This window comes from Stappia indica (assembly GCF_009789575.1).
Classification (GTDB): Bacteria; Pseudomonadota; Alphaproteobacteria; order Rhizobiales; family Stappiaceae; genus Stappia; species Stappia indica_A.
Window position 1 is genome coordinate 4,648,294 of the sequence record NZ_CP046908.1, and the last position, 230,686, is coordinate 4,878,979.

Sequence of the window (230,686 nt, forward strand, 5' to 3'; positions counted from 1 at the left end):
AAGAGACCCATGAAGGTAAGCGAAAGGGGCCTGGCGTTCGTCGCCAGGCACGAGGGCTTCGTCGCGAGTGCGTACCGCGATCCGGTCGGCGTGCTGACCATCGGCTACGGCTTCACTATGGGCAGCCGCCTCTTTGCGGAGAGCTGGCGCAAGGCGCATGGCCGCGCGCTCGCCCCCGGCGACCGGATCTCGCGCGCCGAGGCGGACCGGTTGCTGCGCCGACTGATCGACGAGGAATACGGGCGCGAGGTGACGAAGGCGCTGGGCGATCTGCCGCAGCACCGGCACGACGCGGCCTGCTCGGTTGCCTTCAACCTCGGCCCGCGTGCGCTGCAATGGCGCTGGGCGACCGCGCTCAAGGCCGGCGATGTCAAAGGCGCGGCCGATATCCTTGGCGCCAACTACAACACTGCCGGCGGGCGCAAGCTCGCCGGACTGGTGCGCCGGCGCCAGGAGGAAGCGCGGCTGCTGCTCCATGGTGATTATGGTGATGGCGCCGCGACTCCGGTGCCGCCCGTCAAGACGCCCGGGGCTCCCAGCGGCCTGCTGGCGCGCCTTGCAGACCTGGTGCGGGCGCTGCTGGACCGGCTGGACCGGCGCTGACCTGTTTTCCCCGATACCTTGCGAGAAGGAGACCGCGATGCGCGGATGGAGAACCCTTGCCCTCAATCTTGCGACCGGCCTGGCGGTGATCGCCGCCGAGATGGCCGGCTTCCTCGCCGGCGTCGACTGGGCGGCCGCGCTCGGCCCGCGCGAGGCGTTGTGGCTGGTGGTGGCCGTCAACCTCGCCAATATCGCGCTGCGCCATGTGACGCGCGGGCCGGCCGGCTGGTGCGGCCGGGAGGGCAAGTGCGACGAGCGGCAGGCGGAGGGCGGGCGATGAGCGCGCTGCTCGCCTTTCTCGCCGGGCCGCTGCTGAGCGCCTTGGTCGGACTGATGGAGCGGCGCCTGTCGGCGAAGGAGCGGCAGGGGGAACTTGCCGCGGAACTGGCGGCGCAGGAGATCCGCGCCGAGATCGCGGCGCGGGCCGAGGCCCGCAAGGTGCTGATCGCCGAACAGGGCACCCTGCTGTCGGCCGGGCGGATCGGCCGGCTGGTCTTCGTGCTGCCGCTGGGCGTGTGGTGGACGGCGGTGATCGCCGATTCGATTTTCGGCTTTGCCTGGAACGTTTCGGCGCTGCCGGCCCCGCTCGACGAATGGGCGGGCGGCATCGTGCTGTCGTTGTTTCTCGTCGATGGCGCGAAAGGCATCGCGCGCAATCTGCGCGGCGGAAAAGCGGGCTGAGCGGCGTTTCCCGTGCGGGTCCTGTATCTTGCGTTCATGTGCTATTCAGGCGGTTCACGCTATGGATCGCGCATGGTCAGGCAGCTACACATTCGCAAGACGTCCCGACGCGCCGCATTGGCGCTGGCGACGGTGCTTGCTCTCCTCGCTCCGGCGGCGGCGCAAGCCCAGTGCCTGAGCCAGTCGCAAGCCCGTCAGGCGGTGCAGACGGGCGAAGCGCGCCCGCTCGGCAGCATTGCCGGCAGTGCCGGCGGCGAGATCGTACGCGCCGAACTGTGCCGCCAGGGCGGCCGGCTCGTCTATGTGCTGTCGGTGCTCGACGGCGGACGGGTGAAGGAACGCGTCATCGACGCCCGCTCGGGACAGGTGCTGCGCTGAACGGCAGCGCGAATCCGAAACGACAAGGTTTTAGGGACAGAGCCGACCATGAGACTGCTCGTTGTGGAAGACGACAAGGACCTCAACCGCCAGCTGGCCGAGGCGCTGGGCGAGGCGGGCTATGTGGTCGACACGGCCTTCGACGGCGAGGAGGGCCATTTCCTCGGCGATACGGAGCCCTATGACGCGGTGGTGCTGGATCTCGGCCTCCCGGTGCTCGACGGGCTGTCGGTGCTGGAGCGCTGGCGCCGCGACGGGCGCGCCATGCCGGTGCTGATCCTGACCGCCCGCGACCGCTGGTCGGACAAGGTCGCCGGCATCGACGCGGGCGCCGACGACTATGTCGCCAAGCCCTTCCACATGGAGGAGGTGGTGGCGCGGCTGCGCGCCCTGCTGCGCCGGGCGGCCGGCCATGCCAGCAACGAGATCAGCGTCGGTCCCTTCCGCCTCGATATCCGCGCCGGCAAGGTGACCAAGGACGGGTCGACGATCAAGCTGACCTCGCACGAGTTCCGCCTGATCTCCTACCTGATGCATCACAAGGGCCGGGTGGTCTCGCGCACCGAGCTGATCGAGCATCTCTACGACCAGGATTTCGACCGCGATTCCAACACGATCGAGGTGTTCGTCGGGCGGCTGCGCAAGAAGCTCGACAGCGACCTGATCGAGACGGTGCGCGGCCTCGGCTACCGGATCGGCGAGACGGATGCCTGACGTCGAACCGCAGGCGGAGCAACCCGCCGCCGGACGGCGCCGCCGCCAGCACTCCATCGCGACACGGCTGATCCTGGTGGCGGCCCTTTGGTCGCTGGTCGCGCTGCTGGTGACCGGCTTCGTGCTCGTCGCCATGTACCGGGAAGCGAGCGAGCGCGAGTTCGACGCCCGCCTCGACGTCTATCTCAAGGCGATCATCGGCGAGATGGCCGCCGGCACGCCGAGCGATCCGGCCGAGCCCGGCAATCTCGGCGACCCGCGCTTCGACCTGCCGGCCTCCGGCTGGTACTGGCTGGTGATGAAGGCGGAGACCGGCGAGGTGCTGTTCTCCTCCATGTCGCTGCTGGGCGACCGGCTGCAGCTGGACGAGCCGCAGCCGGGCGTCATCCTGCGCTCGGTGATTTCCGGCCCCCGCAATGCGGAGCTGCGCGTGCTGCAGCAGACCATCATCTTCGGCGAGGCGGCGGCCTACCGGATCGCGGTCGCCGGCGAGACGGCGGAGCTGCGCGAACGCGAGGACGATTTCGCCGGGCAGGTGGCGTTGACGCTGCTGGTGCTGGGGCTCGGCCTCGTCGGCGCGATCTTCCTGCAGGTGCGCGTCGGCCTGCGGCCGCTGGCGGCGCTTAGCGCCTCGCTGGCCGCGGTGCGGCGGGGCGATGCCCAGACCGTCGACGAGAACCTGCCGCCGGAACTGAAGCCGGTGGCGGTGGAGCTCAACGCGCTGGTGCGCTCCAACCGCGAGGTGGTGGAGCGCGCGCGCACCCATGTCGGCAATCTCGCCCATGCGCTGAAGACACCGCTCAGCGTCATTCTCAACGAGGTGCGCGGCCAGGACGCGCCCTTCGCCCCGAAGGTGGCGGAACAGGCCGAGGTGATGCGCTCGCAGGTGCATCACCATCTGGAGCGCGCCCGCATGGCGGCGCAGCGCCGGGTGATCGGCGTCTCCTGCGACGTGGAGCCGGTGCTGGCGCGGCTGATCCGGGCGATGACCCGCATCCACCGCGACCGGAACATCGACATCTCCCTCGACATGAAGACGCGCCTGCGCTTCCGCGGCGAGGAGCAGGACCTGGAGGAGATGACCGGCAACCTCATCGACAATGCCTGCAAGTGGGCAACGTCCCGGGTGCGGGTCAGCGTTGCCGCGCTTGGCGGCGCAGAGACGGGCGAGCGGATCGTGATCGCCATTGCGGACGACGGGCCGGGCCTTGGCGAGAGCGAAACGGCGGAGGCGCTGATGCGCGGCCGCCGGCTCGACGAGACGGTGCCGGGCACCGGCCTTGGCCTGTCCATCGTCGTCGATCTGGCGGGGCTGTATGGCGGCGACCTGGCGCTGGCGCGCGACCGCGGGCAGGACGGCGGCGGGCTCGTCGCGCGGCTGGTGCTGCCGGCGATCTGAGGCATGCGCGAAGGCGGGGAAGCCCCCTTGCGCCGACGCAGTTCGGCCACAAATGCGTGTAACGTCTGACGCTGGATTTCGGGCCGACCCTTCCTCCCGGTTGGCGAATTCAGCCCGGACGTTTAGGCTCATCGCGGCGCCTGCGCGCCGCCGCTTCGGCTCCCGTGCGACATGCAAGGGGGCCGGATCAAGAGGGATGACACGAGGGCAAGCGCGGATGAACGCCTTGAAACTCGCCATTGCTGTGACCATGGCTGCCGTGGCTGGCGCCTGCAACACCGGCGGCAGCGTCGGTGCCGGGCCCGTCGTGGTCGGCGGCAGTCTGTTCGGCAGCGCCTTCAGCGCGCCGACCGTCCAGCAATCGGAGGCCGATGTCGTCCTGGCCGACCTGCTGCGCTCCGAAGCCGGGCAGGGGCTGGAAGTTTCCGACCGCAGGGCCGCGGCAACGGCGCTGCGCGGTGCGCTGGGCACCAACCGCACCGGCGAGACCGTGCAGTGGCAGAACCGCAGCTCCGGCACCAGCGGCCGGGTCGTGACCGGTCCCAGCTACCAGGTGAACAACATCCTGTGCCGCGACTACACCCATGTTGTGACGGTCGAGGGCGTGGAGCGCTCCATGCGCGGCGCCGCCTGCCGCAGCGGCGAGGGCGGCTGGCTGCCGATCACCTGATCGAGCGGGCCCGGGAAAAAGCGTGCAGACGCGGCGTCCCGCGCCCTTTCCGACACGGCCTGCGAAGCCGGTTACGGACCATCGCCAAGATTCAATTAATCATTTTCTGAAACCATCCGCCAACGATCCCAGAACTCGTTCGAGCGCGGACTGATGCCTGACCGGCGCCTTTTGACGGAAAAGATCCGATCCTATCTGCAGGCCCTGTCGCCCCGTGCTGTGCAGACCCTTTTGCGTGGCCTGGAGGGCGCGCGTGCGCGCGGATCCGACGATCCCCATCTCGACCTGATTCTCGATGCCTGCCTCAGCGCGGTGCGGCCCGACACCGGCATCGTGCTCGACGCCGAGCCGCGCGAGAACTGGCTGCAGCGCCTGTTCTTCGCGCCGGTCGAGGACATGCTGGTGACCGAGATGCTGCCCAGCAAGGAGCGCGGCCGGATCACCCGCTCGAGCCTGCCGCAGATCTGGACCTGGATCTCCCGCGACATCGCGCCCGACCGGGTGAGCGTGGCGCTGCAGATCAGCCGCCGCCTGGAGACCGAGCCCGACGACGTGATCGAGCAGGCCGTCTCGCTCCGCCGCAACGTGCTTGCTCCGATGGAAAAGGCTCTGGCGGAGGCGCATGCGGACGACCGTGCGCACCAGAAGTTGAGCATGCTGGTGGGGGGCGAGCGGGCGCTGCGCGACGTGGAGGACCTCGTCGCCGCCTTCCGGGAGGGCGCCTGGCTGGAGGCCCTGCGCGAAAGCCTGCCGGAACGGCTGACGGAATGGGACTTCAAGCCGGGCAGCCCGTCGCTGACCCGCATCAAGGCGGTGACCGACCGGCACGGCGAGGAGCGGGCGCTGATCGCCTCGATCGTACTGGACCGGGTGGAGGCGCCCGAATCGATGCTGTCGCTCGCCGCGGCGCTCGCCGGCTCCATGTCGATCCGCAAGATCGCCGAGAGCAGCTATTCCGTCTTCGCCGAGATGGCCCTGTCCGAAGTCGAGCGCTATGCCGGCATCGCCTGCGGCGATTGCACCAACCTGAAGCTGTCCGGCGCCATCGACGCCTATACCCGCATCGTCAAGGTGCTCGACCGCCAGTTCGACCTGATGGAAAAGCCGGCCTGGCACAAGCGGGTCGCCGAGACGCGGCGGCAACTGTCGGCGCTGGTGGCGCGGGAGCTGGAAGCGGCGACCGGCAGCATCCGCCGGCTGCTGGTGGTGCCGAAGGTCGCGCCCGGCACCGAGCCGGAGGTGGACGTGGTGCTGCTGGAGGAAGCGCATCGCGGCATCATGCTGGTCAACAAGATGCGCGATGCGGCGGAGAACCTTGCCGTCAACGAGATCACCGCCCGCACCCGCCACGCGCTGGACCAGTCGCTCGACATCAAGACCCGCTCGTTGCTGGCCTCGCTGGCTGCCGCACGCGAGGACGAGCGCAAGGCACACCTGCTGACCGTCGATATCGCCATCGACCTGTGCGAGGCGTTCTACGGCAAGGATTATGCCGACCAGCTGCGGCGCAGCCGCAAGGCCGCGCTGACGCCCAAGCCCAAGCAGGAGATCCGGCAGGCGGCCTCCTGAGGACGCTGCCGGGGACGGGGCGGCGGCTGACGCTTTCGTGAAGCGGCAACGGGCGCCGCGACCGCCTGTCACAGGCCGCAAATACTTGCGGAAATGCGCGAGGCACGGTCTATATCCCCTTCATGACGCTCTGGATCGCCTTTTCCCTGCTCACCGTGCTGGCGGCGCTGGCCGTGCTCGTTCCGCTCGCCCGTGCAGGACGCGGTGCCGCAATGGCTGCCGCCCTGCATGACGCCGAGGTCTACAAGTCGCAGCTCGCTGAGGTCGAGCGCGATCTCGACCGCGGCCTGATCTCGCAGGAAGCGGCGCAGGCTGCGCGCACCGAGATCGCCCGCCGGCTGATCGCGGCCGACCGCGAAGCGCAGCGCGGCAGCGGAACGGCGCCTGCCGCCGCGGAGGATGCCGCCAAGGGCGGCGCCGCCCGGCTGCGTCTGGTTCAGGCGGCCGCGCTCGTCATGGTGCCGCTGGGCGCCGTCGGGGCCTATATCGCCTACGGTTCCCCCGATCTTCCCGATCTGCCGCTGTCGGCCCGGCTCGAGGCGCCTGCCCAGGGCCGCTCGCTGCCCGATCTGGTGGCGCGCGTCGAGCGGCATCTGGCCGACAATCCCGAGGACGGGCGCGGCTGGGACGTGGTGGCGCCGGTCTATATGCGCATGGGCCGGCCGCAGGACGCTGCCGCCGCCTATGCCAGGGCCATCCGCCTGCTGGGCTCGGACGTGCGGCGCGAGACCGACCGGGGCGAGGCGCTGGTCGTCGCCAACAACGGCATCGTCAGCGCCGAGGCGCATGCGGCCTTCGAACGGGCGGTGGCGATGGATGCGCAGGCGGTGAAGCCGCGCTTCTTCCTGGCGCTGGCGCTGACCCAGGAAAACCGCAAGGACGAGGCGATCGCCGCCTGGCAGTCGCTGCTGGCCGATGCGCAGGGCGGCGAGGCCTGGGCCGAGGCCGTGCGCATGGAATTGGCCAAGCTCGGCGTCGAGGCGCCGGCACCGGCCGCAGCCGATGTGGCCGGACCGTCTCGCGAAGAGATCGAGGCCGCGCAAGAGTTGAGCACCGACGACCGCCAGCAGATGATCCGCTCGATGGTCGACGGGCTGGACGCGCGCCTTGCCGCCGATGGCGGAAGCGCGCAGGAATGGATGCAGTTGATGCGCGCCCTGGACGTGCTGGGCGAGCGCGAGCGTTTGCGCCAGGTCATTGCGCGCGCCGGCGAGGCGCTGAAGGATGACCCGGCCGCGGTCGCGGGCATTCGGCAGCTGGCGAGCGAACTGGGCGAAGGCTCGTAAGCGGCACAAACTGGTGGGCAGCGACGGGAACGGACGAAGCAAGATGACCCGCAAGCAAAGACGCATGACGATGATCGCAGCCGCCGGCGGCGTGCTCGCCGTTGCGGTCGGGCTGATCCTGGTGGCGCTGAACGATCAGATCGTCTTCTTCCAGAGCCCCAGCGACATCGTCGGCAAGCAGCTGCCGGACGGACAGCGCATCCGCCTCGGCGGTCTCGTCGAGGAAGGCAGCGTCGAGCGCGGCGCCAATGCCGAGGTGCGTTTTGCCGTGACCGACACGGTGGAAAGCGTCAAGGTCGTCTATGTCGGCCTGCTGCCGGACCTGTTCCGCGAGGGGCAGGGCGTCGTCACCGAAGGCGTGATGAAGGGCGACGGCTGGTTCCACGCCGACAATGTGCTGGCCAAGCACGACGAGAACTACATGCCCAAGGAAGTCGCCGAAGCCCTCAAGGGCAAGGGCGTCTGGCAGGGCAAGGAATAGCCGGCAGCGATCCGGCCGCGCGCGGGCCCTCCGGCCTGCCGATTTGAGGGAGACGATCCGGTATGATCATCGAGATCGGCCATTTCGCGCTGATTCTGGCCTTCGTTCTGTCCGTGCTGCAGAGCGTCGTGCCGGTCTGGGGCGCGGTCAAGAGCGACCGCCGGCTGATGGCGGTGGCGCCGCCCGTCGCAGGCATGCAGTTCCTGCTCGTCGGCATCGCCTTCGCGGCCCTGATGCAGGCCTACATGGTCTCCGACTTCTCGGTCGTGAACGTGATCGAGAACTCCCATTCGGCCAAGCCCACCCTCTACAAGATCACCGGCGTGTGGGGCAATCACGAGGGCTCGCTGCTCCTGTGGGTGCTGATCCTGGTGCTGTTCGGCGCACTGGTCGCCGCCTTCGGCCGCAACATCCCGATGGAGCTCAAGGCCGCGACGCTGGGCGTGCAGGGCTGGGTGACGGCCGCCTTCCTGCTGTTCATGCTGTCGACGTCCAACCCGTTCGTGCGCGCATCGCCGGCGCCGTTGGAGGGCAACGACCTCAACCCGATCCTCCAGGATGTAGGCCTCGCGATCCATCCGCCGTTGCTCTATGTGGGCTATGTCGGCTTCTCCATCGTCTTCTCCTTTGCCATCGCCGCGCTGATCCTCGGCCGGGTCGATGCCGCCTGGGCCCGCTGGGTGCGGCCGTGGACGCTGCTGGCCTGGATGTTCCTGACGCTCGGCATCGCCATGGGCTCCTACTGGGCCTATTACGAGCTCGGCTGGGGCGGCTACTGGTTCTGGGATCCGGTCGAGAACGCCTCCTTCATGCCCTGGCTTGCCGGTACGGCGCTGCTGCACTCCGCCATCGTCATGGAAAAGCGCGGGGCGCTGAAGGTCTGGACGGTGCTGCTTGCCATCCTCACTTTCTCGCTGTCGCTGCTGGGCACCTTCCTGGTGCGCTCCGGCGTGCTGACCAGCGTGCATGCCTTCGCCACCGATCCGGCACGCGGCACCTTCATCCTCGGCATTCTCGTCCTGTTTATCGGCGGCTCGCTGGCGCTCTATGCCTGGCGCGCGCCGCTGCTGAAGCAGGGCGGCCTGTTCGCGCCGGTCAGCCGCGAGGGCGCGCTGGTGCTGAACAACCTGCTGCTGACGGTGGCGACCGCCGCCGTTCTGGTCGGCACGCTCTATCCCCTGGTGCTGGAGGTGCTGACGGGCGAGAAGATCTCGGTCGGGCCGCCCTTCTTCAACCTGACCTTCGGGCCGCTGATGATCCCGCTGCTGATGGCGATGCCGTTCGGGCCGTTCCTGGCCTGGAAGCGCGGCGATCTCGCCGCCGTCGGCCAGCGGCTCTACGCGGTCGCCGGCCTTGCGCTTGTCGCGATCCTGGTCAGCGCCTGGTGGCAGGGCACGGACCGGATCCTCGCCGCGCTCGGCGTCGGCCTTGCCGTCTGGGTGATCTGCGGTGCGGTGGCCGAGATCCTGTCGCGCGCCCGCTTCGGCGATGTCGGCCTGTCGACGGGTCTTGCCCGGCTCGGCGGCCTGCCGAAGTCTGCGTGGGGCACGGCGTTCGGTCACGCGGGCATCGGCCTGACGCTGCTCGGCGTCGTCGCCGTCTCCGCCTTCCAGGAAGAGAAGGTGCTGACCATCCGGCCGGGCGAAAGCGTGGAGATCGCCGATTACACGCTGAATTTCTCCGGACTGGCGCGGCGCACCGGCCCGAACTATGTCGACGATGTCGGCCATTTCGACATCTATCGCGGAGGCCGGCAGGTGGCCGTGGCCGATCCGGCCAAGCGCCTCTACACCGCGCGGCAGATGCCGACGACCGAGGCGGGCATCGTCACCTTCGGCCTGTCGCAGGTCTATGTCTCCATCGGCGAGGTGCATTCCGACGGCGGCGCCGACATCCGCCTCTATCACAAGCCGCTGGTGACCTTGATCTGGATCGGCTGCCTGGTGATGAGCTTCGGTGGCGTGCTGTCGCTGTTCGACCGCAGGCTGCGGGTCGGCGCACCGAAGCCGGCGCGCCGCAAGATGGCGGCTGCCGGGCAGGGAGGCGACTGATGATGCAGCTCCTGCGACGGCTGATCCTCGCGTTCGCCATGCTGGCCGCCGCCCTGCCGGCAGCCCATGCAGTGGCGCCCGACGAGGTGCTCGACGATCCGGCGCTGGAACACCGCGCCCGGGAACTGTCCGCCGAACTGCGCTGCATGGTCTGCCAGAACCAGTCGATCGACGACAGCGATGCGCCGCTGGCCAAGGACCTGCGCATCCTGGTGCGCGAACGGCTCGTCGCCGGCGACACCAACGCGGAGGTGGTCGACTTTCTGGTCGCCCGCTACGGCGAGTTCGTGCTGCTGAAGCCGCGCCTGTCGCTGCAGACGGTGGTGCTGTGGGGGCTGGCCCCGCTCGCCCTCGCCATCGGGCTGGTGGTGCTGTTTCTCGGCGCCAGGCGGCGCCGCGGGACCGCTTCGGTCGCCGCCAGCGGCGCGACGCGGCTGAGCGGCGAGGAGCAGGCCGAACTGGACCGGATCCTCTCCCGCGACAAGGAGGCGTGATCCGCTCCCGGTTTCGTGGTCTGTTGAGCGTCGGCGCGGGCTTCGAACGACACCCGCGTTCCGAACGACGAGAGCGCCCAACGAACGGAGAGCCGCATGCCCGCACAGCCAATCCGACTGACCTTCGAGGGCCATAACGGCGCGGAGCTCTCCGCCCGCCTCGACCTGCCCGCCGGGCCGGTGCGTGCCTATGCGCTGTTCGCCCACTGCTTCACCTGCTCCAAGGACGGGGCGGCGGGCCGGCGCATCGCCGAGGCGCTGACCGGCGAGGGCATCGCCGTTCTCCGGTTCGATTTCACCGGGCTCGGCGGTTCGGGCGGCGACTTTTCCTCCACCAATTTCTCCTCCAATGTGGAGGACCTCCTGAAGGCCGCAGCCTTCCTGCGCGAGACCCATGAGGCACCGAAGCTGCTGATCGGCCACTCCTTGGGCGGTGCCGCGATGCTGGCGGCCGCGCATGAGATTCCCGAGGCGCTTGCCGTCGCGACCATCGCAGCGCCGGCCGATGCCGATCACGTTCTCAAGAACTTCCATGGCGATCTGGAGCTTATCCGCGCGCAAGGGCGTGCGGATGTCGAGCTGGCGGGCCGGCGCTTCACCATCGAGAAGCAGTTCCTCGAGGATATCGCCGAGCAGAACGTGCGCGAGCGCGTCGCCCATCTTCACAAGGCGTTGCTGGTGCTGCATGCGCCGCGCGACGAGATCGTCGGCATCGACAACGCGACGCGGATCTTCGTGGCGGCAAAGCACCCCAAGAGCTTCGTGTCGCTCGACAGCGCCGACCATCTGCTGAACGACCCGGCCGATGCTGCCTATGCGGCGGGCGTCATCGCCGCCTGGGCCGCCCGCTATATCGGCAAGGCGCCCGAGGCGCCTTCAGAGACGGCGCAGGCCGAGGCGAAGGGCGTCGAGGTGAGCGAGACCGGGCTCGGCAAGTTCCAGGCGAGCGTGGTTGCCGGCCGGCATCGGCTGATCGCGGACGAGCCGGAAGCGGTCGGCGGCCTCGACAGCGGTCCGTCCCCTTACGACTATCTGGCTGCGGCGCTCGGCGCCTGCACGGTAATGACGCTGCGCATGTATGCCGAGCGCAAGGGGCTGGCGGTCGAGCGGATCTCTGCCACGGTGACCCACGGCAAGGTGCATGCGGCGGACTGCCTTGACTGCACCGAAGAACACCGCACGAGGGAAGGGCGGATCGATCGGTTCGAGCGGCGGATCGCCATCGAGGGCGATCTGGATGCGCAGACCCGCGCCCGCCTGCTGGAGATCGCCGACCGCTGCCCGGTGCATCGCACGCTGGAGGCCGGGGCCGCGATCGTCACCCGCGAGGCGTGAGCGGCCACGCCAACTGTTTTTCCTGCAACATTACGAAAGCTTAATCCCGCCGACAGGCGCCTGTAAGGCGACATGGTCCATATCAGTCAGGACAGCCGGTGAGCGCTTCCCCGCGAATGACCCACCGGCTCGAGATTTCCTGATCCCCCGGACAGTGATCCGGGTCCTGACGTGGAGAGCAACACATGTCGAACACCTACATCCCCTCGGCCCTTCGCCGCCTGCCGCGCGGCCGCACCAGCCTGGCGGCCGGTGCCCTGGCGCTCGGCCTTGCCGGCGCGATGAGCCTGCAGACGGTGGTGCCGGGCCAGTTCGCCCTCGCCGATCCGGTGCGGGTGGAGAGCGCGGCGCCGCAGAACTTCGCGAGCGTCGTCTCGGCGGTCAAGCCGGCGGTGGTCAGCGTGCGCGTGCGCACCGACGAGACGCCGCGGATGATGTCCAACCGCCAGGGCATTCCGGGCTTCGAGGACCTGCCGCAGGATCATCCGCTGCAGCGCTTCTTCCGCCGGTTCGGCGGCGAGCAGTTCGGCGGCGACCAGCGCCGCGAGCAGCCGCCGCGCCGCCATGGCATGAGCCAGGGCTCCGGCTTCTTCATCACCGGCGACGGTTATCTCGTGACCAACGAACATGTCGTGTCGAACGGCAGCGAGTTCACCATCGTCATGGATGACGGCAAGGAGTACGACGCGAAGCTGATCGGCGCCGACAAGCGCACCGACCTCGCCCTGCTGAAGGTCGACGGCGAGGGCCGCGAGTTCACCTATGTGGAATTCGCCCCCGACGCGCCGGAGGTCGGCGAGTGGGTCGTGGCCGTCGGCAATCCGTTCGGCCTCGGCGGTTCGGTGACGGCCGGCATCGTCTCGGCCCGCGGCCGCGATATTGGCGCAGGCCCCTATGACGACTTCATCCAGATCGATGCGCCGGTGAACCGCGGCAATTCCGGCGGTCCCGCCTTCAACGTCAAGGGCCAGGTGATCGGCGTCAACGCTGCGATCTTCTCGCCGTCCGGCGGCAATGTCGGCATCGCCTTCGCGATTCCCGCCTCGACCGCGACCGCGATCGTCCAGGACCTGAGGGACGACGGTACGGTGGTCCGCGGCTGGCTGGGCGTGCAGATCCAGCCGGTGTCCAAGGACATCGCGGAGAGCGTCGGTCTCGAGGAAGCCAAGGGCGCCATCGTGGCCGATGCCCAGGGCGACAGCCCGGCCCGCAAGGCCGGCATCCGCTCCGGCGACACGATCCTCGGCGTCGACGGCCAGCCGGTCGAGAGCCCGCGCGATCTGGCACGGATGATCGCCGCCTATCCGCCGGACACCGAGGTGACCCTCGACGTGTGGCGCGATGGCCGCGAGCAGGAGATGAAGGTCACCCTCGGCCGCCTGCAGGACGACGGTCCGACGACCGCAGCCGTCCAGCAGACCGGCAAGGACACGGCCTTCGTCGACAGCCTCGGCGTGGAGCTGGCTGCCGCCAGCGCCATGAAGGCCGGAGAGCGCGGCGTCGTGATCACCGATGTGCCGGCCGACAGCGCGGCAGCCGACAAGGGCCTGCAGCGCGGCGATGTCATCCTCGAGGTGGCGGGCCAGGCGGTGAACAACCCGGGCGAGGTCGCCAACGCGGTGCAGGGCGCCAGCGAGAACGGCCGCAAGTCCGTCCTGCTGCGGGTCGAGCGCAACGACGCCTCGCGCTTCGTCGCGGTGCCGGTCGAGCAGAACAAGGGCTGACCGCGAACACAGCCATCCCCCCGCCGGCCGTGGCGCCGGCGCGGGCATAGACTGCGGCAGGGTTTCCCCATGGGATGCCCTGCCGCCGGCCGAACCGGATGCGGCCATCCGACGACAAGCCCCCGGACGGGCGGCCTGTCATCCGGAAGGTCACCGGCATGCCAGGGGCAGGTCCGCAACCGCCACGAGGTGCATGCCAGGGGGCCGAAGCCCCGGGCCGCCCTGCGGTCCGGGGTTTTTTCGTCGCGTTCGACGGGAGCTCTTGCCGATGCTAAACCCAGCAAACAGAACCAGCCTGAAAACCGAGACCGGAGACACGGAAGAGGTCATGCGGATCCTGATTGTCGAGGACGACAAGGAAGCGGCGAGCTATCTGGCCAAGGCCTTTCGCGAGGCGGGCCATGTGGTCGACCATGCCGCCGACGGCGAGGAGGGCTACGACCTGGCGACCAGCGCGCCCTATGACGTGCTTGTGGTCGACAGGATGCTGCCGCGCCGCGACGGCCTGTCGCTGATTTCCGGCCTGCGCGCCGAAGGCCACCACACGCCGGTGCTGGTGCTCTCCGCGCTCGGCCAGGTCGACGACCGGGTGACGGGCCTGCGCGCCGGTGGCGACGACTACCTGCCCAAGCCCTATGCCTTTTCCGAACTGCTGGCCCGGGTGGAGGCGCTCGGCCGCCGGCCGCGCCAGCGCGAGGTGGAGACCAGCTACACGGTCGGCGACTTGACGCTCGACCGGCTGAGCCACACGGTGACGCGCTCGGGACAGGAAATTCCGCTGCAGCCGCGCGAATTCCGCCTGCTGGAATACCTGATGCAGCATGCCGGCCAGGTGGTGACCCGCACCATGCTGCTGGAGCATGTGTGGGAGTACCACTTCGACCCGCAGACCAATGTCATCGACGTCCACATCTCGCGGCTGCGCGCCAAGATCGACAAGGACTTCGACCGGCCCTTGCTGCACACGGTGCGCGGTGCCGGCTATACGATCCGCGACAGCGGCCGCGCATGAGCGAGATGACCGCGACCGGCCGGCTGTTCCGCACAACGGCGATCAAGCTCGCGCTGATCTATCTGGCGGCGCTGACGCTCGCCTCCGGTGCGGTCCTCGTCTATCTGTCGCAAAACACCGCCTCGGTGCTGCGCGAACAGGTGGTGGATACGGTCGATGCGGAGATTTCCGGCCTCGCCGACCAGTACCGCATCGGCGGCATCCGCGCGCTCGTTGCCACCGTCGACGCCCGCTCGCGCCGGCCCGGTGCCAGCCTCTATCTTGTTACCGACTTCGCCGCCAACCAGCTGGTCGGCAATATCGAGCAGCTCGACGACCGGGTGCTGGCCGGCGAGAGCGGCGAGTTGCAGCGCGTGATCTACACGCCCATCGGCGGCGGCCCCCGCCGCGAGGCGCTGGCCCGGGTGTTCCAGCTGTCCGGCGGCTTCCGCCTGCTGGTCGGGCGCGACCTGCAGGAGCAGCAATATTTCCGCTCGCTGCTGGCCGAGGCCATGCGCTTCTGGCTGTTCGTGCTGGCCGCGCTCGGGCTCGTCACCTGGGTGTTCGTCAGCCGCCGCGTGCTCAAGCGCATCGATGCGATGACCGCGACCAGCCGGCGGATCATGTCGGGCGATCTGAGCGAACGATTGCCGGTCGAGGGGAGCGGCGACGAGTTCGACCGCCTGGCGATCGGCCTCAACGCGATGCTGAACCGCATCGAGGCTCTGATGCAGGGCTTGAAGGACGTCTCCGACAACATCGCCCATGATCTCAAGACGCCGCTGACGCGCATGCGCAACCGGCTGGAAGAGGCGCTGCGCAGCGACCTGTCGGGCGACAGCAAGGCGCGGGAGGTGCTGGAGACCACCATCGACGACTGCGACGCCCTGATCCGCACCTTCAACGCGCTGTTGCGGATCGCCCGGGTCGAGGCCGGCTCCTCCGATGCGAGTTTCGACGAGATCGACGTGTCGGAACTGGTGCGCGAGGTCGCGGAACTCTATGCCCCGGTGGCCGAGGACGAGGGCGGCGGCATGGAGTTGCGCGTCACCGACGGGCTGCGAGTGTCGGGAAACCGCGAGCTGCTGGTCCAGGCGCTGATAAACCTTGTCGAAAACGCACTGAAATACGCTCGGCAGGACAAGGGCGAGGGCGCTAGGGTGGAACTGGAAGCGCGCGCGGAAGGCGGCGAGGTGCTGCTGGGTGTGCGCGACCACGGGCCGGGGATTCCCGACGCCGACAAGGAACGGGTGCTGCACCGGTTCGTGCGACTGGAGGCCAGCCGCAGCGCGCCCGGTTCCGGGCTCGGGCTCAGCCTCGTGGCGGCGGTCGCACGGCTGCATCGCGGGCGGCTGGAGCTCGACGATGCGCAGCCCGGCTTGATGGCGCGGTTGCGGTTGCCGGCGGCCGGCGGTGCGGATGGTGCCGTGCCGGCTGGCGGAGATTGAACAAGACAGCTCCTTGCCAGGGGGCGGATCGGGAGGTCGGATTGAACGACAGTGTCGCAGCCAAGGGCGCCGCAAACGACGGCGCCCGCAAGGGGAACGGCAACACGGGAAGCGCGGGCAATGTCCCCTTGCTGGCGGCTTTGACGGTGGTGCCGCTCGCCGAGAGCGATGCGGCAGCCGAGGCGCTGGTGCAGGACGTCGCCGACGTCCTGGATGCTCTCGGTCTGGACGCCGACCAGCGCGGCCACGTCGGTGCCTTCCTCGCAGGCGCGCTGACCAACGCGCCTTACCTGCGCGATCTCGCCCTTGCCGACCATGCCCGCCTTGCCGCCCTGCTGCAGGAGAACCCGCAGGCGCGGGTCGACCGGCTCGTCGCCGAGGCGCGGGACGTGACAGGCGAGGAGGAGGGCGCGGTGATGGCCGCCCTGCGGCGGCTCAAGCAGGACCTTGCCCTGACGCTGGCGCTCGCCGACATTGCCGGCGCGCTCGACCTCGATGCGGTGACCGGCGGGCTCAGCCGGTTCGCCGACGCGGCGCTGACGGCGGCGATCCGCTTCTGCCTGCGCGACCTTGCCCGGCGCGGCAAGTTCGAGATCCGCGACGAGACGGCCCCGGAAAAGGGCTGCGGCTTCGTCGTCCTCGCCATGGGCAAGTATGGTGCGCTTGAGCTGAACTACTCCTCGGACATCGATCTCATCGTGATGTACGAGCCGGAACTCGCGCCGGTGACGGGCGGGGCGGAGGCGCCGGTCGAGTTCGTGCGCATGACCAAGCGGCTCGTCAAGATGATGGGTGACCGCACGGCGGACGGCTACGTCTTCCGCACGGACCTGCGGCTGCGCCCGGATCCAGGCGCAACGCCCCTTGCCATGTCGATCCCGGCCGCGCTGGTCTATTACGAAAGCCTCGGCCAGAACTGGGAGCGCGCGGCCCTGATCAAGGCACGCGCCTGCGCCGGCGACGTGGCGTGCGGAGAGAGCTTCCTCAAGGAGATCGCCCCCTTCATCTGGCGCAAGTATCTCGATTATGCGGCGATTGCCGACGTGCATTCGATCAAGCGCCAGATCCATGTCCACAAGGGCCATGGCCGGATCGCGGTCGCGGGCCACAACGTCAAGCTCGGCCGCGGCGGCATCCGCGAAGTGGAGTTCTTCGCCCAGACCCAGCAGCTGATCGCCGGCGGGCGCATCACCGAACTGCGCGGGCGGCGCACGCTCGACACGTTGGCGACGCTTGCCGAGCTCGACTGGATCGCGGCGGACGCACGCGACGAACTGACCGAGGCCTACCTTTTCCTGCGGGCGGTGGAACACCGCATCCAGATGGTCAACGACGAGCAGACGCATATCCTGCCGGCGGAACCCGAGGCGCGGGCACGGGTCTCCCGGCTGATGGGCTTTGCCGAACTGGAGCCCTTCGAGGAAGAGCTGCGCACGCGGCTGAAGCGGGTGCAGAAGCACTATTCGGCGCTGTTCGAGAACGAGCCGGAACTGGCCTCCGACCTCGGCAATCTGGTCTTCACCGGCGACGACGACGACCCCGAGACGCTGGAGACCCTGTCGCGGCTCGGCTACAAGCGGCCGAAAGAGGCCGGCAAGATCATCCGCGCCTGGCATTTCGGCCGCTATCCGGCGGTGCGCTCGTCCAAGGCGCGCGAGCGGCTGACCGAGCTGCATCCGGTCCTGATCTCGGCGCTGGCCAGCACCGACAATGCCGACCAGGCTCTGATCGCCTTCGACGGTTTCCTGTCGAAGCTTCCCGCCGGCGTCCAACTGTTCTCGCTCCTGCGCTCCAACCCGCAGCTTCTGAAGCTGCTGGCGACCGTGATGGGCGCGGCCCCCCGCATGGGCGAGGTGGTCTCCAAGCGGGTGCATGTGCTTGATGCGGTGATGGATCCGGCCTTCTTCGGCGCAATGCCGACGTCCCAGGAGTTCCGCGCCGGCCTTGCCCGCACGCTCGATCTCGCCCGGTTCTACGAAGACGCGCTCGACCGGGCGCGGATCTTTGCGCAGGAGCAGCAGTTCCTGATCGGCCTGCGGCTGCTCTCCGACACGCTGAACGCCCATCAGGTGGGAGAGGCGCTCGCCCGTCTCGCCGAGAGCGTCGTTGCCGGCCTGATGCCTTTCGTGATCGGCCAAGTGGCGGAAAATCACGGGCGGTTGCCCGGTGCCGACTGGGCGGTGGTCGCCATGGGCAAGCTCGGCGGACGCGAGATGACGGCGGCTTCCGATCTCGACCTCATCCTGCTTTACGACCATCCTGAGGACGGGGCGGAGACCGACGGCAAGCGACCGCTGGCGGCCAGCCAGTATTTCATCCGCCTGACCCAGCGGCTCGTCGCGGCGCTGTCGGCGCCGACGGCGGAGGGACGCCTCTACGAGGTGGACTTCCGCCTGCGCCCGTCGGGCAATGCCGGTCCGCTGGCGACGCGGCTTGCCGCATTCGAGGCCTATCAGGTCAAGGAGGCCTGGACCTGGGAGCACATGGCGTTGACCCGGGCGCGGGTGATCGCACGGTCTTCGGATGCCTTTGCCGCAAGGATCGAGGGCCTTATCCGCGAGACGCTGGCCCGGCCCCGGGATGCGGACAAGATCGCATCCGAAGTTGCGTCGATGCGCGGACGGATCGAGGCGGAGAAGGGGACCGCGGACATCTGGGACCTGAAACAGGTTGCCGGCGGCATGGTCGATGTGGAGTTCCTGGCCCAGTATCTGCAGCTTGTGAATGCGCAGGCGCATCCCGAGATCCTGTCGCAAACGACGGAGACGGTGCTGGAGCGGGCGCGCGATGCCGGTCTGCTGTCGGCTGGCGATGCCGAGGCCTTGTTGCCCGCGATCCGCCTGTATCACGCGCTGACCCAGGTGCAGCGCCTGACGCTCGAGGGCACGTTCAAGGCCGATGCGGTGCCCAAGGGCGTGCGCGAGCTGCTTGTGCATGCCGGCGAGGCGCCGGACTTTTCCCATCTGGAGGCTATGCTCGCCGATCGGCAGAAGCAGGTGCGCGAAACGTTCGAGAAGCTGGTGGGGAAGGTCTCGGCCAAGGCCGAGTAAAGCGGCGCAGCCACCCCGGAGGGGACGACGCGCTGTTGCGCGTCGCCGCTATCCGGCAATCGGGCGGGAGCTATCGCGACTTCAGCAGATCCAGCGCATAGGCGTCGAGCTGCTCGGACACGGTGCCCCAGCCGTCATGGAAGCCCATGTCCTCGTGAGTCTTGCGGGCGTCGGTCGAGCGGTGCCGGGCAATGGCGGTGTAGGTCGTGCCGCCGTTGCCGTCGTCCTCCAGCAGCAGGATGGCGGTCATGAACGGGTCCGGCGCGGGCTTCCAGCCCTCGGTATAGGCGTCGGTGAAGACCAGCTTTTCCTGCGGCACGACCTCGAGGAACACGCCTTCGTTGGCCATCTCGTTGCCTTCCACCTCGAAGGTGGTGTTGAAGCGGCCGCCGACCCGCAGGTCGATCTCGCAGGCCGTGACCTTGTGGGGTCGTGGCACGAAGAAGTGCTTGATGTGCTCGGGCGTCGTCCAGCATTCCCACAGGATCGAGCGCGGCGCCTTGAGCGTGCGCTTCAGGATGAGATCGGTTTCCGGATCAAGTTTCATCGGTTCTCTCTTTCACGATCTTGGCGACATAGGCGTCGAACTGGTCCATCCGCGAAGTCCAGAGCGCCTGCTGTTCCGCCAGCCAATGGGTGACGGGCGCTATTCCGTCCGCCGAAAGCCGGCAGTATCTCACGCGTCCCTTCTTCGTCGTCTCGATCAGCCCGGCTGCTTCCAGCTTGGACAGGTGACCCATGAACGAAGGCAGGGCCATGGCATGAGCCGAGGCCAGTTCACTCACCGAAGCCGGTCCCCGCGCCAGGCGGGAGACGACAGCCCTGCGTGTCTCGTCGCTGAGGGCAGCGAACTTGAGGTTCAGGTTCGGATCATGCTTAGCCATTTGCCTAACTATCCACTTACCGTGAAGAGGTCAACGGAAATTTAGGTCAACGCCTAAGTTTCCGGAATAGGCCGGCCCGGCGGCGTGGTGTCGCAGGGCGGAAAGCTGCGCAAACGGGAAAGGGCCCGCGATGCGGGCCCTGCAAGTCGGAATGAGCGTTGTGCGGCAGGGGTAGGCGTGCGGATCAAGCAGCCTTGCTGGCCATGCGTGCCTCGACAGGCAGCGTGACGGTCACAGTGGTTCCCTTGCCGACGCTGGAGCGGATTTCCATTGTGCCGCCATGCATCTTCACCAGCGACTGGGCGATGGCCAGGCCGAGGCCGGACCCCTTGTGCGTCTTGGTGAACTGGTTCTCCACCTGGACGAAGGGCTTTGCCAGCCGCGAGATATCGCTCTCGCGGATGCCGATACCGGTATCGGAAATCGCGATCACGACGGCATTGGTGCCGTCCATCCGGCCATGGGTGGCGGCCAGGGTCACCGAGCCGTTGTCCGGGGTGAACTTGACCGCATTGGCGAGAAGGTTGAGCAGCACCTGCTTTACCGCGCGCCGGTCGGCGGAGAGCGTCAGGCCTTCCTCGGTCTCGCTGGTGACGGAGATGGCCTTTTCGGCGGCAGCGGCGGAGATGATGCGCGTCACGTCGGTGACGATCGCGCCGAGATTGACCGCCTCGCGCTTTAGCTCCATGCGTCCAGCTTCGATCTTCGACATGTCGAGAATGTCGTTGATGACGTTCAGCAGGTAGCGTCCGCTGTCGTGAATGTCCGTGCAGTACTCGCGGTACTTGTCGGACCCGAGCGGGCCGAACATGCCCTGGTCCATGATCTCGGAGAAACCGATGATCGCGTTGAGCGGCGTGCGCAGCTCGTGGGAGATATTGGCCAGGAACTCGGACTTGGCCTGGTTGGCCTCTTCCGCCTTGGTTTTCTCTTCGGAGTACTTCTCGGCAAGCTCCACCAGCTGCTGGGCCTGGACTTCCAGCTTCTGGCGCGACTGGCGAAGGTCGGCGACGGTGGCCATCAGCCGCCGCTCGCTCTCCATCAGCTTTTCCTCGTGACGCTTCAGCGCCGTAATGTCCGTGCCGACGGAGACGAAGCCGCCATCCTTGGTCCGGCGCTCGGAAATCTGCAGCCAGCGACCGTCGGCCAGTTGGGCCTCATAGGACGAGGAGGGGTCGGAGGCATCGCTGCCGATGGTCGGGCTCGCCGACACAACGGTCTGGCGGGCGGCGGCCATCACCTGCGCATAAGGTGTACCGGCCTTGATTGCGGAATTCGGCAGGTTGTGCAGCGTCTGGTAGTTGGAATTGCACATCACCAGACGGTTTTCGGTGTCCCACAGGACGAAGGCTTCCGAGATCGTCTCGATGGCGTCGCGCAGGCGCAGGTCCGCGGTGCGGCTCTGCTCGGCGAGCTGCTTTTGCTCGGTAATATCGATGCAGATGCCGATGAGGTGCGGCTCGGCGATACCCGGCTCGCTCTGCACTTCGGCGCGGGCGCGCAGCCACACCCAGTCGCCATTGGCGTGGCGCATGCGGAACATGCGGTCGACGGTGGTCTCGCCGGTCTCCAGCAGCGACTCTGCCAGTTCGTAGAGGTCGATGTCGTCCGGATGGGCGAGGGCGGAGATCTCCGCAAAGCCGAGAATGTCGTCGCGCGGCTGCAGGCCGAGCATCTCGTAGAGCGAGGCGGACCAGAAGATGCGGCCGCGCGACAGGTCCCAGTCGAACAGGCCGCAGCGGCCGCGGTTGAGAGCAAGGTCGATGCGGGCGCGGGTGGCGGCGTAGATCTGGTCGGCCTGCTCGGCGCGCGTCGCCTGGGCGAAGAAGGCGTAGATGAGCACCAGGAGAACCGAGGCCGTGCCGACGAACAGCGTCACGTTGGCCGACACGCTGGCCCGCCAATCGGCAAAGATCATGTCCTTGGACTGGATCAGGGCGACCATGCCGAGCCGGCCGTCGAGGTGATGAACGGTGGCATAGGCCTCGTCCGGTTCGCCCGCGGAGACGGTGAGAACGCCGGCGCGGGCGCCGAAGACGGTGAGCGGCTGGCCGGCGCCGAGCAGGTCGGCGAGCGGGCGGCCTTCCAGATCGGAGCGGATCGGCGCGGTGGCCATGATCACGCCGTCCGGATCGGCGACGAGAATGCGGCGGCCGTCGCCGGTGGCGCGCGGCGGCAGGCTGTCGGCGAGGGCGGCCTGAAGCGCGGTGCTGAAACCCTGCTCGGGAAGGGCGGCCTCGGCGGTCGACAGGCGGGCTGCCAGCGTGGTCGCGATCATCGTCAGGTCGTCGCGGGCCCGCAGATCGGTCTCCTCATGCTCGTAGGAGAGCGTGAGGGCGCGATAGGTTGCCAGCGTCGCGATGAAGACGATGCACAAAATGGGAATGGCGCGACGGAAGAAGGGTTCCGCGGTCAGCAGTCGCTGATAGGCGGGCTGCGCCAGAAGGCGGATGTGCCCGGTCAGCGACTGCGAATCACGCTGTCGTTTCAACATGTCCGCGAATCGACGCGCGGACGCAGCCCCTGCAAAGGCACGCGCCATCGTAATGGCCCCCGATGTGTCGATTTTGCCGCAAACAGAACGCAACCGGCGCTCGAATCATTTTCATTTGAATCGCATTCGCCTGCTTTGTCCAGAGTCCCCCAAGAAAAATATAGTTAATGGAAGCTTAATGCGATTTGCAAAACGCACAACTCTTGCGAGTCCCGCGCGGCCAACATGAAACGGGCCGCCGGGGCTGTCTGGGATGACTGCTCCGACGGCCCGAAAGCCTGATTCGAACGGCAATTGATGTCCTATTGCAGGCAGCGCTCGACGATGTCGCGCATGTCGACGGAAAGGCCTGTTTCCGCCGCAAGGCGCCGAAGGGCCGCCTCTGCGTGGGCACGGCGACCGGGCTCCAGCGCGCGCCAGGACCGGAAGGCCGACATCATGCGCGCCGCCGCCTGGGGATTGCGTCGGTCGAGATCGCGGGCGAAGTCGGCGACAAAGTCGAAGCCCGCACCGTCCGGGCGGTTGAACTGGCTCTGGTTGCCGCTGGCGAAGGCGCCGACCAGTGCGCGGACGCGGTTCGGATTGCCGGGCGAGAAGGCGGGATGCCCGGTGAGTTCGCGAACCCGCTCAAGGGTCGAGGCATTGGGCGCGGTTGCCTGCACCATGAACCACTTGTCCATGGCGAGCGGCACTGCACGGTAGCGCTCCTCGTAGGCCGCAAGGGCTGCATCCCGGCCCGGCAAGGCGGCATGGGTGAGCACCGACAGCGCCGCGAAGCGGTCCGTCATGTTGTCGCTGGTCTCGAAATGGGCCTGCACGAGGTCATTGCCCACCGGGTCCGTGCCGTGGCCGAGATAGTCGAGCAGCGTGTTGCGCAAGGCCCTGCGGCCGGCCGAGCGGGCATCCGGCGAGAAAACCGCCTCGTCCTGCATCGTTTCGTAGGTCGCCAGGATCGTCGGCGCGATGCCGTCGGCAATCGCACGGCGGAAGGCGGCACGCGCGGTATGAACGGCATCCGGATCGACGTCGTGGCCGATCTCGCGGGCGATGTCCGCCTCGCCCGGAAGTTGCAGGCATAGTGCCCGGAAGGCCGGTTCGAGGCTGTCGTCGGCGACATTGGCGGCGAAGGCGGCGATCAGCGCCGGGCTGACCTCCACCGCCTCCTGCCGCGCCGTGCCGGCGGTTGCTGCGATCAGGGCCGTCATCACGACGCTTTGCAGCGCCTCCCAGCGGTTGAAGGGGTCCTTGTCGTTGGCGGCAAGGAACAGCAGGTCGCTCTCGCTCAGATCGCTCTTGAGCGACACCGGTGCCGAGAAGCCGCGCAGCAGCGAGGGGATTGGCCGTTGCTTCAGGCCGGTAAACACCACGGTCTGCACCGGATTGCGGATGTGCAGCACGTCGCCGGTCGTATCGGCGCCGGTAATCGTCGCGGGCGCCAGTTCCTCGCCGTCCGCTCCCATGAGGCCGACGCGCACGGGAATGTGCATCGGCTGCTTGTCCGGCTGCTTCGGGGACGGAGCCAGTTGCTGGCGGAAGGTGAGGGTGAGCCGCCCGGCCTCGTTTTCATAGGCGCTGTCGACCTTGAGCACCGGCGTTCCAGCCTGCTCGTACCACAGTGAGAACTGGTCGAGATCGAGCCCGCTCGCTTCCTGGAAGCAGGCCAGGAACGCCTCGATCGTCGTTGCCTCTCCGTCGTGACGACGGAAATAGAGATCCATGCCTGCACGGAACGCCTCTTCGCCGATGAGGCATTTCAGCATGCGCACGACTTCCGCGCCCTTCTCGTAGACGGTGGCCGTGTAGAAGTTGTTGATCTCGTGATAGAGGCGCGGGCGTACCGGATGGGCGAGGGGGCCGGCATCCTCGGGAAACTGGTGCGACTTCAGCAGCCGCACGTCGGCGATTCGCTTGACCGCGCGCGAGCGCATGTCTGCCGAGAATTCCTGGTCGCGAAAGACGGTCAGGCCTTCCTTCAGGCAGAGCTGGAACCAGTCGCGGCAGGTGATGCGATTGCCCGTCCAGTTGTGGAAGTACTCGTGGGCAATGACGGTCTCGATGCCGGCATAGTCCTGGTCGGTTGCCGTTTCCGGGCGGGCCAGGACGTATTTGTCGTTGAAGATGTTGAGGCCCTTGTTCTCCATCGCGCCCATGTTGAAGTCGGACACGGCGACGATGTTGAACACGTCGAGATCATAGGCCCGGCCGAAGACCTCCTCGTCCCAGCGCATGGAGCGCTTCAGGCTGTCCATCGCCCAGTCGCAGGCGCCTTCGTTGCCGTGTTCGACATAGATGTTGAGCGCGACGTCGCGGCCCTCGCAGGTCCGGAAGCTGTCGCCGACGCAGGCAAGGTCGCCTGCGACCATGGCGAACAGGTAGGCGGGCTTGGGGTGCGGATCGTGCCAGACGGCATAGTGGCGGTCGGTTCCCGGCACCGGGCCGCTTTCGACGGGATTGCCGTTGCCCAGCAGGACCGGTGCCTCGCCGAGGCGGGCCTCGATCCGGGTGGTGTAGACAGCCAGGCAGTCGGGCCGGTCCAGGAAATAGGTGATGCGCCGGAAGCCCTCGGCCTCGCACTGGGTGCAATAGGTGCCGTTCGACCGGTAGAGCCCCATCAGCTTGGTGTTGGCATCGGGATCGAGCGCCGTCTCGATCTCCAGCGTGAAGGGACCTGAGGGGGGCGATGAGATTTCCAGCCTGTCCGGGGCGACAGTGTAGTCCGCATCCGCCAATACGCGTCCGTCGAGCGAAAGGGCGGTCAGGCGAAGCTCGTCGCCGTCCAGAACCAGCGGTGTTCCAGGCGCCGTATCTGCCGCCCGCTCGAGAGCCAGCTGTGCCCGGACCTTTGCCGAGCGGGGCGCCAGGCGTATGTCGAGATGTACGGTCGAGATCCGGTAGGCGGGTGCCCGGTAGTCTTCCAGGCGAATGGGAGCGGGAGATTCTGGACGCATGAAGGCTCCTTCCTGCGGCTGCGGTCGACGGTTCCTCACGTTAGCGGGAGTGCCGGACCGGCTGCATTGACAAGGGTCATCGGGCCGCCCGCGTCATGGCTGCGGGCGTTCGTGCCCGAAGCTCAGCAGATCGACCGGGCCATGTCGACGAGGCGCAAGGTCAGGTCGCTGTCCGGATCGGCCAGTGGTGCGAGGACGGTGAAATGGTTGTCCTGGCCGCGAATGTCGAGTTCGGTCGCGACCCCGCCGCGTTGCCAGACATCGGCGATCACCCGCGACTGGCGGATGAACTCCGACGATTCGCCGCCTCCGACCGCAGCAACGAGCCGTGTGCCCGGCTGGGCGGCAAAGGCGATCGGGGAAACGTCGATGGCTTCCTTGCGGTCGAGGCGCAGCTTCTCGTTCAGCGAGGTGCCGATCAGCGGCTGCAGGTCGAAGACGCCGGAAATGGCGAGCCCCGCCGGTACCAGGCCGCGCGGCAGCCCGCGGCTGCCCCAGTCGGTCGCGAGCAGGGCGGCGGTCAGCTGTCCTCCGGCGGAATGGCCATAGGCCAGCACGGGACGGCGGTACCGTTCCCACAGATGACCGACCAGCCGCCGGATCTCCTCGATGATGTCGCCGACGCGAACCTGCGGGCAGAGCGAGTAGTTGGCGATGGCGACGGGAACCCCGTGGGCATTTAGGCCCTTGGCCATATGGGAGAAGAAGGTGCGGTCGAGGCCCTGCCAGTAGCCGCCATGGATGAAGAGGCCAAGCGGCCCGCGGTCCGGCATGCCGCTCTTGGGAAGGAAGAGATCGTAGACCGTCCGCTCTCCCAGTTCGTAGGCGGTTGCGAGCGTGCAGTTGGCTTCGCTGCGATAATGCGCGGCGTCGCGAACCCAGCCCTCGATAATCACGGGATGCTCGGGCACCAGCGCCCGGTTGTTGTATTCGGCCTCGTAGTCGATCACGCGTTCGCTCCCGTTTGACGAGATGTCTCTTAGCTGCTGAGCGGTGCCGAGTACAGAGACGGGGCTGCCAGCGCGGAACGGGAAGGAAAGAGAACGCACTGGCCGTTGACCTTCACGCGATGTTCGGCAGCTGCAGGGTCGCGTTTCGGACGCAATCCGCGCTATTGTGCCGGGAAAGGTAACGACCGGCGTATGACGCGAATGCGGGCGGGATATCTGGCGAGCAGGGTGCAGGGACGGCGCAGCTACGCATGGACGAACAGCGAGTTGAGCAGGTGGCACGCGAGCGCCGTGTCTATTCGATTACCTGGGTGGTGGGAACGGCATTTGGCCTGTTGATCGGCGTCTCGATGTTGCTGGTGCTCGGTCTGGCCGTTTCAGCCAACATGCAGAACACCTTCTCGCTGCTGAACGACAAGGCGGTGCTGACGACCAATTCACTGGAGCGTCGGCTGCGCGACCATCTCGATCTCGCCTCGCAGGCTGTCGTGCAGCTCAAGACGGTGTTCGACGGACGCGAACTCGGCGACAAGCTGGAAGACCTGAGCGGCGAACTGATCGCCGCCGTCCACGCCAACCCATCGCTCGATGCCCTGGTGGTGAACGATGCTGCCGGCGATGGATTCGGGATCTATCGTTCGCCTACCGGAAAGCTCTGGCCGTTTCGTCGCCAGCAGATCCCCGAGGAGGCCAAGCTCTACGTACTGCCGCAGATGACTGCCAATTCGCCCGCGACCTGGGGACCATTGGTGACCTCGGGCGGCATGCTCTATGCCAACGTCACCGTTCCTCTTGTCCGCGGCGAAACCCTTATCGGCTATCTGACGGCCGCCGTCTCCATCGACGAACTCGGCCGCACCGTGCGTCAGCTCGACGAAGGCCAGCACTCGACCGTCTTCATCATCGCCAACGGCAACGAGGTGATCGCCCATTCGGATATCGAGGACTATGCCGCGCCGGGCGGCGAGGTGCCGCGTCTTCCGATGACCGTCGAGCAACTGGGCGACAAGGCGCTGGCGCGCCTTGGCACGTCGAAGCCGATGGAGAACTTCCAGCAGGCGAGCGCGGCAGGCGTCGAGGTGCGGGACCTCGACAACGACTACGGCGGCCCCGACTATCTGTCGATGACCAAGGTCATCGCAGGCTACGGGCCGGGGGTGTGGACGGTCGGTCAGTACTATGTCGCCTCCACCATCTCGCGCGAGGTGCAGCGACTGTTCGGCTCTGCTGTGGTCGGATTGCTGTCCATCCTGCTGGCGGTCGGCCTGTCGGTTCTTCTGGTGCGGCGTGCCACCCGGCCGCTGGCGGAGATTTCGCGGCAGGCGCGTTTCGTCGGCGAGCTGGATTTCGACAAGGTCGAGCATCTGCCGCGCAACATGGTGCGGGAGATCGACCAGGTCTTTCAGGCCTTCAATGCGATGGTCAGCGGCCTGCGGGCGATGAACACCTACGTCCCGCGCTCCCTGTTCCGCAAGCTGATGCGCCTTGGCGTCGACAAGGCGGCGGTGGCGAGCGAACGCGACCTGACGTTCATCTTTACCGACATTGTCGGATTTACCTCGATGTCGGAAAACCTGACGGCGGCGCAGACTGCGGATATTCTCAACGAGCATTTCGCCTTGCTGGTCGCGGCCGTCGAGCGGGAAGGCGGGACCGTCGACAAGTTCATTGGCGATGGCATGCTTGCCTTCTGGGGGGCGCCGGACGAGCGTGCGGATCACGCGCTTGCAGCCGCCCGCGCCTGTCTCGGCATCGCAGCTGCCCTGAGGGAGGGGAACACCCGGGCGCGTGGCAACGGCGGCAAGATGGTGCGCATGCGCATCGGTCTGCATACCGGCCGCGTCGTCGTCGGCAACGTCGGTGCGTTGGACCGCTGGAACTACACGGTTGTGGGCGATGCGGTGAACCTGTGCGAAAGGCTCCAGTCCTTCGGCAGGGACGTGGCGCCGCAAGACGAGATGGTGATCCTGGCCAGCGACACCGCCGTCAGCCGTATCCAGGCCCAGTCGGGCGGCATGATCGCCGCCGGTGCGGCACGAAAGGTGGGAACGCACCGCCTGCGCGGCCGCAGCGAGGCGATCGCGGTCTGGCGGCTCGACGAAACGGTCACGCCGGAGGGGCTTTGCATTCCCGGCTCCGGCATCGATCTGGCGGGCTGACGGCCTGCTTGGGGTTTTCACAACAGTTTTTCAAGGCGATGTCATTAATTTGTGATGCCGGTCACACGAGCCTGCGCTAGCACTGTTAAGAGCGACAAGGGGGCAAGGGACAACACGCACTTTCGTGCTGGCACTGGTCTCCTATAATGGCGCGACAACGGAAAACACCGAGGGCGTCTGGAGGAGGAAAAGCCACGTGGATGTGTTGACGATCGACGGGCTGAGTGTCGATTTCCTGACCGGCGAAGGCCGCATCCGAGCCGTCGACGATGTCTCCTTTTCCGTTCCCCGCAACCGGACCGTGGCCCTTGTGGGAGAGTCCGGCTCCGGCAAGACCGTCATCTCCCAGACGATCATGGGCCTGCTGCCGGAAAAGGCACAGATCACGGGCGGCCGCGTGTTGTTCAGGGAGAACGACACGGCTGCCGCGGTCGACATCGCCGCCCTCGACCGCAAGGGGGCGGCCATGCGCGCCATCCGCGGCAACCGGATCGCCATCATCTTCCAGGAGCCGATGACGTCCCTGTCGCCGCTTCACACGATCGGCGACCAGATCGGCGAGGCGGCCGAGCTGCATCGGGGCGTCAGCGCGCAGGAGGCGCGCGAACTGACGCGGGAAATGCTGCGGCTGGTGCGCTTCCCCGATCCTGCGCGCTCGCTCGATTCCTATGCCTTCGAGCTGTCGGGCGGCCTGCGCCAGCGTGCGATGATCGCCATGGCGATGATCTGCCATCCTGCCCTGCTGATTGCGGATGAGCCGACCACTGCCCTCGACGTCACCATCCAGGCCGAGATCCTCAAGCTCATCAAGGATGTGCAGGCCGAGCTGCAGATGTCGACGCTGCTCATCACCCATGACTTCGGCGTCGTCGCCAACATGGCGGACGAGGTGGTGGTGATCTATCACGGCCGGATCATGGAGCGCGGCAGCGCGGCCTCGCTCTTTTCCAACCCTCGCCACGATTACCTGAAGGCACTGCTGAATGCGGTGCCACGCTTCGGTATGGACGAGGGCGAGAGGCTGGTGCCGATCCGCCCGATCGAGCCGCATGCGGAAGGCTTCCTCAAGAAGCGTTCGTCCGAGCGGGCTTGCGCCGTCGGGCAGCCGCTGATGAGCATGATCGATGTCACCAAGCGCTTCACGACCCGCAAGGGCGGGTTCCTGGGGGGCGGGACACGGTCCGTGCTTGCGCTCGACAACATCAACCTGACGGTCAGGCGAGGCGAATGCCTCGGCCTTGTCGGCGAGAGCGGCTCCGGCAAGACGACGGCTGCCAAGGCGATCCTGCGTGCCATCGAGATCAACGAGGGCGCGATCCGCTACGACTGCGGCGACGGGCCCGTGGATGTCGCCAGTCTGCAAGGGGCGGATCTGCTCGAGTATCGCCGGCGGGTCCAGCTGATCTTCCAGGATCCGTTCTCCTCGCTGAACCCGCGCATGACGGTGAACGAGCTGCTGGCGGAGCCGCTGGTCATCCACAAGGTCGGCACGCCCGAGGAGCGGGCAGAACGGGTGCGCGAACTGATGCGCCTCGTCGGCCTCGATCCGCGCTTTCTGCGCCGCTACCCGCATTCGTTCTCCGGCGGTCAGCGCCAGCGCATCGGCATCGCGCGTGCATTGGCGCTCAATCCGGAGTTCATCCTTTGCGACGAGCCGACATCGGCGCTCGACGTCTCGGTCCAGGCGCAGATCCTCAACCTGTTGCGGGATCTGAAGAAGGAACTCGGCCTCACCTATCTTTTCGTCAGCCACAATCTGGCGGTTGTTGATTACATCGCCGAGAGGCTGGCGGTGATGTGCCGCGGCCGTGTCGTCGAGGTCGGCAGTACCCGCAATGTGATCGGAAACCCGCTGCATCCCTACACACGCGCATTGCTGGCTTCCGTTCCCGAGCCCGATCTGAACGCGCCTCTGGATTTTGCGGCACTGGAAGCCGGACGAGCCTCGGAGCCTGATCTCTGGCCGGAGCCGTTCCGTATTGTCGACGGTGTCCGTCCGGTGCTGGTGGAGATGGAGACCGATCACTTCGTATGTGCGCCGGGTCTCGTCGGTGACGGCGCGCCGGCCTCGATGGAGGCAGCCCAATGACATCCCGTACCGTGCTGCCTGCGCTTGCCCTGTTCTGCACGTCCCTCCTTGCGGCGTTGCCGGCGTCGGCATTGACGCTGAAGGAGACGCCGTCCCTGGCCCCGCGCGTCGGCAGCGACCTGCCGCCGGTTTCGGAGCGGGTGCCGGCAGAGCCGTTGATCGTCGACCTGGAGGCACGTGGCCGCGAGATCGGCACGCCGGGTGGCAAGATCGACACACTGATCGGCCGCTCTCGCGACGTTCGCCTCATCAACGTCTGGGGCTATGCCCGTCTCGTTGCCTATAACGAGAAACTCGAACTGGTGCCCGACATCCTCAAGGACTTCGTCGAGGAGGACGGGCGCAGTTTCACCCTCACCCTGCGCAAGGGACACAAGTGGTCGGACGGCCACCCGTTCACCTCCGAGGACATCCGCTTCTGGTACGAGGATGTTGCCTCGAATGCCGAGTTGCAGCCTTCCGGCCTGCCGCAGTTCATGCTGGCTGGCGGGAAGCCGCCGATCTTCGAGGTGATCGACGAGACGACCGTCCGCTTCACGTGGGAGGCTCCCAACCCGCTGTTCAAGCCGGAGCTAGCCAAGTCGCGCCCGCCCTTCATCTATCGTCCGGCGCACTACCTGAAGCAGTTCCACGCGCGCTACGGGGATGCGGAGAAGATCCAGAAGCTGGCGGAAGAGCGCAAGCTGCGCAGCTGGGCCGCGCTCTTCAACAAGATGGACGACATGTATGATGCCCGGAACCCGGAGCTGCCGAGCCTGCAGCCATGGGTGAGGCTGGTGGATGACAGCGAGCGGCGGTTCGTGCTGCACCGCAATCCGTTCTACCATCGGATCGACTCCGCAGGGCAGCAGCTGCCCTATCTCGACAGCGTCGTGATGACGGTGGCCGACGGCAAGATTATCGCCGCGAAGACCCAGGCCGGCGAGGCCGACCTGCAGGCGCGCAATATCGGCTTTTCCGACATCACGATCCTCAAGCGCGGTGAAAAGCTCGGCCGGTTCGAGACGTATCTGTGGCCGATCAGCAAGGGCTCGCAGATTTCCCTGCAGCCCAACCTGACGGTCGCCGATCCGGTCTGGCGCAAGCTGATGCTGGATACGAGGTTCCGCCGTGCGCTCTCGCTCGGCATCGACCGCGAGATGATCAACAAGGTGCTTTATCTCGGGCTTGCCACGCCGGGTAACGACACGGTGCTCGAGCAGAGCCCGCTGTATCGCCAAGAGTACCGCGATCTCCATGCCCAGTTCGACCCCGAGGAGGCGAACCGCCTGCTGGACGAGATCGGCCTGACGGAGCGCCGGGGCGACGGGGTGCGGCTGATGCCGGACGGCCGGCCGCTCGAGATCATCGTCGAGGCGACCGGCGAGAGCCAGGAAGAGCTCGATGCACTGGAACTCGTCGGCGAGACCTGGCGCGAGATTGGTGTGAAGCTGTTCGCCAAGCCGAGCCAGCGCGACATCATCCGCGAACGGGCGCTGTCGGGTCTGCTGGTCATGTCGGTGTGGGCGGGTTTCGAGAACGGGATTCCGACCTCGGAAATGCCGCCGGAGGACTTTGCGCCGGTGCGCAGCGACTTCCTGTCCTGGTCGCGTTGGGGCAATTGGTACGAGACCGACGGTCAGACCGGAGAAAAACCGGACTGGGAGCCGGCGATCCGGCTGACGCAGCTCTACGACGACTGGCTGAAGTCCAGCTCCGAGGAGGAGCGGACGGAAATCTGGCACGAGATCCTGAAGATCCATGCCGAGGAGACCATTCATATCGGGCTGGTGTCGGAAGTCCGCCAGCCGGTTGTGGTGAAGGGCCTCGGCAATGTGCCGAAGGAAGGCATCTACGGCTGGGATCCCGGTGCCCAGTTCGGCATTCACCGAATGGACGAGTTCTACCGGAAGTGACGTGAGAATGGCGCTGCGGGGCGCTGGGGGAACCGCTTGATGCTCTACTATATCGTGCGCCGGGTGTTGACGATGATCCCGACGCTGTTCGTGATCAGCCTGCTGACATTCGTCATCATCGAGCTTCCGGCCGGTGACTATATTTCCAACCAGATTGCCGCTCTGCGGGCGACCGGAGAAAGCGCATCCATCGCCAAGCTCGAGTTCCTGCGGGCGGAGTTCGCGCTCGACCGGCCGTTCCTGGAGCGCTACCTGATCTGGATCGGCCTTTGGCCGGGGGTGCACGGCTTCGACGGGCTGCTGCAGGGCAATTGGGGCTGGTCTTTCGAATACGAGAAGCCGGTGTCCGAAGTGGTGGGGCCGACCCTGCCGCTGACCATCGTGCTGAACACGGCGACGATCCTGTTCGTCTATGTCGTCTCCTTCCCGATCGGCATCTATTCGGCGACCCGGCAATATTCCTGGGGTGACTACGGCTTCACGTTCATCGGCTATATCGGGCTTGCGACGCCGAACTTCCTTCTCGGCCTGATCATGCTGTATTTCGCCAATCTCTGGTTCGGCCTCTCGGTCGGCGGGCTCATGGCGCCGGAATATATCGGCCAGCCCTGGAGCGTGGGGAAGGCGCTGTCGGTGCTGGCGCACCTGATCGTGCCGACGGTGGTCATCGGAACCGCCGGCACGGCGGCGATGATCCGGCGGCTGCGGGCGAACCTTCTGGATGAACTCCACAAGCAATACGTGACGACCGCGCGCGCCAAGGGCCTGCGCGAATCCCGCCTCCTGGTGAAGTATCCGCTGCGCATGGCGCTCAATCCGTTCATTGCCGATATCGGCAACCTGATCCCTTCGCTCGTCTCCGGCTCGGTCATCGTGTCGGTCGTGCTCAACCTGCCGACCGTCGGACCGGTGCTGCTGAATGCCCTTCAGTCGCAGGACCAGTTTCTCGCCGGCTTCATCCTGCTCTTCGTCGCGGTCCTGACGCTGATCGGCATGCTGGTATCCGACCTGCTGCTGGCGGTCCTCGACCCGCGCATCCGGCTTGGGGGGAAGGCGTGATGAGCATGCGCAACGAGCCCGAGCACTACGTCAATCCGGATGTGTTCAACCCGTCTCACGCAGAATCGCTGACCCCGGAGCAGGAGCGCTACTACCAGGCCTCGCAGTGGACGATCATGTGGTGGAAGTTCCGCCGCCATCGGGTCGCCGTGTGGTCGGGCGTGATCCTCATCCTGTTCTACCTGTGCGTCCCGTTTGCCGAGATCATCGCTCCCTACTCGCCGAACCAGCGCTCCAACGACCACCTCTACGCGCCGCCGCAGACGCTGCGCCTGTTCCACGAAGGCTCCTTCGTCGGCCCGTTCGTCTACGGCCTGAAGGCGGATATCGACCTGGAGACGGTGCGCTGGGTCTATACCGAAGACCGGCAGGACGTGCAGCCGCTGCGCTTCCTCTGCTTCGGACCGCAATACAGGTTCTGGGGCCTTTTCGATGCGAGCTTCCACCTTGTCTGTCCGGCGAAGGAGGGGACGCTCTACCTCCTCGGCACCGACCGATTGGGGCGGGATGTGTTCTCCGGCCTCGTATACGGTGCGCGCCTGTCGCTCACCGTCGGCCTGATCGGTGTGACCATCTCCATCGTGCTGGGACTGTTCTTCGGCGGGCTGGCCGGCTTTTTCGGCGGCCTTATCGACAGCGCGATCCAGCGGGTGATCGAGATCCTGCGCTCTCTCCCGGAATTGCCCCTGTGGATGGCGCTGTCGGCCGCTCTTCCGGTCACCTGGTCGCCCGTTTGGATTTATCTCGGCATCACGGTGATCCTCGGCCTGCTCGACTGGCCCGGTCTTGCGCGTGCCGTGCGCTCCAAGCTGCTGGCTTTGCGCGAGGAGGAATATGCCAAGGCCGCACTGCTGATGGGGGCGAAGCCTTCGCGCGTCATCCGCAAGCACCTGCTGCCGGGCTTCACGAGCCACATCATCGCATCGGCCTCCCTGTCGATCCCGGCGATGATCCTCGGCGAGACGGCGCTGTCCTACCTCAACCTCGGTCTGCGCCGGCCTGCGGTGTCCTGGGGCGTCCTGCTCAACGAGGCGCAGGATATCTCGGTTGTGGTCATCTATCCCTGGCTGATGGCGCCGGTCGTTCCCATCATCATCGTCGTGCTCGCATTCAATTTCCTTGGCGATGGTTTGCGCGACGCCGCCGACCCGTATAAGTGATGCCCGGCAGGGGGCGTTGAAAGACCGGCCGCCACGCCGGCGAACAGGAAGACAAGGCATGTCCAAGAACGCATCGACCGCCGACGGCTGGGACGAGGAATATCGGCGCGGGCGCTGGGCGTTCCTTCGCGATCTGCCCGAAAGCGGTCGTTACGGCATCATCGGTATGTGGCTCGCCCTCAACGGCTCGCTCGACCGGGTGCTGGACATCGGGTGCGGCGAAGGCTTGCTGTATGAGCGCCTTCAGCCGATGGGCATCCAGCGTTATGTCGGCGTCGATCTCGCGCCGGCCGCGCTCGGCATCGCCAACGTGGACCCGGAGATCGCGTCTCTGCGCGCCGGCGACCTGCATACGTTCGCACCGGAGCAGGGCGAGGCCTTCTCCGCCATCGTCTTCAACGAGGTGCTGCACTTTTCCGACGATCCGGCAGCGGCGGTGGCGCGCTACGTGCCGTTCCTGGCGCCGGGTGGCGTGATCGCCATTTCGATGTACTCGCCGAAGCGGCTGGAGTCGGGCGCCAACCGCCTGATCGCCCGCCTGTGGGAAGCAACCGACGGACCGGACTGGGAAGTCCTCGACGATTACCGCCTGACCTCCGACAAGAAGAACGTCACCTGGCGGCTGCGGCTGCTCAGGCCTGCGGCTGGCTGACCGGCGGCAGGCCTCGCTCCATGCGCGTCACGTCCAGCAGCTCGGATATGCGGGTGAAGCGGGCGCCGGGATGCGCACTCAGGATAGCGAACGTCCTCTCCAGGAACTCGAAGCAGGCATCGTTCTGCGCCAGGTGATGGGAGAGGACGCCCAGCGGCTCGGCCGGGTTCGTGCGTCTTCGCGCCAGATGGTAGTCGAAGCGCAGGCCGGCCGACTGCCAGCCGATGAAGCGTCGCTCCTTCTTCCACTTGATCATGTCCACATGCGTCTGCACCTGCACAAGTGCGCGCGGATGGAACTGGGTGAAGGTCGAAAGGCCGGAAAGTCCGGCTTCCGCAAGGCGCGCTGAGATGCGTGGTGCGATACGGTTCCACGGCGGCACCATGACCGGCACGAAGCGCGGGCCGAACAGGCCCGCCAGGCGCCTGTTGCCACGGGCAAGAAGGGCAAGCGCCTCGTCGGGATCGCGCCGACGGCCGAACTCCGCGGCCTTTTCTCCCCGCGACTTGTCCTGAAAGTTGCGGTGCTCGTATCCGTGCTGAAGGACCGAGGCGAAGCGCTCGCCGGAAAGCCGATCTGCAAGAGCCTTTGTCGCATTCGCGGGGATCACTGCGAGTGCGACCTCGATCTCGTGGGTGTTTGCGATCTGCAGCAGCCGCTCAAGCGCCGGGGTGGGCTCGATTGCATCGTCGTCGCGCCACCAGACCGGCACGTCGTGGCCGCGTTCGGCGAACCAGTCGAGATGCCGGTTGAGACCGTCCCGAAAGTCGCGAAAACCGGCCTCGCTCATCGGTGGGCCTCCAGCGCATCCACCAGTATATCGGCAGCTGTCTCCGCCCCGCCGAACCGAACCGGGATATCGCGTTGCGGCAGGCTCAATGCGTCGTCGGCGGCCCTTGCAAGGGCCTCAGGGGTCAAGGTCTTTTCCGGCACTGCGACGGCACGGCCATGGCGCACCAGCGCATCCGCTCGCTGCTGCTGCTCCGTTTCCTTGATCTGGGCGAAGGGCACGAGCACGCTGGGCACGCCGGCCCGTAGAATGTCCAGAACGGTGTTGTAGCCCGCCTGGCTGATCGAAAGGCGGGCCCGTTCGAGCAACGATGGAAAGTCTCGCCGAGCCCGCTCGACAATGATGTTCTCTCCGCCCTGTCTGGACAGCCCCACAAAGCTCTCCCCGTCGATGTCATGGCCGGCGAGCAGCCGCCAGCGACACTCGCCGGCAAGGCGGGAAAGGGCAGGAGCGTTCAGCGCAGCCCTGAGCAGTCCGATGCCGACGGCGCCGCCGCCGCAGGAGACAATGACCTCGTCGCGGCCGTCATCGCCGGGGGCGTCTCTACCGCCCGTGCCGGTCTCGGCAAAGCCCGTATAGCGCAGCAGATGCGACACGCGGTCGGCGAAGGGAAAGCTGTCTTCCAGCCGGATGAAGGACGGGTCGGAGTGGATGAGGACAAGATCGTAGGCGGCCAGCGCCCGCTCGGCCATTTCCTCTTCCTTCCAGAGCTCCTGCTTTCGCACCAGAATGTCGCGGATGGAGGAGGAGATGAGCGGCGGGCGGGACTGCGCCCTCGCGGTGTCGACCAGACTTTGCATCTCGAACGCGAAGGGGCGCCGCCCGAACGGCCATGTTTCAGTGAGCAGAAGGTCGAACGGCCGAGCCTGAAAGGCGTCCAGAGTTGCTTGGCTGCGAGCCGTCTTCCACGCCTCGTCGATCTCGTGCCCCTCCGGTGTCAGGAAGGTCTTGAAGCGCGCGTCCTGTGCCCTCACCGGCGGCAGTTCGACGATCTCGATGCCCGTCGTGTCGAGCAGCGGCGGAAGCCGGTTCCCGGTTGCCAGCGTCACCGAGACACCGCGCGCTGCGAGCGCGCGGCCGATGGCGGCAGCACGCAGCGCGTGGCCGGTGCCGAGCAGGTGCTGGACATGGATGAAGGCGGATCGTGTCATTGCGGCGAAGCGGTAGCGCGCAGGGCGAAGTTGCGCAAGGCTTGCTCCAGAAGGGCATCGAGACTGGAGGCACCGCTGGCCAGCGTGTGCCGTTCGCGGATGTGGTCGCGGGCAGCAAGCCCCATGTCCGCCGCGCGAGCGGGATCCGACACAAGCGTCGCGAGATTTTCCGCGAAAGCTGCGGCGTTTCCCTCACTCGACAGAAGTCCGGTCCTTCCATGGGCGACGATGTCGGGCACGCCGAACGTGTCGCCTCCCACAATGGCAAGGCCGGCCGCCTGGGCCTCGAGGAAGACGAGGCCGAATGCCTCGCGGATCGCCGGCCAGACGAAGATGTCGTGGGACGCGCAAAGGCCCGGGATGTCTTCTCCCGTAACTGCGCCCGTGAAGGTGACCGGATGGCGGGCGAACAGCGCCTCGACCTCCGCCCTGCAAGGCCCGTCACCGGCAACGGTGAGGGCGAAACGGGATGAGTCAGGCAGTCGGTCCAGCGCATCGGCGAGCAGGCGATAGGAGGCGAGCTTCGCTCCCTCGCGCATCATGCCGATGGCAAGCAGCCGGATGGGCTCACCCTCACGGCGCGGGATACGGGAGGCCTGCAGGAACCGGCTTGCATCGAGAAACGGGGCAAGGACCGCGAGGCGTTCCGCGGGAACGACCGCGGCAAGGCATTCCCTGTCGGCCCTGTGCATGGCCGCAACCAGATCGGCGCGGGCGAGTGCCGCATCTGCCGCGGCAAAGCCATAGGCCCATTCGCCCGTCTTGCGCTTCGGGGCGCGGCTGGCCTCGACGACGACATAAGGGATGCCCAGCCGCGAAGCTATCGCCGGGCCGATCCAGTCCGGGGCCTTGTGGTAGAGATGATAGGTCAGGAAGAGGTCGGGGCGGTAACCTGACACCTCCCACGAGGAGAGAACACGTTCCGCCTCTACGTGTGCGGCCTGCTCCACCTCCTGCTGTACCTCGGCGCCGCCGGTTGCCCTCCATGACCGAAACCGTGTTGCGACCGTCACCTCGTGGCCCGCTGCTTCCAGCGCCTGGACGATCAGCCTGCCCATGGTCCGGTCGCCGGACGGCACCGGATCGTCGAGCGGTTTCATCGGAGCTGTGAAGGCGACGCGCATGCCGGTCTCCTGGGGAACCCTTAAGAGGCTCGCACCCGCTCCTTCAGAAGGGGGGCAAATCGCGCCGCCAGCCGGTCGAGGCCCGGGTCCGTCGAAAAGCGTCGACGGACGTCGTCGGAGGCGGCACGGCCAAGCCGCTCGCGCAGAGCCGGGTCGGCTATGAGCGAGGCCAGCGCAGCGCGCAAGCGCTCGCGATCCCCCGGCGGCACCAGGAGACCGGTCTTTCCATCGCGAATGAGCTCGGGGATTGCCGAGACATCGGTGGCGAGGCAGCACAGGCCCATCGCCTGGGCCTCCATCAGCACGTTGGGCAGGCCGTCGCGGTCGCCCGACTTCGCCACCTTCGAGGCGAGGACGAAGAGGTCCGCACGCGCAGTGGCCTCGATCACGTCTTCGCGCGGTCGCGCCCCGCGCCAGGTGACGCGGTCGGAGATACCGAGGGAGCCGGCGAGATCGGCCAGCCGGGTCGCCTGCTCGCCGCCGCCGATATGCTCGAAATGCCAGTCAAGTCCCTCCGGCAGGGCTGCCAGCGCCGCCAGAAGATCGTCGTAGCCCTTCTTCTCCACGGCTCTGCCCACGGAGAGAATGCGGACCGGCCCGGCTTGCCCGCCATCGCCCTTGCCGTAGTCATCGCGGCCGGGGAACGGGGTAAAGTCCAGCCCGTGATAAACCAGCTCCAGCTTGCCCGGCTGCGCGCAGAGCGAGCGAAGATGGTCGAGGTTGACACGGGTGCAGGTGACGCCCCATGCGGCGTCGTCGAGCTTCACCCGCAGGTCCCATTCCTCGCTGGTCCAGATGTCCTTGGCATGGGCGGAAAACGACCAGCCGCGGCCCGAAAGGTGAGCCGCATATCGCGCTACCGAACAGGGCGTGTGTAGGTAGTGGGTGTGGATCCAGGCGATGTCGCCGGGGAGTTCATGTGCGAAGACGCAGGCCTGAGCCCAGCGACGCTGGCGGTTGGCATTCGGTTCCTTGGCGAAGTCGGCCATGAACAGGGCGTGGGCATCGCGGTAGGTCGGCTGCCGTTCGGCCCAGCGTTTTGCCCGGGCGACGCGCGCGGGATCATCCTTCACATATTCCGGCAGATAGAGCACTTCGGCCGAGATCTGCCGGTGCACTTCGTGGATGAAAGGGTCGTAGGGCTGGCGCAGGGCGACGATCAACTGGCCGATCCCGCGGCGCTCCAGGCCGAGGGTCTCCTGCGCGATGAAAGTCTCCGAAAGACGTGGATACCCTTTTACGACAACGGCGATACGGGACATGCGATGCGAAGGTCCTGAAAGCGTGAAGGTCTGCCCTAAACGACGCGGATGAACGCGGGACGGTCAGGCGCGCGCGGAAGCGAGTTCCCGGACGGCGGCGCTACGCTGCGCGAGGATGCGCTCCACCCGGTCGCCGATCACGTCGAGACCGCCGAGCAGGTTGTCGATGCCGGCGGCGGAGGGGGGAGCGAGCCAAGGCAGTTCCGCCAATGCGTCGATCATCTTGTCGACGTCCGGGTAGGCGTCGATCGGCAGCACCTTCAAAAGACCGATGGTCTCGGCTCTTGTGGCCCGGATCGACTGCTCGCGGCGCGGAACGACGCGCGGCACCAGGAGCGTCGGCTTGTCGAAGGACAGGATCTCGCAGAACGTGTTGTAGCCGCCCATGCCGACGATGGCCTTGGCACCGGCCATGTAGGGCTCGATGGTCGGCAGGAAGCGCAGGATATGCACGTCGCGCAGCGATTCTGCCCGCGCCAGGAACTCCGCTGCGGCCTGTGCCGGCATGAACGGGCCGAGGACGATCAGGGCGGGGAAGAGCGGTTGCGCGCGGGATTCGTAGGCGCGCATTACCCAGTCGACCATTTCGACGCCGTCGCCGCCGCCGCCCGGCGTGACAAGGATGTAGGGCTCGTCGTCGAAGGGCAGGGGCTCGGTGATTCGTGCGTCGGCCGGCACGTCGCGGCGCAGATAGCCGGTGTTCACCGCCTTCGCGTGGACATTGGCCGAAAGGCCCATTCCCGCCAGCGGGTCATGCAGGTCGGGTGGGCCGTAGATCCAGATTTCGTCGTAGAGGCTCTCCAGTGCCGGATCGACGTTCTTGCGCGTCCATTCCTCGCGCAGCACGGTCGGATCGTCCATCACGTCGCGCAGACCCAGGATCAGGCGTGTGTTGCCGCGCTCCTTGAGCATCTCCAGCGTGCCGAGGATCTCGCCGCGCAGACCGAGCGGCTCCTTGTCGACGATCAGGATGTCAGGGTCGAACACCTTGGCCGTATGCTCGATGATCGAGGTCCGGATCGCGAGAATGTGCTCGATGTTGAGCGAGAGCGACAACGGCGTGTATTCGCCGTTGCGCAGCTTGATTACACCGGGGATGCGCACGAAGTCGACGCGCGAGCGGAACTCGAAGCTGCCGATGATCGGAGAGCCCGACAGGATCAGCACGGACATGTCGGAAAAGCGGCGGGTCAGCGCATGTGCGATGGTGCGGCACCGTCGCAGATGACCGAGCCCGAAGGAATCATGGCTGTAGATCAGCACTTTCGGGGCGCTATTGGTCATGCCTACCCATTCGGTCAGCGCGTCGGTACTGGCGCACGGCCGCGCGTCCCCATTGTCAGTCTTTCTCTATCTTCCGATTGCGGTTGATGCAAGGGTGAGCGCTATTGTTACTTGTAGCGGTTTTGGCGGGCTGCGTTATGATACGCGCGAGACCTGCCGGATGGTGAACAGGCCCGCGACCCGATAACGCGACCGACGATGGAAAAAAGCCTCTTCAAGTTCATCTGGCGATACAGCGCCCGTCAGCAACTGACGATCCTGCTCATTACGGTGATCGCCTATCCGGTCACCTATGTGCTGCTGGAGCTTCCGAAGCTCATCGTCAACGATGCGATTCAGGGCGAAAACTTCCCGCGTGAGGTCTATGGGCTCGAGTTCGATCAGGTGTCTTACCTGGTCGTGTTGTGCCTGGCCTTTCTCGGTCTGGTGATTCTATCCAACGGCATCAAGCTTGCCTTGAACGTCTACAAGGGCCGGCTCGGCGAGCGCATGTTGCGCCGTCTGCGATTCGAGCTGTTCCAGCGCGTCCTGCGCTTCCGCCTGCCGCACTTCAAGAAGGTCAGCTCCGGCGAGATCATCCCTATGATCACCTCGGAGGTCGAGGATGTCGGCGGCTTCATCGGCGAGGCGGTGGCACTTCCCGCCTATCAGGGCGGCATGCTGGCCGTGCAGATCGGCTTCATCTTCATGCAGGATCCGCTGCTCGGACTGGCAGCGATCTCCTCCTATCCGATGCAGGCCTATGTCATCCCGAAGCTGCAGAGGCGGGTCGTCCTGCTGTCGCGCCAACGCGTACGCAATGTACGGGTGATCGCCGACAAGATTGGTGAGAGCATCGGCGGTGTGTCGGAAATTCATGCCAACGACTCATCTGCTTGGCATTCTGCGGATATTTCCGAGCGTCTCTACACCAACTACCAGATCCGCTTCAAGATCTTCAATTGGAAGTATTTCATCAAGTTTCTGAACAACTTCATGAACCAGTTGACGCCGTTCCTTTTCTATCTGATCGGTGGCTGGCTGGTGATCGAAGGTGAGCTGTCGATCGGCGCGCTGCTGGCCGTCATCGCTGCGTACAAGGATCTCGCAGGTCCCTGGAAGGAGCTGCTCGCCTATTACCAGATGGTGGCGGATGTCGAGGTGAAGTACCAGACGGTGGTCGAGAATTTCGATCCCGCCGACATCTATCCGGTTACGCGCCTGACAGACGAGAGCGCGGATACGCAGCTGGCCGGCGATCTGGTGATGCGCAGCGTCAGCTTCTCCGGTGGAGCCGCGGGGCAGGAAGTGTTCGATGTCTCGTTGACCGTGAAGGCCGGTGTGCATGCGGCTGTCGCTGGGCCGGATGGGTCCGGCCGCACTGAAGTGCTCCAGCTCGCGGCTGGTTTGCTGGGTGCGACAAGCGGACGGGTGGAGATAGGCGGGCACAATCTCGACAATCTGAGCGAGGCGGTGCTTGGCCGTCAGATCGCCTATGTCGGCCCTTCGGTACATGTGTGGACCGGCACCGTACGCGACAACATTCTCTATGGCCTCCGCCACCGGCCATTGCGCCCGCCCGAACGGGAAGGGGATGACAAGGCAAGGCACGCCCGCCGGCTGGCCGAGGCGCGAGCAACGCAGAACCCGGAATACGACATCCAGGCGGAATGGGAAGACTTCGAGGCTGCCGGTGTCGATACGGTCGACGCTCTGGATGCCCGTGCGCTCGAACTGATCGAGATGACCGGCCTTGCCGCCGACGTGTTCCGGATGGGCTTGCAGTCGCCCATCGATCCGGCGCGCTACCCGGAGTTCGCCGACCGCGTGCTTGCCGTGCGCAGGGCGCTTGCCGACAGGGTTGCCGGCGACGGCCGCCTCGCGGCGATGGTCGAACTCTGGGATGTCGAGCGCTTCAACAATTCCGCCAGTCTTGCCGAAAACCTGTTGTTCGCGATGCCCGTGGAACCGACCCTCGGCGTCGATACCCTGGCGTCGGATCCGGATGTCGCCGCGGCGCTTGAAGAGACGGGGTTGCGGGATCGGCTTGTCGAGATCGGCCTGAAGATCGCCGGCACGATGGTCGAGCTGTTCGCAAATGTCAGCGACGATTCCGGCTTGCTCGGCGACTACTCCTTCATCACGCTCGACGAGTTGCCGGAATTCGACAGGATTGTGCGCATCTCTCGCCTCGAATCCTCGAAGGGGCAACTGCGCGGCCCCGACAAGGAGCGGCTGATCGGTCTGGCCTTCAAGCTGATTCCCGCCCGTCACCGCCTCGGTGTCCTCGACGATGCCATGCGAGATGAGATCGTCGCGGCACGTGCGGCCTTCCATAAGCGCCTCAATGGCGACCAGAGCCGCTTTGTCGTGTTCGACCGCGACAGCTTCATCGCGCCGATGTCGATCGAGGACAATCTTCTGTTCGGCCGTCCGCGCGTCGACCGGCGCGATGCGCGCGAGAAGATCGACGGGCTGATCCGCTCGATCGTCGACGAGATGGAACTGCGCCGCCCGATCGTGCGCGCCGGCCTCGATTTCCATGTCGGTGTCGCGGGGTCGCGCCTTTCCACCGGTCAGCGCCGGCGCGTCGCGCTGGTGCGGGCGTTGATGAAGAACGCCCCGATCACCATTCTCGACGACACGGCAAGCAGCGGCAGCGACGATGACAAGGCGCTTCGCTCCTCCATCCGCCGGGCGCTCAAGGGGCGGATGCTGCTGTTCGGCGCGCCCAATTTGATCGTGGCGGGCGAGTTCGACCATAGTATCGTGATGAACCAGGGACGCGTCGTGGATGAGGAAGCTGCCTCATGACGCAACTGCCCGCCATAACGGCCGTCCCCAACCTGACTGCGGAGGCGTACGGTACCGTTCCGGCCGCGCTCCCGAAGGAGGACATGTGACCCTTGATGCGGAAGTCGATGCATTGCGGCGCGTGCCGCTTTTCCGGGGCATCGACGCCACCAAGCTGAGGCTCCTGGCCTTCATCTCCGACCGGACGCGCTTCACGCCGGGCGAGCATCTTTGCGATCAGGGGGACGAGGGCGATTCCGCTTTCATCATCCTTGCCGGTGAGGCCGAGGTGCGTGTGAGCACCCCGGACGGCGAGCGTGCGGTGGCGCGACTGGGCGAGAATTCGATAGTTGGCGAGATCGCGATCCTGTGCGACGTTCCCCGGACGGCCACTGTCGTAGCTACCAAGGAGATGGACGTCCTGACTGTCTCGAAGGATGATTTCCTCCGTCTCCTCAAGGAGTTCCCGGATATGTCGCTAGAGGTGATGCGCACGCTCGCCAAACGCCTGGATCGTACCACGCAGGATCTCGTTGCACTCCAGTCCTCGGGCGGCAGGGCGTGAAGACGGGGATGGCCTTTCTGTGACCCTTTCGCTGAAGCTGTGGGGCGTGCGTGGATCGACGCCGACGCCCGGTCCCTCGACACTGCGCTACGGCGGAGAGACCACGTGTTTCGAGATTCATGCCGGTGGCGATATCTTTATGATCGACTGCGGATCAGGCGCACGCAATCTAGGAATGGAATTGCACGCCCGTCCGCCGGCGGAATACGACCTCTTCTTCACCCATACCCATCTCGACCATATTTGCGGGCTGCCGTTCTTCACGCCGGCCTATGACGACCGGTTTTCCATCAACGCCTGGGCCGGGCATTTCGCCGACAGTTCGGGGTTGATGGACATCATCTGCCGCATCATGTCGCCGCCGATCTTTCCCGTGGCAGCCAACACGCTGCGGGCGGTGACGTTCCGCAATTTCCGCGCCGGTGGAGAGATCGAGCGCAAGGGGGCGGCACGCCTGACCACGGTTGCCCTCAACCATCCGGGCGGCGCGACGGGCTATCGGATCGCGCATGAGGGAAAATCGATCTGCGTGATCACCGATCACGAGCATGGCGACGCCGAGGTGGATCGGGCCGTCCGGCGCTTCGTGGAAGGCGCCGACGTGATGATCTACGACGCCATGTACACGGACGAGGAATATGCCCGTTATGCCGGTTGGGGACATTCCACCTGGCAGAAGGGTGTCGAGCTGGGGTTGGAGGCCGGGATCTCGCAGGTGGTTCTGCATCACCATGATCCGAGGCGGTCCGACGACGCGCTCGACGCTATCGGCGAGGAAGCCTCCCGCCGGCATCCCGGTGCCGTTGTCGGGCGTGAGGGGATGGTTGTCGTTCCGTGAGGCCGAACGCGACGCCCTTGCGCGGGTGACGACCGCAAGGCGATCGGGCCCGTCGAGGGAACGTGACGAGGCCGCGACAACACCTGTGCGTTAGGATCGTCCTGGCGAGGGGAGGGGCGATGGCACGAGGCGGCAACAGAGGTGACCAAACGAGCGGCGCTCCCGCGCGTGTACGCTCGGAAATCGCTCTGCGCGAAACAGAGGCGGAGCGCCTGATCGGCTGGATCCAGCTGGCCATGGTGCTGTTCTTCGCGGCGCTTTACTCGCTCGCGCCTCGTGCGGAAGGGGGCGGTGGCTTCAATTTCGTGCCGCTGGCCCTTGGCGCCTATTTCCTGTTCACGATCCTGCGTGTGGCGCTGTCCTACCGGATAGTCCTGCCGTTCTGGTATCTGGTGATTTCGGTCATCGTTGACGTTGCCCTTTTGTGCGGGCTGATCTTCTCGTTCCACATCCAGTACGCGCAACCGGCGACCTTCTATCTGAAGGCGCCGACGCTGATGTATCTGTTCCTGTTCATCGCGCTGCGGGCGCTGCGCTTCGAACCGCGTTTCGTGTTGATCACAGGTCTCGTCGGGGCGCTCGGCTGGGGTGCGCTCGTCCTCTATGCCGTCCTCCAGGGCATGGGCTCCATGTCCATCACCCGCAACTACGTCGAGTATCTGACGTCGAACGCGATCCTGATCGGCGCAGAGCTCGACAAGGTCATCGTCATTCTCGGGGTTACCCTGTGTCTCTCCGTCGCGCTCTACCGCGGGCGCAAGATGTTCTTCGAGGCTGTGCGCGACCACGCGGCCGCTCAGGACCTGAGTCGGTTCTTTGCGACTGAGGTGGCCCGTTCGATCACCGGCGCCGAGGAAGCGTTGACCGCGGGACAGGGAAGCCTACGGGACGCCGCCGTGATGATGGTCGATATCCGCGGCTTCACGCGTATCGCTGCCACCTTGCCGCCTGAGACGGTGATGATGGTCCTGTCTCGATACCAGGAAGCGGTGCTTCGCGTCATCGCCCGCCATGGCGGCGAGGTCGACAAGTTTCTGGGCGACGGGGTCTTGGCGACGTTTGGTGCGGTGGCGCCCAGTCCGACAGCCGCGGCGGATGCGGTGCGGGCGGGCCTGGAACTTCCGCAGGTTTTCGCCGATCTGGCACCGGATCTGACGCTTGAGGGATGGCCTGAAGCCTTGCGGGCGGGGGCGGCCATTGCGTCCGGCCCGGTCACGGTCGGCGTGGTGGGCGCCGCCGGCAGGCTCGAGTTCACCGTCATTGGAGATGCAGTCAACCGAGCGGCAAAACTGGAGGACGCCAACAAGCAACAGGGCACCACCGTGCTGACGGATGCCGCCACCTATGCGGCTGCGGTGGCTCGGGGGTTGGCGGATTTCGGGCCGGAACTGCGCCCTTGCCAGGTCGTGTCCGGACTGTCCGAAAGAGCCGATCTCGTCGTTCTCGCATGACGTTAGGTCATAGGCGGCAGATGCTTGACCGCTCGTCCGCTTCCTGCCACCTGTTGCTCACCCATCCGGTCCAGAAGGTGCGTTGCACCTCGATAAAATCAGGGAGTGAACATGAAGCTTGGGGAAGGAATTGCCGCCGTCGTAACGGGCGGTGCGTCGGGTCTTGGCGCTGCGACGGCTCGCCGTCTTGCCGCCGCTGGCGTGAAGGTCACGCTGTTCGACATGAATGTGGAGCAGGGCGAGGCGATCGCCAAGGAGATCGGCGGCGCGTTCGTCGCGGTCGACGTGACCAGCAATGACAGCGTCAAGGCCGGCTTTGTGGCCGCTCGCGAGCATTTCGGTGTCGAGCGTATTCTCGTCAACTGCGCGGGCATCGCACCGGTCGCCAAGACCACGTCGCGCGGCGAACCGCACCCGCTGGACATGTTCGAAAAGGTGATTGCGGTCAATCTGGTCGGCACCTTTCGCTGCATCGCGCACTCATCCACGGCGATGGTGGAGCTCGATCCGATCACGGCCGATGGGGAGCGCGGCGTGATCGTCTCCACGGCCTCCGTGGCAGCCTTCGACGGCCAGATCGGACAGGTCGCTTATGCCGCGTCCAAGGGCGGCATTGCCGCATCGACGCTTCCGATCGCCCGCGATCTGTCGAAGTCCGGCATTCGCGTCATGACCATCGCACCGGGCATCTTCGAGACGCCGATGCTGCTGGGACTTTCTCAGGAAGTGCAGGATTCGCTCGGCCAGCAGGTGCCGTTTCCCTCGCGCCTCGGTCGTCCGTCGGAATATGCGGACCTCGTCGCGGCGATCTGCGAAAATCCGATGCTCAACGGCGAGACCATCCGTCTCGATGGCGCGATCCGCATGGCACCGCGCTGATGCGCAGGTGCCGGCAAGGTGCACCGCGCTGATGCGCAGGTGCCGGCAAGGTGCACCGCGCTGATGCGCAGGTGCCTCAGATGGTTGGCATCGTATTCATGAGCACAAAATGAAACCGGCCGCCCGATGGGCAGCCGGTTTTTTCGTGTTCAGCGGCTGTTGGCTCAGTCGACGCGGCGCACGGCGCCTTCTGCGGCCGAGGTCGCGAGCAGCGCATAGGCCTTCAGGGCCGTGGAGATCTTGCGCGTGCGCTTCTCGCCCGGCTTCCAGGCGGCCGCGCCCCTGGCTTCCATCTCCGCACGCCGGCGCGCCATCTCCTCGTCCGAGACGGCAAGGTGGATCGTCCGGTTCGGGATGTCGATCTCGAGCGTGTCGCCTTCCTGCGCAAGGCCGATCTCTCCGCCTTCCGCCGCCTCGGGCGAAACGTGGCCGATGGACAGGCCGGAGGTGCCGCCGGAGAAGCGCCCGTCGGTGACGAGGGCGCACTTCTTGCCGAGGCCTTTCGACTTCAGATAGCTCGTCGGATAGAGCATTTCCTGCATGCCGGGGCCGCCGCGCGGGCCTTCATAGCGGATCAGCACCACGTCGCCGGCTTCGATCTTGCCGGTCAGGATGGCGCTGACGGAGCTGTCCTGGCTTTCGAAGATGCGGACACGGCCGGTGAACTTGAGAATGGACTCATCGACGCCGGCCGTCTTCACGATGCAGCCGTCACGAGCGATGTTGCCGTAGAGAACGGCAAGGCCGCCGTCCTGGGAATAGGCATGCTCCTTGGCGCGGATCACGCCCTTCTCGCGGTCGGTGTCGACGCTGTCATAGCGGCAATCCTGCGAGAACGCGGTCTGACTGGGGATGCCCGCCGGGCCGGCGCGGAAGAAGTCGTGGACGCTCTGGCTGGTGGTACGCTTGACGTCCCAGCGGTCCAGCGCGTCGGCGAGGCTCGGCGAATGGACCATGGGCAGGGACGTGTCGAGCAGGCCGGCACGGTCGAGCTCGCCGAGAATGCCCATGATGCCACCGGCCCGGTGCACGTCTTCCATGTGAACATGCGAGACCGACGGGGCGACCTTGCACAGCACCGGCACCTTGCGCGACAGCTTGTCGATGTCGGCCATCGTGAAGTCGATCTCGCCCTCGCGGGCCGCGGCCAGCAGGTGCAGCACGGTGTTGGTCGAGCCGCCCATGGCGATGTCCAGCGACATGGCGTTGTGGAACGCCTGACGATTGGCGATCGAGCGCGGCAGCACGCTGTCGTCGTCCTGCTCGTAGTGCCTGCGGGTGACATCGACGATCAGGTGGCCGGCCTCGACGAACAGCCGCTTGCGGTCCGCATGGGTGGCGAGCGTCGAGCCGTTGCCGGGGAGCGACAAGCCGAGAGCCTCGGTGAGGCAGTTCATCGAGTTGGCGGTGAACATGCCGGAGCAGGAGCCACAAGTCGGGCAGGCGGACCGCTCGATGGCCTGAACGTCCTCGTCGGACATGCTGTCGTCGGCTGCCGCGACCATCGCATCGACCAGGTCGAGGTGGCGCTCCTTGCCGTCGGCCAGCTTGACCTTGCCGGCCTCCATCGGGCCGCCCGAGACGAACACGGCCGGGATGTTGAGGCGCATTGCGGCCATCAGCATGCCGGGAGTGATCTTGTCGCAGTTGGAGATGCAGACCATGGCGTCGGCGCAATGGGCGTTGACCATGTATTCGACGCTGTCGGCGATGATCTCGCGCGAGGGCAGCGAGTAGAGCATGCCGTCATGGCCCATCGCGATGCCGTCGTCGACGGCGATCGTGTTGAACTCCTTGGCAACGCCGCCGGCAGCCTCGATCTCTCGGGCAACCAACTGACCGAGATCCTTCAGATGCACATGGCCCGGCACGAACTGGGTGAAGGAGTTGACCACGGCAATGATCGGCTTGCCGAAATCTCCGTCCTTCATGCCTGTGGCGCGCCACAGGCCGCGTGCGCCCGCCATGTTGCGTCCGTGGGTGGTGGTTCTGGACCGGTAAGTCGGCATGCTCGCCTCGATCAGTTCGTATGACTATTAGTTCGGAAGGATGGGGTACGGGATCGGGACCGTCGACGCAAGGAAATTGCTGGACGGGCCGGCAATCCGGCCATGCGTTGCGCGCAAGGGTGCCGGATCGGGCGCTTTGCGCGCCCGTATTGGCTGAAAATCGTGGTTTTTACACGCTGAGATAGCGTTCGCGGATGGTTGGGTCCGCCTTCAGTTCGGCGCTCGTGCCGCTCCAGGCGACCTGGCCCTTTTCCACTACCACATGCCTGTCGGCCAGGACTTCCAGAGCCTCGACATTCTTGTCGACCACGAGGATCGACTGGCCGTCGCCTTTTAGCCGCTCGAGGCAGGCCCAGATCTCGGCGCGGATCAGCGGGGCCAGTCCCTCCGTCGCCTCGTCGAGGATCAGGAGTTTCGGATTGGTCATCAGCGCCCGGCCGATGGCCAGCATCTGCTGCTCGCCGCCGGAGAGCTGGTTGCCCATGTTGGAGCGTCGCTCCTTGAGCCGCGGAAAGAACTCGTAGACCCGCGACAGGGACCAGCCGGGCGTCGCGCCGAAGCGGTTTGCGGAGGTGGCGACGAGGTTTTCCTCCACCGACAGGGTCGGAAACACCTGGCGGCCCTCCGGCACCAGACCAAGCCCGCACTGCGCGATACGGTAAGAGGGAGCGCCAGTGAGGTCGTTGCCCTCGAAGCGGATCCGGCCGCTATTGGCGGGCATCATTCCCATGAGCGTGCGGATGGTCGTCGTCTTGCCCATGCCGTTGCGGCCCATCAGCGTGACGACCTCGCCAGTGCCGACGGCAAAGCTCATGCCGAACAGAACCTGCGCTGCGCCATAGGAGGCCTCGATGCCCTCCAGTTCCAGAAGATGGCTCATCAGGCGGCCTCCTCGCCGAGATAGGCTTCCCGCACCTTGGTGCTGGCGCGGATCTGGTCCGGCGTGCCGGTCTCGATGATCTGTCCGTAAACGAGGACCGAGATGCGGTCGGCAAGCGCGAAAACCGCGCTCATGTCGTGCTCGACAAGGAGCATCGCATAACGGCCTTTCAACTGGCCGAGGACCTCGACCAGGCGGTCGGTCTCCTCACGCCCCGTGCCGGCCATCGGCTCGTCGAGCAGCAGCAGCTTGGGCTCGCAGGCCATGGCGATGGCGAGCTCCAGCGCGCGCTTTTCGCCATGCGACAGGATGCCGGCCGGCAGGTCCGCGCGATGGTCGAGCCCCAGTTCGGCAAGGCAGGCGAGGGCGCGCTCGTTGAGGTCGCGGTCGCGCGATACGTTGCGCAGAAAGCGGAACGAGTGGCCCTGTTTCGCCTGCAGTGCCAGTGCAACATTCTCGCGGGCCGTGAAGGTCGGCAGGATCTCGGTGATCTGGAAGGAGCGTGCCAGGCCAGCGCGCGCCCTTGCATGCATAGGGAGATGGGTCACGTCCTCGCCGGCGAAGCGGATGCTGCCGCCATCCGGGCGCAATGAGCCGGAGATCTGGCCGATCAGCGTGGTCTTGCCGGCCCCATTCGGGCCGATGATCGCGTGGATCTCGCCGGGCAGCACGTCGAGCGATACGTGGTCGGTGACCTTGAGCGCGCCATAGGCCTTGGTGAGGTCCTGAAGCTGCAGGATCGGATCAGCCATTCTTGCGTCCTCCGCCGAGCATTGCGGTCAGGCCGCCCTTGCCGAACAGCACGACCAGCACGAGAAGCGGGCCGAAGATCAGCCGCCAGTGTTCGGTGAAATGCGCAAGCACCTCCTCCAGGATGAGGAAGCTTGCGGCTCCGACGATGGAACCCGCGAGCGAGCCGAGGCCGCCCAGGACCACCATGACGATGAGCTCGCCCGACCGATGCCAGGACATGTAGGCCGGCGACACGAACTCGGCCGCATTGGCAAGCAGCGCACCGGCAACACCGGCCATCATGCCGGCAATCACATAGGCGACCAGCCGGTACCAGTAGGGGTCGATGCCGACGGCCCGCAGCCGCATCTCGCTCTGCTTGGCGCCCTGCAGCACCCGGCCGAAGCGGGAGGCGACGATGACCCGTGCGATGACATAGCTCAGCAGCAGCATGCCGAGGACGACATAGTAGAACGTCGTCCGGTCGCCGAGGACGGACGCGCCGAAGATCTCGGTGCGGCCCCAGATGGTCAGCCCGTCGTCACCGCCATAGGCCGACAGCGAGGTCGCCGTGTAATAGGCCATCTGTCCGAAGGCGAGGGTGATCATGATGAAGTAGACGCCGCGCGTCTTCAGGCTGATGGCGCCCGTAACCGCGGCGAACAGCCCGCAGACGAGCAACGTGACGGGTAGCGAGATGGTCACGTCCCAGTAGCCGTGCTCGGCGAGAATGCCGACGCTGTAGGCGCCGAGGCCGAGATAGGCGGCATGGCCGAAGCTGACGAGCGCGCCGAAGCCGAGGATCAGCGACAGGCTGACGGCGGCGATGGCGAACACCATTACGCGGATTGCGAAGAAGACGAAGAACGTGTCGTTCATTGCGCTGGCCACCGGCGGCAGCAGCGCGAACAGGATGAACGCGACGGCGGCAATCAGCGTTTCGCGGGAACGTCGCGGAGCCATAGGTGCTGCACTCGTTGCGGGCTCGCTCGTGGAGGCGGGACTTGCGGTCATCGGCTCAGCCTCCACGCGCCGGGAACAGGCCGGTCGGCCGGAAGAACAGGACCGCAGCCATCAGGAGATAGATCAGCATCGAGGCGATGGCCGGGCCGACGCTGTTGGCGGCGGACGGCGACATCACCAGCTTGGCGATATCGGTGGCAAAGCCCCGGCCAAGCGTGTCGACGAGCCCGACGATCAGCGCGGCGATGAAGGCGCCGCGGATCGAGCCGATGCCGCCGATCACGATGACCACGAAGGCCAGGATCAAAAGATTGTCGCCCATGCCCGGCTCGACCACCAGGATCGGCGCGGCGAGGATGCCGGCAAAGCCTGCGAGCATCGTGCCGAAACCGAAGACCAGCATGAACAGGCGGCGGATATCGACGCCGAGCGCGGCCACCATCGGCGCATTGGTGGCGCCGGCGCGCACCAGCATGCCGGCACGGGTGTGGGTGACGAGGACGTAAAGCACGGCAGCGACGACCAGGCCGGCAACGATCAGGGCGATGCGGTAGACTGGATAGAGCAGGCCATCCATCAGCTCGAAGGAGCCGCTCAGCAAGTCGGGCATCGGCAGGGTCAGCGGAGTAGATCCCCAGATGGTGCGGACAGCCTCATTGAGGAAAAGGATGATGCCGAAGGTCGCGAGCACCTGGTCAAGGTGGTCCCGGTCGTAAAGATGCCGGAACACCAGCAGCTCGAGAACCAGCCCGACGACGAGAGCGCCCAGCACGCCGAACAGCAGGGCACCCCAGAAGGTGCCGGTTAGGCTGTATCCGGTGACCGCGAGATAGGCCCCGAGCATGTACTGCACGCCGTGCGCCAGGTTGATGAAATCCATGACGCCGAAGACCAGCGTCAGGCCCGCAGCGATCAGGAACAGCAGGATGCCGAGTTGCAGGCCGTTCAGGGTCTGGACGGCAAGAAGGGTGGCGCTCAACGGACCGGCCTCGTCGGTTGCGCAAGCATTGCGATGGGATGGGGTCGGGCGAAAATCCCGCCGGGGCGTGCACAGGCCCCGGCGGGGAACTGCATCAGTTCATTCCGCACTCGCCGACATAGGCGTCGATCTTGTCGTCGAACACCATCTCGACGGTCTCGGTCGCATACTTGCCGTCGTCGCGCTTCACGGCTTTCACCACGTACACGTCCTGGATCGGGAAGTGGTTGGTGTTGAACTTGAAGTCGCCGCGCACGCTCTCGAAGGGAGCTTCCTTCATCGCAGCCATGAGCTTGGCCTTGTCGGCCTTGCCGCCGGCCTTCTTCACGGCGCCGTCGATCAGGCGCGCCGCGTCATAGCCCTGCGAGGCGTAGATGGACGGAACGTAGCCGTATTCCGCTTCGAAGGCAGCGACGAAGGCCTTGTTGGCCTCGTTGTCGAGGTTCGGTGCCCACTGCGCGCCCGACAGCAGGCCGAGTGCGGTGTCCTGGGTCGCCGGCAGCGTCGTCTCGTCGACGGTGAAGGCCGACAGGAACGGCACCTGACCGGCGAGACCTGCCTGGGCATACTGCTTGACGAGGTTGACGCCCATGCCGCCCGGCATGAACACGAAGACGGCGTCCGGCTTGGCCGCTGCGATCTTGGTCAGCTCCGAGGAGAAGTCGAGCTGGCCGAGCTGTGTGTACATCTCGTCGACGATTTCGCCCTTGAAGTAGCGCTTGAAGCCGGCGAGCGAGTCCTTACCGGCCTGGTAGTTCGGCGCCATGATGACCATGCGCTTGTAGCCGGCATCCTCGGCATACTTGCCCATCGCCTCGTGGTTCTGGTCGTTCTGGTAGGACGTGGTGAAGAAGTAGGGCGAGCAGGCCTTGCCGGCGATCGGCGAGGGGCCAGCATTGCCGCCGACAAAGATCTTCTCGGCATCGATGATCGGCTTGTAGACGGCCATCATCACGTTGGAGAAGACGATGCCGGCCAGCATGTCGACCTGGTCGCGCTCGATGAGGCCGCGTACCTTGGTCAGAGCCGCATCCGGCTTCAGCTCGTCATCGACCACCTGAACCTCGGTGTCGAGGCCGCCGAGCTTGCCGCCCGCCTGCTTGACGCCGAGCAGGAAGCCGTCGCGCATGTGCTCGCCAAGCGCGGCCGGCGGGCCGGACAGCGTGGCGAGGAAACCGATCTTCAGGCTTTCGGCCTGAGCGGCCATGCCGGTCAGGCCAAGTGCCGCTGCGGCAACTGCCGCCGTGAACATACGCTTCATTGTAGTCTCCCCTCAGGACCGCCCGCATCGAGGCTCTGCGGCCCCCTGCGTGCATCTGGATGGCATATGGTCGTTATCGCGGTTGTTCCGCCGCTTCCGCTCTCCCGGCGGCCTGGAAATAGTTTAAGCCTAAAATATTTCCTCTGTGAAGCCCCGTCATGCACGGACGCGCAAGTTAAGCATGCGGAAAGCGGAAACCGAATAGGCTCCAAGGTGTTTCCGGCAGGCATTTTGTGGTTGCGTTGAGGGCAGGGCAGCCTGAGGAGCGGTGAAGATGGCGATACGGTGCGGGAAAGGGAATGCAGGCCAACGAGCCGCGGCGCTTGCCGGCGCGCTTGCATGCCTGCTGTCGATGTCGTCGGCGGGCCGCGCTGATTCCGGTCCGGAACCGGTCGATCCGACTCGCTCGCAAGCCTGTATCGACATGGCATCCGACTTTGCCGATCAGGACACGCCGAGAGGGCCGGATGCGGACGATGTTGCCGCGGCCGGCATCGACGGCGCCATCGTCGGTGGTCTCGCAGGGCGCGACCGTTTCGGCGCGGGCTGGAGCCCTGGAGGCGCCGCGCGCGGCGCACGAACGGCCGGCGGCATTGTCGCGCTGCAGGGGCTCGGCCGGGTGAACGCGGAGGCGTGGCAGGCAGCCTTCGACAAGGCCTACGCCGCCTGCATGGCCGGAGAACCGCGCCCGCTGACCCGCCGGGAGCGCTGCCGGTCGACTGGCGTCGTCTCGGGAGGCGGGCAGCTGGGCGGCGTCGCGGTCTCATCGCGTCGGGGTTGCGACTGACGTCCTGCCCGTATCAAGCTTTCCGGTCGCCGTCTGTGGATGCCTGCGGCCCTTGCTGGACCAGCCAGCGCAACAGCCATTCCAGCGGGCCCTGACGTCCCGTGCGCTGCCAGGCGAGGGCGAGGAGGATCTGCGCGACGTTGATGCCGAGTGCGACCATCAGAAGCTGATGGTGCTCCATCGATCCGAACAGGCCGAAACCGAAGCCGTAGAAAACGACCCCGCAGATCACCGTCTGGCCGATATAGACGGTGAGGGGGATCTTGCCGACCGCCACGAAGGGCGCGAGCAGGACCCGTCCCGCGCCGCCGCGCGCCAGCAGATTGGCCAGGCCGATCAGGCCCAGACCGATCAGCAGTCGCCGAAGATTGTAGAAATAGGCATCCCACGATCCGAGCGACCAGCTCTCGAATCCGGGAATCGCGTTGGTGCCATGGACCAGGAAACCGAGGAGGATGCCGCCCGAAAGGCCGGCGAGAGCCATCGCCGCGTACTGCCCTGCGGTCCAGCTGCCCGAGAAGGCTCCCAGGCGATACAGGGCCATGCCGAAGAACATCATCGCGCCGACATCGAGAATGTGGTCGGTGAAGAACAGCGTTGTCTGCTCCTGGAATGTTTCGGGAGCAAGGTTGCGAACCACTTCGGTATAGCCGGCTAGGCGTTCATCCATCTCCGCCAGAGCCATGCGCTCCAGCTCCTCGAACATGGCCGCCTCGTCCTCGCTCTCCTGCTGTTCCGCTTCCTGCTGCGCGTTGTCCTGGGGCGGTGCCAACGGAGGCTGGCCGGCGACATTCGGCTGCGCGCCGGTTCCCTCGTCCGGCAGCACCTGCTCGCTCTGGGCCGCCTCGAACGCATCGCTCGAGATCTGGTCGAGCGACAGGCCCGTCCCGTCCTTCAGCGAGGAGATTGCGAAGATCACGAGGGCGATGGCCAGCAGCTTGCGGCCCGACAGATTGCGGAAGACGAAGAGGAACATGCCCAGAAGACCGTAGACGTAGAGCACGTCATGCGGCCACAGCAGCAGATACCCATGGATGATGCCGAAGGCGATCAGCCACATCAATCGGCGGAAATAAAGGTCGGCTGCCAGCAATCCCCCCGGATTGCGGGCGTGCCGCTCCATCAGCAGGATCGCCGTCGCGCCGAAGATCAGCGAGAACAGCCCGCGCATGGTTCCGTCTACGAAGATGACGACGAACAGCCAGGAAGCGACATTCGAGACGACGGCCTCGCCCCATTCCTCGGGCAGGGAGAAGGCGACCGCCGGCATGCCGAAGACGAAGATGTTGCGCCACAGGATGCCGAGGGCCGCAAGGCCGCGCAGGGCGTCCAGCACGACCAGCCGGCTCGACCCGGTCGCGCTTGCGGCCGCATCGATGCTGGTCCGACGGATGCTTTGATCCACGGTGTGATGTCCGGAAAGGAGAAAACTTGCGCGACTGCTTACTCCCGGGCGCCGAGTCGCACAAGCGTGATTGCAAAGGGCGCGGCCTGCTGCCGCAGGTCGCGCCCCGATCAGTCCGCCAGGTTTTCCGCCTTATTCCGCGGCTTCGCGGTAGGCCGGGTTGTGCGTCTTCGGCTTCGCCTTGAGCTTCAGCTCCTTCAATTCCTCGCGAGCACGCTCGGCATTGCGCAGCAGCTGGAACTTGCCCGGCTGGTACTGTTTCGGCGCGAAGATGTCGCCGACGCCATAGTCGCCAGCCGCGCGCAGGGTGAAGGACGGGTCCGCCAGATGCGGCCGTCCGAGCGCGATCAGGTCCGCACGCCCAGCCGCCAGGATCGTGTTGGCCTGATCCGCCGAGGTGATGGCGCCGACCGCCATGGTGGCGATCTCGGCCTCGTTGCGGATCTGGTCGGCGAAGGACGTCTGGAACATGCGGCCGTAGACGGGCGAACTCGCCGGGCTGGTCTGTCCGGTGGAGACGTCGATGAGATCGGCTCCTGCCTGAGCGAAGGCGCGGGCGATCACGACGCTGTCGTCGCCGGTGATGCCGCCCTCGATCCAATCCGTCGCCGAGACGCGGACCGACATCGGCTTGTCCTTCGGCCATGCCGCCCGCATCGCCTCGAACACCTCCAGCGGATAGCGCAGGCGGTTCTCGATGGAGCCGCCATATTCGTCGTCACGCTGATTGGTGACCGGCGACAGGAAGCTTGCCAGCAGGTAGCCGTGGGCGCAGTGCAGCTCGATCATGTCGAAGCCGCAGGCGATTGCCCGCTCGACGGCGGCGACGAAATCCGCCTTCACCGCATCCATGTCCGCGCGGTCCATCGCCTTCGGCGTCTGGCTCTCCGGATAGTAGGGCAGGGCAGACGCCGACAGGATCGGCCAGGCCTCGCCTTCGGGCAGCGGGCGGTCCATGCCCTCCCACATCAGCTTCGAGGCACCCTTGCGCCCGGCATGGCCGAGCTGCAGGCAGATCTTCGCATCCGACTGTCCGTGGACGAAGTCGACGATCCGCGTCCATGCACTCTGCTGCTCGTCGGTCCACAGGCCGGCGCAGCCCGGCGTGATGCGCGCGGTCGGCGATACGCAGGTCATCTCGGTGAAGACGAGGCCGGCGCCGCCCATGGCGCGCGAGCCGTAGTGGACGAGGTGGAAGTCCTGCGGCATGCCGTCGACGGCCGAATACATGCACATCGGCGAGACGACGAAGCGGTTCGCGACCTGCATCTCGCGCAGGCGCAGCGGCTGGAAGGCGGGCACCGTCGGGTTCTGCGTGTCGACGTCGAGCCCGGACGCCTTGACCTTCTCGGCAAAGGCGCGGGTCGCGGCCGCCACGAAATCGGGCGCGCGCAGCTCCAGATTGTCGTAGGTGATCGCCTTGGAGCGGGTCATCACACCGAAGGCGAAGGTCACCGGGTCCATGTGCCAGTAGCGCTTCACGTGCTCGAACCAGACCAGCGACACGTCCGCCGCATGCTGGGTCTTCTCCACCTCCTCGCGGCGCGTTTCCTCGAAATGGGCAAGCGCATCGGCAATGGTCGGCTTGCGCATGACGCTCTCGTAGAGCGCAATGGCATCCTCCATGGCCAGCTTGGTGCCGGAGCCGATGGAGAAGTGTGCTGTCGATTTGGCGTCGCCCAGCAGCACCACATTGCCCATCGTCGTGCGGGCGTTGCGGATCATCGGGAAGTTGCGCCACATCGAGCGGTTGATCAGCAGCTTGTGGCCGTCGAGCTCCTCCGCGAACACGCCTTCCAGGAAGTCGGCGGATTCCTGCTCCGACATCGCACCGATGCCGGCCTTCTCGAAGGTCTCCGGATCGGTCTCCAGGACCCAGGTCGAGCGGCCCGGCTCATACTGGTAGGTGTGAGCGATGAAGATGCCGTGCTCGGTTTCCTTGAAGTAGAAGGTGAAGGCGTCGAGCGGCTTGGTGGAGCCCATCCATGTGAACTTGTTCGGGCGCATGTCGACGGACGGGCGGAAGTGGTCCCGATGCGCCTCGCGCACCGCCGAATTGATGCCGTCGGCTGCGACGATCAGGTCGGCGTCGGGGAACTGTTCGATACCCGGCACGTCCGCCTGGAAGTGCATCTCCACACCCAGTTCGCGGGCGCGCTCCTGCAGGAGCAGCAGCAGCGTACGGCGGGAGCAGCCGCAGAAACCGTTGCCGCCGACACGGAAGCTCGCGTCCTTGTAGTGGATCGCGATGTCGTCCCAATAGGCGAAGTTCTCGGTGATGGCGCGATAGCTCTCGCGGTCGTATTTCTCGAAGGTTTCCAGCGTCTGGTCGGAAAACACCACGCCGAAGCCGAACGTATCGTCCGCCCGGTTGCGTTCGTGCACGGTGATGCGGGCCGACGGGCGCGCCTTCTTCATGAGGATCGCGAAATAGAGCCCTGCCGGGCCGCCGCCGATGACCTCGATACGCATGACCAGATCCTTCCCTGTCCGTTCTCGGTTTGCGGGACATCGCCGCCGGCCGGATTTCCGCTGGCCTCCCGTCAGGCCGGCGTGCCGCCGGTATCGGGTCGCCGCATGGATGCGCTTGCGTCCCCCTCGCAGATATTTTAAGCTTAAAATAATTCGGGACGCAACGTCGTTCTGGTGGTGCGGCAACGACCGGAAAATTTCGGGGAGAGGCATGGCGAAAGAGGCTCCGTTTCACGGCCGTCACGCCCTGGTAACCGGGGGAACGCGCGGTATCGGGCTTGCCATCGCCCGTCGGCTGATTGCCGGGGGCGCGTCCGTCACCATCCTTGGCCGCAATGCCGAGCGGGCTGCTGCAACGGCGCAGGAGATCGGTGCTGCGGGTTTTGCCGCCGCCGATGTCACCGACCGGGACGCCTTGACGGAAGCGCTTCGCAAGGCCGAAGCGGAGCAAGGTCGGATCTCCATCCTCGTCAACAACGCGGGGCAGGCGGAGAGCGCTCCCTTCCTCAAGACGTCGCCCGAGCGCTTCGAACGGATGTTCTCCCTCAACCTGATGAGCATCGTGAACGCCTGCCATGCGGTCCTGCCGAACATGATCGAGGCCCGCGAGGGGCGCATCGTCAATGTCGCCTCCACCGCCGGGCTCAAGGGCTATCGCTATGTCTCGGCCTATGTGGCCGCCAAGCATGCGGTGATCGGCCTGACGCGGTCCCTGGCACTGGAAACGGCCGAAGCCGGCGTGACCGTCAACGCGGTCTGCCCGGGGTTCGCCGACACGGATCTCGTGCGCGAGAGCGTTGCCAGGATCCGCGAAAAGACGGGCCGCGAAGAGGCGGACATCATCGCCGACATGGTTCGCGACAATCCGCAGAAGCGGCTGATCGACCCGGATGAAGTGGCCGACACGGTTGCCTGGCTGGCGGGAGAAGCTGCCCGTTCGGTGACGGGGCAGGCGATCGCGGTCGCCGGCGGCGAGGTGATGTGAGGGCGTGCAGATGGATGAGAGCGGAAATGGCGGCATGACGGAGAGTGGGGCGGACGCCGCCGCGATCCTGCTCGACGCGGAAACCCGCGTGCACGGCGACGACCATCGTGCGGAGCTGCGCCTCTGGCTGCGCCTGCTGACGCTGACGAACCTGATCGAAAGCGAGATCCGCTCGCGGCTGCGCGGTGAGTTCGACGTGACGCTGCCGCGTTTCGACCTGATGGCGCAGCTGGAAAAGGCGCCCGAGGGGCTGACCCTTGGCGATCTGTCCCGGCGCATGATGGTCTCGGCCGGCAATGTCACGGGCCTTGTCGAGCGTCTCGTCCAGGACGGGCTTGTCGAGCGCCGCCCGGCGCCGGGAGACCGGCGTTCGGCTCTCGTCAGCCTGACGCCGGAAGGGCGCTCCGGCTTCGAGGCGATGGCGCATGCCCATGGCGACTGGATCGGCGACCTGTTCGCGGATCTTTCCGATGCCGACATCGACGACCTGATGCGCCTGTTGGGACGGGCGAAGACATCGGCACGCACTGCCGCCGACCCGACACGCACAACGACTTCCACCGACAAGGAGCCGTCCAATGGCTGATGCCGCCGTTTCCGCCCCGCACGCTGGCGCGCAGGAGACCTATTCGATCACGCTGCCCGTGCGAGAGTATCAGCCGACCCATTTCCGCCTCGACGTGGACGGCAAGACAGCGGTGATCACACTGAACCGCCCGGAGCGCAAGAACCCGCTCACCTTCCATTCCTATGCGGAGTTGCGCGACCTGTTTCGCGCCCTGCAGTTCGACGAGGAAGTGAAGACGGTGGTGGTCACTGGCGCCGGCGGCAACTTCTGCTCCGGCGGCGACGTGTTCGAGATCATCGAGCCGCTTCTGTCGCGCGACATGCCCGGACTGCTGCAGTTCACTCGCATGACCGGCGAACTGGTCAAGGCGATGCGCGCGTGTCCGCAGCCGATCGTCGCGGCCATCGACGGCGTCTGCGTCGGTGCCGGCGCCATCGTCGCCATGGCGTCGGACCTGCGTGTCGGGACGGCCGGCGCCAAGGTCGCGTTCCTGTTCAACCGGGTGGGCCTTGCCGGCTGCGATATGGGCGCTTGCGCCATCCTGCCGCGGATCATCGGGCAGGGGCGTGCCTCGGAGCTTCTCTATACCGGCCGCGTCATGAGCGGCGAGGAGGCCGAGCGTTGGGGCTTCTTCAACCGTCTGGCGTCGTCCGAAACCGTTCTCGATGAGGCGAAGGCGCTCGCCGACAGCCTGTCCGCCGGCCCGACCTTCGCCAACGCCATGACCAAGCGCATGCTCCACATGGAGTGGGATATGTCGGTCGACCAGGCCATTGAGGCCGAGGCGCTCGCGCAGGCGGTCTGCATGAAGACCGAAGACTACCGCCGGGCCTTCGAGGCCTTCGCAGCGAAGCAGAAGCCCGTCTTCGAGGGCAATTGACGCGCCGTCGTCGAGGAGGAGCATGCGATGACCGACCTGAGCTTTCTCGAGTGGCCGTTCTTCGATGACGGACATCGGGCTTTCGCCGCGCGGGTGGAGGCCTTTGCCGCCGCCGAGGTCGCCGGCCTTGCCGACCATCACGACGTCGACGGTTCCTGCCGCCGGCTGGTCGCAGCCCTTGGAAAGGCAGGCCTCCTGCGTGCGGCCGTGCCGGCCTCCCATGGCGGCCTGCATGAGCGGCTGGACGTTCGCAGCCTGTGCATCGCCCGGGAAACGCTGGCCCGCTACAACGGTCTCGCCGATTTTGCCTTCGCCATGCAGGGGCTGGGAACGGGCTCGATCACGCTTGCCGGCTCCGACGAGTTGAAGGACCGCTACTTGCCGCCGGTCATGCGCGGCGAGAAGATCGCGGCATTTGCCCTGTCCGAGCCGGAGGCCGGATCGGATGTGGCAGCCCTCGCCACACTCGCCGAGGCCGACGGGCCGGATCATGTCCGCATCACCGGCGAGAAGACGTGGATCTCGAACGGCGGCATCGCCGACCACTACGTCGTTTTCGCCCGCACCGGCGAGGCGCCGGGCGCCCGCGGGCTTTCTGCCTTCGTGGTGGACGCGGATGCGGCCGGGTTCTCCGTCAAGGAGCGGATCGACACGGTCGCGCCGCATCCGCTGGCGACCCTGTCCTTCGATAGCGTCCGGGTGCCTGTTTCGGCGCGTCTCGGCCGGCCGGGGGAGGGCTTCAAGGTCGCGATGGCGACGCTCGACATCTTCCGCTCTACCGTCGGTGCAGCGGCGCTCGGGTTTGCGCGGCGGGCACTGGCCGACACGCTGGAGCACACCACCAGCCGCCAGCTGTTCGGGGCGCCGCTTGCCGACCTCCAGCTGACGCAAGGGGCGCTCGCCGACATGGTCGCCGACGTCGATGCGGCTGCGCTGCTGGTCTATCGCGCCGCTTGGACCAAGGACATGGGCGCGCCGCGGGTAACCCGCGAGGCGGCGCTCGCCAAGATGGTGGCGACCGAAAATGCCCAGAAGGTGGTGGACCGCGCGGTTCAGCTTCACGGCGGCCATGGCGTGCGCGTCGGCTGCAAGATGGAAGAACTCTACCGCGACGTGCGCGCCCTGCGCATCTACGAGGGTGCAACCGAAATCCAGAAGATCGTGATCGCCCGGCAGGCGATTGCCGACCATGCCGCCCGCCGCTCCTCCGCGGTGGCGGCCGAATGACCATAAAACGCGCCGGAAACCGGCCGCCCCAACCTTCCACAGGAGTGCCGAATGGCCCGCTCAGCCCACACCGACACTTTCGCGGCGGACAATCTGCCACCGCGTGAGCTCTGGCCCGACTTCATCAATCTGGAAAGGCTCGGCTATCCCGAGCGCATGAATTGCGCGGTCGAGTTGATCGACAGGAACGTCGCGGAAGGCCGCGGTGACAAGCTGGCCCTCGTTTCCCCGACCGAGCGCTGGACCTATGCGGAACTCGCCGAAAAGGTGAACCGGATCGCCAATGTGCTGGTTGCCGACTTCGGCTTGCAGCCGGGCAACCGGGTGCTCCTGCGCTTTCCCAACACGCCGATGATGACGGCGGTCTATTTCGCCATTCTGAAGGCCGGCGGCATCGTCGTGGCCACCATGCCGCTGCTGCGCGCCAAGGAACTCGCCGTCATCGTCGACAAGGCCGAGTTGTCGCTCGCTGTCTGCGACCATCGTCTCGCCGAAGAGATGGAGCTGACCCGCGGCCGCACCGACAGGCTGACGACGATCCTCTATGCCGGCAGCGGCGACGAAGGCTCGCTGGAGCGCCGCATGGAATCCGCCTCGCCGGACTTCACGGCCTGCGATACCGCCGCGGACGATGTCTGCCTGCTCGGCTTCACCTCCGGCACGACGGGCGTTCCGAAGGCGACGATGCATTTCCATCGCGACATGCTGGCGATCTGCGACTGCTATTCGCGCGAAGTGCTGCGCCCGCAGGAAAGCGACGTGTTCATCGGCTCGCCGCCGCTCGCCTTCACGTTCGGGCTCGGTGGCCTCGTGCTGTTTCCCTTCCGGGTCGGCGCGACGGCGATCCTGCTGGAGCGCGCCGGACCCGACGATCTGCTGAAGGCGATCCCGGAGATGCGCCCGACGGTGATATTCACCGCGCCGACCGCCTATCGAGCGATCCTCGCCAAGAAGGGCGATGCGGATCTTTCCTCCTTGCGCAAATGCGTGTCGGCCGGAGAGGCGCTGCCGAAGGCGACCTGGGACGACTGGCAGGCGGCGACCGGCATCCGTATTCTCGATGGCATCGGCGCGACCGAGATGCTGCACATCTTCATCGCCGCGCGCGAGGACGAGGTGCGCCCCGGAGCAACCGGAAAGCCCGTGCCCGGATACGAGGCCAAGGTCATCGGGCCGGACGGCAACGAAGTGCCGGACGGCACGCCCGGGCGGCTCGCGGTGCGCGGCCCCACCGGTTGCCGCTACCTCGCCGATGATCGCCAGACCGCCTATGTGATCGATGGATGGAACGTCACGGGCGACACCTATATTCGCGATGCCGATGGCTACTTCTGGTACCAGGCGCGCTCCGACGACATGATCGTCTCGTCGGGCTACAACATCGCCGGTCCTGAGGTGGAGGGCACGCTGCTCGCTCATCCGGCGGTTGCCGAATGCGGTGTGGTGGGAGCGCCGGACCCGGACCGCGGCCGCATCGTCAAGGCCTATGTGGTGTTGAAGCCGGGCGTTGCCGGCGACGCGGCCCTGGTCAAGACGCTGCAGGACTACATCAAGGCGGAGCTCGCTCCGTACAAATATCCGCGCGCCATCGAATTCGTCACCGCGTTGCCGCGCACCGAAACCGGCAAGCTGCAGCGTTTCGCTCTGCGCGAACTGGCTGCAGGAGAAGGCGAACCGCCGGCCGCAAGATCCGCCGCGTCTTGAACGCGAACAATTGAAGATCGGGACCTGGAAGACCCAATGAGCAAGACAGCCGACACCGCCACCGCGATGCCCGCGCGTGCCTCCGTACCTTCACCGCTCGCGGCCCTGCAGCCGGAAGGTTGGCCCGTCCCGAGGGGCTATGCCAATGGCATGGCCGGCGAAGGGCGGATGGTGCTGACCGGCGGCCAGATCGGCTGGACGCCGGATGGCGTCTTCCCGCCCGACTTTCTCGGCCAGATTCGCCAGACGCTCGAAAACGTCGTGGCGGTCGTCGGCGCGGCCGGAGGCGGTCCGGAGCATATCGCCCGGCTGACTTGGTACGTCACCGACATCGACGCCTACCGGGAATGCCTGAAGGAGCTGGGCCCCGTTTACCGCGCGGTCATGGGCCGCAACTATCCGGCCATGGCGGTGGTTCAGGTGGTCGCGCTGGTCGAGCCGGAGGCGAAGGTCGAGATCGAGGGAACGGCCATCGTGCCGGTGTGACCGGCTCCGCAGTTTCCACAAGGCCCCTTGATCGCATCGGGCGGCGAAGGCAGGGTGGCACGCCAAGTCACCCTGCCGCCGGAGCGCCTTTGCGATGAACGTTCTCGATGCGCTCGACAGCCGCTATTCCTGTCGGGCATTCCGCCCCGATCCGGTGCCGGAGCGTGTCGTGCGCGAGATTCTGGTCGCTGCCGGCCGTGCTCCTTCCGGCGGCAACCTTCAGCCCTGGCACGTCCATGCGCTGACGGGCGCACCCCTGGCTGCTCTTCTCGACGATGTCGAGGCAAGGATGCAGGAGATGCCGCGCGGCGAGACGCCGGAGTACCGCATCTATCCCGCAGACCTGAAGGAGCCTTATGCCTCTCGCCGGTTCCAGGTGGGAGAAGCGCTCTACTCTGCGCTTGGGGTCTCCCGCGAGGACAAGGCGGGGCGCGGCCGCCAGTTCCGCAGGAACTTCCGCCTCTTCGGCGCGCCGGTCGGCCTTTTCATCTATCTGGACCGCTCCATGGGCCCGCCGCAATGGGCCGATTGCGGGATGTTCCTGCAGTCGGTGATGCTGGCGGCCCGGGCGCATGGGCTCCACACCTGCGCCCAGGAAGCCTGGGCGCAGTGGCACGGAACGGTCGCGCGCCACCTTCGTCCGGATCCCGAACACATGCTGTTCTGCGCCATTGCACTCGGGCATGCGGATGCTGCGGCGCCGGTCAACCGCTGGAGGAGTGACCGTGCCCCGGTCGGGGATATTGCGAGCTTCAGAGGGTTCTAAACGCACGCTTGTGCTGGCTTTCACCCTGTGGATAGACTTCTGCATCTCCAAAAGGAGTGCAGTCCGCCGTGACACCTGCCGCCTACCGACCGGATGTTGATGGCCTTCGCGCCGTAGCTGTCCTGTCGGTGGTGGCGTTCCACCTCAATGCAGATTGGTTGCCCGGCGGCTTTGTCGGTGTCGACATTTTCTTCGTCATCTCGGGCTATCTGATCACCGGCATCGTCTGGTCGGAACTCGCGGCCGGGCGGTTCTCGCTCAAGACCTTTTACCAGCGCCGCATCCTGCGCATCGTGCCAGCCTATTACCTGGTGCTCGCCGCAAGCTTCCTCGTCGCTGCGCTGGTGCTGATGCCGGTGGAGTTCGATGCGTTCTCCATGTCTGCACGGGCGTCCGTGCTCTTTGCCGCCAATTTCTGGTTTGCCCAGCGGATCGACTATTTCGACCAGGCGTCCGAACAGGATCAGCTGCTGCATTTGTGGTCGCTGGCGGTCGAGGAACAGTTCTACATCGTCTTCCCGCTGCTCTTGACGTTGCTCGTGCGCTTCGCTGGCACGTCGTCACGCAGGGCTCTATTGCTGGTGCTCGTACTGGGCGCAGCCTCGCTCGCCGCCAGCATTGCCATGGCGGTCGTTGCTCCGCGCGCGGGCTTCTTCATGCCGTATACGCGGGCCTTCGAGCTGATGATCGGCGCGCTGCTCGCCATATCGGGAGCGGGCACAAGGCTTTCGCCTGCCGCTCGAGAAGCCGCCGGAGCACTCGGACTTGCGCTGATCGCAGGGTCCTTCGTCCTGCTGTCCGAGGAATTGGCTTACCCCGGAGGCTGGGCATTGCTGCCTTGCCTGGGGGCCGGGCTCATCATCCTGTCCGGCACCGACGGCCAGCCCCGCGTGACTGCCGCCCTGCGCTGGCAGGTCAGCATCGCCATAGGCCTCGGTTCCTATTCCCTCTATCTTTGGCACTGGCCGGTGATCGCCTTTGCCCGCACCCTCGGGCTCGATCCCGCTGCGCCAGCAACCACAGCCTCGCTCCTCCTGCTGATGGCGGTGCTTTCGGCGGCGACCTGGCGCTTCGTCGAGCAACCTGTCCGGAGCTGGCGGCACAAGGAGGCTGCGCGCGCCTTCGGTCTTTTCGCCGGTCTCTCGCTGGCGACGCTGGCGGTAACCGTCGTGGTGGAGGCGACCGACGGACTGCCGCAACGTATCCCGCCGCGCGTTGCCGGGCTGATGGCCGCGAACGAGGAGTGGCGGACGAGCGACCGCCTCGCCTGCATGAGCCGTTGGAGCGACGATAGCTTCGATCTTGCCGAACGTGGGCAGTCCGACAGCCCGTGCCGACTGGGGACGGGGGAGAGGCGCGCAAGCGTGGTGCTTTGGGGCGATTCCCACGCCGCCGCCCTGGCGCCGGGTGTCGATGCCGCGCTGGCCGAGCTCGAGATTGGCGGACTTCTGGTTGCCAAGGCCGGTTGTCCGCCGCTGGTCGATCCGCGTATCGGGGGCTCCGAGCTGGACGGCACATGCCAGCAATTCACGACCCGGGTGCTGGACGGGATCCTCGCAGTCCGCCCCGATGCGGTGATCCTTGTCGCGCGCTGGACGCTCATCGCTGAAGGCGGTACGGGCGTGGATCTTCGCTTTGCGCCACCTCTCTCCGCATCGTTGCGCCGCGAGCGTCTGAAGGCGTTTGAGGAAGCCGCCGAGGCTCTGGCTGTGCGGCTCGATCAAGCCGGCATTCCGGTGATCCTGGTTCACACGGTGCCTGAACCGGGCATCAATGTACCCTCGGCAATCGCCGTGTCGGATCGTTTCGGCTTTGCAGAGCCTGTCGGGCCGGAGCGCGAAGCGGCTCTTCTGCGCCAGCATGCGACCCGCGCGGCGTTGGACCGGGCGGCAAGGCGCCACGACTGGCACGTGGTCGACCCGCTCGATGTGCTGTGCAGCGTCGGTGGCGCCTGCAGGATCGAGGCTGCGGGCGAGCCGCTCTATTTCGACTCCAACCACCTGACGGTGCGCGGTGCCGAAACGTTGTCGCCCGACCTGGCCGAGGGGCTGGCACCGCTACTCCGCCGCAACTAGCGGGACGAGCTGTCGTCACTGCTCCGCGGCGGCCTTTTTGCGGGCGCGGAAGACATCCGTCTGCACGCCGGCGATGCCCCAATTCTCCAACTCCACCTCGTCGATCACGACGAAGGTGGTCGCGGGATCCTTGTCGAGCACCTCGACGAGGAGATCGGTGACGCCGGCTATCAACCGGGCCTTCTGCTCGCGGGTGACGCCTTCACGGGTCACCTTGATATTCACGTAGGGCATGGAAACCTCGTTGGTCTCAGGCCGCCGCGTCGCGTGGCCGGGTGGTGTAGTCGAACACCTTGGCGGCGATCAGCCAGCGGCTGTCGATCTTCACCAGCGACAGGAAGTCGGTGAAGAAGCGCTCGCCGATCGAGCTACGCACCTGAGCAAGTGCGGCATGCGGTCCGGCGAAGGCGATGGCGACGACTTCCCCGTCTGCCGCTTCGCCGCGCGAGGCGGGCGAGGGCCGGGTGGCTACGATCGGCAGATAGCGATCCATGGTCCAGAAGCGGACGTCGCCATCGGTCGTGGCGGCATAGAGGGCATTTTCATGAAACAGGCTGCCGAGCGAAGCCGCGTCGCTGCGGTGCAAGGCATCGTGATAGCGCCCGCAGAGATCGAGAATGGCGGTGAAATTCGCGGTTTCAGTGGGTGTCATCAGAGGGCTCCCATCCTGACCTTTCCGGAAGCGACGGACAGGCAATCTGCCCGCCGCTCCGATATGCTTGCAGGAAACCGCCTGTTCAGGCGGCCTTGAGCAGGCCCTCGCGCTCCAGCGCATGGCGGGTGGCCGCGCGGCCGCCGGCGCGTGCCTGGAAGGCCTTCACGTTCGGGAACTCGTCGAGCGAGATGCCGACGAAACCGGTCCAGTTCAGCACGGTGAAGAGATAGGCATCGGCGACCGAGAACGTGTCGCCCATCAGGTAGGAGCGGCCGTCGGCGAAGATCGGCTCGAAATGCGCGATCCGCTTGCGCGCCTTCTCGACCGCCGCATCGCGGGCGGCGCCTTCCGCGCCCTGGAACAGCGGCCCGAAGGACTTGTGCAGCTCGGCAGAGATGAAGTTCAGGTGCTGGTGCAGCTGCGTGCGCTCCCAGGAGCCGGGTGCGGGTGCCAGGCCGGAGGCCGGGTGCTGGTCCGCGAGATACTGCAGGATCGCGGCGCCCTCGGTCAGCACGTTGCCGTTGTCCAGCTCCAACGCGGGAACGTAGCCGTCCGGGTTGATCTCGAGGAAGTCGCGCCCACTCGCCGTCTTCTTGGCGGCCGTATCGACGCTTTCCACGTCGAAGGACAGGCCCAGCTCGTTGAGGACGATATGAGTGGCGAGCGAGCAGGCGCCCGGCTTGTAGTAGAGCTTCATGTTTCAATGCTCCCATATGTCTGACCGTCCGGTTGTGTCCGGAGCGGAACATGTTGCTGCGGTTGATCGCGGCGTCTTCGGCATCTAGGAAGCTTTGGTTACCTTTGTAAACCTGCAAACCTTGTGTTACGGGAGAATGAGATTTCCGACTGGTAACCCGTTCCCGTTTCGCTTTGGCGTGCAGGAATAGAACCCGGCATTCGTTCGCCGGGGAAGGCAGGCATGGCCCTCAAGATCCGAAAGAACCAAAGCCCTCCGCCGCCGGAGGGCTGCCCGCTCAGCCACTGCATGGAGATCCTCAAGGGCGCGTGGACACCGAACGTGATCTGGTGCCTGGCGGCCGGACCGCGCCGGTTCTCCGAGCTGCGGCTGGACATTCCGGCCGTCTCGGCAAAGGTGCTGACTGCACGGCTCAGGGATCTGGAAAAGAAGGGCGTGGTCGCGCGCGCCGTGCGCCCGACATCGCCGCCGTCGGTGGAATATTCGCTGACCGATCTTGGCGCAGAACTGCTGCCGGCGATCCGTGCCATCGTCGAGGTGTCGCACAAACTGAAGATGCGCAACAGGCAGAGCTGCCTCGGCAGGGACGCGCAGCTGGACGCTGCCGAATAGAGAAGACGGGCGCGGAACCGCCGCGCCCGAATTCAGGTGTCGTGCTGCCGGTCAGCTGGCAGCGGCCATCGCCTGCAGCTTCTGCCGGGCGAGGCGTGTCACCACGTTCTGGATGATCCGGTGGCCGGCATCCTGGTCGAGCGACATGATCGACTCGGGATGGAACTGCACTGCTGCGACCGGCTCGCTTTCGTGCTCGATAGCCATGATCACCCCGTCATCGGTCTGCGAGGTTATCCGGAAGCCGGCCGGCAGCTTGTCCCGTCTTGCGTGCAGCGAGTGATAGCGCCCGACCGTCACCGGCGAGGCGAGCCCCTCGAACAGCATTGAGCCTTCGGTGAAGGAGACGGGCGAGGGCTTGCCGTGCATGGGGATGGCGAGCTGGGCGAGTTCGCCGCCATAGGCCTCCGTCAGCGCCTGCAGGCCGAGGCAGACGCCGAAGATCGGCAGCCCGCGTGCCCGCGCCCGGCCGATGGTCGCCGCGCAGTCGAAGTCCTTCGGGCTGCCGGGACCTGGCGACAGCACCACCAGGTCCGGTGCTGCGTCGTGGAACACACTGTCAGCAACTGGCGAACGATACGTGACTACTTCGGCGCCGGTTTGCCGGAAGTAGTTGGCGAGCGTGTGGACGAAGCTGTCCTCGTGGTCGACGAGCAGGATCTTCAGCCCCTTGCCCGGTTGGGCGGCGAGCGGATCGAGCTTGCGCTCGCGGGCAAGCCCGGCCTCGCGTACGGCAGCGCGCATGGCCTCCGCCTTCAGCTCCGTCTCGGCCTCTTCCTCCTCGGGCACGCTGTCGTAAAGCAGCGTCGCGCCGGCGCGGATCTGCGCGACGCCGTCCTTGATCCGGACGGTGCGAAGCGTCAGGCCGGTGTTCATGTCGCCGTTGAACAGGATCGCGCCGATGGCGCCGCCATACCAGGCGCGCGGGCTTTTCTCGTTGCGCTCGATGAACTCCATCGCCCACCGTTTCGGCGCGCCGGTCACCGTCACCGCCCATGTGTGCGACAGGAAGGCGTCGAGCGCGTCGAGATCGTTGCGCAGGATGCCCTCGATGTGGTCGACCGTATGGATCAGGCGGGAATACATCTCGATCTGGCGCCGGCCGATCACCCGGACGGAGCCCGGCACGCAGATGCGGCTCTTGTCGTTGCGATCGACGTCCGAGCACATGGTCAGCTCGGCCTCGTCCTTGGCCGAATTCAACAGCTTGCGGATCTGTGCCTCGTCCTCGATGGCGTTGCGGCCACGCCGGATCGTGCCGGAGATCGGGCATGTCTCCACGCGCCGCCCGGACACACGCACATACATCTCCGGACTTGCGCCGACGAGATACTCGGCATTGCCCAGGTTGATGAAGAAGCCGTAGGGGGACGGGTTGATCTCCGTCAGTCGCCGGCTCACGGCGGAGGGCGCTGCCGGGCAGGCTTCGTAGAACACCTGGCCGGGGACGGTCTCGAACAGGTCGCCGCGCCGGAAATAGTCCTTGGCGGCGTCCACCAGCTTCGCGTATTCGCCGGGCTCATGGTCGCCCCGCCCGGGGTCCTCGTTGGCCGGGCGATAGGCCTCCTTCGATCCGCCGCGCGGCAGGTCGGCGGTGCTGATCCCGTCGACCTCGAAGTCGTAGCTTCGCACATGTGCCTTGCGGCCGTAATGGTCGACCAGCAGGATCTCGTCCGGCAGATAGAGCACCACGTCGCGCTGGTCGTCGGGGCGGGCGAGCACCAGTTCGATAGGCTCGAACTGGAACGCGAGATCGTAGCCGAAGGCGCCATAGAGGCCGAGATGGCCGTCGTCGCAGGCAAACAGCGCGCTGATCGCCCGGATCACCGAGAAGACGGAGGGTTGGCGCGAGCGTTCTTCCTCGGAGAAGGCGCGGGTCGCGGGACGGACCCTCAAGGTGAGCAACTCGCTGTCGCGTGCGAGCCCCTCGACGTCCTCATGTGCGGCAAGGCAGCGCTCGACCGCAGGCAGCAGCAGGCGTCCGCGCTCGTTCAGCGCCTCGACGCGCACGTTGGACCCGCGCGATTCCAGCACCAGCGGCGGATTGACCAGCGCCATGTCCCAGCGGGTATAGCGGCCGGGATATTCGTAGGAAGAGGAGAAGACCGCACCGCGCTCCGCATCCAGCCGGTCTATCCAGGGGGAGGTGCCCTGTTCGTAGTCGGCGGCCCGCGTCACGACGCTGATGCCGATGCCTCCCTTCGTCACGAAGGTCTCTTCGCGTCCTGTCTGCATGTCCGTCTTCCCTGCCTCCGCTGGCCGCGATCCTCCCGGCCGGACATGACAAAGCCGCCGGCGGGACCCCGCGGCGGCTTTGTGAAACTCCTCGAGTGACGTTACGTCACGCGCTGTCGTTCGCCGCCTGTTACCAGGAGCGCCACCACCAGCCGTTGATCGTCGTCGTCATCGTCATGCTCTTGTCAGTAGCGCATGCGTGCTCCCGCCGCAACGGCGAAAGTCGCCGGGCCGGCTCGTCACGCGCCGGCAACGAAGCGACCCAGCCGAACGGCGGTCTGGCCTTTCACCGGTCGCCGGTTCGGCATGATCAGCACCGTGCGGTCTTCCGGCACGGTCACGGGCGTATCGCCGTCATGGGCAATCACCGTACCGGCCTTCTCGATCACCTCCTGCCCGACATAGTCGTCCACGAAGCGGAAGGCATCGGTCATGATGGTCACCGGCTCGATGATCTCGATGAAGCTCTGAGCCTTCGGCGTGGGGAAGTGCGCAAGTTCGTCGGTAAAGGCGTTTTCGGCAACGGCGCCCGTCACCTGCAGGAAGCGGAGAGTGGTCTCCAGCGCCACATCGGCGCTGGCCGCCTCCCAATGCTGGCCGCACTCCACCAGCAGCGCGTTCTTCTCGCTTGCCGGGTCGCCGAAGCCCGCATAGTCGCGCATCCGCTTGCCGGCCGCGTGGCCCTCGTCGCTGACCACCAGCGCCGGCGTTCCGACGGCACGGGCAAGCGTGCGTCCCTTGGTCAGCGGGCCGGCGATGTAGAGCGGTGCCGTCGCGCTCTGCATCGAGTGGATGTCGAGCAAGAGGTCGACATCGTCGATGAAGGGACGCAGGTCCCTGGCACGCTTGCGCTCCAGCGTCTCGCCGCCGCCGAGCGTCTCCGGCTGCCACAACCGGTTCATGTCCTCGTCCGCCCAGCGCGAGGTGAAGGGATCGGCCGGGTCGAAGCGGTCATAGGCATCCAGGTTGATGAACGCGAGCGAGAGCTTGCCGCGCACCGGGCGGACATCCTTGCGGAACAGCCAGTCCAGTGCGATCGGGCCGCACAACTCGTTGCCGTGCACCACCGCCGTCACGGCCACATGCGGGCCGGCGACGCCGCTGTCGAAGGTGGTGACGCCCTCGATGCCGGTATTGCCGGCGCGATAGGGGGTGATGTCGGTTTTCGACAGTTCGACAGGCGGAGTCTGGGCGGTCATGGCGTCTCTCGGCGAAGGTGGTACGGAAAACGGTGGTTCAGCGGGCGGCTTCCTCGATCAGCCGGTCGAGGAAGGCCTCGCACTTGGCGAGTTCCGAGACGGCGATGAACTCGTCCGCCTTGTGGGCCTGCTCGATGGAGCCGGGGCCGATCACCACGGTCGGGATCGCGGCAATCTCGACGAACCGGCCGCCCTCGGTGCCGTATGCCACCTTGGCGTGGTCGTTGCGCTCGGCCAGCCGCTTGGCGAGGCGGGTCACATCGGCATCGGCCGCGGTGTCGAGACCGGGGAAGCTCGAGATCTGTTCGAAGGCGATGCCGGTTTCGGGCGCACGCGCCTTCATCTCCGGCTCGATCTCCTCGTGGGCAAAGCGCATCACCTCATCGACCAGCGCATCCCCGTCCTCGCCGGGGAGCACGCGGAACTCGAAGGCGAATTCGCAATGGTCCGGCACGATGTTGAGCGCCGTGCCGCCGGAAACCGTGCCGGTATGGGCTGTCGTCACCGGCACGTCGTAGAGCGGATCGCTCGGCCCTTCCGCGAGCTCCATTCCCATCTCGCGCACCTTGAGGATCAGCCGCGCGGCATGGTCGATGGCGTTGACGCCCTGCGGGGCCAGCGAGGAGTGGCAGGTGCGCCCCGTCACGATGGCCCGGTAGGAGCGCTTGGCCTTGTGGCCGATGATCACCTGCATTTCCGTCGGCTCGCCGACGAAACAGGCTTCCGGCAGCGCGACGGTCTCGACAAGCCGCTCGATGAGGCTCGGCACGCCCTTGCAACCCACTTCCTCGTCATAGGAGAAGGCGAAGTGGATCGGCTTCGCAAGATCACGCGCCAGCATGTCGTCGACTTTGGCGAGGCAACAGGCGAGGAAGCCCTTCATGTCGCAGGCGCCGCGCCCGTAGAGCAGGCCGTCGCGCTCGGTCAGCGTGAAGGCGTCGCTGGTCCAGCTCTGGCCGTCCACCGGCACCACATCGGTGTGACCGGACAGCACATAACCGGGTACGTCCTTCGGCCCGATGGTGGCGATCAGGTTCGCCTTCTCGCCGGTCTCGTCCGGCACGCGCGTCGTGGCGATCCCGCGTGCGGCGAAGAACGCTTCGACATGGGCAATCAATGCGAGATTGGAATTGCGGCTTGTCGTGTCGAAGCCGACAAGGTCCTTCAGGATGCCGGCCGAGCGCGGGGCAGCAGGCTGGAGCATGCGATTTCCTTTCCTTGCGGCCGCTCAGGCCGGATGCGAGTAGGCGTCGACCGGAACGGCCCGGCGCGCATGTTCGATGAAGCGCTGGGCGATCGGCGAGACGCGCCCGGCGGGAACGAAGAACTGGGTGAGGTAGTCGACCCTCGGCGAGAAGCGGCGGAACACCACGCCCTCGAGCGGACGCAGGCTCACCGGGAACGGGTTCACCAGCCCGATTCCCATCCCCTCGCGCACCAGTTCGCAAATGGCGATGCTGGTTGCCGTTTCGGCACGGATCTTCCGCTCGATGCCGCGTTCGGCGAAGATCCGGTCGTAGACGTTGCGCTGGTGGAAGCGGCGGGTCAGCGCGATGAAGGATTCTCCGGCAAGGTCCTCCGGCACGATCTCGTCCCGGTGCGCAAGTCTGTGGTCGACCGGAATCGCGGCGTGGGCGATGGCCTGTCGGAACGGATACATCTTCAGGCCGTCATGCCGCACTCGGCCGTCGCTGATGCCGAGATCTGCGTTCTCGTCGGCGACTGCCGCCGTGACGTTGGTCGACATGCCGATTTCCAGATGCACGGAGGCTTCCGGGTTTTCCTTCAGGAAACCGGGGATGAGCCGCGTCATCAGCCTGTGGGCGAGGGTGGGCGGTGCTGCGATCCGCAGCCGCTGGGCGTTGAGGTCTTCGGTCTCTGCCGCATCAAGGCGGGCGAGCGTCGCGAAGATCGGTTCGATCTGCTCGTTGAATGCCAGCCCCTCAGAGGTCGGCAGGATCTTGTTTCCGTTGCGGTGGAAGAGCTGGCGATTAAGCCGCGCCTCCAGCTGGGCGATCGCACGGCTGACGGCCGGCTGGGATATCCCCAGCCGATGTGCCGCCGCCGTCGTCTTGCCTTCGGAGATGACCGCTCGCAGCACCTCCAGCTCGCGAAGCGTCAAGCCGCTGCGGTTGAGACTGTTGGCAGCTTGCCGGGCCGGGGCCTCGTCCGTAACCTCTGTATTTGCCATGGGAATAGCATTATGCGTTTGAGTTATCGTTTTTCGTTTGTCGATTATATAAACGCATAATAGCCTTTCCCACAAGCCGCCGGGGCGATCGACCTCGAGACAAGGCACCAGCAGACGGGGACCACTCGATCCCGCCCCGTCTGGAAAAATCCAGAGGGGATCCAGAGGGGAGTTACCTGATGAAGTCTGCAAGGACGCCGCTCGCGCGCGCGCTCATGGGGGCGGCTTGTGCCGTTGTCGCCTTCTCCGCGCCCGCGGCCGCCGAGGATCTCGTGATCGGGCTCGATTCCGAGGCGACCTCCATCGATCCGCATTTCCATAATCTGGGACCGAACAACCAGCTCGGCTTCATGATGTTCGACCGCCTGGCCAATCCGGACGAGCGGCAGAACTTCAAGCCGGGCCTTGCCGTCTCGTGGAAGCCGATCGACAGCACCACCTGGGAGTTCAAGCTGCGCGAGGGCGTGAAGTTCCACGACGGGTCGGACTTCAATGCCGACGACGTCATCTGCACCTTCGAGCGCGCCCCCAACGTGCCGAACTCGCCCGCCGGTTTCGATACCTACATCAAGGGCAAGACCTTCGAGAAGATCGACGACTTCACCGTGCACGTGAAGACGGAGGCTCCCTATCCGGTCATGGTCAACGACCTCGGCAACGTCGCCATCATCTCCAACGAGACGGGCTGCAACGGCACGACCGAAGCCTTCAACTCGGGTGAGGCGGCTGCCGGCACCGGGCCTTACAAGTTCGCCGAATACGTGCCGGGCGACCGGATCGTGCTGGAGGCCAACCCGGACTACTGGGGCGAGAAGCCTATCTGGGACAAGGTCACCCTGAAGCCGATCAAGTCCGGCCCTTCGCGCGTCGCCGCTCTTCTTGCCGGCGATGTCGACATCATCAACGGCGTGCCGACGACCGACATCGAGACGCTGAAGGGTCGCGACAACGTGGCCCTCTCGCAGGGCGTTTCCAACCGCGTCATCTATCTTCACCTCGACCACTTCCGCGAGAACTCGCCCTTCGTGAAGGCGAATGGCGGCGGCGACATCAAGAACCCGCTGCAGGACCTGCGCGTGCGTCAGGCGATTTCCAAGGCGATCTCGCGCGAGCTGATCCGCGACCGCGTTATGGAAGGGCTCGCCATTCCCGCCGGCCAGCTGCTGCCGGAAGGCTTCTTCGGCGTTTCGGAGAAGCTGAAGGCCGAAGCCTACGATGTGGAAGGCGCGAAGGCGCTGCTCGCCGAGGCCGGGCTGCCGGACGGCTTCGAACTGACCATCCACGGGCCGAACGACCGCTATCTGAACGATGCCAAGATCGCCGAGGCCATCGCCCAGATGCTGACGCGGGCGGGCATCAAGACGGCCGTCGAGACGATGCCGCGTTCGGTCTACTTCACCCGTGCGTCCACCGGTGCGGACGGCCTGCCCGAGTTCTCGCTGATCCTCGTCGGCTGGGGTGCCGGTTCGGGCGAGGCCTCCTCGCCACTGCGCGCGCTCATCGCCACCTTCGACAATGACAAGGGCATGGGCACGGCCAACCGCGGCCGCTACTCCAACCCCGAGGTCGACAAGCTGATCGAGGATGCGCTGTCCGAGGTGGATGACGAGAAGCGCGCAGGCTTGCTGGCCAAGGCGACCGAAGTGGCCATCGGCGATCTCGCGATCATCCCAATCCACTACCAGGTCAACACCTGGGCGAGCCGCAAGGGCCTCAAGTACATCCCGCGCACGGACGAGTACACGGTCGCCTATGGCGTGCTGAAGGACTGAGCGGACAGCCTCTGCCGCCGGCGTCGAGCCGGGGCAGGGGCACCCGCAATTTCCTGTCGCGATGAACTGGCCGGTAGGGGCGGGCTCCCGCCCTTGCCGGTCGTCGCTACCGCCTTTCCTGTCCAGCCCATGCCGCAAGGCCGGGAGACCGCCCCATGAGCGTCTTCATCCTCCGCCGCCTCCTGCAGAGCGCGCTGGTCATGGTCGCCATGGCCATGATCGTCTTTTTCGGCGTCCATCTGGTCGGCGATCCGGTCTACATGTTCGTCACGCCGGACATGGACCAGCAGGATATCGAGAACGTCACGCGGGCGCTCGGCCTCGACAGGCCGATCTGGGAACAGTTCTGGCTGTTCATGGTCAACGCGCTCACCGGCAATCTCGGCCAGTCCTTCATCTTCGGCGAGCCGGCGCTCGGGCTGATCATCCAGCGCATGCCGGCGACGCTGGAGCTTGCCTTCGCCGCCTTGCTCATGGCGGTGGTGATCGGCATCCCCCTCGGCCTCTATGCCGGGCTGTATCCCGACAGCCTCGCCTCCAAGGCGATCATGGCCGGGTCCATCGTCGGCTTCTCGCTGCCCACCTTCTGGGTCGGGATCATGATGATCATGGTCTTTGCCGTGATGCTCGGCTGGCTTCCCTCGACAGGGCGCGGCGATACCGTGGATGTCTTCGGCATCCACCTGTCGTTCCTGACCCTCGACGGGCTGCGGCATCTGGCGCTTCCGGCGCTCAATCTCGCGCTGTTGAAGATCTCGCTGGTGATCCGCCTGACCCGCGCCGGCACGCGCGAGGCGATGCTGCAGGACTACATCAAGTTCGCCCGCGCCAAGGGCCTCTCGCGCTCGCGCATTGTCGGCGTGCACCTGCTGAAGAACATCCTGATCCCGGTCGTCACGGTTCTCGGCCTCGAGTTCGGCTCGCTCATCGCCTTCTCGGTCGTGACGGAGACGATCTTCGCCTGGCCGGGCATGGGCAAGTTGCTCATCGAGTCGATCCAGCAGCTCGACCGGCCGATCATCGTCGCCTACCTGATGATGATCGTCTTCCTGTTCGTCGTCATCAACCTGGTGGTCGACATCCTCTATTCGGTCCTCGATCCGCGCGTGCGGCTCGGCGATCGCGGCCAGTGAAGGCGGATCCCATGGCATCCACGGAAACTCCGGCGGGCGGGGCGACGCCCGTCCGACGCGCAGCCGATACGCCGTTCCGCCGCTTCCTGTCGGACTTCACCGACAGCTGGCTCGCCGTCGGTGCGGCGGTGCTGCTGGCCGTCATCATTCTCGCGGCGGTCCTCGCGCCCTGGATCGCGCCTCAGAACCCTTACGATCTTGCCGTCGTCTCGATCTTCGACGCCCGTCTGCCGCCGGGCTCGCAGAGCATGGACGGCGTCACCTTCTGGCTCGGCACGGATGGCGCCGGCCGCGACCTTCTCTCGGCCATCATCTATGGGCTGCGCATCTCGCTCTCGGTCGGCGTCGCCTCGGCCATCATCGCGCTCACGGTCGGCATGATCGTCGGTCTTCTTGCCGCCTATGCGGGCGGCCGGACCGAAGGATTGATCATGCGCATCGTCGACATCCAGCTGTCGCTGCCCGCCGTGCTGATCGCGCTGATCCTCCTTGCGATCCTCGGCAAGGGCATCGACAAGATCATCATCGCGCTCGTCATCGCGCAGTGGGCCTATTATGCGCGTACGGTGCGTGCCTCGGCGCTGGTCGAGCGCCGGCGCGAATATGTGGAGGCTGCCGCCTGTCTCGGCCTGTCCCATGCGCGCATCGTCTTTCGCCACATCCTGCCGAACTGCATCGCCCCGCTGATCGTCGTCGGCACCGTGCAGACGGCGCATGCCATCGCACTGGAGGCGACGCTGTCCTTCCTCGGCGTCGGTCTGCCGCAGACCGAGCCGTCCCTTGGGCTGCTGATCTCCAACGGCTTCGAATACATGCTGTCCGGCAAGTACTGGATCGCCGTCTTCCCGGGCGTGGCGCTGCTGATCACCATCGTCACCATCAACATTGTCGGCGACCAGCTCCGCGATGTGCTGAACCCGCGGCTGCAGAAATGAGGGCCGCATGACCCGCGAAACCATTCTCGAGGTCCGCGACCTGCGGACCCACTTCTTCACCAAGGCCGGCGTCGCCCGCGCTGTCGACGGCGTCTCCTTCTCGCTCGCCCGCGGTGAGGTGCTCGGCCTTGTTGGCGAAAGCGGATCGGGCAAGACCGTCACCGGCTTTTCGCTGATGGGCCTTGTTGATCCGCCTGGCCGTCTTGTCTCGGGTTCGATCCGCCTGGGCGGCGAGGAATTGGCGGGTCTGCCCGAGGAGGGATGGCGACGGCTGCGCGGCCGTCGCATCGCCATGATCTTCCAGGACCCGATGATGACGCTCAATCCGGTCCTGCGCATCGATACGCAGATGATCGAGGCGATCCGCGCCCATGCCGGCGTGTCGCGCGAGGCGGCCCGCGAGCGGGCCCGTGAGGCACTTGCCCGTGTCGGCATCCCCTCGCCGGACGAGCGGCTCGCCGCCTATCCGCACCAGTTCTCGGGGGGCATGCGCCAACGTGTCGCCATTGCCATTGCGCTGCTCAACGAACCGGAGGTGATCGTCGCCGACGAGCCGACCACCGCGCTCGACGTCACCATCCAGGCGCAGATCCTCTACGAGGTGCAGAAGCTGTGCGCCGATACCGGTCTTGCGATGATCTGGATCACCCATGACCTTGCCGTTGTCGGCGGGCTCGCCGACCGGGTGGCGGTGATGTATGCCGGCCGCATCGTCGAGCAGGGGCCGGTCGATGCCGTTCTCGATGCGCCGTTCCATCCCTACACGCATGGGCTCATCGGCTCGGTGCCGAGCCAGAACCGTCGCGGCGAACGCCTCACCCAGATCCCGGGCATGGCGCCCTCGCTGTTGTCCCTGCCCGAGGGGTGCAGCTTTGCCGCCCGCTGTCCGCGCGCCGATGCCGCCTGCACGGTCATGCCGGAGCTGAGCGAGCTGGAGGCAGGCCGTCTCGCGCGCTGTCACCATCCGCACCGAACTCTCGAAACCGCCAGGGGAGGTGCCGCATGAGCGCCGCGCCGCTTCTTGCTCTCGATGCCGTGTCGAAGCGCTTCGTGCGCCGTCTCGATGCGGCCGAGAAGATCGTCAACCTGTTCGGGGGCAACCGGCGAGAAGAGGTCGTTCACGCCGTCGACAACGTCTCGCTGAAGATCGCCGAAGGCGAAGTGGTCGGCCTTGTCGGCGAGAGCGGCTGCGGCAAGTCCACCCTTGGCCGCGTGGTCGCCGGGGTACATGCCCCAAGTGCGGGCCGCGTCCTGTGGCGCGGGCGCGACATCGAGAGCCTGTCCGGGGCAGAGCGGCGCGAGGCCACTTTGAAGATCCAGATGATCTTCCAGGACCCCATGTCCTCGCTCAATCCGCGCATGCGGGTGCGCGACATCGTCGGCGAGGCGCCGCGTGTGCATGGCCTGGTGTCGAGCGGCGAGGTTGCCGACTATGTCGACCGCATGCTGCTGCGCGTCGGCCTCGATCCCAGTTACAAGAGCCGCTATCCGCACCAGTTTTCCGGCGGCCAGCGCCAGCGCATCGGCATTGCCCGGGCGCTGGCCGTGCAGCCGGATTTCCTGGTCTGCGACGAAAGCATCGCCGCGCTCGATGTCTCCATCCAGGCGCAGGTGCTCAATCTCTTCATGGACCTGCGCGAGGATCTCGACCTCACCTATCTTTTCATCTCCCACGACCTCGGCGTGGTCGAGCATCTCGCCGACCGGGTGGTGATCATGTATCTCGGACGTGTTGTGGAAAGCGCCCCGGCCGCTGAGCTCTTCGCCGATCCGAACCATCCCTATGCCAGGGCGCTTCTGGAGGAGGTGCCGCGCATCGACACGCGCAAGCGGGTGTTCCAGCCGGTCAAGGGCGAGATCCCGTCGCCGCTCTCCCCGCCGTCCGGCTGCCATTTCCATCCGCGCTGCCCGCATGCGAAGCCGCGCTGCCGGGAGGAGGCGCCGGCCTTGCGCGAGATTGCGCCGGGCCGCGTCTCCGCCTGCCATCTCAACGACGGGTGAGGCCATGGCCGGGGCGATATCGGAGGGCGGAGAGGGGGCGTTGTTCGACATCCTGCGCCCTGCCGCTCCGGCCTCGCCGCTCGTCCTCGACAGCCCGCATTCCGGGACGCTCTATCCGCCGGACTTTCGGCCGGCGCAGCCGCCCGAGCGTTATCGCCGGGCGGAGGACATGTATGTCGACGAGCTCTTTTCCGCAGCTCCCGCCCTCGGCCTGCCGCTGTTGCGGGCGCGGTTCGGCCGCATCTACTGTGACGTCAACCGGGCCTTCGACGATCTCGTTCCGGCATCGCTCGATGATGCGGGCGAGCTGAACCTCGCCCCGTCCGCAAAGGCGCGGCTCGGCAAGGGGGTACTCTGGACCGCGACGCCGCCGGATGGTGCGCCGCTTCTCGCCGGGCCGGTCCTCCGCGCGGAGTACTTCGACCGGCTGGAGCGCTGCTGGTATCCGTATCACGATGCGCTTGGCGAGCTGATCGCCGAAACCCGTGCGGCGCATGGCCGCGTCTTTCATCTCGACCTGCATTCCATGCAGCCGGTGGCCAACGCCATGCATGAGGACGCGGTCGGGTCTCTGCGTCCCGATATCGTGCTGTCGGACCGCGAGGGCACGAGTGCCGGTGTCGGCTATCTGGAGGCGGCGCGCGCCCTGCTGTTGGACCTCGGTTTCTCGGTGGCGGTCAACGATCCTTTCAAGGGGGCGGAGATACTGCGTCGCCACGGCAATCCGGCGCGCGGCGTCCATTCGCTGCAGATCGAGGTCAACCGCGCACTTTACATGGATGTCGAGACCTACGGCAAAACCGTGCGGTTTTCCGAGACGCGAGCGCGGCTTTCCGCCTTTATCGGCTCGCTGGGGGACTGGGCTGCAAAAAGCGGCGGTTGAATTTTTACGGCAGACAGGGCACCAGAGCGCAGCGGCGGCAATCGCCGCCCCCTCCCTTGCACCGCATACGGAACGCCGTTTCATGAAGACCGGTCTGTCGCGCCCGAAGCACCAAATCCGCTGGCTCCTGCTGGAAGGCATCAGCCCGACCGCCTCCGTCCTGCTGGAGCAGGCGGGCTACACCAATGTCACCAAGCTGAAGACGGCGCTCGACCGCGATGCGCTGATCGAGGCGCTGCAGGGCGTCCATATCGTCGGCATCCGCTCGCGCACGCAGATCGACGAGGAGATTCTCAAGGCGGCGGGCACCCTGGTCGCGGTTGGCTGCTTCTCCGTCGGCACCAACCAGGTGGATCTCGTCGGCTCCAACCGGCGCGGCATCCCGGTCTTCAACGCGCCGTTCTCCAACACCCGCAGCGTCGCCGAACTGACCATCGCCGAGATCGTCATGCTGATGCGCGGTGCCTTCACCAAGTCGATGGCCGCCCATAACGGGCGCTGGGTGAAGACGGCTGCGGGGAGCAACGAGGTCCGCGGCAAGACCCTCGGCATCGTCGGCTACGGCAATATCGGCTCTCAGCTTGCCATGCTTGCCGAGGCGATGGGCATGCGGGTGGTCTATTACGATCACACCGACAAGCTGCGCCACGGCAATGTCGAGCCGGTCTCCTCGCTCGGCGAACTGCTTGCGGTGGCCGACGTCGTCTCGCTGCACCTGCCGCAGACGCCGGAAACCCGCGGCATGATCGGTGCTGCCGAACTCGCGTCGATGAAGAAGGGCGCCTACCTGATCAACAACGCCCGCGGCACCGTGCTCGACATCGATGCGCTGGCGCAGGCGCTTCGTTCCGGTCATCTGGCCGGTGCTGCCGTCGACGTCTTCCCGAGCGAGCCCAAGTCCAACGACGAGGAATTCGTCTCGGCCCTGCGTGGTCTCGACAACGTCATCCTCACGCCGCATGTCGGCGGCTCGACGGAGGAAGCGCAGGAGCGGATCGGCGAGGAAGTCGCCCGCCGCCTCATCGAATATTCCGACGTCGGCTCGACCATCGGCGCGGTGAATTTCCCGCAGGTTCAGCTGCCCAAGGGGACGAGCAACACCCGCTTCATCCAGGTCCAGCGCAACCTGCCGGGCGAGCTCGGCAAGCTCAACGACCTCTTCGCCCGCTACAAGATCAACATCGCGGCCCAGCATTACCAGACCGATGGCGAGATCGGTTATGTCGTGCTCGATGCCGACGGGCCGGTGGCGAACGCGGTGGAGATCCTTGAGGAGATCCGCCTCCTGTCGGGCACCATTCGCGCGCGCCTGCTGAACCGGGTCTGATCGGGCAGGGCCGCCGCCATTTTCCGGCAGCGGTTGTTCTTCAACGGGAATTTGCTACGCTTTGCGGCAGATGCCGGCTGCTTCGCGCTGCCGGCTTTCGCCGCCGCCTGCCTCAATTCCGACGCAGGCCCGCAAGATAGGTTGGGCGACGGCCTTCCGGCCCCGCCCTCCTGCGCTGCAGGCATTCCCGTTTCGCCAGCCCACGGGCCCGCATGACCCAGATCGTTCCCATCGCCGCCCTTCTCATCGGTTCCGCGCTGCTGCTGCTCGCGGGCGGTCTACAGGGGCTGCTGCTGCCGCTGAGGGGCTCGTTCGAGGGGTTTTCCGACAGTTCTCTCGGTCTTCTGGGTACCGGCTGGGCCATCGGCTATATCGGCGGCTGCCTGCTGACGCCGGTGATCGTCAGCCGCGTCGGCCACATCCGCTCCTTCGGTGCGTTCTGTTCGCTCGCCTCCATCGTCGTGCTGCTGAACCTCGTCTTCATGACGCCCTGGGCGTGGATCCCGCTGCGGGCGCTCTCCGGCTTCTGTTTCGCCGGGGCTGCGATGGTGGTGGAGAGCTGGCTGAACGAGCGGGCCAACCCGGAAACGCGCGGCCGCATCTTCGGCATCTACACGATGATCAATCTCGGCGCGACGACCGCCGGGCAGATGCTGCTGACTCTCGGAGATCCGGCCGGATTTCTGTTCTTCGTGGTCGGCGCAATGGTCTATTCCTGCGCTCTGCTTCCCACCGCCCTGTCGACCGCCGCTGCCCCCCAGCCGCTGTCCCAGGTGCGTCTGGACATTCGCTCTCTGTGGCGAAATTCGCCGGTTGCCGTGATCGGCGTCTTCCTCGTGGGCATTTCCAACAGCGCCTTCGGCACGCTCGGCGCCGTCTATGGCCGCCAGGTCGGGCTGTCCGTCTCGTCCATCGCCACCATGATGTCGGTGGCGCTGCTCGCCGGTGCCCTGATCCAGATCCCCATCGGCGTCCTGTCCGACCGCATCGACCGACGCATGGTCCTGATCGGCATCGCCGTGGTCGGCTGCCTGCTCGGGGCCGCCCTCACGTTCGGCGGGACTCTCTCGCCGCTGGCGATCATCGCGCTGGTCGGGGCCTTCGGCGGCATGATCTATTCGATGTATCCGGTCATCGTCGCTCATGCGAACGACCACTCGCCGCCGGGCGAATTCCTCAAGACCAGCGGCGGCCTGCTTCTGCTGTTCGGCGTCGGCTCCGTGGTCGGTCCGCTGCTTGCAGCCGTGATGATGACGATGACGCGCCCGCAAGGGCTCTTCGCCGTCACCTCGGCTGCACATGCGCTGATCATCGGCTTTTCCATCTGGCGCATGACCCAGCGCGCACCGGTCGCGCAAGGGGAGAAGGAGGACTTCGTCGCCATGGCGTCGGGCGTCCGCTTCTCCACGCCGGAAACGCTCGCGCTCGACCCGCGCGCCGAGGACGAGGAAGAGACGTCGCGCGACGCCGCCTGACCTTGGCGAAGAGGCGGGCAGCGTTGCCGCTTGCATGCGCGCGCGCCGCATGGCATAGAACCCGGGTCATCAAGAGAAGGGCTGGCGCCCTCGCCAACCTGCCCGACCGGGCAAGGTGGTCTCCCTGACACAGGAACCGGGACAACCGGTTTGCGTTTTGGGGATGTGGCCGCAGATCAGCGGCAACGAAACGGTCATTCGATCCGCGCCAGTCCTCCTCGGGAAACCGATGGAGGATTTTTCATGTCTACAGCCGCTTTCGCTGCGCAGACGAGCCTTGATCCCGCCGCCGCGGACCGTAAAGCGCCCTGTGCTTTGGCTGCCCAGGCACCGCTGCGTCTTTCCGAAATTCGCGTTCTGGCCGCGGGACTGAGGATGCGCGCGACCTGCATCGGCCTCGGCCGGGCAGGGCGGCCGGGACAGGCCCTTCTTGACGATGCCGAACGTGCGCAGCGTCTTGCAGATCTTGAGCGCCTGTGGACCGGCGGGTGCCGCAGGGCGGTCGACGAAGTGCTGTTTCGCGACATCGCCGCCCGCCATCCGCAGCTCGCCGTGGCGCTGCGTGCCCGCCTGCGACGGCGTCAGTCCTCGTCTTCTGCCGGGACCGGGATCGGCCGCCCCTGATCGTCGACCGCGACGAAGGTGAAGGTCGCGTCCGTCACCTTTTCGCGCTGGCCGTGCCGATGGCGCAGGGCCCAGGCCTCGATGCCGATCTTCATCGAGGTGCGGCCGACGCCTGTCACCCGGCAATAGACGCAAAGCACGTCGCCTACATGCACCGGGCGGATGAAGGTCATCCGCTCGACGGAGATCGTCACGACGCGCCGGCGCGCCCGCTGCCCGGCCGCGATGCCCCCGGCAAGGTCCATCTGCGACAGCACCCAGCCGCCGAAGATGTCTCCGGCCGCGTTGGTGTCGGCGGGCATGGCCATCGTCCGCAGCGTCAGTTCGCCGTTCGGGGTTTCGATGGTCTCCTGGTCGCTCACGGGCGATGTCTCCTGTCTCTTTGCGGAATCGCGGGATATCCCGTGCAAGCCTAGCCTCGCTTTGCCGCAACGCGAAAGAAAAAGCCCCCGGTTCGTGGCGCGAACCGGGGGCAATTGTTTGCGCAAGGGAGCAGCTCCCTGCCGTGGGCGGGGCGCTGCGATGTCAGGCCGCCGCGACGTCCTTCAGGAACCTGTCGATCTCGCCGCGCAGGGCGTCGGTGTTGCGGGCCATGGCGCCGGAGGCGTCGAGGACGTTGTCGGCGGCAGCCGATGTGCTGTCGACGGTATGGGCGAGCATCTCCATGTTGCGTGTGACGGCGCCGGTGCCTTCTGCCGCCTGCTGCACCGAGCGCGAGATGTCGCTGGTGGCGGCCCCCTGCTGCTCGACGGCCGAGGCGATGGAGGCGGTGTAGCCGTTCACTTCCTGCATGATCTGGGCGATCTCGCCGATGGCGGCTACCGCCTCGCCGGTCGAGCCCTGGATCGCGGCGATCTGGGCGCCGATTTCCTCGGTAGCCTTGGAGGTCTGGGTGGCCAGCTCCTTGACCTCGGCGGCAACGACGGCAAAGCCCTTGCCGGCCTCGCCGGCGCGTGCCGCCTCGATGGTGGCGTTCAGCGCCAGCAGGTTGGTCTGCTCGGCGATCGCCTGGATCAGCGAGACGACCTCGCCGATCTTGTTGGCGGCGGCGGCAAGGCCGGCGACCTTTTCGTTGGTGGAGTGGGTGCCCTGGGTGGCCTGGTCGACGACCTGGGTGGTCTGGCCGACCTGGCGGGAGATCTCGGCGATGGAGGCGGAGAGCTCCTCGGCGGCGCTGGCCACGGTCTGGACGCTGCCGGTGGCGGCGGAGCTGGCCTGGGAGGTCTCGCTGGCGCGCTCGGCGCTTTCCTGGGCCGAGGCGGAGAGGGTACGGGCGGTCTCGTCGAGCCCGTTCGCCGTCTCGCTCACCGTGCCGATCAGCGCCTGGACCTTGTCGCGGAAGTCCGCGATGAGCTGTTCCGTGCGGGCCTGGCGGGCGGCGCGGGCGTGCTCGTCTTCGGACTGCGCTTCTTCCAGCCGCTGGCGCTCGAGGGCGTTCTCGCGGAAGGTCTCGACCGCGCGGGCCATGTCGCCGATCTCGTCGCGGCGCTCGTCCATGCCGGCATCGACCGAGGTGTCGCCGGCGGCCAGCCGGCCCATCACGTCGGTGAGGCGTGCAACCGGGCGGGCAAGGGCGCCTGCGCCGAGCCAGACGACCACGAGGACGACACCCAGAAGGCCGACGCCAATGGCCAGCATCGTGTTACGCGCGGCCACGGCACCGGCGATCATTGCCGAATGCGGCACGTCGATCATGACATACCAGCGCTCGGCAACGCCGGGAAACGACACCGGAATGGCCGCGATATAGCGCTCGCCCACCAGGTTCGAGGCTTCGCCGCTCTCGGAGGCTCGGATCAGCTTCAACACCTCGGCGTTCTCGACCTTCTTGCCGAGCAGCGAGGCGTCGGAGGTGGAGACCCACAGATCGTCGCCGCCGATCAGCTTCACTTCGCCTTCACCGAAGGGCTTGTTGGACGACATCTTGTCGACGATGGCCGTGAGCGACAGGTCGGAGGTGGCGATGCCGACCGGCTTGCCGTCCTTGCGCACGACCCAGCTGATGGTGGTCATCAGCACGTCCTTGCCGTCGATCGGATAGGTGTAAGGCGGGGTCACCAGCGAGCGGTTCTCACGCACCGGCATGTCGTACCAGCCTTCGGTGCCGGATTCCTTGGTCATCACCAGCTGCTCGACGGTCACCTTCTTGTCGGCGCCGAAGTAGAAATAGGGAACGAAGCGGCCGTTGGCGTCGGAATACTTGTGGGCCTTGAAGTCGGCATCGCGGCCGTCGAGCCCGTTCGGCTCGAACGCCAGCGTCATGCCGACCAGGGAGGGATTGCCCTCCACTGTGCGGATCATCATGTCGCCGAGCCGGTCGCGGTCGGTCATGCCGTTGGCGATCAGGCCTTCGACTGCGGCGGCAGTGGTTTGTGCGACGGTCAAAGACCGGGTGATGCCGCCCGAAACGTCATTGGCATAGGACGACAGCAACGCCTGTGCTTCCCGCTCGGCTGCCTTCTCGGCGGCCGACGACATGACCATCGAGCCGACGAGGCTGACGCCGATGATGGAAACGGAAAACAGTGCGCCAGCACTGACCAGCAGCTTGTTTCTGATCGACAGATCGGAAAAACGCATTTCGAACCCCCTGAAGGCCAGTCGCGAAAATCTCCGTCTTAGTGCCTATAGGGGTTCGCGTTACCATCGACTTAATCATCGGCAACTTTGCTGATTTCTTTTGCAAGCCGTTGAGCCGATGTCTTTTCTCCGAGATTGTGATCCGGCGAAGCCCTTTCCTCAAGTTGTTTTGCAGCGTTGCTGGGCTCAAAGGGATGGTGCCTCTATGGCGCCGGCTGTTGCCGGATCGCCTCCAGGTCGATGCGTACCGTGACCTCGTCGCCGACCAGCCCATCCGCCACGGCATAGGTCATGCCGAAGTCGGAGCGTTTCAGCACGGTGCTTGCGCTGATGCCGACCACATAGGTTCCGCCGAAAGGATAGGGGCCGATCTTGTTGAGCGTGACATCGAGCGTTACCGGCCGCGTCACGCCGCGCAGCGTCAGGTCGCCGGTCACGGTTCCGCTCGTGTCCGTTTTCGGCTGTGCATCTGTCATCACGAAAGTGATGCTCGGGTGTGCTTCCGCGCTCAGGAAGTCGTCCGAGCGCAGATGGCCGTCGCGTCGCTCGTCGTTGGTAAAGACGCTGCCGGCCTCGATGGTGACCGACAGGTCCGAGAGCTCGCGCGTGTCCTCGTCATAGGTGAAGCCGCCTTCGCCCTTCAGGAACAGGCCCCATGTCGGGGCGTAGCCGATATGCATGGCGTTGAAGACGATGGAGAAGTGGCTCGGATCGATCCGATAGGCCCGCGGCTCGGCCTGGGCGGGCAGGGCAGTGGCCGTCAGGCTTGCGGCAAGAGCGGCGCAGGCGGCGATGCGGACAGGCTTGAATGAAACCATGTGAGAACTCCTCCCTGATGATCCTCAAGAAGCATATAGGCAGGCTGCCCGCGTCAGCGAGGGGAGGGCGGCGAGCCGCCGCAGAAGGATTGAGACGGGATCCGGGTCAGTCGTTCCACAGCCAGGCGGCGCCGCGGACGCCGGAACTGTCGCCATGCAACGCCTTGCGGACCGGTACGTCATACTGGTCCGAGAAGACATGCCGGCCGATTTCCAGCGGCAGCACCTCGTAGAGCTCGTCGATATTCGACATGCCGCCTCCCAGCACGAAGACATCCGGATCGAGGATGTTGGCGACCATCGCCATGGCGCGCGCCAGCCGCGACACGTAGCGTTCCAGATTGGCGGCAGCTTCCGCCTCTCCCGCCCGGGCTCGTTCCATGATCTCGTGGCCGGAGAGCGAGCGTCCGGTCGCCTGTTGGTAGTCCCACTGGAAGCCCGTTCCCGAGCACCAGCGGTCGATGGTGCCGCGCTTGCCGGTCCAGCAGTCGGGGCCGGGGAACTCCTCGTCGGTCATCCACGGCACCGGGATGTTGCCCCATTCGCCGCCGATGCCGTTGCGGCCGCGATGCGCCCGCCCGTCGATGGCGATCCCTGAGCCGCAGCCCGTGCCGATGATGATCGCATGCACCACATGCGCGCCCCTGCCGGCACCGTCCGTCGCCTCGGAGACCGCAAGGCAGTTGGCGTCGTTCTCGATGCGGACCGGCCGCGCCAGCGCGGCCTCCAGGTCGCGGTCGAGCGGCATGCCGTTCATCCAGGTGGAATTGGCGTTCTTGACGAGACCGGTTGCCGGCGACAGCGAACCGGGGATACCGAAGCCCACCGTGCCGCGCCGGCCCGTTGCGGTTTCGGCCGCGTCGACGAGCCCGACAACGGCACGGATGCAGCCCTGATAGTCGTCGCGCGGCGTCGGCACCCGCAGGCGGAAGCGCTCGGTGCCGTCGCGCTCTAGCGCGATGATCTCCATCTTGGTGCCGCCCCAGTCGATGCCGAGGCGAAGGTCGTCTCCCGCTCCTGCCGTCATCTCAGCCTGTGCCCGCCTCCTCGATCCGTCGCCGTGCCGCCAGTGCCTCCTCCAGGCGCGGTGCGGCCGCCACGAGAAGCCGCGTATAGGGGTGGCGCGGATGGTCGAACACCCGCGCCGTCCGCCCGCGTTCGACGATCTGGCCGCCGTTCATCACCATCACGTCGTCGGTGATCGCGCGCACCACGCTGAGGTCGTGCGAGATGAACAGATACGCGAGCCCGTGCCGGGTCCTGAGGTCGGCGAAGAGATCGAGGATCTGCGCGCGGATCGACACGTCGAGCGCGGAGACCGGTTCGTCGGCGATGATCAGCTTCGGGCGCGTGACCAGCGCCCTTGCGATGGCGATGCGCTGGCGCTGTCCGCCGGAGAACTCGTGCGGATACTTCGCCATGTCGGCTTCCGTCAGGCCGACTTCGATCAAGGCTGCGGCGACCCGCTCCTTCGCCTCGCGCCCGTCGATCTCGCCGCGCAGCAGATAGAGCGGTTCGGCCACCACGCGGCCGATGCGATGGCGCGGATTGAAGCTGCCGTAAGGGTCCTGGAACACCACCTGCACGGCCCGGTGCACCGCCTCGCGCGTTGCCCCGCGCGCCGAATGCGGGTCCTGGCCCAGAACGGAGATGGCCCCGCCGTCCGGTGCCTCGAGCCCAAGCAGGGCGCGCGCCAGCGTCGACTTTCCGCAGCCCGATTCCCCGACGAGCCCGACGCTCTGGCCGGGCCGGATGTCGAAGCTGACGCGGTTGACCGCGACCACCGGCGGGCTCTTGGCGAACAGGCTCGCGCGCGGCTGCGGATAGGCGCGCACCAGCTCGCGCACCGAAAGGATCGGCTGCAAGCCGTGGTTGGCCGGGCTGTGCGCGGGTCCCTTCGCCCTCTTCGGCACATGGTTCGAGGCCGCCATCAGCGCCTTCGAATAGGGATGCGTGAGATTGGCGAACAGCGCGGCCGTGCGCCCGCTCTCCACGATCTCGCCGTCCTTCATGATCGCCACCCGGTCGGCCATCTCCGCGACCACGGCAAGGTCGTGGCTGATCAGCAGGCAGCCCATCTTCTCCGCTTCGACGATTTCGCGGATCAGGGCCAGGATCTGCGCCTGGATGGTGACGTCGAGCGCGGTCGTCGGCTCGTCGGCGATCAGCAGGTCCGGTTGGCAGGCGATCGCCATGGCGATCACCACGCGCTGCCGCTGGCCTCCGGACAACTGGTGGGGAAAGCGCTCCGGCGTCACCCGCGCGCGCGCCAGTCCCACCCGGTCGAGCAGCGCGCGCACCCGTTCCATCGCCGTAGCCCGCGTCATCCGCATGTGCAGGGCCAGCCCTTCGGCGATCTGCTCGCCGATGGTCTTGACGGGATTGAGCGCGGTCATCGGCTCCTGGAAGACCATGCCGATGCGCCGCCCGCGCAGCCGGCACATCGCCGCCTCGCTGAGCGACAGCATGTCGGCCCCGTCGAGCAGGATGCGCCCGCGCGCCTCGGCTCCGTGCGGCAGCAATCGCATTGCGACCAGCGCGGTCATCGACTTGCCCGAGCCGGATTCGCCCACCAGCCCGAAGATCTCGCCGCGGCCGATCTCCAGAGAGACGCCTTTGAGGATCCGCTTGCCGTGGATGTCGATGTCGAGCCCCTCGACCGCGAAGAAGCCGCTCATGCCGTGCGTCTCTTCAGCCGCGGGTCGAGCAGGTCGCGCAACCCGTCGCCCATCAGGTTGAGCCCGAGCACGGTGACGACGATGGCCAGGCCCGGATAGAGCGCAAGGCTCGGCGCCAGCGCCATCATCGTCTGCGCCTCGTTGAGCATGCGCCCCCAGGAGGCGAGCGGCGGCTGCGCGCCGAGGCCGACATAGGACAGGCCCGCCTCGGCCAGGATGCCGAGCGAGAACTGGATCGTGCCTTGCACAATCAGCAGGTTGGCGATGTTCGGCAGCACGTGCTCGGCGATGATCCGCACCTCACCCTTGCCGGAGACGCGGGCGGCGAGCACGAATTCGCGCGACTTCAGCGACAGCGCGCCGCCGCGCGCCACCCGAGCGAAGACGGGAATGTTGAAGATGCCGATGGCAAGGATCGCGTTGATCGCGCCGGGGCCGAGGATCGCAGTGATCATCACCGCCGACAGCAGTGCAGGAAAGGCGAAGACGAGATCGTTCGCCCGCATCAAGGTCTCGTCCAGCCAGCCACCGCGCGCTGCCGCCAGCAGTCCCAGCGGCACGCCGACGAGGATGCCGATCCCCACCGCCACCAGAGCGACGGCGATGGACGTGCGCGCGCCCACCATCAGCATCGACACCATGTCGCGGCCGTACTGGTCCGTGCCCAGAAGATGGGCGGGCGAGGGGCCTTTCAGCCGGTCGGCGACCGACAGCACGTCGATGGGGTAGGGCGTCCACACCAGCGAGATCAGAGCCGCTGCCAGGACGCCGACGACGATCGCCGCGCCCGCGATCAGCGTCTTGTGCTGTGCGGCGAACCGCAGTGGCCCCGGTCTTGCCATCGCTCAGCGCCTCCTCAGCCGCGGATCGACCAGCGCATAGGCGAGGTCGACGAGGAAAGTCACCAGGATCACACAGGCGACGAGCAGCACGACGACGCTTTTCACCACGATCAGGTCGCGCTGGGTGATCGCCTGGAAGATCAGCCGCCCGAGGCCGGGCAGGTAGAACACGTTCTCGATGATGATCGTACCGGCGATGAGGAACGAGAACTGCAGGCCGAGGATCGTCAGAACCGGGATCAGCGCGTTGCGCACCGCATGCTTCCACAGCACCGCGCGCCGGGTCAGGCCCTTGGCACGCGCTGTGCGCACATAGTCCTCGTGCAGCGCATCGATCAGCGAGGAGCGCATCACGCGGGCAAGGATCGCCGCCTGCGGCAGCGCCAGCGCAATGGCCGGCAGCAGCAGCGCCTTCAGCGCCGGCCACAGCCCGGCCTCCCAGCCTGGGAAGCCGCCGGAGGGCACCAGCCGCAGCGTCACCGCGAAGACGAAGACCAGCAGCATGGCGAACCAGAAGTTCGGCACGGCGATGCCGACCTGCGTCAGCGCCATGATCCCGCCGTCCTGCCAGCGGCCGCGCTTGGAGGCGGCGTAGACGCCGACGGGAATCGCGATGACGGTGGACAGCGCCAGCGCCAGCAGCGCCAGCGGCAATGAGACGGTGATGCGGGCGGCGATGAGATCGGCCACCGGCACCGAATAGGTATAGCTGGTGCCGAGATCGCCGGTGGCAAAGCCGGCGACCCAGCTCACATAGCGCTCCCAGGCAGGTCGGTCGAGGCCGAGCTGGCCGCGCAGCGCGGCGAGCGTGTCGTCCTGCGCGTTGATGCCCAGCATCACCTGCGCAGGGTCGCCCGGCACCACCTCCAGCACCAGGAACACGACCGCTGTCGCGACGATCAGCGTCGCGAACAGTCCGGCAAAGCGTTTGGCGGCGTGGACCAGCATCGGGCGAGGCGGCTCCGGGCGAGAATCTGTCGACGCGCCAACGCTATAGGGGAAGAGCCCGGCGGAAAAGGGGGAGGTGACGGCGTAGTGGTCGAACCCGGTCGTTACACCCTCGTCATTTTCCGCGATTTCAGGGGTGCATGGCGCGCACGAGCGGACTAATCTCTGCCTCCCGATCCGCTTGCCGGCCCGGCCGTCCCGCTTGCGGGCGGCGCGCCCCGAAAACACTGCAACGAACGATCCCTTGGGAGGATACATGACGATCTGGAGCAAACTCGCCATCGCCGGCCTTGCCGCGCTCGTGCCGCTGTCCGCATCCGCCGAGACGCGCGTGACCTACAAGTCGGCCTCCGCCGGCACCTCCTACTACCAGATGGGTGTGCAGATCGCCGAGGCGATCAAGGCCGGCACCGACGGCGGCATCATCGTCACGCTGGAAGAGAGCCAGGGCTCGGTCCAGAACGTGATGGAAGCGGCAGTTCGGCCGGGCAACTACGTCTTCACCACGCCTCCCGGCCTCGTCGGCCTGGCCCAGGGCGCCAAGGGGCCGTTCGACGGCAAGGGCAACCCGAAGTTCGACGAGATCCGCGCGCTCTTCCCGATCCCTTCGCTGACGATGCATTTCATCATGTCGACGGAGAGCGGCGTGACCGATTTCGCCGGCATGGAAGGCAAGAACATCCTGATCGGCAAGGGTTCCTTCGGCGCGACGGAAGGCGCCAAGTATCTCGAGCTCTTCGGCCTGAAGGACAAGGTCAACCTTGCCGACGTCGAGCTGTCCAACGCGGGCGCTGCGCTCAAGAACGGCCAGATCGACGGCTTCGTGACCGCCGGCTCGTGGCCGGCGCCGAACGTCATCGAGGCAGCCGCCGGCACCGGCGTGGCTCTGCTCTCGCTCTCCGACGAGCAGGTCGCCGCGACCAAGCGCAGCCGTACGGTGATCCCGGCCGGCACCTATGCGGGTCAGGACAAGGACGTCGTCACCACCTCGCTGGACGTGGTCGCCTTCGCCACCACCGCGATGGATGACGAGACCGCCTACCAGATGACCAAGACCTTCTGGGAGCAGAAGGAAAAGATGAGTGCCGATGCGCCGTGGTGGAAGGGCGTGACGACCGACATGCTCGCCAGCATTCCCGGCAAGATCCATCCGGGCGCGCAGCGCTACTATGCGGAAAAGGGCGTCGCCCTGACCGACGCGCAGAAGTAAACATCTGCAACGAACGTCTGGGGCTGGCGCCAGTGCCGGCCGTCTTCCAGACCGACGCGGTTCCGGCCCGGACACAGTCCGGGCCGATGCCTTTTCCCCCTCATGGCTTTTGGTTCCGGCTCGGTGCCGGCAGTTCACCAGGACGGCGTTCATGTCTCTTTCGGCCCGGCTTTTCTGGGCAGCGCTCGGTGCGCTGTCCATCGGCTTCCACCTCTGGCTGGTCTTCACCGGCCTGGTGCCAAACCTGGTGAGCCGGCCGTTGCACATGGCCCTTGCCGTCCCCTTCGTCTTCGTGCTGATGGCGCGCACTCCGTTCCAGCGCTGGACCGGCCTGCCGTTGGCTGCCGTCGGCATCGCCGCATGCCTTTGGGTTGCCTGGAACCACGACATGCTGGGCGACCAGTACGGCTTCCTGGCCGACAACGGACAGCTCGCCATCGCCCTTGCCCTGCTTCTCGTCACGCTGGAGATGGCGCGCCGGGCCATCGGCTGGCCGCTGCCGCTGGTTGCCGGGATTGCGCTCGCCTATGCGGTCTGGGGCGAGGCGATCCCCGGCGAGTTCGGCCATCCCGGCCTGCCGATGGCGAGCCTGTTCGGCACGCTGACGATTGCCGAAGGCGCCCTGTGGGGCAAGCTGACCGGCGTCTCGGTCTCGGTCGTTGCCATCTTCGTCATCTTCGGCGCGGTGCTGAATGCCGGTGAGGCGGGGCAGGGCTTCATGAATGTCGCGGCTGCCGCCGCTGGCCGCCTGCGCGGCGGAGCGGCCAAGGTCTCGGTGATTTCCTCTGCGCTGTTCGGGTCGATCTCGGGTTCGGCCTCCGCCAATGTCGCCTCCACCGGCGCCATCACCCTGCCGGCAATGACCCGGCTCGGCTATCCGCGCTCGCTCGCCGGCGCTGTCGAGGCGGTCGCCTCTTCCGGCGGCCAGATCATGCCGCCGTTGATGGGCGCGGGCGCCTTCGTGATGGTCGAGCTGACCGGCACACCCTATTCGGACATCATGATGGCTGCGCTCCTGCCGGCCTTTCTCTATTTCCTCGCCGTTTGGGTCGGCATCGACGCCTTCTCCTTTCGCCATGTGCTGAAGGGCATCGCGCCGGAGGACCGGCCAGCCCTGCGCGCGGTCGTCATCACCTCCGCCTTCTTCCTTGTGCCGTTCTCGATCCTGCTGTGGGGCATGTTCGGCCTCAAGGTGACGCCGCAATATGCCGCCTCGCTTGCGATCCTCGTCGGTGCGTTGCTGCTGGTCCTCGATGCCCGCCTGACATTCGACTGGCGCCGCACCCTGCTGCGGCTGGAGGAGGCGGCGGTGAATTCCGGCCGGCAGATCGCCACCATCGCGGCGATCATCCTGTGCGCCTCCATCATCATCGGTGTGCTCGGGCTGACCGGCCTCGGGGTCAAGATCACCTCGTTGATCCTGTCCGGCTCCGGCGGCTTGCTGTGGCCGGCGCTGCTGCTTACCGCGCTCGCCTGCCTCATCCTGGGCATGGAGGTGCCGACCACGGCCGCCTATGTGATCTGCGTTTCGGTCGCGGGCCCTGCGCTCACCGCACTCGGCGTGCCGGTGCTGCAGGCGCATCTCTTCGTGTTCTGGTATGCGCTGCTGTCCACCATCACGCCGCCGGTCTGCGGCGCGGTCTTCATCGCCGCCGGCATGGTCGGGGAGAACTGGCTGAAGGTCGCGGCCTCGGCCATGGCGCTGGGCCTCGGGCTCTATCTCGTGCCGCTCGGCATGATCGCCAATCCGGACCTGATCGCGCTTGCCGCGGATCCGGCCATGGCGCTGCTCGCCGCGCTCAAGGTCGGCGCGGCCCTGTCCGCCATCTCCTTCGGCGTCATCGCCCCGATCAATCCGCTGCTGCGCGCCGGGCTCGTTGCGGGCGGCGGCGTGCTGCTCTTCATCTAGCGAACGCCCGCAACGGCGCAATGAAAAGGGGCGGGGCCTTGCGGCCGCCGCCCCTCGTCGTTTCTGCCGGCCGTCAGGCCGGGGTCATTCCCAATAGACGCCGGTCAGGTCGTTCGCCTGGATCGGCGAGTTGACCCACATGCCCTTGAGGTTGGCGCTCCACACACCGGCCTTGGCCAGCTGGAACAGGAACACGTTGACCGCATCTTCGGCGATGATCCGCTGGGCATCGCCCAGCAGCTTGTAGCGCCCCTCGTCTTCCACCGTCGTCGCAAGCTCGGCCATCACCTTGTCGAAGGCCTCGCTGTCATACTGGAAATAGTAATCCTTGCGGCCGTATATGTTGATGTCCATCGGCTCGGTATGGGAGATGATGGTGAAGTCGAAGTCCTTGCCCTTGAAGACTTCCGCAAGCCACTGCGCCCATTCCAGCGGAACCAGCTCAAGCTCGATGCCGATCTTCTTCAGGTCCGAAGCGATCAGCTCGCCGCCGCGGCGGGCATAGGTCGGCGGCGGCAGCTTCAAGGTCGCCTTGAAGCCGTCCGGATAGCCGGCTTCGGCCAGCAGCGCCTTCGCCTTGTCGAGATCGAGCGGATAGGTGCCCGTCAGGTCCACATAGGCCGGGTGATGCGGGGCGAAATGGCTGCCGATCGGCGTGCCGTTGCCGAACATCGCGCCGTCGATCACCGCCTGGCGGTCGACCGCATGGGAGATCGCCCGGCGCACCCGCACGTCGGCGAGCGGCCCCTTCTTGTTGTTCATGGCGAGGATGGTCTCGCCCTCGGTCGAGCCCACGGCCACGGTGAAGCGCGGGTCGGCTGCCAGCATCGGCAGGTTCTCGGTCGCCTGGAAGTTCGGGAAGGCGTCGATGTCGCCGGCCATCAGCGCGGCGAGTTCCGCCGCCGGGTCGGAGATGATGCGGAACGTCGCCCGGTCGAGCTGCGCCGGCGCGCCCCAGTATTCGGGGTTCTTGGCCAACTCGATGCGGTCGCCCTGCACCCACTGCACCAGCTTGAACGGACCGGTGCCGATGGGCTTGGAGGTGTTGGAGGAGGCCGTCTCCTCCGCCACCATCGCCGCATCGCCCCAGCCGAGGTTGAACAGGAATGCGCCGTTCGGCTTCTTCAGGGTCACCTTGAGCGTCAGCGGGTCGACGACCTCGACCTCCTCGATGCCCTCGAACAGCGGCTTCTGTGCGTTGGTGCTGAATTCGCCGCGTGCCCGGTCGAGCGAGAACTTGGCGTCATTGGCGTCGAAATCGGTGCCGTCGTGATACTTCACGTCCGCCTGCAGGTGGAACGTGTAGGTCAGCCCGTCCTGCGAAACCTCCCAGCTCTTCGCGAGCCAGGGCTTGATGGCGCCGTCCGCGTCGATCCGCGTCAGGCCCTCGAAGATGTTGGCATAGGTGATCTCGTCGATGGCCGCTGCCGCGCCCCCCGTCGGGTCGAGATGCGGCGGCTCCAGCCGCACTCCGATATTGACGTCCGTGCGGATCGTCTGCGCGCCCGCCTGTGTGATGGGGGCGGTCGTCGCCAGCATCGCCGCAAGGGCGGTGGCGAGCACGCCGCGCCGGGTGAAACGTCCAGTCATGCCTGAGGCCTCCCGTTCTTTTGCACGTCCTTCGCCCGTCCGGCCACCGGAGGGGCGGGTTCTCTTCCCGCGTGTGCAGCGCACACTAGCGCGCCATTCCCAGCAACGCCATGGTCGCCTGGGCCATCACCTTGGCGCTGTCGACCATGTCGTCGATGCCGACGAACTCGTCCGGCCGGTGGGCCATGTCGAGAATGCCGGGGCCATAGGCGATGCAGTCGTGCAGGTGGCCGATGCGCGCGATGTGCTTCTGGTCGTAGGAGCCGGGCGAGATCACGTAGTCGGGGCTCTTTGCCAGCACTTCGCGGATGCCGTCCGCCACCGCCCGCACGACCGGGGCGTCGCGATCGGTCATGGTCGGGATCACCTCCATCAGGTCGCGGATGCGATAGTCGAAGTTCTGGCGCGTGCGCGTCAGGTCGTCGAGGATCGACATGACCTCGTCCTTGACCTCGTCGAGGCTCTCCTCGATCAGGTAGCGCCGGTCGATGACCATGCGGCAGCTGTCGGGAACGCAAGGGGAGGGCAATCCGTCGAAGCCTTCCGGCTGGCCGCCATGGACCGAGTTGATGTTCAGCGTCGAGGAGCGCGCGCCTTCCGGAACCACCGGCATGTCGGTGTGCTTGGCGGCAAGCTTGGGGAAGAGCTCGGTCTCGAACCGGTCGAGCACCGCCCCCATGTGGCGCACCGCGCAGTCGCCCAGGAATGGCATCGAGCCATGGGCGATGGAGCCCTTGGTCTCGATCTCCGCCCACCACACGCCGCGATGGCCAAGGCAGATGCGGTCCTTGTTCAGCGGCTCGGGGATGATCACGTGGTCGACGCGCGGCTTGGAGAACATGCCGAGGCGGGCGAGATAGGCAACGCCGCCGAAACCGCCGGATTCCTCGTCCACCGTGCCGGAGATCTCGATGGCGCCGGGAAAGTCCGGCATCGCCTCCAGCAGCGCCTCCACCGCGATGATCGAGGCGGCGAGCCCGCCCTTCATGTCGCAGGCGCCGCGTCCGTAGACCTTGCCGTCCTTCACCTCGCCGCCGAACGGGTCGAAGGTCCACCCGTGGCCGGCCTCGACCACGTCGATATGCGAGTTGAAATGCACGCAAGGCCCCGGCCGGCGCCCCTCGATACGGGCGACCACATTGGTGCGCGGATAGCGGGCGCTGTCGCCCGGCGTGTCTTCCGCGCGGATGTAGCGAACCTGAAAGCCGCGCCGCGCCAGCCGGTTGCCGATCAGTTCGGCGCAAGGCGTATAGGCCTCGCCCGGCGGGTTGATTGTGGGAATACGGATGAGGTCCTGCGTCAGCGCGACGACGTCGTCCCGCTTGTCCTCGACGCGTCGAAAAAGCGCCTCCAGCATGTGGTCTCCCGTGATAGGACTTGAACTGCGCAACCGGTGGTGTCGGGACGGCATCGTGCCTCAGGGCGCACCCGGTTTCCAGCGCATCCGCAAGGCAGGCCTTGAGGGATTTTCGGGCGGCTCGCCCGGCAGGAGCGGCAATGGCGAAAGACGCGGCGTCACGCGGTGGGGCCCGGCCGGAAAAATCGATCCTGCCCCCGCTCGTGCGCGGGGCGGCGGGGCCGGGCGCGTCCGTGCTTGCAGCGATGAACCGTCGCCGGCTTCTTGCCAGGGGCCTGATTCTGCTGGCGATCGGCAGCGGCGTTGCCGCCGGGGCGCTGCTGTTCCTGCCTGCGCCGGTCGAGCCGCCGGCCCCTGTGGAGGCAGCACCGCCCGATCCCTTCGCTGGCCTTTCGCCGCGCCTGCGCGCCCGCCTTCTCGACGAGGCGCCCGATGCCGCGCTCGAGCAGCCTGCCGCCTTCAAGCGCGTCTTCGGCGGCGATCCGCGCGACCTGTGCGAGGCGATCTCCGCGCTCGGCGTGCCCATGTCGGAGTGGCGGCTCGATCCCTTCGTCGCAGGCTTCTGGTATTGCGTCAGCGACCTCGCGGTGATCGGCCGGGCGACGCCGGACGGGGCGCGCTCCTCGCTCTTCGTCAACCTGCGCGGCCAGTCGGAAGGCGTGCTCAACACCGTGCGCATCAAGCTGAACGGCGACAATCCGCAGACGGCGCCGGCCGCCCGCGCCGCCTTGATGCGCGTGCTGGACGCCGTCGGCGAGCGCTATGGCTGGCCCTGGCCGCCGGAGTTCCGGGCGGCCATCGAGCAGGGCGGAGAGGTCGAGCTGGAGCAGTTCGGCATGCGCCTGCGCGTGCTGCCGGAAGATGCGCAGCTGACGGGCGACGCGGCCTCCGTCGTCCGCCTCAACGTCATCCTCGACTTCCCGGTCGTCGACCTGGTGGCGCCGGCGGAGATGTTCGCGCCCTTCGCCTGGGAGGACGGCGCGCAGGAGCGCCGCCGCAACCGCCCGGTCGGCGGGGCGACGCTGCGCACCCCTCCGTCCGGCGACATCATCTTCAGCGCGCCGGAGGAGGAGACGGAGGGGGAGCGGCCGCCGCTCAGCGACCGGGAAGGGGGATGAATTCCTCCGCGTCGCCCGGCACCGTGTCGAAGCGCATCTGCTTCCAGTCTTCCTTGGCCTGGTCGATCCGCTCCTTCGAGGAGGAGACGAAGTTCCACCAGATGTAGCGCGGCCCGTCCATCGGCTCGCCGCCCAGCACCAGGAAGCGCGCCGGCAGGCTGCCTGTTGCCCGCACCGTGATGTTGTCGCCGGGCTTGAACACCAGCAACTGGCCTTCCTCGAAGCTCTCGCCGGCGATCTCGATGGTGCCGCCGACCGTGTAGATCGCGCGCTCCTCGTGGGTGGCGTCGACCGGCATGGTGCGGCCCGGCTCGAGCGTCACGTCGGCGTAGATCGTCTCCGAGGCGGTTTTCACCGGCGCGCGGGCGCCGAATATCTCGCCCGCGATCACCCGCACGCTGATGCCGTGATCCTCCAGGAAGGGCAAGCCATCGCGGCCGACATGCTCGAAGGCCGGTGCGGTCTCTTCCGCATGCTTGGGCAGCGCCACCCAGCTCTGGATGCCGAACAGCTTGCGCTTGTGTCCCTTCACTTGCGGGTCCTCGCGCTCGGAATGGACGATGCCGCTGCCGGCGGTCATCCAGTTCAGCTCGCCCGGGCGGATCGCCAGGTCCGAGCCGAGGCTGTCGCGGTGGTGGATCTCGCCCTCGAACAGATAGGTCACGGTCGCAAGGCCGATATGCGGATGCGGCCGCACGTCGATGCCGCCGGTCACCAGGAACTCGGCCGGTCCCATCTGGTCGAAGAAGATGAAGGGGCCGACCATCTGCCGCTTCGGCGAGGGCAGGGCGCGCCGCACCTCGAAGCCGCCGAGGTCTCGGGCGCGCGGCACGATCACCGTGTCGATCAGGTCGCAGGCTCCGGCATCGCCGGGCGTGGGGTCGAGGTCGGGCATCCAGGTCATCGGCAGGTCTCCCTCTGGCGGACTTGCCCTCCTTCGGACAAGCGGCTGGTCACGGGGCGCCGCCGGAACCGGCAGCAGCCCTTCAGGGTCTCGCCATTCCGCTCGGAAGGCAAGGCACTGCCACCGAGATAACCCATGCTGGAGCTTGCGCTAGGTGCGGCCGGCGCGACACAGCGTTCGCGCAAGCGGAACCCCTGGCCTGCACCGCGGGCTTCCAATCTCCCATGGCAAATATGTCTTGAAGACGCTCTATCGAAAGTCGTGCCTCTATGGGAAGTTCAAGAGTATTTTTCTAGGTTGTAACCTCCGTCACCGTGCTGCAATGCTTGACTGCTAACCAGCCGAAAGTTTGATCCCAGAGTCCTGCCCGATGCCTCTCAACGTGCTTCTCATCACCGCCGACCAGTGGCGCGGCGACTGTCTCGGCCTCGCCGGCCATCCGGTCGTTCGCACGCCCAACATCGACGCCCTGGCGCGTGAGGCGGTGTATTTCTCCCGCCACTACTGCCAGGCCGCGCCTTGTGCGCCGGCTCGCGCCTGCCTCTATACCGGCCTCTACCAGATGACCAACCGGGTGGTGCGCAACGGCACGCCGCTCGATGCGCGGCACGACACCATCGCGCTCGCCGCCCGCCGCGCCGGCTACGACCCGACCCTGTTCGGCTATACGGACCAGTCCGTCGACCCGCGCACCGTCACGGGCGATGATCCCTGGCTGCGCACCTATGAGGGCATCCTGCCGGGCATGAGCGTGCGCGTGCGCGTGCCGGAGGATCACGGGCCCTGGCTGTCCTGGCTGGCGTCTCGCGGGTACGAACTGCCCGATCCGCCGCAGGACATGTGGCTGCCGGTGGACGGCCCCGCCGACCCACCTTCGGGCCGCCCGGCCCGCTATTTAGCAGAGGAGACCGAGACCGCCTTCCTGGTCGACGAGTTCCTGCGCTGGCTCGGCGAGGTGGAGAGCGCTCCGCCCGCCCGCGCCAAGGCTGGCGGACGTCCCTGGTTCGCCCATCTCAGCTTCATCCGCCCGCACCCGCCCTTCATCGTGCCGGAGCCTTACGCCTCCATGTACGATCCGGCCGATGGGCCGGGCTTCCTCGGTGCGGCAACGCCCGAGGAGGCGGCGCGCCTGCACCCCTTCCTTGCCTACGCCATCGAGCAGCAGGACAAGTCGCATTTCGTCTGGGGGGCGAAAGGCAAGGTGCGCGATTGGGACGAAGCCGTGCGCCGGCAGATGCGCGCCACCTACTGGGGCATGGTCTCCGAGGTCGACGCGCAGATCGGTCGCATCGTCGCCGAGCTGAAGGCGCGCGGCGAGTGGGACAACACCCTGGTCGTGCTCACCGCCGACCATGGCGAGATGATGGGCGACCACCAGCTCTTTTCGAAGCTCGGCTTCTACGATCAGGCCTATCACATCCCGCTGATCGTCCGCGATCCGCGCAAGAGCGAGGGCCATGGCCGCACGGTCGAGGCCTTCACCGAGTCCGTGGACATCATGCCGACGGTGCTGGAGGCCATTGGCGCGATCTGCCCGCCGTGGCTGGACGGCGCGCCGCTGACCGCGTTCCTGGAAGGGCGGGTTCCGGCCGAGTGGCGCGATGCGGCGCATTGGGAATACGACTTCCGCGAGGTCGCGACCGGCGAAGCGCAGGCCGCGCTCGGTCTGTCGCTCGATGCCTGCTCCATGAGCGTCATTCGCGATGCGGACGTCAAATACGTCCACTTCGCCGGCCTGCCGCCGTTGCTCTTCGACCTTGCCGCCGACCCGCACGAGACGCGCAATGTCGCGGGCGACCCGGCCTATGCCTCGCTGCGGCTGCAATATGCGGAAAAGATGCTGTCCTGGCGCGCGCGCCATCTCGACCGGAGGCTGACCGGCATCGAGCTGACGGAAGACGGCCCGGTCGACGCGCGGGCCGGCTGACCGGCAGGGCTCAGGCGGACGCGGGAACGCGCTCGGCTTCGGCCGGGTGCTCCTGCGCTGCCGCATGTGCGGCCGGGACGTTCGCCCGGCAGGGGCCGAGCAGCGTCTGGCAGATCGGCCAGCGGTCGGCGTCGCCGAGCGCGGTGACCTCGCGCACCACGTCGGCCACCGTCTCGCGCAGCCAGCGATGCGCCGGCTCGGCATCGTCGCGCCCGTGCCAGATCAGCGACACGGTGAAATCGTCCAGCGCCACCGGCGGCTCGAAGATCTCCAGGTCCAGCATCTCCGCCTTGGCCAGCGCGATACGCGCCGGCAGACAGGCGACGAGGTCGGCCTTGGCAACCGCATAGGGCGCCATGATGAATTGCGGCAGCGTCAGGAACACCCGCCGCGACAGGCCGCGATTGGCAAGCTCCCGGTCCAGCGAGCCGCCGGTGGCGTTGCGCGGCGTCACCAGCACGTGTTCGGCCGCCACGAACTGTTCCAGCGTCGGCCCCTGCGGGCCGAAGCGCCCGCGCCGGGCGATCCCCACCAGCCGGTCCGAATAGAGCGGCATCGCCCGGTGGCGCGCCTCCAGCTCGCCGGCAACGCCGATGGCCATGTCGATCTCGCCGTCGTCCAGCATCGGCGTCATGCCGGCGGCGCGGGAGTTCTTGATATGCAGGTCGAGCTTGGGGGCCGCATTTCGGAACCGCAGGATCAGCGCCTCCAGCAGCACCGCCATCGAATTGTCGGTCATCGCGATGCGCACCGCCCGGTCGAGGCTGCACGGGTCGAAGGCGAGGGCCGGCGCGATGGCCTCCTCGATCCGCCGCAACGCCTCAGACACGGGCATCGCCAGCGACTGCGCCCGCGCGGTCGGCTCCATCCCGCGACCAGAGCGCACGAAGAGTTCGTCGTCGAACAGCGCCCGCAGCCGCGACAGCGCGTTCGACATGGCCGGTTGCGACAGGCCGATGCGGCGCGCGGCGCGCGTCACGTTGCGCTCGCTCATGAGCGCGTCGAACGCCACCAGCAGGTTGAGGTCGACCGAGGATATATTCATCTCGTCAATGTTCCCGGATATCCAAAATCAATTGGACGATAGGTGGATCGTGACCCACTTAAGGTCGCGTAGCAATCGCGCAAGTCCCGTCTCCCGGCTTTTTGCGTCTCTTCGGGCGGAAGAAAGCAGGGAGAGGGGACTGGCGCGATCCAGCCAATCCCGTTCATCAGGAGGGACGGATGATCCGATTGAACATCAACGGCGAGGATCGCGAGATCGACGTCGAGGCCGACACGCCGCTGCTCTGGGTCCTGCGCGACGAGCTCGGCATGACCGGCACCAAATACGGCTGCGGCATCGCCGCCTGCGGTGCCTGCACCGTCCATCTCGACGGCATGGCCGTGCGTTCCTGCCAGACCATGGCGAGCGATGCGGAAGGCATGGCCATCGTCACCATCGAGGGTGTCGACGGCAAGGCGGCCCAGGCCGTTCAGGCCGCATGGCGCGAACTCGAAGTGCCGCAATGCGGCTACTGCCAGTCTGGCCAGATCCTCGCCGCCACCGCGCTTTTGGCCGAGACGCCGAAGCCGTCCGACGAGGACATCGACATGGCGATGAGCGGCAATGTCTGTCGCTGTGCCACCTACACCCGTATCCGCGCGGCGATCCATCGCGCTGCCGAGACGATGGAGGGCTGAGCTCATGTTTCACGTCATGAAGCGGATGCAGGACGCCGCCGCGCGTCCCACCCGGCGCAACTTCCTGAAGATGTCGGCGGTCGCCGCCGGCGGTCTCGTCGTCGGCTCGCGGCTTGCGCTGCCCGGCGCGGCACTGGCCGAAGGCGCGGCGGCGGAAGATGCCTTCACCCCCTTCGTCCGCATTTCGCCGGACGGCCTCGTCACGGTGCTCAACAAGCATCTCGACATGGGGCAGGGCAACGCCACCGGCCTTGCGACGCTCGTTGCCGAGGAACTTGACGCGGCCCCCGAGCAGATGCGGGCCGAGTTCGCCCCGGCCGATGTCGAGCGCTACAAGAACCTCGCCTTCGGCATGCAGGGCACCGGCGGCTCCACCGCCATCGCCAACTCGTTCGAGCAGTACCGCAAGGCCGGTGCCACGGCCCGCGCCATGCTGGTCGCCGCCGCCGCGAAGGCCTGGGGCGTTCCGGCCGGCGAGATCACCGTCTCGGGCGGCACGCTGTCGCATGCCTCGGGCAAGTCCGGCACGTTCGGCGAGTTCGCCGAGGCGGCGGCGAAGCTGGAGGCTCCGGCCGAGGTGACGCTGAAGTCGCCCGACCAGTGGGTCTATATCGGCAAGTCCTTCCCGCGGCTCGATGTGCCGAACAAGACGGTCGGCGCGCCGAACACCTACGGCATGGATGTCCAGCGCGAGAACATGCTGGTCGCCGTGCTCACCCGGCCGCTGGCCTTCGGGGCGAAGGTGAAGTCGTTCAACGCCGAGGCCGCCAAGGCGGTTAAGGGCGTCGTCGACGTCATCGAGGTTCCCGGACACGGCGTTGCCGTGCTGGCCAACTCCACCTGGCCGGCGATCAAGGGCCGTGAGGCTCTCGAGATCGAATGGGACGAGGCTGGCGCCGAAACGCGCTCCAGCGATGCCCTGTTCGCCGAGTATCGCGAACTGGCCGACACGGCGGGGCCCGTGTTCCGCAACGACGGCGATGCGGAGGCCGCGATTGCGGGTGCAGCAAACGTGGTCGAGCAGATCTTCGAGTTCCCGTATCTCGCCCATGGCATGATGGAGCCGATGGTGCTCACCATCCATGTCGAGGGCGACCGGGCAACGCTCTGGTATCCGTCGCAGTTCCAGACGGTCGACCAGCAGACGGCGGCGACGGTGCTCGGCATCCCGGTCCAGAACGTGACGATCAACACGCTCTATGGCGGCGGCTCGTTCGGCAGGCGTACCTCGCCCGATGCCCGTCACATCCTCGAGGCGGCGATGATCGCCAAGCTCTGGGGCAAGTCGCAGCCGATCAAGCTGGTCTACACCCGCGAGGACGACACCCGTGCCGGCTATTACCGGCCGATGGGCGTCCACAAGGTGCGCGCGGGGCTCGATGCGAACGGCAACCTCGTCGGCTGGCATCACCGCATCGTCCAGCAGTCGCTGATGTCCGGCACCTTCATGGAACAGTTTGTGGTCCATGACGGCATCGACGAGACCTCGGTCGAGGGCGTCAAGGATGCCAGCTACGCGATCCCGGCCTTCCACGGCGAGCTGCATTCGCCCAAGGTCGGCGTGCCGGTGCTGTGGTGGCGCTCGGTCGGCCACACCCAGACGGGCTATGTGGTGGAAGCGATGATGGACAAGGCCGCACGCGCTGCCGGCGTCGATCCGCTCGAGTTCCGCCGCCGGCACCTGTCGCAGCCTTCCGGCATTGCCGAGCGCGACAAGGACAATGCCCGCAAGCTCGGTGTGCTGGACAAGGTCGCGCAGATGTCCGGCTGGTCGGGACCCGAGAATGGTGACCGCTTCCGCGGCATCGCCGTGCACAAGTCGTTCAACACCTATGTGGCCGAGGTCGCGGAGGTCAGCCGCCGCGAGGACGGGACCTTCAGGATCGAGAACGTCTGGTGCGCGGTCGATTGCGGTGTCGCGGTCAACCCGGACAACGTCAAGGCCCAGATGGAAGGCGGCATCGGCTACGGCCTTGCGGCGGTGCTGTTCAGCGAGATCACGCTGACCGACGGTCATGTCGATCAGCTGAACTTCGACACCTACCGTCCGCTGCGCATCGAGGAGATGCCGAAGATCGAGGTCGAGGTGCTTGCCTCCGCCGAGGCGCCGTCGGGCGCCGGCGAGCCTGGCACCCCGCCGATCGGTCCGGCCGTGGCGAACGCGATCCTCGCCGCCACCGGCGAACTGCCGGCGGTGCTGCCGCTGACCAAGGCCGGCCTCGCGTAAGGCCCGTCGCCTCGGATCCGACATGAACGAGAACGGGCCGGCATGCCTCCTGCACGCCGGCCCGTTTTGTCAGGCCGCTTCGTCAAGCGACAAGAGCCGCCTGATCCGGCGCTCCCTCCCGCTCCCGACATAATGTCATTGGCCGATGGGTTTTTTGCATTTCCGCCAAGGTGTGTTGCGGCCTTAGCATTTCCCTGTTCGCGCAGATCGGGGTCGCAGTCGCCGCTGCCCGGTCCGCCTTCGGTCTCGGGCCCTTTGCGGGGAGGGGAAATGCAGCCTTTCACCACCAACCAGGTGCCGCGCATCGTGGCCGGGCCGGGGCGCAGCAACGAGATCGGCGCCATCGTCACCGAGCTTGCCGGTACCGGCGCCTGCGTGCTGCTGGTTGCCGACAACGGCCTGACCGGCATCGGCCTGACGCCGCGCATTGCCGGCGTGCTCAAGGATGGCGGGCACCGGGTCGTCACCCATGATGCGATCGTCAGCGATCCGAAGGAGCCGGCCGTGGCCGAGGCGGTGCGCATCGCCCGCCAGGAGGGCGTCGGCGCCGTCGTTTGCCTCGGCGGCGGTTCGGCGCTCGATGCCGGCAAGCTCGTGGCCGCGATGATCGGCGCGCGCGGAAATCTCGAGGACTACCGCCTTGCCGCCGCTGCGCTGCCGGTCGCGCGCGTGCCGCTGGTCTGCGTGCCGACCACCGCCGGCACCGGCTCCGAGGCAACCGCCGTTTCCGTGATCTCCGATGCCGGCGGCACCAAATACTGGTACTGGGCGCCGGCCTTGAAGCCCGATGTCGCCCTGCTCGACGCGCGGCTCACCACCGGCCTGCCGCCACAGCTCACCGCTGCCTGCGGGGTCGATGCCATCGTCCACGCCATGGAGGCCGCTACCAGCCGCGCCGCCTTTGCCGAGAATTCCCGCATCTGCCACGAGGCCATCCGCCTCGCCACCTCCCATATCGACCGTGCCGTTTCCGAGCCCAACGACCTGGAAGCGCGGGGCGCGATGCTGCTTGCCGCCACCTGGGCCGGCATCGGTATCGACAATGCCGGCACGGGCATGGCCCACAACATCGCCCACGCGCTGGCGAGCCTCGTGCCGATTCATCACGGCCGCGCGGTCGCCATCGGCATGGCCGCCTCGCTCGGCTGGTCGATGGAGGGCGAGGAGGAGGCCTATACGGAGGTCGCCCGAGCCTTCGGCTGCGCCCATTACGGCGAGCTGCCGATGGCCTTTTCCGGCCTTGTCCGCCGTCTCGGCATTCGCCTGTCGCTGGCCGCCGACATCAACCGGCTGAGCCCGGAGCGACTTGCCGCGCGCATGGCAGCGCCCGAGAACGCGCCGATGCGCGCCGCCAGCCGCCGCCTCGTCACCGACGAGGACCTGCTACTGCTGGCCGAACGTGCGCTCGGCTTCGGTTGAAGACGGGGCCGGTTGAAGACAGGGAAAGGGCTGCGGATGGACCCTTTGCAGCCGGGCTCTGCCGTCGTAGCCTTCGCCGAGCGGCGGGATGACGCGCGCCGCCCGGAACCTGTGAGCATGACCGCAAGCCCGATAGACCGCCGCCGCCTGCCGCTCAATTCGCTGCGCGCCTTCGAGGCTGCCGCGCGGCAGATGAGCTTCACCCGCGCGGCCGAAAGCCTCGGCGTCACCCAGAGCGCCGTCAGCCGCCATGTGCTCAACCTTGAGGAGGTGATCGGCGCCCAGTTGTTCGAGCGGCGCGGCTCGTCGCTGGCACTCACCGCTGCCGGCCAGGACCTCATCGGCAACGTCACACCGGCCCTCGACCGGCTGCAGGCCGGGCTCAACGCCATCTGCGAGATCGACCGCGGCGGCACGCTGCGCCTTGCCCTGCCACCGTCCTTCGCCATTCGCATGGCCGCGCCGATCATCGAGACCTGCCGCGCGCAAGGCGGCGTCGCCATCGAGATCGACACGCCCTATGTGCTGGAAAGCCTCGACAGCACGGTGCATGACGCCGCCGTCGTCTTCTCCCGTCCGCGCGTCACCGATCAGGTGATGGACCTGCTGTGGATGGAGGAGCTCACCCTTTTGTGCCGGCCCGACATGGCGCCGCGCCTGCGCGAGGGGGGAATCGCGGCAGCGCTCGCCCGCGAGACCGTCATCCACATCCGCAACGAGGCCGGCCGCCACACCGCCTGGGCGGAGCTGCTGCGCGCCGCCGGCGTCGCCGCCACCCTGCCGCAGGGCATCGTCTTCGACACCGCGCATATGGCGCTGGACTTCGCCGCCCGCGAGGGCGGGCTGGTGGTCGCCGACCGCCGGCTTGCCGCGCGAGACATCGCGGAAAGGCGCCTTGCCGCGCCGCTTGCCGTCACTGCGGCCTCCGGTTTCGGCTATTTCATGCTGTTCCGCCCCGACGACCTGCAGCGCGAGGCGGTGCAGATCTTCCGCCGCCGCATGCTGACCGAGTTCGCGCCGTCGCTCGAACGTCTCCCGGCCGAAAGCGAGCGGGCGCAAGGGGCGGCCTGACTCGCGGCTGTTCGCGCGGGTCGCAAACGCGACAGGATCGGGACGGATTTCGGCCATTGGGCCTGTGTCGCCGGCGGGTTAGGCTGGCATCCGCCCTCCGTTTTTGACCCGGGCCCGCCATCAGGAAGGACCTTTCGCCCTTGCAGAAATATTCGGCCCTCTCGCTGCTGCGCAACGCCCTGTCCGGACACCGCGACTGGCAGCCCGCCTGGCGCAAGCCCGATCCCAAGCCCGCCTACGATGCGATCATCGTCGGCGGCGGCGGCCATGGCCTTTCGACCGCCTATTACCTCGCCAAGGAGCATGGCCTCACCAATATCGCGGTGCTGGAGAAAGGTTGGCTCGGTTCCGGCAATATCGGCCGCAACACCACCATCGTGCGCTCCAACTACATGCTGCCGGGCAACAACCGCTTCTACGAATGGTCGATGAAGCTGTGGGAGGGCCTGTCGCTCGACCTCAACTACAATGTGATGTTCTCCCAGCGCGGCGTCCTCAACCTGGCGCACACGCCGTCGCAGCTCGACGACTACGCCCGGCGCGGCAACTCCATGCGGCTGGAGGGCATCGATGCGGAGCTGCTCGGCCGCGAGGAGGTCGCGCGCATGGTGCCGGGCCTCGACATGTCGCTGACCGCCCGGTTCCCGGTGCTCGGGGGCCTGCTGCAGCCGCGCGCCGGCACCGCCCGTCACGACGCGGTCGCCTGGGGCTACGCACGGGCGGCCGATGCGCGCGGCGTCGACATCATCGAGAATTGCGAGGTCACCGGCTTCCTGCGCGAGGGCGGGCGGATTATCGGCGTCGAGACGACGCGCGGCGAGATCCGCGCCCCCAAGGTCGGCGTTGCCGTCGCCGGCAGTACTTCGCAGGTGCTGCGCCTTGCCGGCATCGAGCGCCTTCCCATCGAAAGCCACGTGCTGCAGGCCTTCGTCTCCGAGCCGGTCAAGCCGATCCTCGACTGCGTCGTCACCTTCGGCGCCGGCCATCTCTACATTTCGCAGTCCGACAAGGGCGGTCTGGTCTTCGGCGGCGACATCGACAAGTACAATTCCTACGCCCAGCGGGGCAATCTGCCGGTGGTCGAGCACGTCATGTCGGAGGTGAGCGCGATGCTGCCCTTCGTCTCGCGCCTGCGGCTGCTGCGCAACTGGGGCGGCATCATGGACATGAGCATGGACGGCAGCCCGATCATCGCCACCGGCCCGCTGCCCGGCCTCTATCTCAATGCCGGCTGGTGCTACGGCGGCTTCAAGGCGACGCCCGCCTCCGGCTGGTGCTTCGCCTGGACCATGGCGAAAGACGAGCCGCACCCGCTCAACGCCCCCTTCACGCTCGACCGGTTCCAGCGCGGCTACGTCCTCGACGAGCGCGGCGCCGGCCCCTATCCGAAGATGCACTGAGAGGACGCCCGCCCATGCGCATCCACTGTCCCTGCTGCGGGCCGCGCGGCGTCGCCGAGTTCTCCTATGGCGGCGACGGCACCATTCGCCGGCCGGATCTCTCCGTGACCGACACCGACGCCCATGTCGCCTATGTCTTCGAGCGGGAAAACCCGCGCGGGCCCCATGTCGAGCTGTGGCACCATATCGGCGGCTGTCGCCACTGGCTTAGGGTCACGCGCGATACGCTGACCCACGAGATCACCAGCGTCGAGATGGCCGGGCGCTTTGCCGGCGAGGCTGCGCACATTCCGGGAGCGGGCGCATGAGCGGCTACAGGCTTCCCCACGGCGGCAGCCATCTCGACCGCTCGCGGCCGCTCGCCTTCCGCTTCGACGGCGAGCCGATGCAGGGCTTTGCCGGCGACACGCTGGCCTCGGCGCTGCTCGCCTCCGGCCGGGTGCTGGTCGGCCGCAGCTTCAAGTACCATCGCCCGCGCGGGGTGATGGGCGCCGGCCCCGAAGAGGCCAACGCCTTGGTCGAGCTGCGCGACGGCGCCCGTCAGGAGCCCAACACCCGCGCCACCATGACGGAGCTTTACGGCGGGCTGGAAGCCGCCAGCCAGAACCGCTGGCCCTCGCTCTCCTTCGACATGATGGCGGTCAACGACCTGCTTTCGCCGCTGTTTTCCGCCGGTTTCTACTACAAGACCTTCATGGGTACGGGGCAGGCGACTTGGCATTTCTGCGAGCGCTTCATCCGCAAGGCGGCGGGTCTCGGCCGCGGCACCCATCTTGCCGATCCGGACCGCTACGAGAAGACCAACGCGTTTTGCGACGTGCTGGTGGTCGGTGCCGGCCCGGCCGGGCTGATGGCCGCGCGGGCCGCGGTCGCCGCCGGCTTGCGCGTCATCCTGGCCGACGAGAATGCGCGACCCGGCGGTCGTCTCTTCGACGAGGGCGTGCAACTCGACGGGCTGGCGCCGGCCGACTGGATCGACGGGGCCTTGCGCGAGATCGAGGCGGGCGGCGGCCGCATCCTGCCGCGCACCAGCGTCTACGGCTATTTCGACGGCAACGTGCTCGGCGCGATCGAGCGGGTCGCCGACCACAAGCGCAAGCCGGCGCCTTTCGAGCCGCGCCAGCGCCACTGGACCATCCACGCCCGGCACGTGGTGCTGGCGACCGGTGCCATCGAGCGGCCGCTGGTGTTTTCCGGCAACGATGCGCCGGGCGTCATGCTGGCCTCCGCCGGGCTTGCCCATGCGACCCGCTACGGCGTCGCCGTCGGCGCGTCCGTGGTCGTCTTCGCCAACAATGACGGCGGCGCGCGCACGGCGATCCGCCTTGCCGATCTCGGCATGTCGATCAAGGCGGTGGTCGACCCGCGACGCGAGATCGACCCAGCCCTTGCCGCCGCCCTCGGCGCGCGCGGAATCCGGCTTGAAACCGGAGCGGTCGTTGCCGCCACCAGAGGACGCAAGTCCTTGGCCGGCGTCGACATTCGCGGCTTCGATCCGGTCTCAGGCGTGCTCGGCGCCAATGTGATGCAGCCCGGCTGCGACGCGCTTCTGGTCTCCGGCGGCTGGACGCCGAGCGTGCATCTGGCGAGCCAGGCCGGCAGCGCCCCGGTCTTCGACGAGGCGCTGCAATCCTTCGTGCCGGGCACCGCCCGCGAGGCCTGGACGGCGGCCGGTGCCTGCGCCGGCACGCTGGATCTTGCCGGCTGTCTTGCGGCGGGCCTCGATGCCGGCCGGACGGCGGCGCGGGCCTGCGGAAAAACGGCGGAAATCGGCGATCTTTCGCCTCCCGTGTTGTCGGGAAAGGTGGCGGGCGCGGAAGTGCCGTTCCCGCTGTTCGACGTGCCGGCGACCGGTGGGGCCAAGCGTTTCGTCGACTTCCAGCACGATGTGACCGCGGACGACGTGGAACTCGCCAATCGCGAGGGCTTCCGCTCGGTCGAGCACCTGAAGCGCTACACGACGCTCGGCATGGCCGCCGATCAGGGCAAGACCTCCAACGTCAACGCCATCGCCCTGATGGCGCGGGCGCGCGGCTTGACCGCGCCGCAGGTCGGAACGACCCGCTTCCGCATGCCCTGGACGGCGGTGACCATCGGCGCGCTGGCCGGGCGCGAGACCGGCCACCACTTCGCGCCGGTGCGCCGCACGCCCTTGCACGACTGGCACGTGGCAAAGGGCGCCGAGATGATGGCGGCGGGCCTGTGGATGCGCCCGCGCGCCTATATTGCCCCCGGCGAAAGCTTGCGCGATGCCTATATCCGCGAGGCGAGCGCCGTGCGCCAGCGCGTTGGCATCGTTGACGTTTCGACGCTGGGCAAGATCGACGTGCAGGGCCCGGACGCGGGCGAATTCCTCAACCGGCTCTACACTGGGGGCTTTGCCAGGCTGTCGGTCGGCAAGGCGCGCTACGGCGTCATGCTGCGCGAGGACGGCATCATGTTCGACGACGGAACCGCCTGGCGGCTGGCGCCGAACCGCTTCCTCGTCACCACCACGACGGCCAATGCGGGCGCGGTGCTGGCCCATATGGAGCACTATCTGGAAGTGGTGTGGCCTGACCTGCGGGTGCACGTCACCTCGGTGACCGACCGCCATGCCGCAATGGCGGTGGCCGGCCCCGAAGCGCGCAAGGTGCTGCAGGCCGCGCTCGACGAGGGCGATGTCTCGACGGAGGCCTGCCCGCATATGGGGATCGTGCGCGGACGCATCGCCGGGGAGCCGGTGATGATCGCGCGGCTGTCGTTTTCGGGCGAGCTGGCCTACGAGGTCTATTGCGACTGGCCGGCCGGTCTTGCCGTCTGGGAAGCCTTGATCGAGGCCGGAAAGCCCAATGGAATCATGCCCTACGGCATGGAGGCGCTCGGCACGCTGCGCATCGAGAAGGGGCATATAACGGGCGCTGAAATGGACGGGCGGACGACGCTGGCCGATGTCGGCCTTGGCGGCATGGCGTCGCGGAGGAAGCCGTATGTCGGCTCGACGATGACGCAGCGTCCCGCTTTCGTCGATCCGCAAAGGCCGGTTCTGGTGGGGCTGGTGTCGCGGGACGGGCAGGCGATCCGCGCAGGCAGCCACTTGACCCTGCCCGGTGGAGGGGCGAGTCTGGGCCATGTCACCGCCGTGACGTGGTCGCCGGCCCTCGGCGCCAACATAGCGCTCGCCTTCCTGTCCGGTGGCCGTGAACGGCACGGCGAGCCGCTGGAGGCGGCCTTCCCGCTGAAGAACGAGCGGGTGGCGGTGACGGTCGCCGATCCCTGCTTCTATGACCCCGACGGGAGCCGAATGCATGTCTGACGCCAGCAACGAGTCGTCCAACGCCACAGCAAGGACCGAAGCAACGAAGCCGGAAGCGGCCGTTGCCCGGCCGGTGGTCGGCCGGCTGGTGCCGGGCGAGGCGGCGGGCGCCGAGGACCCGTCGCTGACCTTGAGGGAGCTGTCGGCAGGCGCCCTGCTGGAAGTCGGCGCCTGGCCTAACCGACTGGAAACCGTTGCGAATCGCCTCGGCGAGCTGGCCGACGTGACGCTGCCGGGACGCCCCGGCCGCTTCACCGAAAGCCCGTCCGCGCTGGTCTGCTGGATCGCCTTCGGCCGGTTCATTTATGTCGGCGCGGCGACCGAGGACACGGCCCGCGTCGACACCGCGCTCGACACGGAAGACGCCGCCGTCGTCGATCTCTCCGGCGCCCGCCGGATCGTGCGGATCGAGGGTGAGACGGCGCGCGAGGTGCTCAACAAGGCGGTCGCCATCGACTTCGACCCGGCCGCATTTCCGGCCGGAGCGCTGGCGCAATCGGTGATCCACCAGATCCCGGTGGTGATCCTGCGGCGCAGCGAAACGGCGTTCGACGTGCTGGCGCCGTCGAGCCTTGCCGATGCGCTGATCGACTGGATGAGCGATGCGGCGCTGGAATTCGGCTACCGGGTCGGGGAGCCCGGGACGATCCTGTAATTGCAGCGAAAATCACCCGAAATCACGCAAAAACCCCGCAACCTGTTGAAGGTGCGGGGTTTTTCGTTTCGAGACGAATTTTGCAAAATACCGTCTCAATTCGCCCGATTTTCGAGAATGCCGTCTCGAAATCGCGTCAGGAGGGCGTCAGCCCGCGCAAGCGCTCCGAACGCCGCCGCAGGAGCTCCAGAACGGTCAGCAGGGCGATCGAGATCGCGACCATCAGGGAGGCGACGGCGAGGATGGTCGGCGAGATCTGTTCGCGCAGTCCGGTGAACATCTGCCAGGGCAGGGTCTTCTGGCCGGCCGAGCCGAGGAACAGGACCACGACCACCTCGTCGAAGGAGGTGATGAAGGCGAAGAGCGCGCCGGAGACGACGCCGGGCACGATCAGCGGCATCTGCACCTTGAAAAAAGTTGTCACCGGATTTGCGCCAAGGCTCGCCGCCGCGCGAACGAGGCTGCGGTCGAAGCCGACCAGCGTCGCCGTCACCGTGATGATGACGAAGGGCGTGCCGAGGGCGGCATGGGCGAGCACGACGCCGAGATAGGTGCCCTGCAGGCCGATGCGCGAGTAGAAGAAGTACATGCCGGCGGCCGAGATGATCAGCGGCACGATCATCGGCGAGATCAGCACCGCCATGATCGCCGAGCGCCAGGGCACATGGCTCTGGGACAGGCCGATGGCGGCGAGCGTGCCGAGCACGGTGGCAAGCAGCGTCGCCGCCGGCGCGATGGCGAAGGAGTTGCGCAGCGCCTGCTGCCAGTCCGGGTTGGTGAAGAAGTCTTCGTAGTGCTTCAACGAGTAGCCGGCCGGATCCAGCGCCAGCATCTGCGGCGTGAAGGTGAAGAAGTTCTCCGCATTGAACGACAGCGGCACGATGATCAGGATCGGGAAGATCAGGAAGAAGAAGATCATCCCGCAGATCGTGCGAAAGCCGTAATACCAGGCGCGCTGGCCGGCGGAAGCATAGGAAGGAAGGGCGGACATTCGTGTTCTTCTCCTTATCCGAGCTTCACGTTGTCGATGCCGACGATCTTGTCGTAGACGTAGAAGAGCAGCATGACCGCGGCGAGCAGGAGCACGCCGAGCGCGGCCGCCAGACCCCAGTTGAGCGACGACGAGATGTGGTAGGCGATGCGGTTCGAGATGAAGATGCCGCTGGTGCCGCCGACGAGCTCCGGCGTGATGTAGTAGCCGATCGACAGGATGAAGACGAGGATCGACCCGGCGCCGATGCCCGGCACGGTCTGCGGGAAGTAGACCCGCCAGAACGCGGTCCAGTCGGTCGCCCCAAGGCTCTTGGCCGCCCGCACATAGGTGGGCGAGATGGTCTTCATCACCGAATAGAGCGGCAGGATCATGAAGGGCAGCAGGATGTGCGTCATCGCGATGATGGTGCCCGTCTGGTTGTTGATCATGACGAGGCGCCCGGCATTGCTGACGATGCCGGTCCAGACCAGGAAGTCGTTGATGACGCCCTGCTGCTGCAGCAGCACCTTCCAGGCCGAGGTGCGCACCAGCAGCGAGGTCCAGAACGGCAGCAGCACCAGGATCATCAGGAGGTTCGAGGTGCGCGCCGGCAGCGCCGCCAGCAGATAGGCGACCGGATAGCCGAGCAGCAGGCAGCAGCCCATGATGGTGAGCGACAGGAACAGCGTGCGGGCGAAGAGGAAGAGGTAGATCCGCTCGTTCTCGGGCTTCAGTTCGACGCCGTCGGTCGTCATCTGCATGTCGACCGCGTTGAGGAAGTAGCCGGAGGTCAGCTCGGGCGAGAAGCGCTTGAGCACCCGCCAGGTGGCGACATCGCCCCAGTCCTCGTCGATATCGATGAACTGGGCCTTGTAGGGCTCGGCATCGTCCATCCGGTCGGCGCGCCGGCCGGTCTTGCGGAACAGGCTCGACATGCCGGAGGATTCGTAGTTGAGCCGCGAGCCGAGACGCGTGTGGGTCTTTTCCTCAGTGGCGATCAGGAGGTCCGCGTGCAGGGCCGCAAAGACCGGCTCGCCGGGCGCCTCGCCGGAACTTTCGTCCCAGTCGGCCAGCGCCTCGACGGTCCTCGGCAGCGTATCGGAGACGATACTGTTCTCGACCGAGCGGAACAGCATGTCGGCGATCGGCGCGGCAAAGGTGAGCAGGACGAACAGCAGGAGCGGCGCGATCAGCAGCATCGCCCGCATCTTCTCCCGCCGCAGGGCCCGCATCAGGCTGACCTTGAGCGGGATGCCGTCGCGGGTCGTCAGCACCTGCGGCTGCGGCGGAGGGTCGGCCGGCGGCGCGGCCGTGGAAACTGTGTCTGTTGTCGTCATTCTCGCTGTCCGTTCGGGACGTGACGTCCGTGTTGGGTCATCCGGCCAGGGCAAGGTCCGCTCCGGCGGCCGGCCGGAAACGGCCAGGCGGCAGGCGGGCGCCCCATGGGGGCCGGGAAAGAGCCGCAAGCGGCGGCCTGTAGTCTGCGGAGCCTGTGTCCGGACAAGCACGCAAGGCAGCACGCCAGGCGCGCCCGCAGGCTTGTCGGGAGGCAGGCAGGGCGGCGGACCGCCCCCGCGGGCGCCGCGGCGGAAAAAGCCCGCCGCGGCAAGTCGCGTCGACAGGCGGCAGCACGCACCGCCGCCCGTCTCAAGCCGCCTTAGCTGGCGAGCCAGGCCTGGAACTTGGCGTCCAGGTCGTCGCGGTAGTCGGCCCACCACTCGTAGTTGAACAGGAAGGTGTTCTTGGAGTTGGCCGGGTCGGTCGGCATGTGCGGAGCCATCTCGATGCCGAGCTCGGCATGCTTGCCGACGAGCGGCGCGGAGGAGTCGCGGGCCGGGCCGTAGGAGATGTACTTGGCCTGGTCGGCGAGACGCTGGGTGTCGGTGGCGAAGCGCAGATACTCCATCACCGCATCGAGGCGCTCCTTCGGCAGGCCGGCCGGAACGATCCAGCCGTCGAGGTCGAAGACCTGCGCGTCCCAGAGCATCTTCACCGGCTGGTCCTGTTCCTCGATCAGCGAGAACAGGCGACCGTTATAGGTGGAGCCCATCACCACCTCGCCATCGGCGAGCAGCTGCGGCGTCTCGGCACCGGCCGACCACCACACGGTCTGGTCCTTGATCGTCGCCAGCTTGGCGAGGGCGCGGTTCACGCCTTCCTCGGTCTCCAGCATGTCATAGACGTCTTCCTTGGCGACACCGTCGCACAGGAGAGCCCATTCCATGTTGTTGATCGGGCGCTTTTCCAGCGCGCGCTTGCCCGGGAAGGTCTCCAGGTCGAAGACGTCGCAGATGTCGTCCGGCTCCTTGCCGTTCCACGCCTCGACGTCGGTGCGGTAGCCGAAGGTCGTGGAATAGACGATCTGCGGGATGAAGCAGTCGGCGACGATCAGGTCGCCGAAATCCTTGGAAGCCGGGGTGCCGTCCGGCGCCGGGGCCAGCACTTCGTCGTGGTTGACCTCCATGGCGAGGCCCTCGTCGCACAGACGGATGGCATCGGAGGCGAGCACGTCGACGAGGTCCCAGGTCACGTTGCCGGCCTCGTTCATGGCGCGCAGCTTGGCGACCGCCTCGTTCGAGCTCTCGTCGTTGATGATGGTCACGCCCGGATTTTCGGCCATGTACGGCTTGTGATAGGCCTCGTTCTGCGAGTTGGAATAGGCCCCGCCCCAGGAGACGATGGTGAGGTCGATGGCGCTCGCGCCGGTCGTCATCATCGCCGTTGCGGCGCTTGCAAGAAGAAGCGTCTTGAAGGTCATGTAGTTCCCCTTTGTTGACGTGGTGCGGGACATGGGGTCCCGGCTTTGGTCGCGGCAGCCCTGACGGGCGCCACAGCTGGTCGATCGGGCTGCGTCAGGCGACGGCGTCGAGCGCCTTGCAGTCGGACGCTGCCCAGCCGATCTCCACTGTCTGGCCGGTCCGCAGGTCGCGCCTCTGGCCGCGGTTGCGAACCTTGACAATGAATTCCTTGTTGCCGGCGACGTTCATCCGCACGCGGATGTGGTCGCCGAGATAGATCATTTCCTCGATGCTGCCCTTCACGAGGTTGTCCATCGACTGGTCGGTGTCGAATTCGACGCGCTCGGGGCGCAGGGAGATGGTGGTGCGCGAGCCGACGCCCTCGATGTTGACCGCCTCGGCGGCCAGCTCCGTGCCGTCGTCCAGCCGCACCTTGCAGTCGGTGCCGGAGACCTCGGTGACGGTGCCCGACAGCTTGTTGTTCTCGCCGATGAACTGCGCCACGAAGGAGTTCTGCGGGTTCTCGTAGAGCTCGTCCGGCGTCGAAAGCTGCTGGATCACCCCGTCGTTGAACACGGCGACCCGGTCCGACATGGTCAGCGCCTCGGTCTGGTCGTGCGTCACGTAGACGATGGAGACGCCGATATTCTCGTGGATGTGCTTGATCTCGTACTGCATCTGCTCGCGCAGCTGCTTGTCGAGCGCGCCCAGCGGCTCGTCCATCAGCACCAGCTCCGGGTCGAAGACGAGGGCACGGGCGACGGCGACGCGCTGCTGCTGGCCGCCGGACAGCTGTGCCGGGCGGCGCGAGCCGAAGTCGCCGAGCTCGACCATGTCGAGCGCGCGCTTCACCTTCTCTTCCTGCTCCGCCTTGCCGATGCCGCGCACCTGCAGGGGGAAGGCGAGGTTCTCCGCAACGCTCATATGCGGAAACAGCGCGTAGTTCTGGAACACCATGCCGATGCCGCGCTTGTGCGGCGGCACGTTGTTGATCGGGCTGTCGTTGAGGAAGATCTCGCCATGGGTGGCCGGCTCGAAGCCCGCCAGCATCATCAGGCAGGTGGTCTTTCCCGAGCCCGACGGCCCGAGCATGGTCAGGAACTCGCCGGGCGGAATGTCGAGATTGAGATTCTTTACGACGAGCGTCTCGCCATCATAGCTCTTTTGAACATTTTCGTAGCGGACGGCAGCGCCCCTTGATTCTGTCATTGTTGCCCCTAAGCAAAATGCAGGCAAGGGGAATGCATTCGCGCCGAGTTAACGGCGCGTTCGCTCCTGTTCCCCTCTCGCGAACTCTTTTGGTCCGCTCTTTTGCCCTGTTGGTGGCCGTACATAAGCAAAAAATGACAAGGATGGGAAGGGCAGAGGCGAAAAAATATTGGAATCTGAGTGAAAAAACAAAGCGCTCTTGCAGCGCAGCGAAGAATGCCGGGCTGAAGAGCGCCTGAGGAAAGCCGAGATTTGCTCTATTTTCGAGGGGTCTGGCGGAAATAGCCAGACCCTGTCGCGTATTCGAAAGATAGACTGTGATTAGACGTTGCTGTCCGGGAATTCAGCTTTTCTGTTAGCCATGAAGCTGATCAGGGATTCGTCGATAGACGGATCGAGCGGCGGCGCCTCGTAGGATGCGAGCATCTGCTTCCACTTGCGGTTCGCCCGCCATGCAGCGTCCAGCCCGCCATCGGCGCTCCACTGTTCGTAGGAGTTGTTGTCGGCGATCTCCGAGCGATAGAAGGCGGTCTCGAAATTGCGCTGGGTGTGCATGGCGCCGAGGAAGTGGCCGCCGGGGCCGACCTCGGCAAGGGCGTCCATCGCCTGCGCTTCCTCCGAAAGATCGATGCCCTTTGCCAAAACGTGCATCATGCCGAGCTGGTCCGCATCCATCACGAACTTCTCGTAGGAGGAGCACAGGCCGCCCTCCAGCCAGCCGGCCGCATGCAGGCAGAAGTTCACCCCCGAGACGACCGTCGCCAGGATGGTCTGGGCGGATTCCTGCGCCGACTGGGCGTCCGGCGTCTTCGACGAGGTGAAGGAGCCGCCGGAGCGGAAGGGCAGGCCGGCACGGCGCGCGAGCTTGGCCGCGCCGTTGAGCAGCAGGCTGCCCTCCGGCGAACCGAAGGTGGGGGCGCCGGACTGCATCGAGATCGACGAGACGAAGGCGCCGAAGACCACCGGCGCACCGGGGCGCACCAGCTGGGTCAGCGCGCAGCCGGCCAGCGCCTCGGCCAGCACCTGCGACAGGGTGCCGGCGACCGTGACCGGGCTCATGGCGCCGGCCAGGATGAAGGGCGAGACGATGCAGGCCTGGTTGGCCGTCGCATAGACCTTCAGCGCGCCGAGCATGGTCGCGTCGTAGACCAGCGGCGAGTTGGCGTTGATCAGCTGGATCATCACGCAGTTCTGGTCGACGAACTCCTTGCCGAAGACCAGCTCCGCCATGGCGACGGAATCGCGCGCCCGCTCCGGCGCGGTGACCGAGCCCATGAACGGCTTGTCCGAGTATTTCAGGTGCGCGTAGACCATGTCGAAATGCCGCTTGTTGACCGGCAGGTCGACGGGCTCGCACACTGTGCCGCCCGAATGGTGCAGCCAGGGCGAGGCGTAGGACAGCTTCACGAAATTGCGGAAGTCCTCGATGGTGCCGTAGCGCCGGCCATTGTCGAGATCGGTGACGAAGGGCGGACCGTAGACCGGCGCGAACACCGTGTTGTTGCCGCCGATGACGACGTTGCGCTCCGGGTTGCGGGCGTGCTGGACGAATTGCGCGGGCGCGGTCCTGATCAGCTCGCGCAGCATTCCTTTCGGAAAGCGCACGCGCTCGCCGGAAACGTCGGCGCCGGCCGCCCTCCAGATCGCGATGGTCTCGGGATCGTCGCGGAACTCCAGGCCGATCTCGGCCAGCAGCCGGTCGGCATTGGCCTCGATCAGCTCGGCGCCCTCGTCGCTGAGGATGTCGTAGACCGGCAGGTTGCGGGAGATATAGGGCAGGGCGCCGGCCGCCTGCGATCCGCGCCGCTTTTCCGTTCTCGCCGCCCGGCCGCGCCGTCCGGCGCGCGCTTCCTGGTCACTCATGCGCTGCAAGCCCTTTGTGCATAACTGCTGTTGGCCGTTTCCGATTGCCACTGTGCGCTGCGGGCGCACATGTCTGCGGCGCGAAAGCGTCGTCGGTTTCTCTAAAAGCGTCATGCAAAACGGGGAGGGGTGGGCGCCCCATCTTTGCGCCCGCGTGTCGTCGCGGGGATGGTGGCATGACGCAATCAGGCCACCGGGGGCCGCAAATCGTGGCGATACTGCCCGGCAAAGGCGCGCCGGCCGGCCGGCAGCTTGCGGATCCGATTGCGAAAAGGGTGGAAGATGTCGGCGTTTCCGGACAAGGCACAAATCGTCATCGTCGGCCTCGGCGGCATCGTCGGCGCGTCCGTGGCGCATCATCTGCTGGAGCGCGGCTGGAGCGATGTCGTGGGCATCGACAAGTCCGGCATCCCGACCGATATCGGCTCCACGGCCCATGCCTCCGACTTCTGCTACACGACCAGCCACGACTACCTGTCGGTCTGGACGACGCAGTATTCCATCGATTTCTTCGAGAAGATGGGCCACTACGCGCGCATCGGCGGGCTGGAAGTGGCGCGCACCGGCGACGACAGCTGGATGGAGGAGATCCGGCGCAAGGCGAGCTCCGCCAAGGCCTTCGGCACCCGCGCCCATCTGGTGACGCCGGCCGAGATCAAGCAGAAGTTCCCCCTGATCGAGGAGGGCATGGTCCAGGGCGGGCTGTTCGACCCGGACGCGGGCCTCGTCGTGCCGCGCTCGCAGACGGTCGCCGGCAAGCTGGTCGACGAGGGCGAGAAGACCGGCCGGCTGAAGGCCTTCGCCAACACGCCGGCGCAGTCGCTGATTGTCGAGGACGGGCGGATCGCCGGCGTCGTCACCCATCGCGGCACGATCCGCGCCGATCACGTCATCGTCTGCGCGGGCCTGTGGGGCCGGCTGATCGCCGAGATGGTCGGCGAGGACCTTCCCGTCATGCCGGTCGATCATCCGCTGACCTTCTTCGGGCCCTATACCGAGTTCGAGGGCACCGGCAAGGAGATCGGCTTTCCGCTGCTGCGCGACCAGGGCAACTCCGCCTATATGCGCGACACCGGCGACCCGAAGACCACCGAGGGCGGCCAGATCGAGTGGGGCTATTACGAGACCGACGAACCGCGCCTGTGCCACCCGCGCCAGCTGCTGGAAAAGCACGAGGCGCGCCTGTCGCCCTCGCAGCGCGACCTGGAGATGGAGCAGGTGATCGGCCCGCTGGAGCGGGCGATGGAGCTGACGCCGATCCTCGGCGAGCTCGGCTACAACGAGAGCCACTCCTTCAACGGCCTCCTGCAGGTCTCCGCCGCCGGCGGGCCGTCCTGCGGCGAGAGCCAGAAGGTGCGCGGCCTGTGGTACTGCGTCGCGATCTGGGTGAAGGACGGGCCGGGCTACGGCAAGCTGATCGCCGACTGGATCACCGACGGGCGCACCGGCATCGACCACGCCTCCATCGACTATTCCCGCTTCTATCCGCACCAGCTGACCGAGGATTTCATCGAGGGGCGCTGCTATGAGGCGGCGCAGAAGATCTACTTCCCCGCGATCCATCCGCGCGAACCCTACGCGACCGGGCGAAACGTCAAGCGCTCGCCGTTTTACGAGCGCGAGGTGGAGCTCGGCGGCCACTTCATGGAGCTCGGCGGCTGGGAGCGCGCCCATGGCTACGCCGCCAACGAGCACCTGCTCGAGAAATACGGCGACCGCGTGCCCGAGCGGCAGAACGAGTGGGACAACAGGCACTTCTGGCGGGTGTCGAATGCCGAGCACCTCGCCATGAGCGAGGATTGCGCGATCATCAATCTCTCGCATTTCTACATGTTCGAGGTCGAGGGCCCGGACCATGTGGAGCTGCTGGAATGGCTGTGCGCGGCGAAGATCGGCGGCGACGGCAATATCGGCAAGGGCATCTACACCCATTTCCTCGACGACGAGGGCATGGTGCGGGCGGACCTCACCGTGATCCGTATGGCCGACCGCTGCCGCATCATCGACGGCGCCGATGCCGGCCCGCGCGACTTTCACTATGTCCGAAGGACGGCGCAGGACCGCGGGCTCGACGTGACGGTGACCGATGTCAGCGAGCGCTATACGACCATCGGCATCTGGGGTCCGAACGCGCGCGAGAAGCTGAAGCAGGCGGTCACGGACCCGGCCGGCCTCGAGCCGGAAAACTTCGCCTTCGCGGCGATCCGCGAGATCGAGATCGCCGGGCGCAAGGTGACGGCGCTGCGGCTGTCCTATGTCGGCGAGCAGGGCTGGGAGCTGCACATGGCATACGAGGACGGGCTGGCCGTCTGGGACGCGCTGCGGGCGCTCGGCGTCATGGCGGCGGGCGTGGAGACCTACGCCAACTCGCGGCGGCTGGAGAAGTCGCTGCGCCTGCAGAACGCCGACCTGCTGACCCAGTACAACCTCTATGAGGCGGATCTCGCCCGGCCGAAGGTCAAGGAGGCCGACTTCCGCGGCAAGGCGAAGCACCTCGACTACCGGGCGCGCGACCACCAGCCGGCGATGCTCTGCACGTTGGTGATGACCGACAATCTCGACGCGAGCGGCACGCCGCGCTATCCGGTCGGCACGCTGCCGGTGATCGATCCGGCGACGGGCAAGACCCTGGTCGATGCGCTGGGCCGGCTCTCCTACACCACCTCGATCGCCTATGGCCCGACGGTGGGCCGGAACATCGCGCTCGCCTACCTGCCGTACGAGTATGCGGTGGTGGGCCGGAAGCTTAGCGTGGAGTATTTCTCTGAAAGCTACCCGGTCGAGGTGGCGGGCGTCGGCTACGCGCCGCTCTACGATCCGCAGAACCTGAAGCCGAGGAGTTGAGGGCCGCGCGGGGATGGCGCGTTGCCCACAGCGCCTGCCACACTCTCCGGCGTCATCCCGGCCGCAGAGCCGGGATCGGCGAGCCACGGCGGTTGCGGTTTCGTTCCGGAGCGCGCCTCATACGCTCTCGGCTCTCCGATCCCGCATCTTCGCTGCGCTGCGTGCGGGATGACGAGGAGAGAGGCCGATTTGCCTTTCGCCGCTGCTCTGGCAACCAATAGGCCCCGGGTCGCGCTGCGCTTGCCCGGGGTGACGGCAGGGGGGATGTGGGCGGTGCACTTTGCGCAACAGCAACACGCCATGACGGCAACAGGGCAGAACCATGAGCAAGCTTGACGAACTCCTCGCGAAAAAGGGCACGCTGCTGGCCGACGGCGCGACGGGCACCAACCTCTTCGACATGGGGCTGACCTCCGGCGATCCGCCGGAGGAGTGGAACGTCACAGAGCCGGAGAAGATCCGCACCCTGCACCGCAAGTTCGTGGAAGCGGGCGCCGACATCATCCTGACCAACACGTTCGGCGCCAACCGCCACCGGCTGAAGCTGCACAAGCTGGAAGGGCGCGTGCACGAGCTGAACAAGGCGGCGGCGGAGCTGGCCCGCGAGGTGGCGGCGGAGGCCGGGCGCGAGGTGATCGTTGCCGGCTCCATCGGCCCGACGGGCGAGCTGTTCGTCCCGCTCGGCGCGCTCACCTATGAGGAGGCGGTCGAGGCCTTCGCCGAGCAGGCGGAAGGGCTGAAGGCGGGCGGCGCCGATGTCGCCTGGATCGAGACCATGTCGGCGCCGGAGGAAATGCGCGCGGCGGCCGAAGCCGCCGCCAAGGTCGGCATGCCCTTCGTGGTGACGGCGAGCTTCGACACGGCGGGACGCACGATGATGGGCCTGCCGCCGAGCGGCCTGGCCGATCTTGCCGGCGAGTTCGCCTGCGCCCCCGTCGCCTACGGCTCGAATTGCGGCGTCGGCGCGTCGGATCTTCTCGCCGCCGTGCTGGAAATCACCCGCGACCATCCGGACGCCATCGTCGTCGCCAAGGCGAATTGCGGCATCCCGGTCATTCGCGGCGACGAGGTGGTCTACACCGGCACGCCCGAGCTGATGGCCGACTATGCGCGGCTCGCGGTCGATGCCGGCGCGCGCATCATCGGCGGCTGCTGCGGCACGTCCTACGCCCACCTTGCGGCGATGCGCCAGGCGCTCGATGCGCATGAGAAGGGCGCGCGCCCGAGCGTCGAGGAGGTTATCGCCCGCATCGGCCCGCTGGTCTCCCCACCCGCCGCCGCTCCCACGGAAGGCGGCGACGGCGAGGGCGGAAGGCGGCGACGAAGGAGGGGGTGAGGGGGCGGGCATCGGCCAACGCATGGTTTGAATTCTAGAGAATATGCTCAACTGTATTGAGTATATGGGCATTTTTTCAAACTTGTTTCAGGTTTGAGTTTATCTCATAATACTCAGTATGGCTGAGCAAAATGAGTCATTGCTAAACCTGCTCGAGAAAGAGCTGCCCGACGGGCTTCTGGTCGATGCGGCCTGGCTGGAAGAGCGCGGCATCGCCAGCAATCTGCGCGCCTACTACGTCAAGAGCGGCTGGTTGGAGCAGCCGGCGCGCGGCGTTTACCGACGCCCGCGCGGGAGATTGAACTGGCAACAGGTGGTGATCTCGCTCCAGACGCTGCTGTTGCGCTCGCCGTTCTTTGTCGGCGGCCGTACCTCCCTCGAACTGCAGGGGTTTTCGCACTACCTTTCGCAGGATATCGGAACGGTCCATCTCTACGGACCGGACAAGCCGCCCGGATGGCTGCACAAGCTCGACCTGCCGCAAGGCTTTGTCCATCACAACAGCTCGGTGCTGTTTCGCAACGACCCTGTGGCCCTTGGTCTGCACGGCATTGCCTCGGGGCACTGGGACTGGTTGTTGACGGTGTCGCGGCCCGAACGTGCCTATCTGGAAATGCTGGACGAACTGCCCGGCAGGGAGAGCTTTCATCAGGCCGACATGATCATGCAGGGAGCCGCGAGTTTCAGCCCCCGGCGCCTGCAGAAGCTGCTGCTCGACTGCAAGAGCGTGAAGGTGAAACGTCTCTTCTTCTTTTTCGCCGATCGTCATCGCCACTCCTGGCTGAAGCGCCTTGAGATGGGAAAAATCGATCTGGGCGAGGGAAAGCGCGTTCTCGTTCCCGGTGGCCGGCTCGATCCGGTCTATCGGATAACCGTGCCGAGGGACCTCGATGCCGTTTCATGACCGGTATCGGGCGCAGGTCCGGCTCCTCTTGCGCCTCCTGCCCATCGTGGCACGCGAACCATGCTTCGCTCTCAAGGGCGGCACGGCGATCAACCTGTTCGTTCGGGATCTTCCGCGCCTGTCGGTGGACATCGACCTGATGTATCTGCCCAGACACCGCAGAAAAGAGGCACTTGCCGGCATCGACGCGGCCATGAGCCGTGTGGAAGCAGCGGCGCTGGCGGAGTTGCCCGGCGCGCGCTTGACGGGGAAGGTACAGGAAGGGGCAAGGCTGAACCTGCTGGTGATGGCGAGCGGTGCGCAGGTCAAGATCGAGGTGTCGCCAGTGCTGAGAGGCGTCGTCCACGAACCGTCTCTCGTTCCGGTTACCGCGATGGTTGAAGACGTGTTCGGATATGCGGAGACGAGTGTTGTCTCCTTCGAAGACCTCTTTGCGGGAAAGTTGGTTGCTGCACTGGATCGCCAGCATCCGCGCGACCTTTTCGATGTCCGGGAGTTGTTTGCGAATGAAGGTCTGACGGATGGATTGCGCGAAGCTTTCATCGTCTACCTGCTCAGCCACAACCGGCCGATGGGGGAGGTGCTGTCGGGGCGCCCGAAGGACCTTGCGAACGAGTATCGCAATGGGTTCGACGGAATGACCGAGGAGATCGTCGCAATCGACGATCTGATCGAGACGCGGCGGGAAATGATCGACTTGCTGATCGGAGGGATGCCCGACCGGCACCGGGCGTTCCTGATCGGGTTCGAACGTGGGGCTCCCGATTGGTCGCTGCTCCACCTGCCCGATATCGCCGACCTTCCGGCAATACGCTGGCGGCAGAGAAATCTCGATAAGCTCACCCCGGCTCAACGCTCGTCACTTGTCGACTTGCTGCATGACTCGCTTGAGCGGCGGGCCTGATCCTACCTCACCCCTCAAGCTGCCCCACCACCCTCTCCATCAGCTCCTCCACGCTCCGGCTGCCGTCGAGGCGGAGGACGGGGGCGGTTTGGGCGCTAAGCCACTCCTCGTGGCGGGCGCGGTTGCGGCCGGAAAAGCCGGGCGTGTCGTAACCGGCGGCCCATGCGGCGAAGGCCGTGTGGATCTCGTGCATGTCGCCGCCCGGATCGATGCGGGTGCCGTAGCGCTGACGCTCGCGCGCCATCAACCGTTCCAGCCGCAGGGGCGTCGGCGTCGCCACGAAGACGATGAGATCGACCTCCTCGATCAGGGCATCGCCCCAGCCGTCGAACGATCCGGTCAGCACCCAGCCGCGGCCCTTTGCCTGCTCCACTTCGGCCATGTCGGCGGCGATCAGGCGCACGCGGTCCTGCGGCGGGCGCTTCTGCGTGAAGGGCGGATCGGTCGGCAGCCAGTAATAGTCGTCGACATCGAACTGCGGGACACTCAGGCGGGCGGCGAGCGCTGCGCCGAGCGTGGTGACGCCGGCGCAGGAGGCGCCGGTGATGTAGATGCGGCCAGGACGGGTCATTCGGCGGGTCATCGGCGGGCGATCCTTGAGCTATCCGAGGGAGGCCATGCGGGGAGGGGGCGTCCGGAGGGAGGGCTGGAGAACGACCCGACCGGGCGCATCCTTGCGACCGTCACGAGAGAGGCGCGGATCAGGCGCGCCGGCTCAAAGGCTCTTCAGCCAGGGCAGGAAGCCGTCGAGGAAGCGCGTCGTCGCCGGCATGAAATGGCTGCCGTGATGATACATCGGATCGAGCGCGGTGACGATCATCCGCCCCGGTGTCGTGACCTGATCGTCGTAGAGCACGGAGCCGGTCCCGTCCACGTCGATCAGGCTGACGGCGCCCTCCGGCACGTCGAAATGACCGTGATGGTGCCAGGTGGCATCCTCCAGGGTGATGTGGCCGAACAAGGGATGGTCGGGGGCGACGACTTTCAGCCCGAGGCTGCCGCCTTCCTTCCACCACCAGAAATTCGTCGGCGTGTCGTGCCAGGAAATGCCGGGCAGCCAGGCGGGCTGGCCGGTGGAGCCCATGGCAACGACGGTGCCGCCACTGGCGAGATAGTCGGCGAACTGCGACCGGCAGGGGATCAGCTGGGACGGGTCGGTGCGGCAGGAGACGAGGATCAGCTCGTGCGCGGAAAGGTCGGTCCCGGCGAGGTCGCGGATATAGACGATCTCGTCGAAATGATCGCGGTAGCGCGGCTCATAGAGCGTGCGGTGGTGATAATAGGTGCCGCTGTCGAGGGCGGTGATGCGCGCCATGCTCAAGCCTCCCGTCCGGCCGCCCAGCGGCACAGCTGCGGCACGATCCGCGCCGTGGTGTCGCTGGAGCCGGCATACATCCAAAGGTCGTTGCCGGCATGCATGAGGATGCGCCCGCCGGCCGGGCGGCTGTAGACCCAGTCGCACGGCGCCCGCGCCGGCCCGAGCCCATGCAGCGGAATGGCGCCGACGGGCGGCGGGTTGTGGCCGCGCGCATAGAAGCCGGCAACGCCCCGGCGATAGGTGAGCTCGCGCGCATCGACCCCGGCAAAGACCGGATGATCGGTCAGCCGGTGCACCTCCAGCGTCGCCAGCGACACTTTCGGCAGCACGACGAAGGGCTCGAACTCCGGCAGCATCGGCCAGGCGACATGGCCGTTGAAGACCAGCGTGCCGCCGCCGTCGAGAAAGGCGGAGATCTTGCCCGTCAGCGCTCCGAAGAAGCGCTGGTCGAGATGGGCGGGAACGAGCAGCGCCCGATAGGCCGACAGGTCGGCATGTTCGAGTGCGTAATGGTCGATCTGGTCGAGATCGTCGACGAAGCCGGAAATGTCCGGCAGGTCGCCGCCCGCGCCCTTGATCGGCTTGAGAAACAGACACGATGCCATGGGGAAACTCCGGCGAAGGGGACCGGCGCGGGCAACGCCGGCCGGTCCCGTCTTGCTGGCGGTGCGGCTCAGTTCTTCGAGACGGCCTTGAAGTTGTAGAAGAAGCCCGAGGGGTGGACCTTGTAGCCCTCGACATTGGCCCTGGAGGCAGCGACGAAGACCTTGTGCACCAGCGGGATCTCCGGCGCGTCCTCCTGCAGGATCTGCTGGGCGCGGACATAGGTGGCGAGCGCCTCCGGCCCGGCGTCGAGGGTGCGGCCCTTGTCGACCAGGGCGTCGAACTCCGCATTGGCCCAGAACTGGTAGTTCATGCCGGCCTTGGAGTGGAACTGCGACTTCAGGTGCAGGTCGGGGTGGCCAGTCATTTCCGGCGTCCAGAACACGACCGAGATGTCGTAGTCGCCCTGGCGGACCAGCTCCAGCATGCCTTCCCAGGTGAACATCTGCACTTTCGTCTCGATGCCCTGCTGCTTCAGGAGAATGGCCAGCGCCTCGGTGATGGTCGCCATCTCGGCGCGGCTGGAATAGCTGAGGATGCGCAGGGTGAGCGGCTCGCCGTCCTTCGTCCAGGTGCCGGAGGACTTGTCGTAGCCGGCCTCGGTGAGAAGGGCTGCGGCCGCCTCGGGATCGAAGCTGTAGGGCGTCACCTCCTCGCTGGTCCAGGGGAAGGAGGCGGGGAAGAAGGTCCAGGCCGGGTTGCCGATGCCGTCGAGCGCGCCCGTGACGACGATCTCGCGGTCGATCAGCAGGTTGACGGCGCGGCGCAGGCGCACGTCGGAGAGCACGCTCTTCTCGCCCGCATTGATCGCGCCGTAGTAGATGCCGGCGCTTTCCTCGCTGTAGACGGTGAAGCGCTCGTCGGCGGACAGGCGCGAGACGTCCGAGGGGAGCAGGTTGTCGATGAAGTCGACCTCGCCGGCCTCCAGCGCGATGGCGCGGGCATTGTGGTCGGGGATGTAGCGGTATTCGATGGTCTTGAGCGCGGGTGCCTCGCCCCAGTAGCCGTCGAACCGCTCGACGATGGTGCGGTCCTGCTTGCGGTAGTCGGCAAGCTTCCACGGGCCGGTACCGACGGGGGTGACGAACTTGCCGTCGCCGTCGAAGGAGGCCTTGCCGTAGATCACGGTGATGGCGTCGGTGAGCTGGTTCGGCAGGGCCGAGAAGGGCTCGGAGGTCTCGATCTCCAGCACCAGGGGCTCGGGCGTCGCGATGCTCTCGATGTTGAGGAGGTCGGCGGCATAGGGCAGCAGGGCGATCACCCGCTCCAGCGAGAATTTCGCGGCCCTCGCATCGAAGGGCGACCCGTCATGGAAGGTGACGCCCTCGCGCAAGGCAAAGCGCCACACGGTCGGCGACACGCGCTCCCAGGAGGTGGCAAGGCCGGGGACGAGGTTCATGTCGAAGTCGAGCTTGACCAGCGTGTCGAGGATCTCGCTCTCGTTGAAGAAGCGGCTGCGGCGCGGCGCCATGGCGAGCGGCAGCGCCTCCCACATGGTGGCGACGACCAGCGTGTCGGCCGGGGTCTCGGCGCGGGCCGGGGAGACGAGCGCGGCGGGCGCTGGCAGTGCCAGCATCGTCGCAGCTATGGCGGCAAGCGCGTGCCTGCCGAGCCGGGGGAGGGAGAAGGAGAGGGGCATGGGTCAGCTCCGTGTTGTCAGGTAGTTGGTGCGGCCCGCGCGCAGCCGGTCGCCCAGGGCATCGCCCAGCAGGTTCACCAGGATGACGAAGGCCATGATCGTGAGGCCCGGCACCAGCACGAGGCGCGGGTGGTCGCGAAGGTGGTTGCGGGACTCGGCGATCATCCGGCCCCATTCGGGCGCGCCCGGCTCGACGCCGAGGCCGAGAAAGCTGAGGCCGGCGAAGGACAGGATCACCCAGGACATCGAGTAGCTGCCCATGGCGAGAAGCGGCGTCAGGATGTTGGGCAGGAGATGGCGGCGGATCACCGCAAGACGCGGCACGCCGAGCGCCTCGGCGGCGAGCACGTAGGTCTTGCTGCGCTCGACCATGACGGCGTTGCGCACGAGGCGGGCATATTCGGTCCAGTGGACGGCGGCGAGCGCCAGGATGACGGCCGTAAGCCCGAGGCCGAGCACCCCGGCGATGACGAGCGCGACCGCAAGGGCCGGCAGCACCGAGACGCCTTCGCACAGGCGCATCAACAGCCGGTCGCCGAGCCCGCCGAAATAGCCGCTGACGGCGCCGACCAGCGTGCCGATGCCGGCGGAGGCGAGCACCACGGCGAGTGCCGAGAGCGTGGTGAGCTGCGCCCCGTAAAGCAGGCGCGAGAGCATGCAGCGGCCCATCGCGTCGGTGCCGAGCGGATAGGCGAGGCTGGGCGGCGCGAGGCGGCCGAGGATGTTGGCGGCATACGGATCGTGCGGGGCGAGCAGCGGGCCGAGCAACACCAGGGCGAGGAGCGCGGCGACGGTGAGAGCAAGGCCGCTGCGGCGGCGGGCCAGGCGGGTACGAAGGCGTGGGGTGGCGGCGACCATCTAGACCACCTCCCGCGTGCGCGGATCGTAGAGGGCGATGGCGTAGTCGACGGCGAGGTTGACCAGCACATAGCCGCAGGCGACGACGAGGAAGCTCGCCTGGATCATCGGATAGTCGCGGGCGAGCAGCGCCTCCACCATCATCCGGCCGATGCCGGGCCAGCCGAACAGCGTCTCGATGATGATCAGCCCGTCGAAGATGCGGGCGAATTGCAGGCCGGTGAGGGTGAGCACCGCCGGCAGCACGTTGGGCGCGGCATGGGCGAGCAGCGCACGGGTGCCGGACAGGCCCTTGGCCCGGGCGGTGCGCATATAGGGCTGGGCCAGCTCCTCCAAGAGGCAGCCGCGCACATAGCGGGCAAGGATGCCGCAGACCGAGGTGGCGATGGCGAGCATCGGCAGCACCACATGCGCCGGCGTGCCGTAGCCGGTGCTGGGCAGCCAGCCGAGCGCGAGGGAGAAGAACAGCGCGAGCAGCAGCGCGTACCAGAAATTCGGGATCGACATGCCGACGACGGCAAAGGCGGCAAGGCCGCGGTCGAGGAGGCTGCCGGGCCGGGCGGCGCAGATCGCCCCGACCGGCAGGGCGATGAGGAGGGCCAGCAGCAGCGCAGCGACCGCAAGCTGCAGCGAGGCGGCAACGCGCAGGGCCAGCTCTGCGGAGACCGGCTCGCCGGTGACCATCGAGCGGCCGAAATCGCCCGACAGGACATTGCCGAGCCAGACGAGATATTGCTGCGGCAGGGGCGCGTCGAGCCCGTTCTCGGCGGCGAACCTTGCCACCGCCGCCGCATCGGGCAGGGTGCCGTCCATCTGCGACATCAGCAGCACCTCGGCGAAATCGCCCGGCATCAGCCGCAGCAGGGCGAAGCCGGCGATGGAGATCGCCAGCAGCAGAAGCGCTGCCGAGAAGAGCCTGAGGACGAGTTGCCGTGCCATAGCCTGCTGGTGTGGTGCGAACCGGGGGGGCGAAAACTGGAGTGTAGAAATCATGAATTTTTACAAGCGTCCACGCCGCGGCGGAAAATCCTGACGATTTTGCTCATGAATTCACGGGTGCGCTTACCTCAGGTTTAGGAGGCGCGGAAAGGTTCGCTTCATGGGCGAGGGGCGGGCGCTCACGCGCCGCCGCCTGTTCCCCCGATCACGAGACTGTGCGCTGGCGCTGCCACGATCTTCCGCTAGGCTTTGCTGATGAGGTGGAGAGCAGGCGCCATCGTCCGGTCGATGCCTGCCGCGGTGCTGGTGCTCGCCGCGGGGCTGGTGCTCGCCGCGCAGGGTCCGGCCCGGGCGCAACCGGTGATGGCAGTGGGCGAGCCTGTCGATGTCGCCCTGGTGCTGGCCATCGACGTGTCGCGCTCCATGTCGCGCGAGGAACTGGCGATCCAGCGCAAGGGATACGCGGAAGCCATCGCCAGCCGCGAGGTCCTGCGGGCGATCGACTATGGCCCGCACGGGCGGATCGGCCTGGCGATCTTCGAATGGGCCGGCGATTTCCACGCCCAGGAACTGTTGCCCTGGACGATCATCGAGAGCGAGGCGGATGCGCAAGCCGTCGCGGCGCGGCTGCTGGAAGGCGAGAGCTTCGGCCAGAGCCGCACCTCGATCTCCGGCGCGCTGCTGCGCGGCATGGCGTTGCTCGAGGCAGTGCCCTACCAGGCGGAGCGGCTGGTGATCGACGTCTCGGGCGACGGGCCGAACAACCAGGGCCCGCCGGTGACCGGGCTGCGCGATGCGGCGGTGGGCCGGGGCATCACCATCAACGGATTGCCGCTGATGACCGTCGACGGCTTCGCCCGGTATTTCGGCATTCCCGATCTCGACGAGTATTACCGGCGCTGCGTGATCGGCGGGCCGGGCGCCTTCGTCGTGCCGGTGCACGAGTGGAACGAGTTTCCCGAGGCGGTGCGCCGCAAGCTGGTGATGGAGATCGGCGGGCTGGCGCCCGGCACCCCGGACGATCCCTGGCACGATCCAAGCCGGCTGAACGATCACGGCAGCGCGCTGCCGGTGGTGCCGGCGCAGTTCGCCGCCGAGGAACCCTACGACTGTCTGGTCGGCGAGAAGATGTGGCGCAACCGGCGGGATCTCTTCTACGATGGGGGCAGGTAGGCGGCGGGTCCGCTAGCCGCGCCGTCGCCGCCGGCGGCGCCCACCGTCGCCATCTTCGTCCGAGCCCTCGCTCGCCGCGCGCGGCTCTGGCAGCGTCACCGCCTCGCGCAGCTTGACGAAGGGATCCACCTTGTTGGGGATCGCCATCGCGTTGACGAAATGCTCCTGGAAGCGCGGCTCCAGCGCGGTCTCGATCTTCTCGATCTCGCGCACGACACGCTCGACCGTGCGCCGCTCGCCGCGATTGACCAGCGCCATGCGCGCGCCGGTGCCGGCGGCATTGCCGACGCTCGCGACATGGGCAAGGTCGCAATCGGGGATCAGCCCGAGGATCATCGCGTATTTGGTGTCGATATAGCTGCCGAAGGCACCGGCAAGGCGAATGCGCTCGATGGGCGGATTGCCGAGCTTGTCGGAAAGCAGCTGGATGCCGGCATAGAGCGCGGCCTTGGCGAGCTGGATGGCGCGGATGTCGGTCTGGGTGATGGTGAGCTCGATGCCCTCGCTCGCCACCACATAGGCGAAGGTGCGCCCCTTGCGCACCACGCGGGGAGAGCGCTCGGCAAGCGCGCCGTCGATCAGCCCGTCCACGGTGATGACGCCGGCAAGATAGAGCTCGGCGACCGCCTCGATGATGCCGGAGCCGCAAATGCCGGTGACGCCGACCTGGTCCTTCTTTTCCGCAAACTCCGGATCGTCCGACCATTCGTCGAGGCCGATCACCTTGAAGCGCGGCTCGAGCGTGACCGGATCGATGCGGATGCGCTCGATGGCGCCGGGCGCCGCGCGCTGGCCGCAGGAAATCTCCGCGCCTTCGAAGGCCGGGCCCGTCGGGGAACTTGCCGCCAGCAGCCGGTCGCGATTGCCGAGAATGATCTCGGCATTGGTGCCGATGTCGACGACCAGCGTCAGGGCTTCGGCCTCGAACGGGCGGGTGGAGAGCGTCGCGGCGGCAGCATCCGCGCCGACATGGCCGGCGATGCAGGGCAGGATATAGGCGCGCGCGCCGGGATTGAGCTCCAGCCCGAGCTCGGAAGCCGGGACATGCACGGCCCCCGACACGGCAAGGGCGAAGGGCGCGCCGCCCAGCTCCGTCGGATCGATGCCGAGGAAGAGGTGGTGCATGATCGGGTTGCCGACGAAGACGGCGTCCATGACGTCCGCGCGGGTCGCGCCGACATCAGCGACCAGCTTGGCGACCAGCGCGTCGACCGCCGCGCGCACCGCGGAGACGAGATCGGGCAGGCGCGCCGGGTTCATCTGCACGTAGGAGACGCGCGACATCAGGTCTTCGCCGAAGCGGATCTGCGGGTTCGAGGTGCCGGCCGAGGTGACGGTGCGGCCATTGGCGAGATCGCAGAGATGCGCGGCGATGGTGGTGGAGCCGATATCGACGGCAAGGCCGTAGACGGTCGTCTTCTCGCCCGGCCACAGGGCGGTAACGCGCGGGGGAAAGCCGCCGTCCTGCCAGATGGCGGCGGTGACGCGCCAGTGGCCGGCGCGCAGCACCTTCTGAACCTTGGCCAGCAGGGGCGGATCGAGGCTGAGGCCGGACAATCCGGAGGCTTCGGCAACGGCGGCGAGCAGCCGGTCGCCGTCGCCAAGCGGCTGTTCCATGTCCGGCTCGCCGACCTCGACGGTGACGAGGCGAATGGCGCTGTCGGGCGCGACGGTGACGTTCTCGGCGCGCTTTCGCACCACCTGGCGATTGGTCTGCGCCTCCATCGGCACATCGACCACCATGTCGCCGAGGATGGCGGCCTGGCAGGACAGGCGCCGGCCTTCGGGAAGGCCGCGCAGGGAGACGTAGCGCGCTTCCGCGTCGGTCACCGGGCCGAGATGGTCCGCCGTGCTGACGATCTGCTCCTTGGCGAAGGCGCCTTCGGAGACGGCGACCTGGCAGCGGCCGCAGATGCCGCGCCCGCCGCACACGGATTCCACATAGACGCCGAGCGCGCGCGCAGCATCGAGCAGCGGCGTGCCGAGCGGGAACGTGCCCCGCCGGCCGCTCGGCTGGAAAACGATCTTCGCCGTTTCGGGCGTCTCGCTCATGGCCTCGCCCGTCCTCGTTGTCGCCCGTTCGTTCAAGTGCTGGCCCGCCGTCGTCCCTCGCGTCCGCCGCGCCGTCCGGAGCTGCCGGAGGCAGAGGCGGGAGCGGCCGCCGGGCCGCCTTCCGCGCCCGGCTTGTAGTCGCGATAGGTCATGATCCAGTCGGAACAGTTGGGGTCGTTGCCGGTCAGGACGTTGGCGGCGCGCACCGCCTCCATCTCCTGCGGGCGGCAGGGGTTCATGATGGCGCTGGTCATGCCGGCGCCGATCACCATCGGGATGAAGCCGGCATTGATGCCGTGCCGGTGAGGCAGGCCGAAGGAGATGTTGGAGAGGCCGCAGGTGGTGTTGACCTTCAGCTCCTCGCGCAGCCGGCGGAGCAGGCGGAAGACCTGCTGGCCGGCGCTGCCCATGGCGCCGATCGGCATGACCAGCGGATCGACGACGATGTCATGGGCGGGAATGCCGTAATCGGCGGCGCGCTCGACGATCTTCTTGGCCACCGCAAAGCGCACGTCCGGGTCTTCCGAAATGCCGGTCTCGTCGTTGGAAATGGCAACGACCGGCACGTTGTATTTCTTCACGAGCGGCAGGATCGCCTCGAGCTTTTCCTCCTCGCCGGTGACCGAATTGACCAGGGGGCGGCCCTTGGCGACCCGAAGGCCGGCCTCGATGGCGGCGGTCACCGAACTGTCGATGGACAGCGGCACGTCGACGAGGCTTTGTACGATCTCCAGCGTCCTGACCAGCAGCGGGGGCTCGGTCTCGTTGGGATTGACGGCGGTGACGCCGGCATTGACGTCGAGCATGGTGGCGCCGGCGGCGACCTGGGCGAGCGCGTCCCTCTCGACGGTCGAGAAGTCGCCGGCGATCATCTCGGCGGCGAGCTTCTTGCGCCCCGTCGGGTTGATCCGCTCGCCGATCACGCAGAACGGCTGGTCGAAGCCGATGACGATCTCGCGGGTGGCCGAGGCGACGATGGTACGGGTCATTGAGCTACCTCTGCGGGAAAAGTCTCGGCGCCAGCGGCGGGAAACGTCCAGCTCCCGCGGGCACTGAGCCAGTCGGCCGTCTTGGTCAGGCCGCCGAAGGGAAAGACGTGGATCTGCTGCAGCCGGGTCTCGGGCTGGGTCTGCACACGCAGCTCCAGCGGGCCGACCATGCTCTCCGGATCGTAGCCCGACAGCATGGAGACGACGGCGCCGCCCCGCTTCTTCAGGAAGGAGAGCGAGTTCTCCACCCCGGCGAAGGCGGCGTATTTCAGCAGTGTGGTCATCTTGGCCGGGCCGGCGACGCCGATATGCACGGGGAAGCGGTTGCCCCAGGCGGCGATCTCGTCGAGCCAGAGGCTGACCTTCTGCGGATCGAAGCCGAACTGGGTGACGATGTGGAACTCCGCGTCGCTTTGCGAGGCGAGCTCGTGCTTGCGCAGCAGGAAGGCACGGATGGTCTCGCGCGAGATCTCCGGCGCGCCCTCCGGATGGCCGGCAACCGCGATGCGGGTGATGCCGAGCCGGTCGAACAGGCCCGTCTCGATCATCGCGACGGAGGAGGCGATGGGGCCGGGCGTCGGCGCCTCGCCGGCCACCGCCAGCACCTCCCGCACGCCGGCTTCCGCGACGAGGCGGGTCAGCCGGTACTCGAAGGCGACGAGCGAGGGATAGCGGCGCGCGGCCATGTGCGGCACGGCAACGAGGCCGGCATCGGTGACCTTGCGGGCGGCGCGGACGATGTCGTCCTCCCCGACATTGCCGAGATCGGTGAGGTAAAGCCGCGTGCCGGCGGGGACGAGACGGAGCAGCTCCGGCTTCTCCACCACCTGGCGGGGCGACATTTCCGTGGAGGCGGCAAGGCGCCCGAAATCGTTGAGGCGGTGGTCGGTCATGTCGCCGGTCCCGTGCTGGCGTGGTCGGGAGAGGGGGAGGCGGCCGCATCAAAGCCTTCGGCTGCGACGAGCGCCGCAAGCCGCTCCGGCGGATAGGCCTCAACGAGGGCGGTGAGCGCCGCCTCCGCTTCGGCCTCGAGATCGTCGCCGACCGCGACGGGATCGCCCCGCCGCCACTCGGCCAGATAGGCATCGCTGTCCTTGGCGCCGACGCGCATGGCGCAGCGGTCGACAGCCTGGATGAAGCGTTCGGGGAGTTCGCGGCGGGCGCTGGCGCGGCCGGCCCGGACCAGCACCTGGGCCGGGATGTCACGCCAGTAGACGATGGTTTTCTGCGCCAAGGGAGAAGCCCTGCAAACCGGCCGGGAACGCCTCTCGCTCCCGCACTTTCGAGCATCATGATGCCTTCGGCCGGCCATCTCATCGGTGCACAGACGACACCGGAAAGTCAGAAAGCGACAGCGGCGGGACGCGCGGAAAGCCGGGCTTTCGGCGGGCACGAGGAAAGCGGCAGACGGGCGCTCGAAAGCGACACGCCCGCCGGGTGCTTTAGGCTCCCGGCGGGCGTGCCTGTCGTTGTGCGGGGCGTGAGGATCAGCCCTGTGGCCGGTCTTTCGATTCCGTCTTCCAGCGGGCATGCAGGCCGGCGATGTCGCCCGAGCACAGGTTGCGCATCTCGCGGCCGATCCGCTCGATCGGCCAGTCCCACCACGCCATCTCGAGCAGCATGGCGATCTCCTCGTCGGAGAAGCGCTTGCGGATCTCGCGCGCCGGGTTGCCGGCGACGATGGCGTAGGGGGGAACGTCCTTCGTGACGACGGCTCGGCTGCCGATCATCGCGCCGTGGCCGATGCGGATGCCGGGCATGATCATCGCTTCCGCGCCGATCCACACGTCGTTGCCGACGACCGTGTCGCCGGACGGACGGTAGCCGCTCTCCGCATCGGCGAAGGCGGGCTCCTCCGACATGAAGAAGAACGGGAAGGTGGAGATCCAGTCCATCCGGTGGCCCTGGTTGCCCGCCATCATGAAGCAGGCGCCGGTGCCGATGGAGCAGAAGCTGCCGATGACCAGCCGGTCGACATCGTCGCGGTCGGGTATCAGGTAGCGGGCGCAGTCGTCGAAGGAATGGCCGTGATAATAGCCGGAATAGTAGCTGTAGCGGCCGACCGAAATGTTGGGGTTGGTCACCTGCTCGCTCAGCAGCTTGCCCTTGAAGGGGCTTTCGAAAAAATTGCTCACGGGAGGTCGTCCTCTGTCGCGAGGCTGGGCCCTTTCCGGCCCGTTGGATGGGATGAGGGGACCGGTCCTGCGGCTCATGCCACGCAGACCCGTCCGTGCCGCCGGGACCGCGCTTCTAGCATGCGGACGAGGCGGCGCAAGGACACGGATGCAACAGGGGCGTGCAAAGCGGCGGCGGGCGCGCGGGATCAGGTACTGAGCGTGGTGAGGCGCGTTTCCAGCAGGCCGTAGCCGGTGACCCGCTTGGCATAGGCAAGGCCGAGCCGCTCGGCCGCCGCGCGGGCGCGCGCCTCGATGTCCGGATCCGCCGCCTGTTCCAGGTAGAGCAGGCGGGTGTAGTTGCCGAAATAGGCGTCGCGCAGCTCGGGGTAGCTGTCGAGCCCGAGCGGGCGGATCACCAGCGTCTCGAAATGGCGGGCGAGGAAATCGGTGAGGTAGAAGGTGCCGGGCTCGGCCTCGGCTTCCGCATCGAAGACCTCGAGGCCGGCGAAGAAGGCGTAGCAATGGGCGCCCTCGATCCGCTCCACCCCTTCCTCGGCCAGAACCTTGTCGAGCAGCCCGCCGGTGCCGCAATCGCCGTAGCCGACGAGGATGCGGGTGTGGTCGCGCTTCGCCTTGCGGATCTCGGCGCGCACGGCGGCCGGGATCTTCTCCGGGCGGTTGTGCAGCTGCGCCGGCAGGCAGTGCAGCTCCACATGGGTGAGGCCGTTGGCCTCGATGATGGCGAGGATCTCGCGGGCGAGCGCGCCGCAGGCGATGACCTTCACCTTTTCACGGGCGGTGCCGGGCGCCTCGGCAAGACGGGCGGCGGCCTGTGCCGTCCCACCTCCACCCGCGCCCGGAAGCACCGCCTGCATGGCTCAGCCCGCCCGCGCCGCCAGCTGGTTGTGCTTGCGCGCGATCAGGTCCTTGGCGAGCTCGACGGTGACGGCCGCGTCGCGCCCATAGGCATCGGCGCCGATGGCCTGGCTGAACTCCTCGTTGAGCGGCGCGCCGCCGACCATGACGATGTAGTCGTCACGGATGCCCTTCTCGATCATCGTGTCGATGACGACCTTCATGTAGGGCATGGTAGTGGTCAGGAGGGCCGACATGCCGAGAATGTCCGGCTTGTGCTCCTCGATGGCCGCGAGATAGTTCTCGACCGGGTTGTTGATGCCGATGTCGATCACCTCGAAGCCGGCGCCCTCCATCATCATCGAGACGAGGTTCTTGCCGATGTCGTGGATGTCGCCCTTGACGGTGCCGATGACCATCTTGCCGACCTTCGGCGCGCCGGTCTCGGCCAGCAGCGGGCGCAGCAGCCCCATGCCCGCCTTCATGGCATTGGCCGACATCAGCACTTCCGGCACGAAGAGAATGCCGTCGCGGAAGTCGACGCCGACGATGCGCATGCCTTCGACCAATGCCTCGGTGAGGATCGCGTAGGGCGTCCAGCCGCGCTCCAGCAGGATCTCCACGCTCTCGACGATTTCGTCCTTGAGGCCATCGTAGAGATCGTCATGCATCTGCTCGACGAGTTCCTCGTCCGACAGCGACCTGAGATCGAGATCGTCTTCTTGCGACATCGCGGGCGCTCCGTTTGCGCGTTCGGGGGACAGGGCTCGCGTACGGGCCTGCTCCCAGTACACTGGGTCGCACCGCCTCCCGTCGATATCTTCAATGCGACATGCGGAGTCGCGGGAGCGACTTAGGTCGTGGACTCATAATTGTGCCGGAAACGGCGTCTGGCCCGGCAATGATATGCCAGGAGGAGCGCGATGGCCGGGGCAGGTCCCCCGGCCGAGCGGTCAGACGCCGCAGATCGAAGCCGGGTCGACGCCCTCCGGGTATGTGCGAGCCTACCGGCAACGGCGTCGCAAGTCCTTGAAAACCGGACGGTTTCCTGCGGTCTTGCTCCTTGTATCCGATCAGGCTCGCGCATACCGTTTCTCGTCAGAATTATGAGTTCACGACCTAGGCCCGTTGCCGGCTCTTCGGCTGGCCGGATGCGTCCCAGTCCTGCCAGCCGGGAAAGGGGAGAGCGGGCAGGGCGTCGGTGCCCGCGACATGCGCTCCCCAGGCCTCGAGCACGGAGCGCAGGCGCTGTTTCTGGGTGTCCTCGTCCTCATAGGAATAGCCGTGCCCCTGCACCCCGCAGGCGGTGAAGGGCGGCAGGACCGTGAAGCCGAGATAGTGCAGGGAGTAGTGCAGCGGCCAGAGCATCGTGGCGAAGTCGCCGCCGCGGGCGCCCGGCCCGAAGGCGCTCTCCGGCGCGCCGGTGGTGACGGACAGCACCGCGCGGCGCCCGCGGAAATGGCCGGCGTCGTAGCGCATGCGGCTGGTGTAGAGGCCGCCGCTCAGGAAGACGCGGTCGAACCAGCCCTTCAGCATCGCCGGCGGACCGTGCCACCACAGCGGAAACTGGAGCACGAGGAGGTCGGCGCGCTCCAACTCGGCAATCTCGGCAAGGACATCGGCGGGAACGCTGCCGCTCTGCCAGGCGTGGCGCTGCTCGGCGAGCGGCGAGAAGGCGCCGGAATCGAGCCTGTCGCGGTAATGCGCGCCCTTTTCGACCGGATCGAAGCCGGAGGCGTAAAGGTCCTGCAGGCTGACCGTGTGGCCGTCGCGGGCCAACGCCTTTGACGCCGCGGACGACATGGCGGCGTTGAAGGAGCCGGGATCGGGATGCGCCTGGATGATGCGAACGTGCATGAGGAATTCCTCTGAAAGGTGGACGTTCGCTTCAGCTTATCTTGCGGAAATGATAAGCTTGCTGTCGATATCGCAGATGGAGTTTGCAGTTTTGCAAGACCGGCTCGACTGGAGCGACTATCGGCTCGTGCTGGAGATCGCCCGCGCCGGCTCGCTGACGCTGGCCGGCCGCCAGTCGGGGCGCAGTCATGCGACGCTGTTTCGCCGGCTCAATGCGATCGAGGAACGGCTGGGAACGCGGCTGTTCGACCGGCACCGCAGCGGATACGCGCTGACGGGGGCCGGGGAGGCGGTCGTTGCCGCAGCGAAGACCTTCGAGGATCTGACTGTTTCGACCGAACGCCAGCTTGCAGACCTCGACCGCCGGGCGGAGGGCCTGGTCACCCTGACGACCACGGATGCGCTGTTTTCCGGGCTGATCGCGGGTGTGCTGACCCGGTTCCACGCGCAGAACCCGGCCGTCTCGGTCGAGGTCCGGCTGTCGAACGACCTGCACGATCTGGCAAGGCGCGAAGCGGATATCGCCGTGCGTCCGACCACCGCGCCGGAGCCGCATCTGTTCGGGCGCGCTCTCGGCACGATCCGGCAGGCGGTCTATGCCCCGGCGCATATCGCGGACGATGCCGGGCTGCCGTGGATCGGCCCGGCCGCCTCCATGAACTACGTCCAGTACGAGCACTGGCTGCGCCGGCAGGCGGGCGGGGAGAGGTGGATGCGGGTCGAGGGAACGCTGGGGATCCACGCGGCGGTGCGTGCCGGCGCGGGCAGGGCGGTGCTGCCCTGCTATCTCGGCGATGCCGACGAGGCCTTGCGCCGCTGCGGGCCGGTGATCGAGGAGCTTGGAATCCCGCTGTGGATCCTGATCCACCCGGACCTGAAGGACCTTGCGCGGGTGCGCAGGGTCCTGGAATTTCTCGGCGAAGACAGGCAGTTCAAGGAGAGACTTTGAGTCTCCTGCGCTGACGGCCGGCGGGTCCGCCGCCGGCAGGCCTGATCACCTGCGGTGATCAAGACGATGAAAAATCCCTCACTTCAACGCATCCCCGATAGGTGCGATCCCGGTCACGTCTGACGCGAGGGGCGCGAAGCGCTGCCGCCCCGGCCGTCGGTCGCCTCGCTTCACGGGCCGAAGCCCGGCCTCCGGCTGCTCAAAAAAATATGCTTGCGCATGCATATATATTGACAGCGGGAATGGGCATAAGATAATGCATGCACATGCAAGCAAATGGGGCCGGGCGGTTCGCCTGACCGGCATCCGCCCTTTCACGCCCAAAATCACCAAAGGAGACATGCAATGAGCTGGCTTTATCTTGGAATTGCCGTCCTCTTCGAGATCGCGGTCGCAATCAGCGCCGGCAACGCGAAGGGCTTCACCCGCCTGTGGTGGACCCTCGCGACGCTGGTCAGCGGCGCCATCGCCACCTTCTTCCTGAGCCTTGCGCTGCTGACCTTCGACGTGGGCGTCGGATACGCCATCTGGACGTCGGTTTCCGGGGTCGGGATCGTCATCCTCGGCGCGATGTTCTTCGGCCAGACGCTGAACGCCAAGAAGGCGCTGGGCATGATCCTCGTCATCGGCGGCGTCGTCGGCCTGCGCCTCAGCGGTGCGGCGTAAAGCCCGGCAAGTCCTCCCGAACAGTTTCTCCCGATCAAAGGAACCGAACATCATGGATACCAACAAGAACACCCAGAGCGTCGGCGCGGCATGGGGCATGCTCCTGCTGGCCAGCGTCTTCGAGGTCGGCTATGCGCTCAGCGTCGGCGGCAGCCAGGCCTTCACCGTCCTGAGCTGGTCGGTGTCCGCCGTCGTCTTCTTCCTGCTGACGCTGTATTTCCTCAGCGCCGCCCTGCGGACCATCGACGTGGGCATCGGCTATGCGGTCTGGGCCGGCATCGGCTCGGTCGGCGCGGCGGGTTTCGGCAGCGCTCTGCTCGACCAGCCGCTGACGCTGATCCAGACCTTCTGGCTGGCGGTGATCATCATCGGCGTGGTCTGGCTCAAGCTCGCCGACAGCGCCAAGCTGCAGGGCGAGGCGGCATGACCCCCGCACGCCTCACCGAGCTCATGGAGGAGGCTGTCGGCTTCTCCGTGCAGCATGTCCACGACGGCGGCATTCCCTTCACGGCCCTTGTCGTCGACCGGGACGGCGTGGTTCTCGGGCGCGGTGTCAACCGCGTCCGGGAGCATCACGACCCGACCGCCCATGCCGAGGTGGAGGCGATCCGCGATGCCTGCCGCCGGCACGGCACAACCCAGCTGCACGGGACGACGCTGCTGGCTTCCGGAGAGCCTTGCGCGCTGTGCTACATGAGCGCGCTCTACGCGGGCATCGCACAGGTGCTGTTTGCGGCCGACCGCGAGGAGGCGGCAGCGCATGGCTTCGACTATCGCGGGAGCTACCGGCTGTTCGCCCAGGACCCGACGACATGGCGCATGCCGGCGGCGAGCAAGCTCGCGGTTGCCGACAGCCTGTTGCCCTTCGCAAGCTTCGGCGCGAAGCCGGATGGCCCGCTGGAGGCTTGAAAGCCTTGTTGCATGAGCATACATTTTTGTTCGGCGTCAATCGTTCGGGAAAGAGTGCGCATGTCCGCAAGAGGCGATCTTTGGCTCCGGCTGGTTCAGTCGGTCGCGACCGTCGAAGCCGAGCTGGGCAAGATCCTGCAAGACCAGTACGGCCTCGGCCTGTCGGACTACCGCGCGCTGGAAGCCCTTGAAAGGGCGCCGAAAAGCGAGCTGCGCATGCAGGAGCTGGCCGCGCATCTGCAGCTGAACCAGAGTTCGGTGTCGCGGATGGTGGAGCGTCTGGAACGCGGCGGCCTCACCGTCCGCGACCTGTGCCCGGACGACAAGCGCGGCGTCTACACCGTGCTGACCGACAAGGGGCGCGCGCATCTGACGGCCGCCCGGCCGCACTACGAAAAGGCGCTGGAGACCGCCATGGCGCGGCACGGAGGGGCCGAGGCGCTTGCCGCAGCCTTCGCCAGCGCGGGGCAGGCGGCCTGACGCGCTTCAGGCGCCATCCATTTCGATGAGAAGGTCGGCAAGGCGTCGGGCCGCCGGACCCATGGCCTCGTCCAGCCGGTGGGCGAGATAGGCCTGCGACGCGGTTTCGCCATTGCGCCCCAGCGCGCCGATATTGAGCCGTGCGAGCCGGCCCTGCCCGATGTCGCGCTCCACCAGCCAGAAGGGCAGGCGCCCCCATCCCGCGCCGCCGAGGATCAGGCTGTGCTTGGCGTCCTGGGTGTTGACCCGGCAGGTCTGCGGCGAAAGCACGCCGAAGTCGCGCCCTTCCGAGATCGCGGAGGGGTCGGACAGCACGACCTGGAGATGGTCGGCGAGATCCAGCACCTCCAGCGGCCGGCCGGGCTCGCCATCCGCGAGCGGATGCGTTGCCGCGGCCACGGCGACCTGGCTGATCGACGTCAGCGCATCGAAGCGGATGCGGGGGTCGCGAAAATCCTCGCCCACCATGACGGAGAGGGCGCAGCGCTTCTGCTTAAGCGCGTCGAGCGGGCCGCCGAGCGGCTCGACCCGCACCCGCACGGACACAGACGAAAAGTCCTGCCGCATCCGCGAGATCGCCCGGCCGACCTGCTGCAGCGGATACAGCGTGTCGACCGCGACGGTGAGCTCCGTCTCGACGCCTCCCGCATAGCCGCGCGCCTTCGCCCGCAAGGCATCGACGCGAACGATGATGTCGCGCGCATTGCCGAGCAGCGCCCGGCCCTGAGGCGTCAGGACGGGCCGGTGGCCCGAGCGGTCGAACAGCTCGACGCCGAGCTGCGCTTCGAGATTGGCGATGGCAACGCTCACCCCCGACTGCACGCGCGAGAGCTTCCTGGCGGCGGCCCGGAAGCTGCCGCTCTCGGCGATCGTCACGAAGGTGCGCATCTGGTCGAGGGTCAGGGCATCGAGCATGATCAATCCAGATGAACGGGTTGATAGATTTTATATCACTTAAACCGCACGATCTTTGCGGGCAACCTCCGCCTCATTCGCAATCAGGCGCAATCAGACGTGAGGTTGAAACGATGGCCAAGGTTCTCGTGCTCTACTACTCCTCCTACGGTCACATCGAGACGATGGCCGAAGCGGTGGCGGACGGCGTCCGCCAGGCCGGCGCGTCCGTCGCCATCCGCCGGGTGCCCGAACTGGTGCCCGAGGCGGTCGCCGAAAAGTCCGGCTACAAGGTCGACCAGGGGGCGCCGGTCGCCACCGTCGCGGAGCTCGCCGACTACGACGCGATCATCGTCGGAACGCCGACGCGGTTCGGCAACATGGCCTCGCAGATGAAGAACTTCCTCGACCAGACCGGCGGCCTCTGGTTCGAGGACAAGCTGGTCGGCAAGGTCGGCAGCGTCTTCACCTCGACCGGCAGTCAGCACGGGGGGCAGGAGACGACCATCCAGTCGACGCAGACAGTGCTGTTCCACCTCGGAATGATCATCGTGGGCCTGCCCTACAGCTTCAAGGGGCAGATGCGGATGGACGAGATCACCGGCGGCTCGCCCTATGGCGCCTCGACCCTGGCGGACGACGGCAATGGCGGGCATCGCGACCCGAGCGAAAACGAGCTCAATGGTGCCCGCTTCCAGGGACGGCATGTCGCCGAGATCGCACTGGCTCTTGCCGCCGGTCGGCAGGGCAGGGCGGTATGACGACCGCCGCAGCAAGGCCGGAGCCGTCCTCCACCAGATGGGCGGCCGTCGGCCTGATCGTCGGGGCCGGGATCGTCGCGGCGCTGCAGGTGGGAAAGGCGCCCATCGCAGCACCCTTGCTGGAAGGCGATCTCGGCATAAGCCTTGCGGCGCTGGGCTGGCTGACCGGCGTCTTCGCCCTGATCGGGCTGGTCGGGGGCATCCCGACCGGGGCGCTGGTCGGCAGTCTCGGCGCGCGCCGCGTCCTGGTCGCCGGCCTGCTGGTCACGGCGGCGGGCGCGGCAGCCGGGGCGCTGTCTGCAGGTCTTGCGATGCTCATGGTCTCGCGGATCGTCGAAGGCGCGGGGTTCCTGCTGATCATCGTCGCCGCACCGTCGCTGCTCGGGCGCGTCTCCCGGCTCGGCGACCGGGACCTCGCCTTCGCGCTGTGGAGCTGTTTCATGCCGCTCGGCTTGGCGGCGGCGATGCTGGTCGGGCCGATGTTCGACGACTGGCGGGCGATGTGGTGGGCGAGCGGCGGGCTGGCCCTGGCGCTCTGCCTGTTGGTGCCGCTCGTCGTGCCGGCCTCCCGCGAGCGCCACGCCTGGTCATGGCGGCGCCTGCGGGACGATACGGCGGCGGTCTTCGGCAATGCCGGGGCGGTCGGGCTCGCCGTCTCCCTCGCGCTCTACAGCCTGATGTTCTTCGCGCTGTTCAGCTTCCTGCCGGTGCTGCTGATGGAGCAGATGGGTGTCTCCCACCGCACAGCCGGGCTGCTCAGCGCGCTGGCCTCCGCCGTCAACGTGATCGGCAACCTGGCGGCGGGCGTGATGCTGTCGCGGGGCGTCAGCCGGCCGGCGCTGCTGATCGGGGCCTGCCTGATCATGGGCGCGGCGAGCCTCGGCATCTTCCTGCCCCTGCTGCCGGCAACCGCGACGTTTCTCCTGTGCGTCCTGTTCTCGGCCGTGGGCGGGCTGATCCCGGCAACCATCCTGTCGTCTGCGCCGATCGTCGCCTCCTCGACCGCCCTGGTGCCCGTGGTGATCGGCCTGGTCGTCCAGGGCAGCAACCTGGGGCAGATCCTCGGCCCCATTGCCGTCGGCAGCGCCATCGACCGGTTCGGCTGGAGCTCGGCCGCCGTCATCGTCGCCGGTGCGGCCCTGATGGCGGTGGCCGTGGTCGCAGCCTTCGCGCACCGCATCGCAGTGCCGAATGCCGAGAGAGGCGGAGGAGCGCGATGAGCGCGGCCGGCGCGGTACCCGGAAAATCTCCGGCGGGCACGTCACAAACGGACGGGCTCAATCGTCAAGGGGATACAACACGCAAATGGAGCCTTGAGATGACGACCAAGCCGGTAAATCACTACAAGAACGTCCCCGATGTCTTCGGCGCGCTGGAAAAGGTGCACGGCGCGATCGACGTGCACGGCCTCGACCGGATGCTGCACCATCTGGTGCAGCTGCGGGCCTCGCAGCTCAACGCCTGCGCCTATTGCGTCAAGATGCATACCAAGGAAGCGCGCGACGACGGCGAGACCAACGAACGCCTCGACCGCCTGACCGTGTGGGAGCATGTCGGCGACTTCACCGCCAAGGAGCGCGCCGCACTGGCCTGGACGGAGGCGCTGACCCAGCTCGACCGCAAGACCGACTACGGCGTGCTGCGCGCCCAGCTGCGCGAGCACTTCAGCGAGGCGGAGATCAGCGCCCTGACCGCGACGGTCGCGATGATCAACCTGTGGAACCGCATCCAGGTCTCGACGCACTGACATGCGCTCGCCCGAGACAGCCTTGTTCGAAGAACGGCGCCCGTTCCTGACAGGTCTGGCCTACCGCATCCTCGGCTCGCGTGCCGAAGCCGAGGATGCGGTTCAGGACACCTACCTGAAATGGCAGACAAGCGAGCGCGCGACCATCTCCAACCCCGCCGGCTGGCTCACCGCCGCCTGCACGCGCCGGTGCATCGACATGCTGAGATCGGCGCGCCGCGCGCGGGTCGACTATGTCGGTGCGTGGCTGCCGGAGCCGATCCAGACGATGACCGACGATGGCCCGGAAGAGGCGGCGGAGCTGTCGTCGACGCTCTCGCTCGCCTTCATGCTGGTGCTGGAACGGCTCGCGCCGAAGGAGCGCGCCGCCTATCTGCTGCGCGAGATCTTCGACCAACCTTATGAGGACGTGGCGGCGGCGCTGAACGTGACCGAGGCGGCCTGCCGCAAGCTGGTGTCGCGTGCACGCAGCCGCATCGGTCGCGAGGAACCGGGCGCCGTCGTGCCGAAAGCCCGTCAGGACGAATTGCTCGCCGCCTTCCGCGCCGCGATCACGACGGGAAGCACGGCGCAGCTCGCCAGCCTGATGCGGGAAGACATCGAGCTGAAGACCGACGGCGGCGGCAAGGTGCTGGCGCTCTTGCAGCCGCTCTCGGGCAAGGCCGACGTGCTGGCCTTCGTCGGCGGACGGCTCGGCGAGTACTGGTCCAACTACGAGTGGCGGCACATCGACATCAACGGCGCGCGCGGCGCGCTGGTCCTCGACGGGCCGGAGATCGTCGCCTCGGTGAGCCTTGCCTGCGATGCCGAGGGGCGCCTGACCGGCATCTACATCATGCGCAACCCGGACAAGCTGGCGCGCCTTCAGGATGCCGAAAGGACGATCCAATGACCGAAGCGCGTGTCGTCACAGCCTCGCCCGGCTGGGCGGACTTGCTCTCCGGCGGCAATCTCGTGCGCTCGCTCGCCCTGAGCGGCGGCGTCGCCCTGCATGCCGTCAATCTCTACATCTCGACGACGATCCTGCCGACCGTCGTGCGCGAGATCGGCGGGCTGGATCTCTATGCCTGGAACACGACGCTGTTCGTGATCGCCTCGATCCTCGGCGCGGCGCTGTCCTCGCCGGTACTTGCAAAGGCCGGGCCGCGCGGCGGCTATGGCGTGGCGGCGGCGGTCTTCATCATCGGGACGCTGGCATGCGCCGCTGCCGGCTCGATGCCGGTCATGCTGGCCGGCCGGTTCGTGCAAGGGCTGGGCGGCGGTATCCTGCTGGCGCTGGCCTATGCGATGGTCCGGCGGGTCTATGCCGAACCGCTATGGCCTCGCGCGCTGGCGTTGCTGTCCAGCATGTGGGGCATCGCCACCCTGCTCGGGCCGGCGGTGGGCGGGATCTTCGCCGAGCTCGGCCTGTGGCGTGGGGCGTTCCTCGCCCTGGTCCCCTTTGCCGCGCTGATCGCTGTGGCCGCGTTTCTCGTCCTGCCGCCGCGCGAAGGGGACGCAAGGCCGGCCGAGCCGCTGCCCCTCGTCCAACTCGCGCTGCTGACGATTGCCGTCTTCGCCGCGTCCTGGGGCGGGATCGGCGAGAGCATCGTGTCGACCGTTGCCGGGATGCTGGCCGCGCTGCTGCTGGTGGTGCTGTTCGTCGTGGTGGAGCGGAAGGGGGCGAGAAAGCTGCTGCCGAGGGAGACCTTCCGGCTGCCCGGCGCATTGGGGAGCCTTTATGCGACGTCGGCGCTGCTGGCCATGACCGTCACCTGCACGGAGATCTTCCTGCCGTTGTTCCTGCAGGAGCTGCATGGCCGCTCGCCGCTCCAGGCCGGCTATATCGCGGCGGTGATGTCGGCCGGCTGGACGGCGGCTGCGATCCTCGCCTCCGGGCTCCAGGGTGCGCGCCGCACCCTCGCGGTGCGTGCCGGGCCGGTGCTGTCGCTCGCTTCGATGCTTGCCCTGGCGCTGGTTCTGCCTGTGGCCGATCCTGTGGCCGATCCTGTGTCCGGTCTTGTTTCCGGTCCGGCGGGCGACGTGTTGCGGCTTGCCCTGATCTGCGCCGCGCTGATCGCCGGCGGGGCGGGCGTCGGTCTCGCCTACCCGCATCTGTCGGCGATGGTGATGCATGTGGCCCCGCCGGATGAGCCCGACAACGCCGCCTCGTCGATCATGACGGTGCAGCTCTGCGCCACCGCCTTCGGCGCGGCCATTGCGGGGCTTGCGGTCAATCTGGCCGGCGGCGGCACGTCGTCCGGTGGCATGGACGTGGCGAATGCGGCACGCTGGCTGTTCGCGACCGTCGCGCTCGCCCCGCTGGCCTGCATCCTCGCGATGCGCAGCGCCTCGTTCCGGAAGGCGGTCATCCGGTCCGCCTGAGGGCCGCAGACAATGAAGGGAAGTGCAATGTCCGTCGCGTTCGTCGAGCCGGATGCCGATCTGCTCGAACGCCTGCTGCCGGTCGCCCGGCGGATTTTCACCGACACGTTCGCGGACCGCTACGACACGGCGGCCTTCGAGGTGTTCTGCGAGGAGATGTATCGCCCCGGCGGTGCGATGTCGCAGGATTTCGGGGCGGCCGGGATACGCTGGCAAGTCGCGGTGAGCGGCGGGCAGCCGGTCGGCTACGCCAAGCTGACGCCGCTGCGGGCGCCGGCGGTCGACCCGCAGCCGGGCGCGCTGGAGCTGCAGCAGCTCTACGTCCTCAGCGACTGGCAGGGCAGGGGTGTCGCCGACCGGCTGATGCAATGGGCGCTGCAGACTGCGGCCGCAGATGGCGTCGGCGAAGTCTACCTGACCGTGTTCGATCACAACGAGCGGGCGAAGCGCTTCTACGCCCGCTACGGGTTCGAGGAGGCCGGGCGCTGCACGTTCCGGCTCGGCGAGCGGATCGACGACGACCGGATCTGGCGCGCGCGCCTGCCGTCCCGCCGTTGAGGCGGCCACCTTCTCTGCTGTCATGCCTGCGAAGGCAGGCATCCAGTATCCGCTGGCGGTGTTGGTGACGCGAAAGGGCCGGGGGCTTCTTCGCGGTGTTTACGGCTTGAGCGGAAACGTCCGGGGTTACTGGGTCCCGGTCTTCGGCTGCGCCGAAACCGGGACGACAGGCGGAGGGTGGGGTGCTGCCTGCGTGTCGTCATGGCGGACTATGGAAGGCCGTGAAAGAGGTCGCGCCAGTCGGGGTTATGTTCTTCGATGTGCCTTATCTTCCAGGCTCGTTTCCAGCGCTTGATCTGCTTTTCGCGCCGAATGGCGGCTTCGACATCGGTATGATGTTCGAAATAGACAAGGTGCGTGACGCCGTGGCGGCCGGTGAAGGAGCGCGCGACCTTGTCGCGATGCTCCGAAACCCGGCGTGCAACATCGTTGGTGACCCCCGTGTAGAGGGTCCCGCCGACGCCGCTTGCCAGAATGTAGACATAGTAGTTGTGATCGCGCATCCGCCCTCCCTGACTGGCGTCACCCGATCACCCCTCGGCCGCCCCGCCAGAGCGCCTAGGTCGTGGACTCATAATTGTGCCGGAAACGGCGTCTGGCCCGGCAATGATATGCCAGGAGGAGCGTGATGGCCGGGGCAGGTCCCCCGGCCGAGCGATCCGACGCCGCAGATCGAAGTCGGGCCGACGCCCTTCGGGTCTGGGCGAACCTGCCGGCAACAGCGTCGCAAGACCTTGAAAACCGGACGGTTTCCTGCGGACTTGCTCCTTGTATCCGATCAGGTTCGCGCAGACCGTTTCTCGCCAGAATTATGAGTTCACGACCTAGAACAGCCCTTCGATCTGGCCGTCTGCGTCGAGGCGGATGTGGTTGGCCGACGGCACCTTCGGCAGGCCCGGCATGGTCATGATCTCGCCGCAGATCGCCACGACGAAGCCGGCGCCGGCCGAAAGGCGCACCTCGCGCACCGGCACGATGTGGCCGGTCGGCGCACCGCGCAAGGTCGGGTCGGCGGAGAAGGAATACTGCGTCTTGGCCATGCAGACCGGCAGATGGCCGAAGCCGTCCGCCTCCCAGCGCTCGAGCTGCTCGACCACCGACTTGTCGGCGGCAACGCCGTCGGCGCGGTAGATCTTGCTCGCGATGGTCTCGATCTTCGCCATCAGCGGCATGTCGTCGGGATAGATCGGCGCGAAGTTGGAGGTCCCGCCCTCGACCATCTCGACCACCTTGCGGGCGAGCGCCTCGGTGCCCTTCGAGCCGTCGGCCCAGTGGCGGCACAGCACCGCCTCGACGCCCTGCTCGGCGGCATAGGCCTGAAGCGCTGCGACCTCCGCATCCGTATCGCTGACGAAGTGGTTGATGGCGACGATCACCGGCAGGCCGAAGCTCTTCACGTTCTCGATGTGGCGGCCGAGATTGACGCAGCCGCGCACCAGCGCCTCGACATTTTCCTGCCCCAGCGCGTCGCGGGCGACGCCGCCGTTCATCTTCAGCGCCCGAACGGTGGCGACGATCACCGCCGCGTCGGGCTTGAGGCCCGCCTTGCGGCACTTGATGTCGAAGAACTTCTCCGCGCCGAGATCGGCGCCGAAGCCCGCCTCTGTCACCACGTAGTCGGCGAGCTTGAGGGCCGTCTTCGTGGCGATCACCGAGTTGCAGCCATGGGCGATGTTGGCGAAGGGGCCGCCATGCACGAAGGCCGGATTGTTCTCCAGCGTCTGAACGAGGTTCGGCTGCATCGCCTCCTTGAGCAGCACGGTCATGGCGCCGTCCGCCTCCAAGTCGCGCGCGGTGACCGCGCTGCGGTCGCGGCGATAGCCGACGATGATGTCGCCGAGCCGCTTCTGCAGGTCGGCGAGATCGCTGGCAAGGCAGAGGATCGCCATGATCTCGGAGGCGACGGTGATGTCGAAGCCGGCCTCGCGCGGGAAGCCGTTGGCGACGCCGCCGAGCGAGGAGACGATCTGGCGCAGCGCCCGGTCGTTCATGTCCATCACCCGGCGCCAGGTGATGCGCCGCGTGTCGAGGCCGAGCGCATTGCCCCAGTAGATGTGGTTGTCGATCAGCGCCGAAAGCAGATTGTGGGCGGAGGTGATGGCGTGGAAGTCGCCGGTGAAATGGAGGTTGATGTCCTCCATCGGCACGACCTGCGCATGGCCGCCGCCGGCAGCGCCCCCCTTCATGCCGAAGCAGGGGCCGAGCGAGGGCTCGCGCAGGCAGATCGCCGCGCGCTTGCCGATGCGGTTGAGCCCGTCGCCAAGGCCCACCGTGGTGGTGGTCTTGCCCTCGCCGGCGGGCGTCGGGTTGATGGCGGTGACCAGCACCAGCTTGCCGTCGGGGCGGTCCGACAGGCCCTTGATGAAGTCGGAGCGGACCTTGGCCTTGGTCGATCCGTAGCTTTCCAGGGCGTCCGCGGGAATGTCGAGCCTGGCGCCGATCTCGGCGATCGGCTTCAGACTGGCTGCGCGGGCAATCTCGATGTCACTGGCCATGGCAAACTGTCCTCTCCCCGGGCGGTCGTTTCATCTGCCGCCGTCTATCGTTCGATTTGGAAAGCCGATCCTAGAGGCTGAGGGCAGGGCCGACTGTTTGCGATCCGACATGCCGGCATCGCGCAATCGTCGTCCTGCGGGTGAAAATGCGGTCAGTCCTCGCCGGTGGCGAGCGGCATGTCCTCGCGCCCGCCCCACTCGGTCCAGGACCCGTCATAGACGGCGGAGCGGTCGTGGCCGGTGATGGCGAGCGCCAGCGACAGGATCGCGGCGGTGACGCCGGAGCCGCAGCTGGTGATGACGGGGCGCGAGCGGTCGATGCCGGCTGCGTCGAATGCAGCGGCCAGTTCCTCGGCCGGCTTGAGGCGGCCGTCTTCCATCAGCTCGGTGAAGGGCAGGTTCAGTGCGCCGGGCATGTGGCCGCTGCGAAGCCCTGCGCGTGGCTCTGGATCGCGCCCTGCGAACCGGCCGCGCGAGCGGGCGTCCAGCACCTGCTGGCCGCTGCGGAGCGCCTGCGCCACCTTGTCGAGATCGGCGAGGAGGCCGTTGTTGAGCCGGGCGGTGAAGTGCCGCTCGCCGCGCGGGGCGGGCGCGCCGTCTTCCACCGGGCGGCCTTCCGCCTTCCACTTGGGCAGGCCGCCGTCGAGCACGAAGACCTGGGTGACGCCCATGGCGCGGAACATCCACCACACGCGGGCGGCCGAATAGAGCCCGACGCCGTCATAGACGACAATGGTCTGGCCGTCGCCGATGCCCATGCGGCGCATCATCGAGGAGAAGACATGCGCAGGCGGCAGCATGTGCGGCAGGTCGCTGGTCGTGTCGGCGACCGCGTTGACGTCGAAGAACACCGCGCCGGGAATGTGGCCTTGCGGATATTCCGGCGGCACGTCCGGCTGGCCCACCGGCGGCAGCCAGGCATTGACGACAACGACATCCGGCGAGGCGATCTTGTCGGCCAGCCACTGGGTCGAGACGAGCGGGGAAAGCGCCATTGCTGAAAGCCTCGCTGGAGCGATGGAAGGGGAGAGGGGGAGGAGCGTCAGTCGGCGAGCTGGATGCGCACGCGCCGGTTCTGGCGGCCCTTCTTCTCGATCTTGGTGACGATGAGCGGGCCGATCTCCGAGGTGCGGCTGACATGGGTGCCGCCGCAGGGCTGCAGGTCGACATCGCCGATGCGCACCAGCCGCACGCGCCCGCTGCCCATCGGCGGCTTGACGCTCATGGTCTTGACCATCTCGGGCTTGGCCAGCAGCTCCTCGTCGGTGATCCAGTCGGTGGTGACCGCATGGTCGGCGGCGGCGATCTCGTTGACCTTCGCCGCGACCTCGTCCTTGTCCGGGCTGCCCTCGGGCAGGTCGAAGTCGAGACGGCCCTCGCCCTCGCCGATCTGGCCGCCGGTGACGGGGAAGGGCAGGACGACGGAGAGCAGGTGCAGCGCGGTGTGCACGCGCATCAACCGGTAGCGGCGGTCCCAGTCGAGATGCAGCACGATGTTGTCGCCGACGGCCGGGAGCGTCTCGCCCTCGGCCGGAACATGGACGATCTGGCTGCGGTCCTCGCCATAGACGGTGGTGGCAATCGGGATCTGGCGGCCGTCGGCAAGCTCGATCCGGCCGCTGTCGCCCGGCTGCCCGCCGCCGGTCGCGTAGAAGACGGTCCGGTCGAGGACGATGCCGCCGCGGTCGGTGATGGCGGTCACCCGTGCATCGCAGCTGCGCAGATAGGCATCGTCTCGAAAAAGCAGGTCCGTCATGAAAGTTCCCCGGTCGGTCAGCCATGCGATTCAGGCAGGAGCGCCAGCCTATCCGATCGGCTCCGGCAATCAACCATCCGCGGCGGCGAGGATCTGCCGCCTCAAAGGATCGGAGAGAACAGCCGCGCGGCCTGGGCGATCAGGCGGAAGGCGAAGGAGCGCACCTCCAGATCCTCCGGCGTCGTCGGCCGCGCATTGGCGAAATCGCGCTCCAGCATCCGCTCCACCTTGCCGATGGAGCGCTCGTGGGTGAACCACAGCGTCACCTCGAAATTGATGTGGAAGGAGCGGGAATCGAAGTTCACGGTGCCGATGCCGGCGAGCGCCTCGTCGACCAGGATCACCTTCTGGTGCAGGAAGCCGGAGGTGTAGCGATAGACCTTGATGCCGTAGTCGACCATGTCGTCGGCATGGGCGTAGCTCGCCAGCCAGACCAGCCGGTGGTCGGCCTTTTCGGGCAGCAGGATGCGCACGTCGACGCCGCGCATGGACGCGGCCATCAGCGCGGTCTGGATGGCTTCTTCCGGCACGAAATACGGACTGACGATCCACAGCCGCTCGCGCGCCCGGGCGATGACTTCGGAAAAGGCGATGGCGCAGTCGTCGAACCGGTCGGCCGGGCCCGTCGGCATGACCAGCACCGGCTCGTCGCCCGGCTGGGGGATCGGCACCGGCAGATAGGGGCGGATCGGCGTGCCGGTCGCCCAGTGCCAGTCCTCGCAGAAGGAGAGGGCGCAGGCGATGGCCGCAGGTCCCGCGGCCTTCACATGGGTGTCGCGCCAGTGGCCGAATTCCTTCGACAGGCCGACATACTCGTCGCCCACATTGTGCCCGCCGACCCAGGCGGTCTCGCCGTCCACCACGACGATCTTGCGATGGTTGCGGTAGTTGAGGCGCATCGGGCCGGTGAAGCGCAGCCACTTGTGGCGCTGGTTGAAGCCGGCGATCTGGACGCCCGCCTTGCGCAACCGGCGGCGATAGCTGCGCGGCAGGCCCTTGGAGCCGACGTCGTCGTAAAGGACGTGGACGCGCACACCCGCCTCGGCGCGCTCGGTCAGCACCTCGGCCAGCCGCTGGCCGAGCCCGTCGTCGCGGATGATGAAGAACTGCACCAGGACCTCGTGCCGCGCCCTGGCGATGCCGGCGAAGATCGAGTCGAACGTGTCCGGGCCGTCGACCAGCAACTCGACCGAATTGCCGGCGAGAAACGGGATCTGGGCGATGCGGGTGAGCACCGGCCAGCTGGTGCTGGTGGTGGCATCGGCCAGCCGCAGCTCGCCGGCGCGCGCCGCACGGGTGGCGCGGCCGGCATAGGTGCGGACCTCGCCATAGTCTTCGAACCGCTTCCAGCCGAAGACGAGGTAGAGGAAGGCGGTGGGGAAGGGCAGGAACAGCAGCGACAGCAGCCAGGCGATCGAGCCCTGCGAGGTGCGCGAATGCAGCACCTCGCGCACCGCGCAGACGGCAGCGAGCGTATACAGCGCGAAGGTGAGCGCGGCGATGATCGGCAGGTTGGCGACGAGCGCCTCGGCGAGATCGAAATCGCGGATCATCTCAACTCGGTTGATACGAGGGTCGGGGGAAGACGGTAGGGAGGAACCCGCCTAAATACAAGGCAGGCCCGCCCATTATGGACCGCTTCGCGCCCCCTCGTGCCGGCTGCCGCAGCGTCCCGCTCAGGCTATCTCCTCAGGCAACCTTCTCAGGCAACCTCCTCAGGCGACCTCCTCGAACGGGGCGGCGATGGTGCTCGGCTTTTCCAGCCAGCCCGGCACCGGCAGGTCCTTGGAGCGCAGGAAGTCCGGGTTGAACAGCTTCGACTGGTAGCGGTTGCCGTAGTCGCACAGGATGGTGACGATGGTGTGCCCGGGACCCATCTCGCGCGCCATGCGGATGGCGCCGGCGACATTGATGCCGGAGGAGCCGCCAAGGCACAGGCCCTCGTGCTCCAAAAGGTCGAAGACCACCTGAACCGCCTCCGCATCCGGGATCTGGAACGGCATGTCGACCGGCGCATCCTCCAGGTTGGCGGTGATGCGGCCCTGGCCGATGCCTTCGGTGATCGAGGAGCCTTCCGCCTTCAGCTCGCCATGGGCGTAGTAGTTGAAGAGCGCGGCGCCCATCGGGTCGGCAAGGCCGATGCGGATCTTCGGATTGAACCCTTTTAGCGCCATGCCGACGCCGGCCAGCGTGCCGCCCGAGCCGACGGCGCAGACGAAGCCGTCGACCTTGCCGTCCGTCTGGCGCCAGATCTCCGGGCCGGTCGTCTCGATGTGGGCCTGACGGTTGGCGACATTGTCGAACTGGTTGGCCCAGATCGCGCCATTGGCTTCGGTCCTGGCCATCTGCTCGGCGAGGCGGCCGGACAGCTTCACGTAGTTGTTGGGATTGCGGTAGGGCACGGCCGGCACCTCGACCAGCTCCGCGCCGGCGAGCCGCAGCATGTCCTTCTTTTCCTGGCTCTGCGTCTCGGGAATGACGATCACCGAGCGGTAGCCGAGCGCATTGCCGACGAGCGCAAGGCCGATGCCGGTGTTGCCGGCCGTGCCCTCGACGATGACGCCGCCGGGACGCAGGGCGCCGCGTGCCTCCGCATCGCGGACGATGTAGAGGGCGGCGCGGTCCTTGACCGACTGGCCGGGATTCATGAATTCGGCCTTGCCGTAGATCTCGCAGCCGGTCAGCTCGGAGGCCCGGTTCAGGCGGATCAGCGGCGTGTTGCCGATTGCATCGATCACGGAGGTCTTGATGTCCATCGCTCGTTCCGTCCGTTCCAGGGTCGTGCGGTGCCGGCCGCGTGGCGTCCGGGCGCGTTGTGAAATGGGCCGGCAGGGTAGGCCGGGAGGGGCTGGGCCTTCAAGCGAACCCATCCCATTTGTCAGGCCGTCGTTGATAATCCTTTCGGCCCTGTTCTACAAAGTTGATCGATAAATCATCACAGTGCACGTAAGCTTGGAATCGTATGCTTGCGATGATCCGCTCAGGGGCTGGCGTCGTAACACTGGCAAAGGATCTCCGGACACGACCGCGCCGTCACTCGGGATGTATTGGCGCGGAGCCGTTCGTGGAGTATGAGCGATGATCCGCGGCCTTGGGGGTGCCGCGACAGGGATTGGATTGGAATGGACGCATCACGCGAACAGTTCGACGCGCTGCTGGCCGGATATGTGGCCGGAACGCTGGCCGAACCTGCAAGATTGCTTGTGCGAAGCCATCTCGACCTGTCGCCGGTCAATCGCGGGTTCGTCCGCGATCTTGAGGCTGCAGGCGGGACGATGCTCGAAGAGATCGCCCCGGCGAGGATCGACAATCGCGACGCCATGCTGGCCGCGATCTTCGCATCCCCCGCCGAGGACCCCATCTCGGTGCCGCAGATGGCCGTCAGGACGCGGCTGCCTTTGCCGCTCTTCGACTTCATCGGCAAGGATGTGGCCGAGATCCCCTGGAAGACCAAGCTTCCGGGGCTGAAGGAGTACAAGGTCGCCGAGATGGACGGCTGCAGCGCCAGCCTGCTGTGGATCCGCGCCGGCATGGCCATGCCCTCCCATACCCATCACGGCACCGAGCTGACGCTGGTGCTGGAGGGCGGCTTCGCCGACCTGCACGGGCACTATGTGCGCGGCGACGTCGCCTATGCGGACGACGATGTGGATCACCGGCCGGTGGCGGACGACGACGAGGACTGTATCTGCTTCGCCGTCACCGAAGGCAGCCTGCGGCTGACCGGCCCGATCGGCCGGCTTTTCGCACCGTTCATGCGCGGCTGAACTGCCGCGGACACATATGAGCCCGTCGCGGCCGGACCCTGACAGGATCCGGCCGGACGGTGTGTTTTATTCCCTTCACAGCTTCGAGGCGATCCGCCGACGCCTGCCTGCCGTAAACCCTGCAAGACAGGATGGAGGCAGACGATGAGATCGAAGGCGTCCGGAGCCGTTGCTCCTCAAGATGGCGTGGCCTGGGTCACCGGCGCGAGTTCCGGCATCGGCGCAGCGCTGGCGCTGGAACTGCAGCGGCACGGTTGGACCGTGGCGGTGACGGCCCGCTCGGCAGATGCGCTCCAGGAGCTGGCCGGGCTCGCCCTGCCGGGCGCCATCCTGCCGATGCCGGGCGATGTGACGGATGCCGAGCGCATGGCCGAGATCGTCGCCGAGCTGGAAGAGCGGCACGGCGGCATTGCGATGGCCGTGCTCAACGCCGGCGTCTACCTGCCGGTCGACGGCACCGATCCCGACCTCTCCGCCTTCCACACTTCCTTCGACGTCAATCTCAAGGGCACGGCGAATGCCCTGGTGCCCCTGGTGAAGGCGATGAAGCCGCGCAAGCGCGGCCAGATCGCCATCGTCGCCTCGGTCGCCGGCTATAGCGGGTTGCCGACCTCGGCAGCCTATGGGGCGACCAAGGCGGGCCTGATCAACCTGGCGGAGGCGATGAAGTTCGACCTCGACCGGCTGGGGATCTGCCTGCAGGTGATCTCGCCGGGCTTCGTCGACACGCCGGCGACGAAGGACAATCCCTTTCCGATGCCGCACCTGATGAGCGTCGATGCGGCCGTTGCCGAGGTGGTCGAGGGGCTGGAGCATCCGGCCGACTTCGAGATCTCGTTCCCCAAGCGCTTCACCCGGCAGCTCAAGCTGCTGCGCATGCTGCCCTACCGGCTGTATTTCCCGCTTGTCGCCCGTGCCACGGGCTGGTCGCGCAAGGGGGACCCGGCGGCAGAGCCGAAGGACAAGGCGTAGAGCCGGCGGTCACGCCGTCCGGTCATGCCGCCCGATCTGGCGCCGCCTCGCGTGCGGCGAGCGAGCGGGCGAGCTCCGCATGGGCGCTCGCATCGAGCGGGAAATTCCACATCAAGGCGATGGCGACGAGCTTGAGGGCGACGGGCACGAGCGCATAGAGCGCCACCAGCATCGCAAGGCCGTCCGTGCCGGTGCCCTCCGCTGCAAAGCCGGCAAGGTCGAGCAGCGGGAAGGCAAGCCCGACGGCGAGCGCCAGCGACAGTTTCGTCGCAAGCCCCCACAGCGCGAAATAGAGCCCTGAGCGGCGGCTGCCGGTCGCAAGGCGGTCGACATCGATCGCGTCCGCCTGGATCGCGGACGGGAGGGCAAGGTCGGCGCCGAGCGCAAGGCCGGTGAGGACGCAGATCGCGGCGAAGCCGAGAAGGTCGCCGGGCCCGAGCAGCGGCACCAGCGCGAAGATCGCGCAGGCGCCCAGCATGGCGAACGACCAGCTGCGATGTTTGCCGAGCCGCTTCGAGACGGCGATCCACAGCGGAACGCCGGCAATGCCGCAGAAGAAATAGAGGAACAGGAACGGCCCCTGCATCTGCGGCGCCTCCAGCACCCGCGCCACGAAGAACAGGAACAGGGTCGCAGGTAACCCGTTGGCAAAGCCGTTGACGACGAAGGCGACAAGCAGGCGCACGAAGGGGCGGTTGGCGGCCAGATGGGCGAGCCCCTCACGCAGGCCCGGCAGGGACCGGGCCGCCTCCGCCGGCTCCGGCAGGGCGCGGATCGCCACGGCGACAGCCAGGGGAAGCGACAGGGCGACGAGCCAGGCGAGCACGGCAAGCGCATCGCCCTGGTCTCCGGCCCCGCTTGCCTCCACCAGCGCCGGCACGGAGATCGCGACCAGCGTGCCGACCAGCACCATCCCCTCGCGCGCGCCGGCAACACGGCTGCGGCCGTGATAGTCGTCGGCAAGCTCCGCCCCCCAGGCGGTGTAGGGGATGATCGCCGCCGTGTAGCCGACCGACAGCGCCAGTCCCCAGCCGAGCAGATAGGCCCAGCCCGCACCGTCTGGCGGCGTCAGGATCATGAAGGCGGCGAGCGCGGCGGGAAGGGCGGCGAGCGCCAGCCAGCCGCGCCGCCGCCCGAGGGGCGGGTGGTAGCGGTCGGCGGCGAGCCCCACCAGCGGATCGGAGATCGCATCCGCGAGCCGCACGATCAGCAGGATGAAGCCGACCTGCGCGAGCGGCATGCCGATGGCGCCGGCATAATAGCTCGGCAGGATGACGTAGAGCGGCAGGGTGAGCGCCGCCAGAGGCAGCGCCGGTCCCGCATAGGCCGCAAGTTGCGCCCATGACGGGCCCGGCGCTGGCGCCATATGTCAGCGCGCCTTTTCGTAGATCATCTGGCGCACGTCGATATTGCCCGAGCGGAAGCCGGCCTCGCAGTAGTGGAAGTAGAACTCCCACAGTCGCTTGAACCGGTCGTCGAAGCCGAGCGGACTGATGCGCGGCCAGGCGGCCCAGAAGCGCTGGCGCCATTCCTCCAGCGTGCGGGCATAGTCGTGGCCGAAGATGCGCTGGGCGGCGAGTTTCAGGCCCGAGCGGTCGCCGAGCGCTTCCAGCTCGCCCGGCGGCGGCAGCATGCCGCCCGGGAAGACGTGGCGCTGGATGAAGTCCGGCGTGCGGCGGTAGTCGTCGAACAGCCTGTCCTGGATCGTGATGATCTGCAGGCCGGCCCGGCCGCCGGGCTTCAGGCAGTTCGACACGGTCTGGAAATAGGTGCTCCAGTATTCCTCGCCGACCGCCTCGAACATCTCGATGGAGGCGACGCGGTCGTATTGCTGGCGCTCGTCGCGATAGTCCTGCAGCTTGAGCGTCACCCGGTCGGCAAGACCCGCGTCCTGGATGCGCTTGGAGGCGAAGTCGAACTGCTCGCGCGAGATGGTGAGGCCGGTGACCTTGGCGCCGATCTCGCTCGCGACGAACTCGGCAAAGCCGCCCCAGCCGCAGCCGATCTCCAGCACGTGGTGATCGGGCGTGATCCGGCTTTCCTCCGCCAGCGCCCGGTACTTGCGCTTTTGCGCCTGCTCCAGGTCGTTGACGCCGCCGTCGTAGAGCGCCGAGGAATAGGTCATCGTCGGGTCGAGCCATTCCCGGTAGAAGGCATTTCCGAGATCGTAATGGGCGGAGATGTTGCGCCGCGAGCCGGAGCGGGTGTTGCGGTTCAGCCAGTGGCGGACACGCACCATCATGCGGAAGATCGGGCTGCCGCGCAGCATGTCTGCGGTGGCGTCGCGGTTGCGGCAGAACAGCTCCAGGAAGGTGGTGACGTCGGAACTCGTCCACTCGCCGACCATGTAGCTTTCGCCGACGCCGATATCCGAGCCGCTGAGCAGGCGGCGGATGAAGCGCCAGGAATGGATGCGCACCTGCGCATCCGGGCCGGGCAACTCGCCGCGGATCAGGAAGTGCTTGCCTTCGGGGGTCTCCACGCTCAAGGACCCGGCCTTGAGGTTGAGCGCGATGCGAAGGCCGAGGCGCGCGAGCCGGGGAAGTCCGGCGAGCGCCTGGCGGGCATTTTCAGGTGTGAGAACGATCGCAGTCGACATGATCGGTCGCTCCTCGTCGGACAGCCGGGACACTTCAGCTACCCGTATATGCTTTGTGGCGTCGAATGGTTCCCGGACGTTGAGACGGCGAATGAAAAGGCGCGCCCTTCAGCCACAAGCGGAGCGCCTCCCAGTGGATTCCGCCGACCACTTTGAGTGTCATGAACGGGATTTTCAAGCAGAGCGAGAAAAGCGCCCGGCTGGTCGCCGGAAGCGCCGTTCCCGCGAAGGCCGCGGACAGCAGAGGTCCCTCTGCGTCACTTTCCAGGATGCGAATGCGCACCGCCTTGCCCGGCGGCAGCACACGGAAGGCATAGGTCTGCGCCATGTCGATGAAGGGCGAGACGTAGAAGGCCTTGGCGCGGGACTGGCGGATCCCCTCCGGCCCGCGCTGGCTCTCGCGCACCGGCTCCACATAGGTGTGGATGTCGCCGAACGTGTTGCGCACCTCGTAGACGAGCGCCGTAAGCCGGTCGTCCGCGTCGTAGGCGAAATAGACCGACAGCGGGTTGAAGACGTAGCCGAGAATGCGCGGATAGCACAGCAGCAGGATGCGCGCCGGCGGCTCGTCGATCCCGCGCGCGGCCAGCAGCCGTTCCACATGGGCGCGCAAGGGGGTGCCGTCGCGCGGGCCGTGATCGGCCTCGTGGAAGGAGGCGAGGTTGAACCGGCCGACCGAGAACAGCCGCGACTGGCTGTCGGCTTCATTCAGTCGGTCGAGATCGACGAGCAGCGAGAAGACCGAATAGTCGAAGCGGTGGCCGAAAGGCTTCAGACGGGCATGCATGACCTTGCCCGGATAGAGCACGGCCGCGGCCTGCGGCGGCGGGCCGTTGGCGTCCTGTGTCGTCGCCATTGGGCGCGTGGTCATTCGGCAGCCTCCGCGGTGCGCGCGACGCCGTCCGCACCGACGCGCCAGGGGATCTCGCAGCCGATCGCCTCGGCGACCGAAAGGCCGGCGGCAAGGCCGTCCTCATGGAAGCCGTATCCGCACCAGGCGCCGCAGAACCAGGTGTTGCGATCGCCCTGGATCTGGCCGAGCGCCTTCTGTGCAGCGATGGCGGCCGCGTCGAACTGCGGATGATCGTACTCGAACCGGCCGAAAGTAAGGTCCTCGCGCGGCGGCTCGACCGGATTGAGGCTGACGAAGACGGGCTTGTCGTCGGGAAGGTTCTGCAGCCGGTTCATCCAGTAGGTGACCGAGGCATCGCGATAGGGCGCGCCCGGATCGCTGGAGGCGATGTAGTTCCACGACGCCCACACCCGGCGCCGTTGCGGCATCAGGGCGCGGTCGCGGTGCAGGTAGACCTGGTTGGGACGGTAGCGCACCGCGCCGAGGATGTTGCGCTCTTCCGGCGAGGCATCGGCGAGCATCGCCAGCGTCTGGTCGGTATGGGAGGCGAGCACCACATGGTCGAAGACGTCCTCGTGGCCCGACGTGTCGCGCACATGCACCCGGCCCTTGTGGCGGGTGACCTCGGCGACGGGCGTCGCCAGCCGGACGCGGCCGCGCAAGGGCGAGAGCAGGCGCTCCACATAGCTGCGGCTGCCGCCGGAGACCGTGCGCCAGACCGGGCGGTCGCGGTTCACCAGCCGGTGGTTCTCGAAGAAGGCGATGAAGTTTTCCGCCGGGAAGGCCAGCATGTGCGCCGGCGGCGTCGACCAGATCGCCGCGCCCATCGGCAGCAGGTAGTCGCTGGCAAAGCAGGGCGAGAACTTGCGCCGCTCCAGGTAGTCGGCGAGCGACAGGCCGCTCAGATAGCCGGAGGCGCGGTCGGCAACGCTCATGCGGTTGAAGCGCAGGATCTCGCGCAGCATCCACATGAAGCGCAGGGAGACGATGTTGCGCCGCTGGCCGAAGATGGTGCCGAGATTGCAGCCCGACCACTCCCGCACGCCGCCGTCGAGCGAGAAGGAAAAGCTCATGTCGCTCGCCTCGGTCGCAACGCCGAGATGATCGAACAGGGCGGTCAGGTTGGGGTAGTTCAGCTCGTTGTAGACGATGAAGCCGGTGTCCACGGCCAACGGGGTGCCGTCATAGTCGATGTCCACGGTGGCGCTGTGGCCGCCGGGGCGCGCACGCTTCTCGTAGAGCGTGACATCGTGCCTCTCGCTCAGGGCCCAGGCGGCGCTGTTGCCGGCGATGCCGGAACCGATGACGGCGATGCGCATTGCGTATCCTTCTTCTTCAGGAAGCGTTTTTTATGGTCTGGAAGGCATCGAGGGCACGCTGGCGCGCCGCGCCGTGCTCGACCATCGGCCGCGGATAGGTGTCGCCGAGGCGGATGCCGGCACGCTCCAGCATCTCGCGCGGGGCCTCGTGGGGCTTGTAGATGTGCGAGGCGGGCAGGCGGGCGAGTTCCGGCACCCAGCGCTTCACATAGACGCCGTCGGGGTCGAACTTCTCGCCCTGGCTGGTGGGGTTGAAGATGCGGAAATAGGGCGCGGCATCGGCGCCGGAGCCTGCGACCCACTGCCAGCTGGCGGGGTTGTTGGCCGGGTCCGCGTCGACCAGCGTGTCCCAGAACCAGGCCTCGCCCTCGCGCCAGTCGATCATCAGATGCTTGATCAGGAAGGACGCGACGACCATCCGCACCCGGTTGTGCATGTAGCCGGTGTGCCAGAGCTCGCGCATGCCGGCATCGACCAGCGGATAGCCGGTCTGCCCCTTCGTCCACTGGCGGAACTGCGCCTCGTCCGTGCGCCAGGGGAAGTCGTCGAAACGCGGCTGGAAATTGGCGTGGCCGATATCTGGGAAGTGGAACAGCAGGTGGTAGGAGAACTCGCGCCAGCCGAGCTCGGCGCGGAACTTGTTGAGCTGCTTGTCGCAGATCTCGCCCTGCGCCGCAGCGCGGTCGCCGGCCGCAAACCAGATGCGGCGGGGCGAGATCTCGCCGAAGCGCAGATGCGGCGACAGAAGGGACGTTGCGTCCTCGCCGGGCATGTCGCGCTGGTCGGCATAGCGGCGCAGCCGGTCGCCCAGAAACGCCTCCAGCCGCTTGCGCGCACCGGCTTCGCCGGGCGTCCAGGTGTCGCGCAGGCCGCCGGCCCAGTCCGGGCGCGCGGGCAGGGGGAGCAGGACGTCGATCTCTTCGCTCTCAAGCGCGGGCGGTTCCGGCAAGGGGCGGGAGGGGGGCTCGAAACCCTGCGGCTGCGCCGGGGCGCCGCGCGCATTCATCGCGCGGAAGAACGGGGAGAACACGCGGTAGGGCTGGCCTGCGCCGGTGAGCAAGTCCCACGGCTCGGCCAGCAGCGCGCCGTTGAAGCTCTCGGCGACGAGACCGTCGGCGCGCAAGGCGGATTTCAGCTCCGTGTCGATGGCGATGCCGGGCGCATCGTAGCGCCGGTTCCACACGACATGGTCGGCGCCGGCCTGCGAGACCAGCTTGCGCACCGCCTGCAGCGCCGGCCCGCGGCGCAGGACCAGCGGCACGCCGATCTTCTCAAGATCCTCAGCCAGCGCCTTCAGCGACAGGTTCAGCCACCAGCGCGAGGCACCGCCCGGCGCGCGGGGCGCGTCCTTGCCTTCGTCCAGCACATAAAGGGCGACGACGGGGCGTCCCTCTTCCACCGCTGCGGCGAGCGCAGGATTGTCGTCGAGGCGCAGGTCATCGCGGAACCAGACGACAATCGGGGCAGGGCTGTCCGGGGATGGCATATGGCGGAAATTCCGTCTTCAGCGGGTCTGTGCCTTTCGATACGCCGTTTGGTGCCTGATGGATCAGCACTTTTTACGCAGCCGCCGCGAAGGGCGGCAGGCGCGCAAGGCGGGCTGCGGGCGGAAACGAAAAAACGGCCGCGCGATTGGCGCGGCCGTTTTTTCAAGGGAGGTCGGTCAATTGGCCTGCATCCGGCGGGTGCGGGGAAGCTGGGTGCCGGACCTGCAAGCCAGGGGTCAGGTGCACATCAGGCGCTGCCGATCACGCGCGAAACGGTTCCGTGATCCAGTTCCAGGCGACGACGACGCTGTCGGCGGCGGCGCCGATGCTGGTGACGATGGCGATCCAGACCGCGTTACCGAACGCGGCGATGCGCATCATCGCCGATGGTTCCGAGCGGGGCGTCTCCTCGATGAACTCGATCGTGGTCTGCAGGTCCGGATCGTCGACCACGCGGCGGGTCACCACGAGGCGGGCGTCGGGGGCAACGCGCGACTGGTCGGTCTTGGCAACGCGCGTCTCGGTATCCTGCGGGTCCATCATGGCACGCACGACGACGGCGCGGCCGTCGGGCAGCAGATGCGTCTCATTCTGCGCCACTTCGCTGTCGTAGATCACCTCGCCGTGCTCGTCGATCAGCTCGACCCAGGTGGTCTTGCGACCGCCGCGTTCCACCTCGCCGACCCAGATGGCATAGGAGCTCTCGCCGTCGGTGCCCTGGGGCGTGCCGAGCGTGACCGCCAGGCGGTCTTCGGGAATGAGGAAGGTCTCGCGGTCGCTCTTCTGGAGAACCGTGTCGGCGGAATCCGCGCGCAGCTCGGAGCCGGTGACCGCCGCAGCAATGCCGATTGCCGCTGCAATGGCCAGTCCTGTGCGGGTGGCGCCGTGCCGCGAAGTCACACTGCGTGACTTTCGCGCAACGATATTCTTTGCAAGTTCAAACATTCGTCGCCTCCCAAGGCTGGGCGGTCCCGAGTTCTTTGGCCGGTAACCGCCTGAATGTTGCTTAGCTTGAGATTTGGTACTCACAGCCCAAATATTCTAGGCCAAGCCTGACCAAACGTCTCTCAAACATCCTGACAAAACAGTAACGCGCATCACACCTGTGCGGTTCCGTTGGAAACGATTTTTTCATACTTCGGCAGGGCGTCTTGATAACGCGCTGGAATCTCAAGGATTTCAAACGGGGCAGGAATGGGGCGCGTGCGGGGCGAAAAGGTGGCGAGGTTAATCTCACGTTTCCGTGAGTTTCGCAGGCGCGCGTGGCGAGAGCGCTCCGCGGCCCCCGGACGGGCCGTTCACGCGCCGGGGCCGGCTCGCTGGCCTGCAAGGCGCGGCAGGCAGACGGCGCGGCCCGAGGCCGTGCGTTCGACCGTCACCTCGATACCGTAGACCGTGGACAGAGCCTGCGGCGTGAGTGTCGCTTCCGGCGGCCCCGCGGCCAGCACGTTGCCGCCGTGCAACAGCGCCACCTGCGTTCCCACGGCAAAGGCGTGGTCGGGGTCGTGGGTCGACAGGATCACCGTCAGCCCGTCGGCGGCAAGGCCTGCGATCTCGGCCAGCACCTTTGCCTGGTTGCCGAAGTCGAGGCTGGCGGTCGGCTCGTCCATGACCAGCAGCGGCGTTTCCTGCGCGAGGGCGCGGGCGATCAGCACCAGTTGCCGCTGGCCGCCGGACAGGCGCGTGTAGTCGCGCCCGGACAGCGCGCCGATGCCGAGGCGCGCGAGCGCCGCGTGCGCGGCCTGCCGGTCGCGCGGGCCGGGCTGGGCGAATGTGCCGAGCCGGGCGGTGCGGCCCATCAGCACCACCTCCTCGGCCGGAAAGGCGAAGGGGATCGCATGCGCCTGCGGCACATAGGCGACCTTGCGGGCGATCTCGGCGCGGGGCAGGCGGGCAAGCGGGGTGCCGTCGAGCAGCACCTCGCCGCCTTGCGAGGGGATGAGGCCGAGCAGCGTCTTGAAGAGAGTGGTCTTGCCCGAGCCGTTGGGTCCGAGCAGGCACAGGACCTCGCCCGGACCGGCGGCGAGCGTGATGTCACGCCCGACGGGATGGCCGCGATAGCCGGTGGCGAGCGCCCGTGTCGCCAGCCTCATGCCCAGGCCCTCCGTCCGCGTGCCAGCAGCCAGAGGAAGAACGGTGCGCCGACGACGGCGGTGAGGATGCCGAGCGGCACCTCGGCCGCGGCAACGGTGCGCGCCAGCGTGTCGACCACCAGCATGTACGCCGCGCCGAGCAGGGCGGCGACCGGCAGCAGCAGGCCGAAACCGGGGCCGACCAGCATGCGCGCCACATGCGGAATGACGAGGCCGACCCAGCCGACGACGCCGGCAATGGCGACGGCGCTCGCCGTCACCAGCGTGGCGCAGCAGATCACGGCAAGGCGCAGGCGGCCCGCCTCGATGCCGAGCGAGCGGGCCTCCTCGTCGCCGAGCGACAGGACGTTGATGCGCCAGCGCAGCAGCACCAGGGGCACCAGCCCGGCAAGCACGACCGGGGCGACCGGCAGCACGTCCTCGGTCTTGATGCCGGCGAGCGAGCCGAGCAGCCAGAAGGTGATGGCCGGCAGCTGGTCGTACGGGTCTGCCAGCACCTTGAGCAGCGAGGTCGCCGCGCCGGTCAGCGCGCCGACGACGACGCCGGCCAGCACGAGCACCAGGGTCCGGTCGCCGGTGCGCACGGCCGCGGCGACGAAACCGACAAGGGCGACGGCGGCAAGCCCGCCGGCAAAGCCCATCAGCTGGATCGCGGCGACGGGCAGCGACAGGAAGATGCCGAGCACCGCGCCGAGCCCGGCACCAGCCGAGACGCCGAGAATGTCGGGCGAAACCAGCGGATTGCGGAAAAGGGTCTGGTAGCAGGCGCCGGCCGCGGCAAGGGCGGCGCCGACGAGAAGCGCCGCGGCGACACGCGGCAGGCGGATCGACAGGAGCACGGTCGCGGCCCGGTCGCCCTCGGCAAGCGTACCGGTCGCGCCGCGCCACAGGACGGACAGCGCTTCGCCCGGCGACAGCGGGAAGGGGCCGATCAGGAGGGCCGCGAGCGCCAGCAGCGGCAGCGCAGCGACCAGCAGGGCGACGGCGAGCCCGGACCGCTGCGGCGTCAAGGTGCGCGCCCGTTCGCCCACTGAAGCAGCGTGTCGAGGTCCGCGTCCGACAGCTCGACATGATACCAGAGCCGGTAGAAGGCGCGGGTCTCCTCGCGCAGGTCCTTGGTCCAGAGTTCGGGGTAGAACAGGCCGGCGAGCCATTTCAGGCCCATCATCCGGTTGAGCGAGGGCGGTCGGTCGATCCAGCCGAAGGGAGCGGTCGGCGACAGGTAGACCCGCCGCTGGCGCACCGCCGTGATGCCGCTCCACACCGGGCTCGACCATACCGCCTCGAAGAAGGTGGGGTCCCAGGTGATGATCGTGTCGGGATCGGCCAGGATCACCTGTTCGGGCGAGGCCTGCACCAGCCCGTACTGCCCGGGCGCCTCGGCGACGTTGCGCCCGCCGGCCCGCTCGATGATCTCGGTGTTGATCGAGCCCTTCATGCCCGTCTCGAGCCCGTCGGGACCGCGCGCCAGATAGACGCGCGGTCGCTCCGCCTCGGGCACCGCGCCGAGCGCGGCATCGAGGGCGGCGAAGGTCTCTTCCACGTCGCGGGCCAGGGCCTCGCCGCGTTCGGCTACGCCGAGCGCCTCGCCGACGAGACGCAGGGAGCCCGCGGTCTCGTCGAACCGGCCGTTGATCAGGATATAGGGAATGCCGGTCTGCGCCTGCACCCGGTCGGCAAGGTCGGCATAGGTGTCGCGCACCGAGCCGAAGTCGATGATGAGGTCGGGTTTCAGCGCCAGCACCCGTTCGAGGTTCGCCTCGCCGCCGCGCCCGGTCAGCCGGCCGGTCTCCGGCAGGTCGCGATAGGCCTCGGCGATATAGGGACGCTCCTCGCCGCGCAGGGCGCGGGGCCAGCCGAGCAGCGCCTCGGGCTTCAACGCATAGACGAGGATGGAGGCGGGCGGGCCGGCGGCGAAGACGCGCGAGACGGTGTCGGGCAGCTCGACCGTGCGGCCGGCGGAATCGACGATGGTTCTTGCCGAGGCAGGCGCGCCCGCGATCAGGACGGCCATCAGGATGGCGGCAAGGAAGCGGGCAGGTCTGGTCATGTCGGGCTCCCTCCTCATGCGCCTTCCCGAAGCGCCCTCCGGGAGGCCGCCCGCCCGCCCGATATCAGTCGAGCGTGCCCGGCGCGTCGAAACCGTAGTCGGCCAGGATCTTCTGTCCGGCCGGCGACAGTATATAGAGCGCAAGTTTCCAGGCGTCGCCAGAGGTCCCGTCCATCACCGTCAGGCCGTAATCCGCCCCGACAGCAAGCGCCGGCGGCAGCGGCACGATCCGCAGCGTCTCCACCTCCTGGCGGGCGAGCAGCGCATTGGTGCAATAGGTGAGGAAGATATCTGCCTTGCCGCTTTCCATCACCCATCCATAGGGGTTGCGCCCCTTGGGGGCGGGCTCGCTGTCCTTGCCGCCCGTCAGCTGCAGGGCCTTCGCCTTGAGCGTTTCGGCGGCGCCGGCCGTTGCCGCCTCGGCCTTGTCGAAGGCCTGGAAGGCGTAGTCGCCGGACGGGTCCGCCTTGGGCGTGGAGGTGCCGACGCGAATATCCGCGCGCAGCATGGCGGCGAGCAATCCGTCGCTGTCGGTCTCGACCTGCGGCTGGACGAGGGCGCAAAGCCGGTTGCGCGCGAACAGGACCACGGGTGCGGCCTTGCCCGCCTCGGCAAGGCGGCGGGGATGGGCCATGTTGGCCGAGGCGAAGACTTCTGCCTTTTCGCCGCCCTCGATCCGCTCGCGCAGCAGGCCGGAAGGGCCGAATGCCCGTTCGACCTTGACGCCGGATGCCTCGGCAAAGGCATCGGCGATGTCGGTCATCGCGGATTTCAGGCTGCCGGCCGCATGAAGATGGACGGGGGCGGTGTCTGCCATGGAGGAGGAGCCGGAAGCGAGGATGGCGGAAACGGCAAGAACCGTGGCGGCGAGGGTGTGGCGCATGCGGGAAACCTCAAGGCCGGGCCCCGAGCACAGCGACGGGCCGGGGAAACGAACCGGCGCGGGATGGCTCCCGCGCCGGAGAGGCGTCGTTGCCGGGCGGCGTGCGCCTCAGCTGCCGGCCTTGGCGTTCGGGAAGAACAGCTGCTGGCCGTCGATCTTGTAGTCGGCGATGACCTGCTGGCCCTCGTCGGAGATCACCCAGTCGACGAACTGCTGGCCGAGATCGGCCTTCACGGTCGGGTGCTTCTCCTTGTTCACGAGAATGATGCCGTACTGGTTGAACATCTTCTCGTCGCCCTCGACGGCGACCTTGTACTCGCCCTTGTTGCCGAAGGAGATCCAGGTGGCGCGGTCGGTCATGATGTAGGCGCCCATGCCGGTGCCGGTGTTGAGCGTCGCGCCCATGCCCGAGCCGGTCTCGCGATACCAGCCGCCCGACGCGGCCTTGACGTCCACGTCTGCCGCCTTCCACAGGCGCAGCTCGGCCTTGTGGGTGCCGCTGTCGTCGCCGCGCGAGGCGAACGGGGCCTTGGCCTCGGCGATCTTCTTCAGCGCCTCAGTGACATTGTTGGAGCCGGCGACACCAGCCGGATCCGACGGCGGGCCGACGATGACGAAGTCGTTGTACATGACGTCGAAGCGCTTCACGCCGTCGCCGTCGGCAACGAACTTCTCTTCCGCCGGCTTGGCATGGACGAACAGCACGTCGCCGTCGCCATTGGCAGCGTTCTTGATCGCCTGGCCGGTGCCCACGGCCACGACGCGCACCTCGATGCCGGTCTTTTCCTGGAACTTCGGCAGCATGAACTCGAACAGGCCCGAGTTCTGCGTCGAGGTGGTGGACTGGACCACGATGAACTTTTCTTCCGCATGCAGCGGGGCGGCAAGGCCCGTGGCCAGAAGGCCGGCTGCCGCGAGTGTCAGGAACTGACGACGAAGCATGTTGAGACTCCCTCTTTGTTGATCAGCTTTGCGCGCCCTGTCCGTCGAGGAAAAGGCGCCCTTCCAGCCACGCTCTGGCGGCTTCGGAACGGGGGGAGGAGAGCACCCGCGAGGCGGGGCCGCTCTCCGCGACCCGGCCGGCATGCAGGAAGACGATGTCGTCCGCCAGCCGCCGGGCCTGGCCGAGGTCGTGGGTCACCATCACGACCGTGACGCCGCGCCGGTTGGCGTCGGCGATCAGGCTTTCGATGGCCTGGGTCGAAGCCGGGTCGAGGCTCGCCGTCGGCTCGTCGAGAAACAGCAGTTCGGGATCGCAGGCGAGCGCGCGGGCAAGGGCAAGGCGCTGCTGCTCGCCGCCCGACAGCACCCGGGCCGGGCTGCGGGCAAGATCGCCGAGCCGTGCCTTGTCCAGCGCCTCGGCAATGCGCGCCTCGCGCGCGCTGCCGCGCAGGCCTCGCACCTTGAGTGCGAAGGCGAGATTGGCGAGCACCGAGCGGCGCAGCATCACCGGACGCTGGAAGACCATCGCCTGGGCATGCCGGGCGCTCCTGCCGAGCGGGCCGCCGCGCCAGGTTATCCGGCCCGCCGTCGGGGCGATCAGCCCGTGCAGGAGCCGCAGCAAGAGGCTCTTGCCGGCGCCGTTGGCGCCCATGATCATGGTCTTGCGACCTTCGCCGATGCGGATGTCGATGCCGTCGACCAGGCGCTTGCCGCCGATCTCCAGCCGCAGGCCCTGCGCCTCCAGCAGGGCGGGGACGCCCGCCGCGTCAGGGTTCGCGGCGTCTTGCACTTCGGTTCTGGCTGCTGCCTCACGCATAGGCGGCCCTCGCGGCGGAGGCGCGCAGGCCCATGACGGCAGCGTTCACCAGGACGGCGATGACCAGCAGCACGACGCCGAGCGCCAGCGCCAGCTCCAGGTTGCCCTTGGAGGTTTCCAGCGCGATCGTCGTCGTCATGACCCGGGTGACGTGGTTGATGTTGCCGCCGACGATGATCACCGCGCCGACCTCGGCAACCGCGCGGCCGAAGCCGGCCAGCGCCACGGTCAGCAGGCTGTAGCGCGCATCCCACAGCAGCGCAGCGATGCGGGTGACGGGGCCGACGCCGAGCGAGCGGAACTGTTCGGAATATTCGCGGTCGAGATCCTCGATCACCTGGCGGGTGAGGGCGGCGACGATCGGCGTCACCAGGATGGTCTGGGCGATCACCATCGCCGTCGGCGTGTAGAGCAGGCCGAGAGGACCCAGCGGGCCGGAGGCGGACAGTGCCAGGTAGACGATGAGGCCGACGACGACCGGCGGCAGGCCCATCAGCGAGTTGAGCAGGACGGTCGCCAGCGTGCGGCCGGGAAAGCGGAAGGCGCCGACGACGGCGCCGAGCGGCAGGCCGATCAGGCAGGCGACGATCACCGCCGTGATCGTGACGCGCAGGGACAGTGCGATGATTTCCATCAGGTCCGCGTCGCCCGACAGGATCAGGGCAACCGCGTCGCCCAGAACGGACGCGAAGTTCTGCATGCCTGTGATTTCTCCCTCTTGTGGGAAGAAATACACAAAAAGATCTAAAAATCCACCGGTCGACGGCATCTCTTGGCAAATCTCATGATGAAAAATGCGGAGAACGTTGCATTCCTGCGAAATCTTCGGGATGCTGTTGGCGAGGTGTTGGGATCTTGCATAAGAAAAACGAAAATAATGCATGAAAATGCACAAAAAAGCATGATCAAGAAGGCGATGACGCCGGGCGCGCCGCAGCGAAGGCCTGTGCGCGACGGGCTGGCGCATGTGCTGGCCGAGGCGTCCGGCGCCTGCGGCGATCTCGGCACGTTCCTTCCCTATGTGGTTCTGGTGCTGGTTGCCGGGCTGGCCGCGCCCGCGCCGGTCTTCGCCGGTTTCGCCGTCGCCTACCTGATGGTGGCGCTGGTCTACCGCCTGCCCATTGCCGTGCAGCCGATGAAGGCGTTCGGCGTGGCGATCCTGACCGGCACCGTCGCTGGCGTCGAGATCGCCTGGGGCGGGGCGCTGCTCGGCGCGCTGCTGGTCGGTTTCGCCTGCACGCCGCATCTGGTGCGGGCCGCGCGCGCCATTCCGCAATCCGTTGTCACCGGCCTGCAAGCGGGCCTCGGCCTGCTGCTCGGCGCCCTGGCTTTGCGGATGATCGGCGGGCAATGGCTGCTGGGTGCGGCGGCCGTCGCCGTGCTGGCGCTGAGCTTCGTGCTGCCGCGCGGGCCCTGGGCCCTGCTTCTGGTGGTCGCCGCCGTCGCATTCGGCCCGCTGCTGGGCGACGGGCTCTCCGCGCCCGGATCGACGCTGCTTGCCGCTGGCGGCGCGGCCGGGTCGACAGCGCATGCGCCGTCCCTGCTCGATGCCGTGACGTTCGGCGTGCTGCCGCAGCTGCCGCTGACGCTGCTCAATGCCGTCGTGGTGGCGGCCGCCGTCGCACGGTCGCTGCACGGCGATGCAGCGCAGCATGTCGGCGAGCGCCGGCTGGCCGCGACGTCGGGCCTCGTCAATCTGGCGATGGCGCCGCTCGGCGCCCTGCCGATGTGCCATGGTGCGGGCGGCATTTCCGGTCATCACCGCTTCGGCGCGCGGGGGATGCTCGCCCCGCTGCTGCTGGCGGGCCTGTGCGCTGCCGCGGCCCTGTCGGGCGATGCGGTGGTGGAGCTGCTGGCCCGTATCCCCGCACCGGTCGCCGGCGCGCTGCTGCTCTATGCCGCCTGGGACCTTGCCTTCAGCCGCCGCCTGTTCGATGCCCGGCCCGACTGCCGGCCGGTGATCGCCGCCACCGCCCTCGGCACGTTCGGCCTCGGCGTGCTGCCGGGATTTGCCGCGGGCCTTGCCGCCGAGGCGGTGCGGGCCAATATCGCCAGGAGGCGCGCGCCCGCTGGCCGCCGCAGACCCTGACGAGAAAAGGAGATCAGTCCATGAAGATCAGCGCCAGGAACGTCCTTTCGGGCACGGTCCTCGAAATCAAGGAAGGACCGGTGAACAGCCAGGTTCGCGTCGATATCGGCGGCGGCAACGTCATCACCTCGATGATCACCAGCGACGCGGTCGCCGATCTCGGCATCGAGACCGGCGGCAAGGTGCATGTGATCGTCAAGGCCTCCGAGGTGATGCTGGCGACCGACTGACGCTCGCCGGGCCAAGGCCTCGATCAGCCGTCGCGGCGGGCCTTCACCAAGGCGCCGTCGCCGCCTTCCAGCAGCAGGGCGCCCGTCTCGTCGATGCGCCAGCCGGTGAGCTTCGGCAGGGTGTCGAGGAACTTGCGCTCCTGGTTCATCAACGCCGGGGCGCAGGCCATCATCGTCGAGATCGCGCGCGGGTCGATGGCGATGCGCTCGCCATTGGTGGCAAAGCGGGTGCCGTAGCTGTTGCAGGTGGCCCGCCCGCCGAGCTGGCCGTCGGCGGCAAAGATCAGCGTCACGCGCGAATTGTCGATGATGCCGCTTCTCGAGATGTCCTCGACCACCCATTCGCCGCCGGGCAGCGTGTCCATGCCCGAGGCGATCTCCGGCGTCTCGACCTCCAGCGTACAGGGCGGCTGCTCCTGTCCGCGCAAGGTGAAGCTCGCTTCCAGCCCCTTGGTCCACAGAACGGTGGTGGCATCGCCGTCCGCCTCGTAGCGCACGCCGCTGGCGGCCGGCGTCTGCGTCAGGGCCAGCGTTTCATCGCCAAGGTCCAGCACCGCGCTCTCGCCGGTCTGCCGCAGCCGGCCCGTGACGTCGCCGCAGGCAAGGCTCGCGGTGACCTGGACCGGCAGGCCGCGCGCCAGCAGCACGTTGCCGGCGTCGATCTCGATCTTGCCGGCCGCATCCGCTGCGATCTCGACCGCGATCGGCAGGGAAACCCAGCCCGGCCCGTTGCCGTCTGTGAGCTGCAGGCGCAGGGCGTAGCTCGTGCCGGGCACGAGGTTGGCGCCCTCGACCTTCAGGTAGAAGGGGACCGGCACCTGCCGGCCTTCCAGCTTCTGGCGGTTTTCGGCAACGAGGCGCACGGTCGCCGGGTCGACCTGCGGCTGGAGCGCCGCCATCTCGCGCAATTCGACCACCAGCTCCGCGGTGCTGCCGATGGCGATGCGCTCGCGATAGGCGGCGCTGCCCGTCACCTTCACCGACCAGGCCTCGTCCTGTGCCGTCGCGGGCTGCGGCGAACCGGCCAGCGCGGTGCCGGCCAGGACTCCGGCCAGGACTCCGGCCAAGACCCTGGCAAGGGTCAGAGTGCCGAAGGCTGCCGTGGTGGGTTTGCGTGTCTGTTCCATGCCTGTCCTGCCATGCTTGCGAAGCGGCCGCACACCCTCGAACGGTGCCCGGTCGCAGCGATCCTTCCTCGGCTTAGCGGCGAAAGCGGGGCCGATGCAAGCCTTGCCGGCCGGCGGGCCGGGATCCCCCCGAAATGCAGTTCGGCTCCGGATCTTGCCGCTTTTTGTTGAGGCGATTCGAATTCTCGAGCGGCATAGCGATGAATTCGCCAGTCAATTCAGTCTCGTTTCTGTTTTCTAGACAGATTTACCTAGCGTTCACGGTGACGATCCCACTCTCGGCTCAAGGTCACGTCCGAGTCCGGAGGGGCGAAATGCGCAGCGGAACGTTCAGTCTCAGTGTCGCCCACAAGATCGGGGCCACGATGGCCCTGTTGATCGGCGTGGCGATCATCAGCAGCCTCATCTCCTTCAACGCCACCCAGCGGGTGGGAGAGAACGGCATCGACCTGGGCGAGGCCGAGGCGCCGCTCGCCGATGCGGCGATGGAAATCAAGCTCACCGCCACCCATGCCCATCTTCTGTTCGAGGAGATCATGTCCGGCGACGAGGGCGAGAGCATCGACGAGGTCTGGCGGCTGATCGGCGAGGCGCGGTTCTATGCCCGCGCGATCCTGGAAGGCGGCAGCAACGATGAGGGCACCTTCATCGCGACCTCCGATCCGGCGGTGCGCGAGATCGTGCAGGACGTCGAGACCAAGATCGACACGTTCGAGGAGGCGGCGCGCGAACGCTATGCCGGCCTCGCATCCGGCGCCTCGGGGGCGGCCGGATCGAAGGCCGACGAGATTTTCGACGCAACGTTCGAGAGCTTCGTTGCCCGTGCGGACGAGGCCGAAGAGCTGATCCATCAGTCGATGGCGGTCAGCCTCGCGAGCCTGCGGTCCGAAGCCGAATGGGCGCGCACCGTCAGTCTCGGCGGCGTCGCCGCGATGATCCTGGTCTTCCTCGCGGGGACCGTCTTCGTGCACCGGTCCGTGGCGATGCGGCTGCGCGATCTCGACCGTCTGGCGCGCGCCTATGCCGATGGCGAGACCGATGCCCCGGCGCCGGCCTGGCGTTCGCGCGACGAACTGGGGCGCCTGTCCGAGGCGCTGGCCCGGTTCCGCGACGGCGTGATCCGCCAGCGCCAGCTGGCCGAGGAGGCTGCCGAGCAGGAGCAGCGCCGCGCCATTGAACAGCGCGAGCTGGAACGCCGCACCGCGCAGTCTTTCCACGAGACAACCCGCGCCTTCTTCGACAGCCTGGACGGGGCGGCCGGCGACCTGATGAAGGCCGTCGACACGCTGGAGCGGATGAGCACGCGCTCGGGCGAGTTGTCGGAGCGCACCACAGCCGCCTCGCGCCATGCCTCGGACAATGTCCAGACCGTGGCGGCCGCGGCGGAGGAACTGTCGTCCTCGATTTCGGAAATCGCCCGGCAGGTCTCCTCGACCACCGAGGTCGTGTCGCGGGCGAGCGACCACGCAAGACGCACCAACGAGACCGTATCGCGGCTGGCGGCGGGCGCTGCCAAGATCGGCGAAGTGGTGACCCTGATCCAGGCCATCGCCGAGCAGACCAACCTCCTAGCGCTGAACGCCACCATCGAGGCAGCACGCGCCGGCGAGGCCGGTCGCGGCTTTGCGGTCGTTGCGGCCGAGGTGAAGGAGCTGGCAACCCAGACCTCCAAGGCGACGGAGGAGATCGGCTCCCAGATCGCGGCGATCCAGGGCTCCACCGAAGACGCGGTGGCGGCCATCGGCGAGATCACCCGCACCATGCAGGATGTCGACGGCTTCACCGGATCGATCGCCGAGGCCGTCGACCAGCAGGGCCAGGCGACCGGCGACATCAGCCAGCATGCGCAGCAGGCCTCCACCCGCACCAGCGAGGTCGCCGACACGATGGGCGAAATGTCCTCCGCCATCGGCGAGACCGGCAAGGAGGCCGCGACCGTGCGCGAGCTCTCGCGCACGGTGCATCGCGAGGCGGGCAACCTGAGAAGCTCGGTGCGCGACTTCCTCGCCCGCTTCGACGCGGCCTGATACCGGGCTGCACGGGGCGATACCCATTGTTCGCGTTTCGTGAACGATACTGTGAGGGAGCGGCGGATTGTAATTGCGCCGCGTGAGGCGCACATTCGAGGTCACAGACTGCGGGCGTTCCGTCCCGCGTTAAGACCTGGAGACAGTCATGTCCGCCACCACCCTCGATAGCCGGACCGGCGACACCCGGACCGGCGCGCAGGCCGACCGTTTCGACATGGCCGCAGCGCCGATGCGCGTCGGCGTCGTGACGCTTGCGGTGCGCGACGGCGCGCGCGTCGCCGCCTTCTATCGCGATGTGCTGGGCCTTGAAGACCTCGGCACGGACGGCGCCGATGCGCTGCTCGGCGCCGGCGGGGTGCCGCTGCTGCGCCTGCGCGGCGATGCCGGCCTCGAGATCGCGCCGCGCTCGGAAGCTGGGCTGTTCCACACGGCCTTCCTGCTGCCGACGCGCGCCGACCTTGGCCGCTGGCTCGCCTTCGCCGCCGCGCGCGGCCTGCGCCTGCAGGGCGCCTCCGACCACAAGGTGAGCGAGGCGGTCTATCTCGCCGACCCGGAAGGCAACGGCATCGAGATCTATGCCGACCGCGCTCCGTTCGCCTGGACCGATGCGTCCGGAGCCATCGTCATGTCGACGGACCCGCTGGATGCGCCCTCGCTGCTGGCCTCCGCGGGGGGCACGCAGTGGCAGGGCGCGCCGGCCGGCACCCTCGTCGGCCATGTGCACCTGCAGGTCGGGGCCACCGATACGGCCGACGCCTTCTATGCTGGGCTGCTCGGCTTCGACATCGCCGCGCGCTATCCCGGCGCAAGCTTCTACGGCTCGGGCGGCTATCACCACCAGCTGGCCGGCAACATCTGGAACAGCCGGGGCGCGGGACCGCGCAAAGCCGGCCGCACCGGCCTTGCCGAACTGGAGATCGTGCTGCGTGAGGCCGGCCGGGCCGGGGCCATCGCCGATGCGGCGCGCAAGGCGGGGTGGGAACTGGACGGGGAGGGGAGCGACGGCCTCGTCATCGCCGACCCCTGGAGCACGCGGCTGCGCCTGACCGCGGCCTGAGGCCGGGGCGAAGGAGGGCGGGGCCGCTCAGGCCTTGGCCTCCGCGGCCTCGATCTCTTCCAGAAGCGCACGCAGCAACCCGGCCAGCGCCTCGCGCTCAGTCGGGGCAAGGCTTGCGAGATACCGCGCCTCGTTCGCCATGTCCGCCCGGAACGCCTCTTCCGCCAGCGAGATCCCGGCCGGCGTCAGCACGACCTCGAGGCTGCGTCCGTCGCTCGCCGATTTCTCGCGCGCGACCAGCCCCGCCTTTTCCAGCCGCGCCAGCCGATGGGTCAGCCCGCCCGAGGAGATCATCAGCGTCGAATAGAGCTCCGTCGGCGTCAGCCGGTAGGGTGGGCCGGAGCGGCGCAAAGTCGAGATGACGTCGAACTCGCCGCGGTCGAGGCCGAAGCCCGCGAAGGTCTTCTCGATGCTGCCGCCGGCCAGCAGCGTCAGCCGCCGCGCGCGGCCGAGGATGGCCATCGGCTCGGTGTCGAGATCCGGCAGCTCCCGCGCCCACTGCGCCCTCAGCCTGTCCACATGATCCGCCATGGCATCTCCCGCTCTGCGTCACTGCCGCCGCTCGAAGGCGGCCGCACGGCTCAGTCTCTCGATATCAAGATATTTATCTTGACGCAAAGACAAATCTCCGGAAGTATCTTCACGTCAAGATAAATGGAGGAGAGATTGTCATGACAGTCGGTGCTCACGCCAATGTCGATGTGGCCGGACGGCCCGATATCTCGGTGCGCCGCCATCGGTCGCCGGCTCCGGGCGAAAGCCCGACGGTGCGTTTCGAGGGGAAGGATTACGGCTCGCCGGTTTCCATGTTCGTCACCGACAGCGCGCCGGGCACCGGGTCGCAGCTGCATGTCCATCCCTATCGCGAAACCTGGGTGGTGCGGAAAGGCGAGGCGGAGTTCCTGGTCGGCGGCGAGCGGCTGTGCGCCTCTGCCGGGGACATCGTCGTTGCGCCGGCCGATGTGCCGCACCGCTATCTCAATGTCGGAACCGGCCAGCTGGAGCTGGTCTGCATCCATCCGTCCGACACGATCCGCCAGCAGGATCTTTAGACAAAGGAAATCAGCCATGTCGTCGACCGACAGCAAGCCGCCGGTGAAGGGGCCGGCCTCCTACTTTCCCTCCATCGAGAAAAAATACGGCCGTCCCATCGCCGAATGGAAAGATCTGATCCGTTCGCAATCCGGCCTGAAACACATGGAACTGGTGGCCTGGCTGAAGGCGACGCACGGGCTCGGGCACGGCCACGCCAATGCGCTGGTCGCCCATACGCTCGCCGAGGAGACGTGAGGGCGGGCGCTGTCTTGCGCGTCCGGCCGAACCTGTCAGACTCGCGAAGGGTCTCGCGCCCCGAATGAGGGAACTTGGCCAGGCCGCGGCGCGTTGGCCTCGGAGGAGGGGCTCGGTCCCCGAATGTGATTTTTCGCGAAATGTCGAGGCAAAGCTCATGGATGCGTCCACCCTGCCGGCTCTTTTCGGGTTTCTGGCAGCCTGTTTTCTCGCCGCCCTGACCGGGGCGCTGTTCCGCCCCGGCGAGTGGTACGAGCAGCTGAAGAAGCCGTCCTGGCGACCGCCCAACAAGCTGTTCGCGCCGGTCTGGACGGTGCTCTACGTGATGATCGCGGTGTCCGGCTGGCTGGTCTGGCGCGAGGCGGGCTTTGCAGGTGCCGCCCTGCCGTTCACCGTCTACGGCATCCAGCTGGTGCTCAACGGCATCTGGACGCCGCTGTTCTTCGGCCTGCACCGCCCGGACCTCGGCATGATCGACATCGTGCTGGTGTGGCTGTCGATTGTCGCGACGATTCTACTGTTCTGGCCGTTGCACATGCTCGCAGCGCTGCTGCTCGTGCCCTATCTCGCCTGGGTCACCTTCGCCGCCGCGCTGAACTTCTCGATCTGGCAGCTGAACCGGGAGGGGTGAGGGCAACGCAAATCACCGCGCGGCGCGATGCGTCGTGCGGTGGCAGCAGATCGGATATTTGGAAGAATTGGAGAAGGAGTGGCTCCCCGGGCCGGATTCGAACCAGCGACCAAGCGGTTAACAGCCGCTTGCTCTACCACTGAGCTACCGGGGATCACAAGTCACGCGGGGCAGCTGCACCGCGTCGGTGGCAGGCGTATAGCAAACTGCGCCGCCGCTTGCCAAGCCCTTTGTCGCAAAACTTTTCCACAGTCGGAGCGCGCCGCGGGTATCGGGGCTTTTTCGCCTGCGTCGGCAAATGCTCCGCAGCGGAAGGCATGCAAGGCCTTTCCGCCTCGCTGCTGGACGCGGGCCCCTTCGGCAGGCTATGAGTCGTCATCCTCCGGTCCTTTCTGACGGACGAAGTCCGATGAAAGGGGAAAGTCGGAATGCGGTGGGGGAGGACCCAAATCGGGCTCCCGAATCCGCAGCTGCCCCCGCAACTGTGAGCGGCGAGCCTTCCTGCGTGAACCACTGGGCCTTTCGGTCCGGGAAGGGCAGGGCGAGGCATTGACCCGCGAGCCAGGAGACGAGCCGGATCATCCGGACCCTTTCTCAAGGGCCCGGCCCGAAACGTCACGCGCCGTCGGGTGGACGGCAGGAGGCCAGAATGTTCCCGTTGAAGGGCGCCCGCCGCTTCAGCTCTCCCGGCATATCCAGCCGCGGGGAGACCTGCGCGTGAGCGATGCTCCCGCATCCGGTTCTGTACAGGTCACGGCCCGCACCGTGCTGGTGACGGGCGGCGCACGCTCGGGCAAGAGCCTTTATGCCGAAGGGCTGGTGAACGCGTCGCAGCGCGAGCGCGTCTATGTCGCCACCTGCACGCCCTTCGACGACGAGATGCACCAGCGCATCGACCGCCACCGCGACCAGCGGGGCGAGGGCTGGCGCACCATCGAGGAGCCGCGCGATCTGACCGGCGTCATCGCCGCCGAAAGCACGGAGGGGCGCGCCATCCTCGTCGATTGCCTGACGCTGTGGCTCAGCAACCTCATATTCGCCGAGGCCGATCCGGAAGCGGAAACGGCCCGGCTCGCCGGGGCGCTGCGTGCCGCGCCCGGCCCCGTCGTTCTCGTCACCAACGAGGTCGGCTCGGGCATCGTGCCCGACAACGCGCTCGCCCGCCGCTTTCGCGACGAGCAGGGTCGCCTCAATCGCCGCATCGCGGAACTCGCCGATGTAGCGGTGCTTGTCGCCGCCGGCCTGCCGCTCGTTCTCAAGCCATCCCACCTCCAGCCGGAGATCCGTCTATGACCGCTTCCACGCCCCGCACTGCCGGCAAGATCCCGGCCACCATCGTCACCGGCTTCCTGGGGGCCGGCAAGACGACCCTGCTCTCCAACCTGCTGCGCGAGGCGAAGGGCAAGCGCATCGCCCTCATCGTCAACGAGTTCGGCGACATGGGCTTCGACGGCTCTCTGGTTGACGGCTGCGCCGATCCGGACTGCGCCGCGGAAGAGGTGGTGGAACTGACCAACGGCTGCATCTGCTGCACCGTCGCCGACGATTTCCTCCCCACCATGGAAATGCTGATCGCCCGTGACGAGGCGCCGGACCACATCGTCATCGAGACCTCGGGCCTTGCCCTGCCGCAGCCGCTGGTGCGCGCCTTTTCCTGGCCGAGCGTCCGGAACCGGGTGACGGTGGACGCGGTGGTGACGGTGGTGGATGTGGCGGCCGTCGCCGAAGGGCGGGTGACGGGCGACGAGGTGGCGCTGGCCGCGCAGCGCGCCGCCGACGAGGCGCTGGACCACGACAGCCCGGTGGAGGAACTGTTCGAGGACCAGCTGGTCTGCGCCGATCTCGTCGTGCTGAACAAGGCCGATCTCGTCGACGCGGCGACGCTGGAGCGCGTGCGCGCCGAGGTCGCCGGCCGGGTTCGCGCGGCGGTGGAGATCGTTGCGGCGGAAAAGGGCATGCTCGCCGCCGACGTGCTGCTCGGCCGGATGAGCGCCTCGGAAGAGGACATGCACGGGCGCGAGAGCCATCACGAGCATCATCACCACGACGACCACGACCACGACCATGATCACGACGACGACGATCATGACCACGATCATCACCATCATCATCACGACCATGACGACTTCGTCAGCCATGTGGTCGAGCTCGCCCCGCTGGCCTCGCTGAAGGACCTGGAGGCGCGCGTTGCCGCCGCCATGGCGGTGCCCGGCGTGCTGCGCATCAAGGGCGCGGTCGGCATCGAGGGCAAGGCGGCCCCGGCGATGGTGCAGGCGGTCGGCCCGCGCGTCGAGGCGTGGTTTGCACGCGATGCACGCGGTCCCGGCCGGGTCGTTGTGATCGGCCTTGCCGGCTTCGACCTTGCCCGCGTCGAGGGCCTGCTCGCCAGCGCGCTCGCGGCCTGATCCGGGCGGCAGGCTAGGCACGGCGACAGGGCAGGAGACGGCATGCATATTCTCGCAGGGCGCAGCGGACGCATCGACCAGGGCGACGAGGCGGTCGATCTCGGCCAGTCGCCGGCCGATGTCGTGGTGCTGTCGGCCGCCGATACGGAACTCGCCTCCCTCGCCGCTGTGGCAGCGGGCGGCGGGGCGGGGCAGCCGAGCCTGCGTCTTGCCAACCTGATGGCCCTGTCGCACCCCTATTCGGTCGACATGTATGCCGAGCAGACGGTGGCGGGCTCGCGCCTCGTCGTGCTGCGCCTGCTCGGCGGGGCGGAATACTGGCCCTATGGCGTCGAGCGGCTGACCGAGACGGCGCGCGGCCACGGCCTGCATCTGGCGGTGATGCCGGGCGACGACCGCTGGGACGCGGACCTCGCCGCCCGCTCCACGCTGCCGGTCGACGAGGTGAGGCACCTGTGGCGCTATCTCGCCGAGGGCGGGGCGGAGAATCTCGGCAACTTCCTGCGCTACGCCGCGCATCTGCTGGACGGGGCGGAGGAGCCCGATCCGCCGCGCCCGCTGCCGCGCGCCGGCCTGCTGCTGCCCGGCCGCTCACGCCCGACGCTGGCCGACCTGCGGGCGACCTGGGCCGATCCTGCCGCCCCCGTTGCCGCCATCGTCTTCTACAAGGCCTTGATGCAGAGCGCGGCGACCGCGCCGGTCGAGGCCCTGTGCGAAGCTCTGGCGGGCGAGGGCATCAACCCGCTGCCGATCTTCGTCTCCTCGCTGAAGGAGGCCGAATCCGCCTCCGTGCTGGCCGCGCTCTTCGCCGAGGCGCCGCCCGCCGTGGTGCTCAACGCCACCGCCTTCGCCGTCTCGAAGGCCGGCGAGGCGCACAGCGGAACGCCGCTCGATGCGCCGGGCGTGCCGGTGCTGCAGGTGGTGTTCTCCTCGTCCTCGGAAGAGGGCTGGCGCGACGCCGACCAGGGCCTGTCGATCCGCGATCTCGCCATGCATGTGGTGATGCCGGAGGTGGACGGGCGCATTCTCACCCGCGCCGTCTCGTTCAAGGAGCAGGCGCCGCACGATCCGCTGACCCAGTCCGCGACCATGCGCTTCGTGCCGAAGCCCGACCGGGTGGCCTTCGTCGCCGCCCAGGCCGCGCGGATCGCCCGTCTTGCCGCCACCCCGGCGGCGGAGCGCAAGGTGGCGCTGATCCTTGCCAACTATCCCAACAAGGACGGGCGCCTTGCCAATGGCGTCGGCCTCGACACGCCGGCCTCCTGCGCGCGCCTGTTGCAGGCGCTTGCCATCGAGGGCTACCGCATCGACGGCGCGCCGCAGGGTTCTGCCGAGCTGATGGCGCGGATCAGCGACGGCCCGACCAACGACATCGCCGCCCGCCGCGTGCGCCATGGCGGCGCTGAGCTGCCGCTTGCCGACTACGCGGCGGCCTTCGCCCGGCTGCCGCAGGCGGTGCGCGAGGCGGTCAACGCCCGTTGGGGGGAGCCGCAAGACGATCCGCATGTGGAGGAGGGGGCGTTCCGCCTCGCTGTGACGGGCTTCGGTAATGCGGTCGTCGGCATCCAGCCGGCGCGTGGCTACAACATCGATCCCAAGGCGACCTATCACGACCCGGACCTGGTGCCGCCGCACCACTATTTCGCCTTCTACATCTGGCTGCGCGAGGCATTCGGTGTCCACGCCGTGGTGCATCTGGGCAAGCACGGCAATCTCGAATGGCTGCCGGGCAAGGCGCTGGCGCTGTCGCAAGACTGTTTCCCCGAAGCGGTGCTCGGGCCGCTACCCAACATCTATCCCTTCATCGTCAACGATCCGGGCGAGGGGGCGCAGGCCAAGCGCCGCACCTCCGCCGTCATCGTCGACCACCTGACGCCGCCGCTGGCGCGGGCCGAAAGCCACGGCGTCGCCGCCGAGCTGGAGGTGCTGCTCGACGAGTATTACCTGGCGCAGGGCGTCGATCCGCGCCGGCTGAAGGCGCTGACCCGCGACATTCTCGAGGCGGCGGAGCGGCACGGTCTCGACCGCGACATCGGCCTGACCAGCGAGATGGACGAGGAGACGCGGCTTGCGCGGCTCGACGCGCATCTGTGCGACCTGAAGGAGCTGCAGATCCGCGACGGGCTGCATGTGCTGGGCGCTGCACCTGGCGGCGATCTGCTGACTGCGCTTCTGGTGGCGCTGGTGCGGGTGCCGCGCGGCGAGGGGCCGGCGAATGAGGGCATCACCCGGGCGCTTGCCCGCGACCTCGGGCTTGAAGGCTTCGATCCGCTCGCCTGCGCCTACGAACTGCCCTTCGACGGCCCGCGCCCGGTGCTGCTTGAAGAGGTGACAAGCAGCCCCTGGCGCAGCTGCGGCGACACGGTGGAGCGGCTGGAACTGCTGGCGGCAAAGCTGGTGGAGGAGGGCCGCGCGCCGGACGGCTTTGACGCGACCGCCGCCGTGCTGGAGGAGATCGAGACCCGCATCCGCCCGGCCGTCACCGCCTCGGGCGAGGCGGAAACCGCCGGGGTTCTTGCCGGTCTTGCCGGGCGCTTCGTGCCGCCGGGCCCGTCCGGCGCGCCGACGCGCGGGCGCCCCGACGTGCTGCCGACGGGCCGCAACTTCTACTCCGTCGATGTACGCGCGGTGCCGACCGAGACCTCCTGGCGCATCGGCGCGGCCAGTGCCGAGCGGCTGGTCGAGCGGCATTTCCAGGACGAGGGCGAGTATCCGGCCGCCGTGGTGCTGACCTGCTGGGGCACGGCCAACATGCGCACCGGCGGCGACGACATCGCCCAGGCGCTGGCGCTGATCGGTGCCCGGCCGAAATGGGAGGCGGGCTCGGGCCGCGTCACCGGCTTCGACATCCTGTCGCTGGCCGAGCTCGGCCGGCCGCGCGTCGACGTCACGCTGCGGATTTCCGGCTTCTTCCGCGATGCCTTCCCGCATCAGGTCGACCTGTTCCAATCGGCGGTCGCCGCCATCGCTGCGCTGGAGGAGCCGGAGGACGCCAACCCGCTCGCCGCGCGCGCCCGCAAGGAAGCCGCCCGGCTGGAGGCGGACGGCCTTGCCCCGGAAAAGGCCCGCCGTCAGGCGCTCTACCGCGTCTTCGGGTCGAAGCCCGGTGCCTATGGCGCCGGCCTGCAGGCCTTGATCGACGAGCGGCTCTGGGAGGCCCGCGCGGACTTTGCCGACGCGTTCCTCGCCTGGGGCTCGTATGCCTATGGCGGCGGGGCGAAGGGCGAGGGCGCGCGCGCCAGCCTGACCGCGCGCCTGTCGCAGGTCGATGCGGTGCTGCACAACCAGGACAACCGCGAGCACGACCTGCTCGACAGCGACGACTACTACCAGTTCGAAGGCGGGCTCGCCGCGACGGTGGAAACGCTGAAGGGCGCGGCGCCGAAGATCTATCACAACGACCATTCGCGCCCCGAGCGCCCGGTGATCCGCACCCTGTCGGAAGAGATCGGCCGGGTGGTGCGGGGGCGCGCCGCCAATCCGAAGTGGATCGCCGGCGTCATGCGCCACGGCTACAAGGGCGCGTTCGAGATCGCTGCGACGGTGGACTATCTCTTCGCCTTTGCCGCCACCACCAATGCGGTGGGCGACCATCACTTCGACCAGCTCTATGATGCCTATCTGGACGACGGCGAGGTCCGCGCCTTTCTGGAGACGGCCAATCCGAAGGCGCTGGAGGAAATCGAGGCGCGCTTCCGCGAGGCGGTCGAGCGCGATCTGTGGCGGCCGCGGCGCAATTCGGTGCGCGCTGCCTTGAACATCGAAAGCCCGCTTGGGGAGACCCCGCAGGGGCAGGAAAGGGAGACGACCTCGTGAGCGACAAGAAGGCAGAAATGAGCGAAGAAGAGCTCAACGCCCGCCACGCCGAGAAGATGCGCAAGAAGAAGGCCGCGCGCGACAAGATCATGGCGACCAAGACCATCGAGAAGGGGCTCCTGATCGTCCATACCGGCAAGGGCAAGGGCAAGTCGACGGCCGGCTTCGGCATGGTGTTCCGCTCGCTCGGCCATGGCCACAAGGTCGCCGTGGTGCAGTTCGTCAAGGGCCGCATCGAAACCGGCGAGCGCATGGCGCTGGAGCGCTTCTCCGACCTCGTCACCATCAAGCGCATGGGCGAGGGCTTCACCTGGGAGACCCAGGACCGCCAGCGCGACATCGACGCTGCCCGCGCCGCCTGGGAAGCGGCCAAGGACCTGATCCGCTCGCGCGAGCATCGCCTCGTCCTGTGCGACGAGCTGAACATCGTGCTGCGCTACGACTACCTGCCTATCGAGGAAGTCGTCGCCTTCCTGCGCGACGAGAAGCCGGAGGACGTGCATGTCGTCGTCACCGGCCGCAACGCCAAGGACGAGCTGATCGAGATCGCCGACCTCGTCACCGAGATGGAGCAGGTCAAGCACCCGTTCCGCTCCGGTGTGAAGCCGCAGGAGGGGATCGAGTTCTGATGGCGGCAGGCCGCCGCATCCCCGCCCTGATGATCCAGGGCACCGGCTCGAATGTCGGCAAGAGCCTTGTCGTGGCGGGCCTGTGCCGGCTGTTCGCCGATCGCGGGCTGAAGGTGCGGCCGTTCAAGCCGCAGAACATGTCGAACAATGCGGCCGTGACCAGTGACGGCGGCGAGATCGGCCGGGCGCAGGCGCTGCAGGCGATGGCCGCACGCATGCCGCTGTCGGTGCACATGAACCCGGTGCTCTTGAAGCCCGAGACGGATGTCGGGGCGCAGGTCATCGTGCAGGGCCGGCGCGCGGGAACGATGCGCGCGCGCGAATATGGAAGCCGCAAGGCCGAGCTCCTGCCGAAGGTGCTGGAGAGTTTCGACCGGCTCAGTGAGGGCGCGGACCTGGTGCTGGTGGAAGGGGCGGGCAGTCCGGCGGAGATCAACCTGCGCGCCGGCGACATCGCCAATATGGGCTTTGCCGAGGCGGTGGATATCCCCGTCGCCCTGTGCGGCGACATCGACCGCGGCGGCGTGATCGCCAGCCTCGTCGGCACCCATGCGATCCTGCCCGAGGCGGAGCGGAGCCGCATCAAGGCCTTTCTCGTCAACCGCTTCCGCGGCGATGTGTCCCTGTTCGACGAGGGCGTGCGGGAGATCGCCGCGCGCACCGGCTGGCGCCCGCTCGGCGTGGTGCCGTGGTTTGCCGATGCCCACCGCCTGCCGGCGGAGGATGCGCTGGCGCTGGAGGAAAGCGACGGCGACGGCTCGGTGAAGATCGCCGTGCCGGTGATCAGCCGCATCGCCAATTTCGACGATCTCGATCCGCTGCGGCTGGAGCCGGGTGTGACGCTGGAGCTGGTCGGGCCGGGCCGGCCGCTGCCGGGGGATGCGGATCTCGTGCTGCTGCCCGGCTCCAAGTCGACGGTCGGGGATCTCGCCTTCTTCCGCGCGCAGGGCTGGGACATCGATCTTGCCGCCCATGTGCGGCGCGGCGGCCGCGTCATGGGCGTGTGCGGCGGCTACCAGATGCTCGGGCGCACCATCTCTGACCCCGACGGCATCGAGGGAACGCCCGGCACCGTCGACGGGCTTGGCCTGCTCGACGTCGACACCGTGCTGACGGCGGACAAGCGCCTTGTCGAGGTGACGGGCCGCCATGCGGCGAGCGGGGCGGCGCTTGCCGGCTACGAGATCCATATCGGCCGCACGCAAGGAGCCGACACCGCACGTCCCTTCGCGCTGCTGGGCGAGGGCGGCGAGCCGGACGGCGCGGTCTCGGCGAACGGGCGCATCGCCGGCACCTATGTGCACGGGCTGTTTGCATCGGACACGTTCCGCGCCGGTCTGCTGGTGGAACTGGGCAGCGGCTCAACCCGCGCCTACGAGGGCGAGATCGACCGCACGCTCGATGCGCTGGCCGCGCATCTGGAAGCCTCGCTCGACATCGAGGCGCTGCTGGAGATCGCCCGCGCGCGGTGACCTTACCCGCCGGTGCGCCGCCATATCAGCAGCTGGTTGTTCGCTGGCATCGCAAGGTCGTCCAGCAGGGTCAGCCCCTGCGCTTGCGCCAACTCGTCAAGCGCCTCGAAATCCCGAATGCCGCTCAGCGGGTCGCGCGCCCGCAATTGCGCGTCGAATTCGGCGTTGCTCCTGGTGGTGAAGGAGCCGCCATATTTCATTGGCCCGTAGACGCAGCACAGGCCGCCGGGTGCCAGCACCTCGCCGACGCGGGCGAAGAACTGCCCGACATGCGCGAAGGACATGATGTGCAGCGTGTTGGCCGTGAAGATCGCGTCGAAGGCATCGGGCGCCTCTGCCGCCGGCAGCGGCCAGGGCGGGGCGGCGACGTCGAGGGCAAGCGGCGGCGGCGTGCGGGCCGTTCCCTCGGCCTCCAGTCGCGCCGCAACCCCGAGGGCGGCGCCGGGCAACTCGCTGCACTGCCAGACGAGCTGCGGCAGGGCCGCGGTCATGTGCACCGCGTGCTGGCCGGTGCCGCTGCCGATCTCCAGCACGCGCCGGCAATGCGCGAGATGGGGACGGAGCCCCGCGAGGATTGCGTCCTTGTTGCGCTCGGCGGAGGGGGCGAAGGGAAGCATTGCGGACCTCACAGGAACAGCGGGACGAGCGCGATGGCCGCCACCGCGACGGCCTGCAGCACCATCGCCTGGCGGAACACCTTCAGCGCCCTCGAAATATCGCCGGCACTGGCCTCGCGCCGGCCGCCTTCGTTCATGAACGGATCGTCGACCGTGTAGCCGGGATAGGCGCGCGGACCGGCCAGCGCCAGCCCCAGAACGGCGGCCATCGCCGCTTCCGGCCAGCCGGCATTGGGCGAGCGGTGCTTGGGCGCATCCCGCCGCATCACGGCAAGGCTGTCGCGGATCGTACGGCCGTTCAGCGGAGCGGTGAGCGCCATGGCGAGACCGCACAGGCGCGCGGCCGGCCAGTTCACCAGATCGTCGAAGCGGGCCGAGGCCCAGCCGAAGGCCTCGTGACGCTCGGTTCGGTGGCCGATCATCGAATCCGCCGTGTTCACCGCCTTGTAGGCGATCAGCCCCGGCAGGCCGAGCAGCAGGAACCAGAAGGCCGGCGCGGTCACCCCGTCGGCGGCGTTCTCGGCGCAGGATTCGATGGCGGCGCGGGAAACGCCCGCCTCGTCGAGCTGCTGCGGATCACGGCCGACGATCATCGCCACCGCCCGCCGTCCGCCGGCAAGCCCGTCCTCCAGCAGGCCGTCGCGCACCGCCGCCACATGCTCATAAAGGCTCTTCTGGGCGATGAAGATCGCCGCGATCACGGCGATACCGACCTCGCCGAAGGGGATCGCGCGCAGGATCGCCTCCAGCAGCGCGCCGACCAGCAGCGAGCAGGCGACAAGGCTGGCGAGAAACAGCGTGCCGTAGAGCTTGCGCGCACGCGGCGAGGCGGCGGAGTCGTTGAAGTCCTGGTCGGCGATCTCGATCACCTTGCCGAACAGCACGACCGGATGCGGCACCGTGCCCCACAGCCAGCGCGGGTCGCCGATCAGCGCATCGAGCACCAATGCCAGCAGCAGCAGGAAGGCGGTGTCGGCAAAGAGCAGCATGGCCCTAGCGTCCCGATGCTGCGCCGCTGTCGGCCATGGCGCCCTGCAGCGCGGCCTCCAGTCGGGCCAGTCCTTCGCGTCCGCCGGGCAGGCCGATGCGCAGCCAGGTCGGGGCGTAGTCGAAGATGCGGGTCCAGATCCGCTGGCGGGCGAGCGCCTCGTGCAGGCCGGCGGCGTTGCGCGTGCCCGCCAGCACGAAGAGCGGCGTGCCGCCGAAGACGGAAAGCCCGTGCATCTGCAAGGACATCGTCAGGTCGGTGACCTCGTCCGCAAGCCGTGCCATCATCGCCCGGCGCCAGGCATCATTGGCGAGCGCCTGCGTGCCGGTCTCGATGGCCGGGCCGGAGACGGCCCAGCTCTCCAGCCGCTCGCAAAGCGCGGCGACGATGCTCTGCGGCCCGGCGGCAAAGCCGAGGCGCAGCCCGGCGAGGCCGTAGAACTTGCCGAAGGAGCGCAGCACCAGCGCCGGGCGCCCGGCCAGATGCGGCAGCACGCTGGCGCCCGGCACGCAGTCGGCGAAGGCCTCGTCGACGACCAGCATGCCGCCGCGCTCCGCCATCTGCCCGGCCATGTGGCGCAGGCTCGACGGGTCGACCAGCCGGCCGTCGGGATTGTTCGGGTTGACGATGACCAGCACCTTCACCTGAGGCGCCAGCTCCGCATGCGGCGAAGTTATCTCGCAGACCCGCCGTCCGGCGCGGCGCCAGCTATCCCCGTGGCTGCCATAGGTCGGCCCGGCAATGGCGACGTCGCCCTGCGGGAGCACATGCGGCAGCAGGGCGATCAGCGCCTGCGTGCCGGGCGCAGCAGCGAGTTTCAGGTGGTCGGGCACCTCATAGGCCTTGCGCGCGGCGGCAAGCAGCCGGTCGAGCGCGCCCTGCGAGGGCAGGTCCTGCCAGCAGCGGGCGGGCAGGGAGGGCACGGGATAGGCATGCGGATTGATGCCGGTCGACAGGTCCAGCCAGTCCTCGGCGAGCCCGCCATGCCGGGCCATCGCGCCGCCCAGATCGCCGCCATGCTTCATGCCCTGGTCCTCCGGTGAATGGTCCTGTTGTTGCCGTCTGCATGACAGATAGACCACGGGGAAGGCGACAGGAAAAACGAAAATGCAGCCGCGGCAGGAGATCGCGCCGGCAGAGCGGCCTTGATGCGCGGGGCAAGCACGCGCCATCGCCATCCGCGAGAGGCAGCCGTATCGGGGAAGGAAGGGAGGGTGCTGGAGGCCTCGCCCGGAATCGAACCGGGGTGCACGGATTTGCAATCCGCTGCGTCACCACTCCGCCACGAGGCCAGCGGGCAGACTTATCAATCACATGCGAGGCAAGGTCAAGCGGTGTTCGACGTTTCCCCGGACTGCCTGTCGAAAATCGTCGGGCAGCCCGCGGCAAGGCCGCGCCGGCACTCTTTTGTCCACAGGGGGAGGGCGGGGTGCTCACTCCGCCAGACAGCGATTGCGGGGCGCACATCCGGCGTCCCCACCTCGGATTGGGATGATGGCCAGCGTTGCCGGTGAGATTGTCTGCCCCTTCCGCCGCATCTCCTTGCTGATCAGTATCAGCGCCTGCTCCAGGTTTTCGTCGAACAGATAGCGGTTGATTTCGGTCGACAGCGTAATCAGCCGATTGGTTCTGCTTGTCATGGTCTCTCCCGGTTTTCCGGGGGGCGCGCGGCCGGCCGGAACTGGCCAGCATGTTTAGCCGTGCAAAACGAAAGATTGCAGAAGTCGATTTGACAATCTTTGTGCGAATTGCAAACTCGCAGTGGTCGCTGACGATAGTGCCGGGAGGAAAGTGTGGCGGGAGCATCCTGCAAGGACAGGCCCGAAGCGGAACTTTCGGTACTGGATCGCAAGTTGGTCGGCCTCCTGACGGAGGATGCCCGCCGGTCCCATACCGAGCTTGCAGCGCGCCTCGGCGTCTCGCGGACGACGGTCAAGAACCGCATCGACAGGCTGATGGATCTCGGCATCATCGAGCGTTTCACGATAAAGCTGGCCGGAAGCGAGGAGAGGAAGCTGCGCGGCGACGCGTCGTTCTTCCACATGAAGCTGCGTCGACCGTTCTGCAAGAGTGTGCATGATGCAGTTCGCGGCTGGCCCGAGCTGATCGGTGCCTGGTCCATCGCCGGTACCACCGACATGACGCTGCTCGTCCAGTGCGAGGGGCTGGAGCGTATCGAGGAGCTGCGGGAACAACTGGCTCGCCATCCGGAGGTGGAGCTTGTCTGGACCGCCATGGTCCTGCGGCAATGGACGCTGAAGTCGTCCAGGAACCGCGATTACGAGCCCGGAGACGGACCCGACCGCCTCGACTTCCGCTTGCGGGAAATGGCCGGCATGGGCGGGACAGGGCAGGTTGCGAGCGACGCGGAGAAGATCCGGTAGTCTCGTCATGGGGCTGGCCAACTCGGCCGCGCTGGGGCATCTTGCTGCCGGGCACCGTCCTGACATCTCCCTGCGAAGCGCGACCGGCCGCGGCACCGTCCCCGAAAGGCGCAGCGCTTCGCCAATCAAGGCAGTCGCATGACCATGCCCCTTCAGGGCGGGATCCGGTTCGGCCGGATCGCCGCAACCTTGCCCGTGAGCGATATGACGCGGGCGCTCGACTTCTATGTCGGAGTTCTGGGCTTCACCAAGACCTTCGAAAACGGCGATCCCGTCGGCTTCGCCATTCTCAAGCAGGGCGAGGCGGAGCTTCACCTGACCCTGCAGCCCGGCCACTGCGCGGCGCCGTTCAACGTCGCCCATCTGATGGTCGGCGATGTCGACGCGCTGCACGAGATCTGCCGGCAGCAGGGCCTGCGGATCGTCAAGGGCCTGCGCGACAAGGATTTCGGCCTGCGCGCCTTCGTCTTCGAGGATCCGGACGGAAACCGCATCGACGTCGGCCAGCCGCTCGGCTGAGCTGATTTCACCAAGCAAAACCGGGCGGATCGCTCCGCCCGGTCCTGTGTCGGCTGGCCCTGGCTCAGCCCTTGTGGTGCACCTGTTGCAACCCGTAGACCGGCGTCGGGATGCCCTCCATCCGCGCCTTCAGCTGCAGCGACAGGAACTGCGAGTAGTGGCGCGACTGGTGCAGGTTGCCGCCGTGGAACCACAGCGCTTCCTGCTGCGTCGGCTTCCACATGTTGCGCTGCTCGCCCTCCCAGGGGCCGGGGTCCTTGGGCGTGTCGGAGCCGAGACCCCAGACCTTGCCGACCTTGTCGGCGGTCTCCTGGTCGATCAGGTCGGCGACCCAGCCGTTCATCGAACCGTAGCCGGTGGCGTAGACGATCACGTCGGCCGGAATTTCCACGCCGGTGTCGAGCTTGACGGACGTCTCGGTGATCTCCTCCACCTGGCCGGCCGCCAGCTTGATCTTGCCGTCGATGATCAGCTGCGAGGCGCCGATGTCGATATAGTAGCCCGAGCCGCGCCGCAGGTACTTCATGAAGAGCCCCGAGCCGTCGGCGCCGAAGTCGAGCCGGAACCCGGCCTTTTCCAGCGCCGCATAGAAGTCGGCGTCGATCTCGCGGATCTTGTCGTAGATCGGCTTCTGGAACGTGTGCAGGATCCGGTAGGGGAGCGAGGCGAAGATGAGGTCCGCCTTCGCCGTGGTCATGCCGCTTGTCACCGCCTCTTCGGAATAGAGCGCGCCCAGCCCGTGCTCCATCAAGGGCTCGGAGCGCACGATATGGGTGGTCGAGCGCTGCACCATGGTCACGTCGACGCCCGCCTCGTAGAGCGCGGCGCAGATGTCGTGGGCCGAGTTGTTCGAGCCGATGACGACGACCTTCTTGCCCTTGTACCCGTCGGGGCCGGGATGCTTCGACGAGTGGTGCTGCTCGCCGGCAAAGCGCTCCGCGCCCTTGAACTGCGGGATGTTGGCCTTGCCCGACATGCCGGTCGCGAAGACCAGCTGCTTGGGCCGCAGCACCACCTGCTCGCCGTCCCGGTCGACCGTGACGACCCATTCCTTGTTGGCCTCGTCCCATTTCGCCGAGCTGGCGGTGGAGCGCGTCCAGTAGTTCAGCTCCATCACCTTGGTGTACATTTCCAGCCAGTCGCCGATCTTGTCCTTCGGCGCGAAGACCGGCCAGTTCTTCGGGAAATCGATATAGGGCAGGTGGTCGTACCAGACCGGATCGTGCAGGCAGAGCGACTTGTAGCGCTTGCGCCAGGAATCGCCCGGCCGGTCGTTGCGCTCCACGATGATCGTCGGCACGCCGAGCTGCCGCAGCCTTGCGCCGAGCGCGATGCCGCCCTGGCCGCCGCCGATGATCACCACATAGGGCTGCCTGGTGTAGCCGAGCGTCGCGGCCTCCTCCTCGCGCTCCTCCTTCCAGGTCTTGCCGCCGGGATTGATGCCGTGCTTCGCGCCGAGCGGACGGCTGAAGCCGGCCTTTTCCTCGTGGCCCTTCAGCTCGACCATGGTGGTCAGCAGCGTCCAGATCAGCCCGTCCTTGAGGCGGATCAGGCCGTAGCCGCGCGCCACCGCCGTCTCGAAGGTGATCCAGGCCTGGGTCACGCCGTCGGCCTCGCTGGCCTCCTCGCCCTCGGCCACCTGCCAGGAAGTCGGCTTGGTGGCGGCAAGCTGCGCTTCCAGCAGGTCGCGGACCTCGCCGCGTCCCTCGGCGGTCTTGAGGTTCCAGGTGAAGGTGACGAGGTCGCGCCAGTAGCACTCCTCGGCGAACATGTTGACGGCCTCGTCGATCCGGCCCGCCTCCAGCGCCCCGCCGAACCTGTCGAGAAAGGCCTGCACGCGGGCCGTCGGTGTCTTGTCGAGCATATGGTCTCCTCCCGTTGCTCATACATCCGGGGACGGATCTGCGCCCGCCCGGCAGCAGTGAGATGGCAAACCGCGTGCCAGTCGGCGCGGCCAAAAGAGCGCTTTTCGTTCAACGACTTGATGGTGCCTGTTGCACGGCTTGTTGCAGCGTTGCGCAACAGGCCTGCAACACCTGTCGCAGCGGTGCGACAGGCCGGCGCAGGTCAACCGGGGCGTAGGCCGCCGCGTTTCAGCCAGCGATGCACGGTGGAGCGGTTGACGCCGAGCCGGCGCGCCAGTGCCGAGACGTTGCCGCCGCACGCTGCCAGTTCGCGCAAGAGGTCGTCCGGGCGCGCAGGCCCTTCATCGTCGCGGGTCCTGACCGGCGGCAGCGGCGAGGGCGCCGGGCGGAACGCCTGTCCCGCGCCCGGCCGGCCGATCTGCTCGGGCAGCGCCTCGGCATCGATCCTGTCCCCGTCGGACAGGGCGGCGGCGACCTTCAGCGCGTTGTGCAATTCGCGCAGGTTCCCCGGCCAGTGATGGGCGCGCAGCGCCATGCGCGCGCCCGGGGACAGACGGGGACTTCGGCCGGTCTCGGCGGCGATCCGCGCCAGCATGCGCTCGGCGAGGATATCGAAGTCCAGCCGCTCGCGCAGGGGCGGCAGGGTGAAGGTCGCGGCGTTGAGCCGGTAGTAGAGGTCCTCGCGAAAGCGCCCTTCGGCGACCAGGCGGCCGAGATCCCGGTGCGAGGCGGAGATCAGCTTCAGCCGCACGGGCCGCGCCTTCAGCGCACCCACGGGCTGCACCTCGCCCTCCGACAGGACGCGCAGGAGGCGGCTTTGCAGGGACAGCGGCATGTCGCCGATCTCGTCGAGGAACAGCGTGCCGCCGGCCGCCGCCTCGATCAGGCCGGTCTTGCCGCGCGGCGCCGCGCCGGTGAAGGCGCCCGGCGCATAGCCGAACAGCTCGGACTCGATCAGGTGCTCCGGGATCGCGGCGCAGTTCACGGCAACGAAAGGACCGGGGCGCTCGCGGCTCTCGTGGATGGCGCGGGCGAGAACCTCCTTGCCCGTCCCGGTCTCGCCGTGGATCAGGATCGGGATGTCGAGCCCGGCCAGCCGCGACACCCGCGCCAGCATCGCCTCCATGCGCGGATCGCCGAAGCTGAGGCTGGAGAGCGCGCCCGGCAGGCGCGGTCGGGCGGTCGCCGGCCCGCGCGGCGCCACCACCGGCGCGATGGAGCTGGCGAAGAAGGCCGAGCCGTCGCGCGCCCGCAGCACCCGTTCCCGGTCGGCGCCGCCGCGCATGTAGCGGGGCAGGTCGTCGATATCGATCTCGAAGAACCGGTCGATCCGCTCGCCGATCAGATCGCGCGCGGTGAAGGCGGTCAGGTTCATCGCCCGCGCCAGCGCGTTGAAGCCGCCATGGGTGATGCCGGTGACGCGGCCGGTACCGTCGAGCGACAGCGCCGCGTCCGGGTCGACGTCGAGAAAGTCCGGCAGGCGCGACAGCCGCAGCACCCAGTCGTTGCGGGTGCGCGAGATCAGGTTGGCAAGCTCGATCCGCCGGGCGGTGGCGGCGACCAGATGCAGCGCCAGCTGCTGGCTGGCCTTGGCGGTGGGCGAGCGCAGCTGCGAGATGTCGAGCACGGCGGTGAGATCGCCGAGCGTGTCGTAGATCGGCGCGGCGGTGCAGGTCAGGCCGATATGGCTGCTGTCGAAATGGTCGTCCTGGTGGATCACCACCGGCTTTCCGGAGACGATGCAGGCGCCGACCGCGCAGGTGCCGGCGCGGTTTTCCGACCATTCGGAGCCGAGATAGAGCCCGGCCTTGCGCAGCTGGTTGTCGAAGGTCGGATCGCCCATGAACTCGACCGTGACGCCGCGCGCATCCGACAGCAGCAGCACGTATTTCTGCTCGGCGACCTGATCGAACAGCGTTTCCAGGCCGCTGCGGCCGATGCGGATCAGCTCTTCGGCCTGCTCGCGGTGCTCGCGCAGGGTCGTCTGCGGAACGATATAGGCTTCCTGCGCCTGTGCCGGGTCGAGCCGGTAGTCGTTGACGCAGCGCAGCCACGACTGGACGACAGGCGTATCGCGTCCGCTCGTCCCGCCCATGGCGACACGTTCGATCTCCCTGATGTGCGACAGGGCCGACACCATGGCTATTTCCTCCCGCCGCGATGCTCGCATGGCCGGGCGCCCCTCACAAGGCGGGATCGGGAGTTTGGTGCCAAAGGAGGAGGCGGTGCGGGCCCGAAACGCCGCGCGCCACAATGCAAAAGGGCCGCCCCGGAGGGCGGCCCTTCGCTTATTCGAAGTAGGGCAGGATCAAAGCCCCAGCCCGCCGACGCAGGCGTATTTGATGTTGAGGTAGTCCTCGACGCCGTATTTCGAGCCCTCGTTGCCGAGGCCGGAATCCTTGACGCCGCCGAAGGGGGCGACCTCGGTGGTGATCAGCCCCTCGTTGACGCCGACCAGCCCGTATTCCAGCGCCTCCATGACGCGGAAGGCGCGCCCCAGATCCTGGGTGTAGAAGTAGCAGGCAAGGCCGTATTCGGTGTCGTTGGCCCGCGCCACCGCCTCGTCTTCCGTGTCGAAGCGGAAGAGGGGAGCGAGCGGCCCGAAGGTTTCCTCGCGCGCAACCTTCATCTCGGGCGTCGCACCCACGACCAGCGTCGGCTCGAAGAAGCTGCCGCCATTGGCGTGACGCTTGCCGCCCGCGAGCACCTTGCCGCCCTTGGCGAGCGCGTCCTGGATGTGCTCCTCCACCTTCTCCACCGCCTTGCCGTCGATCAGCGGGCCTTGCGTCACGCCTTCTTCCAGGCCGTTGCCGACCTTGAGCGCGGCGATGGCTGCCTTGAGCTTCTCCGCGAAGGCGTCATAGACGCCGGCCTGCACGTAGATGCGGTTGGCGCACACGCAGGTCTGGCCGGAATTGCGGAACTTTGAGACCATCGCCCCTTCGACCGCCGCGTCGAGATCGGCATCGTCGAAGACGATGAAGGGCGCATTGCCGCCGAGCTCCATCGAGATCTTCTTCATGTGGGCGGAGGCGTTGGAGGCGAGCGTCTTGCCGACCGCCGTCGAGCCGGTGAAGGTGATCTTGCGCAGATGCGGGTTCTCGCACATCTCCGCTGCGATCTCGGCGGCCGAGCCGGTGATGACGTTGACCACCCCGCGCGGGAAGCCGACTTCCTCGGCGAGCGCGGCAAGGGCGAGCGCGGAGAACGGCGTCTGGCTCGCCGGCTTGATCACCATGGTGCAGCCAGCGGCGAGCGCCGCGCCCAGCTTGCGCGAGATCATCGAGTGGGGGAAGTTCCATGGGGTGATCGCGCCGGTGACGCCGACCGGCTCCTTGGTCACCAGGATGCGCTTGCCGCGCCAGGGCGAGGGGATGATGTCGCCGTCGATGCGCTTGGCCTGTTCGGCGAAGAAGCGGACATATTTCACGCCGAGCGCGATCTCGCCCTTCGCCTCGGCCAGCGGCTTGCCCATCTCGGTGGTGAGGATCTCGGCCAGCGCGTCGTGATTGGCCAGGATCGCGTCGCACAGCTTGTGCATCAGGGCGCCGCGCTCTTCCGCCGTCGTCGCCTTCCAGTCCTGGAAGGCGAGATAGGCAGCCTCGATGGCGCGCGCCGTCTCCGCCCGGCCGCAGCGCGGCACGGTGCCGACGATCTCGCCGGTCGCCGGATTGTCGACCTCGATCACCGATCCGGTATCGGCATGGGTCCACAATCCGCCGATATGGCAGGACTGCTTGAAGAGCCTGTGGTCGCTGATCATTCTTGCACTCCCGTTGTTGTTGTCGCGGGCCGGCCGAAGAGGCTCCAGGGCCGGTCGTCGTCCTGTCGGGGCCGCGTGCGGCCCGAAGTTCAGCGCAGCGTCACGGAATAGACGAGGTCCTGCGTGTTGCAGGCGCTCACCCGCCATTCGACCGGGATTCCCTCAAGATCATAGGCGAGGCGGTCGACGGCCAGCAACGGAAAGCCCTTTGAAACCCCAAGAAAGCCGGCCTGCTCCGCATCGGCAGCGACCGAGCGCAGCTCCTCGTGCACCACGGTGACCATCACACGGAATTCGCTCTGGTACATGGCATAAAGCGCCTGCGGCAGCCGCAAGTTCCCGATGCCGGCAAACCGCGCGCCCGGCAGCACGATCCGCTCGATCAGGACCACGTGGCCGTCGAGACTGCGCTCGCGAAAGATCCGCACCACCGGGGCGCCCTCGGAAAGTTGCAGCCGTGCGGCCTCCGCCGCATCCGCCGTGCCGTCTTCGACATGGGTCCGGCGCAGCTCCGGCGTCAGCCTCTCGCCCCCCGGGCGGGCGAGAAAGAAGAACTGGAATATCGGCCGCGCCGCCTGCGGCTGGCGGGCAAAGCTGCCCTTGCCCTGGCGCCGCTCGATCAGGCCCTCTGCGGCCAGCGTCTCGACCGCCTTGCGCAGAGTGCCCTGGGCGACGCCGAACTCGCCGGCCAGCGCCTGTTCGCTCGGCAGCCTGTGGCCCGGCGGCCAGCTGCCGTCGGTCAGCCGGGTGCGCAGGATCTCCTCGACCCGGCGGTAGAGCGGACTGTATCCGGCCTTGGCGATCATGGCGGGGGCCTCATGTGAGCCGGAGGGCGGGCGGGTTCGTCGTCTCTCGAGCTTTGCATCCGATCATTCATCAGACAAATATCTTATACAAGAATGTGGCGAAGGTTTTGCCCGTCAATCGGCTTGGGTCGCTTTCGCAGGGGGCTGCCGGCCGCCGGGGACGAAGACGCCTCTTTCCGCGCGGCGCGAAGCGGTCTAAACGGCGGGAAGACCCGGCGCTACCTAGCGCCGCAGCCCTTCATCCCGGCCCTTCATCCCGGCCGTGCCGACCACGAAAGCCCCGCCATGTCCTCCCCGGTCACCCTCACGCTGGACGAGGCTGGCGCCTTTGCCCGCGCCGCCCTCATCGCTGCGAATACCTCCGCCGAAAACGCCGAATCCGTCGCCCGCGCGCTTGTTGCCGCCGAGGCCGACGGCCAGGCCGGCCACGGCCTGTCGCGCGTCTCCTCCTATGCCGCCCAGTCGAAGAGCGGCAAGGTCGACGGCCATGCGGTGCCGGACTTCTCGCGCCCAGCTCCGGCCTTGCTGCGGGTCGATGCGGGCCTGGGCTTTGCCTATCCCGCCTTCGATCTGGTGATCGACGCGCTGCCCGGCATTGTTGCGGAAACCGGCATCGGCCTTGCCGCCATCCGCCGCTCGCATCACTTCGGCCAGGCCGGCGCCCATTGCGAGAAGCTGGCCGAAAAGGGCCTCGTCGCCTTCGTCTTCGGCAATGCGCCCAAGGCCATCGCGCCCTGGGGCGGGCGCAAGCCGCTGTTCGGCACCAATCCGATCGCCTTCGCCGCGCCGCTGCCCGAGGGCCGCGCGCCGCTGGTGATCGATCTCGCCGTCTCGCGCGTGGCGCGCGGACGCATCCTGTCGGCGCAAAAGGCCGGCCTGCCGATCCCTGAAGGGTGGGCGCTCGACGTCGACGGCAACCCGACGACCGATGCCGATGCGGGCATGGCGGGCACGATGATCCCCATCGGCGAGGCCAAGGGCGCAGCGCTTGCCCTGATGGTGGAGGTGATGGCCGCCGCTCTGGTCGGGGCGAGCCTTGCCTTCGAGGCCTCCAGCTTGTTCACGGGCGAGGGGGCCGCGCCCGACCTCGGCCAGACGGTGATCGCCATCGATCCGGGCATGAGTTCGGCCGGCGCCTATGGCGAGCGGATGGAGACGCTGGTCGCGGCCATCGAGGCAGAGGACGGGGTGCGCCTGCCGGGCTCGCGCCGGCTGGAGGCGCGCGCCCGCGCCGCCCGCGAGGGGCTGACTATCCCCGCAGCGGTGCATGCGGAAATCGCGGCGCTGGCCGGAGAGGATTGGCGCAACGCGTAAGGGGATTTCTTCGGCGAGCCACACGCTCGCTTGTCATGCCTTCGAAGGCAGGCATCCAGTATCCGCCGGGGTAGTTGGCAGGGACGCTGGCGGATGCGGCTTTGTGCCGGCGCCGAGGCCTGGGCCGCACGACCTGTGGTTACTGGGTCCCGGTCTTCGGCTACGCCGAAACCGGGACGACAACCGGGAGCTGACCGCGCGCCATCGCACGGGCTCTCATGCGCTACTTGCCGAATTCGCGCTCGAAGAAGATGCCGGCCTTGGACTCGCCGTCCGCGCCGACCTCGCCGCGCAGCTTCAGCGACTTGGTGACGTCGATATCGACGGTGACGCGGCTGGAGCCGGCCTCCGTGCCCTGCCTGACGCCGAGATAGATGTTGTCGCTGAGGTACTTGCCGACGGCGAGCGAGGGGCCGGAGGTTCCGTCGGTTTCCAGGTCGATGGCATCGACGCCCAGCGACTGGCGCAGCGCGCCGAGCGGGCCCTCGCCGCTGCCGCCGGTGAGCGCCAGCACGGAGGCGCCGAGCTGGGCGATCTGGGTGGGCGAGAGCTGGCTCATCGAGCGGTCGAACAGGAACTGCGCCAGCACTTCGTCCTGCGGCAGCTGCGGCGAGGAGGTGAAGGCGATGTCCGGCTGCGCCGCCGGGCCGGTGACGCTGATGGTCACCTGCGCGCTGCTGGTCTGCGAGGTGGCGGCAAAGTCCAGCCGCGGCATCAGGGAGCCGGTGAAGCTGACGTCGCCCCGGTTGAACTGGACGCGGCGGGTCAGCACCTGCATCAAGCCGCGGCGCATGTTGAACGAGCCGATGGCCTGCGGGTCGGCGGTGGTGCCGACGATGCGCAAGGTGCCGCCCATCTCCGCGTCGAGGCCGCGGCCGCGCACGAAGATGCGCCCCGGAGCGGAGACGTTGACATCGAGGCTGATCGGCCGGCTGCCGCCGCCGCCGGACCTGCCCTCGTCGCGGGCGAGCGCCGCATCCTGCAGGCGCACCGCTTCCGGCGCGTTGACATGGGTCACCGCGAGGGGATTGATTGCCCCCGGCAGGCTGCTGGGAATGGTGATGTCGGCACGGGCGACGTTGACGTTACCCTCCAGCCGGGCACCGCGCGCCTGGTCGGCGAGGGGACCGGTGAGGCGCAGGTCGGCACTGAGCGTCGCCTGCACCACCCGTCCGTCGGAATAGCGCCCGTCGCGCACCTGCACCCTGAGGTCCGCCGGCATGCCGGCATCCAGGCCGATGCGCCCGCCGGCCGACAGGTTACCCCCGGCGGCGATGGCTGCGTTAAGATCGTTGATCGCAACACCTGAATTGTCGACAGCGATGCTGCCGGTGAAATTCTGCAAGGTGAGGCCGGAGGCGAGCTGCGTCAGCGAGAGCTGGCGCGGCTGCAACGTGATGCTGTAGCGCGGCGCGGCGAAGGAGCCGGTGACCCTGCCGGAGACGGCAAGCCCGCCCTGGCCGGAAAAGCCCGACAGGATCAGCCGCTGGCGCGCCGCACCGACCGGAACGTTGCCGCTGAGCGTGATGTCGAGGGCACCCGGCGCTGCAATGGCGACGGTGCCGGCGGCAGTGAGCGCCAGCCCGTCGGCGCCGGTAATGTCGGTGGTCTGCGTCACCCGGCCGCCCTGGAAGCGCCCGGTGGAACGCAGGCCGACGGCGGCAAGGCCGTTTTCGCGCAAGGGCGCGGCGGAGAGGTTGGCGACCGACAGCGACCATTCGGCCTGCGGGTCTGCGGCCGCACCGCGAACGGTGACCGTTCCCGAGGCGCTGCCGGTGGGAGACACGCCGGGGGCAAGCGGGGCGAGCGCCGTCAGCGGCAGGGCGTTGATCCGCGCGTCGATAGCGAGGCGGTCGCCGGCGGTGCCGCTGACATCGATCCGGCCTTCGCCGATCCGCAGTCCCAGGTTCTCGATTGTGGTGGTGCCGTCGGCGATGGAAATGCGGGCTTCCTGCGCCAGCCGGGTGGCAAGGCCGCGATAGCGCCCCTGAAGCGAGGACAGCAGCACGTCGAGCCCGGTGTCGGTCGGCTGCAGCGCCGCCGTCAGGGTGACGCCGTCGGCGTTGGTTCCCTGCGACAGACGGGCATCCAGCTCGATATCGGTGCGCGTTCCCTGCGTGGTCGCGGTCGCGGTCACCGTCTCGATGGCGGTGCCGCCGGCCGTGATGCCGCCGAGCCGCGCCTCGCCGGAGAGCGTCGGTGCGGCAAACCCGCCGCGCGCGGTGCCCGAGGCGGAAAGCCGCGCGATCCGGTTGCCGGCAACCGCGATATCCTCGCCCTGCAAGGTCAGTTGCGCCCGCTGGTCGGCGCCCGTTCCCGTCAGCGCCAGCTTGCCCGACAACGCACCTTCCAGCTCCGTGAGGGCCAGGGTCGAGAGCTCGGAGAGCTTCGGCGCGGCGATGTCGAGCGAGCCGGTGACCGTGCCGAGCGCATCCGCGAGATCGCCGATCTCGAAGGCGCCGGTGATCCGGTTTTCCCCCGTGGCCAGAGAGAAGGTCGGGATCGTGACGCCCGCGCCCTTCGGCTCCGCGTCGATCTCGACATCCAGCCGGTTGCCGTCGATCGAGCCGCGCGCCTGGATGTTCGCCGACAGCGCGTCCGGCGCAGTGGTCGCCGTGACGTCGACCTCGAGATCCGTGACCGGCTTGCCGGCGAGCTGCAAGGCCTCGGCCGTGAGCGTCGCGGCAATGTCGGGGCCGGTGAGCGCGCCCTTGGCCGTGCCCTCGATCCGGGCCGCGCCCACGACCTGCGGTGCGAAGCGGGCAAGGTCGGCCAGCGTCACCGTGTAGCTGCCGTCGACGGTCTCCGCCGTCACTGTGCCGTCGAACGTCGTCTCGATGCCGTTCAGCGTCAGGGTGAGGGCGTCGATCTTAGCGCCCGGAGCGGCAGGGTCGACGGTGGCGCGCGCGTCGAGCGTCAGCGGCCCGGCGAGCATGTCCGCCCCCTCGATCAGCGGCTGCAGGTGGCGCGCGGTGAGTTTCGCGGTGACGCCGAGCGGGGCATCCGCCGCGGTGGTGTCGAGGCCTTCGCCGGCAAGGCGCAGGCCGATGCCCTCGAGCTGGGCTTCGGTGGTTTGCACCCGCGCGCTGTCGAGCGCCAGCGACCAGTCGAGCGCATCGCGCGGGCCGCTGGCGGTCAGCGAAAGGGTGGTCTCGCCGATGGTGATCAGCCTGTCGGGCAGCTCGACGCCGATCATCGCGCCGTCGCCGGCCGACAGGCGCATGTCGGCGCTGGCATCGATCCGCCCGTCCTCGGGCAGGTCGGCGCGGAAGCTGGAGGAGAGGGTGCCGGTCTCAAGGGTGCCTTGCGCCCGCCGCGGCGCGAAGTCGCGGGTGAGGATAACCTCCGCGTCCAGCACCGTGCGGCCCATCACCAGTGCGGCGGCGACCGGCGGGGCGAGGGCGGAAAGCTCGCCCTCCAGCCGCGCGGTCAGCTGGCGGGTGTCCCCGGTCTCGGCAAGGCGGGCGGTGCCGGCGATCTCCGTGCGTCCGTCGAGCGCCAGCGACATCTGCGCCTGCCAGTCGTCGAGCGGGCCGTCGCCCTTCAGCGCGACATCGAGCGCCGGCAGGCCCTCGATCTGCAGAAGGCGGGCGGCAAGTCCGCCGCGCGGCTCCTTCACCGTGACGTCGAAGAACAGTTCCTCCGCCTGCGGCATGAAGCGCACGGTCGCGGCGATGTCGCCCGGCGTGCCGTCGATGCGGCTTATGGCGAGCTCGGCATTGGCCGCCTGCGGCGCGTCGGAAAGGCTCGCCTGCGCCTGCGCGGTCAGGCGCACCGGCGTGCCGACGACGGGGGCGGCGATGTCGATCTCCGCGATCCGCGCCTGGCCGAGGCGGAAGGGCAGCAGCGGCACCGAGCCGCCGGTGTCGCTCTGTGTCTTTGAGGGGACGGGCAGGCGGGCGAACGAAACGCGGGCAACGTCGATGGCTTCGACATCGATGGTGCCCGACAGGAGCGCCAGCGGGTGCCAGGCGAGCCGCGCCTGCTCGACCGTCAGGTAGGTGCCGGCAGCGTCCGAAACCTCGACCCGCTCGACGCTGGCATCGAGGCCCCAGCCGACCTGCAAGCCGGCAAGCCGCACGCCGCCGTCCGGGCCGCCGGCAATGTCGTTGACCAGCGCCACGACCGCGTTGCGCCCGGCCTCCGTCTGCAGCGCGCCGAGCAGCCCGAGCACCAGCAGGGGCACGATCACCACGATGGCGACGAGCACGCGCAGCAGCAACCGGGCGGTGCTGCGCAGGAAGGAGCGGGAACGGCGGCGGGCTGGCGAGGCGGTCAACTTATGCACCCCGACGAGCTGAAAAACGAGTCGTCATGAAAAGACTTATCCCGCAATCTTGAAGCGAAATCATGGCGTCCCGGGAGACCGGCCTGAATCGGTCTCTCAAGGCGTTGAATCGGAATCGGAACCTTATCGCTCGATCCTATGTCCCTGGAATGATTCGCAGAATCGGATTTCGAGACGGATTTTGCAAAATTTCGAGAAATTTTGCGTTCCAGGGGTCCAAACCGTCTCAATTTCTCGAAAATCAGAACGCCTGGCTGAGGCCGACATAGACGGCGAAGCTCGGGTCGTCCTTTTCCGGGTTGAGCGGTACGGCGACGTCCAGCCGGAGCGGTCCGACCGGGGTGAAGTAGCGGATGCCGGCACCGACGCCGACCTTCAGCCCTTCGGAAAAATCCGGATAGACCGCGCTGAAGCTGTTGCCGGCATCGACGAAGCCGACGAGGCCGATCGTCTCGGTGACCTTCATCCGCACTTCTGCCGAGGCCTCCACATAGGAGCGCCCGCCGGTGACCTCGCCGGCGATCCGCGGGCCGACATTGCGATAGGCATAGCCGCGGATCGAGCCGCCGCCGCCGGAGAAGAAGCGCCGGGCCGCCGGCACCGCCCGCACGGACGGGGCGATGATGCTGCCGGCGCCGAGGCGGCCGGCGAGCACGAAGCGCCGCGCGTCGTCCAGCGCCTGGTAGGCGGAGACCTGCGCCTTGGTGAAGAGCATGAAGTTGCCGCCCTTGGCGTCGTAGGCGGGCTCGGCGAAGGCGACGGCGTTGATGCCCTTGGTCGGGTTCAGCTTGTCGTCGCGGGTGTCGTAGGCGATCTCGCCGATGATGCCGGTGAGCAGGTAGGTGCGGTCGCCGAAGACGTCCTGCTCGTCGGCGAACTGCACCTCGGCGCCGACCCGCGCCGACAGCTGGTCGCTGAACTCGCGCCGCACGAAGGCATCCAGCGTGACGTTGCGGCTGCGATAGGCGTCGGGGATTTCCTGCTTAGCGCTGAGGCTTGTCGTGAAGGTGGTCAGCGGCCCGAAGGCGCCGGGCTTCTCGAAGGCGATGCGGCCGGCATATTCCAGGTCCGACAGGCTGTTGTCGCCGAGGCGGCCGACCGAGCCCTCGATGCTGAGCAACTCGCCGCGGCCGAACAGGTTGCGCCGGCGCCAATAGGCCTCGACGCCGAAGCCTTCCGAGCTCGACCAATTGGCGCCGACGCCGATGACGTTGCGCTTGCGCTCGGAGACCTCGATGGTCATCGGCAGGCGCCCGTCCGGGCCGACCTGCTCGCCCGGCACGATGCGCACGGAGGAGAAGATGCCGAGGTCGGAGAGCCGCTTGGTGGCGCGCTCGATGGCTTGCGGAGAGTATTGCTCGCCCTCCGGCAGCATGGCCTGGGTGACGACGAAATCGGGATCGGTCGCCTCGGTGCCGCTGACCGTGACCTCGCCGAAGCGCGCGTCCCGTCCGGGCGCTGCGACGAGGCGCACATCCAGCCGGTTGGTGGCGTGGTCGGCGACGATCTCGCGCCGCTCGATCCTGGCGAAGGGATAGCCGGCCGACTTCAGGTCGGCGACGATGCGCTGCTCGGCGCGCAGCACCTTCTCGGAATTGGCGGTTTCGCCTCGCACCAGCCCGTAGCTTTCCGGCGTGCCGACGAGCGCGTCCTGCGCGGTGCTTTCGACCGACAGGCTGCCGAAGGAAAACAGCGGGCCGGGCGACACGCGGATCGTCACCGGAACGGGGCGCGGGCCGGGCAGGGAGGGCATGCGCAGCGCCGCCTCCAGCGTCAGACCGGCGACGCGGATGTCGACGGTGCCGGCATAGTAGCCCTCGACATAGAGCCGGCCGACAAGACGCTCGAAGTCGGAATTGGCGCGGGCGATCAGCCCGGCCTCGCCCGAAGGCGGACGGGCGGCATCGCTGACGAGTTCGGAGGTGCTTTCCAGCTTGCCCTTGAGCTCGTCCTCGCCGGTGCCGGACAGCGACAGGGTGACCGTGTAGGGGAAGGGATCGACGACGGCGGTCGCCGCTTCGCTCTCCGACTTGCCGAAGGGCAGCCAGCCGAGCAGGTCGAGGGCGGAGGCGGGGGCCGCGGACAGGCCGAGCAAGGTGCCGGCCATCAGCGCAGCACAAAGGGGGCGCCGACGATGGTCCCGCCGTGCCGTCCTCGCATTCCCCGTCAAAAACGCCGACGAGTCTGCCGCCCGGATCTCGTTGATACGCACGAGACATCCTGTTCCGGTTGAGCCCGAAAGGTCCTTCATCGACCCATCTTGTAAGCCTAAGGCTAGGCCCGAATGGTTGACCGGTTCTGAACCGGCGGTCCCGTCCGGACCAATTCGCTCACCATATGGCATGTTTCATGCGCTTTGACGAATCTCGTGCCGCCGCGGATTCGCCAGGTCGGCGCCTGCCGTTAGGCGCCGATGCCCGCCCTGCCGCAGGGGGAGAAGCGCCGGGCGCTGCTGCCGCTCCCGTCGAAAGTCGGCCCACAAATGCCTGAAAACCGGGACAATTTTGTCAGATTCATTTTCTGTTTGATTAACCAATGGGGTAAACAATGTTGCCGATGAACAACAGGTGCCGGGCTTGCGGCGGCGCGCGTCCATCCAGCTTGGACACCCGCCCGAGAGGGTGCTAACAGAAGCGGGCGTGACACGTCCGGAATGTCACTACCGAGGCCTTGATGCGTTTCTTGTTCCCTGTTTTCCTTGCGTTTTCGCTCGCAGGCTGTGCCGGCCTGCCGGGGCAGGGACCGGCTGCGATCACCATCACCTCCGAAGAGATCGAGGGCGACGCGGTCAGCTCGGACTACGTGCTGCTGTCGCTGGACCGTGCGACGGTCGCGGCGGTGCACGATTACCGCCCGGCGCTGTTCTCCCGCCATTTCGCCAAGGTGCCCGGCGCCGGCCGCTCGACGCGCCTTGGCATCGGCGACCGCCTGGTCGTGACGATCTGGGAAGCGGCGCCCGAGGGCCTGTTCTCCACCACCGACGGCAAGAACGTCTCCGTGCCCGTGGTGGTCGACGAGGCCGGCTACATCTTCATTCCCTATGCCGGCCGCATCCAGGCGAACGGCCTGTCGGTCGAGGGCCTGCGCTCCTCGATCCAGGAGCGGCTGAAGGGCAAGGCCATCGAGCCGCAGGTGCTGGTGCTGGTGGAAGGCAACGAGAGCAGCGGCGTTGTCGTGGTCGGCGACGTGATGAAGCCCGGCCAGTACACCATGTCGGTGCGCGGCATGCGCCTGCTGGAAGCGGTGGCGCGGGCCGGCGGCTCGCGCGAGGCGACCTACGAGACGGTGGTGACGGTCAAGCGCGGCTCGCGCTCGGGCGAGGCGCGCCTCGTCGACCTGATCGAATATCCGGAAAACAACATCTGGCTGACGCCGGGCGACAACGTGCTGGTGACGCACAAGCCGCGCACCTTCTCCGCCTTCGGCGCGGTGCAGGCGACGCAGCTGGTGCCGTTCAAGACCGAATCGGTGACGCTGGCCGAGGGTCTGGCCCAGGTCGGCGGCCTGAAGGACTTCTTCGCCGATGCCGGCGGCATCTTCCTGTTCCGCTACGAGGACCGGGATCTGGTGCGCAAGATCCGCGGCGACGAGGTGGCGCAGAGGTTCTCCAAGACCAAGGTGCCGGTCGTCTACAAGCTGAACCTGCGCGCCGCCGAGGCGTTCTTCCTGGCCCGCTCGCTCGAGATGCGCGACAAGGACATCATCTACGTCGCCAATCATCCGACGGCGGAGTTCGGCAAGTTCCTGCAGATCATCGGCCCGCTGCTGTCCAGTGCCAGAACGGTCGACGCGCTGGCCGCCAATTGACGTCGGCCCTCGCCCCGGCGAGGGGACGTATGCCCGTGACGCCGCGAGCGGCAGGCTTTCGCCAACCGGCCGGCGCCGCAACGGACGCCTGACATGCCGCAAGAGACGCAAACGCGCACGGTGCTTTTCCTGCAGGGCCCGCCCTCGGATTTTCCGCGCGTCGTCGCGAACGAGCTGGAATCGCTCGGCCACCGCAGCTTGCGCATCAACCTCAGCCTGTCCGATTGGCTGCTGTGGCACGATGCCCGCTGCACCAGCTATCGCGGTAGCCTGAAGGCCTGGCCGGCCTATCTGGAAACCTATGTCCGCGAGCACGGCGTCACCGACATCGTCTTCTACCAGGACCGCTTTCCCTACCATTCGGCGGCCATCGAGGTCGGGGCGCGGCTCGGCCTGCGCACGGTCGCCTACGAGAACGGCTACCTGCGGCCCGACTGGATCACCGCCGAGCTGGACGGCATGTCGGCGCGCTCGCTGTTTCCCGACGACGTGCCGGCGATCCGCGAGGCGGCCTCGGTGCTGGCGCCCATCGACCTGACGGTGCGCTATCGCCATCCGTTCTGGCTGGAGGCGGTGCACGAGGTGACCTTCCACCTCGTCAACGCGATCCTCTTCATGTTCTGGCCGCGCTTCACCCAGGACAAGTTCTACCATCCGATCTTCGAGTATCTGGCGATGATCCCGCGGCTGGTCTTCGCCGGCCGGCGCGACCGCAACGCCAACATCCTGATTGCCGACCTGATCGAATCGCGCTGCCCGTATTTCGTCTTTCCGCTGCAGCTGCAGAGCGACTACCAGCTGCGCTACAACGCGCAATACGACCATCTGGCCGACGCGCTGGACGAGGTGCTGGCCTCCTTCGCCGCGAATGCGCATCTGGCGGCGCATCTGGTGGTGAAGATCCACCCGATGGACCAGGGCATCGAGCCGTGGGGGCGGATCGTGCGCCAGCTGGCGCGCAAGCACCGGGTCAAGCACCGGGTGCATCTGGTCGACGGCGGCCATCTGGTGACGCTGCTGGAGCATGCCTCCGGCGCGCTGATGGTCAACTCCACCACGGGCCTGCACGCGGTGCGGCTCGGCTGTCCGGTGAAGATCCTCGGCGTTGCCGTCTACGACCTGCCGGGCCTGACCTGCCAGCTGCCGCTCGACCGGTTCTGGCGCACGCCGCAGGCGCCCGATGCCGGCGTCTACGACGCGGTGCAGCGGCTGATGGGCCATGCGATCCAGATCCAGGGCAATTTCTACACGGTCGAGGGCAAGCAGGCGGCCGCGCGCGAGCTGGCCCGCCGGCTGACGCAGAATGCCGTCAACGAACCTGCCGCCTGCGTGCGTCCGGCGCCGCGCACGCCGCGGGCACAGCGGCTCGGCATTCCCATGACCTTCTCGCAGGAGATGCGCGCGCGCGGGCGTATCGGACGGTGGTGGCGTGCCTGGCGCGGGTGAAACGCGCGGGAGCCGCGCCCGGCATTTCCTGTTCCTGCAGGGGCCGCTGTCGCCGCTCTACCGGCGGATCGGCGCAAGGTTGGCCAAGGCCGGCCACGCGGTGACACGGGTCAATTTCTGCAGCGGCGACTGGCTGCACTGGCACGGGCGCGAATGCCGCTTCTGGCGCGGGCGGCTCGCCGACTGGCCGGCCGAGGCGGCGCGGCTGATGGAGGAGGGCGGCGTCACCGACCTCGTCCTGCATGGCGACACGCGGCCCTATCACCGCCCGGCGGTGCTGGCGGCGGAGGCACGCGGGATCGCCGTCCATGTCACCGAACTGGGGCTGGTGCGGCCGGGCTACATGACGCTGGCGCGCGGCGGGCTCGGCGCGCTGAGCCGGCTGCCGGACGATCCGGAGGCGATCCGCCGGGCGGCGGCGCGGCTGGGCGAGCCGGACCTGTCGCCCCGCTATCCCGGTTCCTTCGCGCTGGAGGCCTGGCAGGACGTTTCCTATCACCTGCCGAATGTCGCGGGCTTTGCCTTCCATCCGTTCTATCGCCGCCATACGCCGAGCCATCCGCTTGCCGATTACCTCGCCTGGGCGCGGCGGCTTGCCGGCGAGCGGCGACGCAGGCGAGAGGCGGCGCGCATCGAGGCGGAACTCCTGGCGGGCGACGCGCCGCTGTTCCTGCTGCCGCTGCAGGTGGAGGGGGATTACCAGATCCTGGCGCAGTCGCAGTTCGGCACCATGCGCGCGGCGCTGGACCACGTGATTGCGGCCTTTCGCGAGGCGGCGCCGAAAGCGGCCCGGCTGGTGGTGAAGGCGCATCCGCTCGACAATGGCGAGGTGGACTGGCGCGCCGAGATCGCGCGACATGCGGGCGCGGACGGGGGGCGGATCACCTTCCTCGACGGCGGGTCGCTGGCCGCACTCTTCCCGCGCCTTGCCGGGCTGGTGACGGTGAACTCGACCGCCGGGCTCGACGCGCTGCGGGCCGGGGTGCCGGTCGCGACGCTGACGCCGGCGCTCTACGACATGGCGGGGCTGACCCATCGCGGGCCGCTCGAGAGCTTCTGGCAGGCGCCAAGTGCGCCGGATCCGGCGCTGCTCGCCGACTTCCTGAAAGTGGTGGTGGCGAGCTCGCAGCTGCGCGGCTCGATCCACAATCGCGAGGGGCTGGACGAGGCCGTTGCGACGATGACGGCGCGGCTGCTGGACGAGACAGCGCTCGATCCGGAATGGCATGTGGAGCCGCCGCCGCGCCTTGCCCGCGCCCGCGCCATGGGGGTGCCGCTGTGAGCGCGTGGCCGAGATGCCGGCGCTGGCTGCTGGTGGATAAGGAGCTTCTGCCGCAGGCGCGCGCGCTGGCCGCGATCCTCGGCGCGCCGGCGGTTGCCGCGACCCGCAAGCCCAAAAAGGGCGAGGGGCTGGTCTGCCTTGCCGGGAGCGATGAGGTGCACGCGTGCGCGCTGCAGGCGGTCGAGGCCGGTGTTCCGATGCGGCTGGCCGGTCTGATCCGCCTCGACGCGCCGCCGGCGCCGCTCGCAAGGAATACGCTGGTGGCGGCGCTTCTGCCCGTCGACCCGGGGAAAGTCTTGCGCGAGGGCGAGGCGGCGGCGGGTGCTGCGGCCCTTGCGGCGCTGGAAGCGGGTGCCTTTGAGGACACGGCCGGCTGGGCCCCGGCGCTGTGCCGGCGCTTCCGGCTCGATGAGGGCCTGGCCGAAGAGTGGGCAGGGGCGCTGCTGGCGCAAGCGCATGTCTATCCTTCGCCCTATGAGGCGGGACACGCCCTGCCGGCGATGCTGGCGCTGCAAGGCCTGGCGGCGGCCGCGCGGCGGGCGGAGGTCTCGGACAAGCCGCTGTTCTGCTTCGGCGCCAAGTCCTGGAACCATGCGACGATCCGGGCAGCGCTCGCAGGGCCCGGCGGGGGCTTCACCTTCTGCGCCGATGCGGGCGAGGCGATTGCCTGCGCGGCGCGCGAGGGCGGACGGGCGCTCGGCTGGGCGGCCGGGGTGAGCGGCGAGGTCGAGGCGGCGGCGGCCGGGGCGGGCGTCGAGCTGTGGCGGATCGAGGACGGCTTCCTGCGCTCCGTCGGGCTCGGCGCGGGACTGGCGCGCGGTGCCTCGGTCGGCTTCGACGACGAGGGCATCTATTTCGACGCACAGAGACCGAGCCGCATGGAGCGGCTGCTGGCCGAAAGGGTGCTGTCCCCGGTGGAGCGCGCCCGCGCGGACGGGCTGATCGCTCGCATCCGCAAGGCGCGGGTCACCAAGTACAATGTCGGCGGCAAGGGCGCGCTGCCGAGCGTGCCGAGGGACCGCACCGTGATCCTGGTGCCGGGGCAGGTGGCGGACGATGCCGGCGTGCGCCGCTCGCTGTCGGCCTCCATCGACTGCGCGGCTTGCGACAACGTCAATCTGGAGCTGCTGCGCCAGGTGCGCGCGCGCAACCCGCAAGCCCATATCCTGTTCAAGCCGCATCCGGATGTGGCGGCACGCCTGCGCGCCGGGCGGCTGGAGCCGCACGAGGTGGAAGGGCTCGCCGATCAGGTGGTGGAGGGCTGCGATATCCTCGACCTCGTCGATCTTGCCGACCGGGTCGAGACCTTCTCCTCGCTGAGCGGCTTCGAGGCGCTGCTGCGCGGCAAACCCGTGACCGTCTACGGCATGCCGTTCTATGCGGGATGGGGGCTGACGCAGGATCTGACGGAGTGCGCAAGGCGCGGGCGGCGGCTCGATCTGGCGACGCTCGCCCATGTCGCCTTCATCGACTATCCGCTGACCGTCGATCCGGTGAGCCTCGTGCCTTGCGGGCCGGAATTCCTGATTTCGCGGCTGGAACGCCAGCGGGCGAGCCCCCGTCACCGGATCGCGACGCGGATCCGGCAGGAGCTGTCCTGGCTCGGGCGCAAACTGGGGCTGTGAGGCGGCCGGCTGGCTAGCTCGCCGTCTCAACTCGTCTGGCGGACGCTTCGGACCAGCGACGAGAAGCCGACATTCTCCTCCCGCATTTTCGCCAGTTCCTCGGCCGTGGCATCGACCGCGCGGTCGATCTGATCGCTGCTGTGCTCGCTGGTGATGAAGAAGCGGATGCGGGCGGATTTCTCGGCCACCGCCGGAAAGACGATGGGCAGCGCGTTGATGCCGCGTGCCAGCAGGCGGTTGGACAGCGTTGCCGCGCCGATGGAATCGCCGACGATGACCGGAATGACGCTGAGGCCGGCGCTGGGGCCGGTGTCGAGGCCGGCGGCCCGTGCGCGCTCCAGGAAACGCCGGCCGTTGGCCGCAAGCCGCTGCACGCGCTCGGGCTCGCGCTCCATCAGGTCGGCGGAGGCGATGGCCGCGCCGGCAAGCGCCGGCGACAGGCCGACGGAGAAGACGAAGCCCGGCGCGGTGGCGCGCAGGTAGTCGCACAGGGCCTTGGAGCCGGCAATGTAGCCGCCGCAGGCCGAGAAGGTCTTGGACAGCGTGCCCATCCACATCTCGACGCTGCGCGGATCGACATTGTACTGCTCGGCAAGGCCGCGCCCGGTGGCGCCGAGCACGCCGACGGAATGGGCCTCGTCGACCAGCAGCCAGCAGTCGAAATTCTGTTTCAGGCGGATCAGGCGGGTAAGGTCGGGATAGTCGCCGTCCATGCTGTAGATGCCCTCGACGACGATCAGCACATGGTCGAACTTGTGCCGGTTCTGCGACAGGATCTGTTCCAGCGCGTCGAGATCGCCATGGGGGAAGTTCATCCGCGCCGCGCCCGACAGGCGCGCGCCCTCGGTGACCGAATTGTGGATGAGGGAATCGGTGAGGATGAGGTCGTCGCCCTGCATCAGGTGGCCGATGACGGTGACGTTGGTGGCGTGGCCGCTGACCATCACCACCGCATCCTCGACGCCGTGGAGGCGGGCGAGCCGCTCCTCCAGTTCGCGGTGGACCGGCCGCTCGCCGGCAACGACCCGGCTCGCCGAGGCGCTGGTGCCGTAGGTGGCGATGGCGCGGGTGGCGGCCTCGTTCACCTGCGGATGGCCGTTCAGGCCGAGATAGTTGTAGGAGGCGAAATTGTCGAAGGTCCTGCCGTCGATCACCGTGGTGGCGCCGGCAACGCCCGCGTGGGCGCGGAAGAACGGATTGTCGAGACCGATGAGATCGGCCGCGGCCCGGTGCATGCGCAGCTGGCGCAGCTGCGGCAGCTCGGAAAAGTCGAAGGCGGCGGGACCGGGAGGCGGCGGGGCCGGCACCGCCGGGCGCGCGGGCTGGCGCTGACGCGCCGCCTTGTGGCCGGCGCGAAGGTTCGCCATCAGCTCGCGCCGCTCGTCCGACTTGCTGCCGTGCTGGTCCAAGTTACCGTCTCCTCGAGAGCTGGGCGTTGCGCCCGCATCGCCCACTATAGCAGCGAGCGGACGTTGCGCGTGCGTTCCTCGACCTCGGCCGCCACCTCGGCCAGCGCCTCCGCGTCGCCGTCGAACACATCCTCGCCGAGATGCTGCATGGCGTTGGTGCGCGCCTCGCTGGACAGGTCCGCGCCGTTGGCGGTTCCTCCCGACAGCGCCTGATCGGCGATGCGGGTGGCCATGTCGCTGAGCGTTGCGCCGTTGGCGAGCGACATCAGCGGGATGTCGATGCCGAACTGGCGCTCCGCCGCCATGCGCAGCTCCAGCGCCATCAGCGAATCCATGCCGACTTCCGTGAGCGGGCGCGCCGGGTCGATGTCGTCCTCGCCGATGCGCAGGATGCGGCCGATCTCCACGGCCAGCAGCTTGCAGATCTTGGCGATGGCGCTGGCGCGGTCGAGCCCCTTGACCAAGGCGGCAAGGTCGATGGCGCCGCCTTCGCCGGCCCCGTCATTGCCGGCCGCAATCCCCAGCCGCTCGGCGAAGGGCGTGGCGAGGAGGGCGAGATCGCGCCGCGCCGCCGCCCAGTCGATGCGGGCATAGCCGGGGGCGGCTGCGACCGCATCGTCCTGCGGCAGGGCCATGAGCGTTGCCAGCCCGTCCAGCGCCTCGCGCGCGGTGAGCGCATGGCGGCCGAGCTTGCGGGCCAGCAGGTCGCCGACATCGGCGTTGCGGGCCAGGTAGCCGGCATCGGAAATCGCGCCCCAGGCGACCGCAAGGCCGGGCAGGCCTTCGGTGCGGCGGCGGGCGGCAAGACCCTCCAGATAGCCGTTGGCGGCGACATAGTTCGCCTGGCCCGGATTGCCGACCAGCGTGGTGGCGGAGGAGAACAGCACGAACTGGCGCAAGGCATCGCCCCGCGTAAGCGCGTCGAGAAGCTGCGCGCCGCGCACCTTCGGCGCCAGCACGGCGTCGAGCTGCTCGCGGGTGAGATTGGAAAGCAGGGTGTCGTGCAGCACCATGGCCGTGTGGAAGGCGGCCTGGATCGCGCCGGCATCCTTGCGGATCGCGGCAAGGGCGGCGGCGACGGCCTTCTCGCTGGTGGCATCGCACGCATGGCCGACGACCGTGACGCCGCGGCGGCCCATCTCCTCGATGAGGGCGACGGCCTCCGGCGTGGTGGCGCCGCGCCGCGACAGCACGTCGATGCGGGTGGCGCCCATGTCGGCGAGACGGGCGATCAGGGCCGCGCCGAAGCCGCCGAAGCCGCCGACGACGACCAGGCTGCCGGCTTCGCCCTCGAAGCGGAAGGGCGCGGGCGCGGCAAGCGCGGCGGCGGTAGCGGGCTGCTGCGGCGGACGGATGACGATCTTGCCGATATGGCCGGCCTGCTGCATCAGGCGGAAGGCGGCGACCGCCTCGTCCGCCTCGAAGGCGCGATAGGGCAGCGGCGACAGCGCGCCGCCGGCGAAGAGCTGCATCAACTCGTCGAGCAGGCGCTCGGCCAGGGCCGGCTGGTGGATCAGCAGCTGGTCGGCATCGATGCCGAAATAGCTGAGGTTGCGGCGGAACGGCCTGAGGCCGAGATGGGTGTTCTCGTAATAGTCGCGCTTGCCGAGCTCGAGGAAGCGGCCGAAGGGCGCCAGAACCTCGATGCTGCGCTCCATCGCCTCGCCGGACAGCGAGTTGAGCACCACCTCGATGCCCTTGCCGCCGGTCAGCCGCATCACGTCGTCGGCGAAGGTCAGCGAGCGGGAATCGAGCACGTGGTCGACGCCGAGCCGGCGCAGCAGGCTGCGCTTTTCCGGGCTGCCGGCGGTGGCGATGATCGTCGCGCCGATATGGCGGGCGACCTGGATCGCGGCAAGGCCGACGCCGCCGGCGCCGCCATGGATCAGCACGGTCTCGTGCGCCTCCAGCCGGGCAAGGCGGTGCAGGGCGTAATAGCTGGTGAGGAAGGCGACGGGGATGGTCGCCGCCGCTTCCGGTTCGAGGCCTTGCGGCGTGCGGGCGCAGCCCTTTTCGGAGACGGTGACGCGGCTGGCGAAACAGGCCGGAGCGAAGGCGATGACCTTGTCGCCCGGACGCAGGCGGCGCGCCTTGGGGCCGGTGGCGACGACCGTGCCGGCGCATTCCATGCCGAGCGTCGGGCCGGCGAAACCGTCCTCCAGCGCCTCTTCCGGCAGCAGGCCGAGCGCCCACATCACATCGCGGAAATTAAGGCCGCTCGCTTCCACCGCGATCTCGACCTCGTCGCCGACAAGGGCGCGGGCCGGAACCCGCGACCAGGCGAGGCGGTCGAGCGAGCCCTGCTGGGCAATGTCGAGGCGCAGGATATCGGCGTCGGTGTCGCTGCTGCCGGGCTGCGGCAGCTCCGGCCCGCGTTCCAGGCGCAGGCCAAGGCGCGTATCGCCGTCGATCACCAGCTCGCGCTCGTCCGAGAGGTCGGCGCCGACGATCTCGGCGGCAAGGCGCAGGGCGGCGGCGCTGGCATCGAGATCGCGGCGGATGTCGACGAGCCTGAGGCCGGCGGAGGGGAACTCGTTCATGGCGACGCGGCCGAAGGCCCACACGCCCGCCTGCACCGGATCGGGCGCAGTGCCGCAGGCCGGGGCGCGCGCGCCCTCCGGCGCGATCACCACGACCGGGCCGGCGGCACTGCCGCGGCCCTTGAGCATCTGCGCAAGCTGCCAGGTGCGGGCCGAGAGCAGGGCGCTGGCATCCTCGCCAGAACCGGAGCCGGCACGGGCATAGGCGCCGGCGAGATGAATGATGCCGTCGCGGGCGGCGGCGGCAAGCGGCGTCTCTTCGCCCCAGGCGGCGGGATCGTCGAGATCGGCAGCGATCACGCCGTCATCCGCTGCGGCCCCATCGGAGGTGATCAGGACGGCCTCGATGCGATGCGGCTTCAGGCATTCGCGCAGCGCCGAGGCGACGGCGCGGGAAGGGCCGTCCGCATCGCAGACGATGGCCATGCGCCGCAGCTCCGTGCCGCTCTCCGCAGCGCCGTTGCCATTGGCGGCAGAAACGCTGCGGGTAGGGGCGCGGGCAATGAGAATGCTGGCATCGACCTCGCCGCCGGCAAGCGGCAGCGCCTCCACCTCGGCAAGGCCGAAGGCGGCAAGGCGCGCGGCCCAACCCTCGCCGCCGAGCAGCGGGGTGGCGGGGCGCGAGGAGCCGGGAACGGGCAGCCACCAGTCGGCGCCGGTGCCGAGGATCAGCTCGGCATCGCTCGAGGGCGCACGCTCCAGCGCCAGCAGCTGGCCGCCGGGCGACAGCATCGCGGCAAGGTCCTTGAGCATGGCATCGCCCGCGCCGCTCAGCGTGTCGCAGCACACCGCGAGATCGTAGGGGCCGCCCTCGGCAAGGGCGCCGTCCTCCGGCGAAAGGAAGCGCGTCTGGGCGCTGCCGTGCCAGTTGCGCCGCAGCCGCTCGGCGGCGCCGGGCACGGGATCGCCGACGGTCAGCGTGGCGTTGTAGGGCGACAGCAGCGTGTCGAGATGGCGGGCGACGGCGAGCGAGCGCTCGCCGAGCACCAGAACGGAGAGCGGCTTGTCCTGCGGCCAGTCGGCGACCGCGCGTCCGGCGATGTCGAGGCAGGCGCGGCGCAGGGCCTGGGCGGCCGGGTCGGCATTGCGCCAGCCGGCCAGCAGCGCCGAGGCGAAGACGTCGCCGGCGCTGGCGGGAAGACCCTGCCGCAGCAGGTCCGGCAGGTCGTCGGCAAGGCGGGCGAGCAAGGTGGCCTGCGAGCCGTGGGCGCCGGCCTCGAACACCAGCGTCTGCACCAGCGAGGCGGGATCGAGCCCTTCGGCAGGATCGAAGATCCGCCACTGGCCGTCGTCTTCCGTCGCCAGCTCGTGATGGGCGAGAAGATCGAGGAAATGGGCGGCGAAGGGGGCCGCGCTCTCGTGCAGCGACCCGTCGCGAACCTTCGCCGCAAGGGTGAAGGGCGCGCTGCCGAGCACGGCATGGAGCGCGCGGTGGGCGACCGTGCGGGCAAGCGCATCGGCAAGAAGCCCGGCATCCGAGGGATCGTACTCCTCGCTCGCCACAAGGCCGAGCCCGTCTGCGATCACGGCAAGCGGAAGGGCCTGCGAGGCGCCGGCATCGGCCGGGGTCAGCAGGCGCGAGACAACGCGGTAGGTGAGGCCGTGATCGCGCTCAGCCATGTGGAACTGCACCGCCTTGAAGCGGGCACCCGTCAGGCGCGCGACGAGGCCGCCCTCGGCGTCGAGATAGTCGAAGCTGGCAACGAGCGAGCGGGCGCTGCCCTTGTCCACCCGGATGCGCACGGCAACGGGAACCGAGGCGGGGGCATGCAGCTCGATGCCGGAAAAGCGGATCGGCAGGAAGCCGCCCTCGGCCGGCTCGGCGCGCTGACCCAGCAAGGCGAAGAGGCCGTGGAAGCCGGCATCGGCAACGGCCGGATGCAGCGCGAAGCTGTCCGGCTCCGGCAGGGCGGCCGGGGCCAGCAGGGCAAGGCGCGCCTCGCGCTCGCCCGACAGTACGGCGGTATCGGCAAGGCGGAAGGCCGGGCCGTAGTCGAGCCCGTGTGCCAGCGTCAGCCGGTAGATCTCGTCATGGGACACCTGCGTGCCGGCCACATCGGCCGCCGCCGGCAGCGCGGTGCCGGACCCCGCCAGCGTGCGGAAGCCGGCCTTCGCATAGAGCGACCAGTCGGCGCCGGAAAGGCGCGGACGGGCATGGATCTCGATCACCCGGTCGTCCGGCGACAGGCGCACCATGGTCTCGAAGGTCTTGCCCTCGTCGAGCACCAGCGGGCGCAGGATTTCGAGGTCGCGCACCTCGATGCGCGTCTCGCCGGTCCATTGCAGGGCGGCGCGCAGGGCCATCTCGATGTAGCCGGCGGCCGGGAAGACGGCGGTCTGCTCCACCTTGTGGTCGGCGAGGAACGGCAGCAGGTCGAGGTCGATGAGGTTGAACCACTCCGCCGTTTCCGGCCGTAGCCGCTTGCCGGCCAGCGGCCAGCCGCGCTCGCCATGGGCGGTGATGCGCTCCTCCGTCTCCGGCGTCAGGAAGGGGGCGAGCTGCCAGGGATAGTCCGGCAGGACCGGCAGGTTGCGACCTTCCGGCCCGACATAGAGATCGAGATCGGGCGTCGCGCCATGCGCGACGATGCGCGCGGCGATGGTGTCGATGTCGGCGGCCTTCGCGCCCTCGCTGCGCGGCATCTCCTGGCTGGCCAGGACCTGGGTCTGGTTGCCGACGCTGCGCAGCGTGTCGCGGACATAGGTGGTGAGCACCGCCTTGGGGCCGATCTCGACCACGAGGTCGATCGGCTGCTCGGCAAGGCGGGCCACCGCATCGGTGAAGCGCACCGGGCGGCGGACGTTTTCCCACCAGTAGGTGGCGTCGGGCGTGACCTCGTCCTGCTCCGGCGTGACGGAGGAAAGGAACGGGATCGCCGGCTTGCTGCACGTCAGCGTGCCGAGCGCCTCGCGCAGCGGCGTCTCGATGGGGTCGACCAGCGCGCTGTGGAACGGATAGGCGATGTTGAGCTTGCGCAGGGCCCACCGCTTCTTGCGGGCAAGGCGGGCGAAGGCGTCGATGCTCTCCGACGGGCCGGAAATGGTGACGCTGCGCGGCGAGTTGATGGCCGACAGCTCGATGCCCGGCAGGCCGGCCTCCGCGATGGCCGCGCGCGCGTCCTCCGCAGGGAGCAGGAGCGCCGCCATGCTGCCGAGATGGCGCACCACCTCCTGCTGCGTCGAGCGGGCGTGGATGATGCGCGTCGCGGTGGCGAGATCCAGCATGCCTGCGCACCAGGCCGCGGCCACCTCGCCGACGCTGTGGCCGAGCACGGCGGCGGGCGCGATGCCGCGCGCCTTCAGCGCGGTGACGAGGGCCGCCTGCACGGCAAAGAGCAGCGGCTGGGCGATCTCGGTCCGCTCGATCTCCGTTTCCAGGTCCTTGGAGAACAGCATGGTGACCAGCGACCAGCCGGAGACGGCCATGAAATGCCGGTCGACCAGCTCCAGCGCCTCGCGGAACACCTTGTCGCCGGAATAGGCGTCCTGGCCCATGCCGGCCCATTGCGAGCCGTTGCCGGAAAAGGCGAAGGCGACGCCGCGGGTGCGCGGGGCGGTCTTGCCCTCGACGGCGGCGGGCGCCTCCTTGCCCTCGGCAAAGGCCTGCAGGGCGGAAATCTTGGCGGCGCTGTCGCCGAGCACGACGAGGCGGTGGTCGTGCAGGTCGCGGCGGCGGGCGGCGGCGTCGATCACCGCGCTGGCCGTCTCGGCATGATCCTCCACCAGCGCGGCATAGCGGCCGGCCAGCGCGCGCAGGGCGCCTTGCGAGCGTGCCGAGATCACCAGCGGGGCGGTATGGGCGACGCGGCTGTCGCAGGGCTGCGCCGGCTCCATGTCGCCGATGACGGCGTGGGCATTGGTGCCGCCGAAGCCGAAGGAGTTGATGCCGGCAAGGCGCGGGCGCGTCCCCCGTGCCAGCTCGACCGGCTCGGCGGCGACGGCAAGGTTGAGGCCGGCAAAGTCGATGTTGGGGTTCGGCTCGTCGAAATGCAGCGACTTCGGCAGCCGGTCGTGATGCAGCGCCAGCACCGACTTGAGAATGCCGACGAGGCCGGAGACCGGCTCCAGATGGCCGACATTGGTCTTGACCGAACCGATGGGCAGCGGCGCGCCGCGCTTGCGGCCGATGGCGGTGCCGAGCGCGTTGGCCTCGGCCGGGTCGCCGACCTGGGTGCCGGTGCCATGCGCCTCGACGAAGGCGAGATCGTCCGGCGAGATGCCGAGCTCGTCGCTGTAGATGCTCTCCAGCAGGGTCTTCTGCGCCGGGGAGGAGGGCAGCGACAGGCCGGCGGTGCGCCCGTCCGCGTTGATGCCGGTCGCCAGGATGCGGGCACGCGGCTCGCGCGCCGTGGTGTCGCGCTGCAGCACCATCGCCACCGCGCCCTCGGAGCGGACATAGCCGTCGCCCGAGGCATCGAAGGCACGACAGAGGCCCTGCGGCGACAGCATCGAGGCGCGGGCGAAGCCGATGAAGGAGAAGGGGCTGAGCAGCAGGTTGACGCCGGCGACGATGGCCGTGTCGATCTGCCCGCTCTCGATGGCGCTGACCGCCTGGTGCAGCGCCACCAGAGAGGAGGAACAGGCGGTGTCGAGCGTGAAGCTCGGGCCGCGCAGGTCGAAGATGTAGGAGACGCGGTTGGAGATGATCGACAGCGTGTTGCCGGTCATCGTCTGAACGTCGACGGACGGCAGGTCGAACAGCAGCCGCTGGTGATAGTCGAGGCCCGAGGCGCCGACATAGACGCCGGTCTGGGTGCCGGCCAGGTCCGACGGGCGCAGGCCCGCGTTCTCGATGGCCTCCCACACGACCTGGAGCAGCAGCCGCTGCTGCGGATCGATCTGCACCGCCTCGCGCGGGGAAATGCCGAAGAAGCCGGCGTCGAAGCCCCACACGTCGTCGATCTGGCCGGCGGCGAAGGTGAAGCTGCGGCCCGAGGTGCCGGGGCGGGGATGGTGGAAGCCGCGCGTGTCGAAGCGATCGGGGCGAATCTCGCTGACGGAGCAGAGCCCGTCGTCGAGCAATGTCCAGAAGGCATCCACTGTCCCGGCACCTGGAAGGCGTGCCGCATAGCCGGTGATGACAGTGTTATTCGCGCGCAAGGACATCCAGAACTCTTCCGTAGCGGCTCTCGCGAGCCAATGCTGCCAAACGGAGGCAATCCGCGAGGATGCCACCGGATGTTGTCGTCAGGTTGCATGTCCCCTGCAACCGCTTTGTCGCGCCTTGCGGCCGACGATGCGGATCCGCCCCCGGATCCTGCCTGCCTGTCCAGCCCCCCGGATCGGAAGCGGGTCCTGCCGCCGTTCCCTACCGAGCATCTTCTCTCGCCACAACCGCAAAGCGTGCTCGCAGGGCGTGGACGGGTTTTTTCAATATATCAGGACGAGGCGGTCTTCAAAGCGTCGATAATATGGCAATATTGCATCGCAGCATGAATTTCTCCAGATATTTGTGCCGTTACGGAATTATTGAGCGCGCCATCGAAAACGGCTCGTCTTTCAATATGATGACACTCAGCTCTCGCTGCGGTGCAAAAGCTTGCGTTCCCAGGCGAGGGCATGCCCGGCGATTGTGTCGATATCGTCGTGGACGGGCGCCCAGCCGAGCCTTGCGAGAATCGCCCGGTTGTCCGCAACGACGCTGGCGATGTCGCCCGGCCGGCGCGGGCCGGTGTGCACGGCAAAGTCGCTTCCCGACAGCCGCTTCACCGCATCGATGGTCTCCAGGACGGTGTATCCGCGCCCGTAGCCGCAGTTGAGGGTGAAGCCGGCGCCGCCCGCCCGCAGTTGCAGCAGGGCGAGGTAATGCGCCTCGACCAGGTCGCTCACATGGATGAAGTCGCGCTCGGCCGTGCCGTCGCGGGTGGGATAGTCGGTGCCGTGGATGGTCAGCCCGTCGCGCAGGCCGAGGGCGGCCTCGCAGGCGACCTTGAGCAGATGCGCCGCGCCGCGCGTCGAGTGGCCGGTGCGCCCGAGCGGATCGGCGCCGGCGACGTTGAAATAGCGCAGCACGCCGCAGCGCAGCGAGTGGGCGCCGGCGATATCGGCAAGCATCCGCTCGCTCATCAGCTTCGACATGCCATAGGGGGAGGTGGGCCGCGTCGGCGCGGCCTCGTCCACCGGGTCGCTGCCGACCTCGCCATAGACGGCGGCGGTGGAGGAGAAGATGACGTTGGCGATGCCGGCCGCGCGGCAGCTCTCGACGAGGGCCAGCGTCGCGCAGGTGTTGTTGCGGTAGTATTTCTCGGGACGCTCGACGGATTCGGGCACGGAGACCGAGCCGGCGAAATGCAGCACCGCATCGACCGGCTCGCCGGCCAGATCGAGTGCACGGGCAACGGCGTCCCCATCGGCAACATCGCCGCGCAGGAAGGCGGCGGCCGGGGGCACCGACCAGTCGTGCCCGCCCTCCAGACTGTCGAGAACGACGACGCGCTCGCCCGCGTCCAGCAGGCGCCACGCCATGTGGCTGCCGATGTAACCTGCGCCGCCGGTTACAAGAACTGCCATCCTTCCCTCCTGCCGGTGATGTCGGCGGCGGGCGCAGCGCTCGTCCGCGCGTGCCCGCCTCCGCCGTGTTAGCGGGTTGACAAACGGGTGGCAAGCGAACAGGAACGCAGCCGGACCGGCATGCCTTGACGCTGGGGCGGTGCGCGCACCGCACGCGGACCGAGGGGCCGCCAGGACCCGGGACACCCGTCGGGGTTCCGCCCGCAGATCGTGACGTGAACAGCACCGGTACGGCCCCGCGGCGCCGCCTCCCGCCCGCCCGCAAGGCCCCTCTCTTTACCCAGGAAAGTCCAGGAGCACGCATGCGCATCGCAATGATTGGCACCGGCTATGTCGGCCTGGTTTCGGGTGTCTGCTTTTCCGAGTTCGGCTTCGATGTCTCCTGCGTCGACATCGACGCGGGCAAGATCGAGCGGCTCAATGCGGGCGAGGTGCCCATTTACGAGCCCGGCCTCGACGGGCTGATCGAGCGGAACCTCTCCGCCGGGCGCCTGTCCTTCACCACCGATTTCGACACGGCGGTGGCCAAGGCCGACGTGGTCTTCGTCGCGGTCGGTACGCCCTCGCGCCGCGGCGACGGCGAGGCGGACCTCACCTATGTCTATGCCGCCGCGCGCCAGATCGCCAAGGCGATGCGGCCGGGCACGGTCGTCGTCATCAAGTCGACCGTCGTCGTCGGCACCTGCCGCAAGGTCGCCGAGATCATCCGCGAGGAGCGGCCGGGCGTCGACTTCTCCGTCGCCTCCAACCCGGAATTCCTGCGCGAAGGCTCGGCCATCGAGGACTTCATGCGGCCCGACCGGGTGGTGGTCGGCGCCGAGGACGAGCGCGCGGAAGGCGCGCTGCGCCGCCTTTACCGGCCGCTCTACCTGCGCGAGACGCCGATCCTCGTCACCACGCTGGAAAATGCCGAGCTGACCAAATACGCCGCCAACGCCTTCCTGGCGGTGAAGATCACCTTCATCAACGAGATCGCCAACCTGTGCGAGAAGGTCGGCGGCGACGTGCAGAAGGTGGCGAGCGGCATCGGCCTCGACAACCGCATCGGCTCCAAGTTCCTGCATGCCGGCCCCGGCTTCGGCGGCTCGTGCTTTCCCAAGGACACGACCGCTCTGGCCGCCACCGGCCTGAAGCACGGCGCGCCGCAGCGGCTGGTCGAGGCGACCATCGCCGTCAACGAGGAGCGCAAGCGGCAGATGGCGGAGCGGGTGCTGGCAGCGCTCGGGCCGCAGACCGCCGGCAAGCGCGTCGGCATTCTCGGCATCGCCTTCAAGCCGAACACCGACGACGTGCGCGACGCCCCCTCGCTGGTGATCGTGCCGGCGCTGCAGGCCGCCGGCGTCACCGTCGTCGCTCACGATCCGGAGGCGCGCGGCCAGGCCGAGCCGCTGCTGCCGGGCCTGGAATGGCGGGCGAACCCCTATGACGTTGCCGACGACGTCGATGCCCTCGCGGTGATCACCGAGTGGAACACCTATCGCGGCCTCGACCTTGCCGAGATCGCCCGGCGCATGCGCGGACGCGCGGTGGTCGACATGCGCAACATCTGGCAGGGCTCGGACGTCGCCGCCGCCGGCCTCGACTATCAGGGCATCGGCAAGGCGCCGCTTACGGTGGGCTGACGCCGGCCCGCCCCATCCCCTTCACGCGCAACACACGACCGGAGACAGGCGATGCGGATGACGGACGACATGCAGGCGCTCAGAGCGCTCTGCCTCGAGGCGGGCGCGGTGCTGCTCGGCTATTTCCACGGCGGCGTCGCGGTGGAGAGCAAGGCCGACGACAGCCCGGTGACCGAGGCCGACCGCCGCGCCGAGGCGATCATCCTTGCAGGGCTCGCCAAGGCCTTTCCGGGTGTGCCGGTGGTCGCCGAGGAGGAAGTCTCAGCCGGCCGGCTGCCCGAGACCGTCGGCGAGCGGTTCTTCCTGGTCGATCCGCTGGACGGCACGCGCGAGTTCATCTCCGGGCGCGGCGACTTCACGGTGAACATCGCGCTGGTGGAAAAGGGCGTGCCCGTCATGGGCGCGGTCTACGCGCCGCATCGCGGGTCGCTCTATCTCGGGCGGCTCGGCGAGGGCGCGGTGGAGGAAACGGTCGCGGCGGACAGCGGCGGGGCCGGTGAGGTCGTGCCGCTCTGCGTGCGGGCCGAGCCGAAGGTGCCGCCGGTGGCGGTCGCCAGCCGCTCGCACCGGGACGCGGAGACCGACGCGCTGCTCACCGCGATGGGCGTCAGCGACACGGTGAGCGTCGGCTCGTCGCTGAAGTTCTGCCTGGTGGCGCGCGGGGAGGCGGATCTTTACCCGCGCTTCGGGCGGACGATGGAGTGGGATACGGCCGCAGGCCATGGCGTGCTGCTGGCCGCCGGCGGCAGCGTCTGCCGCCTCGACGGTGCACCGTTCCTCTATGGCAAGCGCAACCAGCCGCACGATTCCGACTTCGCCAATCCGGGCTTCCTGGCCGCCGGCACGGCCGATCTCGTGCGCGCCGCCGCCGCGAAGGTGGGCGAGGCGTCCGCCACCGGCTGACGCCGAAGGAACGCCGAGTGCGGGAGGGCTCGAGTATCCTCACCGCCGCTCCGGGAACCAATGGGCCCCGGCGCGCGCTTCGCTTGGCCGGGGTGACGGCAGAGAGGATGTGAGAGCGTTTCCTCCCCTCGGAGGTCATCAACTCATATCGTTGAGGTGGTCTCTCATTCTTGCGTTGAGGATGACGACGATCTTTCTCATGAGCGCGGTTAGGGCGACGATGGGCTTCTTTCCGTTTGCGATGAGCCTCTGGAAGACGGGTCGCAGCGGCCCTTTGCAGCGTGCGGCGCTGAGGGCGGCCATGAAGAGGATGGAACGGATCTGCGGGCGTCCGCCGCGGGTCTTGCGGTAGCCCTTCAAGGTTCCGCTGTCGTTGGGGTGTGGGGCAAGGCCCGCCAGGGATGCGGCCTGCTTTCCGGTCATGGTGCCGAGCTCGGGCATGGCGGCGGCCAGGGAGATGGCGGTCCTTGGCCCCACGCCCGGCAGCGAGCGGTAGAGGGCGATACGCCTTGCGAGCAGGGTGCATTGCGCGCAAAGGCCTGCGATGGCCGTGTCGATGGTCTCGATCTGGCGGTCGAGCGTTCTGACGAGGCTCCTGCAGGAGGCCGAGACCAGGGTGCATCCGGGCGACTTGGCGCGGTTGAGTTCGGCGCCGCGAATGGCCATGAGGTCGTGCCTGCGGGCGACGAGCGCGGCGAGTTGCGCCTGGGTGCGATCGGCCGGGCGGTGGAGCGGCAGGTGGCGCCATCGCTCCTGGCCATAGGCGGCCAGCAGTGCGGCATCGATGGCATCGGTCTTGGCCAGTCGCCCGAAGGAACGGGCGAAGGCCCTGGCCTTGAGGGTGTCGGCGCGGTGGCAGGCGATGCCTGCGGCCGCGAGCTCTGCCAGCAGCAGGGCTTCGTGGCCGCCGGTCGGCTCGCAGACGATGAGCGTGCCGGAGGGCAGGCCGGCGACCAGCTTGCGGATCGCCCGGGCCGTGTTGGCCACGGTGCTGGCCCCGGTGCTGGCCACGGTGCGGGCGGTGTTGCCCGGCGCCGAACAGACGGCAAGGGTCAGCTTCGACACGTCGATGCCGACGACGTGGGACGGGGCATGTTCCAGAAAGGCCATGGCGGTGGTATCCTGATCGTGCTTCGGATTGTTCGCGGGCGTGGTGTCAGCCAGAGGCCCAATCAACTCTCCAAGCGGGAAAAGGAAGCGGCAGGGACCCTGATGACGACGGGCGAAAGCCCAATCCCGGTCCGGTCGCCTGCCACTGGTCTCCCGGCGGTTCAGGCCGGGAGACCACCCAAACTCTACCACCTCTTCAGACGAACAATCCCGGCCGCAGGCGAAGCCGGAGAGCCGGGAGCCATTGGCAACCTCGGCAAGCGTGGAGGGGCGTCTCCCGTCCGGCAGTCCCGGCTGCGGCTGACATCAGCTCCAACCTCTCCTTGCGTCTTCCCGGACGAGGCCGAAGGCCGAAGATCCGGGACCGGGGAGACGTGCGCGGCGGCCGCGAAGGTGGCCGAGGCGTCCGCAAAAACGGACGGATGACAGAGATTTTTCAAGGATGGCCGTTTGTCGGCAATCCTGTTTCTCGCGCTTGTGCGCGCGGCTGCGTAAGTCGTGGACGATAGCTGCCGGGAACAGCGGGCGGAACGGGAACGCAAGGGCGCTCCCGCCGTCACGACGCATCTCCCGGCCTCGTGCACGAGGAGACATCCGTGTCCAACCGGGGAAGCCATCTGCGCCGTCTCGAGGCGCAATCCATCGAGATCATCCGAGAGGTCGTCGCCGAGATGTCGCGACCGGTGATGCTCTACTCGATCGGCAAGGATTCGAGCGTCATGCTGCATCTGGCGCGCAAGGCGTTCTACCCTGCGCCGCCGCCGTTCCCGCTGCTCCATATCGACACGACCTGGAAGTTCCGCGAGATGATCGCCTTCCGCGACCGGATGGCGGCGGAAGCGGGCATGGAACTGCTGACCCATAGCAACCGGCAGGGGCTGGCCGACGGCATCAATCCGTTCGACCACGGCTCGTCCTACTACACCCAGGTGATGAAGACCGACGCGCTGAAGCAGGCGCTGTCGCATTACGGCTTCGACGCGGCCTTCGGCGGGGCGCGGCGCGACGAGGAGAAGTCGCGCTCCAAGGAGCGGGTGTTCTCCTTCCGCACCGCCTCGCATGGCTGGGACCCGAAGAACCAGCGCCCGGAGCTGTGGTCGATCTTCAACACGCGGGTGCGCCCGGGAGAATCGCTGCGCGTCTTCCCGCTGTCGAACTGGACCGAGCTCGACATCTGGCAATACATCCGCTCCGAAAACATCCCCATCGTGCCGCTTTACTACGCGGCCGAGCGCCCGGTGGTGGAGCGCGACGGCATGCTGGTGATGGTCGACGACGAGCGCCTGCCGCTGCGCCCCGGCGAGGTGCCGCAGATGCGAAAGGTGCGGTTCCGCACGCTCGGCTGCTACCCGCTGACGGCGGCGATCGAGTCGCCCGCCACCACCCTCGACGAGATCGTCACCGAGATGCTGATCGCCCGCACGTCGGAGCGGTCCGGCCGGCTGATCGACCACGACGAGGCGGCGTCGATGGAAAAGAAGAAGCGCGAAGGCTATTTCTGAGGATTGAACGATGAACCAGGCATTGCCTTCCCTCGCCGTCGAGGCGGCCGATTATCTCGGCGATCATGAACGCAAAGGGCTGCTGCGCTTTCTCACCTGCGGCAGCGTCGACGACGGCAAGTCGACACTGATCGGCCGGCTGCTGCACGACACCAAGCGGGTGTTCGAGGACCAGGTGGCGGCCCTGCAGAAGGATTCGCGCAAATACGGCACGCAGGGCGAGGAACTCGATTTCGCGCTGCTGGTCGA

The 230,686-nt window shown here is 67.7% G+C and carries 191 protein-coding genes, 2 tRNA genes and 2 riboswitches (1 of these 195 cut by a window edge); of the genes, 100 read left to right on the forward strand and 93 right to left on the reverse strand.

Going from position 1 to position 230,686, the window contains the following annotated elements:
- Positions 1–9: 9 nt before the first annotated feature.
- From GH266_RS21365 to GH266_RS21445, 17 genes are all read left to right on the forward strand, one after another.
- Positions 10–603: a lysozyme gene (locus tag GH266_RS21365; protein ID WP_158195631.1), complete on the forward strand. Its 594-nt coding sequence runs from the start codon at positions 10–12 to the stop codon at positions 601–603.
- 37 nt (positions 604–640) lie between these two features.
- A complete protein-coding gene (locus GH266_RS21370) occupies positions 641–883 on the forward strand; it encodes a hypothetical protein (RefSeq protein WP_158195632.1) in 243 nt (80 codons plus the stop codon).
- The gene (locus tag GH266_RS21375) at positions 880–1,284 is read left to right on the forward strand and encodes a hypothetical protein (RefSeq protein ID WP_158195633.1); all 405 of its coding nucleotides are present in this window, start codon (positions 880–882) and stop codon (positions 1,282–1,284) included. Before GH266_RS21370 ends, GH266_RS21375 begins: the two co-directional genes overlap by 4 nt.
- Positions 1,285–1,356: 72 nt before the next feature.
- On the forward strand, positions 1,357–1,662 hold the full coding sequence (locus GH266_RS21380) for a PepSY domain-containing protein (RefSeq protein WP_158195634.1): 306 nt from the start codon (positions 1,357–1,359) through the stop codon (positions 1,660–1,662).
- Between the two features lie 48 nt (positions 1,663–1,710).
- A complete protein-coding gene (locus tag GH266_RS21385) occupies positions 1,711–2,376 on the forward strand; it encodes a response regulator transcription factor (RefSeq protein ID WP_158195635.1) in 666 nt (221 codons plus the stop codon).
- On the forward strand, positions 2,369–3,775 hold the full coding sequence (locus GH266_RS21390; RefSeq protein ID WP_158195636.1) for an ATP-binding protein: 1,407 nt from the start codon (positions 2,369–2,371) through the stop codon (positions 3,773–3,775). The genes GH266_RS21385 and GH266_RS21390 overlap by 8 nt, the downstream gene beginning before the upstream one ends.
- A gap of 196 nt (positions 3,776–3,971) precedes the next feature.
- Positions 3,972–4,445: an RT0821/Lpp0805 family surface protein gene (locus tag GH266_RS21395; protein WP_158195637.1), complete on the forward strand. Its 474-nt coding sequence runs from the start codon at positions 3,972–3,974 to the stop codon at positions 4,443–4,445.
- A gap of 153 nt (positions 4,446–4,598) precedes the next feature.
- Positions 4,599–6,014: a hypothetical protein gene (locus GH266_RS21400; RefSeq protein WP_158195638.1), complete on the forward strand. Its 1,416-nt coding sequence runs from the start codon at positions 4,599–4,601 to the stop codon at positions 6,012–6,014.
- Between the two features lie 122 nt (positions 6,015–6,136).
- Positions 6,137–7,300, forward strand: coding sequence for a c-type cytochrome biogenesis protein CcmI (gene ccmI / locus GH266_RS21405; protein ID WP_158195639.1), 1,164 nt, complete (start codon positions 6,137–6,139; stop codon positions 7,298–7,300).
- A gap of 43 nt (positions 7,301–7,343) precedes the next feature.
- Positions 7,344–7,781, forward strand: coding sequence for a cytochrome c maturation protein CcmE (gene ccmE / locus GH266_RS21410; RefSeq protein ID WP_158195640.1), 438 nt, complete (start codon positions 7,344–7,346; stop codon positions 7,779–7,781).
- 62 nt (positions 7,782–7,843) lie between these two features.
- Positions 7,844–9,832: a heme lyase CcmF/NrfE family subunit gene (locus GH266_RS21415; RefSeq protein ID WP_158195641.1), complete on the forward strand. Its 1,989-nt coding sequence runs from the start codon at positions 7,844–7,846 to the stop codon at positions 9,830–9,832.
- Positions 9,832–10,326, forward strand: coding sequence for a cytochrome c-type biogenesis protein (locus tag GH266_RS21420; RefSeq protein WP_158195642.1), 495 nt, complete (start codon positions 9,832–9,834; stop codon positions 10,324–10,326). Before GH266_RS21415 ends, GH266_RS21420 begins: the two co-directional genes overlap by 1 nt.
- A 96-nt stretch (positions 10,327–10,422) precedes the next feature.
- Entirely contained in the window at positions 10,423–11,661 is a 1,239-nt protein-coding gene (locus GH266_RS21425) for a bifunctional alpha/beta hydrolase/OsmC family protein (protein WP_158195643.1), read from the forward strand.
- Positions 11,662–11,846: 185 nt separating this feature from the next.
- Positions 11,847–13,385, forward strand: coding sequence for a Do family serine endopeptidase (locus tag GH266_RS21430; protein ID WP_158195644.1), 1,539 nt, complete (start codon positions 11,847–11,849; stop codon positions 13,383–13,385).
- Positions 13,386–13,713: 328 nt separating this feature from the next.
- Complete coding sequence (locus tag GH266_RS21435; RefSeq protein ID WP_067222682.1) at positions 13,714–14,397, forward strand: response regulator transcription factor; 684 nt, start codon at positions 13,714–13,716, stop codon at positions 14,395–14,397.
- Positions 14,394–15,824, forward strand: a complete 1,431-nt coding sequence (locus GH266_RS21440; RefSeq protein WP_199270399.1) for an ATP-binding protein — start codon at positions 14,394–14,396, stop codon at positions 15,822–15,824. Before GH266_RS21435 ends, GH266_RS21440 begins: the two co-directional genes overlap by 4 nt.
- 41 nt (positions 15,825–15,865) lie before the next feature.
- Positions 15,866–18,874 (forward strand): bifunctional [glutamine synthetase] adenylyltransferase/[glutamine synthetase]-adenylyl-L-tyrosine phosphorylase, encoded by a 3,009-nt coding sequence (locus GH266_RS21445; RefSeq protein ID WP_158195645.1) that lies wholly within the window; start codon positions 15,866–15,868, stop codon positions 18,872–18,874.
- Between the two features lie 70 nt (positions 18,875–18,944).
- Here GH266_RS21445 and GH266_RS21450 read toward each other — a convergent pair whose 3' ends face one another.
- From GH266_RS21450 to GH266_RS21470, 5 genes are all read right to left on the reverse strand, one after another.
- Entirely contained in the window at positions 18,945–19,421 is a 477-nt protein-coding gene (locus GH266_RS21450) for an SRPBCC family protein (RefSeq protein ID WP_158195646.1), read from the reverse strand.
- Positions 19,411–19,758 (reverse strand): ArsR/SmtB family transcription factor, encoded by a 348-nt coding sequence (locus tag GH266_RS21455; protein WP_158195647.1) that lies wholly within the window; start codon positions 19,756–19,758, stop codon positions 19,411–19,413. The genes GH266_RS21450 and GH266_RS21455 overlap by 11 nt, the downstream gene beginning before the upstream one ends.
- A gap of 184 nt (positions 19,759–19,942) precedes the next feature.
- Positions 19,943–22,252: a PAS domain-containing sensor histidine kinase gene (locus GH266_RS21460; protein ID WP_244953731.1), complete on the reverse strand. Its 2,310-nt coding sequence runs from the start codon at positions 22,250–22,252 to the stop codon at positions 19,943–19,945.
- Positions 22,253–22,554: 302 nt separating this feature from the next.
- Positions 22,555–25,200 (reverse strand): aminopeptidase N, encoded by a 2,646-nt coding sequence (pepN, locus tag GH266_RS21465; RefSeq protein WP_158195649.1) that lies wholly within the window; start codon positions 25,198–25,200, stop codon positions 22,555–22,557.
- A 122-nt stretch (positions 25,201–25,322) separates the two neighbouring features.
- The gene (locus GH266_RS21470; protein ID WP_158195650.1) at positions 25,323–26,150 is read right to left on the reverse strand and encodes an alpha/beta hydrolase; all 828 of its coding nucleotides are present in this window, start codon (positions 26,148–26,150) and stop codon (positions 25,323–25,325) included.
- A 251-nt stretch (positions 26,151–26,401) separates the two neighbouring features.
- On the opposite strand from GH266_RS21470, the gene GH266_RS21475 reads away from it, so the two are divergent.
- The 6 genes from GH266_RS21475 (at position 26,402) to GH266_RS21500 (ending at position 35,164) form a co-directional block, all read left to right on the forward strand.
- Positions 26,402–28,309 carry an adenylate/guanylate cyclase domain-containing protein gene (locus GH266_RS21475; protein ID WP_158195651.1) on the forward strand — a complete coding sequence of 636 codons (1,908 nt, stop codon included), beginning with the start codon at positions 26,402–26,404 and terminating at the stop codon, positions 28,307–28,309.
- A gap of 196 nt (positions 28,310–28,505) precedes the next feature.
- Positions 28,506–30,398: an ABC transporter ATP-binding protein gene (locus GH266_RS21480; RefSeq protein ID WP_158195652.1), complete on the forward strand. Its 1,893-nt coding sequence runs from the start codon at positions 28,506–28,508 to the stop codon at positions 30,396–30,398.
- The gene (locus tag GH266_RS21485; RefSeq protein WP_158195653.1) at positions 30,395–32,293 is read left to right on the forward strand and encodes an ABC transporter substrate-binding protein; all 1,899 of its coding nucleotides are present in this window, start codon (positions 30,395–30,397) and stop codon (positions 32,291–32,293) included. The genes GH266_RS21480 and GH266_RS21485 overlap by 4 nt, the downstream gene beginning before the upstream one ends.
- Positions 32,294–32,332: 39 nt before the next feature.
- The gene (locus GH266_RS21490; RefSeq protein ID WP_158195654.1) at positions 32,333–33,352 is read left to right on the forward strand and encodes an ABC transporter permease; all 1,020 of its coding nucleotides are present in this window, start codon (positions 32,333–32,335) and stop codon (positions 33,350–33,352) included.
- Positions 33,352–34,512 (forward strand): ABC transporter permease, encoded by a 1,161-nt coding sequence (locus GH266_RS21495; protein WP_158195655.1) that lies wholly within the window; start codon positions 33,352–33,354, stop codon positions 34,510–34,512. The genes GH266_RS21490 and GH266_RS21495 overlap by 1 nt, the downstream gene beginning before the upstream one ends.
- A gap of 58 nt (positions 34,513–34,570) precedes the next feature.
- On the forward strand, positions 34,571–35,164 hold the full coding sequence (locus tag GH266_RS21500) for a class I SAM-dependent methyltransferase (protein ID WP_158195656.1): 594 nt from the start codon (positions 34,571–34,573) through the stop codon (positions 35,162–35,164).
- Here GH266_RS21500 and GH266_RS21505 read toward each other — a convergent pair.
- From GH266_RS21505 to GH266_RS21525, 5 genes are all read right to left on the reverse strand, one after another.
- Positions 35,145–35,954, reverse strand: coding sequence for a polysaccharide deacetylase family protein (locus GH266_RS21505; RefSeq protein WP_158195657.1), 810 nt, complete (start codon positions 35,952–35,954; stop codon positions 35,145–35,147). The genes GH266_RS21500 and GH266_RS21505 overlap by 20 nt on opposite strands.
- Positions 35,951–37,105 carry a glycosyltransferase family protein gene (locus tag GH266_RS21510; protein WP_158195658.1) on the reverse strand — a complete coding sequence of 385 codons (1,155 nt, stop codon included), beginning with the start codon at positions 37,103–37,105 and terminating at the stop codon, positions 35,951–35,953. The genes GH266_RS21505 and GH266_RS21510 overlap by 4 nt, the downstream gene beginning before the upstream one ends.
- Positions 37,102–38,229 carry a glycosyltransferase family 4 protein gene (locus GH266_RS21515; protein ID WP_158195659.1) on the reverse strand — a complete coding sequence of 376 codons (1,128 nt, stop codon included), beginning with the start codon at positions 38,227–38,229 and terminating at the stop codon, positions 37,102–37,104. Before GH266_RS21515 ends, GH266_RS21510 begins: the two co-directional genes overlap by 4 nt.
- Before the next feature lie 20 nt (positions 38,230–38,249).
- Entirely contained in the window at positions 38,250–39,491 is a 1,242-nt protein-coding gene (locus tag GH266_RS21520; RefSeq protein WP_158195660.1) for a glycosyltransferase family 4 protein, read from the reverse strand.
- Positions 39,492–39,554: 63 nt separating this feature from the next.
- Complete coding sequence (locus GH266_RS21525) at positions 39,555–40,775, reverse strand: glycosyltransferase family protein (RefSeq protein ID WP_158195661.1); 1,221 nt, start codon at positions 40,773–40,775, stop codon at positions 39,555–39,557.
- A gap of 198 nt (positions 40,776–40,973) precedes the next feature.
- Here GH266_RS21525 and GH266_RS21530 point away from each other — a divergent pair, with 198 nt between their 5' ends.
- The 5 genes from GH266_RS21530 to GH266_RS21550 all read left to right on the forward strand — a co-directional run bounded on the left by GH266_RS21530 (position 40,974) and on the right by GH266_RS21550 (position 47,280).
- Positions 40,974–43,568, forward strand: a complete 2,595-nt coding sequence (locus tag GH266_RS21530; protein ID WP_158195662.1) for an ABC transporter ATP-binding protein — start codon at positions 40,974–40,976, stop codon at positions 43,566–43,568.
- An 85-nt stretch (positions 43,569–43,653) separates the two neighbouring features.
- Positions 43,654–44,112 (forward strand): cyclic nucleotide-binding domain-containing protein, encoded by a 459-nt coding sequence (locus GH266_RS21535; RefSeq protein ID WP_158195663.1) that lies wholly within the window; start codon positions 43,654–43,656, stop codon positions 44,110–44,112.
- A 19-nt stretch (positions 44,113–44,131) separates the two neighbouring features.
- Entirely contained in the window at positions 44,132–44,950 is an 819-nt protein-coding gene (locus GH266_RS21540) for an MBL fold metallo-hydrolase (RefSeq protein ID WP_158195664.1), read from the forward strand.
- 119 nt (positions 44,951–45,069) lie between these two features.
- Positions 45,070–46,401 (forward strand): adenylate/guanylate cyclase domain-containing protein, encoded by a 1,332-nt coding sequence (locus GH266_RS21545; RefSeq protein ID WP_158195665.1) that lies wholly within the window; start codon positions 45,070–45,072, stop codon positions 46,399–46,401.
- Positions 46,402–46,512: 111 nt separating this feature from the next.
- Entirely contained in the window at positions 46,513–47,280 is a 768-nt protein-coding gene (locus GH266_RS21550) for an SDR family NAD(P)-dependent oxidoreductase (protein ID WP_158195666.1), read from the forward strand.
- Between the two features lie 164 nt (positions 47,281–47,444).
- Here GH266_RS21550 and ilvD read toward each other — a convergent pair whose 3' ends face one another.
- The 6 genes from ilvD to GH266_RS21580 form a co-directional block, all read right to left on the reverse strand.
- A complete protein-coding gene (ilvD, locus tag GH266_RS21555) occupies positions 47,445–49,289 on the reverse strand; it encodes a dihydroxy-acid dehydratase (RefSeq protein WP_158195667.1) in 1,845 nt (614 codons plus the stop codon).
- Positions 49,290–49,458: 169 nt separating this feature from the next.
- Positions 49,459–50,169, reverse strand: coding sequence for an ABC transporter ATP-binding protein (locus GH266_RS21560; RefSeq protein ID WP_158195668.1), 711 nt, complete (start codon positions 50,167–50,169; stop codon positions 49,459–49,461).
- Complete coding sequence (locus tag GH266_RS21565) at positions 50,169–50,921, reverse strand: ABC transporter ATP-binding protein (protein WP_158195669.1); 753 nt, start codon at positions 50,919–50,921, stop codon at positions 50,169–50,171. The genes GH266_RS21560 and GH266_RS21565 overlap by 1 nt, the downstream gene beginning before the upstream one ends.
- Positions 50,914–51,864 (reverse strand): branched-chain amino acid ABC transporter permease, encoded by a 951-nt coding sequence (locus tag GH266_RS21570; RefSeq protein ID WP_199270401.1) that lies wholly within the window; start codon positions 51,862–51,864, stop codon positions 50,914–50,916. Before GH266_RS21570 ends, GH266_RS21565 begins: the two co-directional genes overlap by 8 nt.
- Before the next feature lie 55 nt (positions 51,865–51,919).
- Positions 51,920–52,843: a branched-chain amino acid ABC transporter permease gene (locus GH266_RS21575; protein ID WP_158195671.1), complete on the reverse strand. Its 924-nt coding sequence runs from the start codon at positions 52,841–52,843 to the stop codon at positions 51,920–51,922.
- A gap of 94 nt (positions 52,844–52,937) precedes the next feature.
- On the reverse strand, positions 52,938–54,104 hold the full coding sequence (locus GH266_RS21580; RefSeq protein ID WP_158195672.1) for an ABC transporter substrate-binding protein: 1,167 nt from the start codon (positions 54,102–54,104) through the stop codon (positions 52,938–52,940).
- Positions 54,105–54,528: 424 nt separating this feature from the next.
- Between GH266_RS21580 and GH266_RS21585 the strand changes: the two genes are divergently transcribed.
- Positions 54,529–54,891, forward strand: a complete 363-nt coding sequence (locus tag GH266_RS21585; RefSeq protein ID WP_158195673.1) for a hypothetical protein — start codon at positions 54,529–54,531, stop codon at positions 54,889–54,891.
- A gap of 13 nt (positions 54,892–54,904) precedes the next feature.
- Here the strand turns inward: GH266_RS21585 and GH266_RS21590 are convergent, their stop codons facing one another.
- Together GH266_RS21590 and GH266_RS21595 are read right to left on the reverse strand one after the other, a co-directional pair.
- The gene (locus GH266_RS21590; RefSeq protein ID WP_158195674.1) at positions 54,905–56,296 is read right to left on the reverse strand and encodes a DUF418 domain-containing protein; all 1,392 of its coding nucleotides are present in this window, start codon (positions 56,294–56,296) and stop codon (positions 54,905–54,907) included.
- A gap of 132 nt (positions 56,297–56,428) precedes the next feature.
- Complete coding sequence (locus GH266_RS21595; RefSeq protein ID WP_158195675.1) at positions 56,429–58,768, reverse strand: bifunctional salicylyl-CoA 5-hydroxylase/oxidoreductase; 2,340 nt, start codon at positions 58,766–58,768, stop codon at positions 56,429–56,431.
- A gap of 211 nt (positions 58,769–58,979) precedes the next feature.
- Between GH266_RS21595 and GH266_RS21600 the strand changes: the two genes are divergently transcribed.
- The 8 genes from GH266_RS21600 to GH266_RS21635 all read left to right on the forward strand — a co-directional run bounded on the left by GH266_RS21600 (position 58,980) and on the right by GH266_RS21635 (position 67,459).
- Positions 58,980–59,753, forward strand: a complete 774-nt coding sequence (locus tag GH266_RS21600; protein WP_158195676.1) for an SDR family NAD(P)-dependent oxidoreductase — start codon at positions 58,980–58,982, stop codon at positions 59,751–59,753.
- Between the two features lie 10 nt (positions 59,754–59,763).
- Entirely contained in the window at positions 59,764–60,339 is a 576-nt protein-coding gene (locus tag GH266_RS21605; protein ID WP_244953732.1) for a MarR family winged helix-turn-helix transcriptional regulator, read from the forward strand.
- Positions 60,332–61,201, forward strand: coding sequence for an enoyl-CoA hydratase family protein (locus GH266_RS21610; protein WP_158195677.1), 870 nt, complete (start codon positions 60,332–60,334; stop codon positions 61,199–61,201). The genes GH266_RS21605 and GH266_RS21610 overlap by 8 nt, the downstream gene beginning before the upstream one ends.
- Before the next feature lie 27 nt (positions 61,202–61,228).
- Entirely contained in the window at positions 61,229–62,428 is a 1,200-nt protein-coding gene (locus GH266_RS21615) for an acyl-CoA dehydrogenase family protein (RefSeq protein WP_158195678.1), read from the forward strand.
- A gap of 51 nt (positions 62,429–62,479) precedes the next feature.
- On the forward strand, positions 62,480–64,132 hold the full coding sequence (locus GH266_RS21620; protein WP_158195679.1) for a benzoate-CoA ligase family protein: 1,653 nt from the start codon (positions 62,480–62,482) through the stop codon (positions 64,130–64,132).
- A 36-nt stretch (positions 64,133–64,168) separates the two neighbouring features.
- Positions 64,169–64,618: a RidA family protein gene (locus tag GH266_RS21625; protein ID WP_158195680.1), complete on the forward strand. Its 450-nt coding sequence runs from the start codon at positions 64,169–64,171 to the stop codon at positions 64,616–64,618.
- A 94-nt stretch (positions 64,619–64,712) separates the two neighbouring features.
- Positions 64,713–65,384, forward strand: coding sequence for a nitroreductase (locus GH266_RS21630; protein ID WP_158195681.1), 672 nt, complete (start codon positions 64,713–64,715; stop codon positions 65,382–65,384).
- Between the two features lie 68 nt (positions 65,385–65,452).
- Positions 65,453–67,459 (forward strand): acyltransferase family protein, encoded by a 2,007-nt coding sequence (locus GH266_RS21635; RefSeq protein ID WP_158195682.1) that lies wholly within the window; start codon positions 65,453–65,455, stop codon positions 67,457–67,459.
- Positions 67,460–67,474: 15 nt separating this feature from the next.
- Here GH266_RS21635 and GH266_RS21640 read toward each other — a convergent pair whose 3' ends face one another.
- The 3 genes from GH266_RS21640 to gstA all read right to left on the reverse strand — a co-directional run bounded on the left by GH266_RS21640 (position 67,475) and on the right by gstA (position 68,811).
- Positions 67,475–67,693, reverse strand: a complete 219-nt coding sequence (locus tag GH266_RS21640) for a tautomerase family protein (RefSeq protein WP_067341390.1) — start codon at positions 67,691–67,693, stop codon at positions 67,475–67,477.
- Between the two features lie 16 nt (positions 67,694–67,709).
- On the reverse strand, positions 67,710–68,111 hold the full coding sequence (locus GH266_RS21645; RefSeq protein ID WP_158195683.1) for a nuclear transport factor 2 family protein: 402 nt from the start codon (positions 68,109–68,111) through the stop codon (positions 67,710–67,712).
- Positions 68,112–68,196: 85 nt separating this feature from the next.
- The gene (gene gstA / locus GH266_RS21650) at positions 68,197–68,811 is read right to left on the reverse strand and encodes a glutathione transferase GstA (protein ID WP_158195684.1); all 615 of its coding nucleotides are present in this window, start codon (positions 68,809–68,811) and stop codon (positions 68,197–68,199) included.
- Positions 68,812–69,099: 288 nt separating this feature from the next.
- Between gstA and GH266_RS21655 the strand changes: the two genes are divergently transcribed.
- Positions 69,100–69,423 carry a winged helix-turn-helix transcriptional regulator gene (locus tag GH266_RS21655; protein WP_244953733.1) on the forward strand — a complete coding sequence of 108 codons (324 nt, stop codon included), beginning with the start codon at positions 69,100–69,102 and terminating at the stop codon, positions 69,421–69,423.
- A 51-nt stretch (positions 69,424–69,474) separates the two neighbouring features.
- Here GH266_RS21655 and GH266_RS21660 read toward each other — a convergent pair whose 3' ends face one another.
- The 4 genes from GH266_RS21660 to GH266_RS21675 form a co-directional block, all read right to left on the reverse strand.
- Complete coding sequence (locus GH266_RS21660) at positions 69,475–71,658, reverse strand: anthranilate synthase (RefSeq protein WP_158195686.1); 2,184 nt, start codon at positions 71,656–71,658, stop codon at positions 69,475–69,477.
- A 239-nt stretch (positions 71,659–71,897) separates the two neighbouring features.
- On the reverse strand, positions 71,898–72,857 hold the full coding sequence (locus GH266_RS21665; protein ID WP_158195687.1) for a M14 family metallopeptidase: 960 nt from the start codon (positions 72,855–72,857) through the stop codon (positions 71,898–71,900).
- 37 nt (positions 72,858–72,894) lie between these two features.
- Positions 72,895–74,061 (reverse strand): acetylornithine deacetylase, encoded by a 1,167-nt coding sequence (gene argE, locus GH266_RS21670; RefSeq protein ID WP_158195688.1) that lies wholly within the window; start codon positions 74,059–74,061, stop codon positions 72,895–72,897.
- 24 nt (positions 74,062–74,085) lie between these two features.
- Complete coding sequence (locus tag GH266_RS21675) at positions 74,086–75,048, reverse strand: LysR family transcriptional regulator (RefSeq protein WP_158195689.1); 963 nt, start codon at positions 75,046–75,048, stop codon at positions 74,086–74,088.
- 179 nt (positions 75,049–75,227) lie between these two features.
- Here GH266_RS21675 and GH266_RS21680 point away from each other — a divergent pair, with 179 nt between their 5' ends.
- The 9 genes from GH266_RS21680 (at position 75,228) to GH266_RS21720 (ending at position 85,198) form a co-directional block, all read left to right on the forward strand.
- A complete protein-coding gene (locus GH266_RS21680; protein ID WP_209001504.1) occupies positions 75,228–76,820 on the forward strand; it encodes an ABC transporter substrate-binding protein in 1,593 nt (530 codons plus the stop codon).
- Positions 76,821–76,975: 155 nt separating this feature from the next.
- Complete coding sequence (locus GH266_RS21685) at positions 76,976–77,953, forward strand: ABC transporter permease (protein WP_158195690.1); 978 nt, start codon at positions 76,976–76,978, stop codon at positions 77,951–77,953.
- An 11-nt stretch (positions 77,954–77,964) separates the two neighbouring features.
- Positions 77,965–78,888, forward strand: a complete 924-nt coding sequence (locus tag GH266_RS21690) for an ABC transporter permease (protein ID WP_158195691.1) — start codon at positions 77,965–77,967, stop codon at positions 78,886–78,888.
- 7 nt (positions 78,889–78,895) lie between these two features.
- Positions 78,896–79,894 carry an ABC transporter ATP-binding protein gene (locus GH266_RS21695; RefSeq protein WP_158195692.1) on the forward strand — a complete coding sequence of 333 codons (999 nt, stop codon included), beginning with the start codon at positions 78,896–78,898 and terminating at the stop codon, positions 79,892–79,894.
- The gene (locus GH266_RS21700; RefSeq protein WP_158195693.1) at positions 79,891–80,889 is read left to right on the forward strand and encodes an ABC transporter ATP-binding protein; all 999 of its coding nucleotides are present in this window, start codon (positions 79,891–79,893) and stop codon (positions 80,887–80,889) included. Before GH266_RS21695 ends, GH266_RS21700 begins: the two co-directional genes overlap by 4 nt.
- A gap of 40 nt (positions 80,890–80,929) precedes the next feature.
- Positions 80,930–81,772 (forward strand): N-formylglutamate amidohydrolase, encoded by an 843-nt coding sequence (locus tag GH266_RS21705; protein ID WP_158195694.1) that lies wholly within the window; start codon positions 80,930–80,932, stop codon positions 81,770–81,772.
- Between the two features lie 82 nt (positions 81,773–81,854).
- Positions 81,855–83,099, forward strand: coding sequence for a phosphoglycerate dehydrogenase (serA, locus tag GH266_RS21710; protein WP_158195695.1), 1,245 nt, complete (start codon positions 81,855–81,857; stop codon positions 83,097–83,099).
- A 212-nt stretch (positions 83,100–83,311) separates the two neighbouring features.
- On the forward strand, positions 83,312–84,574 hold the full coding sequence (locus GH266_RS21715) for an MFS transporter (RefSeq protein ID WP_158195696.1): 1,263 nt from the start codon (positions 83,312–83,314) through the stop codon (positions 84,572–84,574).
- 61 nt (positions 84,575–84,635) lie between these two features.
- Positions 84,636–84,774: riboswitch (SAM-I-IV-variant riboswitch) on the forward strand.
- 43 nt (positions 84,775–84,817) lie between these two features.
- Positions 84,818–85,198 carry a hypothetical protein gene (locus GH266_RS21720; protein WP_158195697.1) on the forward strand — a complete coding sequence of 127 codons (381 nt, stop codon included), beginning with the start codon at positions 84,818–84,820 and terminating at the stop codon, positions 85,196–85,198.
- On the opposite strand, the gene GH266_RS21725 is transcribed toward GH266_RS21720, so the two are convergent.
- From GH266_RS21725 to GH266_RS21755, 7 genes are all read right to left on the reverse strand, one after another.
- The gene (locus GH266_RS21725; RefSeq protein WP_067222700.1) at positions 85,156–85,506 is read right to left on the reverse strand and encodes an acyl-CoA thioesterase; all 351 of its coding nucleotides are present in this window, start codon (positions 85,504–85,506) and stop codon (positions 85,156–85,158) included. The two genes, GH266_RS21720 and GH266_RS21725, sit on opposite strands and share 43 nt — an antisense overlap.
- A gap of 217 nt (positions 85,507–85,723) precedes the next feature.
- Entirely contained in the window at positions 85,724–87,778 is a 2,055-nt protein-coding gene (locus GH266_RS21730) for a methyl-accepting chemotaxis protein (protein WP_158195698.1), read from the reverse strand.
- Between the two features lie 203 nt (positions 87,779–87,981).
- Positions 87,982–88,596: a YceI family protein gene (locus tag GH266_RS21735; RefSeq protein ID WP_158195699.1), complete on the reverse strand. Its 615-nt coding sequence runs from the start codon at positions 88,594–88,596 to the stop codon at positions 87,982–87,984.
- A gap of 106 nt (positions 88,597–88,702) precedes the next feature.
- Positions 88,703–89,623, reverse strand: coding sequence for an ROK family protein (locus GH266_RS21740; protein WP_158195700.1), 921 nt, complete (start codon positions 89,621–89,623; stop codon positions 88,703–88,705).
- Position 89,624: 1 nt separating this feature from the next.
- Positions 89,625–91,274, reverse strand: a complete 1,650-nt coding sequence (locus tag GH266_RS21745; RefSeq protein WP_158195701.1) for an ABC transporter ATP-binding protein — start codon at positions 91,272–91,274, stop codon at positions 89,625–89,627.
- The gene (locus GH266_RS21750; RefSeq protein WP_158195702.1) at positions 91,271–92,116 is read right to left on the reverse strand and encodes an ABC transporter permease; all 846 of its coding nucleotides are present in this window, start codon (positions 92,114–92,116) and stop codon (positions 91,271–91,273) included. The genes GH266_RS21745 and GH266_RS21750 overlap by 4 nt, the downstream gene beginning before the upstream one ends.
- Positions 92,117–92,119: 3 nt before the next feature.
- On the reverse strand, positions 92,120–93,064 hold the full coding sequence (locus GH266_RS21755; RefSeq protein ID WP_158195703.1) for an ABC transporter permease: 945 nt from the start codon (positions 93,062–93,064) through the stop codon (positions 92,120–92,122).
- Between the two features lie 256 nt (positions 93,065–93,320).
- On the opposite strand from GH266_RS21755, the gene GH266_RS21760 reads away from it, so the two are divergent.
- Together GH266_RS21760 and GH266_RS21765 are read left to right on the forward strand one after the other, a co-directional pair.
- Positions 93,321–94,274: a TAXI family TRAP transporter solute-binding subunit gene (locus tag GH266_RS21760; RefSeq protein WP_158195704.1), complete on the forward strand. Its 954-nt coding sequence runs from the start codon at positions 93,321–93,323 to the stop codon at positions 94,272–94,274.
- A gap of 151 nt (positions 94,275–94,425) precedes the next feature.
- Positions 94,426–96,183 carry a TRAP transporter permease gene (locus GH266_RS21765; RefSeq protein WP_158195705.1) on the forward strand — a complete coding sequence of 586 codons (1,758 nt, stop codon included), beginning with the start codon at positions 94,426–94,428 and terminating at the stop codon, positions 96,181–96,183.
- An 84-nt stretch (positions 96,184–96,267) separates the two neighbouring features.
- On the opposite strand, the gene GH266_RS21770 is transcribed toward GH266_RS21765, so the two are convergent.
- Together GH266_RS21770 and GH266_RS21775 are read right to left on the reverse strand one after the other, a co-directional pair.
- Positions 96,268–97,773 (reverse strand): ABC transporter substrate-binding protein, encoded by a 1,506-nt coding sequence (locus tag GH266_RS21770; RefSeq protein ID WP_158195706.1) that lies wholly within the window; start codon positions 97,771–97,773, stop codon positions 96,268–96,270.
- An 85-nt stretch (positions 97,774–97,858) separates the two neighbouring features.
- A complete protein-coding gene (locus GH266_RS21775) occupies positions 97,859–99,130 on the reverse strand; it encodes an acetylornithine deacetylase/succinyl-diaminopimelate desuccinylase family protein (RefSeq protein WP_158195707.1) in 1,272 nt (423 codons plus the stop codon).
- A gap of 140 nt (positions 99,131–99,270) precedes the next feature.
- Here GH266_RS21775 and GH266_RS21780 point away from each other — a divergent pair, with 140 nt between their 5' ends.
- A complete protein-coding gene (locus tag GH266_RS21780; RefSeq protein ID WP_158195708.1) occupies positions 99,271–100,248 on the forward strand; it encodes a DUF6030 family protein in 978 nt (325 codons plus the stop codon).
- Here GH266_RS21780 and GH266_RS21785 read toward each other — a convergent pair.
- A complete protein-coding gene (locus GH266_RS21785) occupies positions 100,226–101,152 on the reverse strand; it encodes a pirin family protein (protein WP_158195709.1) in 927 nt (308 codons plus the stop codon). The genes GH266_RS21780 and GH266_RS21785 overlap by 23 nt on opposite strands.
- Before the next feature lie 370 nt (positions 101,153–101,522).
- On the opposite strand from GH266_RS21785, the gene GH266_RS21790 reads away from it, so the two are divergent.
- Entirely contained in the window at positions 101,523–103,079 is a 1,557-nt protein-coding gene (locus GH266_RS21790) for an alkaline phosphatase family protein (protein WP_158195710.1), read from the forward strand.
- 10 nt (positions 103,080–103,089) lie between these two features.
- Here the strand turns inward: GH266_RS21790 and GH266_RS21795 are convergent, their stop codons facing one another.
- Positions 103,090–104,124 carry a LysR family transcriptional regulator gene (locus GH266_RS21795; RefSeq protein ID WP_158195711.1) on the reverse strand — a complete coding sequence of 345 codons (1,035 nt, stop codon included), beginning with the start codon at positions 104,122–104,124 and terminating at the stop codon, positions 103,090–103,092.
- Between the two features lie 179 nt (positions 104,125–104,303).
- Between GH266_RS21795 and GH266_RS21800 the strand changes: the two genes are divergently transcribed.
- From GH266_RS21800 to GH266_RS21835, 8 genes are all read left to right on the forward strand, one after another.
- Positions 104,304–104,762 (forward strand): (2Fe-2S)-binding protein, encoded by a 459-nt coding sequence (locus GH266_RS21800; protein ID WP_158195712.1) that lies wholly within the window; start codon positions 104,304–104,306, stop codon positions 104,760–104,762.
- 4 nt (positions 104,763–104,766) lie between these two features.
- Complete coding sequence (locus GH266_RS21805) at positions 104,767–106,989, forward strand: xanthine dehydrogenase family protein molybdopterin-binding subunit (RefSeq protein ID WP_158195713.1); 2,223 nt, start codon at positions 104,767–104,769, stop codon at positions 106,987–106,989.
- Between the two features lie 270 nt (positions 106,990–107,259).
- Positions 107,260–108,408 carry an iron-containing alcohol dehydrogenase gene (locus GH266_RS21810; protein ID WP_158195714.1) on the forward strand — a complete coding sequence of 383 codons (1,149 nt, stop codon included), beginning with the start codon at positions 107,260–107,262 and terminating at the stop codon, positions 108,406–108,408.
- Between the two features lie 117 nt (positions 108,409–108,525).
- Complete coding sequence (locus GH266_RS21815) at positions 108,526–109,479, forward strand: LysR family transcriptional regulator (RefSeq protein ID WP_158195715.1); 954 nt, start codon at positions 108,526–108,528, stop codon at positions 109,477–109,479.
- Positions 109,480–109,619: 140 nt separating this feature from the next.
- A complete protein-coding gene (locus tag GH266_RS21820) occupies positions 109,620–110,879 on the forward strand; it encodes a sarcosine oxidase subunit beta family protein (RefSeq protein ID WP_158195716.1) in 1,260 nt (419 codons plus the stop codon).
- A 14-nt stretch (positions 110,880–110,893) separates the two neighbouring features.
- The gene (locus GH266_RS21825; RefSeq protein WP_158195717.1) at positions 110,894–111,187 is read left to right on the forward strand and encodes a sarcosine oxidase subunit delta; all 294 of its coding nucleotides are present in this window, start codon (positions 110,894–110,896) and stop codon (positions 111,185–111,187) included.
- Positions 111,184–114,174, forward strand: coding sequence for a sarcosine oxidase subunit alpha family protein (locus tag GH266_RS21830; protein WP_158195718.1), 2,991 nt, complete (start codon positions 111,184–111,186; stop codon positions 114,172–114,174). Before GH266_RS21825 ends, GH266_RS21830 begins: the two co-directional genes overlap by 4 nt.
- Complete coding sequence (locus tag GH266_RS21835) at positions 114,167–114,829, forward strand: sarcosine oxidase subunit gamma (RefSeq protein WP_158195719.1); 663 nt, start codon at positions 114,167–114,169, stop codon at positions 114,827–114,829. The genes GH266_RS21830 and GH266_RS21835 overlap by 8 nt, the downstream gene beginning before the upstream one ends.
- Before the next feature lie 136 nt (positions 114,830–114,965).
- Here the strand turns inward: GH266_RS21835 and GH266_RS21840 are convergent, their stop codons facing one another.
- The 5 genes from GH266_RS21840 to GH266_RS21860 form a co-directional block, all read right to left on the reverse strand.
- Positions 114,966–115,820 carry an ABC transporter permease gene (locus tag GH266_RS21840; RefSeq protein WP_158195720.1) on the reverse strand — a complete coding sequence of 285 codons (855 nt, stop codon included), beginning with the start codon at positions 115,818–115,820 and terminating at the stop codon, positions 114,966–114,968.
- Positions 115,821–115,834: 14 nt separating this feature from the next.
- Positions 115,835–117,139, reverse strand: a complete 1,305-nt coding sequence (locus GH266_RS21845) for an ABC transporter permease (protein ID WP_158195721.1) — start codon at positions 117,137–117,139, stop codon at positions 115,835–115,837.
- Positions 117,140–117,459: 320 nt separating this feature from the next.
- Positions 117,460–118,560 carry an extracellular solute-binding protein gene (locus GH266_RS21850; RefSeq protein ID WP_158195722.1) on the reverse strand — a complete coding sequence of 367 codons (1,101 nt, stop codon included), beginning with the start codon at positions 118,558–118,560 and terminating at the stop codon, positions 117,460–117,462.
- Positions 118,561–118,654: 94 nt separating this feature from the next.
- The gene (locus GH266_RS21855) at positions 118,655–119,749 is read right to left on the reverse strand and encodes an ABC transporter ATP-binding protein (RefSeq protein WP_158195723.1); all 1,095 of its coding nucleotides are present in this window, start codon (positions 119,747–119,749) and stop codon (positions 118,655–118,657) included.
- A 321-nt stretch (positions 119,750–120,070) separates the two neighbouring features.
- Positions 120,071–121,612 (reverse strand): trimethylamine methyltransferase family protein, encoded by a 1,542-nt coding sequence (locus tag GH266_RS21860; protein ID WP_158195724.1) that lies wholly within the window; start codon positions 121,610–121,612, stop codon positions 120,071–120,073.
- Positions 121,613–121,894: 282 nt separating this feature from the next.
- Between GH266_RS21860 and GH266_RS21865 the strand changes: the two genes are divergently transcribed.
- The 4 genes from GH266_RS21865 (at position 121,895) to GH266_RS21880 (ending at position 127,600) form a co-directional block, all read left to right on the forward strand.
- Positions 121,895–124,456: a GcvT family protein gene (locus tag GH266_RS21865; RefSeq protein WP_158195725.1), complete on the forward strand. Its 2,562-nt coding sequence runs from the start codon at positions 121,895–121,897 to the stop codon at positions 124,454–124,456.
- A gap of 322 nt (positions 124,457–124,778) precedes the next feature.
- Positions 124,779–125,792, forward strand: coding sequence for a betaine--homocysteine S-methyltransferase (gene bmt / locus GH266_RS21870; RefSeq protein ID WP_158195726.1), 1,014 nt, complete (start codon positions 124,779–124,781; stop codon positions 125,790–125,792).
- 118 nt (positions 125,793–125,910) lie between these two features.
- Positions 125,911–126,696 carry a type IV toxin-antitoxin system AbiEi family antitoxin domain-containing protein gene (locus GH266_RS21875; RefSeq protein ID WP_158195727.1) on the forward strand — a complete coding sequence of 262 codons (786 nt, stop codon included), beginning with the start codon at positions 125,911–125,913 and terminating at the stop codon, positions 126,694–126,696.
- Positions 126,683–127,600 carry a nucleotidyl transferase AbiEii/AbiGii toxin family protein gene (locus GH266_RS21880; protein WP_158195728.1) on the forward strand — a complete coding sequence of 306 codons (918 nt, stop codon included), beginning with the start codon at positions 126,683–126,685 and terminating at the stop codon, positions 127,598–127,600. The genes GH266_RS21875 and GH266_RS21880 overlap by 14 nt, the downstream gene beginning before the upstream one ends.
- A gap of 7 nt (positions 127,601–127,607) precedes the next feature.
- On the opposite strand, the gene GH266_RS21885 is transcribed toward GH266_RS21880, so the two are convergent.
- The 6 genes from GH266_RS21885 to GH266_RS21910 form a co-directional block, all read right to left on the reverse strand.
- The gene (locus GH266_RS21885; RefSeq protein ID WP_244953734.1) at positions 127,608–128,183 is read right to left on the reverse strand and encodes an ATP-binding protein; all 576 of its coding nucleotides are present in this window, start codon (positions 128,181–128,183) and stop codon (positions 127,608–127,610) included.
- 132 nt (positions 128,184–128,315) lie between these two features.
- Positions 128,316–128,915 carry a hypothetical protein gene (locus GH266_RS21890; protein WP_158195729.1) on the reverse strand — a complete coding sequence of 200 codons (600 nt, stop codon included), beginning with the start codon at positions 128,913–128,915 and terminating at the stop codon, positions 128,316–128,318.
- Between the two features lie 2 nt (positions 128,916–128,917).
- Positions 128,918–129,523 carry a hypothetical protein gene (locus GH266_RS21895; RefSeq protein WP_158195730.1) on the reverse strand — a complete coding sequence of 202 codons (606 nt, stop codon included), beginning with the start codon at positions 129,521–129,523 and terminating at the stop codon, positions 128,918–128,920.
- Between the two features lie 68 nt (positions 129,524–129,591).
- Positions 129,592–131,160 carry an ABC transporter substrate-binding protein gene (locus GH266_RS21900; protein WP_158195731.1) on the reverse strand — a complete coding sequence of 523 codons (1,569 nt, stop codon included), beginning with the start codon at positions 131,158–131,160 and terminating at the stop codon, positions 129,592–129,594.
- A gap of 3 nt (positions 131,161–131,163) precedes the next feature.
- Complete coding sequence (locus tag GH266_RS21905) at positions 131,164–132,018, reverse strand: ABC transporter permease (RefSeq protein ID WP_158195732.1); 855 nt, start codon at positions 132,016–132,018, stop codon at positions 131,164–131,166.
- The gene (locus tag GH266_RS21910) at positions 132,019–132,957 is read right to left on the reverse strand and encodes an ABC transporter permease (protein WP_158195733.1); all 939 of its coding nucleotides are present in this window, start codon (positions 132,955–132,957) and stop codon (positions 132,019–132,021) included.
- 255 nt (positions 132,958–133,212) lie between these two features.
- Here GH266_RS21910 and GH266_RS21915 point away from each other — a divergent pair, with 255 nt between their 5' ends.
- The gene (locus GH266_RS21915; protein WP_244953735.1) at positions 133,213–134,130 is read left to right on the forward strand and encodes a DUF1194 domain-containing protein; all 918 of its coding nucleotides are present in this window, start codon (positions 133,213–133,215) and stop codon (positions 134,128–134,130) included.
- Between the two features lie 12 nt (positions 134,131–134,142).
- On the opposite strand, the gene GH266_RS21920 is transcribed toward GH266_RS21915, so the two are convergent.
- The 8 genes from GH266_RS21920 to GH266_RS21955 form a co-directional block, all read right to left on the reverse strand.
- On the reverse strand, positions 134,143–136,182 hold the full coding sequence (locus tag GH266_RS21920; RefSeq protein WP_158195734.1) for an ASKHA domain-containing protein: 2,040 nt from the start codon (positions 136,180–136,182) through the stop codon (positions 134,143–134,145).
- Positions 136,183–136,214: 32 nt separating this feature from the next.
- Positions 136,215–137,171, reverse strand: a complete 957-nt coding sequence (locus tag GH266_RS21925; RefSeq protein WP_158195735.1) for a methyltetrahydrofolate cobalamin methyltransferase — start codon at positions 137,169–137,171, stop codon at positions 136,215–136,217.
- Entirely contained in the window at positions 137,168–138,064 is an 897-nt protein-coding gene (locus GH266_RS21930; protein ID WP_158195736.1) for a methylenetetrahydrofolate reductase, read from the reverse strand. Before GH266_RS21930 ends, GH266_RS21925 begins: the two co-directional genes overlap by 4 nt.
- Positions 138,061–138,405: a virulence factor gene (locus GH266_RS21935; RefSeq protein ID WP_158195737.1), complete on the reverse strand. Its 345-nt coding sequence runs from the start codon at positions 138,403–138,405 to the stop codon at positions 138,061–138,063. Before GH266_RS21935 ends, GH266_RS21930 begins: the two co-directional genes overlap by 4 nt.
- A gap of 253 nt (positions 138,406–138,658) precedes the next feature.
- The gene (gene catB, locus GH266_RS21940) at positions 138,659–139,306 is read right to left on the reverse strand and encodes a type B chloramphenicol O-acetyltransferase (protein ID WP_158195738.1); all 648 of its coding nucleotides are present in this window, start codon (positions 139,304–139,306) and stop codon (positions 138,659–138,661) included.
- 188 nt (positions 139,307–139,494) lie between these two features.
- Entirely contained in the window at positions 139,495–140,163 is a 669-nt protein-coding gene (locus tag GH266_RS21945; RefSeq protein ID WP_158195739.1) for a DUF1638 domain-containing protein, read from the reverse strand.
- 3 nt (positions 140,164–140,166) lie between these two features.
- Positions 140,167–140,874 carry a corrinoid protein gene (locus GH266_RS21950; protein ID WP_158195740.1) on the reverse strand — a complete coding sequence of 236 codons (708 nt, stop codon included), beginning with the start codon at positions 140,872–140,874 and terminating at the stop codon, positions 140,167–140,169.
- A 388-nt stretch (positions 140,875–141,262) separates the two neighbouring features.
- Positions 141,263–142,000, reverse strand: coding sequence for an NAD(P)H-dependent oxidoreductase (locus GH266_RS21955; RefSeq protein WP_158195741.1), 738 nt, complete (start codon positions 141,998–142,000; stop codon positions 141,263–141,265).
- A gap of 76 nt (positions 142,001–142,076) precedes the next feature.
- On the opposite strand from GH266_RS21955, the gene GH266_RS21960 reads away from it, so the two are divergent.
- The 5 genes from GH266_RS21960 (at position 142,077) to GH266_RS21980 (ending at position 145,004) form a co-directional block, all read left to right on the forward strand.
- Entirely contained in the window at positions 142,077–142,949 is an 873-nt protein-coding gene (locus GH266_RS21960; protein ID WP_158195742.1) for a LysR family transcriptional regulator, read from the forward strand.
- 345 nt (positions 142,950–143,294) lie between these two features.
- Complete coding sequence (locus GH266_RS21965; RefSeq protein ID WP_158195743.1) at positions 143,295–143,615, forward strand: DMT family transporter; 321 nt, start codon at positions 143,295–143,297, stop codon at positions 143,613–143,615.
- Positions 143,616–143,667: 52 nt separating this feature from the next.
- Complete coding sequence (locus GH266_RS21970) at positions 143,668–144,042, forward strand: DMT family transporter (protein WP_158195744.1); 375 nt, start codon at positions 143,668–143,670, stop codon at positions 144,040–144,042.
- Entirely contained in the window at positions 144,039–144,524 is a 486-nt protein-coding gene (locus tag GH266_RS21975; protein WP_209001505.1) for a nucleoside deaminase, read from the forward strand. The genes GH266_RS21970 and GH266_RS21975 overlap by 4 nt, the downstream gene beginning before the upstream one ends.
- Positions 144,525–144,584: 60 nt before the next feature.
- Positions 144,585–145,004, forward strand: coding sequence for a MarR family winged helix-turn-helix transcriptional regulator (locus GH266_RS21980; protein ID WP_158195745.1), 420 nt, complete (start codon positions 144,585–144,587; stop codon positions 145,002–145,004).
- A 6-nt stretch (positions 145,005–145,010) separates the two neighbouring features.
- Here the strand turns inward: GH266_RS21980 and GH266_RS21985 are convergent, their stop codons facing one another.
- A complete protein-coding gene (locus GH266_RS21985) occupies positions 145,011–145,919 on the reverse strand; it encodes a LysR family transcriptional regulator (protein ID WP_158195746.1) in 909 nt (302 codons plus the stop codon).
- 113 nt (positions 145,920–146,032) lie between these two features.
- Here GH266_RS21985 and wrbA point away from each other — a divergent pair, with 113 nt between their 5' ends.
- From wrbA to GH266_RS22015, 6 genes are all read left to right on the forward strand, one after another.
- Positions 146,033–146,659 carry an NAD(P)H:quinone oxidoreductase gene (gene wrbA, locus GH266_RS21990; protein WP_158195747.1) on the forward strand — a complete coding sequence of 209 codons (627 nt, stop codon included), beginning with the start codon at positions 146,033–146,035 and terminating at the stop codon, positions 146,657–146,659.
- Positions 146,656–147,879 (forward strand): MFS transporter, encoded by a 1,224-nt coding sequence (locus GH266_RS21995; RefSeq protein ID WP_158195748.1) that lies wholly within the window; start codon positions 146,656–146,658, stop codon positions 147,877–147,879. The genes wrbA and GH266_RS21995 overlap by 4 nt, the downstream gene beginning before the upstream one ends.
- A gap of 98 nt (positions 147,880–147,977) precedes the next feature.
- Positions 147,978–148,406 carry a carboxymuconolactone decarboxylase family protein gene (locus GH266_RS22000; RefSeq protein WP_158195749.1) on the forward strand — a complete coding sequence of 143 codons (429 nt, stop codon included), beginning with the start codon at positions 147,978–147,980 and terminating at the stop codon, positions 148,404–148,406.
- A gap of 22 nt (positions 148,407–148,428) precedes the next feature.
- Positions 148,429–149,298 carry an RNA polymerase sigma factor SigJ gene (gene sigJ, locus GH266_RS22005; RefSeq protein WP_158195750.1) on the forward strand — a complete coding sequence of 290 codons (870 nt, stop codon included), beginning with the start codon at positions 148,429–148,431 and terminating at the stop codon, positions 149,296–149,298.
- A complete protein-coding gene (locus GH266_RS22010; RefSeq protein WP_158195751.1) occupies positions 149,295–150,770 on the forward strand; it encodes an MFS transporter in 1,476 nt (491 codons plus the stop codon). Before sigJ ends, GH266_RS22010 begins: the two co-directional genes overlap by 4 nt.
- 27 nt (positions 150,771–150,797) lie before the next feature.
- Complete coding sequence (locus GH266_RS22015; protein WP_158195752.1) at positions 150,798–151,328, forward strand: GNAT family N-acetyltransferase; 531 nt, start codon at positions 150,798–150,800, stop codon at positions 151,326–151,328.
- A 209-nt stretch (positions 151,329–151,537) separates the two neighbouring features.
- Here the strand turns inward: GH266_RS22015 and GH266_RS22020 are convergent, their stop codons facing one another.
- The 6 genes from GH266_RS22020 to GH266_RS22045 all read right to left on the reverse strand — a co-directional run bounded on the left by GH266_RS22020 (position 151,538) and on the right by GH266_RS22045 (position 158,335).
- Positions 151,538–151,831 (reverse strand): GIY-YIG nuclease family protein, encoded by a 294-nt coding sequence (locus GH266_RS22020; protein ID WP_158195753.1) that lies wholly within the window; start codon positions 151,829–151,831, stop codon positions 151,538–151,540.
- A gap of 321 nt (positions 151,832–152,152) precedes the next feature.
- On the reverse strand, positions 152,153–153,823 hold the full coding sequence (locus GH266_RS22025) for a formate--tetrahydrofolate ligase (protein WP_158195754.1): 1,671 nt from the start codon (positions 153,821–153,823) through the stop codon (positions 152,153–152,155).
- Positions 153,824–153,975: 152 nt separating this feature from the next.
- Positions 153,976–154,818 carry a 3-mercaptopyruvate sulfurtransferase gene (gene sseA, locus GH266_RS22030; protein ID WP_158195755.1) on the reverse strand — a complete coding sequence of 281 codons (843 nt, stop codon included), beginning with the start codon at positions 154,816–154,818 and terminating at the stop codon, positions 153,976–153,978.
- Between the two features lie 47 nt (positions 154,819–154,865).
- Positions 154,866–155,579: an alanyl-tRNA editing protein gene (locus tag GH266_RS22035; RefSeq protein ID WP_158195756.1), complete on the reverse strand. Its 714-nt coding sequence runs from the start codon at positions 155,577–155,579 to the stop codon at positions 154,866–154,868.
- A 101-nt stretch (positions 155,580–155,680) separates the two neighbouring features.
- Complete coding sequence (gene cls, locus GH266_RS22040) at positions 155,681–157,132, reverse strand: cardiolipin synthase (protein ID WP_158195757.1); 1,452 nt, start codon at positions 157,130–157,132, stop codon at positions 155,681–155,683.
- Between the two features lie 162 nt (positions 157,133–157,294).
- Entirely contained in the window at positions 157,295–158,335 is a 1,041-nt protein-coding gene (locus GH266_RS22045; RefSeq protein ID WP_158195758.1) for a cysteine synthase A, read from the reverse strand.
- A gap of 366 nt (positions 158,336–158,701) precedes the next feature.
- Between GH266_RS22045 and GH266_RS22050 the strand changes: the two genes are divergently transcribed.
- Both GH266_RS22050 and GH266_RS22055 read left to right on the forward strand, forming a co-directional pair.
- Positions 158,702–159,346: a ChrR family anti-sigma-E factor gene (locus GH266_RS22050; protein ID WP_158195759.1), complete on the forward strand. Its 645-nt coding sequence runs from the start codon at positions 158,702–158,704 to the stop codon at positions 159,344–159,346.
- Between the two features lie 144 nt (positions 159,347–159,490).
- On the forward strand, positions 159,491–160,318 hold the full coding sequence (locus tag GH266_RS22055; RefSeq protein WP_158195760.1) for an SDR family NAD(P)-dependent oxidoreductase: 828 nt from the start codon (positions 159,491–159,493) through the stop codon (positions 160,316–160,318).
- 22 nt (positions 160,319–160,340) lie between these two features.
- Here the strand turns inward: GH266_RS22055 and GH266_RS22060 are convergent, their stop codons facing one another.
- The 13 genes from GH266_RS22060 to GH266_RS22120 form a co-directional block, all read right to left on the reverse strand.
- Positions 160,341–161,684, reverse strand: a complete 1,344-nt coding sequence (locus GH266_RS22060) for an MFS transporter (RefSeq protein ID WP_158195761.1) — start codon at positions 161,682–161,684, stop codon at positions 160,341–160,343.
- Positions 161,685–161,687: 3 nt separating this feature from the next.
- Positions 161,688–162,917: an SAM-dependent methyltransferase gene (locus tag GH266_RS22065; protein ID WP_158195762.1), complete on the reverse strand. Its 1,230-nt coding sequence runs from the start codon at positions 162,915–162,917 to the stop codon at positions 161,688–161,690.
- A gap of 34 nt (positions 162,918–162,951) precedes the next feature.
- A complete protein-coding gene (locus GH266_RS22070) occupies positions 162,952–163,788 on the reverse strand; it encodes a DUF1365 domain-containing protein (RefSeq protein ID WP_158195763.1) in 837 nt (278 codons plus the stop codon).
- On the reverse strand, positions 163,785–165,089 hold the full coding sequence (locus GH266_RS22075; protein ID WP_158195764.1) for an NAD(P)/FAD-dependent oxidoreductase: 1,305 nt from the start codon (positions 165,087–165,089) through the stop codon (positions 163,785–163,787). Before GH266_RS22075 ends, GH266_RS22070 begins: the two co-directional genes overlap by 4 nt.
- 16 nt (positions 165,090–165,105) lie before the next feature.
- On the reverse strand, positions 165,106–166,575 hold the full coding sequence (locus GH266_RS22080; protein WP_158195765.1) for a cryptochrome/photolyase family protein: 1,470 nt from the start codon (positions 166,573–166,575) through the stop codon (positions 165,106–165,108).
- Between the two features lie 262 nt (positions 166,576–166,837).
- Positions 166,838–167,521, reverse strand: a complete 684-nt coding sequence (locus GH266_RS22085) for a hypothetical protein (protein ID WP_209001506.1) — start codon at positions 167,519–167,521, stop codon at positions 166,838–166,840.
- 353 nt (positions 167,522–167,874) lie between these two features.
- The gene (locus GH266_RS22090) at positions 167,875–168,669 is read right to left on the reverse strand and encodes an ABC transporter ATP-binding protein (RefSeq protein ID WP_158195766.1); all 795 of its coding nucleotides are present in this window, start codon (positions 168,667–168,669) and stop codon (positions 167,875–167,877) included.
- A complete protein-coding gene (locus GH266_RS22095; protein WP_244953736.1) occupies positions 168,666–169,679 on the reverse strand; it encodes a FecCD family ABC transporter permease in 1,014 nt (337 codons plus the stop codon). Before GH266_RS22095 ends, GH266_RS22090 begins: the two co-directional genes overlap by 4 nt.
- Complete coding sequence (locus tag GH266_RS22100; protein WP_199270404.1) at positions 169,676–170,719, reverse strand: iron ABC transporter substrate-binding protein; 1,044 nt, start codon at positions 170,717–170,719, stop codon at positions 169,676–169,678. Before GH266_RS22100 ends, GH266_RS22095 begins: the two co-directional genes overlap by 4 nt.
- A gap of 64 nt (positions 170,720–170,783) precedes the next feature.
- Complete coding sequence (locus tag GH266_RS22105; RefSeq protein WP_158195767.1) at positions 170,784–171,602, reverse strand: molybdate ABC transporter substrate-binding protein; 819 nt, start codon at positions 171,600–171,602, stop codon at positions 170,784–170,786.
- Between the two features lie 108 nt (positions 171,603–171,710).
- Entirely contained in the window at positions 171,711–172,544 is an 834-nt protein-coding gene (locus tag GH266_RS22110) for an ABC transporter substrate-binding protein (RefSeq protein WP_158195768.1), read from the reverse strand.
- Positions 172,545–172,566: 22 nt separating this feature from the next.
- Positions 172,567–173,361, reverse strand: a complete 795-nt coding sequence (locus GH266_RS22115) for an ATP-binding cassette domain-containing protein (protein ID WP_158195769.1) — start codon at positions 173,359–173,361, stop codon at positions 172,567–172,569.
- Entirely contained in the window at positions 173,354–174,061 is a 708-nt protein-coding gene (locus GH266_RS22120) for an ABC transporter permease (protein WP_158195770.1), read from the reverse strand. Before GH266_RS22120 ends, GH266_RS22115 begins: the two co-directional genes overlap by 8 nt.
- A 201-nt stretch (positions 174,062–174,262) precedes the next feature.
- Here GH266_RS22120 and GH266_RS22125 point away from each other — a divergent pair, with 201 nt between their 5' ends.
- Together GH266_RS22125 and GH266_RS22130 are read left to right on the forward strand one after the other, a co-directional pair.
- Positions 174,263–175,450, forward strand: a complete 1,188-nt coding sequence (locus GH266_RS22125; RefSeq protein ID WP_158195771.1) for a molybdate transporter family protein — start codon at positions 174,263–174,265, stop codon at positions 175,448–175,450.
- A 20-nt stretch (positions 175,451–175,470) separates the two neighbouring features.
- The gene (locus GH266_RS22130; protein WP_158195772.1) at positions 175,471–175,680 is read left to right on the forward strand and encodes a TOBE domain-containing protein; all 210 of its coding nucleotides are present in this window, start codon (positions 175,471–175,473) and stop codon (positions 175,678–175,680) included.
- Positions 175,681–175,703: 23 nt separating this feature from the next.
- Here GH266_RS22130 and GH266_RS22135 read toward each other — a convergent pair whose 3' ends face one another.
- Positions 175,704–176,807, reverse strand: a complete 1,104-nt coding sequence (locus GH266_RS22135; protein WP_158195773.1) for an META domain-containing protein — start codon at positions 176,805–176,807, stop codon at positions 175,704–175,706.
- Between the two features lie 314 nt (positions 176,808–177,121).
- Between GH266_RS22135 and GH266_RS22140 the strand changes: the two genes are divergently transcribed.
- Positions 177,122–178,834, forward strand: a complete 1,713-nt coding sequence (locus GH266_RS22140) for a methyl-accepting chemotaxis protein (protein WP_158195774.1) — start codon at positions 177,122–177,124, stop codon at positions 178,832–178,834.
- A 148-nt stretch (positions 178,835–178,982) separates the two neighbouring features.
- On the forward strand, positions 178,983–179,894 hold the full coding sequence (locus GH266_RS22145) for a VOC family protein (RefSeq protein WP_158195775.1): 912 nt from the start codon (positions 178,983–178,985) through the stop codon (positions 179,892–179,894).
- 27 nt (positions 179,895–179,921) lie between these two features.
- Here GH266_RS22145 and GH266_RS22150 read toward each other — a convergent pair whose 3' ends face one another.
- The gene (locus GH266_RS22150) at positions 179,922–180,425 is read right to left on the reverse strand and encodes a MarR family winged helix-turn-helix transcriptional regulator (RefSeq protein ID WP_158195776.1); all 504 of its coding nucleotides are present in this window, start codon (positions 180,423–180,425) and stop codon (positions 179,922–179,924) included.
- Between the two features lie 140 nt (positions 180,426–180,565).
- On the opposite strand from GH266_RS22150, the gene GH266_RS22155 reads away from it, so the two are divergent.
- The 3 genes from GH266_RS22155 to GH266_RS22165 all read left to right on the forward strand — a co-directional run bounded on the left by GH266_RS22155 (position 180,566) and on the right by GH266_RS22165 (position 181,815).
- Positions 180,566–180,946 (forward strand): cupin domain-containing protein, encoded by a 381-nt coding sequence (locus GH266_RS22155; RefSeq protein ID WP_158195777.1) that lies wholly within the window; start codon positions 180,566–180,568, stop codon positions 180,944–180,946.
- 16 nt (positions 180,947–180,962) lie between these two features.
- Positions 180,963–181,184: a DUF4287 domain-containing protein gene (locus tag GH266_RS22160; RefSeq protein WP_158195778.1), complete on the forward strand. Its 222-nt coding sequence runs from the start codon at positions 180,963–180,965 to the stop codon at positions 181,182–181,184.
- A 157-nt stretch (positions 181,185–181,341) separates the two neighbouring features.
- Entirely contained in the window at positions 181,342–181,815 is a 474-nt protein-coding gene (locus GH266_RS22165) for a TspO/MBR family protein (RefSeq protein ID WP_158195779.1), read from the forward strand.
- A 79-nt stretch (positions 181,816–181,894) separates the two neighbouring features.
- Here GH266_RS22165 and GH266_RS22170 read toward each other — a convergent pair.
- Positions 181,895–181,969, reverse strand: a tRNA-Asn gene (locus tag GH266_RS22170).
- 212 nt (positions 181,970–182,181) lie between these two features.
- Positions 182,182–182,407: riboswitch (cobalamin riboswitch) on the forward strand.
- A gap of 125 nt (positions 182,408–182,532) precedes the next feature.
- Here GH266_RS22170 and cobU point away from each other — a divergent pair.
- Genes cobU through GH266_RS22195 form a run of 5 tightly spaced genes read left to right on the forward strand, consistent with a single transcriptional unit; the run spans position 182,533 to position 190,137 of the window.
- Positions 182,533–183,108: a bifunctional adenosylcobinamide kinase/adenosylcobinamide-phosphate guanylyltransferase gene (gene cobU, locus GH266_RS22175; protein WP_158195780.1), complete on the forward strand. Its 576-nt coding sequence runs from the start codon at positions 182,533–182,535 to the stop codon at positions 183,106–183,108.
- Complete coding sequence (gene cobW / locus GH266_RS22180; protein WP_158195781.1) at positions 183,105–184,220, forward strand: cobalamin biosynthesis protein CobW; 1,116 nt, start codon at positions 183,105–183,107, stop codon at positions 184,218–184,220. The genes cobU and cobW overlap by 4 nt, the downstream gene beginning before the upstream one ends.
- A 42-nt stretch (positions 184,221–184,262) precedes the next feature.
- Complete coding sequence (gene cobN, locus GH266_RS22185) at positions 184,263–188,036, forward strand: cobaltochelatase subunit CobN (RefSeq protein ID WP_158195782.1); 3,774 nt, start codon at positions 184,263–184,265, stop codon at positions 188,034–188,036.
- 17 nt (positions 188,037–188,053) lie between these two features.
- Positions 188,054–188,665, forward strand: coding sequence for a cob(I)yrinic acid a,c-diamide adenosyltransferase (gene cobO, locus GH266_RS22190; RefSeq protein WP_158196361.1), 612 nt, complete (start codon positions 188,054–188,056; stop codon positions 188,663–188,665).
- Positions 188,665–190,137 carry a cobyric acid synthase gene (locus GH266_RS22195; RefSeq protein ID WP_244953737.1) on the forward strand — a complete coding sequence of 491 codons (1,473 nt, stop codon included), beginning with the start codon at positions 188,665–188,667 and terminating at the stop codon, positions 190,135–190,137. The genes cobO and GH266_RS22195 overlap by 1 nt, the downstream gene beginning before the upstream one ends.
- 2 nt (positions 190,138–190,139) lie before the next feature.
- Here the strand turns inward: GH266_RS22195 and GH266_RS22200 are convergent, their stop codons facing one another.
- The 5 genes from GH266_RS22200 to GH266_RS22220 all read right to left on the reverse strand — a co-directional run bounded on the left by GH266_RS22200 (position 190,140) and on the right by GH266_RS22220 (position 193,382).
- A complete protein-coding gene (locus tag GH266_RS22200; RefSeq protein ID WP_158195783.1) occupies positions 190,140–190,754 on the reverse strand; it encodes a DUF938 domain-containing protein in 615 nt (204 codons plus the stop codon).
- 8 nt (positions 190,755–190,762) lie between these two features.
- The gene (gene cbiB / locus GH266_RS22205) at positions 190,763–191,743 is read right to left on the reverse strand and encodes an adenosylcobinamide-phosphate synthase CbiB (protein WP_158195784.1); all 981 of its coding nucleotides are present in this window, start codon (positions 191,741–191,743) and stop codon (positions 190,763–190,765) included.
- A gap of 4 nt (positions 191,744–191,747) precedes the next feature.
- The gene (gene cobD / locus GH266_RS22210) at positions 191,748–192,767 is read right to left on the reverse strand and encodes a threonine-phosphate decarboxylase CobD (protein WP_158195785.1); all 1,020 of its coding nucleotides are present in this window, start codon (positions 192,765–192,767) and stop codon (positions 191,748–191,750) included.
- A 193-nt stretch (positions 192,768–192,960) separates the two neighbouring features.
- Positions 192,961–193,034 (reverse strand) — tRNA-Cys (locus GH266_RS22215).
- A gap of 141 nt (positions 193,035–193,175) precedes the next feature.
- The gene (locus tag GH266_RS22220; protein WP_158195786.1) at positions 193,176–193,382 is read right to left on the reverse strand and encodes a hypothetical protein; all 207 of its coding nucleotides are present in this window, start codon (positions 193,380–193,382) and stop codon (positions 193,176–193,178) included.
- Positions 193,383–193,535: 153 nt separating this feature from the next.
- On the opposite strand from GH266_RS22220, the gene GH266_RS22225 reads away from it, so the two are divergent.
- Positions 193,536–194,126: an Lrp/AsnC family transcriptional regulator gene (locus tag GH266_RS22225; RefSeq protein WP_158195787.1), complete on the forward strand. Its 591-nt coding sequence runs from the start codon at positions 193,536–193,538 to the stop codon at positions 194,124–194,126.
- A gap of 138 nt (positions 194,127–194,264) precedes the next feature.
- Complete coding sequence (locus tag GH266_RS22230) at positions 194,265–194,645, forward strand: glyoxalase superfamily protein (protein ID WP_158195788.1); 381 nt, start codon at positions 194,265–194,267, stop codon at positions 194,643–194,645.
- 64 nt (positions 194,646–194,709) lie between these two features.
- Here the strand turns inward: GH266_RS22230 and GH266_RS22235 are convergent, their stop codons facing one another.
- The 4 genes from GH266_RS22235 to GH266_RS22250 all read right to left on the reverse strand — a co-directional run bounded on the left by GH266_RS22235 (position 194,710) and on the right by GH266_RS22250 (position 201,079).
- Positions 194,710–196,509 carry an NAD(P)/FAD-dependent oxidoreductase gene (locus GH266_RS22235; protein ID WP_158195789.1) on the reverse strand — a complete coding sequence of 600 codons (1,800 nt, stop codon included), beginning with the start codon at positions 196,507–196,509 and terminating at the stop codon, positions 194,710–194,712.
- 203 nt (positions 196,510–196,712) lie between these two features.
- The gene (locus tag GH266_RS22240; protein WP_158195790.1) at positions 196,713–198,650 is read right to left on the reverse strand and encodes a sigma-54-dependent Fis family transcriptional regulator; all 1,938 of its coding nucleotides are present in this window, start codon (positions 198,648–198,650) and stop codon (positions 196,713–196,715) included.
- Between the two features lie 168 nt (positions 198,651–198,818).
- Entirely contained in the window at positions 198,819–200,273 is a 1,455-nt protein-coding gene (locus GH266_RS22245; protein WP_158195791.1) for an NAD-dependent succinate-semialdehyde dehydrogenase, read from the reverse strand.
- 89 nt (positions 200,274–200,362) lie between these two features.
- Positions 200,363–201,079, reverse strand: coding sequence for a GntR family transcriptional regulator (locus GH266_RS22250; RefSeq protein WP_158195792.1), 717 nt, complete (start codon positions 201,077–201,079; stop codon positions 200,363–200,365).
- Between the two features lie 285 nt (positions 201,080–201,364).
- On the opposite strand from GH266_RS22250, the gene GH266_RS22255 reads away from it, so the two are divergent.
- Positions 201,365–202,393 carry an Ldh family oxidoreductase gene (locus GH266_RS22255; protein WP_158195793.1) on the forward strand — a complete coding sequence of 343 codons (1,029 nt, stop codon included), beginning with the start codon at positions 201,365–201,367 and terminating at the stop codon, positions 202,391–202,393.
- 223 nt (positions 202,394–202,616) lie between these two features.
- Here GH266_RS22255 and GH266_RS22260 read toward each other — a convergent pair whose 3' ends face one another.
- Complete coding sequence (locus GH266_RS22260) at positions 202,617–206,672, reverse strand: translocation/assembly module TamB domain-containing protein (protein ID WP_158195794.1); 4,056 nt, start codon at positions 206,670–206,672, stop codon at positions 202,617–202,619.
- 250 nt (positions 206,673–206,922) lie between these two features.
- Positions 206,923–208,788, reverse strand: coding sequence for an autotransporter assembly complex protein TamA (locus GH266_RS22265; protein WP_158195795.1), 1,866 nt, complete (start codon positions 208,786–208,788; stop codon positions 206,923–206,925).
- A 566-nt stretch (positions 208,789–209,354) separates the two neighbouring features.
- Here GH266_RS22265 and GH266_RS22270 point away from each other — a divergent pair.
- The 4 genes from GH266_RS22270 to GH266_RS22285 all read left to right on the forward strand — a co-directional run bounded on the left by GH266_RS22270 (position 209,355) and on the right by GH266_RS22285 (position 214,841).
- Positions 209,355–210,488, forward strand: a complete 1,134-nt coding sequence (locus GH266_RS22270; protein WP_158195796.1) for a polysaccharide biosynthesis/export family protein — start codon at positions 209,355–209,357, stop codon at positions 210,486–210,488.
- A 93-nt stretch (positions 210,489–210,581) separates the two neighbouring features.
- Complete coding sequence (locus GH266_RS22275; protein WP_158195797.1) at positions 210,582–211,934, forward strand: capsule biosynthesis protein; 1,353 nt, start codon at positions 210,582–210,584, stop codon at positions 211,932–211,934.
- Complete coding sequence (locus tag GH266_RS22280; protein WP_158195798.1) at positions 211,918–213,216, forward strand: capsule biosynthesis protein; 1,299 nt, start codon at positions 211,918–211,920, stop codon at positions 213,214–213,216. Before GH266_RS22275 ends, GH266_RS22280 begins: the two co-directional genes overlap by 17 nt.
- 32 nt (positions 213,217–213,248) lie before the next feature.
- Positions 213,249–214,841 (forward strand): capsular polysaccharide export protein, LipB/KpsS family, encoded by a 1,593-nt coding sequence (locus GH266_RS22285; RefSeq protein ID WP_158195799.1) that lies wholly within the window; start codon positions 213,249–213,251, stop codon positions 214,839–214,841.
- Between the two features lie 26 nt (positions 214,842–214,867).
- Here GH266_RS22285 and GH266_RS22290 read toward each other — a convergent pair whose 3' ends face one another.
- The 3 genes from GH266_RS22290 to galE form a co-directional block, all read right to left on the reverse strand.
- On the reverse strand, positions 214,868–216,208 hold the full coding sequence (locus GH266_RS22290; RefSeq protein WP_158196362.1) for an aminotransferase class I/II-fold pyridoxal phosphate-dependent enzyme: 1,341 nt from the start codon (positions 216,206–216,208) through the stop codon (positions 214,868–214,870).
- A gap of 86 nt (positions 216,209–216,294) precedes the next feature.
- A complete protein-coding gene (locus GH266_RS22295) occupies positions 216,295–223,896 on the reverse strand; it encodes a type I polyketide synthase (RefSeq protein ID WP_199270405.1) in 7,602 nt (2,533 codons plus the stop codon).
- A gap of 408 nt (positions 223,897–224,304) precedes the next feature.
- A complete protein-coding gene (gene galE / locus GH266_RS22300; RefSeq protein WP_158195800.1) occupies positions 224,305–225,300 on the reverse strand; it encodes a UDP-glucose 4-epimerase GalE in 996 nt (331 codons plus the stop codon).
- Between the two features lie 302 nt (positions 225,301–225,602).
- Between galE and GH266_RS22305 the strand changes: the two genes are divergently transcribed.
- Together GH266_RS22305 and cysQ are read left to right on the forward strand one after the other, a co-directional pair.
- Positions 225,603–226,922 carry a UDP-glucose dehydrogenase family protein gene (locus GH266_RS22305; protein WP_158195801.1) on the forward strand — a complete coding sequence of 440 codons (1,320 nt, stop codon included), beginning with the start codon at positions 225,603–225,605 and terminating at the stop codon, positions 226,920–226,922.
- A gap of 57 nt (positions 226,923–226,979) precedes the next feature.
- A complete protein-coding gene (cysQ, locus tag GH266_RS22310) occupies positions 226,980–227,825 on the forward strand; it encodes a 3'(2'),5'-bisphosphate nucleotidase CysQ (RefSeq protein ID WP_158196364.1) in 846 nt (281 codons plus the stop codon).
- Between the two features lie 138 nt (positions 227,826–227,963).
- Here the strand turns inward: cysQ and GH266_RS22315 are convergent, their stop codons facing one another.
- Positions 227,964–228,935, reverse strand: coding sequence for an IS110 family RNA-guided transposase (locus GH266_RS22315; RefSeq protein ID WP_158195802.1), 972 nt, complete (start codon positions 228,933–228,935; stop codon positions 227,964–227,966).
- Positions 228,936–229,531: 596 nt separating this feature from the next.
- Between GH266_RS22315 and cysD the strand changes: the two genes are divergently transcribed.
- The gene (gene cysD / locus GH266_RS22320; protein ID WP_158195803.1) at positions 229,532–230,437 is read left to right on the forward strand and encodes a sulfate adenylyltransferase subunit CysD; all 906 of its coding nucleotides are present in this window, start codon (positions 229,532–229,534) and stop codon (positions 230,435–230,437) included.
- Between the two features lie 10 nt (positions 230,438–230,447).
- Positions 230,448–230,686, forward strand: partial view of a sulfate adenylyltransferase subunit CysN gene (cysN, locus tag GH266_RS22325; RefSeq protein ID WP_158195804.1) — the 5' end (the start) only. 1,648 nt of this gene lie beyond the right edge of the window; the window shows 239 of its 1,887 coding nt (coding positions 1–239); it begins with the start codon at positions 230,448–230,450; the stop codon falls past the right edge of the window.

Coding starts and splice junctions, on each gene's coding strand:
- GH266_RS22195 (WP_244953737.1), top strand. CDS start 188,665: ATGGCGGCAGGCCGCCGCATCCCCGCCCTGATGATCCAGGGCACCGGC.
- GH266_RS21855 (WP_158195723.1), bottom strand. CDS start 119,749: ATGACAGAATCAAGGGGCGCTGCCGTCCGCTACGAAAATGTTCAAAAG.
- cobW (WP_158195781.1), top strand. CDS start 183,105: ATGACCGCTTCCACGCCCCGCACTGCCGGCAAGATCCCGGCCACCATC.
- GH266_RS22125 (WP_158195771.1), top strand. CDS start 174,263: ATGATCAAGAAGGCGATGACGCCGGGCGCGCCGCAGCGAAGGCCTGTG.
- GH266_RS21600 (WP_158195676.1), top strand. CDS start 58,980: ATGGCGAAAGAGGCTCCGTTTCACGGCCGTCACGCCCTGGTAACCGGG.
- GH266_RS21620 (WP_158195679.1), top strand. CDS start 62,480: ATGGCCCGCTCAGCCCACACCGACACTTTCGCGGCGGACAATCTGCCA.
- GH266_RS22085 (WP_209001506.1), bottom strand. CDS start 167,521: ATGTTTGAACTTGCAAAGAATATCGTTGCGCGAAAGTCACGCAGTGTG.
- GH266_RS21745 (WP_158195701.1), bottom strand. CDS start 91,274: ATGAGCGGCTTCTTCGCGGTCGAGGGGCTCGACATCGACATCCACGGC.
- GH266_RS21800 (WP_158195712.1), top strand. CDS start 104,304: ATGATCCGATTGAACATCAACGGCGAGGATCGCGAGATCGACGTCGAG.
- GH266_RS21520 (WP_158195660.1), bottom strand. CDS start 39,491: ATGTCCCGTATCGCCGTTGTCGTAAAAGGGTATCCACGTCTTTCGGAG.
- GH266_RS21700 (WP_158195693.1), top strand. CDS start 79,891: ATGAGCGCCGCGCCGCTTCTTGCTCTCGATGCCGTGTCGAAGCGCTTC.
- GH266_RS21790 (WP_158195710.1), top strand. CDS start 101,523: ATGCCTCTCAACGTGCTTCTCATCACCGCCGACCAGTGGCGCGGCGAC.
- GH266_RS21975 (WP_209001505.1), top strand. CDS start 144,039: ATGACCCCCGCACGCCTCACCGAGCTCATGGAGGAGGCTGTCGGCTTC.
- GH266_RS21370 (WP_158195632.1), top strand. CDS start 641: ATGCGCGGATGGAGAACCCTTGCCCTCAATCTTGCGACCGGCCTGGCG.
- GH266_RS21505 (WP_158195657.1), bottom strand. CDS start 35,954: ATGAGCGAGGCCGGTTTTCGCGACTTTCGGGACGGTCTCAACCGGCAT.
- GH266_RS22160 (WP_158195778.1), top strand. CDS start 180,963: ATGTCGTCGACCGACAGCAAGCCGCCGGTGAAGGGGCCGGCCTCCTAC.
- GH266_RS22245 (WP_158195791.1), bottom strand. CDS start 200,273: ATGATCAGCGACCACAGGCTCTTCAAGCAGTCCTGCCATATCGGCGGA.
- GH266_RS22000 (WP_158195749.1), top strand. CDS start 147,978: ATGACGACCAAGCCGGTAAATCACTACAAGAACGTCCCCGATGTCTTC.
- GH266_RS22120 (WP_158195770.1), bottom strand. CDS start 174,061: ATGCAGAACTTCGCGTCCGTTCTGGGCGACGCGGTTGCCCTGATCCTG.
- GH266_RS22050 (WP_158195759.1), top strand. CDS start 158,702: ATGGACGCATCACGCGAACAGTTCGACGCGCTGCTGGCCGGATATGTG.
- GH266_RS22255 (WP_158195793.1), top strand. CDS start 201,365: ATGTCCTCCCCGGTCACCCTCACGCTGGACGAGGCTGGCGCCTTTGCC.
- GH266_RS22290 (WP_158196362.1), bottom strand. CDS start 216,208: ATGGCGAACCTTCGCGCCGGCCACAAGGCGGCGCGTCAGCGCCAGCCC.
- cysQ (WP_158196364.1), top strand. CDS start 226,980: ATGACGGACGACATGCAGGCGCTCAGAGCGCTCTGCCTCGAGGCGGGC.
- GH266_RS22275 (WP_158195797.1), top strand. CDS start 210,582: ATGCCGCAAGAGACGCAAACGCGCACGGTGCTTTTCCTGCAGGGCCCG.
- pepN (WP_158195649.1), bottom strand. CDS start 25,200: ATGCGTCCAGAATCTCCCGCTCCCATTCGCCTGGAAGACTACCGGGCA.
- GH266_RS22080 (WP_158195765.1), bottom strand. CDS start 166,575: ATGCCATCCCCGGACAGCCCTGCCCCGATTGTCGTCTGGTTCCGCGAT.
- GH266_RS22150 (WP_158195776.1), bottom strand. CDS start 180,425: ATGGCGGATCATGTGGACAGGCTGAGGGCGCAGTGGGCGCGGGAGCTG.
- GH266_RS21615 (WP_158195678.1), top strand. CDS start 61,229: ATGACCGACCTGAGCTTTCTCGAGTGGCCGTTCTTCGATGACGGACAT.
- GH266_RS22315 (WP_158195802.1), bottom strand. CDS start 228,935: ATGGCCTTTCTGGAACATGCCCCGTCCCACGTCGTCGGCATCGACGTG.
- GH266_RS21455 (WP_158195647.1), bottom strand. CDS start 19,758: ATGGCTAAGCATGATCCGAACCTGAACCTCAAGTTCGCTGCCCTCAGC.
- GH266_RS21915 (WP_244953735.1), top strand. CDS start 133,213: ATGAGGTGGAGAGCAGGCGCCATCGTCCGGTCGATGCCTGCCGCGGTG.
- GH266_RS21985 (WP_158195746.1), bottom strand. CDS start 145,919: ATGCTCGATGCCCTGACCCTCGACCAGATGCGCACCTTCGTGACGATC.
- GH266_RS21680 (WP_209001504.1), top strand. CDS start 75,228: ATGAAGTCTGCAAGGACGCCGCTCGCGCGCGCGCTCATGGGGGCGGCT.
- GH266_RS21775 (WP_158195707.1), bottom strand. CDS start 99,130: ATGCTGGAGGCGCTTTTTCGACGCGTCGAGGACAAGCGGGACGACGTC.
- GH266_RS22020 (WP_158195753.1), bottom strand. CDS start 151,831: ATGCGCGATCACAACTACTATGTCTACATTCTGGCAAGCGGCGTCGGC.
- GH266_RS22075 (WP_158195764.1), bottom strand. CDS start 165,089: ATGCGCATCGCCGTCATCGGTTCCGGCATCGCCGGCAACAGCGCCGCC.
- GH266_RS21675 (WP_158195689.1), bottom strand. CDS start 75,048: ATGGCAAATACAGAGGTTACGGACGAGGCCCCGGCCCGGCAAGCTGCC.
- GH266_RS22100 (WP_199270404.1), bottom strand. CDS start 170,719: ATGACCAGACCTGCCCGCTTCCTTGCCGCCATCCTGATGGCCGTCCTG.
- GH266_RS21665 (WP_158195687.1), bottom strand. CDS start 72,857: ATGACCGCCCAGACTCCGCCTGTCGAACTGTCGAAAACCGACATCACC.
- bmt (WP_158195726.1), top strand. CDS start 124,779: ATGAGCAAGCTTGACGAACTCCTCGCGAAAAAGGGCACGCTGCTGGCC.
- GH266_RS21375 (WP_158195633.1), top strand. CDS start 880: ATGAGCGCGCTGCTCGCCTTTCTCGCCGGGCCGCTGCTGAGCGCCTTG.
- GH266_RS22220 (WP_158195786.1), bottom strand. CDS start 193,382: ATGACAAGCAGAACCAATCGGCTGATTACGCTGTCGACCGAAATCAAC.
- GH266_RS22090 (WP_158195766.1), bottom strand. CDS start 168,669: ATGAGGCTGGCGACACGGGCGCTCGCCACCGGCTATCGCGGCCATCCC.
- GH266_RS21720 (WP_158195697.1), top strand. CDS start 84,818: ATGTCTACAGCCGCTTTCGCTGCGCAGACGAGCCTTGATCCCGCCGCC.
- GH266_RS21400 (WP_158195638.1), top strand. CDS start 4,599: ATGCCTGACCGGCGCCTTTTGACGGAAAAGATCCGATCCTATCTGCAG.
- wrbA (WP_158195747.1), top strand. CDS start 146,033: ATGGCCAAGGTTCTCGTGCTCTACTACTCCTCCTACGGTCACATCGAG.
- GH266_RS21740 (WP_158195700.1), bottom strand. CDS start 89,623: ATGACGGCAGGAGCGGGAGACGACCTTCGCCTCGGCATCGACTGGGGC.
- GH266_RS22115 (WP_158195769.1), bottom strand. CDS start 173,361: ATGCGTGAGGCAGCAGCCAGAACCGAAGTGCAAGACGCCGCGAACCCT.
- GH266_RS21515 (WP_158195659.1), bottom strand. CDS start 38,229: ATGCGCGTCGCCTTCACAGCTCCGATGAAACCGCTCGACGATCCGGTG.
- cobN (WP_158195782.1), top strand. CDS start 184,263: ATGCATATTCTCGCAGGGCGCAGCGGACGCATCGACCAGGGCGACGAG.
- GH266_RS22055 (WP_158195760.1), top strand. CDS start 159,491: ATGAGATCGAAGGCGTCCGGAGCCGTTGCTCCTCAAGATGGCGTGGCC.
- GH266_RS21785 (WP_158195709.1), bottom strand. CDS start 101,152: ATGACCTGGATGCCCGACCTCGACCCCACGCCCGGCGATGCCGGAGCC.
- GH266_RS21970 (WP_158195744.1), top strand. CDS start 143,668: ATGGATACCAACAAGAACACCCAGAGCGTCGGCGCGGCATGGGGCATG.
- GH266_RS21980 (WP_158195745.1), top strand. CDS start 144,585: ATGTCCGCAAGAGGCGATCTTTGGCTCCGGCTGGTTCAGTCGGTCGCG.
- galE (WP_158195800.1), bottom strand. CDS start 225,300: ATGGCAGTTCTTGTAACCGGCGGCGCAGGTTACATCGGCAGCCACATG.
- GH266_RS22240 (WP_158195790.1), bottom strand. CDS start 198,650: ATGGTGTCGGCCCTGTCGCACATCAGGGAGATCGAACGTGTCGCCATG.
- GH266_RS22105 (WP_158195767.1), bottom strand. CDS start 171,602: ATGCGCCACACCCTCGCCGCCACGGTTCTTGCCGTTTCCGCCATCCTC.
- GH266_RS21810 (WP_158195714.1), top strand. CDS start 107,260: ATGCAGCCTTTCACCACCAACCAGGTGCCGCGCATCGTGGCCGGGCCG.
- GH266_RS21845 (WP_158195721.1), bottom strand. CDS start 117,139: ATGACGACAACAGACACAGTTTCCACGGCCGCGCCGCCGGCCGACCCT.
- GH266_RS21735 (WP_158195699.1), bottom strand. CDS start 88,596: ATGGTTTCATTCAAGCCTGTCCGCATCGCCGCCTGCGCCGCTCTTGCC.
- GH266_RS21960 (WP_158195742.1), top strand. CDS start 142,077: ATGGAGTTTGCAGTTTTGCAAGACCGGCTCGACTGGAGCGACTATCGG.
- GH266_RS21825 (WP_158195717.1), top strand. CDS start 110,894: ATGCGCATCCACTGTCCCTGCTGCGGGCCGCGCGGCGTCGCCGAGTTC.
- GH266_RS21605 (WP_244953732.1), top strand. CDS start 59,764: ATGGATGAGAGCGGAAATGGCGGCATGACGGAGAGTGGGGCGGACGCC.
- GH266_RS22135 (WP_158195773.1), bottom strand. CDS start 176,807: ATGGAACAGACACGCAAACCCACCACGGCAGCCTTCGGCACTCTGACC.
- GH266_RS21920 (WP_158195734.1), bottom strand. CDS start 136,182: ATGAGCGAGACGCCCGAAACGGCGAAGATCGTTTTCCAGCCGAGCGGC.
- GH266_RS21450 (WP_158195646.1), bottom strand. CDS start 19,421: ATGAAACTTGATCCGGAAACCGATCTCATCCTGAAGCGCACGCTCAAG.
- GH266_RS21795 (WP_158195711.1), bottom strand. CDS start 104,124: ATGAATATATCCTCGGTCGACCTCAACCTGCTGGTGGCGTTCGACGCG.
- GH266_RS21435 (WP_067222682.1), top strand. CDS start 13,714: ATGCGGATCCTGATTGTCGAGGACGACAAGGAAGCGGCGAGCTATCTG.
- GH266_RS21415 (WP_158195641.1), top strand. CDS start 7,844: ATGATCATCGAGATCGGCCATTTCGCGCTGATTCTGGCCTTCGTTCTG.
- GH266_RS21755 (WP_158195703.1), bottom strand. CDS start 93,064: ATGCTGGTCCACGCCGCCAAACGCTTTGCCGGACTGTTCGCGACGCTG.
- GH266_RS21760 (WP_158195704.1), top strand. CDS start 93,321: ATGACGATCTGGAGCAAACTCGCCATCGCCGGCCTTGCCGCGCTCGTG.
- GH266_RS21905 (WP_158195732.1), bottom strand. CDS start 132,018: ATGGTCGCCGCCACCCCACGCCTTCGTACCCGCCTGGCCCGCCGCCGC.
- GH266_RS22060 (WP_158195761.1), bottom strand. CDS start 161,684: ATGGCGCCAGCGCCGGGCCCGTCATGGGCGCAACTTGCGGCCTATGCG.
- GH266_RS21560 (WP_158195668.1), bottom strand. CDS start 50,169: ATGAGCCATCTTCTGGAACTGGAGGGCATCGAGGCCTCCTATGGCGCA.
- GH266_RS21880 (WP_158195728.1), top strand. CDS start 126,683: ATGCCGTTTCATGACCGGTATCGGGCGCAGGTCCGGCTCCTCTTGCGC.
- GH266_RS21625 (WP_158195680.1), top strand. CDS start 64,169: ATGAGCAAGACAGCCGACACCGCCACCGCGATGCCCGCGCGTGCCTCC.
- GH266_RS21530 (WP_158195662.1), top strand. CDS start 40,974: ATGGAAAAAAGCCTCTTCAAGTTCATCTGGCGATACAGCGCCCGTCAG.
- GH266_RS21580 (WP_158195672.1), bottom strand. CDS start 54,104: ATGAAGCGTATGTTCACGGCGGCAGTTGCCGCAGCGGCACTTGGCCTG.
- GH266_RS22165 (WP_158195779.1), top strand. CDS start 181,342: ATGGATGCGTCCACCCTGCCGGCTCTTTTCGGGTTTCTGGCAGCCTGT.
- GH266_RS22265 (WP_158195795.1), bottom strand. CDS start 208,788: ATGGCCGGCACCTTGCTCGGCCTGTCCGCGGCCCCCGCCTCCGCCCTC.
- GH266_RS22065 (WP_158195762.1), bottom strand. CDS start 162,917: ATGTCGACTGCGATCGTTCTCACACCTGAAAATGCCCGCCAGGCGCTC.
- GH266_RS22250 (WP_158195792.1), bottom strand. CDS start 201,079: ATGATCGCCAAGGCCGGATACAGTCCGCTCTACCGCCGGGTCGAGGAG.
- GH266_RS21500 (WP_158195656.1), top strand. CDS start 34,571: ATGTCCAAGAACGCATCGACCGCCGACGGCTGGGACGAGGAATATCGG.
- GH266_RS22140 (WP_158195774.1), top strand. CDS start 177,122: ATGCGCAGCGGAACGTTCAGTCTCAGTGTCGCCCACAAGATCGGGGCC.
- GH266_RS21395 (WP_158195637.1), top strand. CDS start 3,972: ATGACACGAGGGCAAGCGCGGATGAACGCCTTGAAACTCGCCATTGCT.
- GH266_RS21910 (WP_158195733.1), bottom strand. CDS start 132,957: ATGGCACGGCAACTCGTCCTCAGGCTCTTCTCGGCAGCGCTTCTGCTG.
- GH266_RS21930 (WP_158195736.1), bottom strand. CDS start 138,064: ATGACCGACCACCGCCTCAACGATTTCGGGCGCCTTGCCGCCTCCACG.
- GH266_RS21550 (WP_158195666.1), top strand. CDS start 46,513: ATGAAGCTTGGGGAAGGAATTGCCGCCGTCGTAACGGGCGGTGCGTCG.
- GH266_RS21460 (WP_244953731.1), bottom strand. CDS start 22,252: ATGTTGAAACGACAGCGTGATTCGCAGTCGCTGACCGGGCACATCCGC.
- GH266_RS21390 (WP_158195636.1), top strand. CDS start 2,369: ATGCCTGACGTCGAACCGCAGGCGGAGCAACCCGCCGCCGGACGGCGC.
- GH266_RS21545 (WP_158195665.1), top strand. CDS start 45,070: ATGGCACGAGGCGGCAACAGAGGTGACCAAACGAGCGGCGCTCCCGCG.
- GH266_RS21420 (WP_158195642.1), top strand. CDS start 9,832: ATGATGCAGCTCCTGCGACGGCTGATCCTCGCGTTCGCCATGCTGGCC.
- GH266_RS21890 (WP_158195729.1), bottom strand. CDS start 128,915: ATGGCGCGCATCACCGCCCTCGACAGCGGCACCTATTATCACCACCGC.
- GH266_RS21945 (WP_158195739.1), bottom strand. CDS start 140,163: ATGCAGGCGGTGCTTCCGGGCGCGGGTGGAGGTGGGACGGCACAGGCC.
- GH266_RS22145 (WP_158195775.1), top strand. CDS start 178,983: ATGTCCGCCACCACCCTCGATAGCCGGACCGGCGACACCCGGACCGGC.
- GH266_RS22025 (WP_158195754.1), bottom strand. CDS start 153,823: ATGGCCAGTGACATCGAGATTGCCCGCGCAGCCAGTCTGAAGCCGATC.
- cobD (WP_158195785.1), bottom strand. CDS start 192,767: ATGAAGCATGGCGGCGATCTGGGCGGCGCGATGGCCCGGCATGGCGGG.
- GH266_RS21570 (WP_199270401.1), bottom strand. CDS start 51,864: ATGGCTCCGCGACGTTCCCGCGAAACGCTGATTGCCGCCGTCGCGTTC.
- GH266_RS22130 (WP_158195772.1), top strand. CDS start 175,471: ATGAAGATCAGCGCCAGGAACGTCCTTTCGGGCACGGTCCTCGAAATC.
- GH266_RS21690 (WP_158195691.1), top strand. CDS start 77,965: ATGGCATCCACGGAAACTCCGGCGGGCGGGGCGACGCCCGTCCGACGC.
- GH266_RS21365 (WP_158195631.1), top strand. CDS start 10: ATGAAGGTAAGCGAAAGGGGCCTGGCGTTCGTCGCCAGGCACGAGGGC.
- GH266_RS22015 (WP_158195752.1), top strand. CDS start 150,798: ATGTCCGTCGCGTTCGTCGAGCCGGATGCCGATCTGCTCGAACGCCTG.
- argE (WP_158195688.1), bottom strand. CDS start 74,061: ATGCTCCAGCCTGCTGCCCCGCGCTCGGCCGGCATCCTGAAGGACCTT.
- GH266_RS21835 (WP_158195719.1), top strand. CDS start 114,167: ATGTCTGACGCCAGCAACGAGTCGTCCAACGCCACAGCAAGGACCGAA.
- GH266_RS21425 (WP_158195643.1), top strand. CDS start 10,423: ATGCCCGCACAGCCAATCCGACTGACCTTCGAGGGCCATAACGGCGCG.
- GH266_RS21640 (WP_067341390.1), bottom strand. CDS start 67,693: ATGCCCTACGTGAATATCAAGGTGACCCGTGAAGGCGTCACCCGCGAG.
- GH266_RS21955 (WP_158195741.1), bottom strand. CDS start 142,000: ATGCACGTTCGCATCATCCAGGCGCATCCCGATCCCGGCTCCTTCAAC.
- GH266_RS21950 (WP_158195740.1), bottom strand. CDS start 140,874: ATGTCGCAAGAAGACGATCTCGATCTCAGGTCGCTGTCGGACGAGGAA.
- serA (WP_158195695.1), top strand. CDS start 81,855: ATGAAGACCGGTCTGTCGCGCCCGAAGCACCAAATCCGCTGGCTCCTG.
- GH266_RS22035 (WP_158195756.1), bottom strand. CDS start 155,579: ATGACGGACCTGCTTTTTCGAGACGATGCCTATCTGCGCAGCTGCGAT.
- GH266_RS21780 (WP_158195708.1), top strand. CDS start 99,271: ATGGCGAAAGACGCGGCGTCACGCGGTGGGGCCCGGCCGGAAAAATCG.
- GH266_RS21830 (WP_158195718.1), top strand. CDS start 111,184: ATGAGCGGCTACAGGCTTCCCCACGGCGGCAGCCATCTCGACCGCTCG.
- GH266_RS21860 (WP_158195724.1), bottom strand. CDS start 121,612: ATGAGTGACCAGGAAGCGCGCGCCGGACGGCGCGGCCGGGCGGCGAGA.
- GH266_RS21485 (WP_158195653.1), top strand. CDS start 30,395: ATGACATCCCGTACCGTGCTGCCTGCGCTTGCCCTGTTCTGCACGTCC.
- GH266_RS21685 (WP_158195690.1), top strand. CDS start 76,976: ATGAGCGTCTTCATCCTCCGCCGCCTCCTGCAGAGCGCGCTGGTCATG.
- cls (WP_158195757.1), bottom strand. CDS start 157,132: ATGATCCGCGATTTCGATCTCGCCGAGGCGCTCGTCGCCAACCTGCCG.
- gstA (WP_158195684.1), bottom strand. CDS start 68,811: ATGAAGCTCTACTACAAGCCGGGCGCCTGCTCGCTCGCCACTCATATC.
- GH266_RS22235 (WP_158195789.1), bottom strand. CDS start 196,509: ATGCTCGACAAGACACCGACGGCCCGCGTGCAGGCCTTTCTCGACAGG.
- GH266_RS22295 (WP_199270405.1), bottom strand. CDS start 223,896: ATGTCCTTGCGCGCGAATAACACTGTCATCACCGGCTATGCGGCACGC.
- ilvD (WP_158195667.1), bottom strand. CDS start 49,289: ATGCCGACTTACCGGTCCAGAACCACCACCCACGGACGCAACATGGCG.
- GH266_RS21525 (WP_158195661.1), bottom strand. CDS start 40,775: ATGACCAATAGCGCCCCGAAAGTGCTGATCTACAGCCATGATTCCTTC.
- GH266_RS21840 (WP_158195720.1), bottom strand. CDS start 115,820: ATGTCCGCCCTTCCTTCCTATGCTTCCGCCGGCCAGCGCGCCTGGTAT.
- sseA (WP_158195755.1), bottom strand. CDS start 154,818: ATGGCGCTTTCCCCGCTCGTCTCGACCCAGTGGCTGGCCGACAAGATC.
- GH266_RS21925 (WP_158195735.1), bottom strand. CDS start 137,171: ATGACCCGTACCATCGTCGCCTCGGCCACCCGCGAGATCGTCATCGGC.
- GH266_RS21875 (WP_158195727.1), top strand. CDS start 125,911: ATGGCTGAGCAAAATGAGTCATTGCTAAACCTGCTCGAGAAAGAGCTG.
- GH266_RS22305 (WP_158195801.1), top strand. CDS start 225,603: ATGCGCATCGCAATGATTGGCACCGGCTATGTCGGCCTGGTTTCGGGT.
- GH266_RS21995 (WP_158195748.1), top strand. CDS start 146,656: ATGACGACCGCCGCAGCAAGGCCGGAGCCGTCCTCCACCAGATGGGCG.
- GH266_RS22155 (WP_158195777.1), top strand. CDS start 180,566: ATGACAGTCGGTGCTCACGCCAATGTCGATGTGGCCGGACGGCCCGAT.
- GH266_RS21725 (WP_067222700.1), bottom strand. CDS start 85,506: ATGGCCATGCCCGCCGACACCAACGCGGCCGGAGACATCTTCGGCGGC.
- GH266_RS21895 (WP_158195730.1), bottom strand. CDS start 129,523: ATGGCATCGTGTCTGTTTCTCAAGCCGATCAAGGGCGCGGGCGGCGAC.
- GH266_RS21850 (WP_158195722.1), bottom strand. CDS start 118,560: ATGACCTTCAAGACGCTTCTTCTTGCAAGCGCCGCAACGGCGATGATG.
- GH266_RS22110 (WP_158195768.1), bottom strand. CDS start 172,544: ATGCTTCGTCGTCAGTTCCTGACACTCGCGGCAGCCGGCCTTCTGGCC.
- GH266_RS22200 (WP_158195783.1), bottom strand. CDS start 190,754: ATGCTTCCCTTCGCCCCCTCCGCCGAGCGCAACAAGGACGCAATCCTC.
- GH266_RS21730 (WP_158195698.1), bottom strand. CDS start 87,778: ATGCGTTTTTCCGATCTGTCGATCAGAAACAAGCTGCTGGTCAGTGCT.
- GH266_RS21695 (WP_158195692.1), top strand. CDS start 78,896: ATGACCCGCGAAACCATTCTCGAGGTCCGCGACCTGCGGACCCACTTC.
- GH266_RS21440 (WP_199270399.1), top strand. CDS start 14,394: ATGAGCGAGATGACCGCGACCGGCCGGCTGTTCCGCACAACGGCGATC.
- GH266_RS21430 (WP_158195644.1), top strand. CDS start 11,847: ATGTCGAACACCTACATCCCCTCGGCCCTTCGCCGCCTGCCGCGCGGC.
- GH266_RS22070 (WP_158195763.1), bottom strand. CDS start 163,788: ATGACCACGCGCCCAATGGCGACGACACAGGACGCCAACGGCCCGCCG.
- GH266_RS21660 (WP_158195686.1), bottom strand. CDS start 71,658: ATGCAGACAGGACGCGAAGAGACCTTCGTGACGAAGGGAGGCATCGGC.
- GH266_RS21900 (WP_158195731.1), bottom strand. CDS start 131,160: ATGCCCCTCTCCTTCTCCCTCCCCCGGCTCGGCAGGCACGCGCTTGCC.
- GH266_RS21815 (WP_158195715.1), top strand. CDS start 108,526: ATGACCGCAAGCCCGATAGACCGCCGCCGCCTGCCGCTCAATTCGCTG.
- GH266_RS21765 (WP_158195705.1), top strand. CDS start 94,426: ATGTCTCTTTCGGCCCGGCTTTTCTGGGCAGCGCTCGGTGCGCTGTCC.
- GH266_RS21385 (WP_158195635.1), top strand. CDS start 1,711: ATGAGACTGCTCGTTGTGGAAGACGACAAGGACCTCAACCGCCAGCTG.
- GH266_RS21805 (WP_158195713.1), top strand. CDS start 104,767: ATGTTTCACGTCATGAAGCGGATGCAGGACGCCGCCGCGCGTCCCACC.
- GH266_RS22010 (WP_158195751.1), top strand. CDS start 149,295: ATGACCGAAGCGCGTGTCGTCACAGCCTCGCCCGGCTGGGCGGACTTG.
- ccmI (WP_158195639.1), top strand. CDS start 6,137: ATGACGCTCTGGATCGCCTTTTCCCTGCTCACCGTGCTGGCGGCGCTG.
- GH266_RS21645 (WP_158195683.1), bottom strand. CDS start 68,111: ATGACACCCACTGAAACCGCGAATTTCACCGCCATTCTCGATCTCTGC.
- GH266_RS21490 (WP_158195654.1), top strand. CDS start 32,333: ATGCTCTACTATATCGTGCGCCGGGTGTTGACGATGATCCCGACGCTG.
- GH266_RS21510 (WP_158195658.1), bottom strand. CDS start 37,105: ATGACACGATCCGCCTTCATCCATGTCCAGCACCTGCTCGGCACCGGC.
- GH266_RS22270 (WP_158195796.1), top strand. CDS start 209,355: ATGCGTTTCTTGTTCCCTGTTTTCCTTGCGTTTTCGCTCGCAGGCTGT.
- GH266_RS22045 (WP_158195758.1), bottom strand. CDS start 158,335: ATGGACATCAAGACCTCCGTGATCGATGCAATCGGCAACACGCCGCTG.
- GH266_RS21865 (WP_158195725.1), top strand. CDS start 121,895: ATGTCGGCGTTTCCGGACAAGGCACAAATCGTCATCGTCGGCCTCGGC.
- GH266_RS21750 (WP_158195702.1), bottom strand. CDS start 92,116: ATGGCAAGACCGGGGCCACTGCGGTTCGCCGCACAGCACAAGACGCTG.
- GH266_RS21595 (WP_158195675.1), bottom strand. CDS start 58,768: ATGCGTATCGAGGTCATCGGCGGCGGCCCGGCAGGGCTCTATTTCGCG.
- GH266_RS21475 (WP_158195651.1), top strand. CDS start 26,402: ATGGACGAACAGCGAGTTGAGCAGGTGGCACGCGAGCGCCGTGTCTAT.
- GH266_RS22230 (WP_158195788.1), top strand. CDS start 194,265: ATGACCATGCCCCTTCAGGGCGGGATCCGGTTCGGCCGGATCGCCGCA.
- GH266_RS21655 (WP_244953733.1), top strand. CDS start 69,100: ATGGAGATCCTCAAGGGCGCGTGGACACCGAACGTGATCTGGTGCCTG.
- GH266_RS21965 (WP_158195743.1), top strand. CDS start 143,295: ATGAGCTGGCTTTATCTTGGAATTGCCGTCCTCTTCGAGATCGCGGTC.
- GH266_RS21770 (WP_158195706.1), bottom strand. CDS start 97,773: ATGACTGGACGTTTCACCCGGCGCGGCGTGCTCGCCACCGCCCTTGCG.
- GH266_RS21630 (WP_158195681.1), top strand. CDS start 64,713: ATGAACGTTCTCGATGCGCTCGACAGCCGCTATTCCTGTCGGGCATTC.
- ccmE (WP_158195640.1), top strand. CDS start 7,344: ATGACCCGCAAGCAAAGACGCATGACGATGATCGCAGCCGCCGGCGGC.
- GH266_RS21715 (WP_158195696.1), top strand. CDS start 83,312: ATGACCCAGATCGTTCCCATCGCCGCCCTTCTCATCGGTTCCGCGCTG.
- GH266_RS21565 (WP_158195669.1), bottom strand. CDS start 50,921: ATGGCTGATCCGATCCTGCAGCTTCAGGACCTCACCAAGGCCTATGGC.
- GH266_RS21585 (WP_158195673.1), top strand. CDS start 54,529: ATGGCATCCGACTTTGCCGATCAGGACACGCCGAGAGGGCCGGATGCG.
- GH266_RS21495 (WP_158195655.1), top strand. CDS start 33,352: ATGAGCATGCGCAACGAGCCCGAGCACTACGTCAATCCGGATGTGTTC.
- cobO (WP_158196361.1), top strand. CDS start 188,054: ATGAGCGAAGAAGAGCTCAACGCCCGCCACGCCGAGAAGATGCGCAAG.
- cbiB (WP_158195784.1), bottom strand. CDS start 191,743: ATGCTGCTCTTTGCCGACACCGCCTTCCTGCTGCTGCTGGCATTGGTG.
- GH266_RS21380 (WP_158195634.1), top strand. CDS start 1,357: ATGGTCAGGCAGCTACACATTCGCAAGACGTCCCGACGCGCCGCATTG.
- GH266_RS21610 (WP_158195677.1), top strand. CDS start 60,332: ATGGCTGATGCCGCCGTTTCCGCCCCGCACGCTGGCGCGCAGGAGACC.
- GH266_RS21885 (WP_244953734.1), bottom strand. CDS start 128,183: ATGACCCGCCGAATGACCCGTCCTGGCCGCATCTACATCACCGGCGCC.